The organism is Streptomyces griseoflavus, from assembly GCF_014649995.1.
Classification (GTDB): Bacteria; Actinomycetota; Actinomycetes; order Streptomycetales; family Streptomycetaceae; genus Streptomyces; species Streptomyces griseoflavus.
Window position 1 is genome coordinate 412313 of sequence record NZ_BMUC01000001.1, and the last position, 230686, is coordinate 642998.

180 protein-coding genes, 7 tRNA genes and 2 pseudogenes (1 of these 189 only partly in view) are annotated in these 230686 nt (G+C 72.5%); 121 read left to right on the plus strand and 68 right to left on the minus strand.

What is annotated here, in order from left to right:
• Positions 1 to 39: 39 nt before the first annotated feature.
• The gene (locus tag IE172_RS01820) at positions 40 to 891 is read right to left on the minus strand and encodes an MFS transporter (RefSeq protein WP_190095249.1); all 852 of its coding nucleotides are present in this window, start codon (positions 889 to 891) and stop codon (positions 40 to 42) included.
• A gap of 265 nt (positions 892 to 1156) precedes the next feature.
• On the opposite strand from IE172_RS01820, the gene IE172_RS01825 reads away from it, so the two are divergent.
• From IE172_RS01825 to IE172_RS01865, 9 genes are all read left to right on the plus strand, one after another.
• On the plus strand, positions 1157 to 2203 hold the full coding sequence (locus IE172_RS01825) for a hypothetical protein (protein WP_229885746.1): 1047 nt from the start codon (positions 1157 to 1159) through the stop codon (positions 2201 to 2203).
• A 423-nt stretch (positions 2204 to 2626) separates the two neighbouring features.
• Positions 2627 to 3403 (plus strand): TIGR03936 family radical SAM-associated protein, encoded by a 777-nt coding sequence (locus IE172_RS01830; protein WP_190095250.1) that lies wholly within the window; start codon positions 2627 to 2629, stop codon positions 3401 to 3403.
• 263 nt (positions 3404 to 3666) lie between these two features.
• Positions 3667 to 7995 (plus strand): Rne/Rng family ribonuclease, encoded by a 4329-nt coding sequence (locus IE172_RS01835; protein ID WP_190095251.1) that lies wholly within the window; start codon positions 3667 to 3669, stop codon positions 7993 to 7995.
• Between the two features lie 439 nt (positions 7996 to 8434).
• A complete protein-coding gene (locus IE172_RS01840; RefSeq protein ID WP_190095252.1) occupies positions 8435 to 9550 on the plus strand; it encodes a DegT/DnrJ/EryC1/StrS family aminotransferase in 1116 nt (371 codons plus the stop codon).
• The gene (locus IE172_RS01845; protein ID WP_190095253.1) at positions 9547 to 10569 is read left to right on the plus strand and encodes a Gfo/Idh/MocA family protein; all 1023 of its coding nucleotides are present in this window, start codon (positions 9547 to 9549) and stop codon (positions 10567 to 10569) included. Before IE172_RS01840 ends, IE172_RS01845 begins: the two co-directional genes overlap by 4 nt.
• Positions 10570 to 10727: 158 nt before the next feature.
• The gene (locus IE172_RS01850) at positions 10728 to 13232 is read left to right on the plus strand and encodes a glycosyltransferase family 4 protein (RefSeq protein ID WP_229885747.1); all 2505 of its coding nucleotides are present in this window, start codon (positions 10728 to 10730) and stop codon (positions 13230 to 13232) included.
• A 20-nt stretch (positions 13233 to 13252) separates the two neighbouring features.
• Positions 13253 to 14836 (plus strand): glycosyltransferase family 4 protein, encoded by a 1584-nt coding sequence (locus IE172_RS01855; protein WP_229885748.1) that lies wholly within the window; start codon positions 13253 to 13255, stop codon positions 14834 to 14836.
• Positions 14833 to 16464 (plus strand): glycosyltransferase family 2 protein, encoded by a 1632-nt coding sequence (locus tag IE172_RS01860; protein ID WP_190095255.1) that lies wholly within the window; start codon positions 14833 to 14835, stop codon positions 16462 to 16464. Before IE172_RS01855 ends, IE172_RS01860 begins: the two co-directional genes overlap by 4 nt.
• A 9-nt stretch (positions 16465 to 16473) precedes the next feature.
• The gene (locus IE172_RS01865) at positions 16474 to 17757 is read left to right on the plus strand and encodes a nucleotide sugar dehydrogenase (protein WP_190095256.1); all 1284 of its coding nucleotides are present in this window, start codon (positions 16474 to 16476) and stop codon (positions 17755 to 17757) included.
• A 73-nt stretch (positions 17758 to 17830) separates the two neighbouring features.
• Here IE172_RS01865 and IE172_RS01870 read toward each other — a convergent pair whose 3' ends face one another.
• Entirely contained in the window at positions 17831 to 19003 is a 1173-nt protein-coding gene (locus IE172_RS01870) for an acyltransferase family protein (protein WP_190095257.1), read from the minus strand.
• A 113-nt stretch (positions 19004 to 19116) separates the two neighbouring features.
• Positions 19117 to 19719, minus strand: a complete 603-nt coding sequence (locus tag IE172_RS01875) for an acyltransferase (protein ID WP_190095258.1) — start codon at positions 19717 to 19719, stop codon at positions 19117 to 19119.
• Between the two features lie 734 nt (positions 19720 to 20453).
• Between IE172_RS01875 and IE172_RS01880 the strand changes: the two genes are divergently transcribed.
• The 11 genes from IE172_RS01880 (at position 20454) to IE172_RS01930 (ending at position 43056) form a co-directional block, all read left to right on the plus strand.
• Complete coding sequence (locus tag IE172_RS01880; protein ID WP_229885749.1) at positions 20454 to 21953, plus strand: VCBS repeat-containing protein; 1500 nt, start codon at positions 20454 to 20456, stop codon at positions 21951 to 21953.
• A gap of 89 nt (positions 21954 to 22042) precedes the next feature.
• On the plus strand, positions 22043 to 23524 hold the full coding sequence (locus IE172_RS01885) for a VCBS repeat-containing protein (RefSeq protein WP_229885784.1): 1482 nt from the start codon (positions 22043 to 22045) through the stop codon (positions 23522 to 23524).
• Between the two features lie 74 nt (positions 23525 to 23598).
• A complete protein-coding gene (locus IE172_RS01890) occupies positions 23599 to 27270 on the plus strand; it encodes a LamG domain-containing protein (RefSeq protein ID WP_190095259.1) in 3672 nt (1223 codons plus the stop codon).
• A gap of 128 nt (positions 27271 to 27398) precedes the next feature.
• Positions 27399 to 34340, plus strand: a complete 6942-nt coding sequence (locus tag IE172_RS01895) for an RHS repeat-associated core domain-containing protein (protein ID WP_190095260.1) — start codon at positions 27399 to 27401, stop codon at positions 34338 to 34340.
• 1 nt (position 34341) lies between these two features.
• On the plus strand, positions 34342 to 34725 hold the full coding sequence (locus IE172_RS01900) for a hypothetical protein (protein ID WP_190095261.1): 384 nt from the start codon (positions 34342 to 34344) through the stop codon (positions 34723 to 34725).
• Between the two features lie 277 nt (positions 34726 to 35002).
• Positions 35003 to 35323 carry a 50S ribosomal protein L21 gene (gene rplU, locus IE172_RS01905; protein WP_004931419.1) on the plus strand — a complete coding sequence of 107 codons (321 nt, stop codon included), beginning with the start codon at positions 35003 to 35005 and terminating at the stop codon, positions 35321 to 35323.
• 14 nt (positions 35324 to 35337) lie between these two features.
• On the plus strand, positions 35338 to 35592 hold the full coding sequence (gene rpmA / locus IE172_RS01910; protein ID WP_055632588.1) for a 50S ribosomal protein L27: 255 nt from the start codon (positions 35338 to 35340) through the stop codon (positions 35590 to 35592).
• A gap of 106 nt (positions 35593 to 35698) precedes the next feature.
• Positions 35699 to 37144, plus strand: coding sequence for a GTPase ObgE (gene obgE, locus IE172_RS01915; RefSeq protein ID WP_190095262.1), 1446 nt, complete (start codon positions 35699 to 35701; stop codon positions 37142 to 37144).
• Between the two features lie 735 nt (positions 37145 to 37879).
• Positions 37880 to 39376 carry a bifunctional cytidylyltransferase/SDR family oxidoreductase gene (locus IE172_RS01920; protein WP_190095263.1) on the plus strand — a complete coding sequence of 499 codons (1497 nt, stop codon included), beginning with the start codon at positions 37880 to 37882 and terminating at the stop codon, positions 39374 to 39376.
• Between the two features lie 178 nt (positions 39377 to 39554).
• Positions 39555 to 41630 carry a CDP-glycerol glycerophosphotransferase family protein gene (locus IE172_RS01925; RefSeq protein WP_190095981.1) on the plus strand — a complete coding sequence of 692 codons (2076 nt, stop codon included), beginning with the start codon at positions 39555 to 39557 and terminating at the stop codon, positions 41628 to 41630.
• 199 nt (positions 41631 to 41829) lie between these two features.
• The gene (locus tag IE172_RS01930) at positions 41830 to 43056 is read left to right on the plus strand and encodes a glycosyltransferase family 2 protein (RefSeq protein WP_190095264.1); all 1227 of its coding nucleotides are present in this window, start codon (positions 41830 to 41832) and stop codon (positions 43054 to 43056) included.
• Here IE172_RS01930 and IE172_RS01935 read toward each other — a convergent pair.
• A complete protein-coding gene (locus IE172_RS01935; RefSeq protein ID WP_438817001.1) occupies positions 43025 to 45148 on the minus strand; it encodes a hypothetical protein in 2124 nt (707 codons plus the stop codon). The genes IE172_RS01930 and IE172_RS01935 overlap by 32 nt on opposite strands.
• Positions 45149 to 45485: 337 nt before the next feature.
• Between IE172_RS01935 and proB the strand changes: the two genes are divergently transcribed.
• The 5 genes from proB to IE172_RS01960 all read left to right on the plus strand — a co-directional run bounded on the left by proB (position 45486) and on the right by IE172_RS01960 (position 50348).
• Positions 45486 to 46592 carry a glutamate 5-kinase gene (gene proB, locus IE172_RS01940; protein ID WP_190095265.1) on the plus strand — a complete coding sequence of 369 codons (1107 nt, stop codon included), beginning with the start codon at positions 45486 to 45488 and terminating at the stop codon, positions 46590 to 46592.
• A 141-nt stretch (positions 46593 to 46733) separates the two neighbouring features.
• The gene (locus IE172_RS01945; RefSeq protein WP_494402822.1) at positions 46734 to 47186 is read left to right on the plus strand and encodes a DUF8830 family protein; all 453 of its coding nucleotides are present in this window, start codon (positions 46734 to 46736) and stop codon (positions 47184 to 47186) included.
• A gap of 64 nt (positions 47187 to 47250) precedes the next feature.
• Positions 47251 to 48537, plus strand: coding sequence for a glutamate-5-semialdehyde dehydrogenase (locus tag IE172_RS01950; RefSeq protein WP_190095267.1), 1287 nt, complete (start codon positions 47251 to 47253; stop codon positions 48535 to 48537).
• A gap of 98 nt (positions 48538 to 48635) precedes the next feature.
• Complete coding sequence (locus IE172_RS01955; protein WP_466685206.1) at positions 48636 to 49202, plus strand: SCO2584 family spore wall biosynthesis protein; 567 nt, start codon at positions 48636 to 48638, stop codon at positions 49200 to 49202.
• A 75-nt stretch (positions 49203 to 49277) separates the two neighbouring features.
• A complete protein-coding gene (locus tag IE172_RS01960; protein WP_190095269.1) occupies positions 49278 to 50348 on the plus strand; it encodes an SCO2583 family membrane protein in 1071 nt (356 codons plus the stop codon).
• Positions 50349 to 50384: 36 nt separating this feature from the next.
• Here IE172_RS01960 and IE172_RS01965 read toward each other — a convergent pair whose 3' ends face one another.
• A complete protein-coding gene (locus IE172_RS01965) occupies positions 50385 to 51500 on the minus strand; it encodes a M48 family metallopeptidase (RefSeq protein ID WP_190095270.1) in 1116 nt (371 codons plus the stop codon).
• A gap of 373 nt (positions 51501 to 51873) precedes the next feature.
• On the opposite strand from IE172_RS01965, the gene IE172_RS01970 reads away from it, so the two are divergent.
• The 9 genes from IE172_RS01970 to IE172_RS02010 all read left to right on the plus strand — a co-directional run bounded on the left by IE172_RS01970 (position 51874) and on the right by IE172_RS02010 (position 56669).
• Positions 51874 to 52038, plus strand: coding sequence for a hypothetical protein (locus IE172_RS01970; RefSeq protein ID WP_190095271.1), 165 nt, complete (start codon positions 51874 to 51876; stop codon positions 52036 to 52038).
• Between the two features lie 70 nt (positions 52039 to 52108).
• Complete coding sequence (nadD, locus tag IE172_RS01975) at positions 52109 to 52747, plus strand: nicotinate-nucleotide adenylyltransferase (protein WP_190095272.1); 639 nt, start codon at positions 52109 to 52111, stop codon at positions 52745 to 52747.
• Positions 52748 to 52763: 16 nt separating this feature from the next.
• Positions 52764 to 54458 (plus strand): LytR C-terminal domain-containing protein, encoded by a 1695-nt coding sequence (locus IE172_RS01980; RefSeq protein ID WP_190095273.1) that lies wholly within the window; start codon positions 52764 to 52766, stop codon positions 54456 to 54458.
• Positions 54459 to 54552: 94 nt separating this feature from the next.
• On the plus strand, positions 54553 to 54999 hold the full coding sequence (gene rsfS / locus IE172_RS01985) for a ribosome silencing factor (RefSeq protein WP_190095274.1): 447 nt from the start codon (positions 54553 to 54555) through the stop codon (positions 54997 to 54999).
• Positions 54990 to 55655 carry a histidine phosphatase family protein gene (locus IE172_RS01990; RefSeq protein WP_190095275.1) on the plus strand — a complete coding sequence of 222 codons (666 nt, stop codon included), beginning with the start codon at positions 54990 to 54992 and terminating at the stop codon, positions 55653 to 55655. The genes rsfS and IE172_RS01990 overlap by 10 nt, the downstream gene beginning before the upstream one ends.
• 132 nt (positions 55656 to 55787) lie before the next feature.
• Positions 55788 to 55860 (plus strand) — tRNA-Ala (locus tag IE172_RS01995).
• Positions 55861 to 56062: 202 nt separating this feature from the next.
• A complete protein-coding gene (locus tag IE172_RS02000; RefSeq protein WP_190095276.1) occupies positions 56063 to 56236 on the plus strand; it encodes a hypothetical protein in 174 nt (57 codons plus the stop codon).
• A 3-nt stretch (positions 56237 to 56239) separates the two neighbouring features.
• Positions 56240 to 56473: a hypothetical protein gene (locus tag IE172_RS02005; protein WP_004931461.1), complete on the plus strand. Its 234-nt coding sequence runs from the start codon at positions 56240 to 56242 to the stop codon at positions 56471 to 56473.
• A 123-nt stretch (positions 56474 to 56596) separates the two neighbouring features.
• Positions 56597 to 56669, plus strand: a tRNA-Ala gene (locus IE172_RS02010).
• A 115-nt stretch (positions 56670 to 56784) separates the two neighbouring features.
• On the opposite strand, the gene IE172_RS02015 is transcribed toward IE172_RS02010, so the two are convergent.
• Together IE172_RS02015 and IE172_RS02020 are read right to left on the minus strand one after the other, a co-directional pair.
• Entirely contained in the window at positions 56785 to 58395 is a 1611-nt protein-coding gene (locus IE172_RS02015; protein WP_190095277.1) for an NADH-quinone oxidoreductase subunit NuoF family protein, read from the minus strand.
• Positions 58392 to 59684 (minus strand): ferric reductase-like transmembrane domain-containing protein, encoded by a 1293-nt coding sequence (locus IE172_RS02020; RefSeq protein WP_190095278.1) that lies wholly within the window; start codon positions 59682 to 59684, stop codon positions 58392 to 58394. Before IE172_RS02020 ends, IE172_RS02015 begins: the two co-directional genes overlap by 4 nt.
• 482 nt (positions 59685 to 60166) lie before the next feature.
• On the opposite strand from IE172_RS02020, the gene leuS reads away from it, so the two are divergent.
• The 8 genes from leuS to holA all read left to right on the plus strand — a co-directional run bounded on the left by leuS (position 60167) and on the right by holA (position 71722).
• Positions 60167 to 63040: a leucine--tRNA ligase gene (leuS, locus tag IE172_RS02025; RefSeq protein ID WP_190095279.1), complete on the plus strand. Its 2874-nt coding sequence runs from the start codon at positions 60167 to 60169 to the stop codon at positions 63038 to 63040.
• Between the two features lie 160 nt (positions 63041 to 63200).
• Entirely contained in the window at positions 63201 to 63944 is a 744-nt protein-coding gene (locus tag IE172_RS02030; RefSeq protein WP_190095280.1) for a hypothetical protein, read from the plus strand.
• 127 nt (positions 63945 to 64071) lie between these two features.
• Complete coding sequence (locus IE172_RS02035) at positions 64072 to 64917, plus strand: DegV family protein (RefSeq protein ID WP_190095281.1); 846 nt, start codon at positions 64072 to 64074, stop codon at positions 64915 to 64917.
• Between the two features lie 1306 nt (positions 64918 to 66223).
• Positions 66224 to 66898 carry a ComEA family DNA-binding protein gene (locus tag IE172_RS02040; protein ID WP_190095983.1) on the plus strand — a complete coding sequence of 225 codons (675 nt, stop codon included), beginning with the start codon at positions 66224 to 66226 and terminating at the stop codon, positions 66896 to 66898.
• Positions 66895 to 69552, plus strand: a complete 2658-nt coding sequence (locus tag IE172_RS02045) for a ComEC/Rec2 family competence protein (RefSeq protein ID WP_190095282.1) — start codon at positions 66895 to 66897, stop codon at positions 69550 to 69552. Before IE172_RS02040 ends, IE172_RS02045 begins: the two co-directional genes overlap by 4 nt.
• Positions 69553 to 69556: 4 nt before the next feature.
• Positions 69557 to 70408 (plus strand): arylamine N-acetyltransferase family protein, encoded by an 852-nt coding sequence (locus IE172_RS02050; RefSeq protein ID WP_190095283.1) that lies wholly within the window; start codon positions 69557 to 69559, stop codon positions 70406 to 70408.
• 23 nt (positions 70409 to 70431) lie between these two features.
• Positions 70432 to 70677: a hypothetical protein gene (locus IE172_RS02055; RefSeq protein ID WP_190095284.1), complete on the plus strand. Its 246-nt coding sequence runs from the start codon at positions 70432 to 70434 to the stop codon at positions 70675 to 70677.
• 55 nt (positions 70678 to 70732) lie between these two features.
• Positions 70733 to 71722, plus strand: a complete 990-nt coding sequence (gene holA / locus IE172_RS02060; RefSeq protein ID WP_190095285.1) for a DNA polymerase III subunit delta — start codon at positions 70733 to 70735, stop codon at positions 71720 to 71722.
• Positions 71723 to 72223: 501 nt separating this feature from the next.
• Here holA and rpsT read toward each other — a convergent pair.
• The gene (gene rpsT / locus IE172_RS02065; protein ID WP_073931938.1) at positions 72224 to 72490 is read right to left on the minus strand and encodes a 30S ribosomal protein S20; all 267 of its coding nucleotides are present in this window, start codon (positions 72488 to 72490) and stop codon (positions 72224 to 72226) included.
• 254 nt (positions 72491 to 72744) lie between these two features.
• On the opposite strand from rpsT, the gene lepA reads away from it, so the two are divergent.
• From lepA to hemW, 4 genes are all read left to right on the plus strand, one after another.
• Positions 72745 to 74613 (plus strand): translation elongation factor 4, encoded by a 1869-nt coding sequence (gene lepA / locus IE172_RS02070; protein WP_190095286.1) that lies wholly within the window; start codon positions 72745 to 72747, stop codon positions 74611 to 74613.
• Positions 74614 to 74860: 247 nt separating this feature from the next.
• Positions 74861 to 76735: an AMP-dependent synthetase/ligase gene (locus IE172_RS02075; protein ID WP_190095287.1), complete on the plus strand. Its 1875-nt coding sequence runs from the start codon at positions 74861 to 74863 to the stop codon at positions 76733 to 76735.
• 419 nt (positions 76736 to 77154) lie between these two features.
• Positions 77155 to 79248, plus strand: a complete 2094-nt coding sequence (locus IE172_RS02080) for an ATP-binding SpoIIE family protein phosphatase (RefSeq protein WP_190095288.1) — start codon at positions 77155 to 77157, stop codon at positions 79246 to 79248.
• Between the two features lie 27 nt (positions 79249 to 79275).
• Positions 79276 to 80508 carry a radical SAM family heme chaperone HemW gene (gene hemW / locus IE172_RS02085; protein WP_190095289.1) on the plus strand — a complete coding sequence of 411 codons (1233 nt, stop codon included), beginning with the start codon at positions 79276 to 79278 and terminating at the stop codon, positions 80506 to 80508.
• Positions 80509 to 80655: 147 nt separating this feature from the next.
• Here the strand turns inward: hemW and IE172_RS02090 are convergent, their stop codons facing one another.
• Both IE172_RS02090 and IE172_RS02095 read right to left on the minus strand, forming a co-directional pair.
• Entirely contained in the window at positions 80656 to 81465 is an 810-nt protein-coding gene (locus tag IE172_RS02090; protein WP_190095290.1) for a DUF3097 domain-containing protein, read from the minus strand.
• A 34-nt stretch (positions 81466 to 81499) separates the two neighbouring features.
• The gene (locus tag IE172_RS02095) at positions 81500 to 82234 is read right to left on the minus strand and encodes an MBL fold metallo-hydrolase (protein WP_190095291.1); all 735 of its coding nucleotides are present in this window, start codon (positions 82232 to 82234) and stop codon (positions 81500 to 81502) included.
• A gap of 160 nt (positions 82235 to 82394) precedes the next feature.
• Between IE172_RS02095 and hrcA the strand changes: the two genes are divergently transcribed.
• The 9 genes from hrcA to IE172_RS02140 all read left to right on the plus strand — a co-directional run bounded on the left by hrcA (position 82395) and on the right by IE172_RS02140 (position 92815).
• A complete protein-coding gene (gene hrcA, locus IE172_RS02100) occupies positions 82395 to 83411 on the plus strand; it encodes a heat-inducible transcriptional repressor HrcA (protein WP_190095292.1) in 1017 nt (338 codons plus the stop codon).
• Positions 83411 to 84547 (plus strand): molecular chaperone DnaJ, encoded by a 1137-nt coding sequence (gene dnaJ / locus IE172_RS02105; protein ID WP_190095293.1) that lies wholly within the window; start codon positions 83411 to 83413, stop codon positions 84545 to 84547. Before hrcA ends, dnaJ begins: the two co-directional genes overlap by 1 nt.
• Positions 84548 to 84659: 112 nt before the next feature.
• A complete protein-coding gene (locus tag IE172_RS02110) occupies positions 84660 to 85733 on the plus strand; it encodes a nitronate monooxygenase (protein ID WP_190095294.1) in 1074 nt (357 codons plus the stop codon).
• Positions 85730 to 86470 carry a 16S rRNA (uracil(1498)-N(3))-methyltransferase gene (locus IE172_RS02115; protein WP_190095295.1) on the plus strand — a complete coding sequence of 247 codons (741 nt, stop codon included), beginning with the start codon at positions 85730 to 85732 and terminating at the stop codon, positions 86468 to 86470. Before IE172_RS02110 ends, IE172_RS02115 begins: the two co-directional genes overlap by 4 nt.
• Before the next feature lie 206 nt (positions 86471 to 86676).
• The gene (locus IE172_RS02120) at positions 86677 to 87201 is read left to right on the plus strand and encodes a hypothetical protein (RefSeq protein WP_190095296.1); all 525 of its coding nucleotides are present in this window, start codon (positions 86677 to 86679) and stop codon (positions 87199 to 87201) included.
• 45 nt (positions 87202 to 87246) lie between these two features.
• The gene (locus IE172_RS02125; protein WP_190095297.1) at positions 87247 to 90453 is read left to right on the plus strand and encodes a S41 family peptidase; all 3207 of its coding nucleotides are present in this window, start codon (positions 87247 to 87249) and stop codon (positions 90451 to 90453) included.
• A gap of 83 nt (positions 90454 to 90536) precedes the next feature.
• A complete protein-coding gene (locus IE172_RS02130; protein WP_190095298.1) occupies positions 90537 to 90890 on the plus strand; it encodes a histidine triad nucleotide-binding protein in 354 nt (117 codons plus the stop codon).
• 6 nt (positions 90891 to 90896) lie between these two features.
• Positions 90897 to 91802: a ribonuclease Z gene (locus tag IE172_RS02135; RefSeq protein WP_190095299.1), complete on the plus strand. Its 906-nt coding sequence runs from the start codon at positions 90897 to 90899 to the stop codon at positions 91800 to 91802.
• 20 nt (positions 91803 to 91822) lie between these two features.
• Positions 91823 to 92815 carry an adenosine deaminase gene (locus IE172_RS02140; protein ID WP_190095300.1) on the plus strand — a complete coding sequence of 331 codons (993 nt, stop codon included), beginning with the start codon at positions 91823 to 91825 and terminating at the stop codon, positions 92813 to 92815.
• A gap of 51 nt (positions 92816 to 92866) precedes the next feature.
• On the opposite strand, the gene IE172_RS02145 is transcribed toward IE172_RS02140, so the two are convergent.
• Positions 92867 to 94198 (minus strand): MFS transporter, encoded by a 1332-nt coding sequence (locus tag IE172_RS02145; protein ID WP_190095301.1) that lies wholly within the window; start codon positions 94196 to 94198, stop codon positions 92867 to 92869.
• A gap of 462 nt (positions 94199 to 94660) precedes the next feature.
• Between IE172_RS02145 and IE172_RS02150 the strand changes: the two genes are divergently transcribed.
• From IE172_RS02150 to era, 8 genes are all read left to right on the plus strand, one after another.
• On the plus strand, positions 94661 to 95956 hold the full coding sequence (locus tag IE172_RS02150; RefSeq protein ID WP_190095302.1) for a glucarate dehydratase family protein: 1296 nt from the start codon (positions 94661 to 94663) through the stop codon (positions 95954 to 95956).
• Positions 95957 to 96048: 92 nt separating this feature from the next.
• Positions 96049 to 97170, plus strand: a complete 1122-nt coding sequence (locus IE172_RS02155; protein WP_190095303.1) for a carbohydrate kinase family protein — start codon at positions 96049 to 96051, stop codon at positions 97168 to 97170.
• A 157-nt stretch (positions 97171 to 97327) separates the two neighbouring features.
• A complete protein-coding gene (locus IE172_RS02160) occupies positions 97328 to 98398 on the plus strand; it encodes a PhoH family protein (RefSeq protein ID WP_190095304.1) in 1071 nt (356 codons plus the stop codon).
• Positions 98399 to 98410: 12 nt separating this feature from the next.
• Entirely contained in the window at positions 98411 to 98908 is a 498-nt protein-coding gene (gene ybeY / locus IE172_RS02165) for an rRNA maturation RNase YbeY (protein ID WP_190095305.1), read from the plus strand.
• A complete protein-coding gene (locus IE172_RS02170; RefSeq protein WP_190095306.1) occupies positions 98905 to 100218 on the plus strand; it encodes a hemolysin family protein in 1314 nt (437 codons plus the stop codon). The genes ybeY and IE172_RS02170 overlap by 4 nt, the downstream gene beginning before the upstream one ends.
• Complete coding sequence (locus tag IE172_RS02175) at positions 100215 to 100574, plus strand: MmcQ/YjbR family DNA-binding protein (RefSeq protein WP_190095307.1); 360 nt, start codon at positions 100215 to 100217, stop codon at positions 100572 to 100574. Before IE172_RS02170 ends, IE172_RS02175 begins: the two co-directional genes overlap by 4 nt.
• Before the next feature lie 20 nt (positions 100575 to 100594).
• Entirely contained in the window at positions 100595 to 100948 is a 354-nt protein-coding gene (locus IE172_RS02180; protein ID WP_190095308.1) for a cytidine deaminase-like protein, read from the plus strand.
• A 173-nt stretch (positions 100949 to 101121) separates the two neighbouring features.
• Positions 101122 to 102075: a GTPase Era gene (gene era, locus IE172_RS02185; RefSeq protein WP_190095309.1), complete on the plus strand. Its 954-nt coding sequence runs from the start codon at positions 101122 to 101124 to the stop codon at positions 102073 to 102075.
• A gap of 48 nt (positions 102076 to 102123) precedes the next feature.
• Here era and IE172_RS02190 read toward each other — a convergent pair whose 3' ends face one another.
• From IE172_RS02190 to IE172_RS02200, 3 genes are read right to left on the minus strand one after another with little or no spacing between them, the layout of a single operon-like run.
• A complete protein-coding gene (locus tag IE172_RS02190; RefSeq protein WP_190095310.1) occupies positions 102124 to 103437 on the minus strand; it encodes a GH1 family beta-glucosidase in 1314 nt (437 codons plus the stop codon).
• Positions 103438 to 103495: 58 nt separating this feature from the next.
• A complete protein-coding gene (locus IE172_RS02195) occupies positions 103496 to 103762 on the minus strand; it encodes a protealysin inhibitor emfourin (RefSeq protein ID WP_190095311.1) in 267 nt (88 codons plus the stop codon).
• 21 nt (positions 103763 to 103783) lie between these two features.
• Positions 103784 to 104854, minus strand: coding sequence for a M4 family metallopeptidase (locus IE172_RS02200; RefSeq protein ID WP_190095312.1), 1071 nt, complete (start codon positions 104852 to 104854; stop codon positions 103784 to 103786).
• A 330-nt stretch (positions 104855 to 105184) separates the two neighbouring features.
• On the opposite strand from IE172_RS02200, the gene leuA reads away from it, so the two are divergent.
• Together leuA and IE172_RS02210 are read left to right on the plus strand one after the other, a co-directional pair.
• Positions 105185 to 106906, plus strand: a complete 1722-nt coding sequence (leuA, locus tag IE172_RS02205; RefSeq protein WP_190095313.1) for a 2-isopropylmalate synthase — start codon at positions 105185 to 105187, stop codon at positions 106904 to 106906.
• Between the two features lie 186 nt (positions 106907 to 107092).
• Positions 107093 to 107797 carry a TerB family tellurite resistance protein gene (locus tag IE172_RS02210; RefSeq protein WP_190095314.1) on the plus strand — a complete coding sequence of 235 codons (705 nt, stop codon included), beginning with the start codon at positions 107093 to 107095 and terminating at the stop codon, positions 107795 to 107797.
• 68 nt (positions 107798 to 107865) lie between these two features.
• Here IE172_RS02210 and IE172_RS02215 read toward each other — a convergent pair whose 3' ends face one another.
• Entirely contained in the window at positions 107866 to 108300 is a 435-nt protein-coding gene (locus IE172_RS02215) for a GNAT family N-acetyltransferase (protein WP_306432769.1), read from the minus strand.
• Between the two features lie 494 nt (positions 108301 to 108794).
• Between IE172_RS02215 and IE172_RS02220 the strand changes: the two genes are divergently transcribed.
• From IE172_RS02220 to IE172_RS02255, 8 genes are all read left to right on the plus strand, one after another.
• The gene (locus IE172_RS02220) at positions 108795 to 113051 is read left to right on the plus strand and encodes a caspase family protein (RefSeq protein WP_190095316.1); all 4257 of its coding nucleotides are present in this window, start codon (positions 108795 to 108797) and stop codon (positions 113049 to 113051) included.
• Positions 113052 to 113098: 47 nt separating this feature from the next.
• Positions 113099 to 113935 carry a lipase family protein gene (locus IE172_RS02225; RefSeq protein WP_306432770.1) on the plus strand — a complete coding sequence of 279 codons (837 nt, stop codon included), beginning with the start codon at positions 113099 to 113101 and terminating at the stop codon, positions 113933 to 113935.
• A 129-nt stretch (positions 113936 to 114064) separates the two neighbouring features.
• A complete protein-coding gene (locus IE172_RS02230; RefSeq protein WP_190095984.1) occupies positions 114065 to 114808 on the plus strand; it encodes an SCO2525 family SAM-dependent methyltransferase in 744 nt (247 codons plus the stop codon).
• A 62-nt stretch (positions 114809 to 114870) separates the two neighbouring features.
• Complete coding sequence (locus tag IE172_RS02235) at positions 114871 to 116715, plus strand: SCO2524 family protein (RefSeq protein WP_190095318.1); 1845 nt, start codon at positions 114871 to 114873, stop codon at positions 116713 to 116715.
• A 3-nt stretch (positions 116716 to 116718) separates the two neighbouring features.
• Positions 116719 to 117636 carry an SCO2523 family variant P-loop protein gene (locus tag IE172_RS02240; protein WP_190095319.1) on the plus strand — a complete coding sequence of 306 codons (918 nt, stop codon included), beginning with the start codon at positions 116719 to 116721 and terminating at the stop codon, positions 117634 to 117636.
• Positions 117633 to 118598 carry an SCO2522 family protein gene (locus tag IE172_RS02245; protein ID WP_190095320.1) on the plus strand — a complete coding sequence of 322 codons (966 nt, stop codon included), beginning with the start codon at positions 117633 to 117635 and terminating at the stop codon, positions 118596 to 118598. Before IE172_RS02240 ends, IE172_RS02245 begins: the two co-directional genes overlap by 4 nt.
• A 1-nt stretch (position 118599) precedes the next feature.
• On the plus strand, positions 118600 to 119607 hold the full coding sequence (locus IE172_RS02250) for an SCO2521 family protein (protein WP_190095321.1): 1008 nt from the start codon (positions 118600 to 118602) through the stop codon (positions 119605 to 119607).
• A gap of 101 nt (positions 119608 to 119708) precedes the next feature.
• A complete protein-coding gene (locus tag IE172_RS02255) occupies positions 119709 to 120923 on the plus strand; it encodes a hypothetical protein (RefSeq protein WP_190095322.1) in 1215 nt (404 codons plus the stop codon).
• 21 nt (positions 120924 to 120944) lie between these two features.
• On the opposite strand, the gene IE172_RS02260 is transcribed toward IE172_RS02255, so the two are convergent.
• On the minus strand, positions 120945 to 121265 hold the full coding sequence (locus IE172_RS02260; protein ID WP_190095323.1) for a hypothetical protein: 321 nt from the start codon (positions 121263 to 121265) through the stop codon (positions 120945 to 120947).
• 180 nt (positions 121266 to 121445) lie between these two features.
• Here IE172_RS02260 and IE172_RS02265 point away from each other — a divergent pair, with 180 nt between their 5' ends.
• Both IE172_RS02265 and IE172_RS02270 read left to right on the plus strand, forming a co-directional pair.
• The gene (locus IE172_RS02265) at positions 121446 to 122039 is read left to right on the plus strand and encodes an ArsR/SmtB family transcription factor (RefSeq protein WP_190095324.1); all 594 of its coding nucleotides are present in this window, start codon (positions 121446 to 121448) and stop codon (positions 122037 to 122039) included.
• An 11-nt stretch (positions 122040 to 122050) separates the two neighbouring features.
• Complete coding sequence (locus tag IE172_RS02270) at positions 122051 to 122254, plus strand: hypothetical protein (protein WP_190095325.1); 204 nt, start codon at positions 122051 to 122053, stop codon at positions 122252 to 122254.
• Here IE172_RS02270 and IE172_RS02275 read toward each other — a convergent pair.
• From IE172_RS02275 to IE172_RS02285, 3 genes are all read right to left on the minus strand, one after another.
• A complete protein-coding gene (locus IE172_RS02275) occupies positions 122251 to 123756 on the minus strand; it encodes an alpha/beta hydrolase (RefSeq protein ID WP_190095326.1) in 1506 nt (501 codons plus the stop codon). The genes IE172_RS02270 and IE172_RS02275 overlap by 4 nt on opposite strands.
• Before the next feature lie 66 nt (positions 123757 to 123822).
• Positions 123823 to 124065 carry a DUF397 domain-containing protein gene (locus IE172_RS02280; protein ID WP_190095327.1) on the minus strand — a complete coding sequence of 81 codons (243 nt, stop codon included), beginning with the start codon at positions 124063 to 124065 and terminating at the stop codon, positions 123823 to 123825.
• A complete protein-coding gene (locus IE172_RS02285) occupies positions 124047 to 124880 on the minus strand; it encodes a helix-turn-helix domain-containing protein (protein ID WP_190095328.1) in 834 nt (277 codons plus the stop codon). Before IE172_RS02285 ends, IE172_RS02280 begins: the two co-directional genes overlap by 19 nt.
• 115 nt (positions 124881 to 124995) lie before the next feature.
• Between IE172_RS02285 and IE172_RS02290 the strand changes: the two genes are divergently transcribed.
• Both IE172_RS02290 and IE172_RS02295 read left to right on the plus strand, forming a co-directional pair.
• Complete coding sequence (locus IE172_RS02290; protein WP_190095985.1) at positions 124996 to 125205, plus strand: hypothetical protein; 210 nt, start codon at positions 124996 to 124998, stop codon at positions 125203 to 125205.
• A complete protein-coding gene (locus IE172_RS02295; RefSeq protein WP_190095329.1) occupies positions 125202 to 125417 on the plus strand; it encodes a hypothetical protein in 216 nt (71 codons plus the stop codon). The genes IE172_RS02290 and IE172_RS02295 overlap by 4 nt, the downstream gene beginning before the upstream one ends.
• Before the next feature lie 6 nt (positions 125418 to 125423).
• Here the strand turns inward: IE172_RS02295 and IE172_RS02300 are convergent, their stop codons facing one another.
• Positions 125424 to 126029: a TetR/AcrR family transcriptional regulator gene (locus IE172_RS02300; RefSeq protein ID WP_190095330.1), complete on the minus strand. Its 606-nt coding sequence runs from the start codon at positions 126027 to 126029 to the stop codon at positions 125424 to 125426.
• A 94-nt stretch (positions 126030 to 126123) separates the two neighbouring features.
• Between IE172_RS02300 and IE172_RS02305 the strand changes: the two genes are divergently transcribed.
• The 3 genes from IE172_RS02305 to IE172_RS02315 all read left to right on the plus strand — a co-directional run bounded on the left by IE172_RS02305 (position 126124) and on the right by IE172_RS02315 (position 128573).
• A complete protein-coding gene (locus IE172_RS02305; protein WP_190095331.1) occupies positions 126124 to 126873 on the plus strand; it encodes an SDR family oxidoreductase in 750 nt (249 codons plus the stop codon).
• 80 nt (positions 126874 to 126953) lie between these two features.
• On the plus strand, positions 126954 to 127700 hold the full coding sequence (gene recO / locus IE172_RS02310; protein WP_190095332.1) for a DNA repair protein RecO: 747 nt from the start codon (positions 126954 to 126956) through the stop codon (positions 127698 to 127700).
• Positions 127701 to 127736: 36 nt separating this feature from the next.
• Positions 127737 to 128573 (plus strand): isoprenyl transferase, encoded by an 837-nt coding sequence (locus IE172_RS02315; protein WP_190095333.1) that lies wholly within the window; start codon positions 127737 to 127739, stop codon positions 128571 to 128573.
• A gap of 190 nt (positions 128574 to 128763) precedes the next feature.
• Here IE172_RS02315 and IE172_RS02320 read toward each other — a convergent pair whose 3' ends face one another.
• The 4 genes from IE172_RS02320 to IE172_RS02335 all read right to left on the minus strand — a co-directional run bounded on the left by IE172_RS02320 (position 128764) and on the right by IE172_RS02335 (position 131967).
• On the minus strand, positions 128764 to 129174 hold the full coding sequence (locus tag IE172_RS02320; protein ID WP_190095334.1) for a Fur family transcriptional regulator: 411 nt from the start codon (positions 129172 to 129174) through the stop codon (positions 128764 to 128766).
• A 131-nt stretch (positions 129175 to 129305) separates the two neighbouring features.
• Entirely contained in the window at positions 129306 to 130193 is an 888-nt protein-coding gene (locus tag IE172_RS02325; RefSeq protein ID WP_190095335.1) for a metal ABC transporter permease, read from the minus strand.
• Entirely contained in the window at positions 130193 to 130966 is a 774-nt protein-coding gene (locus tag IE172_RS02330; protein ID WP_190095336.1) for a metal ABC transporter ATP-binding protein, read from the minus strand. The genes IE172_RS02325 and IE172_RS02330 overlap by 1 nt, the downstream gene beginning before the upstream one ends.
• Positions 130967 to 130989: 23 nt before the next feature.
• Positions 130990 to 131967, minus strand: coding sequence for a metal ABC transporter substrate-binding protein (locus tag IE172_RS02335; protein WP_190095337.1), 978 nt, complete (start codon positions 131965 to 131967; stop codon positions 130990 to 130992).
• Between the two features lie 161 nt (positions 131968 to 132128).
• On the opposite strand from IE172_RS02335, the gene IE172_RS02340 reads away from it, so the two are divergent.
• Entirely contained in the window at positions 132129 to 133511 is a 1383-nt protein-coding gene (locus IE172_RS02340) for a glycine--tRNA ligase (RefSeq protein WP_190095338.1), read from the plus strand.
• A gap of 55 nt (positions 133512 to 133566) precedes the next feature.
• On the opposite strand, the gene IE172_RS02345 is transcribed toward IE172_RS02340, so the two are convergent.
• The 3 genes from IE172_RS02345 to IE172_RS02355 form a co-directional block, all read right to left on the minus strand.
• Positions 133567 to 134679 carry an endonuclease/exonuclease/phosphatase family protein gene (locus IE172_RS02345; RefSeq protein ID WP_190095339.1) on the minus strand — a complete coding sequence of 371 codons (1113 nt, stop codon included), beginning with the start codon at positions 134677 to 134679 and terminating at the stop codon, positions 133567 to 133569.
• Positions 134680 to 134805: 126 nt separating this feature from the next.
• Positions 134806 to 135012, minus strand: coding sequence for a hypothetical protein (locus IE172_RS02350; RefSeq protein ID WP_190095340.1), 207 nt, complete (start codon positions 135010 to 135012; stop codon positions 134806 to 134808).
• A gap of 150 nt (positions 135013 to 135162) precedes the next feature.
• Positions 135163 to 136608, minus strand: coding sequence for an MFS transporter (locus IE172_RS02355; RefSeq protein WP_190095341.1), 1446 nt, complete (start codon positions 136606 to 136608; stop codon positions 135163 to 135165).
• A gap of 97 nt (positions 136609 to 136705) precedes the next feature.
• Between IE172_RS02355 and dusB the strand changes: the two genes are divergently transcribed.
• Positions 136706 to 137860 (plus strand): tRNA dihydrouridine synthase DusB, encoded by a 1155-nt coding sequence (gene dusB / locus IE172_RS02360; protein WP_190095342.1) that lies wholly within the window; start codon positions 136706 to 136708, stop codon positions 137858 to 137860.
• A gap of 16 nt (positions 137861 to 137876) precedes the next feature.
• Here the strand turns inward: dusB and IE172_RS02365 are convergent, their stop codons facing one another.
• A complete protein-coding gene (locus IE172_RS02365) occupies positions 137877 to 139601 on the minus strand; it encodes an alkaline phosphatase family protein (RefSeq protein ID WP_190095343.1) in 1725 nt (574 codons plus the stop codon).
• 547 nt (positions 139602 to 140148) lie between these two features.
• Here IE172_RS02365 and ppdK point away from each other — a divergent pair.
• Together ppdK and IE172_RS02375 are read left to right on the plus strand one after the other, a co-directional pair.
• Positions 140149 to 142911 carry a pyruvate, phosphate dikinase gene (gene ppdK / locus IE172_RS02370; protein ID WP_403378004.1) on the plus strand — a complete coding sequence of 921 codons (2763 nt, stop codon included), beginning with the start codon at positions 140149 to 140151 and terminating at the stop codon, positions 142909 to 142911.
• A gap of 179 nt (positions 142912 to 143090) precedes the next feature.
• Entirely contained in the window at positions 143091 to 143747 is a 657-nt protein-coding gene (locus tag IE172_RS02375; RefSeq protein ID WP_229885752.1) for a hypothetical protein, read from the plus strand.
• 45 nt (positions 143748 to 143792) lie between these two features.
• On the opposite strand, the gene IE172_RS02380 is transcribed toward IE172_RS02375, so the two are convergent.
• The 4 genes from IE172_RS02380 to IE172_RS02395 all read right to left on the minus strand — a co-directional run bounded on the left by IE172_RS02380 (position 143793) and on the right by IE172_RS02395 (position 148568).
• On the minus strand, positions 143793 to 144218 hold the full coding sequence (locus IE172_RS02380; RefSeq protein WP_190095345.1) for an LAETG motif-containing sortase-dependent surface protein: 426 nt from the start codon (positions 144216 to 144218) through the stop codon (positions 143793 to 143795).
• A gap of 161 nt (positions 144219 to 144379) precedes the next feature.
• Positions 144380 to 144757: a nitrite reductase small subunit NirD gene (gene nirD, locus IE172_RS02385; protein ID WP_190095346.1), complete on the minus strand. Its 378-nt coding sequence runs from the start codon at positions 144755 to 144757 to the stop codon at positions 144380 to 144382.
• Positions 144754 to 147351 carry a nitrite reductase large subunit NirB gene (gene nirB, locus IE172_RS02390; protein WP_190095347.1) on the minus strand — a complete coding sequence of 866 codons (2598 nt, stop codon included), beginning with the start codon at positions 147349 to 147351 and terminating at the stop codon, positions 144754 to 144756. Before nirB ends, nirD begins: the two co-directional genes overlap by 4 nt.
• Positions 147351 to 148568, minus strand: a complete 1218-nt coding sequence (locus tag IE172_RS02395) for an NAD(P)/FAD-dependent oxidoreductase (protein WP_190095348.1) — start codon at positions 148566 to 148568, stop codon at positions 147351 to 147353. Before IE172_RS02395 ends, nirB begins: the two co-directional genes overlap by 1 nt.
• 174 nt (positions 148569 to 148742) lie before the next feature.
• On the opposite strand from IE172_RS02395, the gene IE172_RS02400 reads away from it, so the two are divergent.
• The gene (locus IE172_RS02400) at positions 148743 to 149525 is read left to right on the plus strand and encodes a sulfite exporter TauE/SafE family protein (protein ID WP_190095349.1); all 783 of its coding nucleotides are present in this window, start codon (positions 148743 to 148745) and stop codon (positions 149523 to 149525) included.
• 72 nt (positions 149526 to 149597) lie between these two features.
• Here the strand turns inward: IE172_RS02400 and IE172_RS02405 are convergent, their stop codons facing one another.
• From IE172_RS02405 to IE172_RS02425, 5 genes are all read right to left on the minus strand, one after another.
• Entirely contained in the window at positions 149598 to 150248 is a 651-nt protein-coding gene (locus IE172_RS02405) for a class F sortase (RefSeq protein ID WP_190095350.1), read from the minus strand.
• Positions 150249 to 150364: 116 nt separating this feature from the next.
• A complete protein-coding gene (locus IE172_RS02410; RefSeq protein ID WP_190095351.1) occupies positions 150365 to 150931 on the minus strand; it encodes a hypothetical protein in 567 nt (188 codons plus the stop codon).
• A gap of 483 nt (positions 150932 to 151414) precedes the next feature.
• Positions 151415 to 151828, minus strand: a complete 414-nt coding sequence (locus tag IE172_RS02415) for a gamma-glutamylcyclotransferase family protein (RefSeq protein ID WP_190095987.1) — start codon at positions 151826 to 151828, stop codon at positions 151415 to 151417.
• Positions 151829 to 151833: 5 nt separating this feature from the next.
• Positions 151834 to 154038: a molybdopterin oxidoreductase family protein gene (locus IE172_RS02420; RefSeq protein ID WP_190095352.1), complete on the minus strand. Its 2205-nt coding sequence runs from the start codon at positions 154036 to 154038 to the stop codon at positions 151834 to 151836.
• Positions 154039 to 154211: 173 nt separating this feature from the next.
• Positions 154212 to 154916 (minus strand): SanA/YdcF family protein, encoded by a 705-nt coding sequence (locus IE172_RS02425; protein ID WP_190095353.1) that lies wholly within the window; start codon positions 154914 to 154916, stop codon positions 154212 to 154214.
• A 212-nt stretch (positions 154917 to 155128) separates the two neighbouring features.
• On the opposite strand from IE172_RS02425, the gene IE172_RS02430 reads away from it, so the two are divergent.
• From IE172_RS02430 to IE172_RS02450, 5 genes and pseudogenes are all read left to right on the plus strand, one after another.
• Positions 155129 to 155893: a sirohydrochlorin chelatase gene (locus tag IE172_RS02430; protein WP_190095354.1), complete on the plus strand. Its 765-nt coding sequence runs from the start codon at positions 155129 to 155131 to the stop codon at positions 155891 to 155893.
• An 82-nt stretch (positions 155894 to 155975) separates the two neighbouring features.
• Complete coding sequence (locus IE172_RS02435; RefSeq protein WP_190095355.1) at positions 155976 to 157283, plus strand: deoxyguanosinetriphosphate triphosphohydrolase; 1308 nt, start codon at positions 155976 to 155978, stop codon at positions 157281 to 157283.
• A gap of 107 nt (positions 157284 to 157390) precedes the next feature.
• Positions 157391 to 158656 (plus strand): NAD(P)/FAD-dependent oxidoreductase, encoded by a 1266-nt coding sequence (locus tag IE172_RS02440; protein WP_190095356.1) that lies wholly within the window; start codon positions 157391 to 157393, stop codon positions 158654 to 158656.
• A gap of 104 nt (positions 158657 to 158760) precedes the next feature.
• Complete coding sequence (gene dnaG, locus IE172_RS02445) at positions 158761 to 160692, plus strand: DNA primase (RefSeq protein ID WP_190095357.1); 1932 nt, start codon at positions 158761 to 158763, stop codon at positions 160690 to 160692.
• An 86-nt stretch (positions 160693 to 160778) separates the two neighbouring features.
• A pseudogene (locus IE172_RS02450) lies at positions 160779 to 162072 on the plus strand (RNA polymerase sigma factor).
• A 165-nt stretch (positions 162073 to 162237) separates the two neighbouring features.
• Here IE172_RS02450 and IE172_RS02455 read toward each other — a convergent pair.
• The 4 genes from IE172_RS02455 to IE172_RS02470 all read right to left on the minus strand — a co-directional run bounded on the left by IE172_RS02455 (position 162238) and on the right by IE172_RS02470 (position 167867).
• Positions 162238 to 164166 (minus strand): ABC transporter ATP-binding protein, encoded by a 1929-nt coding sequence (locus IE172_RS02455; protein WP_190095358.1) that lies wholly within the window; start codon positions 164164 to 164166, stop codon positions 162238 to 162240.
• Positions 164166 to 165899 (minus strand): ABC transporter ATP-binding protein, encoded by a 1734-nt coding sequence (locus IE172_RS02460; RefSeq protein ID WP_190095359.1) that lies wholly within the window; start codon positions 165897 to 165899, stop codon positions 164166 to 164168. The genes IE172_RS02455 and IE172_RS02460 overlap by 1 nt, the downstream gene beginning before the upstream one ends.
• Positions 165900 to 166037: 138 nt before the next feature.
• Positions 166038 to 167489, minus strand: a complete 1452-nt coding sequence (locus IE172_RS02465; protein WP_190095360.1) for an FGGY family carbohydrate kinase — start codon at positions 167487 to 167489, stop codon at positions 166038 to 166040.
• 72 nt (positions 167490 to 167561) lie between these two features.
• A complete protein-coding gene (locus IE172_RS02470; RefSeq protein WP_190095361.1) occupies positions 167562 to 167867 on the minus strand; it encodes a YtxH domain-containing protein in 306 nt (101 codons plus the stop codon).
• A 168-nt stretch (positions 167868 to 168035) separates the two neighbouring features.
• On the opposite strand from IE172_RS02470, the gene IE172_RS02475 reads away from it, so the two are divergent.
• The 5 genes from IE172_RS02475 to IE172_RS02495 all read left to right on the plus strand — a co-directional run bounded on the left by IE172_RS02475 (position 168036) and on the right by IE172_RS02495 (position 168595).
• Positions 168036 to 168108: transfer RNA gene (locus tag IE172_RS02475), tRNA-Asn, on the plus strand.
• 5 nt (positions 168109 to 168113) lie between these two features.
• Positions 168114 to 168186 (plus strand) — tRNA-Asn (locus IE172_RS02480).
• 5 nt (positions 168187 to 168191) lie between these two features.
• Positions 168192 to 168264, plus strand: a tRNA-Asn gene (locus IE172_RS02485).
• A 5-nt stretch (positions 168265 to 168269) separates the two neighbouring features.
• Positions 168270 to 168342, plus strand: a tRNA-Asn gene (locus tag IE172_RS02490).
• 176 nt (positions 168343 to 168518) lie between these two features.
• A tRNA-Ile gene (locus tag IE172_RS02495) sits at positions 168519 to 168595 on the plus strand.
• Positions 168596 to 168726: 131 nt separating this feature from the next.
• Here IE172_RS02495 and IE172_RS02500 read toward each other — a convergent pair.
• Together IE172_RS02500 and IE172_RS02505 are read right to left on the minus strand one after the other, a co-directional pair.
• Positions 168727 to 170310, minus strand: coding sequence for an MFS transporter (locus IE172_RS02500; protein WP_190095362.1), 1584 nt, complete (start codon positions 170308 to 170310; stop codon positions 168727 to 168729).
• Positions 170307 to 171170, minus strand: a complete 864-nt coding sequence (locus IE172_RS02505) for a fumarylacetoacetate hydrolase family protein (RefSeq protein ID WP_190095363.1) — start codon at positions 171168 to 171170, stop codon at positions 170307 to 170309. The genes IE172_RS02500 and IE172_RS02505 overlap by 4 nt, the downstream gene beginning before the upstream one ends.
• A 369-nt stretch (positions 171171 to 171539) precedes the next feature.
• On the opposite strand from IE172_RS02505, the gene IE172_RS02510 reads away from it, so the two are divergent.
• From IE172_RS02510 to IE172_RS02555, 10 genes are all read left to right on the plus strand, one after another.
• Entirely contained in the window at positions 171540 to 172301 is a 762-nt protein-coding gene (locus IE172_RS02510; protein ID WP_190095364.1) for an SDR family NAD(P)-dependent oxidoreductase, read from the plus strand.
• Positions 172302 to 172357: 56 nt separating this feature from the next.
• On the plus strand, positions 172358 to 173182 hold the full coding sequence (locus IE172_RS02515; protein ID WP_190095365.1) for a phytanoyl-CoA dioxygenase family protein: 825 nt from the start codon (positions 172358 to 172360) through the stop codon (positions 173180 to 173182).
• A gap of 191 nt (positions 173183 to 173373) precedes the next feature.
• Positions 173374 to 174423 (plus strand): ABC transporter substrate-binding protein, encoded by a 1050-nt coding sequence (locus IE172_RS02520; protein ID WP_190095366.1) that lies wholly within the window; start codon positions 173374 to 173376, stop codon positions 174421 to 174423.
• A gap of 8 nt (positions 174424 to 174431) precedes the next feature.
• Complete coding sequence (locus IE172_RS02525) at positions 174432 to 176204, plus strand: ABC transporter permease (protein WP_190095367.1); 1773 nt, start codon at positions 174432 to 174434, stop codon at positions 176202 to 176204.
• A gap of 13 nt (positions 176205 to 176217) precedes the next feature.
• Positions 176218 to 177408: an ABC transporter ATP-binding protein gene (locus IE172_RS02530; RefSeq protein WP_190095368.1), complete on the plus strand. Its 1191-nt coding sequence runs from the start codon at positions 176218 to 176220 to the stop codon at positions 177406 to 177408.
• Positions 177409 to 177552: 144 nt separating this feature from the next.
• On the plus strand, positions 177553 to 178311 hold the full coding sequence (locus tag IE172_RS02535) for a GntR family transcriptional regulator (protein WP_268253460.1): 759 nt from the start codon (positions 177553 to 177555) through the stop codon (positions 178309 to 178311).
• Positions 178312 to 178468: 157 nt separating this feature from the next.
• Positions 178469 to 179530 (plus strand): cupin domain-containing protein, encoded by a 1062-nt coding sequence (locus IE172_RS02540; protein WP_190095370.1) that lies wholly within the window; start codon positions 178469 to 178471, stop codon positions 179528 to 179530.
• 29 nt (positions 179531 to 179559) lie between these two features.
• A complete protein-coding gene (locus tag IE172_RS02545) occupies positions 179560 to 180777 on the plus strand; it encodes an FAD-dependent monooxygenase (RefSeq protein WP_190095371.1) in 1218 nt (405 codons plus the stop codon).
• A gap of 4 nt (positions 180778 to 180781) precedes the next feature.
• Complete coding sequence (locus IE172_RS02550) at positions 180782 to 181765, plus strand: substrate-binding domain-containing protein (protein WP_229885753.1); 984 nt, start codon at positions 180782 to 180784, stop codon at positions 181763 to 181765.
• Between the two features lie 49 nt (positions 181766 to 181814).
• Positions 181815 to 183794, plus strand: coding sequence for an oxidoreductase (locus tag IE172_RS02555; RefSeq protein WP_190095372.1), 1980 nt, complete (start codon positions 181815 to 181817; stop codon positions 183792 to 183794).
• A gap of 136 nt (positions 183795 to 183930) precedes the next feature.
• Here IE172_RS02555 and IE172_RS02560 read toward each other — a convergent pair whose 3' ends face one another.
• Complete coding sequence (locus tag IE172_RS02560; RefSeq protein ID WP_190095373.1) at positions 183931 to 184611, minus strand: ANTAR domain-containing response regulator; 681 nt, start codon at positions 184609 to 184611, stop codon at positions 183931 to 183933.
• A gap of 261 nt (positions 184612 to 184872) precedes the next feature.
• On the opposite strand from IE172_RS02560, the gene IE172_RS02565 reads away from it, so the two are divergent.
• Both IE172_RS02565 and IE172_RS02570 read left to right on the plus strand, forming a co-directional pair.
• Positions 184873 to 185166 (plus strand): STAS domain-containing protein, encoded by a 294-nt coding sequence (locus IE172_RS02565; RefSeq protein WP_431987145.1) that lies wholly within the window; start codon positions 184873 to 184875, stop codon positions 185164 to 185166.
• On the plus strand, positions 185166 to 186119 hold the full coding sequence (locus tag IE172_RS02570; RefSeq protein ID WP_190095375.1) for a sensor histidine kinase: 954 nt from the start codon (positions 185166 to 185168) through the stop codon (positions 186117 to 186119). The genes IE172_RS02565 and IE172_RS02570 overlap by 1 nt, the downstream gene beginning before the upstream one ends.
• Before the next feature lie 21 nt (positions 186120 to 186140).
• Here IE172_RS02570 and IE172_RS02575 read toward each other — a convergent pair whose 3' ends face one another.
• From IE172_RS02575 to IE172_RS02585, 3 genes are all read right to left on the minus strand, one after another.
• Positions 186141 to 187178 (minus strand): rod shape-determining protein, encoded by a 1038-nt coding sequence (locus IE172_RS02575; protein ID WP_190095376.1) that lies wholly within the window; start codon positions 187176 to 187178, stop codon positions 186141 to 186143.
• A 176-nt stretch (positions 187179 to 187354) separates the two neighbouring features.
• The gene (locus tag IE172_RS02580; protein ID WP_190095377.1) at positions 187355 to 188698 is read right to left on the minus strand and encodes a carboxyl transferase domain-containing protein; all 1344 of its coding nucleotides are present in this window, start codon (positions 188696 to 188698) and stop codon (positions 187355 to 187357) included.
• Positions 188691 to 190142: an acyl-CoA synthetase gene (locus IE172_RS02585; protein ID WP_190095378.1), complete on the minus strand. Its 1452-nt coding sequence runs from the start codon at positions 190140 to 190142 to the stop codon at positions 188691 to 188693. Before IE172_RS02585 ends, IE172_RS02580 begins: the two co-directional genes overlap by 8 nt.
• Before the next feature lie 302 nt (positions 190143 to 190444).
• On the opposite strand from IE172_RS02585, the gene IE172_RS02590 reads away from it, so the two are divergent.
• Positions 190445 to 191317, plus strand: a complete 873-nt coding sequence (locus tag IE172_RS02590) for an ATP-grasp domain-containing protein (protein ID WP_190095379.1) — start codon at positions 190445 to 190447, stop codon at positions 191315 to 191317.
• Here the strand turns inward: IE172_RS02590 and IE172_RS02595 are convergent.
• The 10 genes from IE172_RS02595 to pgfA all read right to left on the minus strand — a co-directional run bounded on the left by IE172_RS02595 (position 191298) and on the right by pgfA (position 203396).
• Positions 191298 to 191909: a hypothetical protein gene (locus IE172_RS02595; RefSeq protein WP_190095380.1), complete on the minus strand. Its 612-nt coding sequence runs from the start codon at positions 191907 to 191909 to the stop codon at positions 191298 to 191300. The genes IE172_RS02590 and IE172_RS02595 overlap by 20 nt on opposite strands.
• A complete protein-coding gene (locus IE172_RS02600; protein WP_190095381.1) occupies positions 191875 to 192714 on the minus strand; it encodes an FkbM family methyltransferase in 840 nt (279 codons plus the stop codon). The genes IE172_RS02595 and IE172_RS02600 overlap by 35 nt, the downstream gene beginning before the upstream one ends.
• Positions 192711 to 192950, minus strand: coding sequence for a Trm112 family protein (locus IE172_RS02605; protein ID WP_190095382.1), 240 nt, complete (start codon positions 192948 to 192950; stop codon positions 192711 to 192713). Before IE172_RS02605 ends, IE172_RS02600 begins: the two co-directional genes overlap by 4 nt.
• Entirely contained in the window at positions 192947 to 193873 is a 927-nt protein-coding gene (locus IE172_RS02610) for a hypothetical protein (protein ID WP_190095383.1), read from the minus strand. Before IE172_RS02610 ends, IE172_RS02605 begins: the two co-directional genes overlap by 4 nt.
• 16 nt (positions 193874 to 193889) lie before the next feature.
• On the minus strand, positions 193890 to 194624 hold the full coding sequence (locus tag IE172_RS02615) for a class I SAM-dependent methyltransferase (protein ID WP_190095384.1): 735 nt from the start codon (positions 194622 to 194624) through the stop codon (positions 193890 to 193892).
• The gene (locus IE172_RS02620; protein ID WP_190095385.1) at positions 194621 to 195904 is read right to left on the minus strand and encodes a condensation protein; all 1284 of its coding nucleotides are present in this window, start codon (positions 195902 to 195904) and stop codon (positions 194621 to 194623) included. The genes IE172_RS02615 and IE172_RS02620 overlap by 4 nt, the downstream gene beginning before the upstream one ends.
• On the minus strand, positions 195901 to 200244 hold the full coding sequence (locus IE172_RS02625) for an alpha-(1->3)-arabinofuranosyltransferase (RefSeq protein WP_229885754.1): 4344 nt from the start codon (positions 200242 to 200244) through the stop codon (positions 195901 to 195903). The genes IE172_RS02620 and IE172_RS02625 overlap by 4 nt, the downstream gene beginning before the upstream one ends.
• A complete protein-coding gene (locus tag IE172_RS02630) occupies positions 200241 to 200966 on the minus strand; it encodes a class I SAM-dependent methyltransferase (protein WP_190095386.1) in 726 nt (241 codons plus the stop codon). Before IE172_RS02630 ends, IE172_RS02625 begins: the two co-directional genes overlap by 4 nt.
• Positions 200963 to 202150 carry a glycosyltransferase family 4 protein gene (locus tag IE172_RS02635; RefSeq protein WP_190095387.1) on the minus strand — a complete coding sequence of 396 codons (1188 nt, stop codon included), beginning with the start codon at positions 202148 to 202150 and terminating at the stop codon, positions 200963 to 200965. The genes IE172_RS02630 and IE172_RS02635 overlap by 4 nt, the downstream gene beginning before the upstream one ends.
• 256 nt (positions 202151 to 202406) lie before the next feature.
• On the minus strand, positions 202407 to 203396 hold the full coding sequence (gene pgfA, locus IE172_RS02640) for a cell envelope lipid trafficking protein PgfA (RefSeq protein WP_190095388.1): 990 nt from the start codon (positions 203394 to 203396) through the stop codon (positions 202407 to 202409).
• 213 nt (positions 203397 to 203609) lie between these two features.
• Between pgfA and IE172_RS02645 the strand changes: the two genes are divergently transcribed.
• A complete protein-coding gene (locus tag IE172_RS02645) occupies positions 203610 to 203762 on the plus strand; it encodes a hypothetical protein (protein WP_190095389.1) in 153 nt (50 codons plus the stop codon).
• Between the two features lie 3 nt (positions 203763 to 203765).
• Positions 203766 to 205007, plus strand: a complete 1242-nt coding sequence (locus IE172_RS02650) for a PucR family transcriptional regulator (protein ID WP_190095390.1) — start codon at positions 203766 to 203768, stop codon at positions 205005 to 205007.
• Between the two features lie 50 nt (positions 205008 to 205057).
• Here the strand turns inward: IE172_RS02650 and IE172_RS02655 are convergent, their stop codons facing one another.
• Positions 205058 to 205594: a hypothetical protein gene (locus tag IE172_RS02655; protein WP_190095391.1), complete on the minus strand. Its 537-nt coding sequence runs from the start codon at positions 205592 to 205594 to the stop codon at positions 205058 to 205060.
• Between the two features lie 227 nt (positions 205595 to 205821).
• On the opposite strand from IE172_RS02655, the gene IE172_RS02660 reads away from it, so the two are divergent.
• The gene (locus IE172_RS02660) at positions 205822 to 206595 is read left to right on the plus strand and encodes an IclR family transcriptional regulator (protein ID WP_190095392.1); all 774 of its coding nucleotides are present in this window, start codon (positions 205822 to 205824) and stop codon (positions 206593 to 206595) included.
• Positions 206592 to 207446: an SMP-30/gluconolactonase/LRE family protein gene (locus IE172_RS02665; RefSeq protein ID WP_190095393.1), complete on the plus strand. Its 855-nt coding sequence runs from the start codon at positions 206592 to 206594 to the stop codon at positions 207444 to 207446. Before IE172_RS02660 ends, IE172_RS02665 begins: the two co-directional genes overlap by 4 nt.
• Positions 207447 to 207586: 140 nt before the next feature.
• Here IE172_RS02665 and IE172_RS02670 read toward each other — a convergent pair whose 3' ends face one another.
• The 5 genes from IE172_RS02670 to IE172_RS02690 all read right to left on the minus strand — a co-directional run bounded on the left by IE172_RS02670 (position 207587) and on the right by IE172_RS02690 (position 213246).
• Positions 207587 to 208990, minus strand: coding sequence for an NAD(P)/FAD-dependent oxidoreductase (locus IE172_RS02670; protein ID WP_190095394.1), 1404 nt, complete (start codon positions 208988 to 208990; stop codon positions 207587 to 207589).
• Positions 208980 to 210179, minus strand: coding sequence for an MAB_1171c family putative transporter (locus IE172_RS02675; RefSeq protein ID WP_190095395.1), 1200 nt, complete (start codon positions 210177 to 210179; stop codon positions 208980 to 208982). The genes IE172_RS02670 and IE172_RS02675 overlap by 11 nt, the downstream gene beginning before the upstream one ends.
• A 31-nt stretch (positions 210180 to 210210) precedes the next feature.
• Complete coding sequence (locus tag IE172_RS02680) at positions 210211 to 211395, minus strand: MAB_1171c family putative transporter (RefSeq protein ID WP_190095396.1); 1185 nt, start codon at positions 211393 to 211395, stop codon at positions 210211 to 210213.
• A complete protein-coding gene (locus IE172_RS02685; RefSeq protein ID WP_229885755.1) occupies positions 211392 to 211910 on the minus strand; it encodes a toxin in 519 nt (172 codons plus the stop codon). The genes IE172_RS02680 and IE172_RS02685 overlap by 4 nt, the downstream gene beginning before the upstream one ends.
• Positions 211911 to 212001: 91 nt before the next feature.
• Positions 212002 to 213246 carry an MAB_1171c family putative transporter gene (locus IE172_RS02690; protein ID WP_190095397.1) on the minus strand — a complete coding sequence of 415 codons (1245 nt, stop codon included), beginning with the start codon at positions 213244 to 213246 and terminating at the stop codon, positions 212002 to 212004.
• 304 nt (positions 213247 to 213550) lie between these two features.
• Here IE172_RS02690 and arfA point away from each other — a divergent pair, with 304 nt between their 5' ends.
• Complete coding sequence (gene arfA, locus IE172_RS02695; protein WP_190095398.1) at positions 213551 to 215056, plus strand: arabinosylfuranosidase ArfA; 1506 nt, start codon at positions 213551 to 213553, stop codon at positions 215054 to 215056.
• A 30-nt stretch (positions 215057 to 215086) separates the two neighbouring features.
• On the opposite strand, the gene IE172_RS02700 is transcribed toward arfA, so the two are convergent.
• Complete coding sequence (locus IE172_RS02700; RefSeq protein ID WP_190095399.1) at positions 215087 to 217855, minus strand: glycoside hydrolase family 35 protein; 2769 nt, start codon at positions 217853 to 217855, stop codon at positions 215087 to 215089.
• A 283-nt stretch (positions 217856 to 218138) separates the two neighbouring features.
• Here IE172_RS02700 and IE172_RS34305 point away from each other — a divergent pair.
• Positions 218139 to 218308 (plus strand): annotated as a pseudogene (locus IE172_RS34305) (DUF4360 domain-containing protein); the annotation flags it as partial.
• Between the two features lie 57 nt (positions 218309 to 218365).
• Here the strand turns inward: IE172_RS34305 and IE172_RS02710 are convergent.
• The 4 genes from IE172_RS02710 to IE172_RS02725 form a co-directional block, all read right to left on the minus strand.
• Positions 218366 to 219577, minus strand: a complete 1212-nt coding sequence (locus IE172_RS02710) for a PucR family transcriptional regulator (RefSeq protein ID WP_190095400.1) — start codon at positions 219575 to 219577, stop codon at positions 218366 to 218368.
• Between the two features lie 218 nt (positions 219578 to 219795).
• Positions 219796 to 220737 (minus strand): hypothetical protein, encoded by a 942-nt coding sequence (locus tag IE172_RS02715; protein WP_190095401.1) that lies wholly within the window; start codon positions 220735 to 220737, stop codon positions 219796 to 219798.
• A 38-nt stretch (positions 220738 to 220775) separates the two neighbouring features.
• Positions 220776 to 222332: a DUF6801 domain-containing protein gene (locus tag IE172_RS02720; RefSeq protein ID WP_190095402.1), complete on the minus strand. Its 1557-nt coding sequence runs from the start codon at positions 222330 to 222332 to the stop codon at positions 220776 to 220778.
• Positions 222333 to 222437: 105 nt separating this feature from the next.
• Complete coding sequence (locus IE172_RS02725) at positions 222438 to 223073, minus strand: hypothetical protein (protein WP_190095403.1); 636 nt, start codon at positions 223071 to 223073, stop codon at positions 222438 to 222440.
• A 716-nt stretch (positions 223074 to 223789) separates the two neighbouring features.
• Between IE172_RS02725 and IE172_RS02730 the strand changes: the two genes are divergently transcribed.
• The 7 genes in view from IE172_RS02730 to IE172_RS02760 are tightly spaced (at most 5 nt apart) and all read left to right on the plus strand, a layout consistent with a single transcriptional unit that may run on beyond the window.
• Positions 223790 to 224797, plus strand: a complete 1008-nt coding sequence (locus tag IE172_RS02730) for an ABC transporter ATP-binding protein (RefSeq protein ID WP_190095404.1) — start codon at positions 223790 to 223792, stop codon at positions 224795 to 224797.
• Complete coding sequence (locus IE172_RS02735; RefSeq protein ID WP_190095405.1) at positions 224794 to 225558, plus strand: MlaE family ABC transporter permease; 765 nt, start codon at positions 224794 to 224796, stop codon at positions 225556 to 225558. Before IE172_RS02730 ends, IE172_RS02735 begins: the two co-directional genes overlap by 4 nt.
• 5 nt (positions 225559 to 225563) lie before the next feature.
• Entirely contained in the window at positions 225564 to 226370 is an 807-nt protein-coding gene (locus IE172_RS02740) for an MlaE family ABC transporter permease (RefSeq protein WP_190095406.1), read from the plus strand.
• A 1-nt stretch (position 226371) separates the two neighbouring features.
• Positions 226372 to 227625, plus strand: coding sequence for an MCE family protein (locus IE172_RS02745; RefSeq protein WP_190095407.1), 1254 nt, complete (start codon positions 226372 to 226374; stop codon positions 227623 to 227625).
• A complete protein-coding gene (locus tag IE172_RS02750; protein WP_190095408.1) occupies positions 227622 to 228680 on the plus strand; it encodes an MCE family protein in 1059 nt (352 codons plus the stop codon). Before IE172_RS02745 ends, IE172_RS02750 begins: the two co-directional genes overlap by 4 nt.
• Positions 228677 to 229792 carry an MCE family protein gene (locus IE172_RS02755; RefSeq protein WP_190095409.1) on the plus strand — a complete coding sequence of 372 codons (1116 nt, stop codon included), beginning with the start codon at positions 228677 to 228679 and terminating at the stop codon, positions 229790 to 229792. Before IE172_RS02750 ends, IE172_RS02755 begins: the two co-directional genes overlap by 4 nt.
• A gap of 3 nt (positions 229793 to 229795) precedes the next feature.
• Positions 229796 to 230686, plus strand: the 5' portion of a protein-coding gene (locus IE172_RS02760; protein WP_190095410.1) for an MCE family protein. It continues 147 nt past the right edge of the window; only the first 891 of its 1038 coding nucleotides appear in the window; the start codon lies at positions 229796 to 229798; its stop codon lies beyond the right edge, outside the window.

Genomic DNA, 230686 nt, shown 5'->3' on the forward strand with positions numbered 1-230686 from the left:
ACCTGACGGGGGCCGCTCCTCTTCCGCCGGGGTGCCGGGCTACGGGACCTCGCGGCCGTACGGGCGGACGCGGTGGCGTGGGGCGGCCGTCCGGCGGGGCGGGCGGGTGAGGGTGATCTGGCGGACCAGTTGCTGGAAGCAGGCCAGGGCGGCCACGCCCGGGAGGGCCGCCGCGGCCGTGTCGGTGAGGGTGCGGGGGGCCTCGGCCACGCAGAGCAGGACCGCGACGGAGGAGAAGAGCAGGACGACGAACCAGGAGTGCAGGGCGCGCCGTTGGTGGAGTGCCGCGCGGAGGATGGAGAGGGAGCCCGCCAGCCAGGGGCCGTAGACCAGGATGGGCCACCAGGCGGAGGAGCTGCCGCTGCTGTGCGCGGTGGTGACCAGGAGCAGGGGCTCGTAGGTGACCACGCCGCTGAAGACGCTCACCATCGACACGGTGACCGCTGCCATGGCGGCGATGACGTAGCTGGCGACGCGCAGTGCGTCGGGGCGTTTGCGCGGGGGCTTGCGGTGGCCGCGCGGGGCCGGTGCGCGCAGGGGCGGCAGTTCGGCCGTGATCTCCTGGAGGTTGCCCATGGGGCTGCCCGCGGGCGGTGCGGTGACCGAGGGCTCCTCGCGCGGAGGCGGCACGGTTCTGCCGTACTCCTCGCCGCGGGCCTCCTGGAGCAGATAGGCGAGCTCCTCGGCCGGGTCCCAGGGCGGGACGGTGTGGTCCATCGCCGGGTCCCAGGGCGGGACGGCCGGGTCCGTCGCCGGGTTCCAGGGCGGGACGGCCGGCTCCACGGGTTCGGCGTAGACGGCTCCGGCCCGGTGCCGTCCCGTGCCCGCCTCGTTGTACTGGTCCGGGAAGTCGGCGCCGTACCAGAGTGGGTCGTAGCGTTCATCATTCATGTCAGAATTGATTCATCGGGCCGGCGGGAGCAGTCAACGGCGGTTCTGCTACGTGGAGTTGGAGCGGTCCTGACCTGCTTGCCTTCATACAGCGACTAACGGCCCCTGTTTCACTTGGATGCGCGGCGAATGAGTGAACGCCCGTGCCGACCATTGCTTTGTACGAGCCTCGGAATTCCCTCTTTTTCGACTGGCGTTCAGCGGATGAGCGACATCGGTGCCGCCGTGGGGCATCCGCCCGGCCCGCTGCGGCGTCTACGCCGGTATGGATCTCGGGAAGTCGCCGGAGCCCGCGCGGGGTGAGGGCTGCCTGGTCGTGGCGATTCGCGTGCCCGTGCGGATCGTGGTGCTGGTGCTGGTCGTGCCGGTCCGGATGGTGGGGGACGCGCTCGTCGCCGGCGGGCGGTTCCTGAACGACGCGGTGTTCCGGCCGGTCGGGCGGGCCCTGCTGTGGGCGGGCCGGGCGGTGTTCGTGTGGCCGTTCGTGGGGCTGTGGCGCCATGTGCTGGTGCCGCTGGGCAGGGGGCTCGGGTGGCTGGGGAAGGTACTCGTCGTCCTTCCGGCCGTGGCGTTGTACCGCCATGTGCTGACGCCGCTCGGACGCGCGGCCGTATGGACGTACGCGCGGGTGCTGACTCCGCTCGGGCACGCGTGCGCCGCCGCCGGGGCGGCGGTCCGGGCGGGGCTGGCGCTGCTGGCGCGGCATCTCGTCGTCCTGCCCTCGGCGTGGGCGTACCGGTGGATCCTCACGCCGTTGGGGCACGCGGGCGTGTGGTGCGGCAAGGGGCTCCTGTGGGGGGTGGCGGCGATCGCCACCGTGATCGGTGCGGGGCTGTACTGGACCGCCCGCGTCCTGCTGGTGCTGCCCGCGCTCGCGGTCCGGCGCTGGGTGCTGGTGCCCGCCGGGCGGGTGCTCGGGGTCGTCGTGCGGGAGATCGGGGCCGCGCTGGGGCACGCCTGGCGGGTCGCCGGGTACGTCTCCCTGGCCGTCGGAGGGCTCCTCGGGACGCTGCTGCGGTGGACGTTCGTGGAGCCCGCGCGGTGGGTGTACCGCGGGGTGCTGACACCGGTGGGGCACGCGGTGCGGGACGCCGTGCTGCGGCCGGCCGTCGAGGCCGGCCGTCGTGCGGGACGTGCCACACGACAGGCGCTCGCCTCCGCCCGCGTGACGGCCCGTCAGATCCGGGCCGACATCCGGCGGGTGCTCGTCGGCGGGCCCGGGACGCCCGCCCCGAACGGGGATCAAGGCGAGGAGCCGGTGCGCGACGTGCGGAGGGTGAGTGAAGGTCGGAATCTGCTGACGAAGGGCTGACCTGCGCCTTTGGTGCGCTGCGGTGTGGTTGGCGTGGCCTGTGCACGACCGGCACGTCCTGGGCGGCCATGAGCGTCCACCTCCACGGGGAGGGCGGCGGCACCGGCACGCACGCGATGCCGGTCTCGTCCCGGCGCTCCCGGCCCCCGGCCGGGTCCCCACGCCGCCCCCAGCCGGCGCCCGCGGCGTACGCGCAGGACCGCGCCGCCGCACCGGCCGGGAACGGCACCCCCGGCCGCCGGGAACCGGCGGCTCCGCCCGGACGTACTCTGAAGAGGACCACGACCCCCGTTCCCGGGCCGGGACACCGGGGTAGTCGTACGGCCGTACGCTGGATAGGGAGGCGCGCACCGCGTCTCCCTGCAACGAGGAGAAGATCCACTGGGCAAGCGACAGCCCGAAGGCCCGCCGCCCGCACCCGCGGTGCAGCGCATCCGACTGCGCTACACCAAGCGCGGCCGCCTCCGGTTCACCAGTCACCGTGACTTCCAGCGCGCCTTCGAGCGCGCGCTGCGCCGCGCCGAGGTGCCCATGGCGTACTCGGCGGGGTTCACGCCGCACCCGAAGGTGTCGTACGCCAATGCCGCACCCACCGGCACGGGCAGCGAGGCCGAGTACCTGGAGATCGCGCTCACCGAGCCACGCGACCCCGAGCGGCTGAGAGGCCTGCTCGACGAGTCGATGCCCGCCGGACTCGACATCGTCGAGGCGGTCGAGGCCCGCACGTCGGGCCTCGCCGACCGGCTCACCGCTTCCGTGTGGGAGCTGCGGCTGGAGGGCGTGGACCCCGAGGACGCCCGCCGCGCGGTGGACGCCTTCGACGCGGCCGGGACCGTCGAGGTCCAGCGCCGCACCAAGAACGGCGTCCGCACCTTCGACGCCCGTTCCGCGGTCGTGGCCCTGGAGAGCGCCGATGCGCGCTCGTCGCAGCCTGATAGGCCGAGCGACCAGCCCTGTGCGATACTGCGGCTGGTTGTTCGGCACGTGACGCCTGCCGTACGACCCGACGACGTCCTGTCCGGTCTCCGCGCCGTGGCCGACCTGGCGCCGCCGGTCCCCGCAGCGGTGACCAGGCTGGCGCAGGGGCTGTTCGATGAAGAGACCGGCACGGTGACCGACCCGCTCGCGCCCGACCGCGAGGCAGCAGCGACCGAGCCGCAACCGGCCGGCGCCACTGCCGCCGCGACGGCGCCCGCGTAGGGAAGGTCCCGCGTAGGGACGGACGTCGTGAAAGCGCCGCCCTCGACCTCGGGAGCCACCTGGGTCGGGCAGCGCACCGACCAGAAGACTTTCGCCAGGCCGTGCGCATTCGGTGTACGGAACCGGCGAGACAGGACACAGAGAGCTCCCGAGCGGCGCCCGCGCCCCGGACGGCGGTAACCGCGCACCGCGCGAACCGCGGACGTCACCGGCATCGCCGGACCAGGTGCGGCGCCCGGGAGCCTGACGGGAGAAACGCCCGCATGCTCGAGCCGATCGAGCCCACCGAGGGCTCCGAACCGAACACCCCCAGCGACACCCTGCCGCCCCGGCGGCGGCGTGCCGCGTCCCGCCCGGCGGGCCCGCCCGCCGCCGCGGCCGACACGACGGCCGAGACCGTCGAGCCGGCCCTGCCGCCCGCGGAGTCCGGCGACACGCCCGGGTCCGCGGGGCCCGTGGACGCGCCGGACAACTCCGGGGCCGAGGAGAAGACCGAGACCGCCGCACCCCGGCGGCGCCGTGCGGTCCGCCGCGCGGCCGCGCCCGCCGGGGCACCCGCGGAGGCCGCGGAGACCGTCGTGGCGGCGACCCCCGCCCCGGACGCGACCGCTCCGGCTCCCGAGCCCGCCGTCGCCGCGGACTCCGCCGACGACGCCGCGCCCCGGCGCACCCGCCGCCGCGCCACGCGCACGGTGACCTCGCCGCCGGCCGGTGCCGAGACCCCGGAGGCCTCGGAGACCGCCGGCTCCACCGCCACCACCGAAGCGGCACCCGCGGCGGCGCAGACGCCCGCGACGCCCACGACCGACGAGGACGCCGCCCCGCGCCGCACCCGGCGCCGCGCGACGCGCACCGCCGCCGCGCCGGCGACGACCGCCGAAGCGGCCGTGACCGAGGACAGCGCCGAGCAGACGCAGACCCCGGCCGAGCAGGCGCAGCCCTCCGCGGAGCAGGCCCAGACCCCGGCCGAGCAGGCCCAGCCGGCCGAAACCGCCGACGCCGACGAGGACGCCGCCCCGCGCCGCACCCGGCGCCGTGCCTCGCGCCGTGCCTCCGCGCCCGCCGGCGCCCCGGTGACCGCCGAGACGGCGGAGGGCGACGCGGGTGAGCCCGCGCAGGCCGCCCCGACCGCCGAACAGGCCCCGGTGACCGGGGACGAGAAGCGGACGCAGGCTCCCGCCACCGAGCAGACCCCCGCCACTGAGCAGACCCCCGCGACCGAGCAGGCCCCGGAGGCCGAGCAGGCCCCGGAGGCCCCCGCCGACGACGCCGCTCCGCGCCGCCGCCGTCGCGCGGTCCGCAAGGCCGCCGCCGGGTTCGCCGAGCCCGCGCGCTCCGCCCGGACCGCCGCCCCGTCCACCGGCTCCGACGAGCCGGAGGGTTCGCCCCGCCGCCCCGCGCGCCCGGCCGTCGCCGTGTTCCAGCCGCCGGTGTTCACCGAACCCCGCTTCCAGACCCCCGAGCGGGCCGCCGCCGAGGCCGCGGCCGAGGTCGCCGCGCCGGCCGAGCCGGAGGAGGAGACCGAGGAGTTCGCGGAGGAGCAGCCCGCCGCTTCCCGCGGCCGCAGCCGCCGCCGTCGCCGGGGCGCCGGTGACGAGACCGAGGCCGCCGCACCGGCCGCCGAGGCCGCTCCCGCCACCCACGCCGAGACCGAGGACGACGAGGCCGACGAGACGGCCGAGGACCACGCCGACACCGACGACCAGGACGACAGCGAGTCCTCCGGTGCGCGCCGCCGCCGTCGCCGCGGCGGCCGTCGCCGCCGGCGCGGCGAGTCCGCCGACTCCGACGCCGAGGGCGGCGAGTCCGGGGACGAGGACGCCGACACCGAGCGGGTCGCCTCGGAGCAGGCCGCCCAGGACGCCGAGGACACCGCCGAGCAGACCGAGGAGGACGCCGAGGACCGCGAGGACCGCGACGACTCCGGCGGTTCCAGCAGCAGCCGTCGCCGCCGTCGCCGCCGTCGCCGGGCCGGTGACAGCGGTGGCGAGAGTGACGCCCCCACCGACGACCCCGAGCGCACCGTCGTCAAGGTGCGCGAGCCGCGCAAGGCGAGCGAGCCGTCGGACGAGGTGCAGTCCATCAAGGGCTCCACGCGTCTGGAGGCCAAGAAGCAGCGCCGCCGCGAGGGCCGCGAGCAGGGCCGCCGCCGGGTGCCGATCATCACCGAGGCCGAGTTCCTGGCCCGCCGCGAGGCCGTCGAGCGCGTCATGGTGGTCCGCCAGTACGGCGACCGCACGCAGATCGGCGTCCTGGAGGACGGGGTGCTCGTCGAGCACTACGTCAACAAGGAGCAGGCCACCTCGTACGTCGGCAACGTCTACCTCGGCAAGGTGCAGAACGTGCTGCCGTCGATGGAGGCCGCCTTCATCGACATCGGCAAGGGCCGCAACGCGGTGCTCTACGCCGGCGAGGTCAACTTCGAGGCGCTGGGCATGGGCCACGGCCCGCGCCGCATCGAGTCCGCGCTCAAGTCCGGTCAGCCGGTCCTGGTCCAGGTGACCAAGGACCCGATCGGGCACAAGGGCGCCCGCCTCACCAGCCAGGTCTCCCTCCCGGGCCGCTACCTCGTGTACGTCCCCGAGGGCTCGATGACCGGCATCAGCCGCAAGCTGCCCGACACCGAGCGGGCCCGGCTGAAGACCATCCTCAAGAAGATCGTCCCCGAGGACGCGGGCGTCATCGTGCGCACCGCCGCCGAGGGCGCCAGCGAGGACGAGCTGCGCCGCGACGTCGAGCGGCTCCAGGCGCAGTGGGAGGAGATCAAGAAGAAGTCCAAGAACGGCGGCAGCGCGCCGACGCTGCTGTACGGCGAGCCGGACATGACCGTCCGGGTCGTGCGGGACATCTTCAACGAGGACTTCTCCAAGGTCGTCGTCAGCGGCGACGACGCGTGGGAGACCATCCACGGGTACGTCTCGCACGTGGCGCCGGACCTGGCCGGGCGGCTGTCCCGGTGGACCAGCGAGGTCGACGTCTTCGCCACGTACCGGATCGACGAGCAGCTCGCCAAGGCGCTGGACCGCAAGGTGTGGCTGCCCAGCGGTGGCTCGCTGGTGATCGACCGGACCGAGGCGATGGTCGTCGTCGACGTCAACACCGGCAAGTTCACCGGTCAGGGCGGCAACCTCGAGGAGACGGTCACCAGGAACAACCTGGAGGCGGCCGAGGAGATCGTGCGCCAGCTGCGGCTGCGCGACCTCGGCGGCATCATCGTCATCGACTTCATCGACATGGTCCTGGAGTCCAACCGCGACCTGGTGCTGCGGCGCCTGCTGGAGTGCCTGGGCCGCGACCGTACGAAGCACCAGGTCGCCGAGGTCACCTCGCTGGGCCTGGTGCAGATGACCCGCAAGCGGGTCGGCCAGGGCCTGCTGGAGTCGTTCTCGGAGACCTGCGTCCACTGCAACGGGCGCGGTGTCCTCGTGCACCTCGACCAGCCGGCCGCCGCCGGCGGCGGCAGCAAGCGCAGGAAGCGGGCGCGGGCCGGCGGGGCGGAAGCGCCGCACGAGCACGAGCACGAGGCCGTGGCCTCCCCGACGGCGGAGCAGGAGGCCGAGACCGAGGCCGAGTCGGTGGCCGAGGTCGCGGCCGAGGCCGCCGAGCCGGTCTCCCTCCCGGCACCCGAGTTCACGCCGGACGAGGAGCTGTACAGCAGCGCCGCCGAGGCGGAGGCCGCGGCCACCCGTGGGCGTACGCGCCGCCGGGCGAGCCGGCGGGCGTCCGCCCCCGCGGGCGCGCCGAAGCGGGAGACCGCCCCGGCCGCCCGGGCAGCCGAGGTCACGCAGGCACCGAAGGCCGCCGGCGAGCGGGCCGAGGAGCGCGTCGGGACCGAGGAGCCCGTGCCGGCCGGCGCCCCGACGGCGCAGGACGTGACGGCCGCCGAGGAGGCCGCGCGTCCGGTGCAGCCGGAGTCGGCGGCCGAGGCGCTCGCCGAGCCCGCGGCCGTCGAGGACGCCGTGGTGCCCGAGGAGGCCGCGCCCAAGGCCCGTACGCGTCGCCGGGCCACCCGCAAGGTGTCCGCGCCGGCCGGTTCCCCGGCGGGAGCGGAGGCCGCGGTGGTCACGGTCACGGAGCCCGCGAAGACGCAGGAGGCACCGGCGGCCGAGGAGGCCCCCGCCGAGGCGCCCGCCCCGGCGGAGCCCGAGGCCCCGGCCCGCCCGCGCCGGCGCGCGGTGCGCAAGCCGAGCACCTCCACCGCGTCGGAGGACACGGCCGTCGTGGTCGTCCCGTCCGCCCCCGCCGAGGAGCCGGCACCCGCCGGGGAGCCGGCACCCGCCGGGGAGCCGGCGCCCGCCGGGGAGCCGGCCGGCGAGAGCACGGTGACCGCCGAGGGCGAGGCGGAGGCCGCTCCGGCCAAGAAGACCGTCCGCAAGGCGGCCAAGAAGGCCACGGCGAAGAAGGCCGCCACCAAGAAGACGACGACGGCCAAGAAGACCGCCGCCAAGAAGACGACGACGGCCAAGAAGGCGGCGACCGCCACCAAGACGGCCGCCGCCAAGAAGACGACCGCGAGGAAGACGGCGTCGAAGAAGACCGCGGCCGCGGCTCAGCAGCCGCCGTCCTCGGTCACCGCCGGCACCGAGGACTGAACGGTCCGCCGGGAGCGGCGCGGGGCACCGGACAGCACCGGTGCCCCGCGCCGCGCCGTGCAGCTGAAATGACTGTCCGTCACATTGGATTCGAGTGAGGCCGTACCGTGCGCGCACGTGGTCACTTATTGACCATTCGAAGGTTTCTCTGTGGTAACTATGAGGAATTGCCCCTCTCATCTGCTGGTAACGTAATCGCGGTCTCGGCCGCTGTTCTTCCGCCGCCGTGGACTCAGCCGCTCACCGCGACCCGCGCGGGCAGCGGCTGTTCTCCGTCAAAGGCTCCTCGGGGCCTGAGCCCGCGCGGAGGCCGGTGCCGCCGACGGCAATCGGTTGAATTCAAACAGCACGGACACGGACGTCCCGCGCTCGGGACCGTCCCTTCCCGATCACATCGCGAGGCGCCCACGAGGCCGCCGAACGAGGAGGGGGAGCGTCGATGACCGACGCCCATGAGTTGATACCGGCCGCCAGGCCCGTCATCGACGAGGAGGAGATCGAGGCCGCGGTACGCGTGCTGCGCAGCGGCCGCGTCGTACAGGGGCCGGAGGTGGCCGCCTTCGAGGAGGAGTTCGCCGAGCTGGTCGGCGGGCGGCACTGCGTCGCCGTCAACTCCGGTACCTCCGCACTGCACCTGGCCCTCCTCGCCCTGGGGATCGGCCCGGGGGACGAGGTCATCGTGCCGTCGTTCTCCTTCGCCGCCTCCGCCAACGCGGTGCGGCTGGTCGGCGCCGACGTGGTCTTCGCCGACATCGAGGCGGACAGCTTCTGCCTGGACCCGGCGGCCGTCGAGGCGGCCCTCACCCCGCGCACCGCGGCGGTCATGCCAGTCCACCTGTACGGCCACCCGGCCGCCATGGACCGGATCATGGACATCGCCGGCCGGCACGGCCTCGCCGTCGTCGAGGACGCCTGCCAGGCCCACGCGGCCGCGCTGCACGGCACGCCGGTCGGAGCCTTCGGCAGCGCCGGAACGTTCAGCTTCTACCCGACCAAGAACATGCACGCCCTCGAGGGCGGCATGGTCAGCACCGGCGACGCCGAGGTGGCCCGCGTCCTGCGCCTGCTGCGCAACCAGGGCATGGAGCAGCGGTACGCCAACGAGATCGTCGGCGCCAACATGCGCATGACGGACGTGGCCGCCGCGATCGGACGGGTGCAGCGCGGCAAACTGCCCGCCTGGACCGAGCAGCGCATCGCCAACGCCGCGTACCTCACGGAGCACATCTCCGCGCCGAACGTGGTCACGCCGAAGGTCGCCGAGGGCGCCCGGCACGTCTACCACCAGTACACCGTGCGCGTCCGGGGCGACCGCGACGCCGCCATGGCCCGCCTCAGCGAGGCCGGCATCGGCAACGCGGTGTACTACCCGACGCCCATCCACCGGCTCAAGCCGTACTGGGAGCCGGACCAGAAGGCCGGCCGGACCTGGGACCTGCCCGAGACGGAGCGCGCCGCGGCCGAGGTCGTCTCGCTGCCCGTCCACCCGGGTCTGGCACCGCGGGACCTGGAGCGCATCGTGGCCGCCGTGAACGCGCTGGGGGAGCAGAAGTGAGCACCGCCAAGCGGCTGCGGGCCGGACTCGTCGGCCTGGGCTCGATGGGACGCCACCACGCCCGCATCCTGTCCGGTCTGGAGGGCGTCGACTTCGTCGGCGTCGTCGACCCGATGGGCGACAAGCACGGTGCCGCGCAGGGCGCGCCCGTGCTGTCCACCGTCGAGGAACTCATCGACCTGGGCGTCGACTACACCGTGGTCGCCTGCCCCACCGCGCTGCACGAGACGGTCGGCCTGCAGCTCGCCGAGGCCGGCGTCTGCGCGCTGATCGAGAAGCCGCTCGCCGACACCGTGGACGGTGCGCGCCGTCTGGTGGAGGCGTTCGAGTCGCGCGGCCTGGTGGCCGGCGTCGGACACATCGAGCGCTGCAACCCCGCGCTGCGTTCGCTGCGGGCGCGGCTGGAGGCGGGTGAACTGGGCGACGTGTACCAGGTCGTCACCCGGCGCCAGGGCCCCTTCCCGCACCGGATAGCCGACGTCGGCGTGGTCAAGGACCTGGCCACCCACGACATCGACCTGACCGGCTGGGTCACCGGCGGCGCGTACGCCTCCATCGCCGCGCACACCGTCTCCAAGAGCGGCCGCCCCCACGAGGACATGGTCTCCGCGGTCGGCCGCCTCGACGACGGCACGATGGTCAACCACCTCGTCAACTGGCTGAGCCCGCTCAAGGAGCGCTTCACCTCGGTCACCGGTGAGCGCGGCTGCTTCATCGCCGACACCCTCACCGCCGACCTGACCTTCCACTCCAACTCGGCGGTGGCCACCGAGTGGGAGGCCCTCCAGGCCTTCCGCGGCGTCGCCGAGGGCGACATGATCCGGTACGCCATCCCCAAGCGCGAGCCGCTCCTCGTCGAGCACGAACTGTTCCGGGACGCGGTGCTCGGCCGGCCGGCCGACATCTGCACCTTGCGCCAGGGCCTTCGTACCGTTGAGGTGGCGGAAGCGGTTCTCAAGTCGGCCGTCGACGGCAGTACCGTCCATATCGACCGCGATGAGCGAGCGGCCGCCGAGTAAGGCCGGCCCGCTCCGCTCCCGGCCCCCCTGGTACAGGGGGGCCGCACTCCTGTCCCATCCGGAGGAAGTACGTCATGGAATCCCCTGCTCGTAGGCCGAGGCTCGCAGTGATCGTCGCCAACGGCATCACGGGCGACTCCCGTGTCCAGAAAACCGCTGTGGCCGCGGCACGAGACGGATGGGATGTCACCCTGATCGGCAGGAGCGACACCAAGCGCGTCCAGCGGTCGAAGATGGGGCCCATCGACGTGATCCGGGTTCCGGTGGGTTCGGACTACGCGCGTGAGGTGAAGAACCGCAGGGGACGTTCCCTGCGCTCGGCCGCCACCCAGTTCCACCTGCCGGACCAGGCGGCGTTGAAGCGCTACACCGCGTCCTACCGGGCCTGGGTGCGCCAGAAGTCGGCCGAGAGCAACTGGTCGGGCGCGCCGCGACGGACGTCGATCAAGGCGATGCTGAGGGCCCGGCGCTCCGTGCACCGGCTGCGCGTGCAGGCGTTCAAGTGGGAGCAGCGGCGCAAGCCCGGCAACCAGACCCCGGTGCGGGACTGGCGTCTGGACTGGCCGCAGGTGGTCGATCTGGACCTCGCCTTCGGCCCCGTGATCGAGGGCGTCGAGCCGGACGTCATCCACGCCAACGACGTCACGATGATCGCCACGGCCGCGCTCAGCGTCGCCCGGCTGCGGGCCCGCGGCCTCGAGTGCGCCTGGCTGTACGACGCCCACGAGTACGTGCGCGGCGTGGAGTGGCCCAACCCCCGTCAGGCGTACGCGCTGCCGGCGGTGGAGGCGGAGTTCATCGGACGGGCCGACGCCGTCGTCACCGTCTCGTCCCAGATGGCCGAGCTGCTGAGCGGCGACCACAAGCTGCCCACGCCGCCGCTGGTCGTGGGGAACGCGCCGGTGCGGGAGGTGATCGGCGGTGGCCGGTCGGCCGCCTCCGTGCGCGAGGCATGCGGACTGGCCCCCGAGGTGCCGCTGATGGTCTACTCGGGCTGGATCGGCCCGGAGCGCGGCGTGGACGCCGTCATCGACGGTCTGAAGAGCCTGCCGGGGTTCCATCTCGCCCTCGTCCACGGCCGGATGACGCCGATGCTGGAGCAACTGCTCGCCCGGGCCGAGTCCCACGGTGTGGCCGACCGGGTGCACCTGGTGCCCTACGTGCCGCAGCACGAGGTCGCCGACTACCTGTCCTCCGCCGACCTCGGCCTCACCCCCTTCCGGCGCGTGCCGAACTGCGAGGTGTCGCTGCCCACCAAGGTCGCCGAGTACCTCCAGGCCGGTCTGCCCCTGGTCACCAGCGACGTCAAGGTCATCAAGGCGTACGTCGAGAAGCACGGCGTGGGCGAGGTGTGGACCTGGGACGACCCGGCGACCTTCGCCGAGGCGGCCGCCCGGGCCATGCAGCACCGCGACAAGCTCGCCGACGCCATCACCGAGGACATCCTCACCGACCTGTCCTGGGAGGCGCAGAGCGACAAGCTGCTGCAGCTCTACCGCCGGCTGTCGAAGAAGACCCCGCCCGGCCCCCGGCACGACGTCTCCTGGACCGTCCAGGAGACGCCCGACGCCGTGCGGACCGAGCGCACACACCCCTCGGACGGGACCCTGACCTGGCGCAAGCTCGACGACACCCGGATCCGGCTGGGCCTGGGCCCCGCCAACTACGCCGGTCAGGGCGCCGCGTTCGCCCAGGTGATCACGCGCGCCAACCCGGACGTGTCGGCCGAGGTCGTGATGAACAAGCGGCCCGAGTCGTTCGACTACCCGGCCGACGTGTACGTCGACGCGGACCGGCTCCGGGACCTCGACGTCCAGGTGCAGCAGATGGAACGGGTCATCGGCCGCCTCACGCACCTCCTCGTCGACGCCTTCATGCCGGTGTTCGGCCACCTCAACGGCCAGTCCATCGCGGGTGACGTGGACGCGCTGAAGCAGGCCGGTATCAAGGTGGCGCTGCTCGCCCACGGCAGCGAGATCCGCCACCCCGGACAGCACATGGCGCGCCACCCCTTCTCGCTCTTCCACGACGCCCCCGACGGCATCGCCAAGAAGCTCCAGGTCAAGGCCGAGCGCAACAAGCGGATCGCGTCCGAACTGGGGCTGCCGCTCTACGTCACCACGCCGGACCTCCTCGAGGACCTGCCGACCGCCAAGTGGACGCCGCTGGTCGTGGACGTGGACGCGTGGGCCACCGACCGTCCGGTCATGGAGCGCGAGCGCCCCCTGGTGCTGCACGCCCCGTCCAAGCGGTGGACCAAGGGCACCGACCGGATCATGCCCGTGCTCACGGAACTCCACGACGCGGGACTCATCGAGTTCCGGCTCGCCGAGGGCGTGCCGTGGGCGGAGATGCGGGAGCTGGTCCAGAGCTGCGACCTCGTGCTCGACCAGTTCACCACGGGCAGTTACGGCACGTTCGCCGTGGAGGCGATGGCGGCGGGCAAGCCCGTGGTCGCCTACATCAGCGACGGTGTGAAGGCCGCGACGAACGGTGTCCTGCCCATCGTCAACGCGACGCCCGACACCCTGCGCGAGGTCCTGGAACAACTGGTGGACGACCGTGAGGGCACCGCCCGGACCGGCGCGCGTTCCGCCGGTTTCGCCCGCACCTACCACGACGGGACCTGGACCGCTCAGGTCCTGAGTGAGTTCCTGAAGTAACCGGTTCAGAAAGGTTGTTCATGGAAGCGCAGAGCGCTGACGTGCCTCGCCCGGCCAAGGGCCGTGTAGTCATGCTGGTGGACAACAAGGTCGAGGGTGACTCACGGGTGCAGAAGGCCGCCGAATCCGCGGCGGCCGCGGGCTGGGACGTGGTACTGCTCGGCCTCGTCCGCTCCGGCAGCGGGCGCACCTGGAAGCTCGGCGACGCCGAGGTCCGGCTGCTGCCGCTGAAGACGCCGCTGTCGAAGAGGCACGCGGAGCGGCACCGCTCCCCGCTGCGCCGCCCGTTCGCGTATCCGCCGGGGCCGATGGCCGCCTACCGCCGGCAGTGGGCCAAGGCCTGGCGGGCGGACCTCGCCACCCGCAGGGCGGCTCTGAAGGTGGCACCCGCTGCCGTCGGCGGCCCCCTGTTCCGGCGCGTCGAGCGCCTGCGCCTCCTGCTGGCCGGACCGGCTTCCAAGGCCCTGCAGAAGTGGGTCGAGTTCCGTGCGCGGCAGAGCCGCCAGGCGCAGAAGGCCGGCCGCGCCCTGCGCGGACCGCTCGACCGCGCCTACACCGCCCTGTGGACGAAGGCCAAGGGCAGGCGTGCCTGGCGTCGCCTCGAACCGGTCCTGTGGGACTACGAGCTGACCTACGGCAAGGAGATCGACGCCCTCGCCCCCGACCTCATCCACGCCAACGACTTCCGGATGCTCGGCGTGGGCGCCCGGGCCGCCGTGCGGGCCAGGGCCAGGGGACGCCAGGTCAAACTGGTCTGGGACGCCCACGAGTTCCTGCCCGGCGTCCGCCCGTGGGAGGACAACGCCCACTGGATCCCGGGCAACACCGCCCACGAGAGCGAGTACGCGCCGTTCGCCGACGCCGTGGTGACCGTCTCCGAGGGCCTGGGGGACCTGCTGAAGGAGCGCCACGGCCTCGCGGAGCAGCCGACCGTGGTGCTCAACGCCCCCGACCGCCCCGTCGAGCGCGACCCGGTCCTGGAGGACACCGAGCCGGAGCCGGACCTGCGCGCCCTGTGCGGGATCGGTCCGGACGTCCCGCTGGTCGTCTACAGCGGTTCTCCCGGCCCCCAGCGCGGCCTGGGCGACATGGTGGAAGCCCTGCCGAAGCTGGACGGCGTCCACATGGCGTTCGTCGTCCCGTCGCCGGCGGCCGCCTACATCCAGGGACTGCTGCAGCGTGCGCGGGAGCTCGGGGTGGGGGACCGGCTGCACGCCGTGCCGTACGTGAAGCACTGGCAGGTGGTCCGCTTCCTGGCCGCCGCGGACGTCGGCTGCATACCGATCCACCACTGGCCGAACCACGAGATCGCCCTCATCACGAAGTTCTTCGAGTACTCCCACGCCCGGCTGCCGCTCGTGGTGAGCGACGTGAAGACGATGTCCGAGATGACCAGGTCCACCGGCCAGGGCGAGGTCTGCCGGGCCGAGGACGTCGACGACCTGGTACGCGCCGTCAAGGCCGTGCTGGCCGACCCCGAGAAGTACCGCGCCGCCTACGACAAGCCCGGACTGCTGGACACCTGGACCTGGGAGGCGCAGGCAGAGGTGCTGGACGGGCTGTACAGCCGGCTGGTTCCGAGACCCTCGAAGGCGGATTCATGAAAGCGCGGACTCCCGACGTCACCGTCGTCGTCGCGGTCTACAACACGATGCCGTACCTGACGGAGTGCCTGAACTCGCTCCTCGGGCAGAGCATCGGACGGGACCGGCTGGAGATCGTCGCCGTCGACGACGGGTCCACCGACGACAGCGGCCGCGAGCTCGACCGTTTCGCGGCCCTGCACCCGGACACCGTCAAGGTGATCCACCAGGCGAACTCCGGTGGCCCGGCCGCGCCCAGCAACCGGGCGCTGGAGGTCGCCACCGGCCGGTTCGTGTACTTCGTGGGCTCCGACGACTACCTCGGTGAGGAGGCCCTGGAGCGCATGGTGAAGTGCGCCGACAAGAACGGCTCCGACGTCGTGGTCGGCAAGATGGTCGGCACCAACGGGCGGTACGTCCACCAGGCGCTGTACAAGGAGAACGCCGCGGACGTCAGCCTGTACGACTCCGCGCTGCCCTTCACCCTCGCCAACACCAAGCTGTTCCGGCGCGACCTGGTCGAGCAGCACAAGCTGCGCTTCCCCGAGAACCTGCCCGTGGGCAGCGACCAGCCGTTCACCATCGAGGCGTGCGTGCGCGCCCGGAAGATCTCCGTGGTGGCCGACTACACCTGCTACTACGCGGTGAAGCGGGGCGACGCCAGCAACATCACCTACCGCGCCGACCACCTGGCCCGGCTGCGGTGCACGGCGGAGATCATGGACTTCACCGCCGGGCTCCTTCCGGCGGGCCCGGAGCGCGACGCCGTGCTGCGCCGCCACTTCACCTGGGAACTGGCCAAGCTCGTCCAGGACGACTTCCCCGCCCTGGACCGTGACCTCCAGCGCGACATCTGCGCGGGCATCGCCCGGCTCGCCGACGCCTACTTCACGGACGGCATCCGGGACGCGATGGACGTCAAGCGCCGGGTGCGCATCTGTCTGGCCCGGGCCGGGGCGATCGATGCGCTGTGCGAGGCGATCACCTCGGAGAAGCTGCACGGGGCGCCGCCCTTCGTCGTCGAGGGCGACCGCGCCTACGCCCGCTACCCCGGTTTCCGCGACTCCCTGACGGGTCTGCCCGACCGGTGCTACGAGCTCGTCGGCGAGGCGGTCCCCGGCCGGCTCGCCCAGGGCACCGAACTGCTCGCCTCCGCCTGGGAGCAGGAGGGCGAGGGGATCACGTACACGGCGTCGGTCAGGGTGCCCGTCGTCGGTGACACGGCCGGTGCCGTCCTGCGGCTGGCCCGCGGGGCCATGCCCAAGTCGGCCGACAAGGCCGGCGCGAGGAAGCTGCGGGCCGACCACTCCCTGCCGGCGCCGGTGGGCCACCACAGCACCGAGCCCGCCGAGGACGGCGCCGGCACGGTCCTGCACTCCCGCGTACCGCTGGAGCGGTGCGACGCGAAGCTCGGCGCCCGGGTCTACCTGGAGGTCGCCGGGCTGACGTACGAGATACCCGTGCCCGGCACGGACAAGCCCATGCCGTTGTCCCGCCGCTGGGGCAGCCTCGACGACCCCTACCGCGCCGCCGCCGTCGTCAACGACAAGGGCCGCGTGGTGGTCACCACGGCCCAGATGTACCCGCCGAAGAAGTCCCTGGCCTCCCGGGTGAAGACCACACTCGTCCGCGGTTTCAAGAGGAAGTAACGACCGACCATGAACATCTGTGTAGTAGCGCTCGGCAAGATCGGGCTTCCGCTCGCCGTGCAGTTCGCCTCCAAGGGCCACCGCGTCATCGGAGCGGACGTCAACGAGAAGGTCGTCGAGCTGGTCAACGCCGGCGTCGAGCCCTTCCCCGGCGAGCACGACCTGGACGTCAAGCTCAAGCAGGCCGTGGACGCCGGGCTGCTCAGCGCGACGACGGACACAGCCGCCGCGGTGGCCGAGTGCGAGGCGGTCGTCGTGGTCGTCCCGCTGTTCGTCGACGCCGAGGGCGTGCCGGACTTCGGCTGGATGGACGCCGCGACCAAGGCGATAGCCCGGGGCCTCAAGCCGGGCACGCTCGTCTCCTACGAGACCACGCTGCCGGTCGGCACCACCCGTACCCGCTGGGCGCCGATGCTCGCCGAGGGCTCGGACCTGACCCCGGGCGAGGACTTCCACCTGGTCTTCTCGCCCGAGCGCGTCCTCACCGGCCGGGTCTTCGCCGACCTGCGCCGCTACCCGAAGCTGGTCGGCGGCATCGACGAGGCCTCCGCGGCGCGCGGAGTCGCCTTCTACGAGGCGGTCCTGGACTTCGACGCCCGCGACGACCTGCCCCGGCCCAACGGGGTCTGGGACCTGGGCACGGCGGAGGCATCGGAGCTCGCCAAGCTCGCCGAGACCACCTACCGCGACGTCAACATCGGCCTGGCCAACCAGTTCGCGCGGTTCGCCGACAGCAACGGCATCGACGTCAAGAAGGTCATCGAGGCCTGCAACTCGCAGCCCTACAGCCACATCCACCAGCCGGGCATCGCCGTCGGCGGCCACTGCATCCCGATCTACCCGCGGATGTACCTGTGGAACGACCCGGCCGCCACCGTGGTCCGCTCCGCCCGCGAGGCGAACGCCGCGATGCCCGAGTACGCCGTCGACCTGCTCGCCGCCGCCTACGGCGACCTGACCGGCGTCAACGTGCTGGTGCTGGGCGCCGCCTACCGCGGCGGCGTCAAGGAGACGGCGTTCTCCGGCGTCTTCCCGACCGTCGAGGCGCTCAAGGCGCGCGGCGCGGTGCCGTTCGTCTCCGACCCGATGTACACCGCCGGGGAACTGGCGGCGCACGGCCTCACCCCGCACGCCGGTGAGAAGGTCACCGCCGCGATCCTCCAGGCCGACCACGCCGAGTACCGCACCCTGACCCCGGCCGACCTGCCGGACGTCACGGTCCTCGTCGACGGCCGCCGCACCACCGACCCGGAGGCCTGGAAGGGCGTCCGGCGGGTCGTCATCGGCGGCTGAACCGGCTCCGCACACGGAACGGGCCCCGCACCACTGCGCAGTGGTGCGGGGCCCGTCCCGCGTTCTTCGCCGGTCAGGTGCGGGCGGCCCTCTGGTGCTTGCCGGACTCCTTGCGGAGGGTGTTGCGCAGCCAGCGCTGTGACGGCCTCTCCACGAACCGGTGCACGAGCCACGACAGCACCAGCAGCACGGCCGTGGTGATGCCCAGCGTGGCCCACGCGCCGACGGGTCCGTACAGGGTGCGGATCATCGCCCACCCCAGCTCCTCGTGGAGCAGGTAGAGGGGGTAGACCAGCGCGCCGGCCGTGGCCAGCCACTTCCAGCCGAACCGGTCGCACTTGTGCAGGGCGACCGCGAGGACGACCAGGTAGAAGACGGTGACCAGGGCAAGGGCGATGTAGGGGTCGCGGTCCAGGCCCTTCTCGTGGCGCAGCTGGTCGGCGTGCTGGACGAGGTCGCTCTGCATCACCAGCCAGCTCGCGGCGAGCAGGCCCCACAGCTTCAGGTCGGGGCCGAAGCGGTACATCAGGTACATCGCGATGCCCGAGACGAACAGCGCGGTGTTCAGGGGCTGGGCGAAGATGCCGAGCAGGGGCACGTCGTCGTGCTGCACCAGGATGCTCGCCAGCAGCCACAGCCAGCAGAAGACGGAGACACGGACGTAGTCCAGCCCCTTCCACAGGACCACCAGGAAGATCAGGTAGAAGGTGAGTTCCACCCACAGCGTCCAGTAGGCACCGACGAGGTGCCGGGCGGAGAGCGGCGCCTGGACCATGGTGAGGTTGGTCAGCGACTCGCTGAAACTCGGGGCCGTGCGCTGGCCGTCGGGCAGCCCGCGCCACACCAGGACGGCGACCACGACCGAGAACCAGTAGGCGGGGAAGAGCCTCAGGAAGCGGGCCTGCACGAACCTGCCCGGAGTGCGGTCCCACGCCGACAGGCAGATGACGAAGCCGCTGATGATGAAGAACAGCTGCACGCCGTAGGAGCCGTACGAGGCGTAGGGGAAGACCGAGGGGAACAGGTCCTTGGGGTTGATGCCCCAGTTCGCCTTGGTCGCCGCGTCCACGCCCATGAAGTGGAACACCAGCACCGACAGCGCGGCCACGACCCGCAGCGCGTCGAGGGCGTAGAGCCGCGGGGCGGGAGCGGGGGAGGGGCCCTGCCCGGGGGTGGTGCCGCCCGGCCGGTCCTCGGGGGTGGTGCCGCCCGGCTGCACCGGGATCTTGGCGTCGGTCTGGGACATGTGTCGTCCTCGTCGTGTGTCCAGGGCACCCGGACCGCCGTGTCCGGGCGCCGGAGCGGCCGGAGGACCGGACGCTCCGGTCGTCCGGGCCGCATCGGTCGGCTGCGGTTCGCTCACTCCGTCTCGGTGAGCGAGCCCTCCTGGGTCTCCCGGTACAGGCGGCCCGACTTCGGGCACTCCCACACGCCGGCCTCGTCCGGGCGCTCGACCAGCCGGACACCCTCGTGGCCGACCCAGCCGATCCGGCGGGCGGGCACACCGACCACCAGGGCGAAGTCCGGCACGTCCTTGGTGACGACGGCGCCCGCGGCGACCATCGCCCAGCGCCCGATGGTGACGGGGGCCACGCACACGGACCGGGCGCCGATGGACGCGCCGTCGGCGATCCGCACCCCGACGGCCTCCCAGTCGCCGCCGCGCTTCTGCTTGCCCTCGGGGTCCACGGAGCGCGGGTTGTGGTCGTTGGTGAGGACGACGGCGGGGCCGATGAAGACACCGTCGCCGAGTTCGGCCGGCTCGTAGACCAGCGCGTAGTTCTGCAGCTTGCAGTTGTCGCCCATGCGCACGCCCGAACCGACGTACGCGCCACGGCCGACCACGCAGCCCTCGCCGAGAACCGCGCCCTCGCGGATCTGTGCGAGGTCCCAGACGCTGCTCCCGGTGCCTATCTCGGCGCTCTCGTCGACCTGGGCGCTGGGCTGGACCCTGTAGTTCACTTCGTCTTCTCGCTTCCGGGAGGGCTGCTACGCCCGGTGAGCATACGCGGCCGGTGCCGGGGACCGCCGCCCGCACGGGCACGCGGATGCCCGCGGTCCGGGACGCCGTGCCGGCCCGCCCTCCCCGGAGACTCAAAACCACCGCGCGGGATCCTCGGCGCCGAATTCCGCAGGAATCCTTCCGAAATTCCGGACACCCCGCGTGCCGCGCATGCGTGAAATGGGCGGGAAGACGGTGGATGAAGTGGCCTTCGCCTTATCCGGACGGTCCTTTTCTGACACGACTGTTTTCGGTCATTCCTTCATCCGAGCCCGGGAACGGCCGCCGGCCCTCCCCGTGCGGCCCGGTGCCGGACCACCCGCGCACCGCCCGGCCGCGGCCACGCAGGGGCGATCCCACGTGGACAGCGGGTGAGCGCAAGGGGTTCATATCAGGACAAGCAAGGGGTGATCGGGTGCGCGGTGCCGCGGGGATTGCCGAGCTGATGACTCTTCTCCGGGTTTGTGCCGAGGGTGCAGGGCGGGAAACGCGGGGCGGGGGCCATCCGGCTGTGACCGGCCTTTGAGGAGTCTGTGAGCTTCCTGTGATTTATGTCATGGTCACCGAAACGTGATCCGCTATTGCAGGCCGACTTCGCGTGAAGCAATGATCCATTCAATTTTTGTTCCTCCTTATTTGCGGGGCATCTGTGTCAAGGGTGGGGAAAATGTGGAGGCGGCGGGGTTCTGCCGCCGTGCTCGTGGGAGCGCTGCTGACGTTCGGCGTGGGGGCCGGCGGAACGCCCGCCGCGGCCGCCGTCGCGTGTCCCTCCGGCGTCGAATCGGACTTCAACGGCGACGGGGTCAGGGACACGGCGGTCGCCGACCCGGAGGCGACGGTGAACGGGGTGCGGCAGGCCGGCGAGGTCCACGTCGTCTACGGCGGGGGCAAGGGCACGCTGACCGTCTCCCAGGCGCTGGACAGCCTGCCGGGCGGCCCGGAGACGGGTGACAGGTTCGGTCACGCGCTGGCCGTCTACGACGCCGACCTCGACGGGTGCAGCGACCTGGTGATCGGCACACCGTACGAGGACCTGGGCACCGTCCCCGACGCCGGAGTGGTGCAACTCCTCTACGGTTCCCCCTCCGGGCTCAACAGTGGGAAGGCCGTCAAGGAGTTCCTCCAGGGCTCGGACAAGCCGCTGAGCGGGGGTCCGGAGGCCGAGGACTGGGTCGGCTACGCGCTCGCGGCCGGGAAGACCGCCTCCGGCACGCCTTATCTGCTGATCGGCTGCCCGGGCGAGTCGATCGGCGACATCGAGGACGCGGGCGGCTTCCACTACGTCAGCGGCACCGCGCAGACCGCCACCCTCACCCACCAGGACACCGACAAGGCCGGCGCGGTGGCCGGCGTGGCCGAGGTGGACGACCGCTTCGGTTCCGCCATCGCCGCCACCCCCACCCACTTCGCCGTCGGCAACCCCGGCGAGGCGATCGGCACCACCCCCTTCGCCGGCGGCGCGGGCTACTTCAGCCACGCGCTCACCTCGGGCTACCCCAAGCCGCTCGGCGGGCTCTCCCAGGACCTGGACGGGATCAGCGGGGCCGAGGAGGTCGGCGACCGGTTCGGCGCCTCGCTCGCCATGGTCCCGTTCCGGTCCTCCGGCGCCACCACCACGACCCAGGTGCTGCTCGCGGTCGGCGTCCCGGGCGAGGACCTGTCGACGACGGTCGACGCGGGCGCCGTCCAGGTCTTCCGGATCGCGGCGAACGGCACCTTCGACGAGGTCGCCTGGATCGACCAGAACATCGCGGACCTGGCCGACGACGCGGAGGCCGGCGACTTCTTCGGCCAGCAGCTCGCCGCCGTCAGCACCGCCCCGAACGCCACCTCCACCGGCGCGAACACCCGGCTGGCCGTCGGTGTGCCCGGCGAGGAGTCGTCCGACGAGCACCAGGACAAGGGCGGCGTGCACATCATCCCCCTGATCGGTGCGCCCGGCGCCTCCGACGAGTGGATCGACCCCGGGTACGGGATCCCGGGCACTCCCGCCCACCGCCAGCTCGCCGGACTCTCCCTGGCGGCCACTCCTTCGCTGCTCTACATCGGCATGCCGTACGGCCCCGCCGAGAGCCGGGCGGTCCACGGCTTCCCGTGGAACGTGACCTCCGGCGGAGCCCCGACGGTGACGCTCAAGCCCGGCGAGGGCGGAATCCCGGCGGCCAACACGGCCTTCGGGGCGGCGGTCCGATGACGGCGGCTCACGACGTGACCGCGGTACCGGGGGCACGCGCCCGCACGGGACGGTGGCACGGCGTCACCGGAGCCCTCGTGGTGACCTTGATGACGTGGGGCGCGGTGGCGGCCGGCGGCGCCCCCGCCGAAGCCGCGGCGGCCTGCTCCGCGGGTGTGGAGTCCGACTTCAACGGCGACGGCGTACGCGACACGGCCATCGCCGACCCCCTGGCAACGGTGTCGGGCCAGAAGGAAGCCGGCGCGGTCCACATCGTGCTGGGCGGCGGCAAGGGCGTCACCGTGCTGTCCCAGGACACACCGAACGTCTCCGACAGTGCCGAGACGGGGGACCGGTTCGGTTTCTCCCTCGCTGTGTACGACGCGAACCAGGACGGGTGCAGCGACATCGCCGTCGGCATTCCGTACGAGGACGTCGGCACGGTACGGGACGCCGGCCTCGTCCACCTGATCTACGGCTCGCCGTCGGGCATCGGCCAGGGAACTCCCAGCCTCGGGATCCGGCAGGGCGCCGACGGCCTCCTGTCCAACGCGTACGAGGAGGACGACTGGGTCGGCTACTCGGTCGCGGCCGGGACCTCGGCGACCGGCATCCCCTTCATGGTGATCGGGATTCCGGGCGAGGACAGCTCAGGGCTCACCGACATGGGGTTCGCGGCGTACGTGTACGGGGTGAACCCCTCGGCCACCACGTTCCACCAGAACACCCCCGGGGTGTGGGAGGACGCGGAGGCGTACGACCGGTTCGGTGCCACGGTCTCCGCGACCGACCGCTACTTCACGGTCGGCGCACCCGGCGAGAGCATCGGGACGGTCGCCTTCGCGGGCGGCGTGCAGGTCTTCCGGCCGTCCCTCAACACCGACAACATTCCCGCGCCCCTGTACGGCATGGGACAGGGCCGCACACCCGGACCGGACATCGCGGCCCAGACCGACGACCGCTTCGGCACCGCACTCGCCATGGCCCCGTACCGCCCCTCGGGCGCGACCACGGTCACCGACGCGGTCCTGGCCGTGGGCGTCCCCGGAGAGGACCTCGGTACCGCCGTCGACGCCGGAGCCGTGCACGTCTACCACATCAAGGCGGACGGCACGGTGGCGCTGCTCCACTGGATCGACCAGAACACGGACGGCGTCGAGGGCGAGGCGGAGGCCGGGGACTTCTTCGGCCAGCGGCTCGCGGCGGTCAACACCGCCACCAACGTGGTCAGTACGGCGGCCACCGTGCGCCTGGCCGTCGGCGTGCCCGGAGAGGAGTCCACGGAGGCCGCACCCGAGGCGGGCGGCGTCCACATCCTCCCGGCGATCGGGGCGCCCGGCGCCTCCGACGCCTGGCTGGAACCCGGCAACGGGATCCCCTCCGGCCCGGCGCCCCGCACCTACGCGGGCATCGGCCTCGGCAGCAGCCCGTCGCTGCTCTACGTGGGCGTCCCCTACGGCCCGGCCGACGGCCACGCGGTCCACGGCTTCCCGTGGAACGCGGCCTCGGGCAGCGCCCCGACGCAGACGTGGAGGCCCGGCGAGGGCGGAATCCCGGCGACCGGCACCGCCTTCGGGGCGACGGTCCGATGACGACATCTTCAGGAAACGACGCGGTCGGCGGCCGCGGGGGTGGGACAGACATGAACGAACGGGAGAGTGGACGCGTGTCCGCGGACAGACACAGACCGGTACGGCGCGCCCTCGCGCTGCGGGCCGCCGTGGCGGCCGTCGTCGCCGGGGCGGTGGTGGCGGGAGCGGTGACCCTGCCGGGCGGCGGTGACCCGGAGCGCCGGACGCCGGTCGCGGCCGACCAGCCCGTGGTGACCGAGCAGCAGGCGCTCACAGCGGCCCGGAAGACCGGCAGGCAGACCGAGGTCGTCGGGCTGCGCGGCGAGCGCCGGGAGATCTTCGCCGAGCCCGACGGAAGCTTCACCGCCCGGGAGTACACCGAGCCCGTGCGCACCGTCCAGGACGGCACGTGGGTCAGGGTCGATCCGAAGCTGGTGCAGCGGGCCGACGGCACCTGGGGTCCGAAGGCCGCCACCGTCGACCTCACCTTCTCCGCCGGCCAGGCGGGCCGGCCGTTCGTGACGATGCGGAAGGCGGGCCGCGAGTTCGCCCTCTCCTGGCCGTACGGGAAGCTGCCCGAGCCGCGCGTCGACGGTGACACCGCCACCTACGCCGAGGTGCTGCCCGGCGTCGACCTGGCCGTGCGGGCCGAGACCGACGGCTTCGGCCACCTGCTCGTCGTCAAGACGCCCGAGGCGGCGGCCGACCCGCGCCTCGCCCGGCTCGACCTGGGCCTGCGGGCCGACGGCCTGAAGGTCGCGGAGGACGCCACCGGCGCGATCGTCGCCGAGGACTCCGCCGTCGGCGGCACCGTCTTCCAGGCCGGCAAGCCGGCCATGTGGGACTCGGCCGCCGTACGGGAGGCGACCGCCGCGCAGCAGGGTCCGCGGGCCGTGGCGAAGGCACTGAAGGCGGCGGCGGCCGGAGCCGGGGACGCGGCGGCCGGAGCCGGGGAGGAGGCGGCCGCCACGGCCACCCCCGGTCCGCAGGCGGCGCCCGAGCCGGCGCTCGAAGGTCCCGGCGGCGGCGGGCGCGTCGCCCCGCTGGACGTCGAGGTCGCCGAGGGACGGCTCAGCCTCGTCCCCGACCAGAAGCTCCTGCGGGGTGAGGACACCGTCTTCCCCGTCGTCATCGACCCCATCGCGCGGACCACGTCCCGCTCCGCCTGGACCGGCGTGATGTCCGGCATGCCCTCGGAGCAGGACTGGAAGTACTCCGGCAGCGCCGGCGTGGGCAAGTGCCCCACCGACTACAACCCCGTCTCCTGCAACGGCGTCGGCACCCGCCGCGTGCTGTTCACCATGCCGCTCTCCTTCTACAAGGGGAAGCAGATCAAGGGCGCCACCTTCTCCGCCCGGGTGGAGCACATCTACAGCGCGAAGCCGACCGCGGAGCCCATCCGGCTCTACCGGATCGGCGGCAAGAACCGCACGATCACCTCGTCCAGCGACTGGTCCAACACCAAGGACGACTGGGCCGACCACATCGGCACCGTCGACAAGGCGATCTCCCCGACCTCCTGCTCCAGCCAGCCCAACCTGAACTTCGAGGCCGGCGAGAGCGGCGAGCTGACCAGCGAGATCAGGACCGCGGCCACGGACGGCTGGAACTCGATGACGCTGGGCCTGCGCGCCGCCGACGAGTCCCGCTTCGCCGAGTGGAAGCGGATCTGCGGCAACGCCTTCCTGTCGATCAAGTACAACAACCTGCCCCGGCAGATCAAGACGTCGGACATGTCCACGGACCCGGGCGGTCTGTGCAAGTGGGGCGCGGGCCGTCCGACCGTCGACAAGCCGCCGAAACTGAAGGCCATCGCCAGCGACCCCGACCACGGCAACGGCAAGACCGACAAGGTGAAGGTCGAGTTCAAGGTGGACTGGACCGACCCCGTCACCAAGGAGGCGAAGACCTACTCGTACCTGACCAAGGAATGGCTCTCGCCGACCACCGCCACCAAGTTCGAGCACACCGTCACGTCGACGATCCCGCAGAACACCGTCATCTACTGGAGCGCCCGGGCGACCGACGGTGACGGCTACGGCCCGTGGAGCTCGGCCGGAGACCCGGCCCAGCGCTGCGAGTTCGTCTACGACAAGACCTGGCCGGGCAAGCCGCTGGTGCTGTCCAAGCAGTACCCGTCCGACACCGTCTACCACGACGGCGTGGGCACCTACGGCACCTTCACCTTCTCGCCCAACCCGAACGACGCCATCCCGGACACCGACGTCGTCAAGTACCAGTACAGCTTCAACGGTGCCGCGCTCGCCACGCTGACCCCGGACAAGGCCGGCGGCCCGGTCTCCAAGGACTGGATGCCGACCCGCTCCGGACGCCAGGTGCTGGAGGTCATCGCCGTCGACAAGGCGGGCCACGCCAGCAGCACCCTGTACGACTTCCTGGTGAGCGAGGGCAGCCCCGTCGTCGCCCAGTGGAACCTCGCCGACCCGTCCGACGGCACCGAGGCCCACGACGAGAGCGGCCAGTTCTCGGCGACCGCCGGCCCCGCCGTCGGCTTCGGCGTGGACGGCCCCGGCGGCACGGTCGACAAGGCCGCCCACTTCGACGGCACGGCCGACGCCTACCTCGACGTCAGCGAGACCGTGCTGGACACCGCCAGGAGCTTCAGCGTCAGCGCCTGGGTGCGGCCCACCGCGCTCGACCGGGACATGGCCGTCGTCAGCCAGGACGGCACCGGGGAACCCGGCTTCACCCTCGGCTACGACGCGACCGCCAAGGCATGGAAGTTCGCCGTCCCGGTCAACGACGTGGACTCGCTGGGCGAGTGGAAGGCCGTCGCCGCCGGCACCTCGGTCCTCAAGGACCAGTGGGTGCTGCTGACCGGCGTGTACGACGCCCAGAAGCCCGGCGGTCCGGAACTGCGGCTCTACATCAACAAGGAGTCGAAGTGGGCCGCCCAGCGCCGCTCCACCTGGAAGTCCTACGGTCCGCTGCAGATCGGCCGGACCACGGCCAAGAGCGGCTACCGGGACCACTTCACCGGTGACCTCGCCGAGGTCCGCGTCTTCGACCGCGTCCTGCCGGCCGCCCAGGTCGCCGAGCTGATGACGGTCAAGCCCGAACGCAAGGGCTACTGGCAGCTCGACGAGGCGACCGGCGGGGCGTCCGCGGAGACCGGCGGCGGGCAGCCGCTGACCCTCGCGGGCAACGCCTCCGTCTACCGTCCGGCCGACCCGCTGTTCGACATCGCCGCCCTGGTCGGTGACGGCAACCTCGTCCTGGACGGCGACGGCGACTACGCGTCCACCGCCACCGCCCCGGTCACCGGCACCGGCAGCTTCACCGTGTCCGCCCGCGCCCAGCTCACCTCGCTGGACCCGGAGAAGTCACAGACGGTGCTGTCCCTGCCGGGCGCCCACGCCAACCGCGTCCAGGTCCGCTACCAGGCCGCGACGCAGCAGTGGGAGCTGGCGGTGGCCCGCACCGACACGGCCGCGCCCGAGGTCGTCACCTTCACCGACGACCAGGCGCTGCCCGACACCGGCGGCTCCGGCCAGCACCTCGCGGTCGTCTACGACGCCTTCGCCAACACGATCCGGCTGTACGTCGACGGCCAGCTCGTCGGCGGCGCCCACGGCGACGACACCACCCTCTGGGCCGCCACCGGCGGCCTCCAGGTGGGCCGTTCGCTGCGCGGGGCGGGCGAGTACTTCGCCGGCGCGATCGACGAGGTGCGGGTGTACGGCGGCGCGGCCGACCAGGTCGCGGTGCAGCAGATGGCCGCGCTGACGGCCCTCCCCGGCATGTGACGAGCCGTCGCACATGAGGTGTGCCGGGCCCACCAGGGCCCGGCACACCCGTCCGGCCTGCTCTTCTCCACCCCCTACGATCAGGAAGTTGACGGATGTTCTTCCGTGGCCGCTCACTGAGCCGCCGCATGCCCAGACCGACGGTCGTCGCGACAGTGCTCGGGCTCTCGCTCGCGCTGTCCGCGTCCTCGGTCGAGGCAGTGGTGCTCGACGACGGGAACCGGGGCCGCACCAGCCGCCCCGGGGTTCAGGACGACGGGGATCCCGCCAAGGGAACCTCGGCCAAGACGAAGCCCCGCCCCTCCGACCCGGCCCGCGCGGCCGCGGTCAAGGGCCTCGACAAGGCGGCGTGGCCCCGCGAGGGCGGCGCCGAGCTGACCGTCGGCGCGGCCGGCCCCACCGAGATCGGCGGGCTGCCGGTCACGGTCGGCGAGGCGAGCGCCCCGGCCGGGGCCGCCAAGGGGAAGGCGAAGGCCGCCGCCGGTGCGAAGACGGCACGGACCGCCGAGAGCGTCCGCGTCGACGTCCTCGATCCCGCGCGCGCCGCGCGGCTCGGCGCGGGCGTCCTGCTGGGCGTCGCACGCGCCGACGGCGACGGCGAGGCGCCCGCGAAGGTCCGCCTGACCGTGGACTACTCGGACTTCGCCGAGGGCTTCGGCGGCTCCTACGCCTCCCGCCTCCGGCTGGTCCGGCTCCCCGCCTGCGCCACCGTCGCCGCACCGGGCAGCAAGGAATGCCCCGAGCAGCCCACCGTGCTGCCCACGGTCAACGACGTGAAGGCCGGCACGGTCTCCGCCGACGTCACCGCCGCCCCCGCCCCGGCGGAGGGCGCCTCCACCATGGCCGCCGACGCGGCCTCCCTGGTCGCCGTCGCGGCGGGACCGTCGGGCGCGCAGGGCACGTACAAGGCGACGGCGCTGGCGCCGTCGGCCGAATGGACCGTCTCCGCCTCCTCCGGCGGCTTCAGCTGGAACTATCCGCTGCGCACGGTCCCGACCCCCGGTGGCCTCACCCCCACCGTGGGCCTCGGCTACTCCTCCCAGTCGGCGGACGGGCGCACGGCGGCCACCAACAACCAGGGCTCCTGGATCGGTGAGGGCTTCTCCTACGACCCGGGCTACATCGAGCGCCGCTACAAGCCCTGCTCCGACGACGGCCACAGCGGCTCCGGAGAGCAGTGCTGGGCGTACGACAACGCCACCATCATGCTCAACGGCATGTCCGGCGAGCTGGTCAAGGACGACACCACCGGCGAGTGGCACATGTCGTCCGACGACGGCACCAAGGTCGAGCGGCTGACCGGCGCGACCAACGGTGACAACGACGGCGAGCACTGGCGCATCACCACGCCCGAGGGCACCGAGTACTACTTCGGGAAGAACCGCCTTCCGGGCTGGGCCACGGGCAACGAGGAGACCGCCTCCGTCTGGACGGCCCCCGTCTTCGGCGACGACTCCGGCGAACCCTGCTACAACGCCACCTTCTCCTCCGCCCACTGCACGCAGGCCTGGCGCTGGAGCCTGGACTACGTCAAGGACACCCACGGCAACGTGATGTCCTACTTCTACGAGCGCGAGACCAACCACTACGCGCTCAACGGCAAGACGGACGTCAACGGCACCGCCTACCACCGCGGCGGCTGGCTCAAGCGCGTCGACTACGGCCAGCAGGACGGCAAGGTCTACGCGGCGAAGGCCCCGGCCCGGATCGTGTTCGACACGGCCGAACGCTGCCTGCCCACCGACGCCTTCGACTGCGCGGAGAGCAAGCGCACCAAGGCCAACGCCGCCCGCTGGCCGGACGTACCGGTCGACCAGGAGTGCAAGGCGAGCACGAAGTGCACCTCGCCGGTGCAGACGTTCTTCACCACCAAGCGCCTGACGTCGATCGTCACGCAGATGCGCAAGGACTCCACGGGCTACCAGGACGTGGACGCCTGGACCTTCGAGCACCTGTTCACCGACAACGGTGACGACTCCAAGACCCTCTGGCTGTCGAAGATCGACCACGAGGGCCGGGCCGGCACCGCCGTGAAGCTGCCCTCCGTCGACCTCTTCGGAGAGCAGCTCCCCAACCGCGTCGACGCGATCGGCGACAACATCGCGCCCTTCCACCGCTACCGGCTCTCCGCCGTGATCAGCGAGACGGGCGCCCAGCTCGACGTCAACTACGCGCCCGCCGACTGCACCAAGGCGACCCTGCCCAAGCCCGGCGAGTCGACCAGGCGCTGCTACCCGGTGAAGTGGGCTCCGCCCGGCTCCATCGAGCCGATCACCGACTGGTTCCACAAGTACGTCGTCGCCGCGGTCATCGAGACCGACCGCACCGGCGGCAGCGACGGCATGGTCACGCGCTACGCCTACCAGGGCGACGCCGCCTGGCGCAAGGCGAAGCCGGACGGCATCACCGACGAGAAATACCTCACCTGGGGCGGCTGGCAGGGCTACGGCAAGGTCAAGGTCACCAGCGGTACCTCCGACCAGCAGACCACGCGGGTCGACCACACGTTCCTCCAGGGCATGGACGGCGACAAGGACCCGGCCGGCGGAACCCGGTCGGTGAAGGTCAAGGACTCCACCGGAGCGGAGCACACCGACTCCGAGGAGTTCACCGGCCACGAGCTGGAGGCGGCCACCTACGACGGCGGCAAGCTGATCTCCAAGACGATCAGCACCCCCTGGAAGCACTACACCGCCACCCAGACCAAGAGCTGGGGCACCACCCGCGCGTCGATCGTGCGCACCCAGACCGGCCGGGGCTTCAACCTGCTGTCCGACGGGACCTGGCGCGAGACGAAGTCCACGACCACCTACGAGACCGGCAACCGCACCGGCCGGGTGACGCAGGTCGACGACCAGGGCGACGTCTCCACCGCCAAGGACGACACCTGCACCCGCACCACCTACGCGGACAACGCGGCGAAGAACATCCTGTCGCTGCCCGCACGCAGCGAGCAGGTGTCGGTGAAGTGCTCCACCACCCCCGACCGCAGGACGCAGGTCCTCGCCGACGAGCGCACCTCCTACGACAACGGAGCCTTCGGCGCGGCGCCGGTCAAGGGTGACGCGACCAGGACCGAGCGGATGACGTCGCACAACGGCACCACCGCGACGTACCAGGTCACCGGCACCACGACCTACGACGCCTTCGGCCGTCCGCTGTCCCAGAAGGACGCCGGACAGAACGAGACGAAGACCAAGTACACCGAGACCAACGGCCTGCTGACGAAGACGATCGTCACCAACGCCCTCGGCCACAACACCACCACCGACTACGCCCCCGCCTGGGGCATGTCGGAGGGGCAGACCGACCCCAACGGCAAGCGCACCGACCTCGCGTACGACGCGCTGGGCCGTCTGACCTCCGTGTGGCTGGCGGACCGCGAGAAGAAGCAGACGCCGAGCATCAAGTACTCGTACAGCGTCCGCAAGGACAAGGTCACCTCGATCAAGACCGAGAAGATCGAGAACGACGGGTCCTACGGCGCCGAGTACCAGCTCTACGACGCCCTGCTCCGGCCCCGCCAGATCCAGACCGAGGGCCCGGACGGGACCCGCATGGTCGCCGACACGTTCTACGACGGCACCGGCAACATCAAGAAGACCAACGCGACGTACAACGCGGCGGGCGCGGCCTCCAGTGAGCTGCTCTCGGTCCGCGACAGCGAGGTCGGCGCGCAGACCTACACGCACTACGACGGGCTGGGCCGGACCACCGCCGCGATCTCCGCGGTCAGCGGTGCCGAACAGTGGCGCACCACCACCACGTACGACGGTGAGCTGACCCACGTCGATCCGCCCGTCGGCGCGTTGCCCGTCACGACGGTCACCGACGGCCAGGGCAACACCACGGAGATCCGTCACCACCGGGGCTCCTCACCCGGCGTGGGCGTGCCGTACGACTCGACGAAGTACACGTACACCACGGCCGGTCTGCTGGAGACGGTCACCGACGCCCAGGGCAACGTGTGGCGGTACGAGTACGACCAGCTGGGCCGCAAGACCAAGTCGGTCGACCCCGACGCGGGCACCTCGCGCACGGAGTACGACGGCCTCGACCGTCCGGTCGCGGCCTACGACGGCAGGGGCAAGAAGACCTCCACCGTCTACGACGCGCTCGGCCGCGTGGTGACGACCTGGCAGGGCGATCCGAACACCGGGACCAAGCTGAGCGAGAACCGGTACGACAAGGCGGGCTGGCTGGGCCTGCCCTACGGCACCCTCAGCTACGTCTCGCCGACGGAGTACTTCGCCACGGCCGTCCAGTCGTTGGACGACTTCTACCGCCCGCTGAAGACGGCCCACCAGGTGCCGGCCTCCCAGGGCGACCTCGCCGGGACCTACGTTTTCACCAGCACCTACAACCGTGACGGAACGGTCCAGAGCACGGGCCTGCCCGCCATCGGCGACCTGCCGGAGGAGGTGCTGACCTACACCTACGACGCCCTTCAGCGTCCGAAGTCGATGACGGGCACCACCTCGTACGTCACCGACACCGTCTACTCCGGCAAGAGCCTGGTGCAGCAGCTGGAGCTGTCCACCGGCAGCGGCAAGAAGGTCTGGCAGACCTTCAACTACGAGAAGGGAACCGACCGGCTCACCCGCGCGGTGGTCGACGTCTACGGCGCGACCGCCCCGGCGAAGGACTCGCGCTACTCCTACGACCAGGCCGGCAACGTCCTGTCGATCGCGGACACCGCCAACACCGCTTCGCCGGACATGCAGTGCTTCGCCTACGACACCCGGCAGCGGCTGAAGGAGGCCTGGACCCCGAAGGCCACCGAGGCGACCGCGGCCGGCATGGGCACGCGCGGCTCCACCACCCCGGTGGACGGCAGCGGCCCGGCGGCCTGTGACGCCGCACCCGGCACCAGCGCGTTGGGCGGTCCGGCCCCGTACTGGAAGTCCTACGAGACCGACGCCATCGGCAACCGCCTCTCGGAGACGCAGCACGACACCGGGCTCGACGCCTCGAAGAACATCACCCGCAGCTACGAGTACGGCGGCGCGGGCGCCCAGGGCGACGGCCCGCACCAGGTGACGAAGGTGGTGGAGAAGACCCCGACCGGGGACCGGCAGTCGACGTACGAGTACGACGACGCGGGCAACACCACCAAGCGCACCCTCGGCGGCGACGCCCAGACCCTGGCCTGGACGGACACCGGGAAGGTGCGGGAGGTCACCGAGGCGAACGGCTCGAAGACCAGCTACCTGTACGACGGCTCCGGCAGCCGGATCCTGCGCAAGGACTCCTCGGGGACGACCGTCTACCTCCCCGGCACCGAGCTGAAGCTGTCGGCCGACGGAACCAAGACGTCGGCCACCCGCCACTACTCGTACGCCGGCCAGTCGGTCGCCGTCCGCACCGACGGCAAGCTGTCCTTCGTCGCCTCGGACCACCACGGCACGGGCGATGTGGCCGTCGACGCGATCACCGGCGCGATCTCCCAGCGCCGCTTCGACCCCTACGGCGTCCAGCGCGGCGAGAAGACCGGCTCCTGGCCGGGGGAGAAGGGCTTCGTCGGCGGCACGATCGACGCACAGACAGGGCTCACGCACCTCGGAGCCCGCGAGTACGACCCACACCTCGGCAAGTTCATCTCGGTCGACCCGATCATCGACTACACGCGGCCGCAGCAGATCAACGGCTACGCCTACGCCGACAACTCCCCCGTCACCCTCTCTGACCCCGACGGCCTGGAGCCCTGCGCCACCAAGCGCTCCCCCAACGGCGTCTGCGGCGGCAGCACGTACCACGATCGCGGAAAGGTCGCCGAGGCCCAGGCGGAGGCCGACGGAGCAGCCCAGAACGTGGCAGCGGCGAAGACGCAGCAGGCGCAGGCCAAGCAGCGCATCAAGACGGCGGGCAAGGCCCTCGTCAAGATCGTCCGCGACATCCTCGGCGTCGACGCGGCCCTGGACTGCATTTCCACGGGCGACGTCGGTGCCTGCGGCGAGACCCTGCTCAACATCGCCGGCAGCTTCGCGGGCGGCCTGGCGGGCAAGATCCTCGCCAAGTACGGAACGCCGTGGAACTGGGCCAAGGCCGCCAAGCTCGCCAAGCGTGTGACCGGGCTCGTCGGGGACCTGATCGGCGGAACGAAGGCCCTCTACAAGGCGAACAAGGCCCTCGGCAAGGCTCAGGCCGCGCTGTCCAAGGCCAAGGACAAACTGGCGGACGCCAGGAAGAAGGCGGCAGCCGCACTCAAGAGGAAAAAGCCCGAGTGCCACAGCTTCCTGCCCGGCACCAAGGTCCTGCTGGCCAACGGCAAGACCAAGCCGATCGAAGAGGTGAAGCTGGGCGACAAGGTCGTCACCACCGACACCAAGACCGGTGAGAAGACGGTCCGCGAGGTCGCGGGCACCATCGTCACCGAGGACGACAAGCACTTCTCCGACCTCACGGTGAAGACCGCCTCGGGCAAGTCCGAGGCCTTGGTCGCCACGACCACCCACCCCTTCTGGGTGGAGTCGGAACGGGCCTGGATCAAGGCCGGCGACCTCGAGCCCGGCATGACACTGCACACGCCGTCGGGTGAATCGGTCGAGGTCGAGGCCAATCGCCACTTCGAAAAGCGCCAGCGTACGCACGACCTGACGGTCGAGGGCATCCACGCCTACTATGTGCTGGCGGGGGCCACGCCGCTCCTGGTGCACAACTGCGATCTGAACACCGATGGGTATCTGTATCGAGGTGTCGCAAAGGGGCACCACAGTTACGACACCGCTGCCGAAGGCCGTGCGGTGCCGCGCGGAACCCACACCAACATCAAGGAACATGTGGGTGGGGACGCCACGGACAGCATCTTCACGTCGTGGTCGGACGACCCCGAGATCTCCGCTGACTTCGCCCAGAACCTCGGGGAGAAATGGGTGGGGGAAGGTGTGATGCTGCGCATCAAGGTGGCAACTGTCGATCCCGCCATCGGGCCGTCCAGGAATATCCAGGTCCATGACAGCCCGTGGGACATGTCGCAATTCGAAGACGAACATCTCATCGTGGGGGAGATCCAAGCCGACGAGATCAGCTTCGACCTGGGGGAGACGTGGGAACGCGTGAAGAGGCGATGAGATGAGCGAAGTGCGCGCAAGTGACCTGCTTGCCGTGTTCGAACTGGACTCCGAAGCCGGCGTCCAGGCCAAGAACGCACTGCGGGCAGGAGCGGACGCAGAGGTGTGGTCCCGCCACGTTCCGGCATCGACGCTGCGCGGGATCCTCCAGCGGAGGCTGAGAACCCTGCAGCGGCGTGGCAAACCCGTTGTGGGGGCCGAGGAATGCCTCGCGAGTCTTGCCGAACGGGGCGAGCAGGGCCTGCGAGTGGCCTACGTGGACGACCGACAGCGCGCGGGACGCTACTTCCGGCTCTATCTCGATCCGCACCCGCTCAAAGTGATCGGGTGTATCGGGGTCGACATCGTCTCGCCCGAGGACGACCCCGTCGGCGAGTCCATTTAGGGCCGCGGGCAGGTGAAGCCCCACAGTGCCCGGCGGCCCCACCGGATCTGTTCCCGGTGGGGCCGCCGCGGTGCTCGGGATCGGTTGCCGCGCGAGCCCGGTTTGACCCCTCAAGCCGGGCCCCGTAACCTTGACCGTCGGCGTGTCCACAGGGGCCGCCACATCCCCGTAAACCTCTTCCTTCCGGGTGCCTCGGTGGCCGGGAGAGGTCGTCCGTGTTCATTGCCGGGTGGCTGGCCTGCGGGGGTGCCGTTCTTCGAGTGAGAGTGAGATCCGCGTGTACGCCATCGTGCGCAGCGGTGGTCGCCAGCACAAGGTTGCTGTCGGCGACATCGTTGAGGTTGACAAGATTTCCACCGCCAAGGTGGGCGACACGGTCGAGCTCTCGACCCTGCTCGTCGTCGACGGCGACGCCGTGACCAGCGACCCGTGGGTCCTGGCCGGCATCAAGGTCCAGGCCGAGGTCGTGGACCACCACAAGGGCCAGAAGATCGACATTCTGCGCTACAAGAACAAGACCGGCTACCGCCGTCGTCAGGGCCACCGCCAGCAGTACACGGCGATCAAGGTCACTGAGATCCCCGCGGCTGCGAAGTAAGGGACTGAGGAGAGATGGCACACAAGAAGGGCGCATCGTCCACCCGTAACGGTCGTGACTCCAACGCTCAGCGCCTCGGCGTGAAGCGCTTCGGCGGTCAGGTCGTGAACGCGGGCGAGATCCTGGTCCGCCAGCGCGGCACCCACTTCCACCCGGGCGCCGGCGTCGGCCGCGGCGGCGACGACACGCTGTTCGCCCTGGCCGCCGGTGCGGTGCAGTTCGGCACCCACCGTGGCCGCAAGGTCGTGAACATCGTTCCGGTCGCCTGATCGGAAGCTTTCGCGAGGCGGACCTCACTTCCCGGTCGGGAAGGCGGGTCCGCCTTTCGCGTGTTAAGACAAAGAACCGCTCATACGTCTCTGGAGGCACCCCACCATGACCACCTTCGTGGACCGCGTCGAGCTGCACGTCGCCGCGGGTAACGGAGGCCACGGCTGTGCCTCCGTCCACCGTGAGAAGTTCAAGCCGCTCGGTGGACCCGACGGCGGGAACGGCGGACGCGGCGGCGACGTCATCCTCACCGTCGACCAGTCCGTGACGACCCTCCTCGACTACCACCACTCCCCGCACCGCAAGGCCACCAACGGCAAGCCCGGTGAGGGCGGCAACCGCAGCGGCAAGGACGGCCAGGACCTGGTCCTGCCCGTGCCGGACGGCACCGTCGTCCTCGACAAGGCGGGCAACGTGCTCGCCGACCTCGTCGGCCACGGCACCTCCTTCGTCGCCGCCCAGGGCGGACGCGGCGGGCTCGGCAACGCCGCCCTCGCCTCCGCGCGCCGCAAGGCGCCCGGGTTCGCGCTGCTCGGCGAGCCGGGGGACCTGAGGGACGTCGTCCTGGAGCTGAAGACCGTCGCGGACGTGGCCCTCGTCGGCTACCCCAGCGCCGGCAAGTCGTCGCTGATCTCCGTGCTCTCCGCAGCCAAGCCGAAGATCGCCGACTACCCCTTCACCACCCTCGTCCCGAACCTCGGCGTCGTCACCGCCGGGTCGACCGTCTACACCATCGCCGACGTGCCGGGGCTGATCCCGGGCGCCAGCCAGGGCAAGGGCCTGGGGCTGGAGTTCCTGCGCCACGTCGAGCGGTGCAGCGTGCTCGTGCACGTGCTGGACACCGCCACCCTGGAGTCCGACCGCGATCCCCTCTCCGACCTCGACATTATCGAGGAGGAGCTGCGGCAGTACGGCGGGCTCGACAACCGCCCCCGCATGGTCGTCCTGAACAAGATCGACGTGCCCGACGGCAAGGACCTCGCCGAGATGGTGCGGCCCGACCTGGAGGCGCGCGGCTACCGCGTCTTCGAGGTGTCGGCCGTCGCGCACATGGGGCTGAAGGAACTGTCGTACGCGCTCGCCGACCTCGTCGCCCAGGCGCGGGCCGCCAAGCCGAAGGAGGAGGCGACGCGCATCGTCATCCGGCCCAAGGCCGTGGACGACGCGGGCTTCACCGTCACCCGCGAGGAGATCGGCGGGGAGCCGCTCTTCCGCGTGCGCGGCGAGAAGCCCGAACGCTGGGTCCGCCAGACCGACTTCAACAACGACGAGGCCGTCGGCTACCTCGCCGACCGGCTCAACCGCCTCGGTGTCGAGGACCAGCTGATGAAGGCAGGCGCCCGGACCGGCGACGGCGTCGCCATCGGTCCCGAGGACAACGCGGTCGTCTTCGACTGGGAGCCGACCGCGACGGCCGGCGCGGAGATGCTCGGCCGCCGCGGTGAGGACCACCGCTTCGAGGCCCCGCGTCCGGCCGCCCAGCGCCGCCGCGACCGCCAGGCCGAACGGGACGACGTCCAGCGGGAGTACGACGACTTCGAGCCGTTCTAGCCGTTCCGGCCGTCCGGCGGCCCGACCGGGGGAGCCCGGCACCCACGAGGGTGCCGGGCTCCTCTCATGAAACGGGAATGCCGCGGAATCTCAACAAGGAATTTCCACGGCAATGAGCGCCCGTATACCCGTACAAGAGCCGCTCGAAGATCGGGTGATACGGCGCGATCGAATGTGCAAAGAATTCGTGCAGTCCCGCCCGTGGGGGCGTGAAGATCCGCGCACCCCGGCATCGGCGCCGGACCACGCCGGCGGGCATCGCCATCGGCATCGCGTCAGCCCCGCACCGGCCGGGACGCGGCCCCGACCGGTCGTCGACGTGCCCGTCCGCGCCCCCGGCGCCGTCCGCCCGCGCCCCTGACCGCCCCGCCCGGGGCCGCTGCGCGAGCCCTGCCCGGCGCGCCGGTCGCACCCGCGTGCGACGCACACGGGCAAAGGGCGTACCGTTCACCGGACATCGTCGAAGGAACGCGCGAAGGTCCTCGGTCACCGCTGCCCGAAGAGGCGTGGCCCGCGCCGGGCGTGTCCCATCCGTCACGCACGGCAATGGCATAACTCCTGTGCAGTTACTCACAACAATTCACGGCACGTTCAGGGAACCCTCACGAAGTGCCAGGAGTCCTAGGTGAATGACAGGTTGCGTGCACATAGGCGGCGGGGGGCTCTCACCTTGCACTGCGGTAACCACAAGTGGGACCATTTCGAAGTTCCCTGTCGCCCCAAGGTAGGTCACCTGTGTCCCAGCACATAGCCAAGCCCCGTACCACCGCAGTGATCCTGGCCGGTGGCACCGGCCAGCGGGTGGGTCTGTCGATTCCCAAGCAGCTGCTGAAGATCGCCGGCAAGGCAGTCATCGAGCACACCCTGGCCACCTTCGAGAAGGCCGGCTCGATCGACGACATCATCGTGCTGATGGCCCCGGGATACGTGCCCGACGTGGAGAAGATCGTCGCCAAGGCGGGCTTCACCAAGGTGACCCGGGTCATCGAGGGCGGCGCGACGCGGAACGAGACCACCGAGCGGGCCATCGCGGCGCTCGGCGAGGGCCTGGCCGAGGGCGAGGACCGCAACGTCCTCTTCCACGACGCCGTACGCCCCCTGCTGTCGCAGCGCGTCATCGACGACTGCGTGACCGCGCTGGAGCGCTACCAGGCCGTCGACGTCGCCATCCCGTCCGCGGACACCATCATCGTCACGCGCACCCACGGCGAGGACGGCGAGTTCATCACCGAGATCCCGGACCGCTCCCGGCTGCGCCGCGGCCAGACCCCGCAGGCCTTCAAGCTGTCCACCATCCGCCACGCCTACGAGGTCGCCGCCGGCGACCCCAACTTCCAGGCGACGGACGACTGTTCCGTGGTGCTCAAGTACCTGCCGGACGTGCCGATCCACGTCGTGGCCGGTGACGAGTACAACATGAAGGTCACCCAGCCCGTCGACGTCTTCATCGCCGACAAGCTCTTCCAGCTCGGCTCCACCGCCGCCCCCGAGCAGAACGGCGAGGAGGCCTACCGCCAGTTGCTCACCGGCAGGACCGTGGTGGTCTTCGGCGGTTCCTACGGCATCGGCCAGGACATCGCCCAGCTCGCCGAGTCCTACGGCGCCACCGTCTTCGCGCTCGGCCGCTCCACCACCGGCACCCACGTGGAGAACCCGGAGGAGGTCGACGACGCGCTGTCCAAGGCGTACGCCGAGACGGGCCGCATCGACTACGTCGTCAACACCGCGGGCGTCCTGCGCATAGGCAAGCTGGCCGAGACCGACAACGCCACCATCGAGGAGGCGCTGAAGGTCAACTACCTGGCCCCCGTGCAGATCGCGCGCTCCGCCTACAAGTACCTCGCCGAGACCAAGGGCCAGTTGCTGCTGTACACCTCCAGCAGCTACACCCGGGGACGCGCCGAGTACAGCCTCTACTCCTCGACCAAGGCCGCCATGGTGAACCTCACCCAGGCGCTGTCCGACGAGTGGGCCGGCGACGGCGTCCGCGTCAACTGCATCAACCCGGAGCGCACCGCCACGCCGATGCGCACCAAGGCGTTCGGCCAGGAGCCCGCGGGCAGCCTGCTCTCCTCCGAGGCCGTCGCCCGTACCTCGCTGGACGTGCTGCTGTCGGAGCTGACCGGCCACGTCATCGACGTGCGGCAGCAGGACCCGACGGCGGACGCCGCGCGGGCCTCCGGATTCGAGGGCGCGCTGGCCTCCGTACTGGACCGACAGGACGGCGTGTAATAATCAAAGCCAATTAGACTCCGGAAATTCAGGCCTCTGCGGTCTCCCGTTAACAATGCAGAAACGGGGCTTCGCGGGGGCCTGAATCCGTAGCCACGCCATACGCAGACACAAAAACCGGCACTCCCCTCCCAGAGCAGGTTTCTCCGTGATATCCACCGCTATACGCGTCGCCCGGGTGGGCAGCGCGGCCGAACTGGCCGCGGCGGTCCTCATGACGTTGGGCTACGCCGGCCTCATGCTGGCCGCGCTCGTCCCGAGCATCCCCGCCTTCGCGGCCGCGGCCGCCGTGACGTACCTGGCGGACCACTATCTGCACCGCAAGGGCAGCTACCTGGTCAACCGCCTCAGCAAGGTGCGGGCGGGCCTGTCGATCCGCTTCCTGATCCGGCAGCTCCTGCTGATCCTGCTGCTGGCCCGCCTCGCCCTCGCGGACAACCTGATCTACTACGGGGCGATCGCCTGCTTCGTCGCGTTCTACGGGCTGCAGGTCTGCCACGGGGCGGTCACCACCCTGATCCGCAACCGCCGCCGTCTGCCGGTCGCCACCCGCAACGTCGACCTGGTCTCCCGCCTCCGCATCCCGAACGCCCCGCCGCGCGCGCTGATGGACCGGGCCGCCGAGAAGATGCTCCACCTCGACCTCGCGGCCGTCGCCGGCATCCTCGTCGGCGCCTCCCTGGAGTCGGCCGCCATCGGCTACACCGGCATCGGCATCACCGTGGGCGCCGCCGTCCTGTACGTCCTCGCCCTGCTGCCCTACCTGCGCGGCCGCCGGGTCCCGCCGAACGCCAAGAAGGTGCTCGGCGCCCTGGACGGCTGGCTGCGCGACTACCGGCCGGAGACCGTGCTCTACTTCTCCGGCTCCAAGGACTCCGCCTACCAGGTCAACATGTGGCTGGAGACCATGGCGCAGCTGGACACCCGGCCGCTGGTCATCCTGCGCGAGAACGTCATCCTGGAGAAGCTGGCGCCCACCACGGTCCCCGTCGTCTGCGTGCCCGGAGGGGTGCACCTGATGAACATGGACCTGTCCACCGTGCGGGTGGCGCTCTACCCGGCGAACGTCGGCAAGAACATCCACCTGCTGCGCGTGCCCACCATGAAGCACGTCTTCATCGGCCACGGCGACAGCGACAAGCTCGCCAGCGTCAACCCGTTCAGCAAGGTCTACGACGAGGTGTGGACGGCCGGCCGCGCGGGCCGCGACCGCTACGCCATCGCCGACGTCGGCATCCGCGACGACGACATCGTCGAGGTCGGCCGCCCGCAGCTGGCCCCGATCCGGCCCCGGCAGGACGTCCCCGGCGACCGCATGCCGACGATCCTGTACGCGCCCACCTGGGAGGGCTGGGACGACAACCCCGGCAACACCTCGCTCCTGCTGGCCGGCGAGAACATCGTGAAGAAGCTGGTCGAGGCCGACCCGGCGGTGCGCGTCCTGTACAAGCCGCACCCCTTCACCGGCACCCGCAGCCCGAAGGCGAAGGCCGCCCACCAGCGGATCACCGCGCTGGTCAAGAAGGCCGCCGCCGCCCGCGCGGCCGACACGCGCCACACCGCCGACACCGCCGCCCAGTCGCGCGCCAAGGCCGAGCTGGCCCGCATCGAGGCCCGCCTCGACCGGCTGACCGGCGCCGTCGACAAGGGCGACGAGGCCGAGGCCACCCGCGACGGGCTGGTCGACATCGCCCGGCACGAGGAGACCGCCCGGCTGCGCGCCGAGTGGAACGCCGCCTACTGGGCCTCCTTCCCCGAGTGGGAGCACCGCGTCATCACCGGCGCCGAGCCGCGCCTGTACGACTGCTTCAACATCTCCGACGCGATGGTCTCGGACATCTCCAGCGTGGTGTCCGACTTCATCGCCAGCGGCAAGCCGTACGCCGTCACCGACTCCGCGGAACTCGGCGCGGAGGAGTTCCGGCGGCAGAACACGGCGGTGCGGGCCGCGGTGATCCTGTCCAACGACGCGGCGCAGCTCGGCGGGCTCCTCGAGGCCGTCCGCGACACGGCCGCCGACCCGCTGGCCGGGGAACGTGAGCAGCTCAAGCGCTACCTGCTCGGCCCGGACGAGCCGACGTCCATCGACCGGTTCAACGCCGCCGTCGCGCAGCTCGCCCTGAAGGCCGAGGCGCGCAACCTCGGCCAGGCGAACCGGATCACGGCCGGCGGTCCCGAAGTGGAACCGGTGGACGTGGTGCCCGCCCCCCGGACGGCGATGGAGAGCGAGCCGGAGGGCGTCGAGGCCCGCTGACCGGCCCCGCGGCCGAAGGGGCTGGGTCCACGAAAGACGTCTTTCGTGGACCCAGCCCCTTCGCATACCCGGAGCATCCGCGGACACCCTGTGACGTGAGCCACGAAACGGGAGGCCCGACACAACCCTTTGCCTCGAACACCCGTCTAACGCACAGAGATTGAGGCGATACAAGGGAAAATTCCTGTGAAGAGGGAGCGTGACCGTGGCACAGCCTGATGTCACCGTGATCATCGGGGCATACGAGGCGATGCCGTACCTGGTCGAGTGCCTCGCGTCCGTGGAGGCGCAGACCATCGGCCCGGAGCGCGTCGAGGTCGTCGCGGTCGACGACGGTTCGACCGACGGTACGGGGCAGTGCCTGGAGGACTTCGCGGCCCGCGCCCCCATGCCGGTCACCGTGATCCGGCAGAAGAACTCGGGCGGCCCCAGCGGCCCGCGCAACGTGGGCCTGGACAAGGCGGGCGGACGCTACGTCTTCTTCCTGGACGCCGACGACCGGCTGGGACCCGAGGCCCTTGAGCGGATGGTCGACATGGCCGACCGCGCCGGGACCGATGTCGTCCTGGGCCGGATCGAGGGCGTCAACCGCGGCGCGCCGAAGTCCATGTGGGGCAGGACGCTGGAGCGCACCGACGTCTACTCGTCCAACATCAAGTACACCCTCAGCGCGCAGAAGCTGTTCCGCCGCGCGCTGCTCGAACGGCACGGCATGCGGTTCGACGAGTCCCTGTGGACCGGCGAGGACGCGCTGTTCACCATGGAGGCGTACCTGCGGGCGGACGGCGTCTCGGTGGTCGCCGACTACACCTGCTACTACCTGGTGGGCCGCGACGACGGCAAGCACGTCACCAAGAGCGGCGGCTACACCCTGCGCTTCGACTCGGCCCGGGTCCTGATGAACCTGATCGCCGACCTCGTCCCCGCCGGCCCCCGCCGCGACCTGCTGATGATGCGGCCCTTCACGATCACCCTGCTGCCCCAGTTCGGCCCGCGGTTCCTCAAGGACACCGACGAGGTGCGCGAACGCAAGCTCGAACTGGCGCAGCCGCTGATGGAACGCCACTGGACCGAGGGCGTCGCCCGGCTGCTCAAGGTCGAGGAGCGGCTGCGGCTGCACCTGGTGGCCGAGCGGCGGCCGGACCTCCTCGTCGACGTCCTGGAGTTCGTCCGCTCGAAGCAGCGGCCGCCGGCCGTGCTGAAGCGCCGGGGCCGCCACGCCTACCTCGCCTACCCGCACTTCCGGGACCGCGCGGCGGGCATACCCGACGCCGTGTACCGGGCCTCCCCGCACGAGGCGCGCGCCATCCCCGGCTACGCCGAGGACGGCACGCCCTCCCCGGTGCTCCGCGCCGCCCGCAGGGTCCGTCGGATCCTGCGCGCGTCCCGCCAGGTCAGGCCCCCGGGGAAGGCCGCCGCGCTGTGAGCGTCGCGGGCCCCGCCCCGGCGGTCTCCCGGCGCTGACCGGGCACTTCCGCGGCGAGGTGCGGGCAGGTGCGGGCCCGGTGCTCCCGCGCCGCCGCGCACAGGGCCTCGACGGCCGCCGCGAAGCGCTCCTGGGACGCCGGGACGGCCGGGCCCAGCAGCCGCAGCTTCAACTCCGCGCGCGCCTGGGCGAGTTCGTCCTTCTCCGGATGCCGCACGGTGTCCAGCAGCGCCGGCACCCCGGCCGCGTCCGGCGTCAGGACCGTCGCCGCCGCCACCGTCGGGAAGGCCGCGCGGAACTCCGGCTCCGTGAGGTCGCCGGTGTTGGCCACCGCGTAGGGTTTGCCGCTGGCCAGGAAGTCGGTGATCACACTGGACACGTCGCTGATCAGCAGGTCGGCGACGTTGAAGCAGGCGTAGAGGGAGGGCCGGGCGTCGGTGACGACCTGGTGCTCCCCCTCCGGCAGCGAGGCCCAGTAGGTCTCCTCCCAGGCCGCGGTCAGCCGCGTCACCGCCTCCGCCCGGCCCGGCTCGGGGGCGCTCTGGGCGAGCATCCGCTCCACCTGGTCGGCGCCCGCCCGGAAGCCGGACAGGGTGAGCCGGTCCAACTCCGCCGTGAGCAGCGCGAGTTCCGCCGAAGGCTCCGCGACCCGGCCGGGACGGGAGCGGTTCGCCGCGTGGATCAGCTCACGGATGCGACGGTCCGCGGCGCCCGCCCGCGGGTCCACCGAGCCGGTCAGCGGGTGCGGCTTGTACAGCAGCCGCACCCCGGGGTCCGCGAGCAGCGCCCGCACCAGGTTCTCGCCGGCCGCGACCACCGACGTGTTCCCCGGGTTGCCGTCCCAGCCCTCCCAGGTCGGCGCGTACAGCACGGTGGTGAGCGGCCCGGCGGGCGGACCGGCGTACGGGCGGACGGCGTCCAGCTGCGGGCGGCCGATCTCCACCACGTCCTTGTCCTCCACGCCCACCTCGGCCAGCGCGTAGCGCTCCCGCGCCGCGGGGCCGGCCACCCACACCTCGTCGTACGCCTTCGCGTACGGGTTGCAGGACGACAGCTTGTCGCTCTCGCCGTGGTTGACGAAGGCGTGCTTGATCGTGGGGATGCGCAGCACCTGCGAGGTCTTGCCGGAGTTGGAGGGGTGGATGAGCACCTGGAGCGTGGAGTGCTCCAGCCGCATCAGCGTGGGGACCTTCGGCAGGCACACGACGGGGATGTCGGTCGGCGCGATCCTGGACACCATGAACCGCTCCCGCAGGATGATGACCGGACGGGCGTCCAGCCGGGCGAGGGGCTCCAGCCACATGCCGGCCTGGTAGGCGGAGGCGGCCCCGCCGGAGAAGTACAGCCCGACCGTCGGCCGGTACTCCTGCAGCCACGCGTCGAACCAGTCGAGCACCTCCCGTTCGTCCGCCGGCCGCCGTCCGGGCAGCAGCCGCAGCAGCAGGACGGCCAGACCGGCCAGGGCGAGCAGCAGCGACAGCGTGACACCGGCCGCCGCCCACCGGGTGTCGTCGGCCACCGCCGTCGCCGCCAGGCCGGCCGTCGCGGGCAGGCCCAGCACCGGCAGCCGGTGGCCGGGACGGCGCAGCAGGGCGGGCGGGGCGGGGGAGAGGCGCAGCGCCGAGGCGTCGATGTTGCGGGTCACCACGGGCAGCGTGCGGGTACGGCGGACCAGGACGGACACCGCCTGGACGGCGCAGTGCAGGGCGTAGCAGACCAGCAGTCCGGCGGCGATCGCCGCGTACTCGCCCTCCCGGTGCTGTTCCCCCAGCCGCAGCAGGCCCACCACCAGCAGCAGATCGCGCAGCACGTGGCGGACGGTGACGTCGGCGTGCGCCTTGGCGAACACAGTCAGCACCCCCCGCTGCCACCGGAACAGCACACCCTCGACGACCAGGGACAGGGCCGTCGCCGCGACCAGCAGCGGCGCGTGCGGCAGCAGGGCCGCCACGGCCTGGGCCGCGCAGGCCCCGACCAGGGCGGCCGCCACCAGCGCCTGGACGACGGCGGGACGGCCGGTCGGACGGGGCAGCGGGAGGCGGGGGCGGCGGAACGCCGCCCCGAGCCGCCGAGGGGGTGTGGATACGGGCACCGCGGTCGCTCCAGGGTCGTCGTGGGCGTGCGCCCGGTTAACGCCCGCCGGCCACCGGACGACACGCGCGTGTCCGGGAACCCCCCCGGCACAGGTGTCCGCCGGGCGACACGGGCCCGTTCCGGACGCTCGCCCGGGACACCGGTCCGGGACGCCTCGGAGCGCCGGTCCGGGACGCCCTCGGGACGCCGGCGGGGACCCGTCCGGCCGCCTGCCCCAAGCCCGTCCGGACGCTGGACCGACGAGCGTCCCCCGCTCCGCTTCGCGTAGATTGCCTGGCGGGCGAAACGATCGACGTGAGGGGACGTGCGGCAAGGTGTCAGGCGCAAGGCGGGCCGTGGGCGAGGCACGCAGGATCGTCGTCAAGGTCGGGTCCTCGTCGCTGACCACCGCGGCGGGCGGTCTGGACGCCGACCGGGTGGACGCGCTCGTCGACGTACTGGCGAAGTGCAGGAGCGGGGGAGAGCGGGAGGTCGTCCTCGTCTCGTCCGGCGCCATCGCCGCCGGGCTCGCCCCGCTGGGCCTGCGCCGCCGCCCCAGGGACCTGGCGCGGCAGCAGGCCGCCGCCAGCGTCGGCCAGGGACTGCTGGTCGCCCGCTACACCGCCTCCTTCGCCCGCTACGGCGTCCGTGTCGGCCAGGTGCTGCTGACCAGCGACGACATGAGCCGCCGCGCCCACCACCGCAACGCCTCCCGCACCCTGGACAAGCTGCTGGCGATGGGCGCCTTCCCGGTCGTCAACGAGAACGACACCGTCGCCACCGACGAGATCCGGTTCGGCGACAACGACCGGCTCGCCGCCCTCGTCGCCCACCTGGTCCACGCCGACCTGCTGGTGCTGCTGTCCGACGTGGACGGTGTCTACGACGGTGACCCCTCCCGCCCCGGCACCTCGCGCATAGCGGAGGTCAGGGGCCCCGGGGACCTCGCGCACGTCGAGATCGGCAGCGCGGGCAAGGCGGGCGTCGGCACCGGCGGCATGGTCACCAAGGTCGAGGCCGCGCGGATCGCCGCCGCCGCCGGCATCCAGGTGGTCCTCACCAGTGCGGTGCACGCCGCCGACGCCCTGGCCGGAGGCGACACCGGCACCTACTTCCACCCCACCGGGCGCCGCTCCGCCGAACGGCTGCTCTGGCTCCAGCACGCCTCCACCCCGCAGGGCTCGCTCACCCTCGACGACGGTGCCGTGCGCGCGGTCGTCCAGGGCCGCAAGTCGCTGCTGCCGGCCGGGATCGCCGCCGTCGAGGGCGAGTTCAACGCGGGCGACCCGGTCGAGCTGCGGGACCGCGAGGGGCGTGCGGTGGCCCGGGGACTGGTCAACTTCGACGCCAAGGAGATCCCCCTCCTGATCGGCCGCTCCACCCGCGAACTCGCCCGGGATCTCGGACGTGAGTACGAACGCGAGGTCGTACACAGGGACGATCTGGTGGTCCTGCATCCGTAATGTGCCGGAACGTCCGCCCTCGGTAGTGGACGTTCCGCAAAACCGCCCCGCGATCCGCGGCGGGCTGCTCAACTTTGTCGCAGGGACCAGTCCGCCCGACCCCCGGGCGGTCCGCGTGTGAAGGAGGCCGTCGTGAGACGAGTGCGCCCCGGTACGACGGCGTCCCGCGGCGGCGACCGCGCGGCCGGCGAGGAGCGCGCCCTGACGAGCGTCACCGCCGGGGACCGGTTCCCGGGCGGCGAGGCCCACGACCTCCCGCGGCTGTGGCACGTCACCCTCAGCGTCTCCGGTGAACCCACCCCCGTCGCGGAGCTCCGGCGGTCGCTGGAGCAGCTGGCCCACGACCACCCCTTCCTGCTGACCAGCCGCTACGCCGAGGACCACGCGGAGATCCGCTACTGGGAGGAGGCCCGCGACCTGCACGACGCGGCCGCCGTGGCGCTGCGCCTGTGGGGCGAGCACCGGCAGACCGCGGGCCTGCCGCCGTGGGAGATCGTCGGCCTGGAGGTCATCGACCGGCCGACCTACCAGCAGCGCGTCGCCGCCGGATACGGACCGGTCCTCGCCACCCCCGTCGGCGTCCACCCCTTCTGAACACGGGTCTCATGGTGCGGGACGACCGCCGGCCGCGGCCACCGCCCGCACTACCCTTCCCTGTATGACCACGCTCTCGCCGTACGACTCGATGTCCCCGGTCGACCAGGCCGCCTACCGGGCCAAGGGCGCCGCGGCCACCCTCGCTCCGCTGCCGCGCGCCGCCAAGGACGACGCGCTGCTCGCCATCGCCGACGCGCTGGAAGTCCGCGCGAGCGAGATCGTCGAGGCCAACGCCCAGGACGTGGCCAGGGCCCGCGAGGGCGGACTGAGCGAGGGCATGATCGACCGGCTCACGCTCACCCCGGAACGGGTGCGCGCCATCGCCGCCGACGTACGGGACGTGGCCGCGCTGCCCGACCCCGTCGGCGAGGTCGTCCGCGGCTCCACCCTGCCCAACGGCATCGACCTGCGCCAGGTCCGGGTGCCGCTCGGCGTCGTCGGGATCATCTACGAGGGCCGGCCGAACGTGACCGTCGACGCCGCCGCCCTCTGCCTGAAGTCCGGCAACGCGGTCCTGCTGCGCGGTTCCTCCTCCGCGTACCGCTCGAACACCGCGCTGGTGCGGGTCCTGCGCGACGCCGTGCACGGCGCCGGGCTGCCCGCCGACGCCGTGCAGCTGGTGCCCGGCGAGAGCCGCGACAGCGTGCGCGAGCTGATGCGCGCCCGGGGCCTGGTCGACGTGCTCATCCCGCGCGGCGGCGCCTCCCTGATCAACACGGTCGTGCGGGAGTCGGTCGTCCCGGTCATCGAGACCGGCACCGGCAACTGCCACGTCTACGTCGACGCCCGGGCAGACCTCGACATGGCCGTCGAGATCCTGGTCAACTCCAAGGCCCACCGGGTCGGCGTCTGCAACGCCGCGGAGACCCTCCTGGTCCACCAGGACATCGCCGCCGAGTTCCTGCCCCGCGCCCTGGACGCCCTGGCCGACGCCGGGGTGACCGTGCACGCCGACGAGCGCGTGATGGCGTACGCGAAGGACTCCCGCGCCACCGTCGTGGAGGCCACCACGGAGGACTGGGAGACCGAGTACCTGTCCCACGACATCGCCGCCGCCGTCGTCGACTCCCTCGACCGCGCCGTCGAGCACATCCGGCTGTGGTCCTCGGGACACACCGAGGCCATCGTCACCACCTCGCAGCAGGCCGCCCGCCGGTTCACCCAGTTGGTGGACTCCACCACGGTCGCGGTGAACGCCTCGACCCGTTTCACCGACGGCGGCCAGTTCGGCTTCGGCGCGGAGATCGGCATCTCCACGCAGAAGCTGCACGCCCGGGGCCCGATGGGCCTGCCCGAGCTGACCAGCACCAAGTACATCGTCACCGGCGACGGCCACGTACGGCGCTGAACCGGTCGCGGCGGTGACCGCCGCGACCGGCGTCCCGGCAGATGGATGAATTTCCATACCGTCTGCCCAAATCGTCCCCCCAGGTCTACTCTGGACGCGTGCCGGAGGACGTGGGGGGCACGCCGTTCCCGGACGGCAGGGAGCCCGACGACGACCACGACCGCGGAGTGTCGGACGAAGAGTTCGCCTCCGTGGTCTTCGACGAGGACTTCGTACGCGCGGCCCAGGTGCACGAGCCCACCGCCGTGGAACGCCTCCTGGCCGCCGCGCAGGCCAGAGCCGAGGCCTCCGAGGCCGAGGCCCACCGCACCCGCGCGCGCCGCGAGCGCTACGACGACGCGTACGGCGGCTACCGGCACGGCCCGCGCCACGACGACCCGGACGCCGACGCGGACGCCCTGGAGGACGACTACGGCTCCCCGGGCCCGTACGGCAGGCAGGTGCGCTGGCACCGTCCCGTCGCCTGGGTGCTCGCCCTCGTGATGGGCATCGGCATGGTCGCGCTCGCCTTCTCGGCCGTCTACCGGGGCGGCTCCTCCGGCCGGCAGGACCCCGCCCCGCCGCCCGCGTCCACCGGTGCGGAGCGGGGCAGCGCCGCCGCGCCCTCCGCGTCGGCCGACTACTCCCAGCCGGCCGTCCCGGTGATCCCCGGCGCCGGCCCCTGAGCCCGCGTTCCCGCCCGTCGGGAAAGGGACGCCGGCGGGCGTTTACCGCGCCGCCCCAGGACCCACCCTGAAGATATGGGAGGGCCTTCGGACCCGCCCGAGGGGACGCCCGAGGGAGCCCCCGGAGGCGGAGAGGACGAGTACGGGTCCGTCGTCTTCGACGAGTCCTTCGTCCGGGCTGCCCGGCTCCAGGAGTACTCCGCACGAGAGCGCATCACCGACCACGCCCCGGCCGTCCGCCGCAGCCCGCCCCCGCGCAGGGGCCGACCGTCCCGGCAGGCGCTGGTCCTCCTCCTGCTGATCGCGGTGGCCTTCGGCACCGCCGTCTTCATGGGCGTGCGCCCTGGCCGCGCCCCCGCGGGCGCCGAGCCGGCCGAGCCGCTGAGGATGACCGTCGTACCGCTCGCACCCCGGGGCGAGGTGCCCGGCACCACCGACGTCGAACGGCTGTACGCGCGCAGTCCCGCGGCCCCCTTCAACACCGGCGCCGACGGCGTGCCCCTCCCGGCGACCCGGAGCACCGAACACTTCTCCGACAGCCAGGTGGTCACCGCCCTGCTCACCGCGAAGGACTACCTCGTACGGTCCTCCCTCGACCCCGGGGTGCTCATCGGCGGCGAGACCCGCCCCGTACGGCTGCTCCTCGACTCCGGGCAGCACGGCCAGTTCGACCGGAGCTTCGACCGGCCCACCGCCGACGGACGGCACGCGCCCACCGGATGGCTGGTCCGCTTCGACCCCTCCCAGGTGGAACTGGCCGACCAGGGGATCCGGGTCCGCGGCACCATGCGGGCGGCCGAGGCCGACGCCGCCACCCTCGAGGTGACCACCGACCACACCTTCGTCTACGCGGTGCGGCCGGCCGGCGCCGGCCGGGACGCCGAGGCGTCGCTCTTCACCGTCCGCCGCGAGCTGCGCTTCCGCTTCGACCACGACGACCTGCGCCTGCACCAGGCCGAGCTCGTCGGCGCCCACCTCCAGGCCGGGCCGCTGTCCTGCGCCGAGGACACCGCCGCCCGGCTGCGCCCGCTGCTGGCCGGCCGGACGGCGGAGAAGGACGCCCCCCGCGGCACCGACCCCTACACCACCGACACGGCCCCGGCCCTGTGCGGCTCCCTGTCACCGGCCGCCCAGCCGAAACTCTGAGCCCTCGCGGTCACCGGCCCCGCGGGCCCGGTGCCCTCAGGCGTCGCCGCGGGGCGGCCCTCCGGCGTCCGTGTCCGAGGGGCCGTCCGGCCGCGGTCCCTGCTTCGGGCCCGGGGACGCGAAGCCGCCGAAGCCGCGGCGGACCCGGTCGCCCAGGTCGCCGGCGCCGCCCGCGAGGTCACTGACCAGCTTCATCAGCGGGTCCTTGGAGTTCTTCACCTCGCCCGCGTAGGCGCTCGCCGACTCCCTCCAGGAGTCACGCACCGAGGCGTCCTGGTCCTCGTCGCGGCGCGGGTAGTGACCCTCCAGGATGCGCTGGTAGTCGCGGGAGGCCTCCCACTTCTTCAGCTCGGCGGCCCGCACCGTGGTGAACGGGTGCGAGCGGGGCAGCACGTTGAGGATCTTCAGCACGGAGTCGCGCAGATCGCCCCCGGCCTCGTACTCCTCGGCCTGCTCCAGGAACGCGTCCACGTTCATCTCGTGCAGGTGGTTGCCGCCCGCGATCTTCATCAGACCGCGCATCGACGCCTGGAGGTCCTGCCCGACCAGCAGCCCCGCACGGTCCGCGGAGAGCTCCGACTTGCGGAACCACTCGCGCAGCGCCGTCACGATCGCCATGATCGCGAAATTGCCGAGCGGGATCCAGGCGACCCGGACCGCCAGCGACGTCAGGAACAGCAGGATCGTCCGGTACACGGCGTGCCCGGACAGCGCGTGCCCGACCTCGTGCCCGACGACCGCCCGCATCTCCTCCTCGTCGAGCAGCTCCACCAGCCCCGTGGTCACCACGATGATCGGCTCGTCGAGACCGATGCACATCGCGTTGGGATTCGGGTCCTGGTTGACGTACATCGGCGGGACCTTCTCCAGGTCCAGGATGTAGCAGGCGTCCCGCAGCATGTCGTTGAGGTGCGCGAACTGCCGGTCCGAGACCCGGACCGAGTCGGACAGGAACAGCAGCCGCAGACTGCGCTCGGGCAGCAGCCCGCTGAGCGCCTTGAAGACCGTGTCGAAGCCGCTCAGCTTCCGCAGCGCCACCAGCGCGGAGCGGTCGGCCGGGTGTTCGTACGCACGCGAGGAGATTCCGGGGAAGCGCCTGCGCTGCCTGCTCGGCACGCTCTCGTGCCCGTTGTGCTGGTGGCCGTCGGACATGTTTCCCCCATGTGCGTCTGAGTGACCTGTGCGGGCCCCGCGCCGCGGCCCGTCGCTCCCCCGCGGCGAAGCCCCAGCCTAGGCGGAGATACCGTGGACGGGCAGTACGGACGTTCGGCGAGGCCGAGGAGGCGCGGGAATCGTGATCCGGATCGTTCTGGTCGTCATGTTGGTGGGTTGTGCGCTCACCGCGTGGTTCCTGTTGCGCGGCTACAGCCGGAAGGACGACTGAGAGCCGGACAAGGTTCCTGCCGCGGCGCTCCGGACGCCGCGCACGCCCGCAACGGTGGAGTCGGCGTGATCGTCGCGGAGACGCCCGCATACGATGAGCGGACGTCCTTGTCCCGCCCACACGCGATTGGTACTGCCGAAGATGAGCTTCCACAGCGCCGCTGCCCAGTTGGTCACTCTCGCCTCCGAGGGCGGAGAGCACAGCGGCAACCACGAGAGTCTCAACCCCTACCTTGTCGGGGGCCTGGTCCTGCTGGCCCTGCTGACCCTGCTGTGGATCACCACCCGCTTCAACCGGGACCGCTGACCCCCGTCGGCCGGCCCGGAAGGGCACTGGCGGACGGGGCGCCCGGACCGGGCCGGTAGGGTCTGCACGCATGGGAGAGCAGGACAGGCCTACCGGCCCCGGCAGTGGCCCCGCCGAACGCGGCAAGCGCCGACTGGGTGTGATGGGCGGCACCTTCGACCCGATCCACCACGGGCACCTGGTGGCGGCCAGCGAGGTCGCCGCGCAGTTCCACCTGGACGAAGTGGTCTTCGTCCCCACCGGACAGCCGTGGCAGAAGAGCCACCGCGCGGTCTCCGCCGCCGAGGACCGCTACCTGATGACGGTCATCGCGACCGCCGAGAACCCGCAGTTCTCGGTGAGCCGCATCGACATCGACCGCGGCGGCCCCACCTACACCGTGGACACCCTGCGCGACCTGAGCGCCCTCAACCCGGACACGGACCTGTTCTTCATCACCGGCGCCGACGCGCTGGCCCAGATCCTCACCTGGCGCGACAGTGAGGAACTCTTCTCCCTGTCGCACTTCATCGGCGTGACCCGGCCCGGACACCACCTGACCGACGCCGGACTCCCCGAGGGCGGTGTCTCCCTGGTGGAGGTTCCCGCCCTCGCCATCTCCTCGACGGACTGCCGTGCGAGAGTCGCCAAGGGAGAACCCGTCTGGTATCTGGTGCCGGACGGAGTCGTGCGCTACATCGACAAGCGCGAGCTGTACCGCGGCGAGTGATCCGAGAGGGGCACCGGTGAACGACCGATACGACGCGGGACACGGGGGCGGCGCCCCCTACGAGCTCGTCGGCTACGACGAGTACGGCCGGCCTGTCTACCGCCAGGCCGCGGACCAGCAGCCGCAGCAGTACGACGGCTACCAGCAGCAGGATCGGCAGGACTACGCCTACGACCCGTACGCCACCGGCGGACACCAGCAGCCGTCCTACGACCCCTACGCGGCCGGCGGCGCCCCGCAGCAGCCCCAGGCCCCCTCCTACGACGGCTACGACTCCTACGACCCGTACGGCACGGGCGGGCACCAGCAGCCGTCGTACGACCCCTACGGGCAGACGGCGCACTCCGGCACCGGGCAGCAGCCCCGGGTCGCCGAACAGACCGCGCACATCCCCCAGCAGGCGGGACCGGTCGACGACGACCCGGCGCGGGACGAGCCCGACCGGGAGTACCGCACCGAGCAGTTCGCCTTCGTCGAGGAGCCCGACGGCGACTCCGAGGACGTCATCGACTGGCTCGCGTTCACCGAGAACCGCACCGAGCGCCGCGAGGAGGCCAAACGCCGCGCCCGCAGCCGCGTCGTCGCCCTCGTCGTCGCCTTCGCCCTGGTCGTGGCCGGCGGCGTCGGCTACCTCTGGTACGCGGGGAAGCTGCCCGGGCTGTCCTCCGGCCCGGAGACGGGGACCACGACGGCGGCCGGCGCCCAGAAGCGGGACGTGCTCGTCGTCCACCTCCACGACACCGAACGGGGCGGCACCGCCACCGCCCTGCTGGTCGACAACACCACCACCAAGCAGGGCACCACCGTCCTGCTGCCCAACTCCCTCGCCCTCACCGCCGACGACGGCAGCACCACCACGCTCGCCAAGTCGGTCGAGGACGACGGCTCCGAAGGCACCAGGACCTCGCTCGACACCACCCTCGGCACCGACATCGAGGGCACCTGGCGGCTGGACACCCCGTTCCTGCTCACCCTCGTCGACCTCGTCGGCAACATCGAGGTCGACACCGACACCGACGTGCCCGACCCGGACGCCAAGAAGGGCGAGGCACCCCTGGTCAGGAAGGGGAAGAAGCAGACCCTCAGCGGCAAGGCGGCCGTCGCCTACGCCACCCACCTCGGCTCGGGCGAGGCCCAGGACGCCCAGCTGGAGCGGTTCGGGCAGGTCCTGCACGGCGTCCTGCGCAAGATGACCTCCGACCCGGACGCCGCCACCCTCACCATCCAGACCCTCGGGCAGATCATCGAGCCGCCGCTCACCGACAAGGACCTCGGCTCCTTCCTCGCCCGGCTCTCCGACCTCGCCAAGGGCGGCGACCACCGCACCACCCTGCTGCCCGTGCGCGACGACGGCACGCTCACCGCCGAGGCGAGCGACGGCGTGGTCAAGGACGTCCTCGGCGGCACCGCGAAGAGCCCCGACCCGGACGCCGCCGTCAGCGTCTCCGTGCGCAACGCCACCGGAGCCGAAGACCGCGCCGAGAAGGCCCGCGTGGTCCTCCTCAACGGCGGCTTCACCTTCCGCGGGGCCGGCACCGCCGACGCGGTGGCCACCTCGAAGGTCGTCTACGCGGACGCCGCCGACAAGGAGAACGCCGCCGAGGTCGCCAAGACCCTGGGGCTGCCCGCCGGTTCCGTGACCCAGGGCAAGACCTCCGCGAACGCCCGCGTCTCGGTGGTCCTCGGCCAGGACTACGACCCCGGCTCCTAGGGCGCCCTCGCGCACCCCGCGCTCATCACGTGGGGTGCGCCGGGCGGTCCGTGAGACCCTTGAGGTCAAACGACCGCCTACCGAAAGCCTGGCAGTGACCGCAACCGACCGTTCCCTCGAGTTCGTCCACACCGCCGCCCAGGCGGCCGCCGACAAGCTCGCGCACGACATCGTCGCCTACGACGTCAGTGACGTGCTGTCCATCACCGACGCCTTCCTGCTGGCCTCCGCGCCCAACGACCGCCAGGTCAAGTCCATCGTCGACGAGATCGAGGAGCGGCTCAGCAAGGAGCTCGGCGCCAAGCCGGTCCGCCGCGAGGGCGACCGCGAGGCCCGCTGGGTGCTCCTCGACTACGTCGACATCGTCGTCCACGTCCAGCACAGCGAGGAGCGCGTCTTCTACGCCCTGGAGCGGCTGTGGAAGGACTGCCCCGAGCTGGAACTGCCCGAGGACGCCCGCGCCACCAAGGGCAAGGCCGCCGAGCACGCCAAGCAGCAGGAGGCCGAGGAGGCGGCGCAGCCGGATGGTGAGTGGCGGTGAGCGCCACCGGTGAGGGCGTGCGCCGCGGCCGCCGCGTCATCCTGTGGCGGCACGGCCAGACCTCGTGGAACGTGGAGCGCCGCTTCCAGGGCTCCACGGACGTCGAGCTCACCGAGACCGGCGTCGCCCAGGCCCGCAGGGCCGCCCGCCTCCTCGCGGGTCTGCGGCCCGACGCGATCGTCGCCTCCGACCTGAGGCGGGCCGCGGCCACCGCCGCGGAGCTCTCCGCGCTCACCGGCCTGGACGTCACCCACGACGAGGCCCTGCGGGAGACCTACGCGGGCGTCTGGCAGGGCCTCACGCACGACGAGATCATCGCCAGGTACGGCGACGAGTACACCGCGTGGAAGCGCGGCGAGCCCGTCCGCCGCGGCGGGGGCGAACTGGAGACGGAGGTCGCCGACCGCGCCGCCCCCGTGGTGCTGCGGCACGCCGAGAAGCTCCCGGAGGACGGCACGCTCGTCGTGGTCAGCCACGGCGGCACCATCCGCACCACCATCGGCCGGCTGCTGGGGCTGGACCCGCGCAACTGGGAAGGACTGGGCGGTCTCACCAACTGCTGCTGGTCCGTCCTGGGCGAGGGCGTCCGGGGCTGGCGCCTGCTGGAGCACAACGCCGGCACCCTGCCGGAACCCGTGCTCGGCGACGACGACTGAGAGCCCCCGGATCCGGCCCGGGGACGCCCCGGGACCCGGATTTCACTTTCTGGCAGGTCGCAGGCTAAAGTTCTTCTTGTTCGCCCCGCCGAGCGGGGCGAAACACCGGGAAGCCGCAGTACGCGGCAGCCAGGGGCTATAGCTCAGTTGGTAGAGCGCCTGCATGGCATGCAGGAGGTCAGGAGTTCAATTCTCCTTAGCTCCACATGACGAAGATCCCGCCTCCTCGCAAGGAGGCGGGCTTTTTCGTTGTCCGCCGATGAGCAGGACGGCCTCCCCGGGCGTATACCTCTGCGGGGCGTCGAGCCGTGTCCCGACCGGTACCACGGCGTCGCTGACCGTATTGGCCCGGTCGTGGCAGAATCAAACGACCGGCTGGGGGCGCGGCCCGACGGGAGGGAGTTGTGATGCCAGGGAGCATCCTCGAGGAGGTCGACCACCTCCTCGGAGCGGTGTCGACCCCACGGACCTCGACCCGGCTCAGCTGCCCTTCCTGCGGTTCCGCGCACGTCGCCCAGGTGCTCGGGGACAACGGCGGGATCTCCTTCGTGTGCACGGCCTGCGGCCACAGCTGGAGCTGATCGATGGGTGCACACAGGCGGAAGTGCGACTGGTGCGGCAGCGGCACGCCCATCGTCCGCGACATGGAGCCGATCAATCCCGAGTACCAGTACTGGTGCGAGGAGTGCGCGCGGGCGCTGATCATAAAAGGCGACCCCATCGAGACGTACCGCGAACTCGAGGGTGAGCCGATCTACGGGCGGCTGCTCGAGGAGCACTGCACGCTCAAGCGTTTCTATTCGTTCGTCACCGCGTGATCCCGTCCGCGGCCCGGGGGCATGTCGGACATGACCGGGCGGAGCGAAACCGATTTGGTGTTGGGCCGGGTCGACCGTGTAAAGTTGGCGACGCCGCCGGGGAAACCGGGCGGAGCAGGGCAAGGGGCTATAGCTCAGTTGGTAGAGCGCCTGCATGGCATGCAGGAGGTCAGGAGTTCAATTCTCCTTAGCTCCACAGAAGTCGAGGGCGGACCATCCGAACGGATGGTCCGCCCTCGCTCGTTGTGCACACCGGCCGGCCGGTGTGCGGGTCCGTCCGGCGAGGTGACGCCGGACGGACCCGCACCGGGTCAGCGGCCCAGGGCCCGCCGCCCGCGCCCCTGGGACAGCACCGGCAGGTTGCGCGACGGCGCCTTGGCCTGCGGAGCCTCGTCCTCGACGCGCAGGGCCAGCGCCGGACAGCGGCGCACCGCCCGCAGCGCCTTGGCCTCCGCGAAACGCGGCACCTGCGCCTGAGCCACCGTCGGGAAGCCGTCCGCGCCGAGCTGGAAGACCTCCGGCAGGATGTCCGCGCACAGGCCGTGGCCCCGGCACAGCGTCCAGTCGACGTAGATCTTCTGGCGGCTGGGACCGTTCTCCTCGCCCCCGCCGCCCGGGATGCCCGTAGGGGCCCTGCCCCCCTCGAAGAGCGGCAGCACGCCCGCCACGGGCCGTCCGCAGCCGTTGCCGAGGACATGGGCGGCGAGGTCGTCGGTGAACGCCTTGACGGTCGACTCCAGGAACATCGCGGAGCCGTCCGGGTGCGAACAGGCGCCCCGCCGCTTCACGTTCCTGGCGACCTGCTTGACCGCCTCCAGGGCGGCCGGGCCGCCCCCGTTGAGAATGTCCTCCAGTCCCCGCGCGGCCGCCGGCAGACCCAGGTAGCACGGGCCGCACTGGCCCGCGCTCTCCTCCGCCAGCCACTGCGCGACCCGCAGCGACTCGCCCAGCGGGCAGGTGTCCTGACTGATCGGCAGGATCGCGCCCGCGCCCAGCGAACCGCCCACCGCGTCCAGGGAGTTGCGGGAGACGATCGCCTCGTTGACGGTCGCCGCGTCGATCCACTTGCCGTGGTAGCCGCCCGTCAGCACCCCCTGCGGCATCGGCGGGGCACCGGCGAGCTGGAGGACGTAGCGCAGCGGCACGCCCGTCGGCACCTCGATCACCATCGGGCGGGCCACCGCCCCGGACACCGTGAGCATCACGGTGCCCGGCTCGTCGTACAGCCCCGTGTTGCCGTAGCGCTCCGGGCCGATGCGGGCGGCGATGGCGAGCTGGGCGAAGGTCTCGGCGTTGGACAGCAGTGTGGGCGCGCCGCCCACGCCGTTCTTCGAGGCGCTGGTCTTGCGGCCGGGCGGGATCGCCGGTCCGCCGTCGATGGACCGGATCAGGGAGGCCGCGGCCCCCGTCACCATGCGGACCGGGTTGCGCTGCACGCGGGCGCGCAGCGCGGAGCGGCGGCCGTTGTTCAGGCCGCGTTCGGCGAGCGCGGCCTCCATGGAGCGCTGGGTCGACTCCCGGGTGACCCCCACCACAAGCGTGCGGGCACCCATGGCCTCGGCGCACAGCAGCGCGCCGTCCAGGATGAGGTGGGGGGCACGGTTGATGAGCACCGTGTCCTTGCGGCAGGCCGGTTCGTCCTCGCTTCCGTTGACGACGACGACCGGCCGCACGCCGCGCTTGATGGCCGTCTCGGCGACCGAGCGCAGCTTCTTGTGGAAGGGGAAGCCCGCGCCGCCGCGGCCCCTGAGGTTGATGCGTTCGGCGAGCTGCGCGAGCTGCTCACCGCCCAGGGGCTCGAGCGGCCCGTGCACCTTGAGGTGCATGGGCAGATCGAGCCGGTCGACAAGGTCGAAGCCCGACGTGAGCTGGGGAAGGCCGACCACGCGGACTTCGGGTACGTCGGGCAGGGCCTCGTTCACTTAAAGCCTCCGGAGGGCGTGTTCCAAGGTTCGCCCGAACCCGGTGCGTCGAAGTCGTAGGAGGACGACGGCGACGCACCGGGGAGTGGTTCATTGGCGGGACCGCTGTTGTACGTGTCACCCGGGTTGTACGTGCCGTAGAGGCCGTTCGTCTCACCGGTGTCGTACACATCACTCGAACCGAAGCCGGAGCCGGCCGAATTGTCATACGCGGGGATGGTGTATCCCGTGTCGTTGAGCGGGTCGTACGCCGAGGGCGGGGCCTCGCCGACCGGCGGCGGGGACGGGACGGGCCAGCTGCCCGAGGTGCTGGAGGGGCCGTCCACGCGCGGGAAGGTCTCCGTCGGCCGGAGGTCCACCGGCAGTTCCATCCGGGCGGTCGCCTCGGTGAGGGGTTCCTGTTCGGCCGGGGGCCGGCCGGGGGCCGACACCGCGCGGTAGGCGGCCGCGAAGCCGTTCGCCGGTTCCGGGGCGGCCGCGCGTTCGGCGGTCTCGTACAGCGGGCCGCCGCCCCCGTACATCGGCCGCTCACCGGTGTCGTACCTCGGGCGTTCACCGCGTGGGCGCCGCTCGCCCCGCGCGGAGCCGCGTCCTGACTCGTATCCGGGCAGGGCGGACTCCGCCGCCCGGGCCCTGCTCTCCTCCAGCTGCTCACGGCCCCGCTGGTCGGCGGTGCCGAGCAGGGCGGTGATCCGGTCGGCGATTCTGCGCTTCACGCGCGGCGGGGAGGCGCGCACGACGAGGGCGGCCATGACGCCGAGCAGCGACAGTCCGTAGAGGATCAGGAAGACGGGCTTGGCCGCTCGACCCGCGTAGAGGCCGTGGACCAGCGCCGCGCACCAGGCCGGGTAGGCCAGCATGTGCATCGCCCGCCAGCGGGCCGCCACCGGCGCCGGGGAGGCGAAGCGGTTGCGCAGGACGCCGGTGATGGCGACGAAGATCATCAGCATGCCGGCGAGGGTGCCGAGTCCGATGAGGAAGGACCGGCCGGCGACGGCCTCGTCGTCGGTGAGCGCCAGTCCGAAGGGGATCACCGCGGCGATCCACGTGGTGTGGTCCAGGGCCAGCTTGATGAAGATGTGGATCAGCAGGAAGACGACCGAGGCGACCGCGGTGGTGCGGTGCACCGCCTGCGCCAGGATCCGCTGGCGCGGGCCGAGCAGGATGCGGTCCTGGGCGACCAGTCCCCAGATCACCGAGCAGCTGAGGCAGACGAGCGAGAGGACGCCCACGCCGAAGTTGAGGAACTCGGCGAACCAGTCGTCCGCCGTGCTGTCGTCCGGCCTCACGACCTACCTCCCGACGTCACGACGTGGAGCGGGCACGACGGAGTCGCAGCCGACCGGCCCCGAGCGGGGGGAGGGCTGCTGTCTGGACGAGGGTTCATGGGGGCAACTCCGAACGGTTCGGTAAAGCGGTCCCGCTGCCGAACTCTAAGCCTCGACGTACCGATCAGTACGAGGTTTGAGTTATTGCGCTGTTATCAAAAGACAATGTGGCCGTTGTGATGTCCCTTAGCGGCGGTTACGCGAAGTAACCTTTGACCTTGGGTCAGCGCGGAAGGTCATGCGTCGCGGCGGGATCGGCTGCTGCGGTACCCTGACGCCATGCGTGCCGTACGCCTTCTGCTTAGCGAGCCGCGCTGATCAGTCCCGACCGCCGGTGACCGGCTGGTCGGAATCGGCGCGGCGTCCCCTCCTGTGCGAGGGGATTTTTCATTTCCGCCACGCCGCAGCAGCAGGCAGAGACGATCGATGGAGCATTGAGGATCATGAGCGAGACGAACCCCGCAGCCGCGGAGGCCGCGCCGCACCGCTACACGGCCGCCCTGGCCGCCGAGATCGAGGCACGCTGGCAGGACTTCTGGGACGCCGACGGGACCTACGCGGCCCCCAACCCCAAGGGTGACCTGGCGGGCGACGCGGAGCTGGCCGCCCGGCCCAAGAAGTTCATCATGGACATGTTCCCCTACCCCTCCGGCGCCGGCCTCCACGTGGGCCACCCCCTGGGATACATCGCCACCGACGTCTTCGCCCGCTTCCAGCGCATGACCGGGCACAACGTCCTGCACACCCTGGGCTTCGACGCCTTCGGCCTGCCCGCCGAGCAGTACGCGGTGCAGACCGGCACGCATCCGCGCGTGTCCACCGAGGCCAACATGGAGAACATGAAGGCCCAGCTGCGCCGGCTGGGCCTGGGCCACGACAAGCGCCGGTCCTTCGCCACGATCGACCCGGACTACTACAAGTGGACCCAGTGGATCTTCCTGCAGATCTTCAACTCCTGGTACGACGACGAGGCGAAGCGCGCCCGCCCGATCGCCGAGCTGGTCGAGCTGTTCGAGTCCGGTGAGCGCGGCGTCCCCGGCGACCGCTCCTGGAACGAACTGGACGAGGCCGAGCGCGCCGACCTGCTGGGCGAGTACCGCCTGGCCTACGCCTCCGACGCGCCCGTCAACTGGTGCCCCGGCCTGGGCACCGTGCTGGCCAACGAGGAGGTCACCGCCGACGGCCGCTCCGAGCGCGGCAACTTCCCCGTGTTCAAGGCCAAGCTGCGCCAGTGGAACATGCGGATCACCGCCTACGCCGACCGTCTGCTGGACGACCTGGACGCCCTGGACTGGCCCGAGGCGATCAAGCTGCAGCAGCGCAACTGGATCGGCCGCTCCGAGGGCGCCCGCGTCGGCTTCCCCATCGACGGCGAGAACATCACCGTCTTCACCACCCGCCCCGACACCCTGTTCGGCGCCACCTACATGGTGCTGGCGCCCGAGCACCCGCTGGTGGAGAAGTTCACCCCCGACGCCTGGCCCGAGGGCACCCACGACGTGTGGACCGGCGGCCACGCGACCCCGGCCGAGGCCGTCGCCGCCTACCGCGCGCAGGCCGCCTCGAAGTCCGACGTCGAGCGGCAGGCCGAGGCCAAGGACAAGACCGGCGTCTTCATCGGCGCCTACGCCACCAACCCGGTCAACGGCGAGCAGGTCCCCGTCTTCATCGCCGACTACGTACTGATGGGCTACGGCACCGGCGCCATCATGGCCGTACCGGCGGGCGACCAGCGCGACTTCGAGTTCGCGCGCGCCTTCGAGCTGCCGATCCACTGCATCGTCGAACCGACCGACGGCCGCGGCACCGACACCTCCACGTGGGAGAACGCCTTCTCCTCCCACGACGCCAGGATCATCAACTCGTCGAACGACCAGGTCTCCCTGGACGGCCTGGGCGTCGCCGAGGCCAAGACCCGCATCATCGACTGGCTGGAGCGCGAGGGCCACGGCGAGGGCACCGTCAACTTCCGCCTGCGCGACTGGCTGTTCAGCCGCCAGCGCTACTGGGGCGAACCCTTCCCGATCGTCTACGACGAGGACGGCATCGCCCACGCCCTGCCCGAGTCGATGCTGCCGCTGGAGCTGCCCGAGGTCGAGGACTACAGCCCCCGCACCTTCGACCCGGACGACGCCGACACCCAGCCCGAGACGCCGCTGTCGCGCAACGCCGACTGGGTGAACGTCACCCTCGACCTGGGCGACGGCCGCGGCCCGCGCCGGTACCGCCGCGAGACCAACACCATGCCCAACTGGGCCGGTTCCTGCTGGTACGAGCTGCGCTACCTGGATCCGCACAACTCCGAGAAGCTGGTCGACCCGGAGATCGAGCAGTACTGGATGGGCCCGCGCGAGGGCATGCCGCACGGCGGCGTCGACCTGTACGTCGGCGGCGCCGAACACGCCGTGCTGCACCTGCTGTACGCCCGCTTCTGGTCCAAGGTGCTGTTCGACCTGGGACACATCTCCTCGGCGGAGCCGTTCCACAAGCTGTTCAACCAGGGCATGATCCAGGCCTACGTCTACCGCGACAGCCGGGGCATCGCCGTGCCGGCCGCCGAGGTGGAGGAGCGCGACGGCGGCTACTGGTACCAGGGCGAGCGGGTCTCCCGGCTGCTGGGCAAGATGGGCAAGTCCCTGAAGAACGCGGTCACCCCGGACGAGATCTGCGCCGAGTACGGCGCCGACACGCTGCGCCTGTACGAGATGGCGATGGGTCCGCTGGACGTGTCCCGCCCGTGGGACACCCGCGCGGTGGTCGGACAGTTCCGGCTGCTGCAGCGGCTGTGGCGCAACATCGTCGACGAGGCGACCGGCGAGGTGACCGTCGCCGACACCGACGAGGCCGACGAGGACACCCTGCGCGCGCTGCACAAGGCGATCGACGGGGTGCGCGGCGACCTGGGGGGCATGCGCTTCAACACCGCCATCGCCAAGGTCACCGAGCTGAACAACCACCTGACCAAGCGGGGAGGGGCGCTGCCGCGCCCCGTCGCGGAGTCCCTGGTGCTGCTGGTCGCCCCGCTGGCCCCGCACGTCGCCGAGGAGCTGTGGCGCAGGCTGGGGCACGCGGATTCCGTGGTGCACCGGGACTTCCCGGTGGCCGACCCGGCGTACGTGGTCGACGAGACCGTGACCTGCGTCGTGCAGATCAAGGGCAAGGTCAAGGCGCGCCTGGAGGTGTCGCCCGCCATCTCCGACGACGAGCTGGAGAAGACCGCGCTGGCCGACGAGCGCGTGGTCGCGGCGCTGGACGGCGCCGGGATCCGCAAGGTGATCGTGCGGGCGCCGAAGCTGGTGAACATCGTCCCGGCGTGAGGTGAGCGCGCGGGCCGGGCGTTCGCCTCACGGCTCCGGGTAGTCCCCTACGGGCAGGTTCGGGGTTCTGGCGGAACTCCTGACCTGCCCGTTGCGTTTACCGTTGAAGAGCGGCGCGAAGCGCGCCGGTACAGGCCGAAGGGCCCGGAGGAGGAGCCTCGTGGAAGCGGTGTTCGCAGTGGTCGCCCTGCTCTTCGTGCTCTTTGTGGTGCTCGGCGTCTACGCCACGGTGAAGGTCGTCGGCGCCGCCAAGCGCAGCGCCGACCGGCACATCACCCAGGCCCGCCGCACGGTCGAGGACCACACCCTGAGAGCCAAGGCGTTCGCCCAGACCGGCCCCGCCGGGGAGATCGCCCAGCTCCGCCTCAAGCTGCGCACCTCCATGCGGGCCACGCAGGACGCGCTGGAGGCCGCCGCGGTCGAGGACGAGTCGGTCAAGGAATCCCTCGGCCTCTTCCACCGCCTGAGCGCACACGGCCACGAACTGGACGGCGAACTGCGGCGCCTGGAGTCCGAGCCGGACCGCACCACCCTCGCCGCGCGCCTGCCCGAGCTGCGGGAGCGCACCGAGCGCATCGCGGGCTCCGCCGACTCCCTGCGCTGGGCGGCCCGCGACCGCGCCCACCGCTTCTCCGGCGACGACCTGGACTCCCTGAGCCGGCAGATCGACGTGGAGACCGGGGCCCTGCGCCACTGGACCACCACGGAAGAGCCGGCCGCGCCCCCGCGCTGGCCCGAGGCCCCCTCCGCCCCGGCGGACGACCAGACCTGGCCGGAGGCTCCACGGACCGCGTCCTCCGGGCGGCAGCCCGAACAGGACGCCGCCCGGCCCGCCCTCGACCCGCCCGCGCCGCGCCCCACCTACCCCTGGCAGAAGAAGCCGCGCCCCGAGAGCACCACCTGAGCAACGCCTGAGCGGCGGACGGGCACCGCGTGAGCCCACCGTGAGCGGCGCGTGATCCGGCCACGGCCGGACGCGGCCCGCCGGGCCGGGCTGCCGCACGGGCACTACGCCAGGTAACCTCCAGCTCATGTCCCGCCATGTCGCGATCGTCACCGATTCAACGGCCTACCTTCCGGCCCAGGCGATGGAGCGGCACCGCATCACGGCGGTCCCCCTGACCGTGGTCCTCGGCGACCGCGCCCTCGAAGAGGGCACCGAGATCTCCACCCGCTCCCTCGCCCAGGCTCTGCAGAAGCGGCGCCCGGTGACGACGTCCCGGCCCGGCCCCGAGGTCTTCGCCGAGACCTACCGCAGGGCCGCCGAGTCCGGCGCGACCGGCATCGTCTCCCTGCACCTCTCCGCGGAACTCTCCGGCACCTACGACGCGGCCGTCGTCGCCGCCCGCCAGGCGCCGGTGCCGGTCCGGGTGGTGGACACCGGAATGATCGCCATGGCGCTCGGCTTCTGCGCGCTCGCGGCGGCGGAGACCGCGGAAGCGGGCGGCACCGTCGACGACGCGGTCACGTCCGCGGAGAAACGGGCGGCGGGCACGTCGGCCTACTTCTACGTCGACACGCTCGACTACCTGCGCCGGGGCGGCCGGATCGGCGCCGCGCAGGCGTTGCTGGGCTCGGCACTCGCGGTCAAGCCGCTGCTGCAGCTGGCGGGCGGCCGCATCGAGCCGCTGGAGAAGGTGCGTACGGCGTCCAAGGCGATCGCCCGCCTGGAGGAGATCGCGGCCGACCGGGCGGGCGGCGCGGAGGTCGACGTCGCCGTCCACCACCTCGCCGCCCCCGACCGCGCCTCGGCCCTCGCGGAGCGGCTGCGGACCCGGTTGCCGGGACTGGCGGACCTGCATGTCAGCGAGGTGGGCGCGGTGATCGGGGCCCACACGGGCCCGGGGCTGCTGGGGGTCGTGGTCTCCGCCCGGTGAGACCGGAGCGCTCGTACGGGTGACGGAGTTGTCCACAACCCGGCGGTCATCCACGGGAATCCACCAAGATCGACGCGGATGATCCGATGTGCCGGATCCTCTTCGCATGGCACTTCGATCACGCTCACGCACAGCGACCCCGACCGGCGGACCGGGCCGCGGCCCGGGATCCGACAGCCGCGCCCGGCACCGCCGCGACGGCAGGCCCCGGCCCCGGGCGCGCCACGCACACCACACCTCGGCGGAGGAACTCCGGCGGCGGGCGGAAGCCCTGTTCGGCGAAGGCGGCGAGGTCGGCGAGGTCGGCGAAGAGGTTCCCGCCACCGCCGGCCGTGGAAGCGTCAGGCGGGCCCCGAGCTGGGCACGGAGCGGACCGGACCACGGTGGACGGGCCGCGGGACCGGCGGCCGCCCACCGTGCTGCTCCCGCCGACCGTTCGGCCGACGCGGACCGGGCGACGACGGGGCAGCGGCCGGCCGACGCAGGAGGTGACCGTGAGGCTCCCGCACCCCGGCTCGCGGGGCGTGCCGGGGAGGCGCGGCTGCCGGGCGGTGACGGCAGGGGGATCGCGGGCTGTGAGGATCCCCCGCGCCGTGAGGGCCCCGCGGGGCGCGAGGCCGCGTTCCGAGCCAGGGCTGAGCGACGGGCAGCGGTGGAACGGGCGTTCGCCTCAGGGAGCGCGGGTGCTCCGGCACCCGGGACGGCCGGGGAGGGGAGCGGCCCCACCGCGAGGCTCCGCCGGCCGGTCGTGGGACGTCCGCCGGCATCAGGGGGTCCGGGCGGGCCTCCACGCGTAGCTCCCGCGGATCGCAAGGTGCTGGTGGACCGGAGGGCGGCCGTGGCACGTTCGCTCGCGCCGGGGCGCTCGGGTGTTGGCGATGGTGTGGTGGTGGAGCGGCGGGCGACCGTGGCACCTCTCTGGGACTCGGTGGGTTCGGGCGGTGGCCCGGGCGCGGGTGCCGGGGGCGGGCCGGCGGTGGACCGGCGGGCGGTGGTGACGCCTCTGCGGGGCTCGCGGAGTTCGTGTGCTCGACCGGGCGCGGCCGCCCCGGAAGGCCCGGTGAGGGCGGAGGGGGCAGCGGGCCCGGCGCGTTCGGGGGCGGTGGGCAGGAGGGTCGCCCAGGGACCTCCGCCTCGGGTCGCTGTCGGCGCCGGCCGGACGGACGGCGGCCCGGATTCCTCCGGCCGCGGGGCGCCCGACGGCGTGCCCGAGCCGGGGCCGCCCGCGAGCCACGAACCGGAGCGTCCCCCGGTCCGGCGGCCGGACCGGGCGGCGCTCGCGTTGCGGGAGCGGCTCCCCCTGTGGATGCAGACGCGCTGCGGCCTGGAGCGGCGCAGCGTGCTCGCCCTGTCCGCGCTCCTCGTGCTCGTCCTCGGATTCGCCGTGCAGCACTTCTGGACGGGCCGCACCCAGCCGGTGCGGGCCCCCGAAGTGGTCCGGGCCGCCGCCCCCGACGAGGGAAGGACGGAAACGGCGGACAGCCCGCAGGCGGCACCGGCAGCCGCCACGGCGCGGTCCGGCGGCCCGGCGGCGCCCGAGATCGTCGTCGACGTCGGCGGCAAGGTCCGGGAGCCCGGAATCCACCGCCTGCCGGCCGGTTCCCGTGTCGAGGACGCGCTGCGCGCGGCCGGCGGAGTCCGCCCCGGTACCAGGACCGACGCCCTCAACCGCGCCCGCTTCCTCGTCGACGGCGAACACCTGGTCGTCGGAGCCCCGGCACCGGCGGGCGCGGGGACGGCCGCCTCCGGCAGCGCGCCCGGTACGGCCGCGGCAGCCGGCGGCCCCACCCCTCCGGTGTCCCTCAACACCGCCACCCTGGACCAGCTCGACGCCCTTCCCGGAGTGGGCCCCGTGCTGGCACAGCACATCATCGACCACCGCACCCGCAGCGGCGGTTTCCGCTCCGTGGACGAACTCCGCGAGGTCAACGGCATCGGCGACCGCCGCTTCGCCGACCTCCGCGATCTCGTACGGCCATGACGACCACACCCCCGACGGTCGCGGGGACCGGGACGACGGACCCGGCACCCCCGACCGCCACCACCCGCCGGGCCGTCCACGCCGCCTCCGGCAAGCGGCTGGGTGCCGCGCACCCGAGGCAGGAGGGCCCGCCGGACCTCCGGCTGGTCCCGCCCGCCCTGGCCGCGTGGGCCACGGCTGCCCTGACGCTGCACGCGCCGCCCACCCCGGTGGCGGCGGCCGTGGCCGTCTGCCTCCTGACGGCCGGCGCGCTCCTGGTGACCCGGAGCCGCCTCACGCGGCGGGCACGGGCCACCGCCCACGCCACCGCCGCCGTGCTGCTCTGCGTCGCCGCCGCCGCCGGATCGGCGGGCCTGCACGGCGCGGACCTGCGGCGCGGCCCCGTCCCGGCGCTGGCCCGGGAGTACGCCCGGGTCACCGCGGAGGCCGTGGTCACCGCCGACCCCCGGCTCACCCGGCCCAGGGTCAGCGGGACTCACATGGCCCCGGCATCCGTGCTCATCGAGGCCGACGTACGACGCGTGGAACGGGCCGGGGGAGAGGCGCGGGAGACCCGCGCACCCGTCCTGCTGATCGTCGACACGCCCCCGGGCGCACCCGCCGCGTCCCACGGCGACCTGAGCTCCCCCTGGCTCGGCCTGCTCCCCTCCACCCGACTGCGGGTCGAGGCACGTCTCGCTCCGCCGAGAGCGGGCGGCGACCGGTTCGCGGCGGTCCTGCGGGTGAAGGGGCGCGACGGGCCCGAGACGGTGAGCGGGCCCTCCGGCCCGCAGCGGCTGGCGGGCCGGCTGCGGGCCGGACTGCGGGAGGCCACCGACGGACTGCCGGCCGACGCCCGGGCACTGCTGCCGGGACTGGTCGTCGGTGACACCGCCAGAATCACCCCGGATCTCGACGAGGCGTTCCGGGAGACCGACCTCACCCACACGCTCGCCGTCTCAGGCGCCAACTTCACGATCCTCCTCGCCCTGCTCCTCGGCCCGCCCGGCCTGGCCCAGAACGCCGAACGCCGCGGGCTCGCCCCCCGGCTCGGCATCTCCCTGCGGGGCACGGCACTGCTGGGGGCGGCACTCTCCCTCGCGTTCGTCGTGGTGTGCCGGCCCGACCCCAGCGTGCTGCGGGCCGCGGCCTGCGGATCCGTCGCCCTGCTCGCGCTCGCCACCGGCCGCCGCAGACCGCTCCTCCCCGCCCTGGCGACGGCCGTACTGCTCCTGGTGCTCTACGACCCCTGGCTGGCCCGCAGTTACGGCTTCCTCCTCTCCGTCCTGGCCACCGGCGCGCTGCTCACCCTCGCTCCGCGCTGGAGCACGGGACTGCGCCGCAGAGGGGTACCGCCCCGCCTGGCGGAGGCGCTGGCCGCCGCGGGCGCCGCCCAGGCGCTGTGCGCACCGGTGGTCGCCGTGCTCGCCGCGCGGGTGAGCCTGGTGGCGATCCCGTGCAACCTGCTCGCGGAGTTCGCGCTCGCACCGGCCACGGTGCTGGGCTTCCTGGCCCTGGCCACGGCGCCGGCCCTGATGCCGGTGGCCAAGGCACTGGCCTGGTGCGCGAGCTGGCCCGCCGAGTGGATCGCCCAGGTCGCCAGAACCGGTGCGGCGCTGCCCGGCGCGGGCGTGGACTGGCCCGGCGGCTGGACCGGAGCGGCAGCGCTCGGCGCCGCCACCCTGGCCGCGCTGTTCGTGGGCCGCCGGCTCCTGGCACACCCCTGGTGGTGCGGTGTCTGCGCCCTCCTGCTGATCCTGCTGGTGGTGCAGCCACGGCCCCTGACCCGGGTGATCACGGGCTGGCCGCCCCCGGGCTGGCGGATGGTGATGTGCGACGTCGGGCAGGGCGACGCGACGGTGCTGGCGGCGGGCGAGGGCGCCGCCGTGGTCGTCGACGCCGGCCCCGACCCCGCCCTCGTGGACCGCTGCCTGCACTCCCTCGCCGTCACCCGCGTCCCGCTCGTCGTCCTGACCCACTTCCACGCCGACCACGTGGCGGGCCTGCCCGGCGTCCTGCGCGGACGCCAGGTGGGCGCCATCGGGACGACGGCCCTCGAAGAGCCCCCCGACCAGGCCGCGTTCGTACGGAGACTCGCCGCCGCCCGGCGCATCCCCCTGACCCACGCCGCCGCCGGCGAGGCCCGGCGCGCGGGCGGCCTGTCCTGGGAGGTGGTGTGGCCGCCGTCCGGCACGCACCAGGCGTCGGAGGGACCGAACGACGCCAGCGTGGCCATGCTGGTCCGCACCGCCGGCCTGCGCCTGCTGCTCCTCGGCGACCTCGAACCCCCGGCCCAGCGGGCCCTGGCCGGGTCACCGGCGGCCCGGAGCCTGGCGGGCGTGGACGTCCTCAAGGTCGCCCACCACGGCTCCGCCCACCAGGACCCGGGCCTGCTGCGCCTGGCGGACCCGCGGCTGGCGCTGATCAGCACCGGCCGGGACAACACCTACGGACACCCGGCGCCCGGCACGGTCGCCGCGCTGCGCGCCGGGGGAGCGCGGGTGCTGCGGACCGACCGGGACGGAGCGCTGGCGGTGACCGGCGGAGAGGACGAAAACGGAGGAGACGGGACCGGAGGAGACGGGATCGGAGGAGACGGGAACGCAGAGGACGGGAACGCAGAGGAGGGGAGCGGAGGAGCCGGGAGCGCGGAACTCGGTGTGGCGCGACACTGAAAACATGACTGACGGCCTGAACACCGCGGCGACCGACGCCTATCTGCGCCGGCTGGGCGCCGACCAGCCCGCCTGGCCCACCGTGGACGCCCTGCGCGAGCTGCACCTGCGGCACCTGCGGACCGTGCCGTTCGAGAACCTGTCCATCCATCTCGGCGAGGAGATCGTGCTCGAGGAGAAGCGGCTGCTGGACAAGGTCGTGGAGGCCCGGCGGGGCGGATTCTGCTACGAACTCAACGGCGCGTTCGGGGCGTTGCTCGCCACGCTCGGCTACGACGTCACCCTGCTCGCCGCGCGGGTGTACGGGGACGGGGGCCGGCTCGGCATCCCCTACGACCACCTCGCGCTGCGCGTACGGACGGTCGACGGGGGCGACTGGCTGGCCGACGTCGGTTTCGGGGCGCACTTCCACCTCCCGCTCGCCTTCGGGGAGCGGGGCGAGCAGGAGGACCCCGGCGGCACCTTCCGGATCGCCGAGGCCGGAGCCGACGCGGCCGGAGTGCGCGGCGGACACGGCACGGTGGAGGCGGCGGACCTGGACGTGATCTGCGACGGCCGGCCGGTGTACCGCCTGGAGGTGCGGCCGAGGGTGCTCGACGACTTCACGGCCGGCGCCTGGTGGCACAGCAGCTCGCCGGCCTCCCACTTCTCGCGGTCCCTCGTGTGCTCGCGGATCACCGACGACGGAGGACGGATCACGCTCAGCGGCCGCCGGTTCACGGTCACGGCGCCGGACGGGACCAAGCGTCAGCGGGAGGCCGGGACGGACGAGGAGGTGCTGGCGCTCTACCGGGACCGGTTCGGCATCACGCTGGACACGGTGCCGACGGTGCGGGGCGCCGTCGGGAGCGGCTGATCCCGTACCGGACAATGGCCCGTGTGAGTGATGTGCGACATGTGCTGGTGCTGCCCGACCGTGAGGCCGCGGAGGAGGTGGCCGAGGCGCTCGGGGAACGGTTCGGCGTGGACGAGGAGCCGCGGTTGGTGCGGGACGCGCTCGCCGGCGAGGACGACGCGGAGGACGCGCAGTGGCTCGTCGTCCTGCGGGACGAGGCGCAGCGGCTGGACCCCGGCGAGCTGAACGAGTTCGCCGCCGCGTGGGAGGGCTGGCGGGAGGAGCCGTAGGAGGGCCGCGGACGCCCGGACGGTGTTGTCGGTGGCGCGTGGGATGCTTGTCGCGATGGCCAGGAAGACCGCATCCGACGACCCCCTCGCCCCGGTGACGCTCGCCGTGGGCCAGGAGGACCTGCTGCTCGACCGTGCCGTGCGGGAGGTGGTGGCCGCCGCGCGGGCCGCCGACGCCGACACGGACGTCCGCGACCTGACCCCGGACCAGCTCCAGCCCGGCACTCTCGCCGAACTGACCAGCCCGTCGCTCTTCGCCGAGCGCAAGGTCGTGGTCGTGCGCAACGCGCAGGATCTGTCGGCGGACACCGTCAAGGACGTGAAGGCGTACCTCGGGGCGCCCGCCGAGGAGATCACCCTCGTGCTGCTGCACGCGGGCGGGGCCAAGGGCAAGGGACTGCTCGACGCGGCGCGCAAGACGGGGGCGCGCGAGGTGGCGTGCCCGAAGATGACCAAGCCGGCGGACCGGCTGGCGTTCGTGCGGAGCGAGTTCCGCACCGCCGGGCGCTCGGCCACCCCGGAGGCGTGCCAGACGCTGGTCGACGCCATCGGCAGCGATCTGCGCGAGCTGGCCTCGGCGGTGACCCAGCTGGTCGCGGACGTCGAGGGCACCATCGACGAGGCGGTCGTCGGCCGCTACTACACCGGCCGGGCCGAGGCGTCGAGCTTCACGGTCGCCGACCGGGCCGTCGAGGGCCGCGCGGCGGAGGCCCTGGAGGCCCTGCGCTGGTCGCTGTCGACCGGGGTGGCGCCGGTACTGATCACCAGCGCGCTGGCCCAGGGCGTGCGGGCGATCGGCAAACTGTCGTCGGCGCGCGGCGGCCGGCCCGCCGACCTCGCCCGGGAGCTGGGCATGCCGCCGTGGAAGATCGACCGGGTCCGGCAGCAGATGCGCGGCTGGACCCCGGACGGCGTGGCCGTGGCGCTGCGCGCCGTCGCCGAGGCGGACGCCGGAGTGAAGGGCGGCGGGGACGACCCGGAGTACGCCCTGGAGAAGGCGGTCGTCACCGTCGCCCGGGCGGCGCGCTCACGAGGCCGCGGCTGACGGCCGTCCAGCGAGCGGCAGGGCACCCCCTGCCCTCAAGACCGGCCCGCCGCGGTCCGCCAGGGGCAGCCCCGACGTGCGGCGGCGCCCCCCTCGCCGCCTGCACCAGCCCCCTGGGGTCGGCCACGGACAGCCGACCGCACGGCCACGAACAGCCGACCGCACGGCCACGGACAGCCGACGCGGGACCGCCCCGTCGGCCACCGACACCCGAACCCGGAACCGTCCCGTCGGCCAGGGACGGCCGCGGCGCCTCCTCGCTGCCCGTCCGGCGGCCCCTGACCGGCCCCGCGGCGACCGCTCCCGGTGCGGGCGCAAGCCGAAGGCCCCGTCCCGCACCCTGGGGAAGGGTGAGGGACGGGGCCTCCGGGTGAAGCCGATGAAGCTGCTGAGCCCGTACCCGCGTGGCGAACGCAGGCCGCGTACGAGCTCGGGGTGCCGGCCGGGGGCGGAGAGAGAGGGCCCGCCCGGGTCCCGCCGGCGATCAGATCACAGGGTTGTTCAGCCCTTGACGGCCGCGACCTTCTGCGCCAGCGCCGACTTCTTGTTGGCGGCCTGGTTCTTGTGGATGACGCCCTTGGAGACGGCCTTGTCGAGCTGACGCGCGGCGACGCGCTGGTACTCGGTGGCCTTCTCGACGTCACCCGCGGCAGCGGCCTCACGGGCCTTGCGGATCGCGGTCTTCAGAGAGGACTTGACGGCCTTGTTGCGCAGCCGGGCCTTCTCGTTGGTCTTGTTCCGCTTGATCTGGGACTTGATGTTCGCCACGAATGAGCCTCTACAGGTTCTGGCACGGGCCGCACGGGTGCCGCACGGTCCTGTACCGGGTGATTTTCCAGAAGACGTGCCTCGCACCGAGAGGGCATGAGACACAGCCCCCCACGTTACCAGCGGCCCATTCGGTGGCCCAAACCCGTCCCGGGTCCGCAGCCGTGGGACCATGGAAGCTACGTATCGATCCGACCCGAGACCGCAGACGGACAAGCACACGTATGCGGACGCCTCAAGAATCAGGACCCTGCGTGCCCGCGATCCCCAGCCATGTGCCCGAGCCGAGCCGTACCGACCCGGCGCTGATCCGCAACTTCTGCATCATCGCCCATATCGACCACGGCAAGTCCACGCTCGCCGACCGGATGCTCCAGCTGACCGGAGTGGTCGAGCAGCGGCAGATGCGCGCTCAGTACCTCGACCGCATGGACATCGAGCGCGAGCGCGGCATCACGATCAAGTCCCAGGCCGTGCGCCTGCCGTGGGCGCCGACCCACGACGAGGGCAACACGCACATCCTCAACATGATCGACACCCCCGGGCACGTCGACTTCACCTACGAGGTGTCCCGGTCCCTCGCCGCCTGCGAGGGCACGGTCCTCCTCGTGGACGCCGCGCAGGGCATCGAGGCGCAGACCCTCGCCAACCTCTACCTGGCGATGGAGAACGACCTCACGATCATCCCGGTGCTCAACAAGATCGACCTTCCGGCCGCGCAGCCGGAGAAGTTCGCCGAGGAGCTGGCGAACCTGGTCGGCTGCGACCCGGACGACGTGCTCAAGGTGTCCGCGAAGACCGGTCTCGGCGTCGAGGCGCTGCTGGACCGCGTGGTCGCCGAGATTCCCGCCCCGGTCGGCGTCAAGGACGCCCCCGCCCGCGCGATGATCTTCGACTCGGTCTACGACTCCTACCGCGGTGTCGTGACGTACGTCCGTGTCATCGACGGCCAGCTCAACAAGCGCGAGCGCATCCGGATGATGTCCACCGGCGCCACCCACGAGCTGCTGGAGATCGGCACCAACTCGCCGGAGATGCTGCCGGCCGACGGTCTCGGCGTCGGCGAGGTGGGCTACCTGATCACCGGGGTGAAGGACGTCCGCCAGTCCAAGGTCGGTGACACCGTCACCAGCCAGCACAAGGGCGCGGAGGAGGCGCTGGGCGGCTACAAGGACCCCAAGCCCATGGTGTTCTCCGGCCTCTACCCCCTCGACGGTTCCGACTACCCGGAGCTGCGCGAGGCCCTGGACAAGCTGCAGCTCAACGACGCGGCCCTGGTCTACGAGCCGGAGACCTCCGCCGCCCTCGGCTTCGGTTTCCGCGTCGGCTTCCTCGGCCTGCTGCACCTCGACGTGATCCGCGAGCGCCTCGAGCGGGAGTTCGGCCTCGACCTGATCGCCACCGCGCCGAACGTGGTCTACCGCGTGCTCATGGAGGACGGCACCGAGCACACCGTCACCAACCCGAGCGAGTTCCCCGAGGGGAAGATCAGCGAGGTGTACGAGCCGGTCGTGCGGGCCACCATCCTGGCGCCCAGCGAGTTCATCGGCTCGATCATGGAGCTGTGCCAGACCCGGCGCGGTGTCCTGCTCGGCATGGACTACCTCTCCGAGGACCGGGTGGAGATCCGCTACACCCTCCCCCTCGCCGAGATCGTCTTCGACTTCTTCGACCAGCTGAAGTCCAAGACCCGCGGCTACGCCTCCCTGGACTACGAGCCCACCGGCGAGCAGACCTCCAGCCTGGTCAAGGTCGACATCCTGCTGCACGGCGACAAGGTGGACGCGTTCTCCGCGATCACCCACAAGGACGCGGCGTACGCGTACGGGGTGCGGCTCGTCGCCAAGCTGCGCGAACTCATCCCGCGCCAGGCCTTCGAGGTGCCCATCCAGGCCGCCATCGGCTCGCGGGTCATCGCCCGTGAGACCATCCGCGCCATCCGCAAGGACGTCCTCGCCAAGTGCTACGGCGGTGACATCTCCCGTAAGCGGAAGCTGCTGGAGAAGCAGAAGGAGGGCAAGAAGCGGATGAAGATGGTGGGCTCCGTGGAGGTCCCCCAGGAGGCCTTCATCGCCGTGCTGTCCAGTGACGAGAGCGCGGGGTCGGGCAAGGGCAAGAAGTAACCGGATGTTACCGCGGGTCACTCCGCGAACCGGGCGGAACGGGGGCTCGTCGCACGTCGGTGCGGCGGGCCCCCGCGCGCAACCGGGGCGGCCCTCTGTATGAAGTAACAGGCCGTGGCCCCTTACGCCGAGGCCGGTCGGCCTTTACTCTGTCCGTGCTCGATAGTTACTCGCGAGTTAAACAACGGCGCGAGGAAACCCCAGCCGCACTGAGCCAGCCGCACCGTCGCGGGCCCCGGAGGATGTCGTGAGCGACACACAGACACTGATCGAGAACCGACCGCCGACCGTGGCGGCCCTCTTCCTGGAGCGTGTGGCGGCCACACCGGACGCCGAGGCCTACCGCTACCCGGTCCCGCCGGCCTCCGGCGAGGGACCGGACGACTGGAAGTCCCTCACCTGGGCGGGTACCGCCGAACGGGTCCACGCCATCGCGGCCGGCCTGATCGAGCTGGGCGTCCAGGCCGAGGAGCGCGTGGCCCTGGCCGCCGCCACCCGCGTCGAGTGGATCCTCGCCGACCTCGGCATCCTCTGCGCGGGCGCCGCCACCACCACGATCTACCCACAGACCAACGCCGACGAGTCCGCCTACATCCTGTCCGACTCCCAGAGCCGGGTGCTCATCGCGGAGAACGCCGAGCAGGCGGCCAAGGCGGTGGCCAAGCGCGCCGAGCTGCCCGAGCTCACCCGTGTCGTGGTCATCGACCCGGCCGGCGCCGACACCGACGACTTCGTGATCACCCTCGCCGACCTGGAGAAGCTCGGCGCCGGCCGGCTCCAGAAGGAGCCGGAGCTGATCAAGGAGCGGGTCGCGGCGATCACCAAGGACCAGCTCGCCACCCTCATCTACACCTCCGGCACCACCGGCCGCCCCAAGGGCGTCCGCCTGCCGCACGACAACTGGTCCTACATGGCCAAGGCGATCGCCGCGACCGGCCTGGTCACCGGCGACGACGTGCAGTACCTGTGGCTGCCCCTCGCCCACGTCTTCGGCAAGGTGCTCACCTCCGGCCAGATCGAGGTCGGCCACGTCACCGCCGTCGACGGCCGCGTCGACAAGATCATCGAGAACCTGCCGGTGGTCCGGCCGACCTACATGGCGGCCGTGCCCCGCATCTTCGAGAAGGTGTACAACGGCGTCGCCGCCAAGGCGAAGGCCGGCGGAGGCGCCAAGTACAAGATCTTCCAGTGGGCCGCCGGGGTCGCCCGCGAGTACGCCAAGGTCACCCAGGACAACTTCCGCCGCACGGGCACCGCCGGCGCCCCCGCCGGCCTGCGCGCCAAGCACGCCGTCGCCGACAAGCTCGTCTACGCCAAGATCCGCGAGGCCTTCGGCGGCAACCTGCGCGCCTGCGTCTCCGGCTCCGCCGCCCTCGCCCCCGAGATCGGCTACTTCTTCTCCGGCGCCGGCATCCACATCCTGGAGGGCTACGGCCTCACCGAGTCCTCCGCCGCCTCCTTCTGCAACCCGGGCGAGGCCTACCGCACCGGCACCGTCGGCAAGCCGCTGCCCGGCACCGAGGTGCGCATCGCCGACGACGGCGAGATCCTGCTGCGCGGCCCCGGCATCATGCAGGGCTACCACAACCTGCCCGAGAAGACCGCCGAGGTCCTGGAGGAGGACGGCTGGTTCCACACCGGCGACATCGGCGAGCTGTCCGCCGACGGCTACCTGCGCATCACCGACCGCAAGAAGGACCTCATCAAGACCTCCGGCGGCAAGTACATCGCGCCCGCCGAGGTCGAGGGCCAGTTCAAGGCCGTCTGCCCGTACGTCTCCAACATCCTGGTGCACGGCGCCGACCGGAACTACTGCACCGCCCTCATCGCCCTCGACGAGGCCGCCCTCACGGCCTGGGCGGCCGACAACGGCATGGAGGGCAAGGCGTACGCGGACATCGTCGCCGCGCCCGCCACGGTCGAGATGGTCGACGGCTACGTCAAGCAGCTCAACGAGGGCCTGCAGCGCTGGCAGACCATCAAGAAGTTCCGCCTCCTGCCCCGTGACCTCGACGTCGAGCACGGCGAGATCACCCCGAGCCTGAAGCTGAAGCGCCCGGTGGTGGAGCGCGAGTACAAGCACCTCATCGACGAGATGTACGAGGGCGCCCGCGAGGCCTGAGACACGGGGCAGCCGTGAGGGCTGCCCGAACGGCACGAGCAGGGGGCGGGGTGCCCGCGGACCGACCGGTCCGCGGGCACCCCGCCCCCCGCGTCGTCCGCACCGGCCCGGTGCCGCACGGGTTGCGGGAGACCGGCCGGATCCCGTCCCGGCGCCGAGGACGACGGCGGCCGCACCCCGTGGCCGCCCGCGGTCCGCGCGAAGGACCGCCCGACCCGGCCCTGTCGCGCGGCCGCCACTCCGGCGTCCGGACTGTTCGCAACCGGCGGTCTTTTCGACCGTTCCTGACCGCGCGCCGCGCGCTCTTCCCCCTCCGGGCGGCCCACTTCGGTAACTCCTTGCTCATGGGTGGGGTCTGTCTGTCACCCTGTGGGCAGCGATCGAGGTTGTATTCGTACGAACTGCCCGGGGAGCTGCCCATGCGGGCCATTCCGACCCAGCGGGAGACCGCCTCGCGCGCCTCCGACGCGCGGGGGTGCGCGCGGGTGGAGACGACCCTGTCCGGAAGTTCCCTCGCCCCGGGTTCCGCGCGGGCGATACTGCGCAAGGCGCTCACCGAGTGGGCGGAACTCGCCCTGCCCGGCGCCGAACAGCTCACCGGCGTCGGCGACGACGCCGCGCTGATCGTCAGCGAGCTGGTCACCAACGCGGTCGTGCACGCCGGCACCGAGGTGCGTCTGACGTGCCGGCTGGAGCAGGAGACCGGCGCGCTCGTCGTCGAGGTCGCCGACCACCATCCCTCCCGCGCCCCGCGCGACGGTGAACCGGAGGCACCGGCGGCGCGGGACGCCCCCGAGTACGGGCGCGGCCTGCGCCTGGTCGCCGCGCTCTCCGACTCCTGGGGGGTCACCTACCGTCCGGGCACGAAGACCGTGTGGGCGCGGCTGACCACGGCGGAGCACGCGGACGGCGAGCGGACCGCCGACCCGTACCCGCGGGAGTACGTGCCGGCGCACGACCTCAGGGTCGCGGAGATCCTCGCCCCCCACCCGCCGGACCCGCTCACCGCCCGGTCCCTCCCCGGTCACCGGGAGGGCCCCGCCGCGGGCCGGGACACCTGGCTGGCCGGCTCCTACGGCGACGACTGGCTCGCCCGCCGCGACGGACGCGACGGCACCTGGCTGGGGCGCGGCGCGCTGTCCTTCCTCGCCGAGGCCTCCGACCTGCTCGCCGGTCAACTCGACGAGGACCTCGTCGCCTCCCTCACCGGCCAGCTGATCGTGCCCCGGCTGGCCGACTGGTGTGCGGTGTGGCTGGAGGACGAGACCACCGGGCACGGCGGCTGGAGCGACGGCACACGGCGTTCCGACGGCTCCCGCCTCGCCCGCGTCTGGCACGCGAGCGAGAACCGCATCGAGGCCCTGAGCCGGGCCCTCCAGCAGAACCCGCCCGTCCCCGCCGACCCGTTCCTTCCCGGCCCCGCTCCCTATCCGTGGCCGGGCGGGGCACTGGACGGGCCGGACGACGCACCGGACGACGCACCGGACGACGGGCCGGACACGGCGCCCGGCGGGACCGGTGAGTGTGCCGAGGCGCCGGAAGGCGGAGCGTCCGGCAGCGCCCTCGCCTACCGGCTCGTCGCCGGCGGGCGGCCGCTCGGCACCCTGGTGATCGGCCGGGGCGGGATCGACCGTTTCCCCGACGAGATCACCGGGCTCGTGGAGGACCTCGGCCGCCGGGTCGCGCTCGCCATCGGCGCCGCCCGCCAGTACTCCCGCCAGGCCACCATCAGCGCCGTGCTCCAGCGCGGCCTGCTGCCCGGCGCCGTCGCCGAGATCCCCGGCGTCCGCAGCGCCCTCGTCTACGAACCCTGCGACAAGGGCGGACCGAGCGGCGACTTCTACGACCTCTTCCCGGCCGGCCGGGGACGCTGGTGCTTCGCCGTCGGAGACGTCCAGGGCAAGGGACCCGAGGCCGCCGTCGTCATCGGACTCGTCCGGCCCTGGCTGCGGCTGCTGGCCCGCGAGGGCTACCGCGTCGCCGACGTCCTCGACCGGCTCAACCAGCTCCTCCTCGACGACGCCACGGAGGCCGCCGACGCCGCCGCCCGCGCGCTGGTGGCCGCCGGGGCCCGCCCGACCGCGCCCGGCGACGGCCCCCAGACGCGCTTCCTCTCCCTGCTCTTCGGTGAACTCGTCCCCTTCGCGGGCGGCGTCCGCTGCACCCTCGCCTCCGCCGGGCACCCCCTGCCCCTGCTGCTCGACCCCGAGGGCTCCGTCCGTGCGGTCGCCCAGCCGCAGACCCTCCTCGGAGTCGTCGAGGACGTCATGTACACCAGCGAGACCTTCGACATGTACTCCGGCGACACCCTCCTGTGCGTCACCGACGGAGTCACCGAGCGGCGCTCCGGCACCCACCAGTTCGACGACGGGGACGGACTCGCCATGGCCCTGTCCGGGTGCGCGGGCATGGACGCCGGGCCGATAGCGGAACGGATCACCCGGCTCGTGCACGAGTTCGGGGCCCGTCCGCCCGCCGACGATCTCGCCCTCCTGGTGCTCCAGGCCGAGTGAGGCGGCGGGTGCGGGACAATGGAGCACATGCCTTCCGCACTCCCCGACGGCGAGCCCGTCCCCGCCGACGGCGCGCTGCCCGCGTCCGCGCTCGCCGGGGCCGCCGACCGCCCCCTCGGCTTCTACCTGCACGTCCCGTACTGCGCGACCCGCTGCGGCTACTGCGACTTCAACACCTACACCGCGACCGAGCTGCGCGGCAGCGGAGGCGTGCTGGCCTCCCGCGACAACTACGCCGAGACGCTCGTCGACGAGGTCCGCCTGGCGCGGAAGGTGCTCGGCGACGACCCGCGGGAGGTCCGCACCGTGTTCGTCGGCGGCGGTACGCCGACGCTGCTGGCCGCCGACGACCTCGTACGGATGCTGGGGGCGATCCGGGAGGAGTTCGGACTGGCCGCGGACGCCGAGGTGACCACGGAGGCCAACCCGGAGTCGGTCGACCCGGCGTACCTGGAGGTACTGCGGGAGGGCGGCTTCAACCGGATCTCCTTCGGCATGCAGAGCGCCCGGCAGCACGTGCTGAAGGTCCTCGACCGCACGCACACCCCCGGCCGCCCCGAGCGTTGCGTCGCGGAGGCCCGCGCGGCCGGCTTCGACCACGTCAACCTGGACCTGATCTACGGCACGCCGGGGGAGTCCGACGACGACTGGCGGGCGTCCCTGGACGCGGCGATCGGCGCCGGCCCCGACCACGTCTCGGCGTACGCGCTGATCGTCGAGGAGGGCACGCGGCTCGCCCGCCGCATCCGGCGGGGTGAGGTGCCGATGACGGACGACGACGTCCACGCGGACCGGTACCTGATCACCGAGGAGATGCTGTCGGCGGCGGGCTTCGACTGGTACGAGGTGTCCAACTGGGCGACCTCCGAGGCGGGGCGCTGCCTGCACAACGAGCTGTACTGGCGCGGCGCCGACTGGTGGGGCGCGGGGCCCGGCGCCCACTCGCACGTGGGCGGGGTGCGGTGGTGGAACGTCAAGCATCCGGGCGCGTACGCGGCGGCGCTGGCGGAGGGGCGGTCGCCGGGGGCGGGGCGGGAGGTGCTGTCGGAGGAGGACCGGCGGGTGGAGCGGATCCTGCTGGAGCTGCGGCTGTCGGAGGGGGTTCCTCTTTCGCTTCTCCGTGCGGAGGGGCTGGCGGCTGCGGGCCGGGCCCTGACGGACGGGCTCCTTCAGAGGGGCCCCTACGAGGAGGGCCGCGCGGCCCTCACCCTGCGCGGGCGGCTGCTCGCGGACGCGGTGGTGCGGGACCTGGTGGACTGACGCCCCGGGGGCGCTGCCCCCGGACCCCCGCTCCTCAAACGCCGGAGGGGCTGAATCAGCCCCTCCGGCGTTTGAGGAGCGGCGGAGCCCCAGGTCGGGACGGGAAGGGGCGGCGGGGGCGAAAAACCCGCCGCCACGCCGCGCCCCTCAGGGAGCCGGTGCCGTGACGAAGTCGATCAGTTCCTCCACGCGGCCCAGCAGCTGCGGCTCCAGGTCCTTGTAGGAGTGCACGGAGTCGAGGATCCGCCGCCACGCCTCCCCCGTGTTCGCCACCCGCCACCCCAGCGCCGCGCACACCCCCGTCTTCCAGTCCTGCCCCCGCGGCACCCGCGGCCACGCCTCGATCCCCACCGACGCCGGCTTCACGGCTTCCCAGACGTCGATGTACGGGTGGCCCACCACCAGCGCGTGCTCACTCGTCACCGCCTCCGCGATCCGCCACTCCTTGGAGCCCGGGACGAGGTGGTCGACCAGGATCCCGAGGCGCGCGTCGGGCCCCGGCGCGAAGTCCTCCACGATCGACGGCAGATCGTCGACCCCCTCCAGGTACTCCACCACCACACCCTCGATGCGGAGGTCGTCGCCCCACACCTTCTCCACGAGCTCCGCGTCGTGCCGCCCCTCGACGTAGATGCGTCCCGCGCGGGCGACACGAGCCCGCGCGCCGGGGACGGCGACGGAACCGGAGGCCGTACGGGTGGGCTTGCGGGGGCCGGAGGCGGGACGCACCAGCGTCACCACACGTCCCTCCAGCAGGAACCCGCGCGGCTCCAGCGGGAACACCCGGTGTTTGCCGAAGCGGTCCTCCAGCGTCACCGTGCCCGCCTCGCAGCGGATCACCGCGCCGCAGAAGCCGGTCCCGGGTTCTTCCACCACCAGGCCGGGCTCGGCGGCGACCTCGGGCACGGGCTGCGGCTTCTTCCACGGAGGGGTCAGATCGGCGGAGTACGGGCGCATTCTGACGACGATACGAGGATCACGCCCCCGGTGATCAGTCCGACACGCCGAAACGGGAGGCGAGGGCGTCGCGTTGCGCCCGCACGAACGCCGCGTCCACCACCGCGCCGTGCCCGGGGACGTACAGCGCGTCCTCGCCGCCCAGCGCCAGCAGCCGGTCCAGCGCGGCGGGCCACCGGGACGGTACGGCGTCGGGGCCGGCCTGCGGCTCGCCCGACTCCTCGACCAGGTCGCCGCAGAACACCACCTCCGGGTCACCGGGGACCAGCACGGCGAGGTCGTGGGCGGTGTGCCCCGGGCCCACGTTCGCCAGCAGCACCTGCCGGTCGCCGCCCAGGCCCAGGTCGAGCGTCCACTCCCCGGACACCGCGTGCCGGGGCGGGAGCAGCGCGTCCGCCGCCTCCGCCGCCGCCCGCGCGTCCAGTCCCCACCGCACCGCGTCGGCGCGCAGTTCCTCACGCCCGCGCGCCGTCAGCACCGTCTCCATGCCCACCGCCCCGAACACCTCCGCCCCCGCGAACGCCGCCGCCCCGAGGACGTGGTCGAAGTGCGGGTGGGTGAGCGCGAGATGCGTCACACGGCGGCCGGTGAGGGCCTGCGCCCCGGTCCGCAACCGCGCGCCCTCGCCCAGGTGCGAGCCCGCGTCGACGACCAGCACGCCGTCCGCCCCGACGACGAGTCCCGCCGTGCAGTCCCACACCGGGAGCCGGCACCGCCCCACCCCGGGCGCCACTTGCTCCCATCCCGACTCTTCCCAAGTCACGGTCATGACGGGACGCTATCGGGGACGACGCCGCCCGGCGCGACGGCGCGGGACCGGCCTTGCCCGGGGTGTACCCCCCGGCCGTACACTGGGCCGGGGAAGTCTGGCACTCGCGTGCGAAGAGTGCCAGGGACGTTACCGGGCGGAAGGCTACTGGAGGTGCGCGATGCTCAGTGAACGCAGACTCCAGGTGCTGCGCGCCATCGTCCAGGACTACGTGGGCACCGAGGAGCCCGTCGGCTCCAAGGCGCTCACCGAGCGGCACAACCTCGGCGTCTCCCCGGCCACCGTGCGCAACGACATGGCGGCCCTGGAGGACGAGGGCTTCATCGCCCAGCCCCACACCAGCGCCGGGCGCATCCCCACCGACAAGGGCTACCGGCTGTTCGTCGACAAGCTCGCCGGTGTGAAGCCGATGACCGCGCCCGAGCGGCGCGCCATCCAGAACTTCCTCGAGGGCGCCGTCGACCTCGACGACGTGGTGGCCAGGACCGTACGGCTGCTCGCGCAGCTCACCCGGCAGGTCGCCGTCGTGCAGTACCCGTCGCTGACCCGGTCGACGGTGCGGCACGTGGAGCTGCTGTCGCTGGCGCCCGCGCGGCTGATGCTGGTGCTGATCACGGACACCGGCCGGGTCGAGCAGCGCATGGTCGACTGCCCGGTGCCGTTCGGCGAGGCGTCCCTCGCTGACCTGCGGGCGCGGCTCAACAGCCGGGTCGCGGGCCGCCGGTTCACCGATGTGCCGAGTCTGGTGGAGGACCTGCCGGATGCCTTCGAGGCCGAGGACCGCGGTACGGTCTCGACGGTGCTCTCCACTCTCCTGGAGACGCTCGTCGAGGAGAACGAGGAGCGGTTGATGATCGGCGGCACCGCCAATCTCACCCGTTTCGGACATGACTTCCCCCTGGTGATCCGGCCCGTCCTGGAGGCGCTGGAGGAGCAGGTCGTGCTCCTCAAGTTGCTCGGCGAGGCGAAGGATCCGGGCGTGACCGTCCGTATCGGTCACGAGAACGCCCACGAAGGACTCAACTCCACGTCCGTCGTGTCGGTCGGCTACGGTTCGGGCGGCGAGGCTGTCGCCAAGCTCGGTGTGGTCGGACCGACCCGCATGGATTACCCCGGAACGATGGGAGCGGTACGCGCAGTGGCACGGTACGTCGGACAGATCCTGGCGGAGTCGTAGTGGCCACGGACTACTACGCCGTACTCGGCGTGCGCCGCGACGCGTCGCAGGAGGAGATCAAGAAGGCCTTCCGGCGGCTCGCCCGCGAGCTGCATCCGGACGTCAACCCGGATCCGAAGACCCAGGAGCGGTTCAAGGAGATCAACGCCGCCTACGAGGTGCTGTCGGACCCGCAGAAGAAGCAGGTCTACGACCTCGGCGGCGACCCGCTCTCGCAGTCCGGCGCCGGTGGCGCGGGCGGCTTCGGGGCCGGTGGCTTCGGCAACTTCTCCGACATCATGGACGCGTTCTTCGGCACGGCGTCGCAGCGCGGACCCCGTTCGCGCACCCGCCGCGGCCAGGACGCGATGATCCGCATCGAGGTCGAGCTGGACGAGGCCGCGTTCGGCACGACCAAGGACATCCAGGTCGACACGGCGATCGTCTGCACCACCTGCAGCGGCGAGGGCGCGGCCCCGGGCACCACCGCGCAGACCTGTGACATGTGCCGCGGCCGCGGTGAGGTCTCCCAGGTCACGCGGTCCTTCCTGGGCCAGGTCATGACCTCCCGCCCCTGCCCGCAGTGCCAGGGCTTCGGCACCGTGGTGCCGACCCCCTGCCCGGAGTGCGCGGGCGACGGACGGGTCCGCTCCCGGCGCACGCTCACGGTCAAGATCCCGGCCGGTGTCGACAACGGCACGCGGATCCAGCTGGCGGGCGAGGGCGAGGTCGGCCCCGGCGGCGGCCCCGCCGGCGACCTGTACGTCGAGATCCACGAGCTGCCGCACGCGCAGTTCCAGCGGCGCGGCGACGACCTGCACTGCACGGTCACCCTCCCGATGACCGCGGCGGCCCTCGGCACCAAGGTGCCGCTGGAGACGCTGGACGGCATGGAGGAGGTCGACATCCGCCCCGGTACCCAGTCGGGCCAGTCGATCCCGCTCCACGGCCGGGGCGTCACCCACCTGCGGGGCGGCGGCCGGGGCGACCTCATCGTCCACGTCGAGGTCCAGACCCCGACCAAGCTCGACCCCGAGCAGGAGCGCCTGCTGCGGGAGCTCTCCAAGCTCCGCGGCGAGGAGCGGCCCCAGGGCCAGTTCCAGCCGGGGCAGCAGGGGCTGTTCTCGCGGCTGAAGGACGCGTTCAACGGGCGCTGAGGAGCGCCTTCCGCGGGCGCCGGCACTCCGCCCTCCGCCCCGGTGAAAAGTGGCTTATGCCAAGGGGAAGGGCGGATTCGGCACGGGTCGGGGGACGTGACAACATGCGGTCATGTCCTCCGTACCGACCGATCTCTTCCCGCACCCGATCGTGCAGGCGCCGATGGCGGGCGGTGTCGCCGTTCCTCCGCTGGCCGCCGCCGTGTCCGAGGCGGGCGGGCTCGGTTTCCTGGCCGCCGGGTACAAGACCGCGGACGGGATGTACCAGGAGATCAAGCAGCTGCGGGGACTGACGTCCAGGCCGTTCGGGGTCAACCTCTTCCTGCCCCAGCCGGAGACCGCCGACCCCGCCGCCGTCGGTGTCTACGCCCACCAGCTCGCCGGTGAGGCCACCTGGTACGAGACGGAGCTCGGCGATCCCGACAGCGGACGCGACGACGGCTACGACGCCAAGCTCGCCGTGCTGCTGGACAACCCGGTACCGGTGGTGTCGTTCCACTTCGGTGTGCCGAGCCGCGAGGTGCTGGACTCGCTGCGCCGGGCCGGCACCTACACCCTGGTCACCGCCACGACGGCGGAGGAGGCCAGGGCCGTGGAGCGGGCCGGCGCGGACGCGGTGATCGCGCAGGGCGTCGAGGCCGGCGGCCACCAGGGAACCCACCAGGACGTCCCGGAGGCGGACGGGTCCGGCGTCGGACTGCTCTCCCTCGTCGCCCAGGTCCGTGAGGCCGTCGGCATCCCCGTCGTCGCCGCCGGGGGCATCATGCGCGGCGGCCAGATCGCCGCCGTCCTCGCGGCCGGTGCCGCCGCGGCCCAGCTCGGCACGGCCTTCGTCGCCGCCCACGAGTCCGGTGCGCACGCGCTGCACAAGCAGGCCCTCACCAGCCCCCTGTACGTCCGCACCGAGCTGACCCGGGCCTTCTCCGGCCGTCCCGCCCGCGCCCTGGTCAACCGCTTCCTGCGCGAGCACGGCCCGTACGCGCCCGCCGCCTACCCGGACGTCCACCATCTCACCGCGCCACTGCGCAAGGCCGCCGCGAAGGCCGGTGACGCGCAGGGCATGGCGCTGTGGGCGGGCCAGGGCCACCGGATGGCCCGCGAGCTGCCCGCCGGGCAGCTGGTGGAGCTGCTGGTCGCCGAACTCGCCGCCGCCCGGACGGAGTTCTCGGCGGGGGGCGCCCGATGACCGCGCCGGTGTTCGTCGTCGACCGCTTCGACGACCGGGGTGAGGGCCGTCATGTGCTCGACGGACCCGAGGGACGGCACGCCGTCTCCGTGAAGCGGCTGCGGCCCGGTGAGGGCGTCGTCCTCACCGACGGGGCCGGCCGCTGGGCCGAGGGCGAGGTCGAGGCCACCGAGGGCAAGGACCGGCTCATCGTGCGGCTCGGCCACGTCGTGGAGGAGCCCGAGGAGTCGCCCCGGCTGACGGTGGTCCAGGCCCTGCCCAAGGGGGACCGGGGCGAACTGGCCGTGGAGACGATGACCGAGGTCGGCGTCGACGCGATCGTGCCGTGGGCGGCGTCCCGGTGCATCACGCAGTGGAAGGGCGAGCGCGGTCTGAAGGCCCTCGGCAAGTGGCGGGCGACGGCGCGGGAGGCCGGCAAGCAGTCCCGGCGGGTGCGCTTCCCCGAGGTCGCGGACGCCGCGACGAGCAAGCAGGTTGCGTCACTTCTGGCCGGAGCGGGGTTCGCCGCCGTGCTGCACGAGAGCGGTACGGAGGCGCTCGCGACCGCCGAACTGCCCGCCTCCGGGGACATCGTGCTGGTCGTGGGGCCCGAAGGCGGGGTGTCGCCCGAGGAGTTGGAGCTGTTCGAACGGGCCGGTGCGAAGCCCTACCGGCTGGGCCGCAGTGTCCTGCGTACCTCCACCGCCGGCACGGCCGCCGCGGCGCTGCTGCTCGGGCGCACCGGCCGCTGGTCCTGACCGGGGGTTCCTTCGCCCCCGCCGCCCCTTCCCGTCCCGGTCCGGGGGCTTCGCCCCCGGACCCCCTTCCGGCCCCGAACCGGGCCTCGTCCTCGAACGCCGGACGGGCCGGCCGGCCCTCCGGTGTGCGAAGGGCCGGGGGCGCGAGGCGTATGTGGCCGTATGCGCTCTACCGTCCCACCGGTGGCGGTGGCAGTCTGCCGTGCATGGGGGCGTTGAACAGGATTCCGCGCATCGCACTCGCCGTGGGCTTCGCCGTGGCCGCCGTCGGCGGGCTCACCGCGTGCGAGGGCGGCGGCCTCGGCTCCACGGCCGTCGCCTTCACCACCGACGAGGCGGTGACCGACGAGCTCAACCGCAGGAAGGCCGACGTCCGTTGGCTCACCTGCACCGCGTCCTTCGGGGAGCGCAAGGGCCCGACGCCGTCGGCGAAGGAGAACACCGTCGCCTCCGTCGACTGCGAGGGCGAGACCCAGGACGGCAAGGAGATCACCGTCATCGGCCAGGTCACCCACGCCGTCAACGGCGCCTGCGTGCGCGGGAACATCACCGCGAAGGTGGGCGGGAAGCAGGTGTTCCGCGTCGACGGCCTCGGCGACTGCGACGACAAGAGCCCGCCCCGCGTGGGCGAACCGACCGGCCGCGGCCCGGACCCCACCGTCACGGTGACCGTCACGACGACCGTGTGGTGCGACCAGTACCCGTCCTGTCGCCCCGTCGAGGGCAAGTGATCGGAACCCCTGTCCAGGACCGCCCGGCCTGCATAGGGTGACCGGGTGACACAGCCCGCATCGGTCGCATCCGCCGCTTACCTCCGGTTCCCGCATCTGCACGGCGAGTTGGTCGCCTTCACCGCCGAGGACGACGTGTGGCTCGCCCCGCTCGACGGCGGCCGCGCCTGGCGGGTCAGTGCCGACAACGTGCCGGTGAACCACCCGCGCGTCTCGCCCGACGGCACCACCGTCGCCTGGACCTCCACCCGCGACGGCGCCCCCGAGGTGCACGTCGCGCCCGTCGACGGAGGACGCGCCCGCCGCCTGACCCACTGGGGCAGCCTCAGGACCCAGGTGCGCGGCTGGACCGCCGACGGGCGGGTCCTCGCGGTCAGCGCCCACGGCCAGGCGAGCCTGCGCCGTAGCTGGGCCCGTGCCGTCCCGCTCGACGGCGGCCCGGCGGCCACCCTGCCGTACGGGCCCGTCGGCGACGTCGCCCAGGGCCCGCACACCGTGCTGCTGTCCGCGCCGATGGGCCGTGAGGCCGCCTGGTGGAAGCGCTACCGGGGCGGCACCGCGGGCAAGCTGTGGATCGACCGCGAGGGCGACGGCGAGTTCGTCCGGCTGCACGAGGACCTCGACGGGAACATCGAGTACCCGCTGTGGGCGGGGGGCCGCATCGCGTTCCTCTCCGACCACGAGGGCACCGGCGCCCTGTACTCCTCCCTGGCCGACGGATCCGACCTCAGGCGCCACACGCCCCTCGACGGCTTCTACGCCCGGCACGCCGCCACCGACGGCACCCGGGTCGTCTACTCCAGCGCCGGTGAGCTGTGGCTCCTGGACGACCTGGACGGGGCCGAGCCGCGCCGGCTCGACCTCCGGCTCGGCGGACAGCGCGTGGACCTCCAGCCGTTCCCGGTGAACGCCGCCCACTGGTTCGGTTCCGCGTCGCCCGACCACACCGCGCGCGGCAGCGCCGTCTGCGTGCGCGGCACCGTCCACTGGGTCACCCACCGCTCCGGTCCGGCCCGCGCGCTCGCCGCGACACCGGGCGTACGGGCCCGGCGCCCGCGCGCCTTCCGCGCGGACGGCGAGGAATGGGTGGTGTGGGTGACCGACGCCGAGGGCGACGACGCCCTGGAGTTCGCCCCCGCCACCGGACTCGCCCCCGGCGCCACCCCGCGCCGCATCGCCGCCGGACAGCTCGGCCGGGTCGTGGAGCTGGCCATGGCACCCGACGGCAGCCGTGCCGCGGTCGCCTCGCACGACGGGCGTCTCCTCCTCGTCGAGCGCGAGACCGGCGAGGTCCGCGAGGTCGACCGCAGCGAGGACGGCGACGTCTCCGGGCTGGTCTTCTCACCCGACTCCGCCTGGCTCGCCTGGTCCCACCCCGGCCCGCGCCCGCTCAGCCAGCTCCGCCTCGCCAACACCACCGACCTGTCGGTCACCGAGGCGACCCCGCTGCGCTTCCAGGACTACGCGCCCGCCTTCACCCTCGACGGCAAGCACCTGGCGTTCCTGTCGAGCCGCTCCTTCGACCCGGTCTACGACGAGCACGTCTTCGACCTGGCCTTCGTCGAGGGCGTACGGCCCTACCTGATCACCCTCGCGGCGACCACCCCGTCGCCGTTCGGGCCGCAGCGGCACGGCCGGCCCTTCGAGACACCCGACCGGGACGAGACGCCCGACAGCGAGGGCACCCCCGCCACCCGGATCGACCTCGACGGTCTCGCCGACCGCATCGTGCCGTTCCCCGTCGAGGCCGCCCGCTACACCGGCCTGCGCGCCGCCAAGGACGGGGTGCTGTGGCTGCGGCACCCGGTGCGGGGCGTGCTCGGCGCGTCCAGGGCCACGCCCGACGACCCGGACCCCAAGACCGACCTGGAGCGCTACGACCTCGTCCAGCAGCGCCTGGAGCACCTGGCCGTGGACGCCGACGACTTCGAGGTCAGCGGCGACGGCAAACGGGTGCTGCTGTGGACCGACGGACGGCTGAAGGTCGTCCCCAGCGACCGGCGCGCCTCCGGTGACGAGGAGAGCGACACCAACATCACCGTCGACCTCGGGCGGGTCCGTCAGTTCGTCGACCCGGCCGTCGAGTGGCGGCAGATGTTCGACGAGAACGGCCGCATCATGCGGGACAACTTCTGGCGTCCCGACATGAGCGGTGTCGACTGGGACGGCGTGCTCGACCGGTACCGGCCGGTGCTCGACCGGCTGGCCACCCACGACGACCTGGTGGACCTGCTGTGGGAGGTGCACGGGGAGCTCGGCACCTCGCACGCGTACGTCACCCCGCGCGGCGGGTTCGGCGGCGGGGCGCGGCAGGGACTGCTCGGGGCGGACATCTCCCGGCACGAGGACGGCAGCTGGCGGGTGGACCGGGTCCTTCCCGCGGAGACCTCCGACCCGGACGCCCGCTCGCCGCTCGCCGCGCCGGGCGTCGCCGTACGGGCCGGGGACGCGATCGTCGCCGTCGCGGGGCGGGCGGTCGACCCGGTGACCGGGCCCGCGCCGCTGCTGGTGGGGACGGCGGGCAAGCCGGTGGAGCTGACCGTGTCGCCCGCGGGCGGCGGTGACCCGCGGCACGCGGTCGTCGTGCCGATCGCCGACGAGGAGCCGTTGCGGTACCACGCCTGGGTCGCCGACCGGCGGGCGTACGTGCTCGAGAGGTCCGGCGGACGGCTGGGCTACATCCACGTGCCGGACATGCAGGCCCCCGGATGGGCGCAGATCCACCGGGACCTGCGGGTGGAGGTGCTGCGCGAGGGGCTGATCGTGGACGTGCGGGAGAACCGGGGCGGTCACACCTCGCAGCTGGTGGTGGAGAAGCTGGCCCGGCGGATCGTGGGATGGGACCTGCCGCGGGGCATGCGGGCGGAGAGCTATCCGCGGGACGCCCCCCGGGGGCCGGTGGTGGCGGTCGCCAACGAGTTCTCCGGGTCCGACGGGGACATCGTGAACGCGGCGATCCGGGCGCTGGGCATCGGACCGGTGGTCGGCACCCGCACGTGGGGCGGCGTCATCGGGATCGACAGCCGGTACCGGCTGGTCGACGGGACGTCGGTGACGCAGCCCAAGTACGCCTTCTGGCTGGAGGGGTACGGGTGGGGCGTGGAGAACCACGGGGTGGACCCGGACGTGGAGGTGGTGCAGCGGCCGCAGGACCACGCGGCGGGGCGCGACCCGCAGCTGGACGAGGCGGTGCGGCTGGCGCTGGAGGCGCTGGAGTCGACGCCGGCGAAGGTCCCGCCCGCGTTGCCGTGAGGCCGGGGCGGGCACCCGTGCCCGTGGAGGCCCGGGCGTGGATACCATGCCCGGGTAGGTGATCGTCACGTCGAGGAGGGCGTATGGCTGGGGAGCCTCAGGACGACTGTCTGTTCTGCAAGATCGTTGAGGGGAGCGTCCCGGCGACGATCGTGCGGGAGACGGAGACGACCGTCGCGTTCCGGGACATCAACCCCCAGGCGCCCACGCACGTGCTGGTGATCCCGAAGGCGCACCACAGGGACGCCGCCGCGCTCGCCGCCGAGGCGCCCGCGCTCGCCGCCGACGTGCTGCGCGAGACGCAGACCGTCGCGGACGAGGAAAAGCTGGACAGCTACCGCATCGTCTTCAACACCGGCAGCGGCGCCGGACAGACCGTCTGGCACGCGCACGCCCACGTGCTGGGCGGCCGCGGCCTCGCGTGGCCCCCCGGCTAGGCCGCCTTGTCCGTACGTGAACTGGTGGTGCTGGGCACCGCCAGCCAGGTCCCCACCCGGCACCGCAACCACAACGGCTACCTGCTGCGCTGGGACGGCGAGGGCATCCTGTTCGACCCCGGCGAGGGCACGCAGCGCCAGATGCTGCGCGCCGGGGTCGCCGCCCACGACCTGAACCGGATCTGCGTCACCCACTTCCACGGCGACCACTCCCTCGGGCTGGCCGGAGTGATCCAGCGCGTCAACCTCGACAAGGTGCCGCACGAGGTCACCGCCCACTACCCGCGCTCCGGGCAGCGTTTTTTCGAGCGTCTGCGGTACGCGACCGCCTACCGCGAGACCGTCACCCTCACCGAGGCCCCCGTCGACGCCGACGGCCCCCTCGCCCGCACCCCCGGCTACACGCTGGAGGCACGCCGGCTCTCCCACCCCGTCGAGGCGTACGGATACCGGCTGGTCGAGCCGGACGGCCGGCGCATGCTGCCCGGTCGGCTGGCCGCGCACGGCATCACGGGGCCGGACGTCGGCCGTCTCCAGCGCGAGGGCTCGCTGGACGGGGTCACGCTGGAGGAGGTCAGCGAGGTGCGGCGCGGGCAGCGGTTCGCGTTCGTCATGGACACCCGGCTCTGCGACGGGGTGTACGCGCTCGCCGAGGGCTGCGACATGCTCGTCATCGAGTCGACGTTCCTCGACGAGGACGAGGCACTGGCCGTCGAGTTCGGCCACCTGACCGCCGGGCAGGCGGCCCGGGTGGCGCGGGAGGCGGGCGTACGGCATCTCGTCCTCACCCACTTCAGCCAGCGCTACACCGACCCGGAGGAGTTCGAGCGGCAGGCGCGGGCGGCCGGGTACGAGGGCGAGCTGACCGTGGCGCGGGATCTTGAACGGGTGGCGCTTCCGAAGCGTCGGTGACACGGCCGTACGATTGTTTGATGCCCGTACCGAAAGCCGAACTTCACCTTCACATCGAAGGCACGCTGGAGCCCGAGCTCGCCTTCGCCCTCGCCGCGCGCAACGGCGTCGAACTCCCTTACGCCGACACCGAGGCGCTCCGCGAGGCGTACCGCTTCGAGGACCTCCAGTCCTTCCTGAACCTGTACTACGAGCTGATGGCGGTGCTGCGCACCGAGCGGGACTTCGAGGACCTCGCCGACGCCTACCTCGTCCGCGCCGCCGCGCAGGGCGTGCGGCACGCGGAGATCTTCTTCGACCCGCAGGCGCACCTCGCGCGGGGCGTCGGCATGGAGACGGTGGTCGAGGGGCTGTGGCGGGCGCTGGGCAGGAGCGAGCGGACGCACGGTGTGTCCACCCGGCTGATCATGTGCTTCCTGCGGGACGAGTCCGCGGAGTCGGCCCTGGCCACGCTGGACGCCGCGAAGCCGTACCTGGACCGGATCACCGGCGTCGGACTCGACTCGGCCGAGGTCGGGCATCCGCCGGTGAAGTTCCGCGAGGTGTACGAGGCCGCCGCCGCGCTGGGGCTGCGGCGCGTGGCGCACGCCGGTGAGGAGGGGCCGCCGGAGTACATCACCGAGGCGCTGGACGTGCTCGGGGTGGAGCGGGTCGACCACGGGCTGCGCTGCGTGGAGGACCTGGCGCTGGTGGAGCGGCTGGTGCGGGAGCGGGTCCCGCTGACGCTGTGCCCGCTGTCCAACGTGCGGCTGCGCACGGTCGACACCCTCGCCGGTCATCCGCTGCCCGCGATGCTCGACGCGGGGCTGATGTGCACGGTCAACTCCGACGACCCGGCCTACTTCGGCGGGTACGCGGGCGACAACTTCGACGCGGTGCGCGAGACGCTGGGGCTGTCCCCGGAGCGGCTCCGCGAGCTGGCCCGCAACTCCTTCCTCGCCTCCTTCCTGGAGGACGACGAGGAACTGCGGGCGCGGTACCTCGCCGAGGTGGAGGCGTACGACTTCGGCTGACGCACCCGCCGTGTCGCCGTGCCCGCGCGGGAACACGGCGGCACGTCCGTGTCAGGGAGCCCCCGGTGCCCGGGTGGCCGCCGCCGTGTCGTAGGCGCGCTGGGCCGGGGCGGGGGTGCCGTCCAGGGGGATCTCCACCACCGGCTGTTCGGGCGCGCCGACCTCCGGCACGACACCCGAGGGGGTGCCGGTCGCGGCGGCCACCAGTGCCGCGGGGTGCCCGCCCCGGCGGCGGACCGCTCCCGGCAGCAGCGGGCGTCCGCCGGTGTGCAGCGCGACCGCCGTCATCGGCAGCGCGACCAGCAGCAGACCGACCCCCAGCACCGCGCCCATCACCGGGAACCCGGCCTGCGCGGACAGCACGCTGCCGGTGAGCGGGCCCGCCGCCGTACCCAGGGCGGACGCCGAGCCGACCAGTACGGCCCAGCGACCGCGCGGGTCCAGCGAGGCGGCGAGGCCGATCAGGTACGACAGCACCACCGGGTAGATCGTGTTCCAGGCGATCTCGCCCGCCGCGAAAGTGCCCAGCCCGGTCGCCGAGGCGCTGAGCGCGATGCAGCCCGCGATGACGACGGTGCCGCCGCCGATGGGCAGCGCGCGGCCGAGCCGCGAGCCCAGCGCGCCCGCGCCGAGGACGCCCAGCAGACCGGCGCCGAGAGCCACCGCGAAGACGACGCCCACGGTCGGTTCGGACAGGTGTGCCTGGCTGACACCGATGCGTCCGCTCACGCCCCACAGGGCGTTCTGGGCGAGCGACCACAGCAGCATGGCGCCGGCCAGCACCATTCCCGAACGCCGGTGCGGCAGGCGGGAGGCGGCCCGGTCGGGCCCGCTGGGGCGGGGGCCGGGGGTGCCGGCGGGCAGCCGCGCGGTCAGCGGCCAGACGGCCAGCGCCGTGAGGGCGATGGCGGCCAGGGTCAGTCCGTGGCCCGGCAGGTGGGGCACCGTCAGGTACACCAGGCCCGCCAGCGCGGAGACGCTGAGCAGGCCGAGCGTGGAGGCCCGGTGCGGGTCCCGTTCGGCGGCGATCCGGGTGGCGGCGACCGTGGTGGCCGTACCGGAGCCGAAGCCGCCGATCACCGCGCCGGCGACGACGGCCGGTACGGCGCTGGTGAGGGTGGCCCCGCCGTAGCCGACGACGGCGAGGACGAGACCCAGCCGGGCCAGCGCCCGCGCCCCCACGCGTTCCACGCGGGAGGCCAGCAGGAAACCGGCGGTGGCGGAGCTCAGCAGCAGGGCGCTGCCGACGGCCCCGGCCTGGGTGGCGGAGAGGCCGAGCCCGCGTTCCAGCCGGCCGACGGTGGTCGGCAGCAGATAGGGGGCGAGGTACCCGGCCGTGAAAAGGGCGACGAGGGGCCAGGGCGTGGTGCGAGGGGCGAACACGGGCGTTCCCAGGGCATGCGAAAGGGACGGTGCGTAAAGCAAGGAAGGGGAGCGACGACCGTCGACCGACAGGAGCGCGCGGGCAATTTGTATCAAGCCGGGGGAGGGCAACGGGAGGGCGCCCGATGTGATCTACATCACTTAGTGGTTTGGCTCCTCGGCAGTGCGGGTAGCCGCGTCGGCCGTCACCGCCGAAACGTGCCGTCACCTGCGGCGACCCCGGCCTCGGTTGTCGGCCGGACCCACCGTCCCGGGCGACGATCCGCATCCGCGTTCCACCGGCGGCCGGGCCATCCGTGGCACCCGCACGTAAGTGTGCGGCAGCCCTGTCCCGGCGCGTCGGCCGGCTCCCGGAAGCGGGTCGCGCCATTGACGCCCGCGATTCGCCTACCTAGCCTGCATTCCCCTACGTGAACAGCCGTCGAGATCCAGGACCGCGCACGACCCCTTGGGAGCCGCACCGTGAACCGCGATCTGACCATCACGGACATCCGCCTGACGCCGGTCCTCGTCGCCGACCCGCCCCTGCTCAACACCCAGGGCGTCCACCAGCCCCACACCCCCCGCCTGATCGTGGAGGTGGTCACCGCCGACGGGAGCACCGGACTCGGCGAGACCTACGGCGACACCAAGTACCTGGAACTGGCCCGGCCGCTCGCGGACCGGCTGACCGGCCGCCGCGCCGACGACCTCAACCGGCTGTTCTCCGAGGCCGGCCGGACCGCCGTCGACGCCTCCCGGATCTCCGGCCGGGTCGACGCGGGCGGACTGCGCGGCGTGCAGACCGCCGACAAGCTGCGCCTGTCCGTGCTCTCCGCCTTCGAGGTCGCCTGCCTCGACGCCCTCGGCAAGAGCCTCGGCCTGCCCGTGCACACGCTGCTCGGCGGCAAGGTGCGCGACACCGTCGAGTACAGCGCCTACCTCTTCTACCGGCGGGCGCACCACCCCGAGGGCGTCACCGCGCAGGAGGACGACTGGGGCGCCGCCCTCGACCCGGCCGGAGTCGTCGAGCAGGCCCGCCGGTTCAAGGAGCGGTACGGGTTCACGTCCTTCAAGCTCAAGGGCGGCGTCTTCCCGCCGGACGAGGAGATCGCCGCCGTCCGCGCCCTCGCCGACGCCTTCCCCGGCCACCCCCTGCGCCTCGACCCCAACGGCGCCTGGTCCGTGGAGACCTCACTGAAGGTCGCCGGGGAACTCGGAAGCCTCCTGGAGTACCTGGAGGACCCCACCCTCGGCACCCCCGGCATGGCCGAGGTCGCCGCCCGCGCCGGGGTGCCGCTCGCCACCAACATGTGCGTGACGACGTTCGCCGAGATCGAGGAGGCCTTCACCCGGAACGCCGTGCAGATCGTCCTCTCCGACCACCACTACTGGGGCGGACTGCGCAACACCCAGCACCTCGCCGCGATCTGCCGCACCTTCGGCGTGGGCGTCTCCATGCACTCCAACACGCACCTGGGGATCAGCCTCGCCGCGATGACCCACGTGGCGGCCACCGTGCCCGGTCTGCGCCACGCCTGCGACTCCCACTACCCCTGGCAGTCGGAGGACGTCCTCACCGAGCGGCTCCGCTTCGACGACGGCGCCGTGCGGGTCTCCGACGCCCCCGGCCTCGGCGTGGAACTCGACCGCGACCGGCTCGCCCTCCTCCACCGGCGATGGCTCGACGACGACGGCTCGCTGCGGGACCGCGACGACGCGGCGGCGATGCGGGTCACCGACCCGGACTGGACCACCCCGCCGATGCCGCGCTGGTGACCCGCCCGGGGCGCCCGGAGCGACGGCCGTCCCGTCGCCGGTGGTGTGGTGCACACTGGCCTGATCCGCACCATGTCAGGGAGCGCACCGTGATGGCGTCCACCGGGAAGGCACGCGACGAGGGAGCCGGCCGACCGTCCCCGCTCGACCCCCTCGCCGCCCTGCGCACACCTCACGACCCGCCCTGGGACGTGTACCTCACCGGCACGGTCTTCCTCGACATCGTCTTCACCGGCCTCGACTCCGCGCCGGTGCGCGGGACCGAGTCCTGGGCACGCGGGATGGGGTCGAGCCCCGGCGGCGTCGCCAACATGGCCACCGCCCTGGCCCGGCTCGGCCTGCGCACCTCCCTCGCGGCGGCCTTCGGCAGCGACCACTACGGCGAGTACTGCTGGGACACGCTGGAGCAGGGCGAGGGCATCGACCTCTCCCCCTCGCGCACCGTGCCCGGCTGGCACTCGCCGGTCACCGTCTCCATGGCGTACGAGGGCGAGCGCACGATGGTCTCCCACGGCCACGAACCGCCCCCGGAGGAACCGGCACCCGACTGCCCGCCGCGCGCGCGGGCCGCCGTCGCCTCCCTCACACCCGGACGCGGCGCGCCCTGGATCGCCCAGGCCGCGCGCAAGGGGGCGAGGATCTTCGGCGACGTCGGCTGGGACGACAGCGGGGCGTGGGACCTCGCCGGACTGCCCGACCTGCGGCACTGCGAGGCGTTCCTGCCGAACGCGGACGAGGCCATGCGGTACACCGGCACGGACTGCCCGCGCGCCGCCGCGCACGCCCTGACCGAGCACGTGCCGGTCGCGGTGGTCACCCTGGGCGCGCAGGGCGCGTACGCGGTGGACCGGCGCACCGGCGAGACGGCTTCGGTGCCGGCGATCGAGGTGGAGGCGCTGGACCCGACCGGGGCCGGGGACGTGTTCGTGGCCGGGTTCGTCACGGGCAGCCTGGCGGGGTGGCCGCTGGCCGACCGGCTCGCCTTCGCGGGGCTCACGGCGGCGCTGTCCGTCCAGGAGTTCGGGGGGTCGCTGTCGGCACCGGGGTGGGCGGAGATCGGGGCGTGGTGGCGCAGGGTGCAGTCGGTCGAGGGGCAGGACCCCTCGGCGCTGCGGCGGTACGCGTTCCTCGCCGGCCTGGTGTCGGAGGAACTCGTGCGGCCGTGGCCGCTGCGGCGGGCGGTGCCGACGATCGGCTTCCGCCGGTCGGCCTGACGCCCCGGGCGCCGCCGCCGTACCGGCGCCGCGGCGGCGAGGCCGTACGAAAAGTCCTACGGGCTTGTCGGTCCTGCGTCGTACCCTGGGAATCGCGAGGCCGCCCTCCGGTGCGCGGCCCTGACGAGGAGGACCAGCAGGCCTACAGAGCCGGCCCATGACTCAGACACCCACAGATCGCACACCCGCGCAGGGACAGGCGAAAGTGCAGCTCACCGTCCCCGCCCAGCACCCCATGGTGACCGTGCTGGGTTCCGGGGACTCCCTCCTGCGTGTGATCGAGAAGGCCTTCCCGGGGGCCGACATCCATGTCCGGGGCAACGAGATCAGCGCGGTCGGCGACGCGACGGAGGTCGCCCTCGTTTCGCGCGTGTTCGACGAGATGATGCTGGTGCTGCGCACCGGGCAGCCGATGACGGAGGACGCAGTGGAACGCTCGATCGCCATGCTCAAGGCGAGCGAGAACGGGGAGAGCGACGGCCAGGAGACCCCGGCCCAGGTGCTCACGCAGAACATCCTGTCCTCGCGCGGCCGTACGATCCGCCCCAAGACGCTCAACCAGAAGCGCTACGTGGACGCGATCGACAAGCACACCATCGTCTTCGGCATCGGCCCCGCCGGCACCGGCAAGACGTACCTGGCCATGGCCAAGGCGGTGCAGGCCCTGCAGTCCAAGCAGGTCAACCGCATCATCCTGACCCGGCCGGCGGTCGAGGCGGGGGAGCGGCTCGGCTTCCTCCCGGGCACGCTCTACGAGAAGATCGACCCCTACCTGCGCCCGCTCTACGACGCGCTGCACGACATGCTCGACCCCGACTCGATCCCCCGGCTGATGGCGGCCGGGACCATCGAGGTCGCACCGCTGGCGTACATGCGCGGCCGCACACTGAACGACGCCTTCATCATTCTCGACGAGGCCCAGAACACCAGCCCCGAGCAGATGAAGATGTTCCTCACCCGCCTCGGCTTCGACTCGAAGATCGTGATCACGGGTGACGTCACGCAGGTCGACCTGCCGGACGGCACCAAGTCCGGGCTGCGGCAGGTGCAGGACATCCTGGAGGGCCTGGACGACGTCCACTTCTCCCGGCTGTCGTCCCAGGATGTCGTCCGGCACAAGCTGGTGGGCCGTATCGTCGACGCGTACGAGCAGTACGACAGCACGCACGGCACCCAGAACGGCACCCACAAGGGCGGCCGCGGCAGGTCCGGGCACAAGGGGAAGTAGACCGAGCAGCAGATGTCGATCGACGTCAACAACGAGTCCGGAACCGAGGTCGACGAGCAGGCGATTCTCGACATCGCCCGCTACGCGCTCGCCCGCATGCGCATCCACCCGCTCTCCGAACTCTCGGTGATCGTCGTGGACGCCGGCGCCATGGAGCAGCTCCACATCCAGTGGATGGACCTGCCCGGGCCGACGGACGTCATGTCGTTCCCGATGGACGAGCTGCGGCCGCCGTCCAAGGACGGCGACGAGCCCCCGCAGGGGCTGCTCGGCGACATCGTGCTCTGCCCGGAGGTCGCCGCCCGGCAGGGCCAGGACGCACCGACGCGGCACACCATGGACGAGGAGCTGCAACTGCTCACCGTCCACGGTGTGCTGCACCTGCTGGGCTACGACCACGAGGAGCCGGACGAGAAGGCCGAGATGTTCGGCCTCCAGGCGGCCATCGTGGACGGCTGGCGCGCGGAGAAGGGCCTGACCGGCCCGTCCCCGGCCCCGACCGTGTCATGAGTCCGACCCTCGTCCTCGGCGCGATCGCCCTCGTCGTGGTCGCCTGGCTGGCCGCCTCCGCGGAGGCCGGCATCGCCCGCGTCTCCAGCTTCCGCGCCGAGGAGGCCGTACGGTCCGGCCGCCGGGGCAGCGCCAAGCTCGCCCGGATCGCCGCCGACCCCACCCGCTACCTCAACGTGGCGCTGCTGGTGCGCGTCGTCTGCGAGATGGCCGCCGCCTCCCTCATCACCTACGGCTGCCTGCGCGAGTTCGACGGCACGGCCGAGGCCCTGCTGATCGCCATCGCGGTCATGGTCCTCGTCTCCTACGTCGCCGTCGGGGTGTCCCCGCGCACCATCGGCCGCCAGCACCCGCTCAACACCGCCACGGCCGCCGCGTACGTCCTGGTGCCGCTCGCCAGGATCATGGGCCCGATCCCGTCGCTGCTCATCCTCATCGGCAACGCGCTCACCCCCGGCAAGGGCTTCCGGCGCGGCCCCTTCGCCTCCGAGGCGGAGCTGCGCGCGATGGTGGACCTCGCGGAGAAGGAGTCGCTGATCGAGGACGAGGAGCGCCGGATGGTGCACTCCGTCTTCGAGCTGGGCGACACGCTCGTGCGCGAGGTGATGGTGCCGCGCACCGACCTGGTGGTCATCGAGCGGTACAAGACCATCCGGCAGGCCCTCACCCTCGCCCTGCGCTCCGGGTTCTCCCGGATACCGGTGACCGGCGAGAGCGAGGACGACATCGTCGGGATCGTCTACCTCAAGGACCTCGCCCGCAAGACGCACATCAGCCGGGACGCCGAGAGCGAACTGGTGTCCACCGCGATGCGCCCCGCGTTCTTCGTGCCCGACACCAAGAACGCCGGTGACCTGCTGCGCGAGATGCAGAAGGAGCGCCGGCACGTCGCCGTCGCCGTCGACGAGTACGGCGGCACCGCGGGCATCGTCACCATCGAGGACATCCTCGAGGAGATCGTCGGCGAGATCACCGACGAGTACGACCGGGAGATCCCGCCCGTCGAGGAGCTGGGCGAGGACCGCTACCGGGTCACCGCCCGCCTGGACATCACCGACCTCGGCGAGCTGTACGGGCTGGAGGAGTACGACGACGAGGACGTGGAGACCGTCGGCGGACTGCTCGCCAAGCACCTCGGCCGGGTGCCGATCGCGGGCGCCTCGTCCGTGGTCGAACTGCCCGACGCGCGCCGGCTGCGGCTGACCGCGGAGGCGTCGGCCGGACGCCGGAACAAGATCGTGACGGTGCTGGTGGAGCCGGACGGCCCCGCGGACCCGCCCCGCGAGGACGAGGGGGCCGGTCCGGAGTGACCCCGCGACAGCTCCGCGCCCTGTGCCTGTCCTTCAACGCGGCGGTGGAGGACTTCCCCTTCAACGCCGAGACCTCGGTGTTCAAGGTGCGCGGCAAGCTGTTCGCCCTCACGGCCCTGGACGCGCGGCCCCTCACGGTCAACCTCAAGTGCGACCCGGAGGACGCGATCCGGCTCCGCGCCGAGCACCCGGACCTGATCGTCCCCGGCTACCACATGAACAAGCGCCACTGGAACACCGTGACGGTCGACGGAGCCCTCCCGGACCGCCTGGTCCGGGAGCTGGTGGAGGACTCCTACGACCTGGTCGTGGCCGGTCTCCCGCGGGCCGAGCGCCTCCGCCTCGACCGTCCCTGAGCTCCCCTTATCCTCAGATCATGACCGACACCACCGCGCTCGACCCCGAGGACCGCAAGATCGTCACCCTGGCCCGCTCCGTACGGGCCCGCAACGGAGTGCCCGAGGGGGCCGCCGTACGCGACGAGACCGGGCGGACGTACGCCGCGGGGACCGTGGCCCTGGACTCCCTGAAGCTGAGCGCCCTCCAGACGGCGGTGGCGATGGCCGTGGCGTCCGGTGCGACGTCGCTGGAGGCGGCGGCCGTGGTGACGGCGGCGGAGACGGCGTCACCCGAGGACCGGGCGGCCGTACGGGACCTCGGCGGACCCGGCACCCCGCTGCTGCTGGCCGGCCCGGACGGAACGGTACGGGAGACGCTCACCGCGGGCTGAGGCACGCCGGCCCCCCGGGCGCCGGGCCCGTCCGTCTTCGACCGATCCCACCGGGCCGGTCCCACCGGGCCGACCGCACCGGGCGGACGGACCGGGCACCCCACGGGCGTCCGGTCCGGCCCGTTCCGGACGGTGGTGCGGCGGGGCTCCCGGCATCAGGGACAATGGGCGGCATGAGCGTTCGTACCCAGTCATCCGAGCAGCCGGCCGAGGCCGTCCACAGGGCCGGTTTCGCCTGCTTCGTGGGCCGCCCCAACGCGGGCAAGTCCACCCTCACGAACGCTCTGGTCGGGCAGAAGGTGGCAATCACCTCCAACCGGCCGCAGACCACCCGGCACACCGTCCGCGGCATCGTGCACCGCCCGGACGCGCAGCTGATCCTGGTGGACACCCCCGGCCTGCACAAACCGCGCACCCTCCTCGGCGAGCGGCTGAACGACGTGGTGCGCACCACATGGGCCGAGGTCGACGTGATCGGCTTCTGCCTCCCCGCGGACCAGAAGATCGGCCCCGGAGACCGCTTCATCGCCAAGGAACTCGCCGGGATCAAGAAGACCCCGAAGGTCGCGATCGTCACCAAGACCGACCTGGTGGACGGCCGCGCCCTCGCCGAACAGCTGATCGCCGTCGACCAGCTCGGCCGGGAGCTGGGCATCACCTGGTCCGAGATCGTCCCGGTGTCGGCGACCGAGGGCCGGCAGGTCGACCTGCTGGCCGACCTCCTCATCCCGCTGATGCCGGAGGGCCCGGCCCTCTACCCCGAGGGCGACCTCACCGACGAGCCCGAACAGGTCATGGTCGCGGAGCTGATCCGCGAGGCGGCCCTCGAAGGCGTCCGCGACGAACTGCCGCACTCCATCGCCGTGGTCGTCGAGGAGATGCTCCCGCGCGAGGACCGCCCCGCCGACAAGCCCCTCCTCGACATCCACGCCAACCTGTTCATCGAGCGCCCCAGCCAGAAGGGCATCGTCATCGGCCCCAAGGGCAAGCGCCTGAAGGACGTCGGCATCAAGTCCCGCAAGCAGATCGAGGCGCTCCTCGGAACCCCGGTGTTCCTCGACCTCCACGTGAAGGTGGCCAAGGACTGGCAGCGCGACCCCAAGCAACTGCGCCGGCTCGGTTTCTGACCGGACGCGCCTTCCGCGCGGCGGCGGCCGCGGACCGACGCGTCCGGGTCAGCCGCGGCGCTGCTCGCGCAGCAGGTCCCTGAACCAGCCGTACGACGCCTTCGGGGTCCGCTCCAGCGTGCCGAAGTCGACGTGGACCAGCCCGAAGCGGCGGGCGAAGCCCTCCGCCCACTCGAAGTTGTCCATCAGCGACCACACGAAGTAGCCCCGCACGTCCACACCCGCCTCCACCGCCCGGTGCAGGGCGCGGAGGTGGCCGTCGAGGTAGGCGATGCGGTCCCGGTCGTCCAGACCCTCGTACGCGCAGCCGTTCTCCGTGACGACCACCGGAGGCAGACGGTCGCCGTAGCGGGCACGGAAGGTGGTGAGGACCTCCGTCAGCGCCCGGGGGACCACCGGCCAGCCGAAGTCCGTCACCGGATGCCCTTCGATCTCCCGCACGGAGAAGGGCAGTCCGGCCGGCATCCGCACCCCGCCGAAGTCGATCTCCGTGCCCTGCGGGGCGCCCACGCGCGTCGGCGCGTAGTAGTTGATCCCGTACCAGTCCAGCGGCGCCGCGATGACCGCCAGATCCGCCTCGACGTCGCCCGGCATCAGCTCGCCGATGCCCTCCGGGTAGCGGCCGAGCAGCAGCGGGTCGGCGAACATCCCGTTCAGCAGGGCGTCGTAGAAGCCGGCCGCCGTCACGTCCGCCTCGTCCTCGGAGGCCGGCCAGGTCGGCGCGTGCGAGTTGGCGATCCCGATGTCGCCGGCCCCCGCCGCCCGCAGGGCGCCCACCGCGAGCCCGTGCGCCAGCAACTGGTGGTGGGCCACCGGCAGCGCGTCGAAGAGCAGGTTCCGGCCGGGCGCGTGCACGCCCAGCGCGTGCCCCAGCAGCGTGTGCTCGGCGGGCTCGTTGAGCGTGATCCACTTCGTCACCCGGTCGCCCAGCCGCCCGGCGACCTCCGTGACGTACTCCGCGAACCGCTCGGCGGTGTCCCGCTCCAGCCAGTCGAGACCGACCGGCAGGTCCCAGTGGAACAGCGTCGGCACCGGCCGTACGCCCGCCGCGCACAGGTCGTCGACCAGCCGGTCGTAGAAGTCCAGGCCGCCCTTGGCCAGCACCCTCGGCCAGGAGACGGAGAAGCGGTACGCGTCCACGCCCAGGCCGGCCAGCAGCGCCACGTCCTCGGCGTGACGGTGGACGTGGTCGCAGGCCACCGCCGCCGTCGAGCCGTCGCGCACCCGGCCCGGCTCCGCCGAGAACACGTCCCACACGGACGGCTCCCGCTCGTCCACCGCCCCCTCGATCTGGTGTGCCGAGGTCGACACACCCCACAGGAAACCGTCCGGGAAACGGGGCATCGCCTTCGTCGTCGCCATGGCCCGGATCATCCGCACAGGCGGCCGACCGCGTCAACGCCCCTGCGGCGAAAGGCGGTTACGCGCCCTCCTTCAGCACTCTCCGGATCAGCGCGCGCTGCTGCGGGGTCAGCCGGGGATCCGCGCAGTACACCGACCGGCCGTCCACCGTGATCCGGTAGGCGAAGCCGTCCGGCACCCCCGCCGGCGGCGTGCCCCGGCCGGCGGCCAGGGCCCCCTCGGCCAGGGCGTGCCACTCATCGGCGTCGGCCCGTCCCGAGGTGTCCACCTCGGCCTGCCGCTCGATGCCCGCGAACCCGCCCGTGCGTCTCACCTGAATGCGCATGGGTCCGTGTCTAGTACGGAACTACAGCGTCCGCACCCCCACCCGCTCCCAGGCCTTGGTCACCGCCTGCAGTTCGTCGCCGTCGCCGTACCGGGCGCGCGCCGCCTTCACCGTCAGCGTCGCGAAGTCCGTGAACTTCGCGTCCTGCTCCAGATCGCCGCCGGTCAGCACGTCGTACCAGACCTGCCCGGCCCGCTCCCAGGCATGCCCGCCGAGGGTGGTGGCCGCCAGGTAGAAGGCGTGGTTGGGGATGCCGGAGTTGATGTGCACCCCGCCGTTGTCCCGGCCGGTGCGGACGTAGTCGTCCATCGTCGCCGGCTGCGGGTCCTTGCCGAGCACGTCGTCGTCGTACGCCGTGCCCGGCTCCTTCATGGAGCGCAGCGCCTTGCCGGTGACCCGCGGGGCGAGCAGTCCGGCGCCGATCAGCCAGTCGGCCTGGTCGGCGGTCTGGCCGAGCGTGTACTGCTTGATGAGCGCGCCGATGACGTCCGAGACCGACTCGTTGAGCGCGCCCGGCTGCCCGTAGTAGGTCAGGTTCGCGGTGTACTGCGTGACGCCGTGGGCGAGTTCGTGGCCGATGACGTCGATGGCGTTGGTGAAGTCGAGGAAGATCTCCCCGTCCCCGTCGCCGAACACCATCTGCTCGCCGTTCCAGAAGGCGTTGTTGTAGTCCTCGTCGTAGTGCACGGTCGCGTCCAGCGGCAGCCCGTTGCCGTCGATGGAGTCACGGCCGTAGGCCTTCAGCAGCAGCTCGAAGGTGGCGCCGAGACCGGCGTAGGCGCGGTTGACGGTGGCGTCCTTGCCGGGAGCGTCGCCCTCGCCGCGCACCTTCGTCCCCGGCAGGTCGGTGCCGTGCCGGGCGTCGTACACGGTGCGGTGCGGCTTGCCGGGCTCGGCGTCGGCGAGCACGGCGACGGCCGGCGCGCCGACCACGGTGGTCAGATGCCGCTGGGTGCGCTCGTAGGCGTCACGCTGGATGGTGCGGCGCGCGGGCCCGGAGAGCGCCGGGTCGTCGGCCTGCGCGAGCCGGTCGAGGACGTGCGGCGGGATGATCGTGCAGAAGACGGGCTCGAAGCCCCCGTTCCTGGTCATGTCCCGAACCATCGCACTGTGTCATCGGCCTGTCACCCCTCGCGACCATGATGGATGAAATCCCCCGGCACTCCGCCTCCGGCCGCCCCGGAAAGTGGTATGCGGCACTTTTTGTCCCCTTCATTCCGGCGGTCCCGCATACTGATACAAGACCTCGCACGGCGGGCCACTCGGTTAAGCTGCGGAGCATCATGCGTTTCGGGCTGCTTCTCCTTAGCTGCCGCGGCGAGGGCCTGCAGTAGAGGCCGACCCCCTCCCCGCGGAGTTCGGCGCTGCGCCGTCGGCCGTCCACCAGGACACCCCCGCGGACCTCCGAGGAGCCCACGCATCATGGCAAACCGCCAGCAGCCCAGTTCGATGCCGATCCAGAAGTACGGCCGCTACGAGCAGGTCGACATCGCCGACCGCACCTGGCCGCAGCAGCGGATCACCACCGCCCCCCGCTGGCTCTCCACCGACCTGCGCGACGGCAACCAGGCCCTGATCGACCCCATGTCGCCCGCCCGCAAGCGCGCCATGTTCGACCTGCTGGTCACCATGGGCTACAAGGAGATCGAGGTCGGCTTCCCCGCCTCCGGCCAGACCGACTTCGACTTCGTGCGCTCCATCATCGAGGACCCGGACGCCATCCCGGACGACGTCACCATCTCCGTACTGACCCAGGCCCGCGAGGACCTGATCGAGCGCACGGTGGAGTCCCTGAAGGGCGCCAGGCGCGCCACGGTCCACCTGTACAACGCCACCGCGCCCGTCTTCCGGCGCGTGGTCTTCCGCGGCTCCAAGGACGACATCAAGCAGATCGCCGTCGACGGCACCCGGCTGGTGATGGAGTACGCCGAGAAACTGCTGGGCGACGAGACCGAGTTCGGCTACCAGTACAGCCCCGAGATCTTCACCGACACCGAACTGGACTTCGCGCTGGAGGTCTGCGAGGCGGTGATGGACGTCTACCAGCCCGGCCCGGGCCGCGAGATCATCCTCAACCTGCCCGCCACCGTCGAGCGTTCCACGCCCTCCACGCACGCCGACCGCTTCGAGTGGATGGGCCGCCGGCTGTCCCGCCGCGAGCACGTCTGCCTGTCGGTCCACCCGCACAACGACCGCGGCACGGCCGTCGCCGCCGCCGAGCTGGCCCTGATGGCCGGCGCCGACCGCGTCGAGGGCTGCCTGTTCGGCCAGGGCGAGCGCACCGGCAACGTCGACCTGGTCACCCTGGGCATGAACCTGTTCTCCCAGGGCGTCGACCCGCAGATCGACTTCTCCGACATCGACGAGATCCGCCGTACGTGGGAGTACTGCAACCAGATGGAGGTCCACCCGCGCCACCCGTACGTGGGCGACCTGGTCTACACGTCCTTCTCCGGCTCCCACCAGGACGCCATCAAGAAGGGCTTCGACGCGATGGAGGCCGAGGCGAAGGCCAAGGACGTCACCGTCGACGACATCGAGTGGGCCGTCCCGTACCTGCCGATCGACCCCAAGGACGTCGGCCGCTCCTACGAGGCCGTCATCCGCGTCAACTCGCAGTCCGGCAAGGGCGGCATCGCCTACGTCCTGAAGAACGACCACAAGCTGGACCTGCCGCGCCGGATGCAGATCGAGTTCTCGAAGATCATCCAGGCGAAGACCGACGCCGAGGGCGGCGAGATCACCCCGACCGCCATCTGGGACGTCTTCCAGGACGAGTACCTGCCCAACCCGGACAACCCCTGGGGCCGCATCCAGGTCGCCAACGGCCAGTCCACCACCGACCGCGACGGCGTGGACACCCTCACCGTCGAGGCCACCGTCGACGGCGAGCAGACCACCCTGACCGGCTCCGGCAACGGACCGATCTCGGCCTTCTTCGACGCACTGGGCGCCGTGGGCATCGACGTACGCCTGCTGGACTACCAGGAGCACACCATGAGCGAGGGCGCCTCCGCGCAGGCCGCCTCGTACATCGAGTGCGCGATCGGCGACAAGGTTCTGTGGGGGATCGGAATCGACGCGAACACCACGCGGGCCTCGCTGAAGGCGGTCGTCTCGGCCGTCAACCGCGCGGCGCGCTGAACTGCCGTTTCGTGGGGTTTGAGGGGCTCCGTCCGCCGATTCCGGCGGGCGGAGCCCCGTCATTTACCGGCCAAAGGCTGTGGGGGTCACGGAAAGGTCACACCCGGGGTACTGACTCCGGGTCGCGGATGTGGCTAACATCACGCAAGCGCGGCGATGTTGCCGTGGCGCTGACGGAGGTGCGACGTGCTGCCAGAACGGGGACCCCACGGCCATACGGCTGCCGCTGCCGGACTGTCGCGCCTGCTGGGCATCCGCACGGCGTGGACCGCCGTCGGCGACGGCGAGTTCTTCTGCCCCGGCTGCGGCGGTGACCGCAACTACCAGCGGCTCACCGGACGCCGCCGCTTCACCCTGCTCGGCGTGCCCGTGCTGCCGCGCGGCGAGTCCGCGCCGACCGTCGAATGCGCCGCCTGCCGCCGCCACTTCGGCACCGACGTCCTGGACCACCCCACCACCACCCGCTTCTCCGCGATGCTCCGCGACGCCGTCCACACCGTCGCCCTCGCGGTCCTCGCCGCCGGCGGCACCTGCTCCCGCGCCTCCCTGGAGACGGCCGCCACCGGCGTGCGCGCGGCCGGCTTCGACGACTGCACGGAGGAGCAACTGGCCGCGCTCGTCGAGGCCCTGGAGGCGGACACCGGCCGCTTCACCGGCGAACCCTGCACGGCGGGCCTCGCCATCGAACTCCACGAGGCCCTCGACCCCCTCGCCCCCCACCTCGCCGCCCCCGGCCGGGAGTCCATCCTCCTCCAGGGCGCCCGCATCGCCCTCGCCGACGGCCCCTACACCCCCGCCGAACGCGACGCCCTCGCCACGGTCGGCGCCGCCCTCACCATCTGCACGACGGACGTGACCCGCCTGCTGGCGGCGGCACGGACGCCGTCCTGACGGGCCGCCGCCCCTGCCGGCGCGTCCCTCACGGCCGCGGAACGTCCGGCGCGCCCCTGCTGGGGGAGTCAGGCAGCTGCCGGAAGGTCGAGGCGCATGACCAGTCGGTGTTCACCCGGACCGAAGTACTCGCTGCGGAAACCGTTGTCGGGCTGCTCGGGTACGAAGCCCAGACATTCGTACAGTGCGACCGCGACGGTGTTCCCCGGCTCCACGGTGAGTCGGACGACGCGGATGCCGTCGTCGCGCAGCCGGATGAGGATCTCCGTCATCAGATCCCGGCCCAGACCCTCCCCGCGGCGGTCCGTCGACACGCACAGGCCCAGGATCCAGCTGTCACGGTTGAGGATGCTCGTCGCCGCCAGTACGTATCCGTGCAGGTGCTCGCCGTCATCCAGGACCAGGCAGTGCTGACGGTACATGTCGATCATTTGGCGCATGAGGAAGTAGGGGTATGCGACCTCCTCGAAGACCTGCGTGTCGAGAACGTGCAACTCGGCCACGTCCGCCGACCGTGCCTGTCGGAGGATGAGGGATCGGGCGGGTGAAGTCCGGATTCGTGCCGGCAGTGCGTTCCAGAGCTCGGACGTCATCAATGCCTCACTGTCTTCGGGTGAACCTGGTCGCCGCTCGGCATGTCCTCCGTACGAGTGTGTTGTGTAGTCTGCGGCTCTGCATCAGCGTCAGTCCCCAACTCGGCTGCAACAAGGGGGCTTTGGGGGCGCATGAGAGGCATGCCCGAGAGGTGGGCATGCTTCGGGGGAGTGATGTGCGCCCGTCCGGGAGATGGGCTGAGTAAAGGGTGTGAGGGGCAGAGGACTCTCGGGGCTCAGCACCTGTCGTCCCCCCTCGGGGACGGTGGGTGCGAGGAGGTGGACGCAGTGGCACAGGGGAGATGCCCTGGCTTCCCGGGGCATGGGCAGCCGAGAACGGACCTCCGGCGATGAGCCGGGGTGAGGGGCCGAGAGGGCCGCGACGGCTCCTCATCGCAACGGCCGTGGCGCATCTGCCCCGCTCCCCGGCCGGCAGTCGGCCCGGGCTCGTCCAGGCACGGCAGAAGATCATCGATCTGTTCACCACTCGCCTCGGGTACACACACGTCAGCGACCTGGGGTTGGACCCCGACCGCAATGCCCTCCTCGACCAGCTGGAGCGTTTCGCCATGTCGGAGGACAGGCGCCCGGACGACATGGTCGTCGTCTATCTCGCCGGGCACGGCCAGTTACTCGGGTCGACACCCCGCAGGCACATGTTCTTCCCCGCCGACAGTGATCTGTCCAAGCCCAAGCAGGCACTGCCGACGTCCCAGATCGCCTCCGTCCTGCTCGACGAAACGAACATCAAGCAGCTGCTCCTCGTACTCGACACCTGTCATGCCGGCCAGGGGGCGGGAGACTCCGTAGCGGCCGCGCTGGAGAGCTTGCGCAGGAGTCCGGACAACGACAGCGCGGGTGTCGCGTTCATCGCCTCCGCTCAGCCGGTCCAGTCCGCGCTGGTCGATGCCCTGCCCAGTTTGCTCACCGCCGCAGTGGACAGCCTCGCCACCGCCGGGGAGAAGCCCGAGTATCTAACCCTCGGCTCGCTCGTTGCTCACATGAACGCAGACGTCAACAGGCCGCCGACACAGAGCATCGAGTGGCACGCGGCCAAGATGCTCGGTGATGTGCCGGCGTTCTTTCCGAATCCACGGCGGCACAGCCGCCCGTTCGAAGCAGATCTCGCGATGCAGCAAGCGATCGAATGGCAGGCGCAGGCAGAGCGCAGGGAAACCGAACTGGCCAGGCGCATGCTGGTGCGTGCCAAGGCTTCGTTCGGTGAAGAGGGCGGATGGTGGTTCAGCGGCCGCAGACGGGCACTCACCGAGCTCACGGAGTGGCTGGAAGAGCCGGGCTCACCGTCGGCGGCTCTGGTGGTCACGGGCGGTCCCGGTTCCGGGAAGACCGCCGTACTGGGCCTGGTCGCGGCGCTCACCAGCGAGGAACGCCACCACAGCGTCCCGGTCCGCCTGCTGGACCTGCCGCGGTCCGCGGTGCCCCGGCCCGGATCTGTCGATGTGGTCATGTACGCGCAGGCCCTCACGGACGAGGACGTGCTCAACGGGCTGGCGGCAGCCGCCGGAGTGCGGGCCCCGACGGTGGGGGCTCTGCTCGACGCCTTGGCGAACAGAAGACGCCCGTTCACCGCGATCATCGACGCTCTCGACGAGGCAGCCACTCCCAACTCGCTCGTGACGCAGCTCGTTCAGCCGATCATCCGGTTCGGCAACGGCAAGGCGCGGCTCCTCCTCGGAACCAGACCGCATCTGCTCAGGCATCTGCAGCGAGATGTGAAGGTGCGGATCGTCGATCTGGACAGCGAGACGTACGCGGACCGGGCCGCGCTCGCGGCCTACGCCCGCCGGGGGCTGACGGACTCACGGCTCGACAGCCCTTACGCCGAAGCCGCTCCGGCGCTGGTGAGTGAGGTCGCCGATGCTGTCGCGGAGGCGGCCTTCCCGTCCTTCCTGGTCGCCCGCATCGTTTCCGGGACACTCGCCGCACAGGGCGCGGTCGCCGACCCCCGGGATCCCGGGTGGCGTCAGGCACTGCCGAAGACCGCGGACTCGGCCATGGCGCAGGACCTGGACGAGCGGCTCGGTGCGGAGGCGGACCGCGCCCGGGACCTGTTGCGGCCCCTTGCCTACGCGGAGGGCCAAGGGCTGCCCTGGGAGGACATCTGGAGCGCGCTGGCCTCTCGCTTGTCGGGACGTTCCTACAACGACGAAGACCTCCTGTGGCTTCAGAACTCCACCGGCCGCTATGTCGTCGAGGCAACCGAGTTCGGGCATTCGGCGTACCGCCTCTATCACCAGGCCCTGGCCGAGCACCTACGGCGGGACGAGAACGCGAGAGAGGCCCAGAAGGCGTTCGTCGAGGTATTGACGCGTCTCGTTCCGCGTACGCCTCTGCGCCGGCTCGACTGGCCGCGTGCTCATCCCTACACGCTGCACCACCTCGCCACTCATGCCGCCGTGTCCGGCGAACTGGACGAACTGCTGTCGGACTCGGAGTACCTCGTGCACGCCGAGCCCGCGCCCCTGCTGGCCGTCCTGGACAGACTCACGACAGAGCCGGCTCTCCGGCTGGCAGACCTCTACCGGACATCGGCCGGTGACCACCGACGTGCCAGCCCGGGCATCCGGAGAGATCTGCTGGCGCTCGACGCGATGCGCTTCAAGGACCGGAACCTCTCGCGTCGTCTGAGCCGCAACAGTCTCTGGCGTCCCGTCTGGGCCACTGACAGCCAGACCACCCGGGCCGCGGTCGAACGGCCCGGATCCGTCAACGCCGTCGCCTGCGGGGAAGTGAGCGGTCGCCCGGTCGCCGTCAGCGGGAGCACCGATGGCCTCGTGCGGGTCTGGGACCTGCGCACGGGAGAGCTCTGCTCCGTCCTCGTCGGTCACCAGGGAGCCATCAACGCGGTCGCCTGCACGACGGTGAACGGCGTGTCCGTCGCCCTGTCCGGGGGCGACGACTACACGGTGCGGGTGTGGGATCTGTCGACGGGGGAGAGCGTGGCGGTCCTGAGCGCTCAGGGAGGAGCCGTCAACGGGCTGGCCTGTGCGGTCGTGAACCAGGTGCCGGTGGCTGTCGTAGGTGGCGGCGACGCGTCGGTCAGACTGTGGGATCTGGCCACCGGGGACCAGCTTGCCTCCCTCGTCGGTCATCCGGGTGCGGTCAACGGGGTCTCCTGCATCACCGTGCGGGACGTACCGCACGCGATCAGCGTGGGAGCCGACGGCTCCGTCCGTCTCTGGGACCTGCAGGAGCGGAGGCAATGTGCCGCCTTCGCCGGCCACAGCAGTTGGGTGTGGGCGGTGTCGTCCACACGGGTCGACGGCATCTCGGTCGCTGTCTCCGGCGGTGGCGGGGACGGGCACCTGTGCGTGTGGGACCTGGAGCGGCGTGAGGCCCTGCGGGTGCTGAGCGGCGACACGGGCTGGGTGAACGGGGTCGCCTGCGTGACCGTCGACGGACGGCCACTGGCGGTGGTGGGCGGAGGCGACTACACCGTCCGCGTCTGGGACCTGGTGCGGGGCGAGCCTTCCGCCGTGCTCGAAGGACATGCCGGCGCTGTCAACGCCGTCGCGGCGACCGAGGTGGACGGTGCTCCTGTGGCCGTCACCGGCGGCGCCGACGGTTCGGTGCATGTCTGGGACGTCCGGGCCGGAACACGGCGTCTCCTGCTGGGTGTCGAGGAGAGCTCCGCCGCGGATGCCGGCCCGACGGAGCGGGAGAGGAGCGCACGCTCCGGCGCTGCCGGGCAGGGACCGTCGACGGGTGGGAACGGTCACACCGGGTGGTTGTGGTCGGTGGCGCACACGAGGATCAAGGGCTCGTCGGCCGCGCTGACCGTGGGAGGGGACGGTGACGGGGCGGTACGCCTCTGGGATGCGCGTACCGGGGACCAGACGGCCGTGCTCACCGGACACACGGGCGCGGTGAACGCCGTCGCCTGTGCGGATGTCGACGGAGTTCCGGTCGCCGTCGTGGGGGGCGGCGGCACCTATGCGTTGCACGTCTGGGATCTGGAGACCCGTCGGCACGAGAGGGAGCTGCGGGGGCACGCGGACTGGATCTGGGGACTGGCCACCACCCACGTCGACGGGCGTGCGGTGGCCGTGTCCGGTGACGCGTCGGGGGTCATGCGTGTGTGGGACCTCAAGTCCGGCGAGAGCCTTGGCTCCGCGGAGGCTCACGCGGGAGTGGTGAACGCGGTTGCCTGCACGCGTCTCGATGGCCGCCACGTGGCCGTCACCGTCGGAGACGACGGCATCCTGTGCACGTGGGACCTGCTCACCGGGCGGCGGATCAACACCCTGACGGCCCATTCCGGTGCGGCTCACGGCGTGGCCTGTGCCCGTGTCGGCGAGCGGGAACTGGCCGTCAGTGTGGGGGACGACGGTGCGATGCGGGCGTGGGACCTGTCGTCCACCGACGAAGTGGCCGTCCTGCCAGGTCACACCGGTGTGGTGAACGGAGTGGCAACCGGCCATGTCGACGGTCTGCCGGTCGCCGTCACAGTGGGCGACGACTACACGGTACGGGTGTGGAATCTGCACCAGCGGACCGAGATGCTGAGCTGGGCGACGCCCTATCCGGCGCGCGCGGTCTCTCTCGGCGACGACGGGGACTTCGTCGTCGGCACGGGGCACGAGATCGTCGCCTTCGAGATGGGTACGTCCACTGACTTCGACCGGCGCCGGCCGTTCTGACGCGCTAGACGGGGGATGCGATGGCACGTGTGGTGTGCGTACACGGCGTGGGCAAGCAACAGCTCGGTGAGCAGACGTTGCTGAGCCAGTGGGTACCGGCGCTGCACGACGGAATGCACCGGGCCGGTTCGCCGACGAGGCTCGCGGGATCCGACGTGACGATGGGTTTCTACGGAGACCTGTTCCTGCCGCCGGGGCAGCGTCTGGGCGGCGACGATCCTCACTACGAGTGGTGGGACGTGTCGGCCGGAGTGGAGACGGAGCTGCTGCTGGAATGGTGGGAGCACGCCGCTGCCGCGGAGCCGCAGGTCGTGGCTCCGGGCGCTCAGGACCTCCTCGCCGGTGTCGGTCCGCTGGTCCAGTCGGCGCTCCTCGCGCTGTCGGGATCGAGGTTCTTCGCGGGCCTCGCGGAGAAGGCGCTCATTTTCGATCTGAAACAGGTGGTCCGCTATCTTGCCGACCCCGAGCTGCGGGCCGCCGCGTGTGACCGGGTGCGGCAGATGGTCGGAACGGACACCCGTGTGGTCGTCGCTCATTCTCTGGGCAGCCTGGTGGCATACGAGGCGCTGTGTTCCATGCCTGAGCACGGCGTGCGGTCCTTCATCACACTGGGGTCCCCTCTGGGAATACCCAATCTGATATTCGACCGCATTCATCCGGCGCCCGAGCAGGGAGTGGGCAGATGGCCGGGGGAGCCTTCCTCCACCGCCTGGACGAATATCGCCGACGCCCGGGACGTCGTGGCCCTGGTGAAGGATCTCCGTCCCTGCTTCGGTCCGGACGTCGCCTGTCACTTGGTGCCCAATGGCTCCCACGTGCACGACGCCGTCCATTACCTGACCAAGAAGGAGACGGGGGCGGCGATCGCAGACGCATTCGGATGAAGTCCAGTGGCTGGATTACCCCTGGTAGTCTCATGCCGGTCAGGCGATTGTTACGGTGGGGCCGGGCGTTTTTCGCGCCGGCCTGCCATCGCGTAGGTGTCCTTCGGTCTGGGGCGAAAGGTTGGCAGGATGATTCGGAATGCAGATGCGCCTTGGTCCGCGTTTGCCCCGGACGCGTACATTGACATCAATTACCGGGCCTCCGGTGCGGTCGACCTGGAGATCGTGCGACTCATGCGCGATCACTTCAGCCGGAGTTTCGGCGGCTCCGCCGCCCACTCGGCGCGGGGTGTCGATGTGGGGGCGGGTCCGAACCTCTATCCGGCGCTGGCCATGCTGCCCTGGTGTGACAAGATCACCCTTCTCGAGTACGCGCTCCCCAACATCGCGTACTTGGAACAGCAGGCGTCCGGTGAGGGATTCGACGTGGTATGGGACGCGTTCTGGGAGGTTCTCGTCAAGGATCCGGCCTACCGGGCCGTCGAACCGAGGAAAAGGTTCGGCGAGATCGTCCGGGTGGAACGTGCCGACCTGTTCGACCTCGAGGACTGGCAGCGTTGGGACATGGGGACCATGTGCTTTGTCGCTGAGTCCATGACAGAGTGCCCCGCCGAGTTCGAGCGCGGCGTCCGCGCTTTTATGAACGTTCTGGAGGCAGGCGCGCCCTTTGCCGCCGCGTTCATGAAGGAGTCCGAGGGATACGTCGTCAAGGGGATCCGGTATCCGGCATTCCGGGTGGCTGCCGAGGGGGTCGAGAAAATCATGGGTGAGTACGCGGAGGGCCTCGTCGTGCATGATCTTCAGTACACGGTACGGGAGGGGCACGAGGGCATGCTGCTGGCGCTGGGAAGGCGTAAAAGTAATTGTTTCTGATGATAGTTGATGGGAATCATGCCTGAGATGCCGGTTCGCCGGCTTCTACGAGGGGTGCGGGGATGCAGATCAAGCCACGGCAGCACTTGCTGGAGCTCTGGCGGGCCGCGGCCCGTCACTCGTTCGAGGACGGCAAGCTCGTCTGGGGGGACACCGACGGGCTGAGCAGTGTCGCGGACGCGGAGCGGCTGCTGTGCCTGCTGTATCCCGCCACCGAGATCCCGGCGTTCCGCCTGGACCAGCCGGACACCACCGAGCGGGACGTGCTGCGCGCGCTGGAGCAGGTCGGCAGCCGGCTGGAGATCCCGCCGAACCTGATCACCGCGCTGACCCAGTTCATGCGCACCTACACCGGCCCCGACGACAGTCCCACCTTCGCCGGCGGCCCGTACTTCAAGCCCGCCGACGCCAACGAGGAACTCACCTACGAGCAGGGCAAGTTAGGCGTCGTCGACTCCTACTCCATGTCCGTCACGCTGTGTCTCGCCACCCTCGGCTTCCTGAAGGTCTACGAGAGCAGCACCACCCGTCCCGAGGTGCGCCGGGCACTCAGTGAACTGAGGGACGCCACCAACACGCGGCTGACCTCCGCGATGATCAGCCTGCTGCGCTCCTTCACCGTCAACGTCTTCGACGCCGAGTCCGAACAGGGCCGGCGGCTGATCCAGGTCATCGGGCAGAACCGGCACTCCGACCGGGCGGTGCTCCAGCAGTTCTCCCGCCGCTTCCGCCCGCTGCGCGCCACCATCATCGAGAGCCTCAGCCGCGGCATCCAGGTCGACGAGAGCATCCGCGACGAGAGCCAGCTCTTCGAGTGCGGCTGGGCCTGGGGCGTGGTGCGGGACGCGCCGCGGATCACCGACCTGGACGTCCAGGTACCGGGCCAGCCCGACGGCATCGCCGACCGGCTGCCCTACGTGTACTTCACCGTGGTCGCCCTGGACGGTATCCAGGACCTCTTCTCGGAGCGCACCCTCACCCTGGGCCTGCTCAACGCCGACCAGCAGAAACTCGCCGAGGCGCTCCGGCTGCGCTGGGAGCTCAGCCAGCAGTACTGGTCCGCCGTCGCCCGCTTCGGCAGCGACCGCTGGCCCCTGGAGGACCTCCCCTGGCAGACCACCGGACTGCGCCTGGAATCGGAGTACTTCTCCCTGACCGTCGCGGCCATCCTCGTCCACGACCTGGTCCGCCGGAAGGCCACCGACGACGACCTCACCCGCACCGTCGCCATCATGGAACGCCTGGCCGACCGGGGGCGCGTCACCAGCCGAATGACCAGGAACGACCCCGTCGTCCGGCTGCACGACCCGGGCGTGCTGATGCCGCTCGCCGGGTCCGAGCGCTCCGGGTCGCTCCTCCAGTGGCGGATGACCGACTTCTCGGCCCAGCTGCTCAAGCGGACCGTCCAGCTCGCCGAACTCTCCCGGAACATCGACGCCCAGGACCGGCTGCTGCGCCTCGCCGAGCAGACCTTCGAGCACCTGTGGAACCGGAGGATCGAGGAAGGTCCCGGCGCCGGCCTCTGGGACAACGTGCGGGCCGTCTACCCGGACGCGCACGGCATCACCCGCCGCCTGTCGTGGAGCGTCACCGAGCGCGTCACCGAGTGCCTGGTCGCTGCCCGCAACCTGTACGAGCAACAGCCCATCCGCAGCCCGGAACTCGCCGAGCTCGCCCGGGACCTGCTCAGCGAGGCCACCCACCTGTTCGGCAAGGAGCAGCTGGAGGCGTCCACCACCGCGGACGGGAGCCGCGGCCGGGCCATGCGGAGCATCGAGAGCCGCCTGGACCACGCCCGCGGTCTCGTCGACGAACGGCCCGCCACGGCCTTCGCCCTCGCCCTGCCGGTGCTGCAGGAACTCGACACCCTGGCCCAGGCCCGGGACGCCGCCGGGCAGGAGGGCTGAGCCGTGCTCGTCTTCGCCGCCTCCGACAAGGGAGGCACGGGCCGTTCGGTCACCAGCGCCAACCTGGCCTATCAGCGCGCCCTCACCGGCGACCACGTGGCCTACGTGGACTTCGACTTCGGTTCGCCGACCGCCGCCGCCGTCTTCGACGTACCCAGCGCGATGCGCGGCACCGAGGAACAGGGCCTGCACTCCTACCTCGAGGGTGAGGTCACCGAGCCCGCCGGCATCGACATCTGGCGGCAGACGGAGCACCCCGTGCTGCGCGCCCGGCAGAACCAGTCCGGGCGCCTGGTCCTCTATCCCGGCGACGTCGGCGGCGGCGAGTTCGCCACCGGCGAGGACGCCCTGGAACGGTGCATCGACCTGTTCCTGCGGCTCCACGGCGAGTTCGACCTCGTCGTGGTGGACCTGAGCGCCGGCCGGAGCTACGCCGTCGACCTGGTCCTGGCGGCCACGGCCCACCCCCGGATGCGCAACGTCCCCTACCGCTGGCTCGTCTTCCACCGCTGGACGCACCAGCACGTCATCGCCGCGGCCGGCCTCGTCCACAAGGAGAACGGCATCGTCCGCAGCGGCGTCGACCGCGGCCACGACGAGGAGACCCTGCAGGGCAACATCCGCTTCGTGCGCGCCGCCGTCCCCGACCCCGAGTCGCCCCTGTGGTCGCAGGTGTCGCACGCCCAGGAGGCCTGGATGCAGGCCTGCAACAAGGCGCTGCGCCGGCTCGCCGCGGACCAGCGCATCGGTGACAGCGTGGTCCTCGGCACCGTACCGCTGGAGCCCATCCTGCAGTGGCGCGAGCAGCTGATCACCGAGGACGACGTGCTCTCCACCCAGATCGCCAACAAGGAGACGCTGGAAGCGCTCGAGGAGATCGCCCGGCGACTGACCGACGACTCCCACTGGGGGCGGCCATGACGGAAGCGGTGTTCCGCGAAACCACCGCCGAACCACGGACCCAGTCGGTGCCCCTGGCCCATCTCTCCCTGGAGCTGGGCCACCTCTACATGGAGGATTTCGAAGCGGGGCCGGGCCATCTGCGCCGGCACCTCGCACGGGTGCGCCCGTGGGCGGAGGCGGCACGCGCCGCCGCGGCCGACCGGGCGGGCACCACCCGGCCCCGGGTCAGCACCTGCTTCCTCATCGACGACTACTTCACCCGCTTCTCCAGCCCCGCCGAACTCGTTCCCCTCCTGCTGGCGGAGGCCGACCGCGCCGGACTGCCCGTCGACTACCTGGCCCGCGAATCCGGCTGCGCGGTCGCCGGCAAGGTGCCGGTCGCGGAGGCGGTGGCCGGCCGCATCGTCGAGGAACCGCCGCCCGGCAGCTACGGCAACCGGCCCGCGGCGGCGGAGACCGGCTGGCTGGCCAACGGAGTGCGCAGCCCCACCGCGCGTGCCCCGCAGGCCATGAGGAAGGCGGCCGCCTGGCAGCCGCCCACCGAGACCGCGGCCCGCCGCCACTCCGTCTTCCTGGACGTCGAACTCTGGGACGACACACCTGACGGGCAGCGAGTGTGGTCCTGCCCCTTCCTGGCCGCCGTGTGGCAGCTCGCCCGCCTCGGACTGCTGCGCCACCAGGGCGACGCCGTCCTCGAACCGCACCCCCACACGGACTCCGGGTTCCCGGACGACTGGGACGAACTGCCCGCGCTGATACGGCTCAACCCGCGGGCGGCGCCCTTCGCCGCCTACCGGACCTGCTCCGTGCTGCCCAACCGCTTCCTGCCCGTCGAGCACGCGGTCCGGGTGATCCTCGACCAGACCGACGTGGACCCGGAAGCGCTGCGCCAGGTCGCCGAACGGTCCGCCCGCGAGGGCGTGCCCGTACCCCCCTCGGTGGCCGACCGCATCTCCTACCTCTTCTACGAGGGGTCCTGAGGTGCGGCCGGAGGACACCGCACCGCGTGCCGTACTGGACTGCGGAGAGGTCCGGACCTGCCTGCTGCCCGCCGGGCAGGCCCTCGACAGCCGTGCCGCCGCCCAACTGCTGCGCCTGCGCGCCGACGAGCGGGTCCTGGTGTCCGAACGCCCCAACGTGTACGGGCGTTCCCCCGACGTCCTCACCGGAGTCGACTGCCCGCTGCCCAGTTCCAACGGCGCCCGGGTCCGCGCGGTCGGTACGGTCGCGGCCCGGGCCGCGCTCACCGAGGGACGGGTCCTGCAGACCTCCGCGCACTTCCGGGTGACGGCGACGGGACCCGACCACCGCCGGCCCTGGGGCCACTACCTGGTACGGCCCGCGGTGGTCGAACCGTTCGGCAGGCTGCCCCGCGACGCGGTCGCCGAAGGGCTCCTCGGCGGCGGCCGGCACGGCGACCTCGATGTCGGGCTGATCGCCGCCGGACTGCAGACGCGGCTGCTGCGGCACCCGCTGCTCGACCAGCGGCCGCCGCTGAGGTCCCGGCCCACCCGGCTGCGCTGGGTGGCGGTGCCCGCGCGGGACGGCGACGGCCCGTCCCTCGAACGGTTCACCCTCGCGGAGGACGAGCTGCGCACCGTACGGCTGCGGGTCCCCGAGGGCACGGCCAGCGCCGACGTGGCCGCGCTCTGCGACGACCTCGCGCTGCACGACTGGCTGTTGACGACCCTGGTGCGCATCCTCGACGGCATCCGCCTGGGACCGGGGCTGCCGGGGCCGCGGCGCCGCCCGGCCGCCGCCGACGACCTGCCCGTCGTGGTCGGGGCGCTGCGGCCCGCCGTCGACCATCTGCTGCACCTGTGGATGCCCCGGGCCCGGGTGCCCGGGCACCTGGCCCCGCTGTGGGACGTGCTCGAGGACGAGCCCGGGTTCACCCGGCAGTGGCTCGCCCTCGTGCAGCGCGTCCGCGACCAGCTGACCCTGCACGCGATCCCTTCGGCCCGCCGGGAGGTGGAGCCGACGCCCTGATCCGACCCGGGGCGCCCACCGGTGGTGAGCGGTCCCGACCGGGCCCCACGCACATGTCCGCACCCCGAACCGACGCGTTTCCCGACGGGGGGAGAAGCGAGATGAGCACGGCACAGTCACCGCAACCCGAAGACACGGTCGGCCCGCCGGTCACCGTGGGCGCCTCCGACCGGCCGGACGGCCGCAGGCCACCCGGCAGGCCGTTACCGCCCCGCACCGCGCACACCCCGGAGCGGCCACCGGACGACACCGCGACGGGCATCCCGGACCGGGACGCCGGAGCCGGTCCGTGGCCCCGCACACTGCTGGCCGGCCTCGTCGCCGGTCTGCTCGCCTGGGGCGTCGCCGCGTTACTGAGCCCGGAGGACGGTACGACGCGGCAGCTCGGCGCCGCCGCCCTGTGCGCCGTCGCCGCGGTCGCCGCCCGGCACCTCCTCCTCGGCACGGACCGCACGGCGGAGGCACGGGCCCGGCGGGCCGAGCACCTGCTCGCCGAGACCGCCGCCACCGTACGGGACGGACTGCGGCGCTACGACGACGAACTGCAGAGCGGCCTGACCCGGCACACCGAGGACATGAAGGAGCTCGTCGAGACCCGCCTGGTGGCCCCGGCGCGCCCCGCCGAGCCGCATCCCGGGCCGGCACCGGAGTGGGTGCGTGTCGAGTCCGTGCCGGACCTGGCCACCAGCTTCGCCGAGGCCCTGTCGCCGGGTCTGCCGATCCTGTCCACCTTCGTCCGCCTGGAGATGCAGCGGGTGATCGGGCAGATGACGGATCTCAGCACCCTCATCGCGGAATGCCCCGGCGAGAACCACGACTGGCTGCTCACCCTCACCCGGGCCGCGGAGCACTCCATCTGCGCCACCAGCACCTCCGTCGACCGCGAGTTCTGGAACAGCGAACCCGCCAGCCGTTACCTGCACGCCCAGCGGGAGGCGATCGAGCACGGGGTCCCGGTGCGGCGGCTGTTCCTGCTGGAGAGCGCGCGGGAGCTGGACGACCGGCTGCTGCGGCTCTGCGAGGAGCAGCAGGTCCTGCACATCGAGGTGCGCGTGGCCGTCCTGCCGGAACTGCCGCCGCACCTGCTGCGGGGCACGACCAACGACTTCATCGTCTACGACGAGACGGTCTCCTTCGAGATCGACCAGGACCTGCGCGACGTCAACATCAGGACCCGGCTCATCGCCCGCCACGACCACGTCCAGGACCGCATGAAACGGTTCCGGGAGCTCTGGGACGCCGGCATGAGCCTGCGTGAACTGGAGGTGCGGGTCGACGACGAGGAGGACGGCACCTGGATGGTCGACCGGGCCTGACGGCGGGGGCCGCCGGGCGGTTCACAGGGTGTGGTGCAGCCAGCGCTGGATGGTGGTGTTGATGCTGCCGGACAGGGCGCTCAGGCTCTCGATGGCCTCGCGGTCCTCGGGGCGGGGCGGGATGCCGGCGGCGGTCAGGGCGGCGTGCAGCTCCAGCCGGCGGCGGTCGCGCGGGTCGATCGCGGTGTCGAGGCGCTGGGACGGGTTCGGCGGGGCCAGCAGGTAGTCGCCCTCGTGCGCTCCGGCGGGCGCGGGCCACCAGGGGGCGGCCGAGTCGTCCGTGAGGGCGCCGGGGTCGGTGAAGGCGTGGTGCGGGCCGTACTCGAAAGCGGTCGCGGTCATGGCCGGTCTCCTCACCAAGGGGTGTCGGTTCTGCTGGACAGGAGCGCGGCTGGGGGAGAACCGGTTGCGCCGGAGCGGAAACGTCACGCCAACGGCGTCATCGGCAGCTCATCGGCTTGCAGAGAAGTGGTTGCATAGATTCCGTTGCAGAGGTTTCTTTGCAACGCTACCTTTGTATCCATGGACGAGCCCACTGACCCGCAGGATCTCAGGATCCACAGTCTCGACGCCCGCTCGCTGCGCGGCCTGGCGCATCCCCTGCGTATGGAGCTGCTGAGGGCGTTGCGGCGCGACGGTCCGGCCACCGCCTCCCAACTGGCCGCCAAGCTGGGCGAGTCCAGCGGAGCCACCAGCTATCACCTGCGCCGGCTCGCGGCCCACGGGTTCGTGGAGGACGCACCGGAGCACGGCAAGGGGCGGGAGCGGTGGTGGAAGGCGGTGCACGAAGGGGTGCGCTTCGACGACGCCCTGCTCATGGACCGGGACCCGGAGGTCCGTGGAGCCGCCGACCTGTTCCTGCACGAGGTCGCGAACAACCACACCAGCGAGATCGCGACCTGGCTCGGCACCCGCGGCGACTGGTCCGAGGCCTGGCGCCGCGCGTCGGACACGAGCGACTGGACCCTGCGGCTGACACCGGAACTCGCCGAGGAACTCGTCCACACGATGCACGAACTGCTGGAGAGTTACCGCGCGAAGGAACCCGGTGGCGGTGCCCCGGACGCCGAGCGCGTGCGCGTCCACACCCACGTCTTCCCCGTCCACACGGACTGAGAGGTTGCCCGATGCATCCGCAGACGCACCCGGAGATCCATCTCGCCCTGCACCGCGTCCGCGCCGCCGGCCTCCACGCGGAGGCGGACGCGTACCGCCTCGCCGCCTCGGCGGGGCGCCCCCGGCGCCTCCGCGCCCGCCTCGGCCGGACCCTGGTCGACGTCGGTCTGCGCCTGGCCGCCGCCGCTCCCGGGCCGACGGCCCTCGCCCGCTAGCGGCAGTACAGGTCCCGGCCCGGGCGCTCGCCGGTGGAGAGGAAGCGGGTGACCGCTCGGTCACCGCAGGGGTTCCCTTCGGCGAGGTAGGCGTTGTGACCGGTGGAGTTCACCGTGATCATGACCGCACGGCCGCCGAACGCCTCACGGAGCTTCAGCGCGCCGCTGAGGGGCGTGGCCACGTCCCGTTCGTTCTGGACGAGGAGGACGGTGGACGGTCCCTGGCCGGTGATCCGCGTCGGGGCCTCGCGGGGCGGGTGGGGCCAGGCGGCGCACGGCAGCGCGTTGCGGGGCATGCCGGCGGTGAGCGGGTGCGTGGCCCGGCTCTCGGCGACGCCCTGTGCGTACTCGGCGGCCGACTTGGGCCAGGACACGTCGTTGCACAGCGTCCCGATGCCGACGGCGGTCACGTTCTGCAGGACCGCATCCGGCGGGGTGGCCGGCGCCGGCGGTACGGTGCCCTGCCCGGCCGCCCGCATCACCTTCGCGAGGGCCGCGTAGCGGCGCGGCTGGTAGAGGCTGTCCAGCATGGTCTGGCGCAGCACGTTGCCGTTCAACTCACCGGGGTTGGCGCCGGGCCAGGGGATCGGCTCGCGGTCCAGCCGGGCGGCGAGCCGCAGGAACAGCGGACGCACCTCGGCGGCCGTCTCCGCCACCCGGTCCGGGTTTCCGGGCGCCGACGCCCACGCGGCGAAGTGCGGGAACACGTCCTCGACGCCTTGCTCGTGCCCGGCGAGCCAGGCCCGCGCCACCCGGGCCGGGTCGGGGTCGTCGTTGCTGTCCAGCACGATCCGGTCCGTCCGGTGCGGGAACATCTGGCTGTACACCGCTCCGACGTACGTTCCGTACGAGACCCCCCACGCGGAGATCTTCCGCTCACCCAGTGCGGCGCGGACGCGGTCGAGGTCGCGGGCGTTGTCGCGGGTGCTGAGGTGCCGGATCAGTTCGCCGCCGTCGCGCAGGCAGGCCTGCGCCATGCGCTCGGCGGTGGCCATGTTCTCGTCGATCGAACCGTCCGGGGCGGGCCAGGGGCGCAGCTTCGTCAGCGCCAGGTCGTCGTGTTCCAGTCCGCAGTCGACGGACGTGGACGGGGCGAGACCGCGCGGCGCGAACCCGATCAGGTCGTACCGGTCGCGGACCTTCCGCGGCAGCTTCTGCCCCTTGCCGGAGGGGTCACCGAGGCTGGAGCCACCGGGCCCGCCCGGGATGAGGAACAGCGCGCCGCGCCGCACCCGGCCGTCCTCGGCGGGGATCCGGGACAGCGCGAGGGAGATCTGCCTGCCGTCGGGGGCGGCGTGGTCCAGGGGGACCTGGAGGGTGGCGCACTGCTGACGGGGGTCGGCGGCACCGGTGCCCTCGCAGGGGCCCCAGGCGAGCGGTGGCCGGAGCTCGTCACCGGTGGCGGGACCGGGTACGGCTCCTGCGGCCAGGGGTGGGAGCAGGGCGACGAGGAGGGCGACGGGGACGGCCGTCAGGGCGAGGTCGCGCAGGGTCGATGACATGCCTACGAGCGTCCCGGCGTCGCGCCGATGTCCCCATCCGGGCAACTGCCCTGTTCCTCCGGTGGTTTACCCCCGGGTGGACCGGGGGCGCACCCCTCGGCCGGGGCGCGGAGCCATGACGCCGGCGGAGAGGAACGCCGTCCAGGCGGCCGACCCGACGACGATCACCGGCCCGCCGGCGTCCAGCTTGCTGTCCCGGACGGGAACGACACCGGGGACTCCGTCGGCGACTTCGAGGCACTCGCCTCCGTTGCCGTCGCTGTAGGTGCTCTTGCGCCAGCTTGCGTTACTCAGTTCGTACTCACGCATCGTCTGAAGTCCTCCGCTGCCGACTCGATCAGGGCCAGCGATGCTTCCGGCGGAAGCGCGGCGGCCCTGATCAGATCGTATGTCGAGGTCGCACGCTTCACCACGGCCGGATCGTCCAGCAAATTGCCCGAATACACTGCTTCTGTATAGGCCGTGGGTGGCGCGTCGTCGAACTCCATCAGCCGCAGCGTTCCGTTCATGACCGCGTATGCGCCGACCTTGTACGGCAGCACCTGCACCACCACCGTCCGCTCCCGTGTGAGCGCCGCCACGTGCTCCAGTTGCCGTGCCATGCCGATGAGTCCACCGACCGGGATACGCAGTACGTGCTCGTGGAGAACCACCCAGTAGGTGGGCCGTTTCGCGTCCTTGAGGAGAAGTTGGCGCTCCATTCGGCCCGACACCTTGTTCTCGATGTGCTCGTCCGACGCGAAGGGGTTCATCGCCAGAGTGACTGACCTCGCGTACTCCGGCGTCTGCAGCAGTCCCGGAACCAGCGCGGGCGCGAAGTCGCAGATCTTGGTCGCCTGCGCTTCCAACTCCGCCGCCTTCGCGAAGTATTCCGCGTACCGGCGGTCGTCGATCAGCTTCCTGCACAGCCGCTCGAAAATACCGTCGGTTTGCAGGGTCTCGTCGATGCGCTGGGCCACGTCCCATTGGGGTTTTCGGATGGCCTGTTCGAACTGGCCGATGTAGCCGCCGGAGACGAACACCCGTGTCCCCAGTTCCACCTGCGTGAACCCGGCGTCCTCGCGGCGCCGCTTCAGCTCCGCGCCGAAGAACTCCCACGCCGCCTGGCGAGAACCGTTGGCCATTGTTAACCCCTTTGTGCAGCCCCGCATTTGTAGGGCGTGAACCCCTTCCGAGTGTAAGCACGCAGCGTCACTCTTGAGATACGAAGAGTGAAGGTCGATGGGAAAGGGAATCAGCGTGACGGCACGACATGCGGCGCACTGCGTCGAGGAAGCGGAGGAAGTGGTGAAGGAATTGCGGGCGGCACTCGCGAAGGCCGGAATTTCCCTGCCGTCACTGGGTCTCGACCCGGTGAGTCTTGCGCGGGAGGCGCCCTGTCCGCTCGTCGAATTGGGGCGGTGTTCCGTCGAGACCGCGCGGAGGATCGCGGCGGCGGTGTCGCGGTGAAGCCGCCCGTGGGTGCGCATGTCGTGGACACCGGGACCGAGCGGATCGGCATCGTCATGGGGTACGAGGGCCCCTACGTCCAGCTGAGACCGTACGGCGGCGGCCGGGAGTGGGACGCCGATCCCGGCGTCGTGCGGCGCGCGACCCCGGCCGAGCGGCTGCGCGCGGCGACCGCCTACGTCAACGCGCGCAGCCGGGGGGAGCTGTCCTGACGCGGGTCACAGCGGCCAGTTGCGCAGGGCTGCGTCGGCCATCTCCTGGAGCTCGTCGCGGCCGACACCGCCGGCGGCCTGGACGGCGATGCCGAAGGCGAGGGTGGTGACGTAGCGGGACAGCAGTCCGGGGTCCGTCTCCGGCGGCAGTTCGCCCTCGTCGACGGCTCGCCGGAACCGGTCCCGCAGGCGGACGCAGCCGTCGTTGCGCCAGGCGGCGAGGAGGTCGCGGACCGCCTGCGCGGAGTCACCGGTGGCCAGGGCGCCCTGGACGCCCAGGCATCCCCGGGGGTGTGCCGGGCGGGTGGTGGTGCGGATGGTGCCCGCCAGGATCGCGGTGGCGGTGCGGTGCGCGGTCGGCTCGTCCAGGGCCCGGGCGAGGTAGGCGCTCGGGCCCTCGGTGTAGCGCTCCAGGGCCTTGCGGAACAGCTCCTCCTTGTTGCCGAAGGCCGCGTACATGCTGGTGGTGGAGATGCCCATCGCGCCGGTCAGGGTGGCCAGGCTGGCGCCTTCGTAGCCCTGTTCCCAGAAGACCAGCATGGCGCGTTCGAGGGCCTCGTCCGTGTCGAATCCCCGGGGTCGGCCGATGGGGCCGCTCTGCTTGGTTGCCACGCCCTCAGCCTACCTCTTCCGCATCGGTCGCTACAGAAGTGCTACCGTTCCGACTTCCGCATCGATCGATGCGGAACCTTGGGAGGGAACACTCATGGGACTGCTCGAAGGCAAGACCGCCGTCGTCACCGGCGGCGGGACCGGAATCGGCCTGGCCAGTGCCGTACGGCTGGCCGAGGAGGGCGCGCACGTCTTCATCACCGGGCGGCGCGAGGCCGAACTCGACGCGGCCGTCGAGGTGATCGGCCCGGAGGCCACCGCGGTGGCCGCCGACATCTCGGACCCGGCCGCCCTGGACCGGCTCTACGACGCGGTCCGCGGCAGGGGGCGGGGGCTGGACGTCCTGTTCGCGAACGCCGCGGTCGCCGAGTTCGTGCCGCTGGAGGCGATCACCGAGGAGCACTTCGACCGGCACTTCGACATCAACGTCCGGGGCACGCTGTTCACCGTGCAGAAGGCGCTTCCCCTGCTCAACGAGGGAGCCTCGGTGATCCTCAACGGATCCACCAACGTGGACGCCGGCGACGAGGCGTTCGGCCTGTACGCGGCGAGCAAGGCCGCCGTCCGGTCGTTCTCCCGGACCTGGGCCAACGAGCTCAAGGGGCGCGGTGTCCGGGTCAACACCATCACGCCCGGCCCGGTGGACACCCCCGGCCTGACGGGACTGGCTCCCGACGCGGAACAGGCCGCGGGCCTCAAGACCCACCTGGCCACCCAGGTGCCGCTGGGACGGCTCGGGCGCCCGGAGGAGGTCGCCGCGGCCGTGGCCTTCCTCGCCTCCGGGCAGAGCAGCTTCATCACCGGTTCGAGCCTGTACGTCGACGGCGGCCTGAACCAGATCTGAGGTCCCCCGTGGTGCGTCCGGGCGGGGGCCGGGCGCACCTGCGGGCACGGGGCGGTGCCCGCGTACGGGAGAATGGGTCCATGAGTCTGTTCCGCGACGACGGCATCGTGCTGCGCACCCAGAAGCTGGGGGAGGCGGACCGGATCATCACCCTGCTCACCCGCGGTCACGGCCGGGTACGCGCCGTGGCGAGGGGGGTGCGCCGGACGAAGTCGAAGTTCGGCGCCCGCCTCGAACCGTTCTCGCACGTGGACGTGCAGTTCTTCTCCAGGGGCAGCGAACTGGTCGGGCGCGGGCTGCCGCTGTGCACCCAGAGCGAGACGATCGCGCCGTACGGCGGCGGGATCGTGACGGACTACGGGCGCTACACCGCCGGGACGGCCATGCTGGAGACGGCCGAGCGGTTCACCGACCACGAGGGGGAGCCGGCGGTGCAGCAGTACCTGCTGCTGGTCGGGGCCCTGCGGACGCTCGCCCGGGGCGAGCACGCGCCGCCCCTCGTGCTCGACGCGTTCCTGCTGCGCTCCCTCGCCGTCAACGGGTACGCGCCGACCTTCACCGACTGCGCGAAGTGCGGGATGCCCGGACCGAACCGGTTCTTCTCGGTCGCGTCCGGCGGTTCCGTCTGCGTCGACTGCCGGGTGCCCGGCAGCGTCGTACCCTCACCGCAGGCCCTGGAACTCCTCGGAGCGCTGCTTACGGGAGACTGGGAGACCGCGGACGCGTGCGAGGCGCGCTACGTCCGGGAGGGGAGCGGGCTGGTGTCCGCCTACCTGCACTGGCACCTGGAGCGCGGGCTGCGCTCGCTCCGGTTCGTCGAGAAGTGACGCGCGCAGCGCACAGCCAGAGGAGACGAGAGGCACATGGTCGTACGCGGGTTCCTGGGGCGTCAGCGCCGGGAGTACAGGACGCCGGAACCGCACCCGTCGGGCGCGCGGCCGCCGAGGCTCCCCGGGGAGCTGGTCCCGAACCACGTGGCGATCGTCATGGACGGCAACGGGCGCTGGGCGAAGGAGCGCGGGCTGCCCCGCACGGAGGGGCACAAGGTCGGCGCCGAGCGGGTGCTGGACGTGCTCCAGGGCGCCGTCGAGATGGGTGTGGGGGCGATCTCGCTGTACGCCTTCTCCACCGAGAACTGGAAGCGCTCCCCGGACGAGGTGCGCTTCCTGATGAACTTCAACCGTGACTTCATCCGCAAGACCCGTGACCAGCTGGACGAGCTGGGGATCCGGGTGCGGTGGGTCGGGCGGATGCCCAAACTGTGGAAGTCGGTGGCCAAGGAGCTCCAGATCGCGCAGGAGCAGACGAAGGACAACGACCGGCTGACCCTGTACTTCTGCATGAACTACGGCGGACGCGCCGAGATCGCCGATGCCGCGCAGGCGCTCGCGGAGGACGTGAGGGCCGGGCGGCTCGACCCGTCGAAGGTGAACGAGAAGACCTTCGAGAAGTACCTGTACTACCCGGACATGCCGGACGTGGACCTGTTCCTGCGGCCGAGCGGTGAGCAGCGCACGTCCAACTACCTGCTGTGGCAGAGCGCCTACGCCGAGATGGTCTTCCAGGACGTGCTGTGGCCGGACTTCGACCGGCGGGACCTGTGGCGGGCCTGCCTGGAGTTCGCCTCCCGCGACCGGCGGTTCGGCGGGGCCATCCCGAACGAGGAACTGCTGGCCATGGAGGGGCGCCAGGAGTCCTGAGCGGGCGTGCGCGCCGGGAGGGGTCAGCGAGGCGGGCCGCGCCGCCCCGTGCGCCGAGGGTGCGGCGGGGTGGGTGCTGCCGGGGGCGTGGGGCACCCGCGCCGCCCGGCGACGGCGGGTGCCCGCCACCCTCACCCACTCCCGGCCCGGCACGAGCGGGGGATCCCCGGGCGGTCCGTGCGCGGGGGCGCTACGCCGCCGCGCACTCCGCGCAGGTGCCGAAGATCTCCACGGTGTGGGCCACGTTGACGTAGCCGTGTTCGGCCGCGATGGCCTCGGCCCACTTCTCCACGGCCGGGCCCTCGACCTCGACCGCCTTGCCGCAGGTGCGGCAGACCAGGTGGTGGTGATGGTCGCCGGTGGAGCAGCGGCGGTAGACGGACTCGCCGTCCGCGGTGCGCAGGACGTCGACCTCGCCCGCGTCGGCGAGGGACTGCAAGGTGCGGTACACCGTGGTGAGTCCGACCGAGTCGCCCTTGTGCTTGAGCATGTCGTGCAGTTCCTGCGCGCTGCGGAACTCGTCGACCTCCTGGAGGCAAGCCGCCACGGCGGCGCGCTGCCGGGTGGCGCGGCCCTTCACGGGCGGTCCTGCGGTCGTCACGGGATTGCCTCCTCACGTCTGGCCTCTGCCCGGGCCATTGTGCCAGCCCGGGCGGAGGAGAGTCGGGCGCCGTCCCCCTGGAGGGTGTCCGACACATTCCCGCGGCGTCGCGATCATGTGCCGGACACCTGCTAGTCGGCCGTGCGGCCGGCCGGAATCGCGCACTCCGCCGGATCGCCGCCCGGATGGGCGGCGGCGAGCGCCCGGGCGCGGCGGCGGGCCAGCGGGGCGGCCAGCGCGGTCAGCGCGATGAACGCGGCGATGGTCAGCAGCACGATCGTCGCGCCGGGCGGCACGTCCTGGTGGTACGAGGTGACCGTGCCGCCGATGGTCACGGTCACGCCGATCGCGACGGCGATGGCGAACGTGGCGGCGAAGCTCCGGGTGAGCTGCTGGGCCGCCGCGACCGGCACCACCATGAGCGCGCTCACCAGCAGCAGGCCGACCACGCGCATCGCGACGGAGACCGTCACGGCCGCCGTGACCGCCGTCAGCAGGTTGAGGAACCGCACCGGCAGGCCCGTCACCCGCGCGAACTCCTCGTCCTGGCTCACCGCGAAGAGCTGCTTGCGCAGACCGACGGTGACGAGCACCACGAACGCGGCCAGCACGCAGATGGCGGTGACGTCGGACTCCGAGACCGTGGACAGGGAGCCGAAGAGGAAGGAGGAGAGGCTGCCGGTGGAGCCGCCGGGGGCGAGGTTGATGAACATCACGCCGCCGGCCATGCCGCCGTAGAAGAGCATCGCGAGGGCGATGTCGCCGCGGGTCTTGGCGTACCAGCGGACCAGTTCCATGAAGACGGCGCCGAGGACGGAGATCAGCGTCGCCATCCACACCGGGGACCAGCTGAGCAGGAAGCCGAGGCCGACGCCGGTCATGGCGACGTGGCCGATGCCGTCGCCCATGAGGGCCTGGCGGCGCTGGACCAGGTAGATGCCGACGGCGGGGGCGGTGATGCCGACCAGGACGGCGGCGAGCAGTGCCCGCTGCATGAAGGCGTAGTCGAGGATCTCCATCAGCTCAGCAGTCCCGTACGGATCGGTTCGGCGCCCGCGGGGGCGTGCGGGTGGACGTGGTCGTGGCCGGGCAGGGCGTGCTGGCCGACGGCCTTCGGGGGCGGGCCGTCGTGCACGACGCAGCCGTCGCGCAGCACGACCGCCCGGTCGATCAGGGGCTCCAGCGGGCCCAGTTCGTGCAGGACCAGCAGGACGGTCGCACCCTCGGCCACCTGGCCCCTCAGGGTCTTCGCCAGGACCTCCTGGCTGGCCAGGTCGACGCCCGCCATCGGCTCGTCCATGATCAGCAGTTCGGGGGCGGCGGCGAGCGCGCGGGCGATCAGGACCCGCTGGTGCTGGCCGCCGGAGAGGGCGTCGACGGAGTCCTTGGCGCGGTCCGCCATGCCGACGAGGTCCAGGGCGTGCCGTACGGCCTCGCGGTCGGCCTTGCGGAAGAGACCGAAGCGGGTACGGGAGAGGCGGCCGGAGGAGACGACCTCGGTGACCGTGGCGGGCACGCCTCCGGCGGCGGTGGTGCGCTGCGGGACGTAGCCCACGCGCGCCCAGTCGCGGAACCGGTGCCGGGCGGTGCCGAACAGCTCGATCCCGCCGGCGGTGACCGGCACCTGGCCGATGACGGTGCGCACGGCCGTCGACTTGCCGGAGCCGTTGGCGCCGAGCAGGGCGACGACCTCGCCGCGGCGCACGGTGAGGTCGATGCCGCGCAGCACGGGGCGGGCGCCCAGCTCGGCGCGGACGCCCCGCAGGGAGATGACGGGTTCGGTCGTCGTCATGCCGTCCTCCGGTGGTGTGCCGCTCACTTGGCGCCCAGGGCCTTCTGCAGGGCCGCGAGGTTGGCCTCCATGACCTGGAAGTAGTCCTCGCCGCGGGAGTCGTCGGTGATGCCCTCGATCGGGTCGAGGACGTCCGTCCTGAGTCCGGCGTCGGCGGCGAGGGTCCTGGCGGTCCGGTCGCTGACGAGGGTCTCGTAGAAGACGGTGGTGACGCCGTCGGCCTTCGCGGTCTCCTGGAGTTCCTTCACGCGGGCGCCGCTGGGCTCCGACTCGGGGTCCAGGCCGCTGATGGCCTCCTCGGTCAGGCCGTAGCGTTCGGCGAGGTGACCGAAGGCGGCGTGCGTGGTGATGAAGACGCCGGTCCTCCGGTCCGCGAGGCCGGTCTCGAACTTCTCGTCCAGGGCGTTCAGCTTGCCGACCAGGGCGGCGGTGTTCTTCTTGTAGTCGGCGGCGTGGTCGGGGTCGGCCTTCTCGAAGGCCTTGCCGACTCCCTCGGCGACCTCGGCGTACTTGACCGGGTCGAGCCAGACGTGCGGGTCCTGGCCCTCCTCGTGCTCGTGGTCGTGGCCGTGCTCCCCGTCCTCGTGGCCGTGTTCGTCCTCGTGACCGCCGGACTCGGCGGCGTGGGACTCCAGGGAGGTCAGGGTGGCCGCGTCGATCTTCGTCCTGATCCCGGACTGGCCGATGGCCTCGTCGACGGTGGGCTGGAGGCCCTTGAGGTAGAGGGCCGCGTCGGAGTCCTGGAGCCGCGCGGTCTGCTTGGCGCTGATCTCCAGGTCGTGCGGCTCCTGGCCGGGCTGGGTGAGACTGGTGACGCTGACGTGCTCGCCGCCGATCTGCTCGGCGAGGAAGGCCATCGGGTAGAACGACGCGACGACGTCGAACTTGTCGGTGTTGCCCGCGGCGGAACTGTCGGAGGAGCAGGCGGTGAGGCCGCCGAGGCCGAGGGCGGTGACCGCGGCCAGGGCGGCCGCGGATATGTGGCGTCGTCGTACGTTCATGACACTCATTTTCAACTAATATGGAAACCGTTGTCAACAAAGCACGTGAGGGGCCTGTAGCGGACACCGAATTGGTCGCGGGGCAGGCCACGCCGGTAGCCTGAGTGCTTCGCTGGAAGCAATCTCGCTTCGTCGCCCGTCGTCGTAATGAAGAGAGCACCGTGGCCGCCGACAAGATCGACACCATCGTCAGCCTGAGCAAGCGCCGTGGCTTCGTATTCCCCAGTAGTGAGATCTACGGCGGTACGAAGGCCGCCTGGGACTACGGACCGCTGGGTGTCGAGCTCAAGGAAAACCTGAAGCGCCAGTGGTGGCGCTACATGGTCACCTCGCGCGAGGACGTGGTCGGCATCGACTCGTCCGTGATCCTCGCCCCGGACGTGTGGGTCGCCTCCGGTCATGTCGCGACCTTCACGGACCCGCTGACCGAGTGCACCTCCTGCCACAAGCGGTTCCGCGCGGACCACCTGGAGGAGGCGTACGAGGAGAAGAAGGGCCGCGCCCCGGAGAACGGCCTCGCCGACCTCAGCTGCCCCAACTGCGGCAACAAGGGCACCTTCACCGAGCCCAAGCAGTTCTCGGGCCTGCTCTCCACCCACCTCGGCCCGACGCAGGACTCCGGCTCCGTCGCCTACCTGCGTCCCGAGACCGCCCAGGGCATCTTCACCAACTTCGCCCAGGTGCAGACCGCTTCGCGCAAGAAGCCGCCGTTCGGCATCGCCCAGATGGGCAAGTCCTTCCGCAACGAGATCACGCCCGGCAACTTCATCTTCCGCACCCGCGAGTTCGAGCAGATGGAGATGGAGTTCTTCGTCAAGCCGGGCGAGGACGAGCAGTGGCAGGAGTACTGGATGGAGCAGCGCTGGAACTGGTACACCGGTCTCGGCCTGCGCGAGGAGAACATGCGGTGGTTCGAGCACCCGAAGGAGAAGCTCTCCCACTACTCCAAGCGCACCGCTGACATCGAGTACCGCTTCCAGTTCGGCGGCAGCGAGTGGGGCGAGCTGGAGGGTGTCGCCAACCGCACCGACTACGACCTGGGCGCCCACTCCAAGGCGTCCGGCCAGGACCTCGCCTACTTCGACCAGGAGGCCGGCGAGCGCTGGACGCCGTACGTCATCGAGCCGGCGGCCGGTGTCGGCCGGGCCATGCTCGCCTTCCTGCTCGACGCCTACGTCGAGGACGAGGCGCCCAACGCCAAGGGCAAGATGGAGAAGCGGACCGTGCTGCGGCTCGACCACCGCCTCGCGCCGGTGAAGGCGGCCGTGCTCCCGCTGTCCCGCAACGCCGAGCTGTCGCCGAAGGCGAAGGGGCTCGCGCAGGCGCTGCGGCAGAACTGGAACATCGAGTTCGACGACGCCGGTGCGATCGGGCGCCGTTACCGCCGCCAGGACGAGATCGGCACGCCGTTCTGCGTCACGGTCGACTTCGACACGCTGGACGACAACGCGGTGACCGTGCGCGAGCGCGACACCATGAAGCAGGAGCGCGTCTCGCTGGACCAGATCGAGGGGTACCTGGCGGCCCGTCTGATCGGCGCCTGAGACTCCGGCCGGATGCCGGGTCCCCGCGTGGAGCGGGGGCCCGGCTCCGTCGTTCTCACAGGTCGAGGTCCACGTAGAGCGCGGCGTGGTCGGACGCCGCGTCGGCCTTGGACGTCACGGTGTCGAAGGACTTGATCTCCTCGTGGAAGATCCCGCGCGTCTCGAGTCCCACGTGCTGCACCCGCTGCCACAGCGGCGGCGGGAGGAGCAGGTAGTCGATCTTGTCCCGCTCCGACTTGCACGCTCCGAAGGTGCCGGGGAGCCCCCGGTAGGCGGGGTGGCTCATCACGTCGCGCAGACCGGTGTCCCGCAGCACCGCGGCCGTCTCGCTCTCCGGGTCGTCGTTGAGGTCCCCGGCGACCATGACGTGGGGAGTGCGCTCCAGCACGGCGCGGTGGATCTCCGCGACACGCTTCGCCTGGGCGAGCCGCAGCTCGGGGTCGTCGCGGGACTTGCTCTTGAGGTGGTTGCCGAGGATCACGAGCGAGGTCCCGTCGAGCCGGATCTCGAACTCGGGGCAGTCGCGGCTGAAGAGCCGCTGGTCGGGACGGGCCGGGTTGGTGTCGAAGAGGTGGGACCGCACGGACGTGATCGGCTCACGGCTGAGGACGCCGACGTCGATGCCCCGGCTGTCGTTGCCGTCGACCAGCAGGTTGTACGGGTAGGGCCGCCTGCCGAACGCCCCGGCCAGCACCTGGGTGTTGAAGCGCTCCAGGGTGAGCCGGTCCTCCACCTCCACGGTGAGGAGGATGTCCGCGTCGACCTCCGCGACCACCCGGCCGGTGTTGCGCACCACGTCGATGTCGAGGTCGTCCTTCCCCAGTTCGGCCCAGCCGGCCCATGAGGTACGCCCCGCGGCGGTGACCTCGACCCTGGTGTTCTTCCCGGAGCCGGACGTCCTGAACAGCCCCGAGTCCTTGCCCGGGCGGGACTGGTTGACGTAGATCGGCGGCGGGTTCTTCGGATCGGTCTCGTACGCCCGGTGCTTCTCGACGAGCCGGGCGATCTCCGCCTTGTCCCCGTCGCGGTACGCCAGCAGGTCGAGGAGGGCGACCAGTTCGGCGAAGTCGCCGAGGACCTCCTCGCGCCGCGCCGCGTCCTCCAGGCGGAAGACCGTGGGCCGGCGGAAGACGTTCTCCATGTTGAAGGTGGCGATGCGGATGCTCATGACGCCTCCTCGGGCGGCGGCGCAGGAGTGCCGCGCGGCCGGCGGCAGGCGCCGCCGAGAGCTGCCCGCCGACACCCTCCATTGTCCGGGTGGCGGGGCGTCCCGTCCTGACGGGCGGCGGCCCGCTCAGGCCGCCGTCGGGTCCACCGTGGCCTGGTGCGCCTCCGTCAGGTGCTCCTGCGCCTTGAGCCACGGCAGGAACTGGGCGCCCTGACGCCAGCCGCAGGTGTCGCACCTGATCGTGCGCTGTACGCCGGTGCGTTGGACGTGGACGGTGTGCTCTCGGCCGTGCAGGTCCCAGCGGCTGACTTTGCTGGTGTCGATCTGCGGCATGGTGCCTCCGGCGGTTCGGCAGGGCGTTGGTGTCGCCGTTCCTTGTGCCCCCGTTCGGCGACGACAAGGAGTGTGCCGCAGAAGTGAGTTCGGCGGGGGTGATTCGGCGGGGGCCGGGGCTTGGGTCCGCGCGGCCCGGCGCGGGCCGGTTCAGGTGGTGGCGCCCGTGGTGCGGGGGGCCTCCGCCGACGCGAGGTTCCTCGCGGCCCGCTCCGCCGTGCCGCGGGCCCAGCGGCCCGAGGTGAGGGCGCCCACCACGAGGACCGCCAGGCCGCAGACGGTGAGGATCCACCAGGCCGGCCGTGCCGCCGTCACGAACGCCTCCGCGTACGACGACGAGCCCACCCCCGCCGCCAGCACCGCGCCGACGACCGCCACCCCCAGCGCCTGGCCCAGCTGACGGCTGGTGGACGCGACCGCCGAGGCCACCCCCGCCTGCGCGGTCGGCATGCCGGAGACGGCCGTGTTGGTGATCGGGGCGTTGACGAAGCCGAAGCCGACGCCGAAGAGGACGTACCCGAGGAAGAGGGCCGGGTCGGACGTCTCGGCCTCGAAGAGGGCGAAGAGGAGCCCGCTCACCGTCATCGCCCCGCCCGCGATCAGCAGCGGCAGACGCGGTCCCCGGCTGCCGATCAGCCGCCCGGACAGCGGGGCGCACAGGAAGGTCGGGACGGCCATCGGGAGCATCCACAGGCCCGCGTCCAGCGCGCTCAGCCCTCGCACGTTCTGCAGGTACAGCGTCGACAGGAACAGGAACCCGCCGAGCGCCGCGAACGCGCTCACCGCTATCACGGTGGCCCCGCTGAACGGAGCCGAGCGGAAGAAGCGCAGGTCGATGAGGGGTTCGCGACGGCGCGGCTCGTAGCGGAGGAGGGCGAGGAGGGCGGCCAGGGCCAGCACGGCGAAGGGGGCGATCGCCTGCGGGGAGGCGTGCGGGGCCTCGATGATCGCGTAGGTGAGGGAGCCGAACAGGATCATGACCAGGACCTGTCCGACCGGGTCGGCGCGGCGGGCCTTCGGGGCGCGGGACTCCGGGACGAAGCGCCGGGTGAGCAGCAGCGCGGCCAGGCCCACCGGGAGGTTGATCCAGAAGATGGCGCGCCAGCCGACCGACTCCACCAGCACGCCCCCGATCAGCGGACCGGCGGCCATGGAGATGCCGACGACCGCGCCCCACACCCCGATCGCCCGGGCGCGCTCGCGCGGGTCGGTGAAGGTGTTGGTGATGATCGACATGGCGACCGGGTTCAGCATGGAACCGCCGACCGCCTGCACCATCCGGAACACCACCAGCCACGACAGGTCCGGAGCCAGCGAGCACAGCGCCGAGCCGAGGGTGAAGACCACCAGGCCCGTCGTGAACACCCGTCTGCGGCCGATCCGGTCCGCCGTGGAGCCCGCGAGCATCAGCAGCGAGGCCAGGACCAGCGTGTACGCGTCGATGGTCCACTGCAGCCCCGAGGTGCTCGCGTCGAACTCCCGCTGCAGCGCGGGCAGGGCGACGTTCAGGACCGTGTTGTCCAGGCTCACGATCAGCAGGCTCATGCAGCAGATCGCGAGCACCAGCATGCGTCGGCCGTGGCTGAGCTCGGGCATGGTCGTCATCGTACGCCGATTTCAATAGTGCGGTTAACTAATGACCGCTACACGATCACCGTGCCGGGTACCCCGCGGCATGCGGGACAATGGGGGAATGCCCACGCCCTCGCCGACCGTGAACACCGTCCTGCCCATCGGCCCGCACGCGGTACGACCGCCCGTCGTGCTCGCGCCCATGGCCGGGATCACCAACGCCCCCTTCCGCACCCTGTGCAGGGAGTTCAGCGGGGGCAAGGGGCTGTTCGTCAGCGAGATGATCACCACCCGGGCGCTGGTCGAGCGCAACGAGAAGACCATGCAGCTGATCCGGTTCGACGCCGGTGAGAAGCCGCGCTCCATCCAGCTGTACGGCGTCGACCCGGCGACCGTCGGCAAGGCCGTCCGCATGATCGTGGAAGAGGACCTCGCCGACCACATCGACCTCAACTTCGGCTGCCCGGTCCCCAAGGTGACCCGCAAGGGCGGCGGCTCGGCCCTCCCCTACAAGCGGAACCTGCTGCGGTCCATCCTGCGCGAGGCGGTCGCCGGGGCGGGCGACCTGCCGGTGACGATGAAGATGCGCAAGGGCATCGACGACGACCACCTGACCTACCTGGACGCCGGCCGGATCGCCGTCGAGGAGGGCGTGACCGCCATCGCGCTGCACGGCCGCACCACCGCCCAGCACTACGGCGGCACCGCCGACTGGGACGCCATCGCGCGGCTCAAGGAGCACGTGCCGGAGATCCCGGTGCTCGGCAACGGCGACATCTGGTCGGCCGAGGACGCGCTCAGGATGGTGCGCGAGACGGGCTGCGACGGGGTGGTCGTGGGCCGGGGCTGCCTGGGCCGGCCGTGGCTGTTCGCGGACCTGGTGGCCGCGTTCGAGGGGCGGGCCGACGACCGTGCGCGGCCGGCCCTGAGGGAGGTCGCCGACACCATGGTCCGGCACGCCACCCTGCTGGGGGAGTGGCTCGGTGACGAGTCCCGCGGCGTGATCGACTTCCGCAAGCACGTCGCCTGGTACCTGAAGGGCTTCGCGGTCGGCTCCGAGATGCGCAAGCGGCTCGCGGTCACCTCCTCGCTGGAGGAACTGCAGGCCGGGCTCGACGAGCTGGACCTGGACCAGCCCTGGCCGGCCGGCGCCGACGGCCCGCGCGGCCGTACGTCCGGGAACAACCGGGTGGTGCTGCCGGACGGCTGGCTGAAGGACCCCTACGACTGCGCGGGGGTCGGCGAGGAAGCGGAACTCGACACCTCCGGCGGCTGATCCGGCGCCCCGCCGGTCAGTCCCCGGTGGGGTGCGGGACGGAGCCGAAGGCGGTCAGGAAGCGGTCGCGGAAGGCGTTCATCGGCCACACGGGCGCGTCCTTCGCCGGCCGCAGCCCGTCCGTCCAGTTCCAGCCGTCGGTCTTCTCCAGCACCTCCGGGTCCTTGGCGACCACCGTCACCGGCACGTCCCGGTTCGCGCCGTGACCGCTCACCTGGGCGATGGGCTGGTGGTCGCCGAGGAAGACGAGCACCGTGTCGTCGGTGCCGTAGCGCTCCAGCCACTCGGTGAGGCTGGTGACCGAGTACTGGATCGACCTGCCGTACTCCCGCCGGGACTCGGTGGAGTCGGCGATGACGTCGGCGGACTTCCGCCCCGCCTTCGCGACGGCGTCGAAGAGGGAACCGTCGCCGAGGTCGTCCCAGTCGACCATCTCGGGGAGCGGTGCCCACGGCTGGTGGCTGGAGGTGAGGATGATCTCCGACATCAGCGGCCTGGCGCGCGCCCTGCCGTGCTCCAGGCGCTCGTACGCCTCCAGGGCGTACTGGTCCGGCATGGGCGACCAGCTGAACTTCGGTCCCCGGTAGCCCAGGTCGAAGGCGTCGTAGACCTTGTCGAGGCCGTACCACTCGGCCTCCGGCCACGCCTTCTGCACGCCCGGCATGACGCCGACGGTGTCCCAGGCGCCGGTCTTGCGGAAGGCCTTGGTGAGGGTGAGGCGGTCGCCGTTGGTGACGGTGCGGTAGCGCTGCTGGTTGTCGATCCACAGGCCGGACAGGGTGGTGGAGTGACCGAGCCAGCTGCTGCCGCCGAACGTCGCCGAGGTGAGCCAGCCGCTGCGCGCCCGGTAGCCGGCCTTCGCGAGCGCGGCGGTCCGGGCGTCGACGGTCCCGGTGACGCCGGGCGCGATGAGCGGGTCCTCCAGGGCGCTGCGGCCGTAGCTCTCGATGAAGGCGAAGACGACGTCCTTGCCGCGCAGGTCCGGGACGAGCTGGTCGGGGGGAGTGGCGCCGAAGGCGTCCTCGCGGGCCTCCTTGGCGAACGCGGCCTCGTCGCGCAGGGTGTCCACCACGCGCCGGGTCTGCCCCTTCACCGCCTGCGCGGCCAGGTCGGAGGCGACCGGCACCCCGGCGACCTGCACCCCGAGCGCGGTGCAGGTGATCCACACGGTGCACGCGACGAGCGTGCCCCGGCCGGCGCGGGCGCGGTGCCGGGCCAGCAGGTCGCCCAGACGGACGGTGGCCAGCGCCATGACGGTCACCAGGAGCAGGGCGAGCAGGACGGCGCCGACGGCCGCGGCGTCGGCCGCGGTGTCGCCCATCGAGTCCTCCAGGTAGGACTGGGCGTCGTCGAGCAGCCCCCAGTCGAGTACGACGTTGAAGCCGCGGCCCAGGTACTCGCCGAAGCCGATGTCCAGCAGGTTGAGCACGGTCAGTACGCCGATCCCCGCCCCGTACAGCGCGGCCACGACGACGCGCGGCCGGCGGGGGAGGGCGAGCAGCAGCACGGCTCCGACGATCGCCTCGGCGGGGATGCGGGTGAAGCGGTCGGCGCGCACCGCCGGGGCGGTGTTGGGCAGCAGGAGGGCGCCGACGACCAGCACCGCGGCGAGGACGTGGACGGTCCACCGGAGGGTGCGGGCGGCGGTGGGGTGCGCGTCGCGTGCGGCACGCAGGCGTGTGCGGACGCGTGGGCGGGGCAGAGCGCGCAGGCGTGCGAGGACACGAGTGAAGGCGGGCAACCCGGAGGTTCCTTCCGTACCGAGGCCGGTGAGGAGGCGGACCCGGCGTGGGGGTCCGGGTCCGCCTCAGTTCCGTACGGGCGCGGCGGCCGGTGTGTTCATCTGACCGGGGATTTCCTGGGGAAGGGCGTGCGCCCGGGGGCTGCTCCGGCCGGGTGACCGGGACGTCCGCATGGTGAAATCCGCAGCCGTGTGGCAGCGTGATTCTCGCCACCCCTGATAAGGGTTGCGCTCAGATGAGCGGATCTTGAGCGAGTGCACTTCTCAAAGGTTGGCACTCAGTGCCATCCCTTGATCGTTCATCGAGCGAAATCAGACGTGGCCACAGTCGCTCACATGAGCGGCTACGGGGCCGGTGGGCGAGGTGACGCGTTCAAGAAGTGAAAACATTCGACGTCGACGGCTTGCCAAGCTTTGACTTTCAATCCGCTGGCGCACGAGTGGTTACAGGCGCATGACGCACAAGTGGACGTACCCAGACGCCTTTGATCTGGGTACATTCCTCGCCGTCAGGGCAGCCACCGCGTCCTCGAGGGAGTCGAGACCCGTGTCGGAAAACAAAGATCCCCACGTAGCCCAGCCGGGCACGAGCGTTGAGGGCGTGAAGTTCGTCTACGACTTCACCGAGGGCAACAAGGACCTCAAGGACCTGCTCGGCGGCAAGGGTGCCAACCTCGCCGAGATGACCAACCTGGGCCTTCCCGTCCCGCCCGGCTTCACCATCACCACCGAGGCGTGCAAGACCTACCTCGACAGTGGCGAGGAGCCCGCGGCACTGCGTGACGAGGTGAGTGCGCACCTCGACGCCCTCGAAGCGACGATGGGCAAGAAGCTCGGCCAGGCCGACAACCCCCTCCTCGTCTCGGTCCGCTCCGGCGCCAAGTTCTCCATGCCGGGCATGATGGACACCGTCCTCAACATCGGCCTGTCGGACAAGTCCGTGCAGGGCCTGGCCAAGCAGGCCGGCGACGACCGGTTCGCGTGGGACTCCTACCGGCGCCTCATCCAGATGTTCGGCAAGACCGTCCTCGGCGTCGACGGCGAACTCTTCGAGGACGCGCTGGAGGCGGCGAAGGCGGCCAAGAAGGTCACCGTCGACACCGAGCTGGAGGCCGCCGACCTCAAGAAGCTCGTCACCAAGTTCAAGAAGATCGTCAAGACCGAGGCCGGCCGGGACTTCCCGCAGGACCCGCGCGAGCAGATGGACCTCGCCATCAAGGCCGTCTTCGACTCCTGGAACGGCGACCGCGCCAAGCTGTACCGCCGCCAGGAGCGCATCCCGCACGACCTCGGCACCGCCGTCAACGTCTGCTCCATGGTCTTCGGCAACCTCGGCCCCGACTCCGGCACCGGTGTCGCCTTCACCCGCGACCCCGCCTCGGGCCACCAGGGCGTCTACGGCGACTACCTGCAGAACGCGCAGGGCGAGGACGTGGTCGCGGGCATCCGCAACACCGTGCCGCTCGCCGATCTGGAGTCGATCGACAAGAAGTCGTACGACCAGCTCATGCAGATCATGGAGACCCTGGAGAACCACTACAAGGATCTCTGCGACATCGAGTTCACCATCGAGCGCGGCCAGCTGTGGATGCTGCAGACCCGCGTCGGCAAGCGCACCGCGGGCGCGGCCTTCCGCATCGCGACCCAGCTCGTCGACCAGGGCCTGATCGACGAGGCCGAGGCGCTCTGCCGGGTCAACGGCGCCCAGCTCGCCCAGCTGATGTTCCCCCGCTTCGACGACGAGTACGCCCGCGGCGGGGAAGGGGTCGAGCAGGTCGGGCGCGGCATCGCCGCCTCCCCGGGCGCGGCGGTCGGCAAGGCGGTCTTCGACTCCTACACCGCCGTCAAGTGGTCCCGCTCCGGCGAGAAGGTCATCCTGATCCGCCGCGAGACCAACCCCGACGACCTGGACGGCATGATCGCGGCCGAGGGCATCCTCACCTCGCGCGGCGGCAAGACCTCGCACGCGGCCGTGGTCGCCCGCGGCATGGGCAAGACCTGCGTCTGCGGCGCCGAGGAACTCGAGGTCGACACCAAGCGCCGCCGGATGACCGTCCCCGGCGGGCACGTGGTGGAGGAGGGCGACGTCGTCTCCATCGACGGCTCCTCCGGCAAGGTGTACCTCGGTGAGGTCCCGGTCGTCCCCTCCCCGGTCGTCGAGTACTTCGAGGGCCGCATGCACCCGGGCGCCGACGACGCCGACGAGCTCGTCGAGGCCGTGCACCGGATGATGGCCTTCGCGGACCGCAAGCGCCGGCTGCGCGTGCGCGCCAACGCCGACAACGCCGAGGACGCGCTGCGCGCCCGCCGCTTCGGCGCCCAGGGCATCGGCCTGTGCCGCACCGAGCACATGTTCCTCGGTGACCGGCGCGAACTCGTCGAGCGGCTGATCCTGGCCGACACCGAGGTCGAGCGCGAGGAGTCGCTGAAGGCGCTGCTTCCGCTGCAGAAGCAGGACTTCGTCGAACTGTTCGAGGCCATGGACGGCCTTCCCGTCACCATCCGCCTGCTCGACCCGCCGCTGCACGAGTTCCTGCCCGACATCACCGAACTGTCGGTCCGTGTCGCCCTCGCCGAGTCCCGGCAGGAGCCGCACGAGAACGAACTGCGCCTGCTCCAGGCGGTGCACCGGCTGCACGAGCAGAACCCGATGCTCGGTCTGCGCGGTGTCCGCCTCGGCCTGGTCATCCCCGGGCTGTTCACCATGCAGGTGCGGGCCATCGCGGAGGCCGCCGCCGCCCGCAGGACCGCCAAGGGCGACCCGCGCGCGGAGATCATGATCCCGCTGGTCGGCACGGTCCAGGAGCTGGAGATCGTCCGCGAGGAGGCCGACCAGGTCATCGCCGAGGTCGAGGAGGCCACCGGCACCTCGCTGAGGCTCTCCATCGGCACGATGATCGAGCTCCCGCGGGCCGCGCTGACCGCCGGCCAGATCGCGGAGGCGGCCCAGTTCTTCTCCTTCGGCACGAACGACCTCACCCAGACGGTGTGGGGCTTCTCCCGGGACGACGTGGAGGCCTCGTTCTTCACCGCCTACCTGGAGAAGGGCATCTTCGGGGTGTCGCCGTTCGAGACGATCGACAAGGACGGTGTCGGCTCCCTGGTGAAGCTGGCCGCCAAGGCCGGCCGCGAGACCCGCCCCGACCTCAAGCTCGGCGTCTGCGGAGAGCACGGCGGCGACCCGGAGTCCGTCCACTTCTTCCACGAGGTCGGCCTGGACTACGTCTCCTGCTCCCCGTTCCGCATCCCGGTCGCCCGCCTGGAGGCCGGCCGCGCGGCGGTCACCTCGACGGGCAGCGACCACCGCTGAACCCCGGAGCCGTCGTCTGTCACCCGACCACCCTCACCGATCGGCGACGGCTCCGGATCACGAAAGGAGAGAGCGGCACCCGTGCGGGGGTGCCGCTCTCTCGCCTGTGTAGGGTCCGCTGCAGCCAGAGTCACGGGGCCGCGAAGGCCATGACACGGGGGGACGCAGTGCCGATACGCATGCGCAGGAGCACCATCAGACCGCTGAGCAGGATGGGCGGGTACGCCGTCGACCCGTGGCAGTCCGTGCGCCGCACGCTCGCTGTGGCGGGGTACGGGTGGCTGGCCGCGCTGGTCACCGGGTACGTCTCCTACCTGGCGCTCCGCTGGGTCTGGGTGCCCATCGCCGTGGGCGTGGTGCTGTGCCTGGCGTTCGTCGTCGCCCTCATCGTGCTGCACCGCGCGGCGTGGATCGCCCTGCTGTCCGTGGTGCCCGGGCTGTTCATCCTGGTCGGGGCCGTCCAGTACGCCCCCGAACTGGCGCTGGAGGTGCGCGGGGTGCGCGAGAGCGTGGTGATCGTCGCGGACGACGCGACCGGGAAGGACGGCAGCAACCACCGGTACACGCTGCGCACGGCGGACGGTGAGGAACTGACGGAGCGGCTGACCTACAACGGCTCCGCCTGGGCCCCGAAGGTGGGCGAACGGCTCGACGTCATCCGTGACCCGGAGGGCGTGGTGCCCATGGAGCAGGCGGACGAGGTGGACGCCGCCGGGCGGCTCGGCGCACTGGGCGCCGGGCTCGTGGCCTGGACGCTCATGGCGGTACTGGCCGGCTGGCGCGGGCACGTGCGCCGCCGGAAGGGCAAAACCGACTCCCTGCTGCTGTCCCTGTGAGCCGCGGGGGAGCCGGCCGGCCGGCTCCCCCGCGCCGGAGCGGTGTCAGCGGTTGTCGCGCCGCTTGCGGGCCGCGATCATCAGGCCGCCGCCCAGCAGCACCACGGCCGCGCCGCCCGCCGCGATGTAGGGGGTGGTGTCGCTCCCGCCGGTCTCGGCGAGGTCGGTGCCGCCGCCGCTCTGCTCCTTGTCGCCGGTGCTGCCGGTGCTGTCGTCCCGGGAGTCCGTGCCGGTCTCCTCGTGCGGCACGAAGTCCGCGGGCGGCCGGTCGCAGCCGACGCCGTCGTTGTCCCGGTCGAGGTGCTTGCCGTAGTGGTCGTCGCCCTTGGCGATGTTCTTGTACCCGTTCTCGTACGCCTCGGTGCAGTTCTCGAACGGGTGGTTGCCGTCGTGCGCCACGGCGGTGGCCGGTACGGCGGCCAGCGCGAGGGCGGCGAGGAGCGCGGCGGCGGAGGTACGGAACGGATTCATGGTGTGGAGCCCCCCAGATCGGGCGTAAGCGTGTGCTCGGTACGAGGGTGCCGAAGCTACTGGGGGGCGCGTGATGTGTGGGAGATATGAAGAACCCGTGATGTGAACGTTACGTGACGGAGGTGTGGCTCTCCGCCACGGCCTCGCGCCGGGCCCGGGACCTACAGCGGTACCGCCACCGCCTCGTACGCCGTCACCCGTACCGTCTCGTCGTCCAGGCACCGGCCCGACTCCAGGTCGAAGCGCTGCTTGAGCAGCGGGGAGGCGACGAACGGGCGGCCCCGGTGGGTGCCGGTCAGGCCCCGGGAGAGGACCGCGGCGCCGGTGAACGGGTCGCGGTTGTCGACGGCGAAGAGCCGGCCCGAACGGTCGGCGAAGACGGCGGCCTGACGGCCGTCGGGGAGGAGGGCCGCCACCCCGCGGCCCGGCAGCAGCGCGCTCAGGTCGCAGACCGTGAACCAGTCGTCCGCGAGGCGGAGCCGGACCTTCAGACCGGTGGTCTCCAGTGTCCGGTCGGTGGTCTCCAGTGTCGGGGTCATCGCGTGGCGGTTCCTTCCAGGACGTCGTCGGCGGGCCGCAGGCCGATGGCCAGCAGCGGCAGGTCGGGCTTCATCTGGTCGCGCTCGGGGACGAAGGCGACCACCGGGTCGGGGGTGTCGGGCGCGTTCACGAAGGACACGAACCGGGCCAGCTTCCCGGGGTCGCTGATGGTCTCGGCCCACTCGTCGCGGTAGTGGGCGACATGGGCGGCCATCAGGTTCTCCAGTTCGTCGCAGATGCCGAGGGAGTCGTGCACCACGACGTCCCGCACGTGGTCCAGGCCGCCGGGGATCCGGTCCAGCCAGACGCTGGTGCGCTCCAGACGGTCGGCGGTGCGGATGTAGAACATCAGGAACCGGTCGATCAGCCGGACGAGTCCGGCGTCGGAGAGGTCCTGCGCGAGCAGGTCCGCGTGGCGCGGGGTGGCGCCGCCGTTGCCGCCGACGTAGAGGTTCCAGCCGCTGGCGGTGGCGATGACGCCGAAGTCCTTCGACCGGGCCTCCGCGCACTCGCGCTGGCAGCCGGAGACCGCCGACTTCAGCTTGTGCGGGGAGCGCAGTCCCCGGTAGCGCAGCTCCAGGTCGATCGCCATGCGCACCGAGTCCTGCACGCCGTACCGGCACCAGGTCTGCCCCACGCAGGACTTCACCGTGCGCAGCGACTTGCCGTAGGCGTGGCCCGACTCGAAGCCGGCGTCCACCAGCCGGGTCCAGATGAGGGGCAGTTGTTCGACGCGGGCACCGAACATGTCGATCCGCTGACCCCCGGTGATCTTCGTGTAGAGGCCGAAGTCGCGGGCGATCTCCCCGATCACGATCAGCTTCTCGGGGGTGATCTCCCCGCCGGGGATGCGGGGCACGACCGAGTACGAGCCGTTCTTCTGCAGGTTGGCCAGGAAGTGGTCGTTGGTGTCCTGGAGGGCGGCCTGCTCGCCGTCGAGGACGTGCGTGCTCGCGCCGATCGTGGGGGCGAGGGAGGCGATGATCGAGCCGACCGCCGGCTTGCAGACCTCGCAGCCGTCACCGCCCCGGGCGCCCTCCCGGCCGTGCCGGTCGAGCAGGTCCCGGAAGGAGGTGACGCGCAGCGCGAGGACGATCTCGTACAGCTCCTCGCGGGACTGGGAGAAGCAGCCGCACAGGCCCTTGTCGACCTCGACGCCGCTCGCCTCCAGCTCGGCCTCGACGAGCCTGCCCAGCACCTTGACGCAACTTCCGCAGGTCGTACCGGCCTTGGTGCACTTCTTCACCTCGGGCACGGTGGTGCACCGGTGTACGGTGACGGCCTCGCGGACGGTGCCCTTGCGGACGTTGTTGCAGGAGCAGATGATCGCGTCGTCCGGCAGCGCGGACGGGCCGAGCCGGACGGACGCCCCCGCACCGGCCGGCAGCACCAGCGACTCGGGCGGGACCGGCGGCACCGAGCCGGTGAAGGCCTTCAGCGTGCCGTACGCCTCCGCGTCGCCGACCAGGACGCCGCCGAGCAGCGTGCCGTCCCGGCCGACGACCAGCTTCTTGTACAGGCCCGCCCGGGAGTCGGAGTACACGACGTCGAGGCAGTCCCCGGTGGTGCCGTGCGCGTCGCCGAAGGACGCCACGTCCACGCCGAGCAGCTTCAGCTTGGTGGACAGGTCCGCGCCGGTGAACGCCGACCCGTCCCCGGCGAGGGTCGCCGCCACCGTCTCCGCCTGCTCGTAGCCGGGCGCGACCAGCCCGTACACCCGCCCGTCGGCGGCCAGCGCGCACTCGCCGATCGCGAACACGCGCGGGTCGGTGACCGTGCGGCACTGCTCGTCGACCGTGATGCCGCCGCGTTCGCCGACGTCGAGTCCGCAGTCGCGGGCGAGCTGGTCGCGGGGGCGCACACCGGCGGAGAACACCACCAGGTCGGTGGCGAGTTCGGAGCCGTCCGACAGTCTCATGCCGGTGACCGCGCCGTCCTCACCGACCACGATCTCCTGCGTGCCCACCCCCGTGTGCACGCTCAGGCCCATGTCCTCGATGGTGCGCAGCAGCGCCGCGCCACCGCCCTCGTCGACCTGCACCGGCATCAGCCGCGGTGCGAACTCCACGATGTGGGAGGTCAGTCCGAGGCCCTGGAGCGCGCCCGCCGCCTCCAGGCCGAGCAGCCCGCCGCCGACCACCGCGCCGGTCGTCGAGTTCTTCGCGTACTCCTCGATCGCGAGCAGGTCCTCGATCGTGCGGTAGACGAAGCAGCCCTCGGCGTCCTTGTTCGGCACCGGCGGCACGAACGGGTAGGAGCCGGTGGCCAGGACCAGGACGTCGTAGCGCACGACCAGTCCGGAGCGGGCGGTCACCTCGCGCGCCGCGCGGTCGACGGCCAGCGCCGGGTCGCCGACGCGCAGCTCGATGCCGTGCGCCTCGATGAACGCGGGGTCCGTCAGGGACAGGTCCCCGGGTGTCCTCCCCGAGAAGTACGAGGTGAGCTGCACCCGGTCGTACGCCGGACGCGGCTCCTCGCACAGCACGACCACCCGGTGCGTGGCGGTCAGGCCGCGCTCGGCGAGCGCCTGGAGGAAACGCTGGCCGACCATGCCGTGGCCGACGAGCACGATGGTCGGTGTGTCCGTGGACATCAGGAGCCTCCGTCGTTGGTGAGCAGGTGGAGCAGGGGCCCGCCGGCGGACGGGAGCGGCTCTGCTCCCTCCCAGGCGCGCGCGAGGGCGCCGACGGTGCCGAGTTCGCCGACCAGGACCCCGCCGACCAGGCGGTCGTCCCGGACGAGGACCTTGCGGTAGGTGCCGCGGGTGGCGTCGGTGAGCTGCACGACGTCGTCGCCCGGCAGCGCCTCGGTCTCACCGAACGCGGCCAGGTCGAAGGAGCCGGGACGGCCCGGGAGGGTGAGCCGGGTCAGGGCGCGGGTGCCGGTGTAGCGGGCGGTGGTGTCCCCGGCGAGCAGCGCGGCGAGCGCGTCGGCCTGTTCCAGGGCCGGGGCGGCGAGCCCGTACACCGTTCCGTCGTGCTGGACGCAGTCGCCGATCGCGTGGACGCACGGGTCGGAGGTGCGCAGCTCGTCGTCGACGACGATTCCCTCGCGGACGTCGAGGCCGGCCGCCCGCGCGAGCCCGGTGCGCGGGCGCACCCCGCACGCCAGGACCACGAGGTCGGCGTCGAGGGCGTACCCGTCGGCCATCTCCACCGAGCGGACCGTGCCGCCGACCGGGCGCACGTCCCGCACCCGGCACTCGGTGTGCACCTCCACACCGAGACCGGTCAGGTGGCGCCGCACGAGCGCGGAGGCGGCCGGGTCGAGCTGGCGTTCCATCAGCCGCTCGGACTGCTGGGCGAGGACGACCTGCGCGCCGCGCACGGCGAGCGCGCGGGCCGCGGAGACACCGAGCAGGCCGCCGCCGATCACCACCGCCCGCACCCCGGGCCGTACCGCTTCGGCCAGGCCCAGGCAGTCGTCCATGGTGCGGAAGGCGTGCACGCCCTCGGGCAGCTCCCGGCCGGCGGTGAACAGTCCGCGCAGCGCGGGGAGCACCGGGTTGGAGCCGGTGGCCAGGACCAGCCGGCCGTACCCGGTCACCGAGCCGTCCGCGAGGGTGAGGGTGCGGGCCGCGCGGTCGATGGCGGTGACCCGGGCCCGGGTGAGCCGCGCGGGCGCCGGGAGGGCGATCACCTCGGGGCTGTAGCGCCCGGCCAGCACCTCGGCGAGCAGCACCCTGTTGTACGGCCGGTGCTCCTCCTCGCCGATCAGCGTCACGGGCGTGCCGAGCTCGCCGAGCCGCCGGGCCAGTCGTACGCCCGCGAGGCCGGAGCCGATCACCACCACACGATCTGTCGAGGTCATGCCGTCGAGCGTGCGGTGCGGGTGTTACCCGTCGGCATCCCCGCTGTTTCCCGCGCGGAACGCTGCCCTCAGCGGGGGAGCGCCAGGGGTGTGAGGAAGCCGACCCGGGCGGCAACCTCAACAAACCCTCATCTTGATGGACGCAGCATCTATCCGGTCCATAGGGTCACGACCATGCCCGACATCTCGCTGACCACGGTCGTTCTGCTCTGCCTGGCCGCCCTCGCCGCCGGCTGGATCGACGCCGTCGTCGGCGGAGGCGGGCTGCTGCTCCTGCCGGCCCTGCTGCTCGGCCTGCCCGCCGGCACCCCGGCCGCGCACGCCCTGGGCACCAACAAGGCGGTCGCGATCGTAGGCACCACCGGCGCCGCGGTGACCTACGCCCGCAAGGCGCCGGTCGACGTGAAGCTCGCCGTGCGGATCGGACTCGCGGCCCTCGCCGGATCGTCGGCCGGGGCGTTCTTCGCGGCCGGGATGAGCACCGAGGTCCTGAAACCGGTGATCATGGTGGTGCTGCTGGCCGTGGCCGCCTTCGTGATCCTGCGCCCGGCCTTCGGCACGGCCCCCGCGACCGGCCCGGCCACCCGCCGCCAGACCCTCGCCGCGATCGGCCTGGCCGGCATCGGCATCGGCTTCTACGACGGTCTCATCGGCCCCGGCACCGGTACGTTCCTCGTGCTGGCGCTCACCGCCCTGCTCCACCTCGACCTGGTCACCGCCTCCGCCACCGCCAAGATCGTCAACTGCTGCACCAACGCCGGCGCGCTCGCCACCTTCGCCTGGCAGGGCGCGGTGCTGTGGCAGCTGGCGGCCCTGATGGCGGTGTTCAACCTGGCGGGCGGCACACTCGGCGCCCACACCGCCCTAGAGAAGGGCAGCGGCTTCGTCCGCGTCGTCCTGCTGACGGTCGTCTTCGCCCTGGTGGCGAACCTCGCCTACGAGCAGTGGCTGGCCTGAGACGTCCCGGCGGCGGGCCGGCCGGGCGCGCCCGTTCCCGCGGGCCCGCCGGGCCGCCTCCGCCGCGACGGGTCAGCGGCTGCCCGTCAGATGGGCGTAGACGACCACGTTGCCCCGGTAGCCGGTGGTGCGGGACCAGCCACCGCCGCAGGTGATGACCCGCAGCTCGGGGCGGTCCGCCGCCCCGTACACCCTCGTGTCGGGGAAGTCCTCGGCGTCGTAGACCTCGACGGCGTCCACCGTGAACACGGCCACGCCGCCGTCCCGCCGGTCCACCTCGACGGTGCTGCCCTTGCGCAGGGCGCCCAGCGAGTAGAAGACGGCGGGGCCCTCGGCGTTGTCGACATGGCCCGCGACGATCGCGGTGCCCCGCTCGCCGGGTGTGGTGCCCGCCTCGTACCAGCCGGCGAGGTTCGCGACGTCCGCGGGCGGCACGTCGAGGCTTCCGGTGGCCGTCAGACCGAGGCCCGTCAGGGGCGCGTCCACGTCGATCGCGGGGATGCGGACGCGCAGCGGAGGGGAGGGCGGCAGCGCCGGGACCGGGGAACCGCCCGCGCTGCGGTCGTCGCCGGTGTGCGCCTCGGCGGCGGAGGGCTGTGGCGGTGGGTGCGCCCCGGTCCCGTCGCGCAGCAGCCACGTTCCCGCGCACAGGGCGAACACCGTGACGGCGGCTATCGCTGCGTTGCCCGACCTTCCGGCCCGGTGGAACCTGCGGCGCTTCACGGACCGACCTCGATTCGAATCGGGCCCCGTGCCCCCCTCCGGGCCGCGAGGGGCGTCGGACCCGGAGGGGGAGGGGACTTGCGGTACCGGCGGGGACGGGCAGCGGAGGGTGCCCGTCAGATCCCGTCGCCTCTCGCCCGGCGATGCAGGAGCCAGGTACCGCCCGCGGCGGCGACGGCGAGAGCCGTCACACCGGCCGCGGTCTCCACGGGGTCGGTGCCCAGCGCGCCACCGACCCCCGTCTTCACACTTCCCCGGGGGTGCACCAGCTGTGCCTCCGGCGTCAGCGTCACCAGCAGGTCACCGGCCACCCGCCGGCCGCTCCCGGCGCACGTCGCGACGATCTCGTACCTCCCCGGCTGCGCGCCCGGCGGCACCTGGAACTGACCGATCGCGTCCCGCTCGTGGGTGCTCGGCGCGAGCGTGAACCGGCCGGCGCCCACCGCGGAGGCGTCGCCCGCGGCCGTGTCGTCGTCGCCGCACGCGTCGGTGTTCGCCGTGACCTGCGAGCCCGGCGCGACCGACGACGGGTACACCTCCAGGCTCCCGGCCGACGGCCCGCGGGACTCCGCGGCGTACGCGGGCGGCGCGGCGAGCAGCCCCGCGGTGGCCACGGCGAGCGCGGCGCCGGTCAGACCGGTCAGACCGGTGGCACCGGTCAGCAGCCGGGCGGTACGTCGCATCGATGCTCCCTCGAGCTCACGAAGGGGACCCGGCCCGCGGCACCCCCATGTGCCGCCGTCGGACGCGTCCCTGCCTCTTCGAGGTAAGTGCCACCGCGTCGGTACCGCTCCCCGAGAACCGGCCGGGGCGGCGGCTGAACGGGTGTCGGACACCGCCGGACACGCGCTGCCCGCACCGTGTTTCAGCAGGTCACCGCAGCCGTGCCGGACAGGCGGGCGAAAGTACCCGAAGGGTGGGCGACGCGGCGGTGAACGGGTGACCGGGGCGGGCGCGGCGGCGGGGCGGGGCGCTCGGGCCGGGCGGTCGGGCCGCGCACCGGTGACGTCACGGGCTCGGGACGCGGCGGCGGCACGAGGCGCGGACGGGCGACGTCGTGAGGCCGGGACACGGCGGACGCACGAGGTCGGGTACGGCGGACGCACGAAGCCGGACGCGGCGGCTGTCCGCAGCCGGACGCGGCGGCCGTCCGCAGCCCCGTCAGCTCACCGCCGCTCCCGCCACTCCCCGCCCCCGACCGGTGTCCCCCGTGCCCGCAGCCGGGCGGCGACGGCGGGCGCGGCGACGTACACCCACGCCCGGACCACCGCTCGGTCCGCGTCCCGGACGACCTCCTTCACCACCCGTTCGTACAGGTTGCGCGGATCGCCCGGCACGTACTCCTCCAGCCGGTCCAGTGCGGTGAGCAGCCCCGGGTACGCCTCCGGCAGCGCGGTCACCAGCTCCCCGCTCACCGCGCCGTCCGGCTCCTCGACGGCGTACGGGTACCCGGGCCCCTCGTACAGCGTCACGCCCCGCAGCCGGCCGGGTTCCTCGCCGAGGGTGCGGCCGCGCAGGAAGAGGTCGTGGTTGCGCTCGCCGGGGCGGAGCGTTCCGTAGACGAAGAAGGGGAGGATCACTGGTCTCACCTGCGCGGACGGTCGGCGGCGCCCCAGCGTAGCGTTGGAGTCCGGCGGGCGGGGCGGCTCCCGTCCGCCCAGGGGGTGGCGCGGGCCGGCTCTCCGGCCGCCACGGCCTCCACCCGGACGGCGCAGGCCTTGAACTCCGGCATGCGGGACGTCGGGTCGAGGGCGGGGTTGGTGAGGGTGTTGGCGCGGCCCTCACCGGCCCAGTGGAACGGCATGAACACCGTGTCGGGGCGGATCGCGGTGGTGATCCGGGCCGGTGCCACCGCCCGCCCGCGCCGGGACACGACCGCCACCGGCTCGCCCTCGGCGGCGCCGATCCGCTCCGCGAGCCGGGGGTGCAGCTCCACGAACGGCCCCGGAGCGGCGGCGTTCAGCTCGTCGACCCGCCGGGTCTGGGCGCCGGACTGGTACTGCGCCACGACCCGCCCGGTGGTCAGCAGCACGGGGTACTCCTCGTCGGGCTCCTCGGCGATCGGCCGGTGCGAGACCGGTACGAACCTGGCCCGCCCGTCCTCGGTGGCGAACCGGTCGTGGAAGAGCCGCGGGGTGCCGGGGTGCACGTCCTCTTCCGGGCCGCCGGACGCCGGGCAGGGCCAGAAGACCCCGTTCTCCTCGGCCAGCCTCCGGTAGGTGATGCCGGAGTAGTCGGCGAGGCCGCCCGCGCTGGCCCGGCGCAGTTCCTCGAAGACCTCCTCCGGGTCGGTGGGGAAGCCCTTCTCCAGGTTCCGCCCGCCGCCCAGCCGCGCGGCCAGCTCGTGCAGGACCTCCAGGTCGCTGCGGACGCCCTCCGGCGGGGTGAGCGCACGCCGCCGCAGCAGCACCCGCCCCTCCAGACTGGTCGTGGTGCCCGTCTCCTCCGCCCACTGCGTCACCGGCAGGACGACGTCGGCGAGCGCGGCCGTCTCCGACAGCACCACGTCGCACACGGCGAGGAAGTCCAGCGAGCGGATCCGTTCCTCGACGTGCGCGGCGCGGGGCGCCGACACGACCGGGTTGGACCCCATCAGCAGCAGCGCGCGGATGTCCGTGCCGAGCGCGTCGAGGAGCTCGTACGCGCTGCGTCCCGGCCCGGGCAGCGACTCGGGGTCCACGCCCCACACCTCGGCCACGTGCGCCCGCGCCGCCGGGTCGGTCAGCTTGCGGTAGCCGGGCAACTGGTCGGCCTTCTGGCCGTGTTCGCGCCCGCCCTGCCCGTTGCCCTGCCCGGTGAGGCAGCCGTACCCGGACAGCGGGCGGCCCGCCCGCCCCGTCGCCAGGCACAGGTTGATCCACGCGCCCACCGTGTCGGTGCCCTTGGACTGCTGCTCGGGCCCCCGCGCGGTCAGCACCATCGCCGCCTCCGGCTCGCAGAACAGCCGTACGGCCTCCCGCAGCTCGGGCACGGACACGCCGGTGATCCGCTCCACGTACTCCGGCCAGTGCGCCATCGCCGCGGCCCGGGTCTCCTCCCAGCCGGCCGTGCGCTCCCGGACGTACGCCTCGTCGGTGCGCCCCTCGGCGACGACCAGGTGCAGCAGGCCCAGCGCCAGCGCGAGGTCGGTGCCGGGGCGGGGAGCCAGGTGCAGGTCCGCGTGCTCGGCGGTCCTCGTGCGGCGCGGGTCGACGACGATCAGGGTGCCGCCGTTCTCCCTCAGCTCGGTGAAGTAGCGCAGCGACGGCGGCATGGTCTCCGCCGGGTTGGAGCCGACGAGGATCACACAGCCGGTCCTCGGGATGTCCTCCAGCGGGAACGGCAGCCCGCGGTCCAGCCCGAACGCCGTGTTGCCGGCCGCGGCCGCCGACGACATGCAGAACCTTCCGTTGTAGTCGATCTGCGAGGTGCCCAGCACCACCCGGGCGAACTTCCCCAGGCTGTACGCCTTCTCGTTGGTCAGGCCACCCCCGCCGAACACCCCGACCGCGTCCGCGCCCGACCGCGCCCGCGTCCGCCCCAGCCCCTCGGCGACCCGCCCCAGCGCCTCCTCCCACGAGGCCGGCACCAGCGCGCCCCCCGCGTCCCGCACCCGTGGCGAGGTCAGCCGCACGCGCGACGACAGCACCTCCGGAGCCGTACGCCCCTTCCCGCACAGCGCCCCCCGGTTCACCGGGAAGTCCGCCCGCTCGCGCACCTCGACGGAACTCCCGTCCGGGGCCGGCGTCAGGTTCATCCCGCACTGCAGCGCGCAGTAGGGGCAGTGCGTGGGCGTCACGGTGTTCTGCATACGGCCACCCTGCGCCGCCGGTGTTACGCACCGCACCGGCCCCTGTTACACACCCGGAACGGCGGCCTCCCCGCCGGCACCGGGCCGCGGTGAGGCGCCGGAGCCCTCCGCTCGGACGCCGGTCGGCCGGATCCGGTCACCGCACAGGCGGGTCACGCCGCCGGCGCCCGACGTCAGTCCCGTGCCCGCTCCGCGCGCGCCTGCGCCAGCGCGCGCTCCACCCCCGGCTCCCGCGGCCCCAGGAAGCGCGGATCCGGACGGAACACCGCGTCCGCCGCCGCCTTCCCCGCCGCCAGGACCTCCCGGACGCCTCCGTAGTACCAGGTGGCGTCATGCGGTTCGTCGACGCCCACCCCGTACGAGGAGACCCCGGCCGTCTCGCACAGGGCCACCGCCCGCCGGACGTGGAAACCCTGGCTGATCAGCACCGCGCGGTCGACGCCGAAGATCCTCTTCGCGCGGACGCAGGAGTCCCAGGTGTCGAAGCCCGCGTAGTCGCTCACGATCCGCGCGTCGGGCACACCGTGCCGGGTCAGGTACGCGCGCATCGCGTCGGGCTCGTCGTAGTCCTCGCGGCTGTTGTCGCCGGTGACCAGCACCACCTCGATCCGCCCCGCCCGGTACAGCTCCGCCGCCGCGTCCAGCCGGTGCGCGAGGTACGGCGACGGCTCCCCGTCCCACAGGCCCGCGCCGAACACCACGGCGACCCCGGTGCGCGGCACGTCGGCCGTGGTGCGCAGCAGCCCCTCCGTCGTCAGACGCAGCCAGGTGGCCGGCAGCAGCGCCAGCATGCAGACCGTCACCACCGTCCGCACCAGCCGCCGCCACCCCGCACGGGTGCGGGGCGGACGTGGACGGCGAACCTCGAAACGGCGCATCGGACGGGCCCCTCCCCGGTCGGTCCCCGACCCGGGGAGACGCCCCCCGGCACGACACGGTTCACCCGGAGCCCTGTGATCAGCTTCACGCCACCGGACGGCACCCCGGGCCGAACGCCTCACACCCACCGCGGCCCGCGGGGTGAACCGCCGGAAAACACCGGACACGCACGCGCAACGGGACGGCAACGTGCCGCCGCCACGATCGGTGCATGACGGCGTACACCACGAACCCTCCCGCTCTCGTCGTCGTGGCCCACGGCAGCCGCGACCCGCGTGCGCTGAGCACCGTACGGCAGCTCCTGGACAGGGTCCGCGCCCTGCGGCCCGGCCTGCCCGTGCACCTCGGCCACATCGAGATCGACGCGCCCCTGCTCCCCGACACCCTCGCCGCGCTGGACGCCCGCGGCACCGGGGCGGCCGTGCTCGTGCCGCTGCTGCTCGGCCGGGGCCACCACGTCATGCGGGACATCCCCGAGGCGGCCGCCGGGACACGGCTGCGCACCCGTGTGGCCGCGCCCCTCGGCCCGCACCCGCTGCTCGCGGACACCCTGCACGCCCGCCTCACCGAGGCCGGCTGGCGCACCCCGGCGGACGGCACGGCCCGCCGCGCGACCGGCGTGGTCCTCGCCGCCGCCGGATCCCGCGCCCCGGAGTCGAGGGCCGACACCCACCGCACCGCGCGGCTGCTCGCCGAACGGCTCGGCGTCCCGGTGGTCCCCGCGTACGCCTCCGCCGCGGCCCCCACCGTCCCCGACGCCCTGCGCGCCCTGGCCGCACGCGGCCGCACCCGCGTCGCCGTCGCCTCCTGCTTCACCGCCCCCGGCCGCTTCGCCACGCAGTGCGCGGCGGCGGCCCCGTGGATCGCCTCCGCCCCCCTGGGCACCCACGAGGCCATGGCCCGCCTCCTCGTGCACCGCTACGACGAGGCCCTGAGCCTCCCGGTCCCCGCGGCCGCGGAGCCGGTCCCCGCCTGAAGGGCCGCAAGAACCCGGGCCCGGCGGACCGCACGGACACACCCCCGTCCCGACTGTCACACCTTCCCCGTACTGTCATGACATGGAAGGCACCGCGCTCCCCCCGGGCTACGACCCGACGTCAGTCGCCCGCTGGGCCCCCGAACCCGACAAACGCCCCGGCCGCACCGCCTTCCAACGCGACCGCGCCCGCGTCCTGCACTCCGCGGCGCTGCGCCGCCTCGCCGGGAAGACCCAGGTCGTCACCCCGGGCGCCCACCACCAGATGTGGGACGCCAGCCCCCGCACCCGCCTCACCCACTCCCTCGAATGCGCCCAGGTCGGCCGCGAGCTCGGCGCGGCCCTCGGCTGCGACCCCGACCTCGTCGAGGCCGCCTGCCTCTCCCACGACCTGGGCCACCCGCCCTTCGGCCACAACGGCGAACAGGCGCTGAACGAGTTCGCCGACGACTGCGGCGGCTTCGAGGGCAACGCCCAGTCGCTGCGCCTGCTCACCCGCCTCGAACCGAAACGGTTCACCCCGGAGGGCTCGGTCGGCCTCAACCTCACCCGCGCCGCCCTCGACGCCGCCACCAAGTACCCCTGGCCCCGAGGTGCCCACCCCACCGACCCGGCCTCCCCGAAGTTCGGTGTCTACGACGACGACCGTCCCGTCTTCGACTGGGTCCGCGAGGGCGCCCCCGCCGGCCGCGTCTGCTTCGAGGCCCAGGTCATGGACTGGTCCGACGACGTGGCCTACTCGGTGCACGACGTGGAGGACGGCCTGCACGCCGGCCACATCGACCCCAACTGCCTGCACGCCGACCCCGAGCGGGAGGCCGTCTTCGCGGTCGCCGTCGGCCGCTACGTCCCCGCGGACACCGACCCCGCCGAACTGGCCGAGGCCCTCGACCGCCTCCTCGCCCAGGAGTGGTGGCCGCACGGCTACGACGGCACCGCCGTCGCCCAGGCCCGCCTGAAGGACGCCACCAGCCAGCTCATCGGCCGCTTCTGCCTCGCCGCCGAGGGCGCCACCCGGCAGGCGTGGGGGCACCTCCCAGGCCGTTCAGGCACCGGGGGAGGCACCGGGCGCCTCACCCGGTACGGTGCCGAGCTGGTCGTGCCGCGCGGCACCCGCATGGAGTGCGCGGTCCTCAAGGCGGTCGCCGACCGCTACGTGATGCAGCGCGCCGAGCAGGAACAGCTCCGCGCCGACCAGCGCGTCGTCGTCCTCGAACTGGCCGAGGCGCTCACCGCCCGCGCCCCCGACGGCCTGGACCCGCAGTTCCGCGCCCTGTTCGACCGGGCCCCGGACGACCGCGCCCGCAAGCGGGTGATCGTCGACCAGATCGCGTCCCTCACCGACATCTCCGCCCGTTCGCTTCACGCCCGGCTCACGGGGCAGTCGTGAGGGGTCCGGCCTCGTCCCGCGTGGCCTGATCGGCGCACCGCCCCTTACGGCATCATTCTGCGTGCGGGAGGCTCACAGGTGGCGACACCCTTACGAGGAGGCATCACGTGGTCGACGCGGATCAGACTTTCGTCATCGTCGGAGGCGGACTGGCCGGCGCCAAGGCGGCCGAGACGCTGAGAGCGGAGGGCTTCACCGGCCGGGTGATACTGATCTGCGACGAACGCGACCACCCGTACGAGCGACCGCCCCTGTCCAAGGGCTACCTCCTCGGCAAGGAGGAACGCGACAGCGTCTTCGTGCACGAGCCCGCCTGGTACGCGCGGCACGACGTCGAACTGCACCTCGGCCAGACCGTCGACGCCGTCGACCGGGCCGCGAAGACGGTCCGCTTCGGTGACGACGGCACCACGGTCCGCTACGACAAGCTGCTGCTCGCCACCGGCGCCGAACCGCGCCGGCTGGACATCCCGGGCACGGACCTCGTGGGCGTGCACCACCTGCGGCGCCTCGCGCACTCCGAGCGCCTCAAGGGCGTCCTGGCCTCCCTCGGCCGGGACAACGGGCACCTGGTGATCGCCGGCGCCGGCTGGATCGGCCTGGAGATCGCGGCGGCGGCCCGCCAGTACGGCGCGGAGGTCACCGTCGTCCACCGGGGACAGACCCCGCTGCACTCCGTCCTCGGCCCCGAGCTCGGCGAGCTCTTTGCCGAGCTGCACCGTGATCACGGCGTGCGCTTCCACTTCGGGGCGACGCTCACCGAGATCACCGGGCAGGACGGCATGGTCCTCGCCGCCCGCACCGACGACGGCGAGGAGCACCCCGCCCACGCCGTCCTCGCGGCGATCGGCGCGGCCCCGCGGGTGTCCCTCGCGGAGGCGGCGGGCCTGGAGCTCGCCGGCCGTGAGGCCGGCGGGGGCGTCCTGGTCGACGAGCGGCTGCGCACGTCCGACCCGGACATCTACGCGGCCGGTGACGTCGCGGCCTTCCCGCACGCCCTCTTCGACACGCGGCTGCGGGTGGAGCACTGGGCCAACGCGCTGAACGGCGGTCCGGCGGCCGCCCGCTCCATGCTCGGGCGGGACACGGTCCACGACCGGCTGCCCTACTTCTTCAGCGACCAGTACGACCTCGGGATGGAGTACTCCGGGTGGGCGCCGCCGGGGTCGTACGACCAGGTGGTCATCCGGGGCGACGCGGGCAAGCGCGAGTTCATCGCGTTCTGGGTGAAAGACGGGCGCGTGCTCGCCGGGATGAACGTGAACGTGTGGGACGTCACGGACCCGATCCAGGAGCTGATCCGGTCGCGCCGGCGGGTGGACACGGAGGCGCTGGCGGATCCGCGCGTGCCGTTGGCGAGCGTCGCCGCCTAGGCGGCCGCCGGGGTCCGTCCGGTCCCCGCCCCTCGCGCGTGCGGGCACGTCGCGAGGGGACGCCAGCCGGCGGGGATGTCACAGCGCACCCGTAGAATTCACGTGTGGCTGGGCGGATCAACGATGAGGACGTGAAGGCGGTTCGGGACGCGGTCCCGATCGACGCCGTCGTGTCCGAGTACCTCCAGCTGCGCAACGCGGGCGGCGGGAACCTCAAGGGCCTCTGCCCCTTCCACGACGAGAAGTCGCCGTCCTTCCAGGTCAGCCCGAGCAAGGGACTCTTCCACTGCTTCGGCTGCCAGGAGGGCGGCGACACCCTCACGTTCGTGATGAAGATCGACCACCTCTCCTTCTCGGAGGCGGTCGAGCGCCTCGCCGGCCAGGCCGGCATCACCCTGCGCTACGAGGAGGGCGGGTACAACCCCACCCACCAGCGCGGGGAGCGCATCCGCCTGGTCGAGGCCCACAAGATCGCCGCCGAGTGGTACGCGGAACAGCTCGCGACGTCCCCCGAGGCGGACACCGGGCGGGTCTTCCTCGCCGAGCGCGGCTTCGACCAGGGCGCCGCCGTCCACTTCGGTGTCGGCTACAGCCCTCAGGGCTGGGACCACCTCACCCGCTTCCTGCGCGGCAAGGGGTTCAGCGACAAGGAGCTGCTCCTCTCCGGACTCTCCCAGGAGGGCCGCCGCGGCCCCATCGACCGCTTCCGCGGCCGGCTGATGTGGCCCATCCGCGACATCGGGGGCGACGTCGTCGGTTTCGGCGCCCGCAAGCTCCACGAGGCGGACAACGGCCCCAAGTACCTGAACACCCCCGAGACCGCGATCTACAAGAAGTCCCAGGTCCTGTACGGCATCGACCTGGCGAAGAAGGACATCGCGAAGTCCTCCCGCGCGGTCGTCGTCGAGGGCTACACCGACGTCATGGCCTGCCACCTCGCGGGCGTCACCACCGCCATCGCCACCTGCGGCACCGCCTTCGGCGGCGACCACATCAAGATCCTCCGCCGGCTGCTGATGGACAACGGCTCGGCGCGCGTGATCTTCACCTTCGACGGCGACGCGGCCGGCCAGAAGGCGGCCCTGCGTGCCTTCGAGGACGACCAGAAGTTCGCCGCCGAGACCTACATCGCCATCGCCCCCGACGGCATGGACCCCTGCGACCTGCGCATCGCCAAGGGCGACGAGGCCGTCGCCGACCTGGTCGAGCCGCGCACGCCGCTCTTCGAGTTCGCGCTCCGCCAGGTCGTCGGCCGCTACGACCTGGACACCCCGGCCGGCCGCGCCGGCGCCCTCGACGAGGCCGCCCCGATCGTGGCCCGCATCAAGAACAGCGGCGCCCAGCACGAGGTCGCCGTCGAACTCGCCGGGATGCTCGGCATCCTCGACACCCAGTTCGTGGTCAAGCGGGTCGCCCAGCTGGCCCGCTGGGCCCGCGACCGCGGCGGCAAGGGCCCGGCCCCGGACCGGCGTCAGCAGGGCGGGGGCGGCGGTGCCCCGCAGCCGTACGCGTCCGCTCCCGCCGCCCCGCGCGGACCCGCCCTGAACCTGCGCAACCCGGTCTTCGCCACCGAACGCGAGCTGCTGAAGCTCGCCCTGCAGCGCCCGGAACTGGTCTCCCCGGCCTTCGACGCGTACGGCGTCGACGAGTTCACCGCCCCTCCCTACGCGGCCGTGCGCCAGGCGATCCTGGACGCGGGCGGCGCCGAGCACGGGGTGGGGGACCCGCAGGAGTACCTGATCCGGGTGCGCGACGCGGCCCCCGACGACACCGTGCGCGCCATGGTCACCGAACTCGCGGTCGAGGCGATCATGCTGCACCGGGGCGTCAAGGAGGTCGACGAGACCTACGCGGGCGCCCAGCTGGTCACCGTCCGCCGCCGTGCCGTCGAGCGCCGCATCCGCGACATCGCCGGCCGTCTCACCCGCCTCGGCGCCCACGGCGACCCGGCCGAACTGACCGCCGTGCAGAACGAGTTGTGGGTCCTCCAGCAGTACGACCAGGCGCTGCGGGAGCACGGAGCGGCCGCACTGTAGTCCCGCCGGGGGCACGGACCCGGCCCGCGTAACCGCGCTGTCACGCAGCGGACGCAAAAAGTCACCGCACGCCCCTCGTGAGGACGATGTGTCGTACCCCACACTGGGGGCGGTGCCTGAGTCCCCGGCTCATCGAGTACGGGACGGACAGCGGCGAGGCCGTCGACTCCGCCCCGGACGTACCGCTGCCCCACCCCCCGGGCAGCGATCATCCTGGAGGTCGCCCCCGTGCAGACCCAGACCCAGACCCAGACCCTCACCCAGGCCGGCGCGGACCTGCTCGTCGCCGTGCCCGCCCGGGGCCGCGTCGCGCTCCACGCCGGGAGGCCGCCGGAAACGGCACGGGCGGCCGAACCGGCCGCCGGGCCCGCCGAACCCGCGGACCCCGCCGAACCCGCGGACCCCGCCGGGCCCGCCGACCCCGTCGGCCCGGGTCAGGCGCCCGCCCCCGTCCGGCCCGAGACCGCGGGGCCCTCCTCCGACCTGTTCCGCCAGTACCTGCGCGAGATCGGCCGCATCCCGCTGCTCACCGCCGCCGAGGAGGTGGAGCTCGCCCGCCGGGTCGAGGCGGGACTGTTCGCCGAGGAGAAGCTGCGCCGCGCCCCCGACCTGGACAGCAGGCTCGCTTCCGACCTGGACCGGCTCGTCGTCATGGGCCGGGTGGCCAAGCGGCGGCTGATCGAGGCGAACCTGCGGCTCGTCGTGTCGGTGGCCAAGCGGTACGTGGGCCGCGGCCTGACCATGCTGGACCTGGTGCAGGAGGGCAACCTCGGGCTGATCCGGGCGGTGGAGAAGTTCGACTACGCGCGCGGCTACAAGTTCTCCACGTACGCCACCTGGTGGATCCGTCAGGCCATGTCCCGGGCGCTCGCCGACCAGGCCCGCACGATCCGGGTGCCGGTGCACGTGGTCGAGCTCATCAACCGCGTGGTGCGGGTGCAGCGGCGGATGCTCCAGGAGCGCGGGTACGAGCCGACGCCGGCCGAGGTCGCGGCGCAGCTCGACCTGCCGCCCGAGCGGGTCGGCGAGGTGCTGCGGCTCGCCCAGGAACCGGTGTCGCTGCACGCGCCGGTGGGGGAGGAGGACGACGTGGCGCTCGGCGACCTCATCGAGGACGGCGACGCGGCGAGCCCCGTGGAGTCGGCGGCGTTCCTGCTGCTGCGGGAGCACCTGGACGCGGTGCTGTCCACGCTGGGGGAGCGGGAACGGAAGGTGGTGCAGCTCCGGTACGGGCTGGTGGACGGGCGTCCGCGGACGCTGGAGGAGATCGGCCGGATCTTCGGGGTGACGCGGGAGCGGATACGGCAGATCGAGAGCAAGACGCTGAACAAGCTCCGTGACCACACGTTCGCGGATCAGCTGCGGGGCTATCTCGACTGATTGTTCTCGCCCCCGCCGCCCCTTCCCGTCCCGAACCCGGGGCTCCGCCCCGGACCCCGCTCCTCAAGCGCCGGAGGGGCTGATTCAGCCCTTCCGGCGTAGGAGGAGGAGGGCTCCGGGGGCGGCGCCCCCTCAGGACGGGGACGGGGAGGGGCGGCGGACGCCTCAGTCGATCTCCGCCACCGCCTGCGCGAACTGGGCCTTGTACAGGCGGGCGTACGCGCCGTCCGCGGACAGCAGCTTCTCGTGGGCGCCCTGTTCGACGATCGCGCCGTCCTCCATGACCAGGATCGTGTCCGCGTCCCGGATGGTCGACAGCCGGTGCGCGATCACGAACGACGTACGCCCGTGCGCCAGTTGCGCCATCGCCTTCTGGATCAGCACCTCCGTGCGGGTGTCCACGGAACTCGTCGCCTCGTCCAGCACCAGGATCACCGGATCGGACAGGAACGCCCGGGCGATCGTGATCAGCTGCTTCTCGCCCGCGCTGACCCCGGCCCCCTCGTCGTCGATCACGGTGTCGTACCCGTCGGGCAGCGTCCGCACGAACCGGTCGGCGTGCGCCGCCCGCGCCGCCTCCTCGATCTCCTCCCGGGTGACCTCCCGCGACGCCCCGTACGCGATGTTCTCCGCGATGGTGCCACCGAACAGCCAGGTGTCCTGGAGCACCATGCCGATCCCGGCGCGCAGCTCGTCGCGGGACATCCGGGCGATGTCCACCCCGTCGAGCGTGATCCGCCCGCCGGACACCTCGTAGAACCGCATCAGCAGGTTCACCAGGGTCGTCTTGCCCGCGCCCGTCGGGCCGACGATGGCGACCGTGTGGCCCGGTTCGACCGTCAGCGACAGGTCCTCGATCAGCGGCTTGTCGGGGTCGTACCGGAACGACACGTGCTCCAGCGCGACCCGTCCGCGCGGGTGCCGCGGCCGCTCGGCCGGTGACGGATCGGCCTCCTGCTCCTCGGCGTCCAGCAGTTCGAAGACCCGCTCGGCGGAGGCGACACCCGACTGCACCAGGTTCGCCATCGACGCGACCTGCGTCAGCGGCATGGAGAACTGCCGCGAGTACTGGATGAACGCCTGCACGTCACCGATGGAGAGCGTGCCCGACGCGACCCGCAGCCCGCCGACCACCGCCACCAGCACGTAGTTGAGGTTCGACACGAAGAACATCAGCGGCTGCATGACGCCGCTGTTGAACTGCGCCTTGAACCCGGCCTCGTACAGGTCCTCGTTCTCCTCGGCGAACCGCTTCGCCGACTCCTCCTGCCGGCCGAACACCTTCACCAGGGTGTGCCCGGTGTACATCTCCTCGATGTGCGCGTTGAGCCGGCCGGTGGTGCGCCACTGCGCCACGAAGTGCGGCTGCGACCGCTTGCCCACGCGCGTGGCGACGACGAACGACAGCGGCACCGTCACCAGCGCGACCAGCGCCAGGATCCACGAGACGTAGAACATCATCGCCAGCACACCGATGATCGTGAGCAGTGAGTTGATCAGCTGGCCCATCGACTGCTGGAGCGTCTGGCCGATGTTGTCGATGTCGTTGGTGGCGCGGCTGAGGACCTCGCCGCGCTGCCGCTTGTCGAAGTACGACAGCGGCAGCCGCGACAGCTTCGTCTGCACGTCCTCCCGCATGCGGAACATGGTGTGGTTGACGGCCCGGTTCACCAGCCGGGTCGCGACCGCCATCAGCAGGCCGGCGGCCGTGAACACCACCAGCGCGAACAGCAGGACGTTGCCGACCGCGGTGAAGTCGATGCCCTGTCCCGGGGTGAAGTCCGTACTGCGGAGCATGTCGGCGACATCGCCCTCGCCCCGCTCCCGCATCGCGTCGAGCACCTGCTCCTTGGTGGCGCCCTCCGGCATCTCGCGGCCGACGATCCCGGCGAAGACCAGGTCGGTGGCCGCACCGAGGATCTTCGGCCCGATCACGCTGAGCCCCACGCTGAACACGACACAGGCCAGCAGCCCGTAGATCGTCAGGCGTTCCGGGCGGAACCGGGCGATCAGCCGTTTGCTGGACCCCTTGAAGTCGAGTGAGCGCTGGTCGGGGCCGCCCCCGGCCATCATCCGTCCTGCCGGACCGGCCATCAGGCGGCCTCCGCTTCCGTCAGCTGGGAGAGCACGATCTCCCGGTAGGTCTCGTTGTCCGCCATCAGCTCGTGGTGCCGGCCGGTGCCGACGACCCGGCCCTCGTCCAGGACCACGATCCGGTCGGCGTCCCGGATGGTCGCCACCCGCTGGGCGACGATCACCACGGTCGCCTCCGCCGTCTCCCGGGCCAGGGCGCCCCGCAGGGCCGCGTCGGTGGCGTAGTCGAGCGCGGAGAAGGAGTCGTCGAAGAGGTAGATCTCCGGCCGCTGCACCAGCGTCCGGGCGATCGCCAGACGCTGGCGCTGCCCCCCGGAGACGTTCGTCCCGCCCTGGGCGACGGGCGCGTCGAGGCCGCCCTCCAGCCGCTCCACGAACTCCCTGCCCTGCGCCACCTCCAGCGCGTGCCACAACTCCTCGTCGGTGGCGTCCGGGTTGCCGTAGCGCAGGTTCGTCGCCACCGTGCCCGCGAAGAGGTACGGCTTCTGCGGCACCAGGCCGACGGTCCTCGCCAGCAGCGCGGGCTCGATGTCCCCCACCGGCACCCCGTCCACGAGGACATCGCCCTCGGTCACGTCGAACAGCCGGGGGACCAGCCCCAGCAGGGTGGACTTGCCGCTGCCCGTCGAGCCGATCACGGCCGTGACCTCGCCGGGCCGTGCCTCCAGGGAGACCTCCCTGAGCACCGGCTCCTCGGCGCCCGGGTAGCGGAAGCCCGCGCCCCGGATCTCCAGGTGCCCGTGCCGGCGCAGCTCGGTGACGGGAGCGGCGGGCGGCACCACGCTGGAGGAGGTGTCCAGCACCTCCTGGATGCGCTCGGCGCACACCTCGGCGCGCGGCACCATCATGAACATGAAGGTGGCCATCATCACGGACATGACGATCTGCATCAGATAGGCGAGGAACGCCGTCAGGTCGCCGATCTGCATCCCCCCGCTGTCGATCCGGTGCGCGCCGAACCACACCACCGCGATCGACGACAGGTTCACCACCGTCATGACCACCGGGAACATCAGCGCGAGCAGATTGCCCGTGCCCAGCGAGACGTCGGTCAGCTCGGTGTTGGACTTCCGGAACCGCCCCTGCTCGTACTCGTCCCGCACGAACGCCCGGATCACCCGGTTGCCGGTGATCTGCTCGCGCAGCACCCGGTTCACCGTGTCCAGCCGCTCCTGCATGGTCCGGAACAGCGGACGCAGCCTCCGCACGATCAGCGTCACGCAGATCGCCAGCACCGGTACGACCCCGACCAGCACCCCGGACAGCGGGACGTCGAGCCCGAGCGCCATCACGATGCCGCCCACGCACATGATCGGCGCCGACACCATCAGGGTGAACGTCATCAGGGCCAGCATCTGCACCTGCTGGACGTCGTTGGTCGTACGGGTGATCAGCGAGGGCGCGCCGAAGTGACCCACCTCACGCGCGGAGAACGACTGGACGCGGTCGAAGACGGCGGCGCGCACGTCCCGTCCCAGGGCCGCCGCGGTCCGGGCGCCGTAGTACACGGCCCCCACGTTGCACACGACCTGCACCAGCGAGATGCCGATCATCAGGGCGCCGAAGCCCAGGATGTAGCCGGTGTCGCCCTTGACGACGCCGTCGTCGATGATGTCCGCGTTGAGCGTGGGCAGGTACAGCGAGGCGCAGGTCTGCAGGAACTGCAGCAGCACCAGAAGGGTGATGGGTCTCTTGTACGGCCGTAGACGGGTCCGCAGGAGTCGTATGAGCACGCTGAATCTCTCGGGTGGTCGGCGAGGGCGCATGGTTGCCCGTGGCCCCTATCGTCGAACACTCCACCCGCGTTACCCCAACCGATTTATCGGCGTGCCCGCGACGGTGTGCCCGCCCCTGACGGAGCGGGCACGGAACTACCGGAGCGCCCCCGGATGGGTCTGCTCCCGCACCGACACGTACTGCTGGCGCACCGCCTGCCCCACCGCCAACTCCTCGCCGGGATCGAGCACCTGGGCCACCGGGCCCTGCCAGACGGGCGGGGTCCGCGGGTCGAGCGTGCCCTGCGACACGCCGAGCGCCCAGGCCGCCTGCCGGGCCGCGCCGATCGCCGCGTAGTCCGCCGGCTGCGGCACCACCACCTGCGCACCGAACAGCGAGGGCGCCGCCGCCTGCACGGCCGGCAGTTCCGCGGCCTGGCCCAGCAGGAAGACCCGCCGCACGTCCACGCCCCGGCCGCGCAGCACGTCCAGCGCGTCCGCGAGCCCGCACAGCATCCCCTCGAACGCGGCCCGCGCCAGGTGCTCCGGCTTCATCGACTCGCGCCGCAGACCCGCCAGCGTCCCGGCGGTGTGCGGCAGGTTCGGGGTGCGCTCACCCTCCAGATAGGGCAGCAGCACCAGCCCGTGCGATCCCGGCGTCGACTTCATCGCCAGCTCGGACAGGCTCTCCAGGTCCGGAAGCCCCAGCAGTTCCGCGGTCCCGCGCAGGGCCCGTACGGCGTTGAGGGTGGTGACGACGGGCAGGTGCATGCCGGTCGCGTCGGCCAGGGAGGTGATCATCCCGTGGTGGTCGACGAGCGGCTCGGGGTGCACGGCCATGACCGACCCGGACGCGCCGAGGGAGACCACCGCGTCGCCGAGCCCGATGCCGAGCCCGAACGCCGCCGCCATCGTCTCGCCCGTACCCGCGGAGATCAGCAGCCCCTCGGGTGTCGTCCCGGCCGCGTCCGCCGGGCCGATCACCTCGGGCAGCATCGCCTGGTGGCCGAGGGCCATCTCCACCAGATCGGGCCGGTAACCGCCGGTCGCCGCCGCCCAGTAGCCGGTGCCGGACGCGCCGCCCCGGTCGGTGGTGCGCCGTACCGGGCGGCCGAGCAGCTGCCACACCAGCCAGTCGTGCGCCTGGAGCAGCACGGCGGTGCGTGCCGCGTTCTCCGGCTCGCTGCGGGCCAGCCAGCGCAGCTTGGTCACCGACTGCGCGGCCCCCGGCACACAGCCCACGGCCTGCGCCCAGGCCTCGCGTCCGCCGAGCGCGTCGATCAGGTCCGCCGCGGCGACCTGCGCGCGCTTGTCCGCGCCGGTCATCGCGGGGCGCACGGTGTTGCCCTGCGAGTCCAGCGGCACCAGCGCGTTCGCCTGTGCCGAGACGCCGATGGCCTGCACGCCCTCCAGCAGCCCGCCGCCCGCCGCCTCGCCCAGCGACAGCAGCCAGGCCTGCGGGTCCACGTCGGAGGGACGGCCGCCGCCGTCGGCGCCCTGCACCGGATGCTGGGCGTACCCCTGCCTGACCACGGCCCCGGTGTCCGTGTCACAGACGACGATGCGAGTGAAATCGGGCGCACTGTCCAGCCCGGCGACTATCCCCATGCCGCAATTTTGCCGCACGCCCCCCACGGGGTGGGGGCGCGGGCGTCGTTGGAGTGACGGCGGGGAGGGGCGTCAGGTGTTGCTGGTGCCCCAGTCGTCCTCCGCCGGGCCGTGGGCCGTGCGTTCACGCAGGGCGGAGACGCGCTGGGCGACCGAGTCGGGCATGCGGTCACCGACCTTGTGGCTCACCGCCTGGTAGGCCTTGTCCGCGAACTCGCGGCTCTGCCGGCTTGCGCTCTCCGCGGTGTTGCGCACCGCGGGGTTCTGTGTGAGCTGCTGAGCGGACCTCCTCAGCTGCTCGTATCGTTCCCGCCCGGCCTTCGTGCCCAGCACGTAACCCAGGGCTGCTCCGGCGACGAACGTGAGCCGGTACATCATGACGGCCACCCTTCCCGTTGTTCCAGTCTGCGAAGGTCTCCGGCACGGCGACAGCGCCGGGGAGTACCGATTGGCGGAGCACCCCCCTGCTTGCGCTAATGTATGTGTCGCAGCGAGCGCGCGCCCCCTGGCGAATACCCAGGCGGGTGCGTTCGATGCACGAGGCATTCCTCCGTAGCTCAATTGGCAGAGCAGCCGGCTGTTAACCGGCAGGTTACTGGTTCGAGTCCAGTCGGGGGAGCTCGTTCCTCCGTAGCTCAATTGGCAGAGCAGCCGGCTGTTAACCGGCAGGTTACTGGTTCGAGTCCAGTCGGGGGAGCTCGGTCCTCCGTAGCTCAATTGGCAGAGCAGCCGGCTGTTAACCGGCAGGTTACTGGTTCGAGTCCAGTCGGGGGAGCTCGGTCCTCCGTAGCTCAATTGGCAGAGCAGCCGGCTGTTAACCGGCAGGTTACTGGTTCGAGTCCAGTCGGGGGAGCAGGTGAACGAGGACCCCTTGGGGGTCCTTTTTCATGTCCGGGGGAACCGCGCGGCGCTCGGCGAAGTCTCCGTGATCGAGAAGGCCGTGAGCAGCCGACCAGCCGAAGCAGGAGATCGTATGAGCGGCTATGCTGCGGCAGACGGCGCGCACACCTGTACGCGACACGCCGTTATGGGGCGGTAGCTCAGCCGGTTAGAGCAGCGGACTCATAATCCGTCGGCCGTGGGTTCGAGTCCCACCCGCCCCACCACCACCTCGGCACCCGCCTTCCCTTCCGCTCACCGCGCGGGGGCGTCCGGCGGCCGGAGAGCCCTTCCGGACCCCTCCCCACGGCGGACGGCCGGCGCCGTCGGTTTCTCCGTCCTGCCGTGCGGCCTCCCTCTAGCCGCGCTCCGCGTTGTCGTGGGCCGGCTCGGTGGCGTCCGCCGGGTCGCGTTCGCCCTCCGCCTGGGACGGAGTGGTGTGCGGTACGTCGGGGGTGGTCCACTCGTCCTCGTCCCGGTCGCCCTCGGCCTGGGACGGTGTGTGTTCGCTCATGGTGGTGCCTCCTGGTCGCGGGACCGTGCCCGACGAGTACCCCGCACGGTCCGGGGCCACCGTGCGAGCGGTGCCCCGGTGGGCTCCGCTGCCTACCGGTGCGTCCCGGGTGCCGTCGAGCCGGTGCGCGGAGAAGCGGCCGCGGGCGTATCCCAGCGGCACGGACACCAGGACCAGGGCGCAGCCCGCGGCGATCACGGTCTCCCGCGCGCCCACGAGGTCGGACAGCAGACCCTGGAGCCAGGCCCCGGTGGCGGTCGAGCCGGTGTAGACCATCACGCTGAGGGCGAGCACCCGACCGCGCATGCGGTCGGCGACGAGCAGGTGGACGGTGTTGTTGCCCACCGAGAGGGAGACCAGGAAGCACGCCCCGACGACGACGAGCAGCGCGCCCGCCGACCACAGGGTGGAGGAACAGCCGAAGGCGGTCAGGGACAGTCCGTACAGGGGGAGCGACCAGCGGGCCGAGCCGGCCCGGCCGATCCGCTGCTCCGACCGGCCCACGAGCGGCAGGGCGAGCACCGTGCCGATGCCCAGGGCCGTGTACAGCAGGGGCAGAGCGGCCGGGCCGGACGGCAGCACGCTCCCGGTGAAGACGATCACGTGCTGGAAGACCGGCATGCCGAGCAGCCCGACGACCGCGATCAGGGAGAGCGCGAGCACCAGGCCCGGCCGGCCGCGGGTGTAGGAGAGCGCCTCGGTGAACTGCCGGAGCACCCTCGTGTCCGTCGCCCCCCTTTCCTCTCCCGTGTCCCCCTTCCTTCCCGTGCCCGTCGGTCCGTGGGCGTCCGCGGCGGTGACGGGCGGCGCGGGGCGCACCGCCGGAAGGACGACGACGACACAGGAGACCGCCAGGAAGGTGAGCAGGAACGCCCAGGACGGCCCCCAGGCGACCAGGACGACCCCGCCGACGGCCGGCCCGAAGGAACGGGAGAGGTTGAACTGCGCGGTGTTCAGGGTCACCGCGGACGCCAGGTCCTCGGGGCGGGCGATCCGGTGGACGAAGGCCTGCCAGCTCGGCATGGACAGCCCCTGCGCGCAGCCGGCGGCGACCACCGCCAGCAGCAGCACCAGCGGCTGCCGTACGCCGGCGGTCCACAGGACGAACATCGCGAGCGCGGTCAGGGCCCGGGCCGACTGGGCGATCAGCAGGGTGCGCCGCAGCGGCGCCCGTTCGGCCAGCACGCCGGCGACGGGGCCGAGCAGCATGTAGGGCACCAACTGGCCCGTGGTGGCCAGGCCGACCCACACCGCGCTGCCCGTGCTCTCGTACAGCACGTACGGCGCGGCCAGGTTCTGCAGCCAGCTGCCGGAGTTGGTCACGAGCGCCGCCACCCAGAACAGCGCGAAGTCCCGGTGGCCCAGCGCCCGTACGGAACGGCGCGGGCCGTGGCGGGGTGGCGGCTCGTGGCGGCGCCGGGAGATCACTTCGTGTCGCGGCCCAGGCGGGAGGTGTACGGGAGCGCGCCGTCGGCGGTCACGCCCACCTCCAGGCGTCCGACCTTCTCGACCTCCATGGCGACCCGGTCGCCGCCCGCCAGTGGCCCGACGCCCTCCGGGGTGCCGGTGGCGATGACGTCGCCGGGCATGAGGGTCATCACGGAACTGGCGTACTCGATGAGCCGCGGCACGCTGTAGATCATCAGGGAGGTCCGGCTGTGCTGGCGCTGCTCGCCGTTGACCCAGCAGCGCAGTTCGAGGTCGTCGGGGTCGCCGACCTCGTCCTTGGTGACCACCCAGGGGCCGATCGGGGTGAAGGTGTCGAAGGACTTGCGGGTGGAACGGTCCTCGGTGGAGCGGATGGTGATGTCCAGGACGCAGGTGTAGCCGAAGACGTGGTCGAGCGCGTCGGCACGGCTGACGTTGCGGGCCCGCCTGCCGATCACGACGCCGAGTTCGGCCTCCTGGTCGGTGCGTACGTCGCTGTAGGGGAGCCTGACGAGTTCGTCCGGACCGATGACGGAGGAGCCGGCCTTCAGGAACACGCCCCACTCGGCGATGGTGTTCGGGTTGTTCATCTCGGCCACGTGCGCCCGGTAGTTGGCCGGCGCGCCGATGATCTTGTGCGGCCGGGGCAGCGGGGCGGACCAGGCCACCTTCTCCGGGTCGATCCGGGGGGCGGCGCGCAGCGCCGCCGGGGCGGTGACGTCGTCGAAGAGGTCCTGTTCCAGCAGCCGGTGCAGCGGGCCCTGCGGTGTGCCCGGGCCGGGGACCAGGTCCGTCACATCGATGACTTCCGTGTCCGTCGAGACCGCGAGGCGGTTCCCGTCGAAGACTCCAAGACGCATCCGCGCCTCCTTCTCTCGCGACCCTGAAACGGTCGTCCGGCGACGGGGTGGCCGCGGGCCGGGGGACGGCGATGGCACCCCTCAAAAATTCATCTGCTGATCAGAATGACTGGATGATAGGGGCGGCCGACGGGGGTTGCAATGGTGCGGTCGAGGTCTTTTGGCCGACCGGAAAGGGGCTGGTGGGCCCTGGAAAAATGGTTGCTGCACACCCCTGGCGGGACCGTGGGGGGCCATGTACGTTGCAGCCATTCATCCGGAGAAGCGGATGACTGAATTTCTCTGCGGGTCGACGCGAGCCGCGGCGCGAGCCGTGTCGACCGCACCCACCCGACCTCGTCCTTCCTTCCCTTCCAAGGGGGTGACCACATGCTGGAAAAATCCGGATTCGACGGCCTGGGAGTCGTCGTCACGGGAGCCGCCGCCGGGATCGGCGCCGCGACCGCCGAAGTGCTCGGCGGACTCGGCGCGCACGTCCTGGCCGTCGACCTGGACGCCGACGGTCTGACGGAACTGGCCGGACGCCTGGCCGGCTCGGGTGCCGGCTGCACCGTCGTCGAGGCCGACCTCACCGAGCGGTCCGACGTGGAGCGGGTCTCCCGGGCGGTGGAGGAGTCCGGGGTCGTCGTCAAGGCGCTGGTCAACAACGTCGGGGCGAACAGCAGGCGTTCGATCCTGGACCTGGACCCGGAGCAGTGGGACCGGGACCTGGCCCGCAACCTCACCAGCGCCTACCTGCTCACCCGGGCCCTGCTGCCGGCGCTGCTCGCGGCGCCGCGCGGCGGGTCGGTCGTCAACGTCTCCTCGACGCACGCCCTCGCCGCCAACGCGGCGGCGCTGGGCTACGCCACCACCAAGTCCGGACTGCTGGGCTTCACCCGGCAGCTGGCCGCCGAGTACGCGGACCGGGGCCTGCGCGTCAACGCGGTCTGCCCCGGACTGACGATGACCAGGCGGATCGCCGACCGGGGCGTCACGGAACCGCAGGAACGCATGCGGGACCGGCTCCTCGGCAGAAGGTTCGCCGCACCCGAGGAGGTCGCGAACGGCATCGCGTTCCTCGCCTCGGACGCCGCCTCGTACATCACCGGCGTGACCTTGCCGATCGACGGCGGCTTCACCGCCCGCTGACCGGGCGGATCCCCCCCGGCACAGCCGGAACCCAACCAGAGAGAGGTGTGTGTTCCATGACCACAGCGACGACCGGGACCCTGTCACCCGGCCAGGTCGACGGCTACCGCCGCGACGGCTTCCTGTTCCCGCTGGACGCCATGACGGCCGATCAGGCCGCGGCCTACCGGGCGAAGCTGGAGGCGTTCGAGGCCGAGTACGGGGAACGCGGCTCGGCCATCCTGCGCTCGAAGGCCCATCTGGTGCTCCCCTGGGTCAACGAGCTGATCCGCCTCGAGCCCGTGCTGGACGCGGTCGAGAGCATCCTCGGCCCCGACCTCTACTGCTGGGGGTCCTCCTTCTTCATCAAGAACCCGCACCACCCCGGGTACGTGGCCTGGCACCAGGACGCCCCGTTCTCCAGCATTCCCAAGGGCGGGGAGATCATCACCGCCTGGATCGCACTGGCGCCCAGCATGGTGGAGAACGGCTGTCTGAAGGTGGTCGCCGGCACCCACACCAAGGAGGCCGAGCACACGTTCAACAGCGACGACTCCAACATGCTCTCCCAGGGGCAGGAGATCGCCGTCGACGTGGACGAGGACGACGCCACCCTGATCCAGCTCCGGCCCGGCCAGTTCTCGCTGCACCACCAGTTCATCTTCCACGGCTCGGGGCCGAGCCACAGCGACGAGCGGCGCATCGGCATCGCCGTCCGCTACATGAAGCCCTTCGAGCGCGAGGAGGAGGGCAACACCGACACCGCCACCCTGGTGCGCGGCAGCGACCCGTACGGGACCTTCCTCCCCGAGCCGGTGCCCACCGCCGACATGGCCCCCGAGTCCGTCGCCTACCTCGACGAGCAGCTGGTCAGCCGGCACGGAGACCGCTACCGCAAGTGACCCGCCGGGCGGGGCCCGCGCCGCCGGGCGCGGCCCCGCCGCGATCGCCCCCCACTGCCCCCACTGCCCCACTGCCCCCCAGAGCGAGGGTGCCGGCCTCGTCCCGTGCGACGAGCACGCCCGATCACGGCACGGCACCGAAAGACCGACACCGGCTGTGAAACAGCCTCGCGCGACGAGAGGTATAGAGCATGAAGTACCGCCCGCACCGGACCGGTGTGCTCACCGTGGCCGTCCTCGCCTCCCTGGCCGTGCTGTCCGCCTGTGGAAAGGGCGGACCGGGGGTGAAGGCCGGCGAAGTGGCCGCCACCGGCGAGGCCCTGGCGGCCGCGGCCCAGAAGGAGGGCAAGGTCGTCTTCTACTGCTCCCTGACCCCCGCCTCGTGCGAAGCACTGGCCAAGGGGTTCGAGAAGGAGCACCGGGGGATCTCCGTCAAGGTCCTCAGAGCGACCAGCCCCGACCTGTCGGCGCGGTACGCGACCGAGAAGAAGTCGGCGGCCGAGACCGCCGACGTCATCCTGCACGCCGACGTCCCGTTCATCCAGACGGCCCTGAAGGAAGGGCTCGTCACATCCTTCGAGGACGCCGGACTGCTGCCCGCCGACCACCCGGAGAAGTGGCTCCTCGACAGCGAGGGCATCACCGGCACGCCGTACATCGTCGACGCCCTCGGCATCGGCATCAACACCGACCTGGTGAAGCCCGAGGACCGCCCGAAGACCTGGGCCGACCTGGGCGACCCCAAGTGGAAGGGCAGGATGAACGGCCCGCACAAGGACGGCTCCGGCTACGCCACCTACTACGGCACCGTCGACGACCACGTCGACGGCTTCCTGGAGAGCCTGAGCAAGCAGAAGATCTTCCCCGACCCCGGCGGCATGGTCAGCCTGACCGAGTCCCTGGCGGCCGGTCAGTACGCCATCCAGAGCGTCGCCAGCAAGGCCGCCATCGACAACGCCAAGGCCAAGGGCGCGCCGGTCGACATCGTCTTCCCGGAGCCCGGCGCCACCGGCCCCGCCTTCGCCTACACGCTCAACCCCGAACCCGGACACCCCAACGCCCAGAAGCTGTTCGCCGGATACGTCCTGTCCGAGAAGGCCGGCCAGGCCCTGCACGGCGCCAACAGCGCCATCGCCACGCCCCAGGTGGAGACCGACTTCGCGCTCCTGCACCCCAACCTGGAGTACTACCGGCCCGCCAAGGTCGAAGAGGTCGCCAAGATCCTCAACGGCGGCAGGTGAGCGACGGCATGAGCGAGAACTCCGTCATCGACACCGAGCGCGCCCCCGCGCCCGCCGGCCCGCCACGCCCCCCGCGCCGCGGCGCCTCCCCCACCGCGTTCCGCCTCGTCGTGCTGCTGGTGGCGGCCGGGGTGGCGCTGCTGATCGGCTACCCCCTGGTACGCATCGTGCTCGGCCTGGTGTGGGTGGACGGCACGCTGACCTTCTCGGCCGTCTCCGAGACCCTGGCGCTGCCCGGCCTGGGGGAGACCCTGCTCGACACGTTCGTCGTGGTCGGCAGCGCCGTCGTCCTGGCCCTGGTCATCGGTTCGGTCTTCGCCTGGCTCAACGAGCGGACCGACGCCCGGATGGGCGTCCTCACCGATGTGCTCCCCGTCGTCAACTTCCTGATGCCCGGGATCGCGACGGCGGTGGGCTGGCTGCTGCTGCTGTCCTCGGACGCCGGGTACGTCAACAAGGTCATCCGCTCCGTGGCCAACGGGGTGTTCGGGGCGAACCTGACCTCCGGCCCGTTCAGCGCCAACTCCTGGTACACCGTCATCGGCGTCTACACCCTCACCCTGGTCCCGTTCGTCTACCTGGTGGTGTCGGCGGGACTGCGCAACCTGGACTCCCGGCTGGAGGAGCAGTCCCGGATGTGCGGGGCCGGTGTGGTCACGACCCTGCTGCGGGTGACGCTTCCGGCGCTGCGCCCCAGCCTGCTCAGCGCGGCCTTCCTGGCCGTGTGGTTCGGTTTCGCGGTCTTCTCGGTGCCGGTGGTGCTCGCCGAGCCGGCGGGCATCCGGATGCTGTCGGTGGAGATCGTCCACCTGCTCACCTCCTCCTACCCGCCCCAGACCGGCGCGGCCATCGGGCTCAGCAGCCTGGAACTGGTCGTGCTGGGCGTGATCTGGCTGCTGCAGCAGCGGTCGCTGCGCGGCGGCCGTACGGCGGTCATGGGCGGCAAGGGAGCGGGCACCGAGCGCATCCCGCTGGGCCGGCTGCGCGGGGTGGCACGGGCGGCGATGCTGCTCTACCTGTTCTGCGCCGTGGTCCTGCCCGTGGGCGCGCTGACCCTGGTCACGCTCAACGGCTACTGGGGCACCCCCTCCTGGGAGAACTTCGGCCTGAGCTCCTTCTGGTCGATCCTCACCGACCCCGCCAACCAGCAGGCGATCGTCAACAGCCTCCTGTTCTCCCTGATCACCGCGACGGTCGCGGTGATGATCGGCGGCGGCATCGCCTGGCTGTCGGTCCACTCCCCGGGCGCCGTCGCGAAGGCCGCCGCGGCCGTCTCCAAGGTGCCGGCCGCCATCCCGCCGGTCGTCGTCGCCGTGGGCATGGTGCTGGCCTTCGCCGGAGAACCGTTCTTCCTCGGCGGCACCGCCCTCATCCTGCTGGCGGGCTTCCTGGTGGTCGCGATGCCGGAGGCGTCCATCACCTCGGAAGCCGCGGTCGGCCAGGTCGGTACGGAGCTGGGGCAGGCGTCCGCGCTCTCCGGCGCCTCCCAGGGACGCACCTTCCGCTCCGTCTACCTCCCCCTGATGCTGCCGGGGCTGGCCGCGGGCTGGACGCTGATCTTCGTCCGGATCATGGCGGACGTCGAGGCCTCGGCCCTCCTGGCGAGCACCGGGACACCGGTGATCGGCTTCCAGCTCCTGGCCCTGTTCGAAGGAGGGGGCGGATACGCCGAACTGGCGGCCCTCGCCCTGTTCGTGTCCCTCGTCTCCATGCTGATGGTGGCGGTGGTCCTGAGCGCCACCTCGATGTGGCAGGCACGCAGAAACCGTCAACAGTCCTAGAAGGAGAGCCGCCATGGCGAACGTCGTATCCCTGGACGCGGGAGACGTCACGGCCCGCGAGGCCACCGCGCACCCTCCGGCACCGGCCGCTTCGGAGCCGGCGCTCAGGATCAGGGGCGTGCGCAAGATGTACCGCCGCAGCGACGGGCAGTCCGTGCCCGCCGTCGACGACACCACCCTGGACATCCACGAGGGTGAGGTGCTGGTGCTGCTCGGCGCCAGCGGCTGCGGGAAGAGCACCTTCCTGCGGTGCATCGCCGGTCTGGAGAAGCCCGACGCCGGAAGCATCGAGAGCCGCGGGAAGATCCTCTCCTCCGCCGAGGACGGTGTCTTCGTCCCGCCCGAGCAGCGCGACGTCAGCATGATCTTCCAGTCGTACGCCCTGTGGCCGCACATGACCATCTTCAAGAACGTCGCCTACCCGCTGACCACCGGCCACCACAAGGGCCTGACCCGGGAACAGATCCGGGAACGGGTCATGGGCGTGCTGGAGATGATGGGCATCGCCCACCTCGCGGAACAGCACCCCGCGCAGATCAGCGGCGGGCAGCAGCAGCGCGTCGCGCTGGCCCGGGCCCTGGTCAAGGACTCCGGCATCGTCCTGTTCGACGAACCGCTGTCCAACGTCGACGCCCGGGTGCGCGACCAGTTGCGCGCCGAGATCCGGGAGATGCAGAAGCGCCTGGGCTTCACCGCGGTCTACGTCACCCACGACCAGGAGGAGGCGATCGGGATGGCCGACCGTATCGCCGTCATCGACCACGGGGTCGTGGCCCACGTCGCCACCCCGCGCGAGGTCTACCTCAAGCCGGCCAACCTCCGGGTGGCGCGGTTCATCGGCAAGCTCAACGAGGTGGAGGGCACGGTCACGGCCGTCCGGGACGACGGCAGCGTCACGGTCGCCACCGCCCTGGGCGAGATCGAGGCCGCCGGCGGGCAGGACGGCCTGCGCGCCGGGCAGGAGATCGCGGCGGTCTGGCGGCCCGACCGCACGGTCCTGAACGGCCCCGCCGGCGGCGGGAACGACTGGCCGGGCACGGTGCGGACCTCGGAGTTCTACGGCTCCTTCACCGACAGCCGGATCACCCTGGGGGACCAGGGCCAGGAGGTCATGCACTGGGCGACGGGGGACGTGCCCCTGGAGACGGGCGGCTCCGTGCGGCTCTCGGTCGCGCCGTCCGACGTCAGGGTGCTGGCACGGTAGCCGGGGCGCCGGGCCGCCGGCGTACCGGACGGAAGCGGCCTCCCCTTCCCCGACGCCCGCCGGGGAAATTCCGTCCACCCGGTGCCGGATTATCCGGCTGTTAATATGCAGGGTTGGAATTTTCCGTGACCTCCTAGGGGAATGATGCAGCACACGCCACCCCCCGCTCCTCTGTATCAGCGAGTATTCGGGGTGATCTACCAGCGGATCCGGCTGGGTGACTACCCGGCGGGAGAGGCCCTGCCCACCGAGGACCGGCTCGTCGCCGAGTTCTCGGTGAGCAAGGCGACCATCCGCAAGGCCGTGGACGAGCTCATCGCCCGCGGGCTGGTATATCGCCGGCAGGGGAAAGGCACGTTCGTGTACGGGGACGCGGAAGAGAAGATCGGAAGTGTCTTCCGGGGGTCCCTGCTCGACCTCATCTCCGGCACGCCGCGCATGCCGCTGCACGACGTGGGGGTGGAGATCGGGGTCCGGTTCCCCGCCTCGGTCCGGGCGGCCCTCGGCACCGGGCGGGAGACCGGCAACGTCGTCTGGAACCGGCGCACCGCCGGCGGCACGGTGTTCGTCTACTCGACGCACTATCTCGCCCCGGAGATCGAGCACTACGCACGGGAGCCCCGGCTGCGCACCGAGGGGCTGCTGGCGGTGCTGCACAGCGACGGGGTGGCCATGGAGGGCGCCGAGCAGCGGGTCTCGGCGCAGCTGGCGGACACCGAGGTGGCCGAACGGCTGGAGACGGAGCTGGGCGCCCCGGTGCTGTTCGCCCAGCGGATCCTGCGCTCCGCGGACGGCCCCATCGACGTGCTGCACAGCTGGTACCGCGGCGACCTGTACGAATGGCTCTCCCGCCTGGACATCAGAAGTGACGGAGGCGTCGTGATGGCCCCCGAGGAAAGCTGAGACCGTGCGGGCCGAATAACGCAGAAATGAAAGGGAGCGCACCGCTTCCGAATTCCGGGGAAGGGTGCGCCGGACGAACACTGCCTTTTTCCGGTGATGTCGGCGCTTTTCCCGAGGATTCGGCGCCGGATGTTCGAAGCGGAGGAACGGAGAGAAAATGACGACGGTGGAGAATCGGACCGGTTCCGTGACGGATTCCGGGACCGACGCCCGCGCGGACTTCTACGAAAGGCTGGCCGGGGCGCACGTGGTGCCGCTGTGGCGGGTCCCGGGCACGGACGCCCCGGAGCCCGAACCGGCCGAGGTCGCGCACGTGTGGCGCTGGCGGGAACTGATCCCCCTCATGGAGGAGGCGGGCCGCAGCATCGACCTGGGCAGTGAGGCGGAGCGCCGCGCGCTCAACGGCGTCAACCCCGCCCGCCGGTGGGGCACGACGCACACCATGGTCGCCGGCTACCAGCTGGTCCTGCCCGGCGAGGAGGCCACCGCGCACCGGCACACCCCCGCCGCGGTCCGGCTGATGCTGGCCGGCCGCGGGCACACCACCGTCGAGGGCGAGCCGGTCCTGATGGAGCCCGGCGACCTGGTCCTCACCCCCGGATGGAACTGGCACGACCACCGCAACGCGGGCGACGAGCCCATGATCTGGCTCGACGGCCTCGACGTGCCCTTCGTCCGCGGCCTCAACGCCCAGTTCTACGAGGACTTCGAGGACAAGCGGATGCAGCCCCCGCGGGTCGCCGAGGACGACAGCGTGGCGCGGTACGGCGCGGGCATCGTGCCGGCCGGGCCGCGGACCGGCCGGGCGCACTCGCCCCTGATGAAGTACTCCTACGCCGCCACCCTGGAGAGCCTGGAGCGGCTGCGGGAGTCGGAGGGCGACCCGGAGCACGGCGTCACGGTCGAGTACACCGACCCGCAGACCGGCGGCCCGGTCATGCCCACCCTGGGCTGTTCCGCCCAGCTGCTGCCCGCCGGGCGCCGCACCCGCCGCCGCCGGCACACCTCCAGCACGGTGTACTGCGTCACCCGCGGCTCGGGCCACAGCGTGATCGGCGGCCGGCGCTACGACTGGGAGCGCAACGACTTCTTCGTCGTCCCCTCCTGGACCTGGTACGAGCACGTCGCGGCGGACGCGGGGCCGGACGTCACCCTGTTCGCCATGAGCGACCGGCCGATGCTCGAACCCTTCGGCCTGTACCGCGAACAGGCCGCCTGACCATGACGACGCGAAGGAGGGAGGCCCCCATGGCCCGCCCGGACAGCAGACCGCAGGTCCTCGTGATCGGCGGCGGAATCGGTGGCTTCACCACGGCCCTGGCGTGTGCCCGGCGCGGAATGCCGGTGCACGTCCTGGAACGCGCGCCGGAGATCAAGGAGATCGGCGCCGGGCTGCAGCTCGGCCCCAACGCGGGCCGGCTGCTCCGCGAACTCGGCGTGCTGGACAGCGTGCTGCGCACCGCCGTGCTCCCCGAACGGTTCGTGATCCTGGACGCCTACACCGGTCGGGAGATCTACCAGGCACGGTTCGGCCAGGCGCTCGCCGAACGGTTCGGGGCGCCGTACACGGTGATGCACCGCGCCGACCTGCTCGACACGCTGCTCGAGGGCAGCCTCGCCACCGGCCTGGTGACGGCCCTCACCGGCAAGGAGGTCGTCGGCGTCGAACAGGACGCCCACGGCGCCACCGTCACCTGCGCCGACGGGTCGGTCCACTCGGCCGACGTCGTCATCGGCGCCGACGGACTGCGGTCCGCCGTCCGCCGCCAGGTGCTGGACGACAGCGAGCCCGCCGTCTCCCGGTACGCCATCTACCGCGGCCCCGGGCCCCGCCCCGAGGGGGTGGAGGACGCCGTCACCCTGTACGCGGGCGACGGGCTGCACCTGATGCAGTACCCGATCCACGGCGGCGAACTGCTCAACCGGGTGGCCTCGTTCCGCAGCGACCGCGGCGCCCCGGGCAGCGACACCTGGGCCACCCCGGAGGAACTGTTCGAGAAGTTCGCCGACACCTGCGACCCGGTGCGGGAGGCACTGCACCACCTGGACCTCGGCAAGCGGTGGGAGCAGTTCGACAGACGGCCCCTGCCCGGCTGGGCCCAGGGACGCGTCGCGCTGCTGGGCGACGCCGCCCACCCCATGCGCCAGTACCTCGCCCAGGGCGCCGGCCAGGCCATGGAGGACGCCGTCGCGCTCGCCGCCGCCCTCGCCGGCAGCCCGGACGATCCGGTCACGGCACTCAAGGAGTACGAGGAGATCCGCTTCCCCAGGGCCGCCGCGGTACAGCGCAACACCCGCTTCTTCGGGGAGATGGTCCACCTGGGCGGCGTCGGCGCGGTCCTGCGCGACTTCGCGTTCGGCTCCCTGCGGCCGGACGACTACACCCTCGCCGACTGGCTGTACGGCACCGACGGGGCGCCCGCCCCGCAGCCGCCGGCCCGGCTCGACGTCTACGCGGAGGGATGAGGACGTGACCGTCGACCTGACCGTGGCCTGCGGGCCCTACGACCGCACGGCGGCCCTCGCCGACGGCCGGGTGCGCGTCCCCGGAGTGGACCTCACCTGGCTGCCGCTGGGCGCCGAGGAGATCTTCTTCCGGATGGCGCGGCACGCCGAGTTCTCCGCCTCGGAGATGTCGCTGTCCTCGTACACGCTGACGCTGGAGCGGGACCGGCCGTTCGTGGCGATCCCGGTGTTCCCCTCGCGCACCTTCCGGCACCACGCGGTCTACGTCCACGCCGACAGCGACCTCACCCACCCCGAGCAGCTCAAGGGCCGGACCGTCGGCATCCCCGAGTACCAGATGACCGCCGCGGTGTGGATGCGGGGCATCTTCGCCGAGCACTACGGGCTCCCCGTGGACTCGGTCTCCTACCGCACCGGGGGACTGCTGGAACCGGGCCGGACCGAGAAGCTGGCCATCCACGTCCCCGGCGTGGACATCAGGCCGATCGCGCAGGGCCAGAACCTCTCCGACATGCTGGAGGCCGGCGAACTCGACGCCCTCTACACCGCCCGGGTCCCCCGCCACTTCGCCGACGGCACCCGCCGGGTGCGCAGGCTGTGGGCCGACCCTGCCGCCGCCGAGCGGGAGTACTTCGCACGCACCGGCATCTTCCCGATCATGCACACCGTGGTGCTCCGGCGGGACGTCTACGAGCGCAACCGCTGGCTCGCCAGGGCACTGACCGACGCCTTCCAGGAGGCCAAGGAGCACGCCGACCGGGCGCTGGGCGAGACCGTCGCGCTGGCCGGGATGCTGCCGTGGGGCCACCTGGCGGCGCGGTCCGCGCGGGACGTCATGGGCGAGGACATCTGGCCCTACGGCCTGGCGCCCAACCACGCCTGCCTGACCGCCTTCCTGCGCCACCTGCACGAGCAGGGGCTCACCGGACGGCGCCTGGCCCCCGAGGAACTGTTCGCCCCGGAGACCCACGAGAGCTTCGTCGTCTAGCGGCCGGCGCACGAGCGCCGCCTATGACCTACCCCCTTGGGAGACGCTGATGAGCAGCGGTGACTTCGCAACGCTTCTGAGCCCCTTCGCCATCGCAGGCAGGACGGTCCGCAACCGGATCATGCTCACCACCCACAACCCGAAGATGAGCGAGGAGCGTTACCTGCACTACCTGGAGACCCGGGTCGCGGGCGGGGTCGGCATGGTCGGCATACCCGTCCTGAACGAGACCATCTCGACCCTGGCCTACGTCACGCCCGGGCAGCTCGACGGGATCTCCGCCCGGGACCTCGACGGCACCGCCGACCCCGAGACCGAGGAGGGCCGGGAGTTCTTCGACTCCCTCCTGCTGCCGCCGCTGCGGGCGCGCGCCGACATCGCGCACCGGCACGGGGCGCTGGTCTTCGGACAGGTGGCCAACCGCGGCTCCATCCGGCTGCCCGAGACCTTCCAGGCGATGGTCTCGCCCAGCGGCGTCCCGGACCCGCACGTCCGCGCCCAGCCGCGCGAGATGACCACCGGCGAGGTGGAGCGGGTGGTGCGGCTGTTCGCCCGGTCCGCCTCGCGCATCCGGCGGGGCGGACTGGACGGCGTCGAGGTGCACGCCACCCACGGGTACCTCGTGGAGCAGTTCCTCTCGCCGTCCACCAACCGCCGCACGGACCGCTACGGAGGCTCCCTGGACAACCGGATGCGCTTCCTGACCGAGGTGCTGGAGGCGATCCGCGAGGAGTGCGGACCGGACTTCCCCATCGGGATGCGCATCAGCGGCCTCCAGGCCCACCCCGGCGGGCTGACCACGGACGACATCACGGCCGTGGTCAGGACCGTGGAGTCCTCCCTGGCGTACGTCAACATCACCGCCGGGACGATCGGCGCCCTGCACGACGGCGTGGTGCTCCCCTACGTCGCCTCCAGCCACTACGAGCCCGGCTTCAACGCGGACGCCGCGGCCGCCGTCCGGGAGGCGGTGTCGGTGCCGGTGATCCTCACGGGCCGGATGAACGACCCCGCGCTGATGGAGGACGTGCTGCGCAGCGGCGTCGCGGACCTGGTGGGCACCACCCGCGCCCTGATCGCCGACCCGGAGTTCGTGAAGAAGACCGCGGCCGGCCGGGCGGACCGCATCCACAAGTGCATCGGCATCAACGAGTGCCACTACCCCGACCGGGTCTCCGCCTGCCCGGTGAACCCGTGGGCCGGCCGGGAGCGCGAACTGGACGTGCCCGCCCCCGTCCGGCGCAAGCGGGTCCTGGTGGTCGGCGGCGGCCCCGCCGGCCTGATGTGCGCCCGCACCGCGGCGAGCCGGGGCCACTCGGTGGTGCTGGCGGAGAAGGAGCACACCCTGGGCGGCAAGATCACCCTGCTCGCCCGTGACCCGCACCGCGCCGAGATGGCCTCGCTCATCGACGACCTCACCCGGGAGGTGGCGGAGGCCGGGGTGGAGGTGCGGCTCGGGTTCGAGGTGACCCCCGAGGCCGTCGCCGAGATGGCGCCGGACGCGGTGGTCGTCGCCACCGGCGCGCTCCCGGCCGTGCCGGACGTCCCCGGCCTGGAGGAGATCCGCACCCGCACCGCCCTGGACATCCTCGACACGGACCTGGCGGAGCTCGGCGAGAACGTGCTGGTCGTCGGAGGGCTCAACGACCACCTGGCGCCGCTGGCCGCCGCCGACCTGCTGGCCGGTCACGGCAAGAAGGTCGTGCTGCTGTCGGAGTGCATCCTGCCCGGTCAGGCGGCCGAGCCGTCCATCCTGCACCTGCTGACGAAGCGGCTGCTGGAGAAGCACGTACGGATCGAGGCCCTCACGGAGCTGGTGAAGGCAGGCGTACGGCCGCAGGTGCGCAACGTCTTCTCCGGGGAGACCTCCGAGATCGGCGCCTTCGACTCGGTGGTGTTCGCCACCGGCGCCGAGCCCGTCCCGTTCCCCGAGACGGACGGCGAGTTCTACCGCATCGGCGACTGCCTGGCGCCCCGGCGGCTGGTGCACGCCACGCTCGACGGCGCCCGGATCGGGTCCCGCCTCTGAGGCAGGGGGAGGCGGCCGGCGCGGCCGGGGCGCGCCGCACGGCGCGCCCTCCGCGTGGCCCCGCGCCCCGTGCCCGCGCGCAGGCACCTCACCGGGGCCCGGCACCGCAGGGGCTTCGCGCCGGCCCGGGGCGGGCTCACCGTGTAGAGCGCCGGGCCAGTGCCCGGGACAGCGCCGTGCGGACCTCCTCGGGCGGGGCGGCGCCCTCCGCCTCCGCGCAGGCGGTCAGGGACCGCGCGACGTCGCGCAGTTTGGTGTTCGACAACTGGGACGCCTCCCGCAGGATGTGCCAGGCCTCGTCCGAGGTGCAGCCGTGCGTCGCCATCAGGATGCCGCGCGCCTGGTCGATGACCGGGCGGGAGGCGATCGCCTGCCGGAGCTGCTCGATCTCCTCCTGGAGCAGGTGCAGCCGCTCCTCCCGCTCCCGCGCCACCGCCGAGACGACCGGCGACGGCGTGCCGTCCAGGGCCGGGGAGGACAGCGGGTCGGTGGTGTCGAGGCCGGCGAGCTCCAGGATGCGGCGCGGCTGACCGTTCCAGCGGGTCGCCGTGACCGGCACCGACCACCGCCGGCCGTGGTCGCGCAGCACCTCCAGGAACTCCAGTCCGGCCGTGTCCATGAAGTGCACGCCGCTCATGTCCAGATCGATACGGGCCGTGCCGACGGGCAGCCGCGCCAGCTTTTCGGCCAGGGCCCGGGCGGACCCGCGCACCAGCTCGCCGCGCGGGGCGAGCAGCGCCCGGTCCGCGTCCATGCGACCGCCGATGACCAAGGTTTCCTGCCTTCCCGGTAGGGCGAGTGACGCCGTGGAGGCCATGTCACTGCCGTGTCGGTGCTCGTGGATCGTCGGGGCGTTCGAGGTCACTCGGGGCGCCACCGGCACCGGAGCGGTAGGCTGCGCACGGTCCCGGCTGCGCTTCGGGTGCGCCTGCCCACCTTGCTGCGTACTACACACCGTGCCGGGAAACGGCCGGGAACCGACGTGGGCAGGGGTGGTCCCGGAAGCGTGGGGAGACACGTGTTGGGCAGTCGGCATCGGACGCCGTACGGACCCGGAGGCCCGGGGCCGTCCCTGACGGTGCGCCCCCTGGAGGGGTGCCGGGGAATCCGCGCGGCCGGCGAGGTCGGCCTGGCCACACACATGATCTGGGAACGCGTACTGGAGCAGGCGGTACGCGAAGGTGAGGGCGTGTACTACCTGGAACTGTCCGAGGTGACGTTCGTCGACGTCGCGGGCGCGGGCGCGCTGGCGGCGGCCGCCGGGCGGCTCGGCGCGGGACGGCGGCTCGTGGTGCGCCGCCCGCCGCCCGCACTGCGCAGGGTGCTGGAGACGTTCTGGCCCGGCCTGCCGACGATCGAGGTGACGACGTGATGAGAACCACGACCGCGACCCCGGACGTCACCCCCGACCCCTTCGTTCACCCCGCCCTGTTCTACCGGAGCGACCGGGAGTACCTGGACGGCACCGTCCCCTTCGTGCGCGAGGGGCTCGCCGCCGGGGAGCCCGTGGCGGCCGCCGTGCCCGGCGACCGGCTGCGGCTCCTGCGCGACGCGCTCGGCGCCGACGCGCGGCGGGTCCGGCTCCTGGACATGCGGGAGGCCGGACGCAACCCCGGCCGGATCATCCCCGGCGTGCTGCGCGCCTTCGCCGACGCACAGCCGGCCGGACAGCGGGTGCGGATCATCGGCGAGCCGGTCTGGGCCGGCCGCTCCGCGAGCGAGTACCCGGCCTGCGTCCAGCACGAGGCGCTGATCAACGCGGCCTTCCGGGGCCGTACGGTGACCATCCTGTGCCCCTACGACGCCGCCCGGCTGCCCGGACACGTCCTGGAGGACGCCCACGCCACCCACCCCACCGTCATCCCCGGCGGCTCCCGCCCCGCACGGCACAGCGAGGCGTACGCCCCCGACGCCATCGTCGCCCGCTACAACGAGCCGCTGCCGCTCGCCCCGGACGCCATGACCTTCCCCTTCGTGGCCGATTCGCTCCCCGAGGCCCGGCACGCCGCGACCGACGAGGGGCGCCGCCTCGGCCTCACCGGCACGGTCCTGGACGACCTGGCCCTCGCCACGGCCGAGCTGACCACCAACAGCGTGCTGCACGGCGGCGGCTCGGGGGTGCTCCGGGTCTGGGGCGAGGACGGCCGCGTGCTGTGCGAGGTGCGCGACGCGGGACGGTTCACCGACCCGCTCGCCGGCCGCCGGCCCGCCTCCCGCGACCAGCGCGGCGGACGCGGCCTGCTGATGGTCAACCTGCTCGCCGACCTGGTCCGGGTGCACACCGGGGACGAGGGCACCACCATCCGCTGCTGGTTCTCCCGCTGACGGACGCCCCGCCCGCGGGGCTCAGGCGCCCAGCGGGTCCAGCACCATCGGCGCGATCCTGCCCTCCAGCATCGCGCCCAGCCCCTCCACGGCACACAGCTCCGGCCGCTCCGCGATGTGCACCGGCATGCCCGTCGCCTCACGCAGCATCTGGTCCAGACCCGGCAGCAGGGCGCTCCCGCCGACCATCATGATCCCGCGGTCGGCGAGATCGGCGACCAGGTCGGGCGGGCACTCCCGCAGCACCTTGCCGATGCCGTCGAGCACGGCGGTCAGCGGTGTCTGGATGGCCCGCCGCACCGCGGCCGTGTCCACCGTCACCGAACGGGCCAGACCGGTGGCGACGTCCCGGCCGTGGATCTCCGTGGACTCCGGGCCCTGCGGGGTGAGCCCGTTGCCGGACAGGGCCAGCTGCAGCGGCCGTACGGACTGGCTGGGCAGCATCAGCTCGTGCTGGTGGCGCAGGTGCTGCACGATCGCGTTGTCCACCGCCTCACCACCGACGGGAACGCGCTGGGCCTGCACGATCGCCCCCAGGGACAGCACCGCCACCTGGGTGGCCGCCGCACCGCACACCATGATCATGGTCGCCTCGGGCCGCTCCACCGGCAGTCCGCAGCCGACGGCGGCGGCGATCAGCGTGTCCACCAGCTCCACCCGGCGGGCGCCGAGACCGACCAGCGTCTCGATCGCGGCCCGCTGGGCGAGCGGATCGGCGTCGTGCGGGGTGCACGCCGCCGCCCGCAGCCGCGGCCTGCGGCGCAGCGCGCGACGGGTCCGGTCCCCGATCAGCTGCCGCAGCATGCGCTGCGCCATCTCGATGTCGACGACCGTCCCCCCGCTCACGGGACGCACCACCCGGATGTAGCCCGGCGTACGGCCCGTCATCTTCTCCGCGAACTCACCCACGGCGATCAGCGCACCCGTACGGGTGTTCACGGCGGCGACCGACGGCTGGTCGACGACGAGCCCGGACCCCTTGACGTACACCCTGGTACGGGCCGCCCCCAGGTCGACGGCGAAGTGGCAGCGGCGCAGCTGCTCCAGACTTGCGGTCACGGCAGACCCTCCCGAGTGCGGCCCGACGGCCCGCCGGGCGGCGGACCTCTCTGGCATCGTGCGCGGCGGCCGGGGACACGCGCCTTTCCTGGGGGGCCGGGTGGGGGGCCGCCGAACGGGGGGCGGGGCGGGAGGAACCGGGCCCGGCGTGCCCGCAGCCGTGGGCACGGTGGCGGTCACCCGCGGCGCGGCCCTCCCACGACCCCCCGGATCACCCCCAGCTCCACCAGGTCCTGGGGGCGGACGCGGAGGCGGTCCGCCGTGGCCGGTGCCTCGTGCGGGGGGCGTTTGAGGATGGCCGCGGCGAGTTCCGGGGCGATCACCGAGAAGTAGCTGTCCGGGGTGGCCCAGGTGTTGCCGGGGGCCGCGAGGGCCAGTGCGCCGCCGGAGCCCCCCTCGCCGACGACCAGGGTGGTGACCGGGGTACGGGCGGCGGCCACGGCGCCGAACAGGTCGGCGATGGCCGGTCCCGCGCCCTGCCGTTCCGCCTCCGCGTCGTTGGCCGCGCCCGGCGTGTCCACCAGGGTCAGCACCGGGATGCCGAGCCGGCCGGCGAGCCGGACCAGCCGGGCGGCCGTGCGGTACCCGGCGGGACGGGTCGCCGCCCCGGTCTGGGCCGCGTAGGCGATGCTGCGGCCCTCGTGCTCGCCGAAGCCGCACAGCATGCCGTCCGGGTCGGTGCCGCCGCAGCGGTCGCCGCCCAGGGTGACGCGGGAGGTGAAGTAGGCGTCCAGGTAGGCGCCGGCGCGGGGGCGTCCCAGGGAGCGGGCGCGCAGGACCGCGTCCCAGCCGGTGGCCGGGAGGTCCGGCGCGCCCAGCGGGAGGGGCACGGGGGCGGGGGTGGTGGAGGGGCGGGTCAGCAGCCGCAGCCAGCGGCCCAGGGTCTCCCGCAGCTCCTCCGGCCGGACCAGCGCGTCCGCGGCGCCCGCCGCCACCTGCGCCTCGGCCGTGTACGCCGCCGGGTCGGCGTCCGCCGGCCGGACCCGTGAGCCGGCGAAACCGACCTGGGCGCCGGGCAGCGCCAGGACGACGTCGGCGCCCGCGCCCAGGGTGGCCCAGCCGCCGCCGGTCGTCGGGTCCCGCACCACCGCGATCTGCGGCAGCCCGGCCTCCCGGGTGAGCGCCGACTCCCGGGCGATCCGCTGGAGCTGGGTGAGCGCGAGCATGCCCTCCTGCATCCGGCTGCCGCCGGTGGCGACCAGCGGCACCACGGGCAGCCGGTGCGCCCGGGCGTGCCGGTGGGCCGCCTCCAGGCGGTCGCCGGTGCGTTCGCCGAGGGAGCCGCCGAGGAAGCCGAACTCGAAGGCGGCGACGACCGCCTCGGTGCCCCCGATCCGTGCCGTGCCGCAGACCACCGACTCCCGCTCACCGGTGCGTATCGCGGCGCGGGCGCGGGCGGCGTCGTAGCCGGGCCAGCCGAGCGGACCGTCCGCGGTGGACTCCCGGACGGGGTGGGGGAGCTCGGTGAATCCGTCGGCGACGGCGGCGACGGCCTCGCGGGCGGAGAGGCGGTCAGTCACGGGTCAGCGCCCGCTTCATGATCTTGCCCATGTCGTTGCGGGGGAGGGCGTCGAGGTGACGGACGACGCGGGGCCGCTTGTGCGGGGCGAGGCGCCGGGCGACATGGTCGGCCAGCTCCTGGAGGGTGGGCGGGGACTGCGGCTCGGCGGGCACCACCCACGCCACGATCCGCTCGCCCAGGTCGGCGTCCGGCTCCCCGGTGACCGCGGCCTCCCGCACCGCCGGATGCTCCAGCAGCGCGTTCTCGATCTCACCGGCGCCGATCTTGTAACCGCCGCTCTTGATCAGGTCGGTGGCCCTGCGGCCGACGATGCGGACCTGGCCGTCCCTCTCGCGCACCGCCATGTCCCCGGTGCGGAACCAGCCGTCGGCGGTGAACGCGGCGGCCGTGGCGTCCGGCCGGTTCAGGTACTCGGTGAACAGGTTCGGCCCGCGCACCTGGATCTCGCCGACCGTCTCGCCGTCGTACGACGCCACCGGCGAGCCGTCCTCCTCCACCAGCCGCAGCCCGACACCCGGCAGCGGCACGCCCACCGTGCCGGGCCGGGCCTCGCCGTCCGCGCGGACACTGGTGTTCATCAGCGTCTCCGTCATGCCGTACCGCTCGACGACCCGGCGCCCGGTCGCCGCCTCGATCCGCTCGTGGTCGTGCACGGGCAGCGCGGCGGACCCCGACACCAGCAGCCGCGCCCCGGCCAGCGCCTTCGCCAGCTCCGGTTCGGCGGGCAGCGCCTCCGCCACCCGGTGGTACATCGTCGGCACGCCGAACAGCATGGTCGCCCCGCCGTTCAGCTCGCGCGCCACGCCGTCGGTGGTGAACCCGCCGAGGTGGCGCACGCAGCCGCCGCGGCGCAGCGGGCCGAGCGTGCCGAGGACGAGCCCGTGCACGTGGAACAGCGGCAGCGCGTGCACCAGGACGTCGTCGCCGGTCCACTGCCAGGCGTCGGCGAGGGCGTCCAGGGTCGCGGCGATCGCGCGGCGGGGGAGGACGGCGCCCTTGGGCGGGCCGGTGGTGCCGGAGGTGTAGACGATCAAGGCGGGGTGCTCCGCGTCCCGCGCGCCGTCGTCGGGCAGCGCCGCCCGGGCCGCGACGTCCACGTCGGCCCGGGGCAGCGCGTCCAGCGGGGCGGGGAGCCGGGTGCCGGGCGCGGTGAGCACCAGGTCCGGGGCGCTGTCGGTGAGGATGTGCCCGAGCTCCCGCTCACCCGACTTCGGGTTGAGCGGGACGACGGCCGCCCCGGCGAGCAGCGCCCCGGTGACCGCGACGGCGGTCTCCGGTGCCGGAACGGCCCACACGGCGACCCGGCGTGCCCCTCCCAGGGCCCCGCCCACCGCACCGGCCGCCCCGGCGAGCTCTCCGTACGTCAGTGAGCGCTCGCCGAAACGCAGGGCGGGCCGGTGCGCGGCCCGGGGGTCGGCCAGGGCGGGGAAGAGAGAGGACACGCGTCGTACTCCTTGACTCGCTGCCGTGCGAAGACGGTCGGTACCCGGTGGGTCCAGGGTGCCCTACGCCCGCGCGGGGCCGGCGGCGGATCGGGCCGGTGCGCTCACCACGCAGCTCGCGAAAGCGCCGATCGTCAGCATGTCCGTCGCTCCCTCGCCGTCCCGCGTTCCGCCACCGATGCCGGGGCTTCCCCGAAGGTGAAGGTCAGGTCGCCTCCCGTGGTTCCCGGGGGCGGTTGTTAGCCTGCTCGCCGGTCGGCCGGTGGTGCCGGCCGCGCCGTTCGCATGAGGAGTGAGCCGTCGTGCCCCGTATCGCGCTGGTGACCTGCGCCCCCGGCCCCGGGATATCCGAGGACCGGGATCTGCCGGTGCTGGTACGGGCGCTGGCGGAGGCCGGCGCCGAGGCGTCCGCCGAGGTGTGGGACGACGACGGTGTGGACTGGGCGGGCTTCGACCTCGTCGTGATCCGCTCGACCTGGGACTACAGCTGGCGCGCCGCGGAGTTCACCGCGTGGGCCGAGCGGTGCGGCGCGGTGACCCGGCTGGCCAACCCGGCGGACGTGGTGCGGTGGAACACCGACAAGCGCTACCTGGGGGATCTCGCCGCCGCCGGGGTGCCGGTGGTGGAGACCCGGTACCTGGCTCCCGGGGACGCCCTCGACCTCCCCGACGGCCACGAGTACGTGGTCAAGCCGACGTCCGGCGCCGGCGCCCGGTTCGCGGCCCGCTACACACCCGACGAGCGCGCCACCGCCGTGACGCACCTGAGGCGGCTGCACGCCGAGGGGTTCACCGCGATGGTGCAGCCCTACGTGCGCGGCATCGACACCACCGGCGAGCGGGCGCTGCAGTACGTCGGCGGGTCCCTGCTGCACGCGAGCCGCAAGGGGCCGGTCCTCGCCCCCGGCACCCCCTACGACCGGCGGAAGGTGGCCCACCCCGGGCTGACCGGCTGGACCCCGAGCGCCGTCGAGGCCGACGTCGCCCGGCGGGCGCTGGCCTGTGTACCGGGCGGCGCCGAGCCGCTGTACGCGCGCGTCGACCTCGTCGACGGGGAGGACGGCCTGCCCCGCGTGATGGAGCTGGAACTCGTCGAGCCGAACCTGTTCCTGTGGCTGCACCCGGAGTCGGTGCCGCGGGTCGTGGAGGAGATGCTCAGGGCCGCGGCCCGCTGACCGACGTCCGCTGCAGCAGGCCCCAGGTGAACTCGGCGGCCACCTCCCGCGGTACGCCGCTCCCGTCGGGGGCCGTGAAGAGGAGGCCCCAGCGGGTGGGGGCCGAGCCCTCCAGGGGGCGGGCGGGGGCGAAGGCGCGGGCGGCCTCGTCCACCGTGCAGGACCAGGGCGTGAGGTCCTCCACCGTGCGCAGGACGGGCGCCGGGGCCCCCGTGGCGCGGACCAGCCACTCGTTCCACACCGCGCCGCCGGCCGCCGGGGCCAGCACCTCGAAGCGCAGGTCCGGCCAGAGCGGCAGCCGCCACCGCAACGCCTCGCAGTCCAGGTCGCCGACCCTGCGGGCGGTCCGGGACTCCGGCTCGCCGAGCACCGACCGGTACCGGGACAGGGCCGGGCGGGAGCGCGGCGAGCGGACCATCGCCTGCCAGCGCCGGTTGGCCTCGCGCATGTCCCCGAGGGAGGCGCCCAGGGTGCGCCGGGCGTCCTCCACCGGGCCGGGATTGTGGTCGGCCATGCGGCGCAGCAGCACGAGCTGGAAGTCGCACGGGGTGAACGGTCTACTGGGGCGTCGTCCGGTCGGCACGGGAACCATCGTCGCTCACCGGGGGCGCTCCGGGGCGGCGGCCGTCCGGGAGGAACAGCACGGAGTTGACGTAGCGCGGGCCACGGAGCGCGTCGTGGGGCAGCACCCGGCGCAGCAGACCGTGATGGACGACGTAGGAGGTGCGCGCCTGGTGGGCCTCCAGGGGGAAGTCGGCCAGCGGGACCCAGGTGCCGGCGGGCAGCACCCAGCCCTCGTACCCCAGTTCCGCCAGCTGGGTCACCACGGGTTCGACCGGCTGGATGCGGGACTCCAGCTCCACGAACAGGGCGGGGCGGTCGCGGGTCAGTATCCCGGCGGCCCCGCGCAGCACCGCCGACTCGTTGCCGTCCACGTCGATCTTCATGAAGCCGACGTCCGTCAGGTCGAGGTCGTCCAGCGCCAGGCAGGTGACGTCGACGCCGTGGCCGTGGATGTCCCGGCGGATCAGGGACGACACGCCTTGGTCGCCGCCGTCGCCCGGGGGCAGCCACAGGCGGGCGGTGCCGGGCGCGTCCGAGGCCGCCGCGCGGATCACCCGTACGTTCGGCGGGGCGGTCGCGGTGAGCAGCCGGGCCAGGTGGGGGACCGGTTCCAGGGTGACCACCCGGCGGGCGCGCCGCGCCAGCCGGTGGGTCCACGGGCCGTACCAGCCGCCGACGTCCACCGCCGTGCCGCAGTCCGGCGGGCACAGGTCGGCGAGGCGGGCCAGTTCGGGTTCGTAGCGGGGGTAGACCGCTCTGGCCGTGGCGGCCACCACGCGCGTGGGCAGGAAGGACGCCACCCGGGCGGCGAGCGTGCGCTGTGTCGTCGTCATGGTCTCGTCTCCGGTGCTTCGGCCACCAGGGTCAGCAGTGTCTCGTGCTCGTTCTCCGGCACCTGCTCCCCGGACGACGGCAGGAGCTGGGGGATGCCGTCCACGATGGGGTAACGGCGGCGCAGACGCGGGTTGTAGAGCGCCTCCTCGCCCCCGTCGTCCGGCGCGAGCAGGTGCAACGGCCCCTTGTCGAGCGGGCAGGCCAGGATTCTCAGCAGGGGATCGTCCGGTTTCACGATCGGGTCAACTCCTTCGCGGGGGCAGCGGGTTGTGGTGCGGTGTCGTGCTTGGGCATGGCCAGCAGCACGGCCACCGCGAGCACGGTGCCGGTGACGCGCAGGGCCAGTCGCAGGGGATCGTCCGGCAGTTGCTCACCGAAGGCGAGCGTGCCGAGCACCGCCGTGAACACGCAGCTCACGGTCGTGCACACCGGCACGATCAGCGAGGCCCGGCAGCGCTGGAGCGCGGCCTGGGACATCACCAGGCCGAACACGCCGGTGAACAGCAGCAGATACGGGTACGGGGAGCCCAGCAGGCCGACGACGGCACCGCCGAGGCCGTCCGACGCCAGCCGGCTCGACACGCCCTTGACGGCGAGTGAGCTGACCCCGTAGAGCAGGCCGACGGCCACGCCGTACTCGATGCCCGTGGTGGGCCGCCGGTGCCGTCGGCGGGCGTTGCGCTCGGCGGAGACGTACAGCCACACCCCGGACGCCAGCGCCGGCACGCACACCAGCAGGATCAGCGAGGCGGGCGCGTCCTGTCCCACGGTGTCGGCACCGGCGCCGCTGTCCCGCAGCGACAGCACCACCATCAGCAGGGCCAGCAGGATGGCGCCGAGCGCGTACCGCTCCCGGCCGCTGGTCTCCTCGCCCAGCAGCCGCGACGACAGCAGCACCAGCAGGACGAGTCCGGAGACGAAGATGCCCTGCGCGGCGGCGATGGGCAGCGTGCGGTACACCGCCAGCTGGGCGGCGAAGCCGGAGGCGAGGGCCAGCGAGCCGGCGATCCACAGCGGGCTGCTCACCACCAGGCCGAGCAGCCGCACCGGTCGGCGGACCGACACTTCGGGCAGGTTCGCCAGCGCCCGCTTCTCCAGGACGAACCCGCCGCTGTACAGGACGTTCGCCAACAGGGCCGCGGCCACTCCCCACCACATGTCCCCCCGGCCCCCCTCAGGTGCGCCGCGCGTGCAGCAGCAGGATCGAGGAGAGCGGCGGTCTCGCACACGCCAGCCGGTCCAGCGGACGCAGCGGGCGCGGTACGCCGTGGAAGGGAGCGCCCTCCAGCCGTACCACGGTGAAGCCGGACGCGGCGACGAACTCCCGCAGGGCACGCGCCGTGTACAGCCGGAGGTGGCCCACCACCTCCGAGCCCGGCCGTCCGTGGATGCCGCGCAGGCTGACCTCGGAGAACACCGGCTGCACCCCGGCCAGCAGGAGCAGGCGGTTGTACCAGGCGGCCAGATTGGGCGTGGACAGCATGAGGTGGCCCCCGGGGCGCAGCACCCGCCGGAGCTCGTCGAGCGCCGCGTCCGGGTCGACGAGGTGCTCGATCACCTCGCTGAACAGCACTGCGTCCGCCGACTCCGAGGCGAACGGCAGCCCGCCGTCGGTGAGTTCACCGCGCACCGCGTAGGGCAGCCGGGTGCGGGCGCGGGTCAGGGCGTCCTGCGACCAGTCGACGCCGACCAGCCGGTGACCGCGCAGGTACGGGGCGGCGGTCGCGGCCGCCGTCCCGTCGCCGCAGCCGATGTCGAGGACCGTGCGCGGGCCGGCCGAGGCCGGGCCGAGCGCGCGGGCCAGCATGCGGGCCTGGCGGCGGCTGCGGGACGGGCCCGAGGCGACCGGTACGGACGGGTTCTCGTAGAAGTCACGCAGGTCGCGGGGCGGGGGAGCGGTGGTGGTCACTCGGTCGCCTCCGTGGTGTGCAGATGGTGCGAGAACAGGTCGAGCAGCCGGTCGCCGTCGCCGTGGCCGAGCAGCGTCCGCGACCAGCGCAGCGCCAGGTGGAGCCGCCCCGCGGTGGACGCGGTGGTGAAGGTGAGGCCGCGGGGCATCTGGGCCGGCGCCGAGAACCACACGGCACTCGCCCGGCCCGCCCCGTCCCCGAAGTCCAGCGCGTACGGGATGCGGCCGATGTTGCTCAGCAGCGTCGTCGACGTCCAGGGCGCCGCCACCCTGCGCAGGCCCCTGGTGAACGCCGCCCGGCAGGCGACCGGCGCCCAGGGGGAGGTGAGCAGCCGGGCGCCGTGGCCGAGCTGCGGGCGCGGCTGCGCCTTGAGCGCGCGGGTGCGCAGGGCGGTGCGGCGCAGCAGCCCCCGCAGGTCGCCCCCGTCCAGTTCCCCGGGCGCGAACGGCACCTCCACCAGCCGGGTGCCGTTGCCGATGGGCATCGCGGCGTCCCGGGGACGGTCGTCGACCGGCATGGTGATGCGCAGGGGGCGGCGCGCCGCCCCGTGCTCCCGGTTCCAGTGGGCGATGGTCAGGGCGGTGGCGACCATGAGCTGGTCGTTGACGGTGTACGGGGAGCCCTTCGGCCGGTGCGGCAGTGCCAGCTCGGTGAGGAGCAGGCCGTTGCCCGGCGTCGCCTCCGGCGTGCCCCGCGCCACCCGGGCCGGCGGGGCCCAGTTCGAGGGCGTGTCCGGCGGGCCCTGCGGCGCGTCGGGGGGACGCACCGGCGGGGCGGCCGGGGCGTTGTCCCGGCCGCCGTAGAGCTCCGCGGCCGTGGCCAGCACGCGCAGGCAGGCGGGACCGTCCAGGGCGGTGTGGTTGACGGTGAGGACGAGCGCGGTGCCGGTGCCGTCCTGCCCGGCCACCACCTCCAGCCGGACCGGCGGGGACTGGGTGAGCGGGGGCGCCTGGGTGAGCGCCCGGCTCCGGGCGTCCCGTAGCGCGTCCTTCCCCGGCGGCGGGAAACTCACCACCTCCACGTCCGGTTCGTCGGTCAGCTCCCACTCGTAGCGGCGCCGGTACCAGGGCCCCGGCGCCTCCCGCGCGAGAGCGCGCGGGTGGCGCCGCAGCGCCTCGGTGAACGCCTTGCGGATGCGCCCGGGGTCGAGGTCCCCCGGGAGGCGCACCTCGATGAGCACCGTGTTCGGCTCCGCCTCCCGGTCGCAGTGCCGTGACACCTCGTCGACGACGGGGAAGGGGACGCGGAGGGGCGTGGTCGTACGGTCCCGCGTGGTCATACGGTCCCGCCCCCTCCCGGGCCGCTCCCCGGCGCGGGCGGCGGCACGAACGGACGCGCCCGCGGGGCGGAGGGCGGCGGTGGCGCCGGATGCGGTCCGGCGGCGGGCGCCGGCCCGGCGACCGGCGGCAGGACCGCCGTGGCGGCCGGTCCGCCGTCGGGACGTCCGCCGTCAGGGTGTCCGTCGTACGGACGCCCGTCGTCCGGGTGTGCGCCGTCCGGGTTCCGCTCGCGCGACCCGCCCAGGCTCACCAGGGCGGCGAACAAGCCGGTCAGCGCCAGCAGCTGGGCGACATGGCCGTAGGCTCCCTCGCCCGCGCCCACCGGCTCGCCCGCGCCGAGCGCCGCCGTGACACCCGCTCCCGCGAGCCCGGCGAAGGCGATCGGCACCAGCAGCGCGGGCCGGCGTGACGCGAGGACCGCCAGGGCCGGCACCAGCAGCGCCCACCAGCCCGCGATCACCACGCCCACCAGGGTCAGCGCCACCGCGCCGAGCCACAGCCCGGGCGCCGGAGGCACCGGCTGCGGCGCGTCGGGGTTGCCGGCGTTGCGGCGCCACAGGGCCAGACCGATCAGCACCGCGATCCCGGCCCCGCTCCCGATCAGCCCGGCGTCGTACGTGGTCGCCGGCTCGTAGGACAGCTTGACCGTGCCGCCCTCGCCCGCCGGGATGCGCCAGCCCTGCTGCCAGCCGTCCAGCCGCAGCGGGGTGAGTTCCTCGCCGTTCAGCGTGGCCTTCCAGCCGTCGTTGTGGTTCTCGTACATCGTGAGGTAGGAGGCCGCTCCCGCGCCGACGCCCACCTCGCGCCGGTCGCCGAGCCAGTCCTGGATCCTCAGCTCACGCTCGGCGGCCGAGGCATCCGGCACGGTCCCGCGGGTCAGGGTCACCTCGGTGAGCGCCAGCGGGCCCGCGTCGCCGCCCTCCACCCGGTGCGTTCCGGCCGCCAGCTCCAGCGCGGGGCCGTCGGACCCGTCCCGGCACGGCGTCACCCGGACCGGACGCCGCTCCACCAGGTCGCGCACGGTGCCCCGCACGCTCGTCTCGTACGGCGTGCCGTCCACCGTCAGCGCGGGGCCCTTGCCGCACTCCAGGGCGAACTCCCTGCTGCCGTCCGGCTGCTTCGTGCGGTAGCCGTCGAGGGCGGGGACGTACGCCTCCGTCAGGCCCACCGGCAGTTGCATGTCCGCGTCGACCGCCGGGTTGTGCACGGTGAGCGGCGCGGTCCGGGTGACCGTGATGTCGAGACGGTCGGTGGTGATCGCGGGGAAGCGGACCCAGCCGTTGTCGTCGACGGCGGCGGTCGCCGCGCCGTCCGGGGAGCTGATCTGCACCTCGGAGGCCCGGGCGGACAGCCCGCCGGCCGGGGCCAGCACCAGTTCGCCGACCGCCTGCTTGCCCGTCCAGCTCAGGTGGACGGTGGGCTTCCCGCCCGCGATCCACGCGGTGGTCAGGTCCCCGTCGGTGAGGTTGCGCGCGGACAGTCCCGCGCCGAGCCGGGCCGTGGAGTCGGCGGTGGCGGTGATCCGGTCGCGCTGCTCGGGCGCCACCTCGTACAGCAGCCGGTCCAGTGCCTCGCCGGGCACCGCCACCGCGCTCGCCGTCACCTCGTAGGCGCCCGGCGTGCCCGTGTCGAACTGCCGGTGCAGCCCCGCCTCGCTGCCCGTGAGGGACATCCCGGTGGGGTCGGCGGCACGGTGCAGGGAGACGATCTGCGCCGTGGCGGTGGACCGCTCCGCGTCGGTCGGCAGCCGCAGCAGCCGGGTCACCCGGACGTCGGGCAGGCCGACCTCGGAGAAGCCCGCACCGGTGAGTCCGGGACGCTCGGCCGTCGAGTCGACGATCGTCAGCTTCATCCAGTCCGTCGGCCCGGCGGGCGCCTTGACCTGCTGCTCGGTGCCGTTGGCCCGCAGGAAGGAGGTCGCGGAGCCGTTCTCCGTCTCCACCCGCACGCGGGTCGCCGCCGCCCGCACGCCGTCCTGCGGCAGCGGGGTGAGGCCGATGGAGTCCGGCATGTCGTAGGCGCCGTCGAAGGCGATCCGCAGCCACTGCCCGTCCGGGGAGCCGTGCGCGCCCTCGGCCCACGCGGTGTCCGGGTTGCCGTCGAAGGCGTTCACCGGGTCGTACTGCGGCAGGTGGAACAGCCAGTTGCCGTAGGAGGACGCCGTCACCGAGTCCGCGCCGCGCAGTTCGGCCACCGTCTGGTGGTCCAGGCCCTCGTTCGGCAGGATCTGGCGCGGGCGTTCCCCCGCGTCCTGGGCGGCGTCCGGTGCGTTGCGCTCGTCCGCCGTGTACGTGTACGAGGTGTTGGCGTTGACCAGCCCGAACCGGGTGTCCGCCCGCCGCAGCCCGTCGCCGATCACCTGCACCGGCGGCGTGCCGAGCCCCGGGTGCGCGTCCCCGGTCAGTACGGCGGGCCGGCCCCGCAGCCGGTCCGCGAGCGGCAGCAGCGCCTCGGGACCGCCGGACACCACGGCGGTGTCGGCGACCGGCAGCAGCCGGGCCTGGCCGGGCCGCTGGACGTTCGTACCGGCCGGGCGGTAGATCTCCACCGCCCGCTGCCGCGGATACAGGCCCTCGACCTGCAGCGGGGTGCCGGGCGCGATCACCCCGCCGGTCATCACCGGACCGAGTCCCTTGGCCCGCTGGTACCCGGACTGCTCCAGGGTGCGCTTGACCGTCGCCGTCGGCACCTGGCCGATCTGGTCGGGGTCGAGGTCGTTGCGGACGACGACGTAGTGGATGCCCGCCCGGCTCAGGTAGTCGGCCAGACCCGGCACCGCGCTGCCGGTCAGCAGTGCCCGTTCCACCGCGTCCATGGCGCGCCGGTTGCCGGGGGTGCCGAACGGCACGTAGTCGCGCTGCGCCCAGCGGGAGTCGGCGACCACGTCCAGCGGCTGGTCGATGGTCGACCCCCAGGTGTGGATGCCGTGCGCGGTCGCGGGGACGACCAGGGCACGAGAGTCGGGGGAGTTCTTCTTCAGCCAGTCGGCCGTCGCCTGCCAGTACTTGGGGATCTCCTGGAACGAACCGGGGGTGAGGATCGACCCGTTGAGGTACGGCCACAGCAGCCCGGGCAGGACGAGCACCGCCGCGATCAGCGGTGCGAACCGCCGGACGCGCACCCGATGGGTCCCGCGTGCCTGCGCCGACACCCCCACCAGGTGCGCCAGCCCCAGGAAGAACGCCAGCGCCAGCCCTGTCTGGAACTTGTAGATGTTGCGGAACGGCGCCAGCCAGCCGTCCAGCCAGCCCTGCGCCACCGAGTGGAACGGCGCACCGAACGCGCCTCCGTAACCGGCCAGCAGCACCAGCGCCGCGACCAGCACGGTCAGCACCAGCCAGCGCCGCTCGGGCATGTCCCGCCGGGCCAGCCCGGCGAGCCCCAGCGCGGCCGCGAGCGCCGAGCAGACGATCACCAGCGCCGACGAGGCGACCGCCCAGCCGGCCGGCAGCCACGCCTCACCGAAGTTCAGGTAGGCGACCCAGTTGCCGGCGCCGCGCAGCGCCTCGGTCGCCGCCATCGTGTCCGTCGTCGTCCGCGACGTCTCGATGTACGGGAGGAAGTTCTCGCCGTGCGCCCCGAGCAGCAGCAGCGGTATCCACCACCAGGCGGTCGCCACGATCATCGCCGGCGTCCACCAGGCGATCAGCTTGCGCTGCCGCGGCCCCGGCGGGCGGGAGAGCAGGTACAGCCCGACGGGCAGCAGGGACGCCAGCGTCGAGGCGGCGTTGACCCCGCCCATGAAGGGCACCAGGAGCGCCGAACGCAGCGCGGCGACCCTGGCCGTGTACCGCTCGTCCGTCAAGGGCAGCAGCACCCACGGCAGCAGCGCGCCGGGCAGCGCGGCGGCCGACGTGGAGCCGACGACCGTCGTGAACACCGGCCACAGCGCGTACGCGGTCGCCGCGAGCAGCCGCGACGCGCCGCTGCCCACGCGCAGCCGCTCCGCCAGCCGCAGCGCGCCCCAGAACGCCACCGACACGATCAGCGACATCCACAGCCGCTCGGCCAGCCACACCGGCAGCTGCGCCGCGTCGGCCAGCCAGTAGAACGGCAGCATCGGCCACACGTAGCCGATGTACTGGTCGGAGATCCCGCCGAACGAGCCCCGGTTGTGCCACAACTGGCCCAGGTCCGACAGGAACTGCCCCGGGTCGACGGTGACGCCGAGCTTGGTGTCGAAGGTCTGGCGCCCCGGCTGGGCCGCCACGAACAGGACGAACACCACCGCCCAGAAGCCGAGCAGCCAGCGGCGCGACCGCGGGCCCTCGGGAGGGCCCGCGGTGGCTCTGCGTGAAGGAACGGCTGCCGGAGGGGGAGCCTGGACCGTGGTCGTCATTCGGGACACCGCCGGAGGATGAGGAGGAGGTTCCAGGTGGCGAACTCGCGCAGACCGGGCACCTTGACCACGGTCCGCGTGAGGAACGGCCAGTAACGGGAGCGCGCCGACACGATCCGCACGTCGTCGCGGGACCGCACCTGCCGCAGGGTGGTGCCGATGTGCACCGGGAAGAGGTTCTCGCCGAGCGTGTGCTTGGCGGGTCTGCCGGTACGGCGCCGGTAGCGGGCGCGGGCCCGCTCGGCGCCGAAGTAGTGCCAGGGCGCCCACTCGTGACCGCCCCACGGGGACAGCCAGTTGGTGAACGACACATAGATCAGTCCGCCGGGCCGGGTCACCCGGGCCAGCTCGCTGAGGAACGTCTGGGGATCGGCCACGTGCTCCAGCACGTTGGAGGTGAAGGTGACGTCCGCCGACCCGTCGGCCAGCGGCAGCAGGTATCCGTCCGCCACCACGGTGCCCTCGGGGGGTTTCCCGCCCAGCTCGCCCACATCGGGTTCGAAGAGGTAGGCGTACGCCCCGCGCCGGCGGAACTCGTCGGTGAAGTACCCGCTCCCGCCGCCGACGTCCACGACCACCCGCCCGGCCACCGGCCCGCCGTACGCCTCGACCTGGTCGGCGGCGTCACGGGCGAGGAGCGAGTAACAGGCGTCGGGTTCCTTCTGCTCGCGCAGGAAGGCACGGAAGAGGGCGACGGAACGCCGGAGCGAGGGATCCTTCACGGCGCGCAGCCCCGAACCGCCTCACGGGCGACCGCCCGGAACCGCTGCACCGTGTGCTCCCAGCGGTAGGCCGCCGCGTGCTCCCGGGCTGTCTTGCCCATCAGCTCCCGCCGGTCCCCGGCGAGCGTCAGCGACATCCAGGCGGCCGCGAACGAGGACTCGCCGCCTGCCAGCACGCCCGTCTCGCCGTCCCGTACGGAATCCCGCAGCCCGGGGACGTCGAAGGCGACCGCCGGGGTCTCCCGCGCCGCCGCCTCGGTGACGACGAGGCCCCACCCCTCCACGGCGGAGGGGTGCAGCAACAGCCAGGCCTCGCACAGCAGCCGGTGCTTCTCCGCTTCGGAGACGTGCCCGGTGAACCGGACGCCGGGACCGGCCATCCGCTCCAGCCGTTCCCGTTCCGGACCGTCGCCGACGATCACCAGCCGGCCGCCGGTGACGGGCCGCACCCGCTCCCAGAGCCGCAGCAGCAGATCGATCCGCTTGTACTCGACGAGCCGGCCCACCGCCACGAACAGCGGTTCCGGGGAACGGTCGGCGAGCGGTCCCGGCTCGGCCACACCGTTGTGCACGACGCGTATCCGCTCCCGCGGTACGCCGATGCCGCGCAGCGCCTGGGCCGTGGACGGTGAGACGGCGACGACCAGCCCGTGCCGGCGGGAACCGGTGAGCGCCCAGTGCTCGAGCCGTCGGCCGATCCGTGCGGCCGGGGCCAGCGGGCCGCCGAACCGCATCTTCCACAGATCGGTGTGCACGTGGTTGACCAGGCACAGGGTGGGTCCGCGGTGCCACAGCGGTGTCAGGTACGGCATCCCGTTGCACACCTCGACCAGCAGGTCGCAGTCGCCGACCTGACGGGCGAAGGCGGAACGGGCACGCAGGTAGTGGCCGTACGCCCCGCCCGCCGACACCACCCGGTAGTCACGGTAGGCCGCGGGCCCTCCGCACAGCAGGGTGACCTGGTGGCCCAGTCGGGTCAGCCCGTCGGCAAGCCGGTCGACCAGCAGCTCGGAGCCGCCGGCGGACGGATTGCCCAGGTCGCGGTGGGCGAGGAAGACGATCCGGCGCGGATGCGGGGGGAGCGCCGGAGCGTGCTGCGACGCGCCGGGGCGCGCGGTGGGGTGGGTGTCCCCCTGCTCGGGCGGGGGCGCGAGCGGGGGACGGGACGGCACGTGCTGGGGCATCGGTGCTCCAACTCGTCTCGGGGAACTCGGCGTGGGGAACGCGAGGACGTGAGGATGTGAGGACGTGAGGACGTGAGGAGGTCAGGTCGTGAGGAGGTGGGGTGGGAATGAGCCTTCGGTGGGGCTCGTCGGGGTTCCTGGGTGAAGGGTGTGGACGGACCGTGGTTGGGTGGGGATTGGACAGTTTTCGCCCCGCCGTTCCGCACGGCTACTCACGCACGTGACAATTTCCGGCTTTTCTTACTCGTGAGTCACTTCATTGGGTGAGGGTCGGCCGGGGCGTACCGGACACATCCGGATCTTCGGTGACCTTCCGGCCGCGTATCACCAGAGCGCCACCGAGCACCGCCAGGACGAATCCCGCCACGGCGGCGCCGACCGGCAGCGTCTCCCCGACCAGCTCGAGCCGGCCGCTGTCGTCCTTGGCCTGCCGCACGGCCTCCTTCTGCGTCTCGTCCGTGAACGAGACGCCCTTCTCGGCGTCCAGCAGCACCACCGCGTCCTTGTCCCCGCCCGGCGCCCGCAGGGTCTGCCGGGGGCTGGTCCGCGCGTAGATGACCCGTCCGGTGCGCTGGTCGACGATCAGCTCCACGCCGTGGTTGGAGTACCACTCCTCGGCCGGCACCTGCGGCCGCTCCGGCTGACCCACGAGGCTCCCCGGCACCATCCGGGTGCCGGACCGGGTCGGCGACACCGAGCCGGTGAACCGGTAACCGGTGTAGCCCTGGACCTTCTCCGTGCCCCGGTAGCGCAGGACGACCGTGTCGCGGAGGGTGTTGTCCCACCACTGGTAGGAGCGCTTCTGCACGTCGAAGGGGAACTTCAGGTACGCCTCGCCCTGGATGTCCGGCTTCGCGTCGCAGCACCGCACCGGCTCGGTGGTCTTGCGGTCCAGCACCCAGCGGTGCGGGGTGAAGCTCAGGGCGTCGTGCGGGTCGGCGGCCGGCAGGGACTTGTCCGTGTCGACGGAGGTCGTCACGTCCCACACCGCGTTGCCGCTGCGTTCGCTCTCCGCGACGTTGCCGCGCACCCGCTGGGTGATGGTGATCTTCTGGTCGGGAACGGTCTCGACCTTCTCCAGGTCGAAGACGCTGCCCCGGCCGGTGTAGACGGCGGTGGTGTCGATGTCCACCGGGTTCACCGCCGCGCGTGGTTCCACGTACCAGGCGAACAGCGGGGCCAGGACCAGCAGAAACGTGCCGAGACCCAGCAGGACGAGGGAGAAGGGGGAAGCTGTACGGCGCATCCGGGTACTCCAGAGGATCGGGACGGCTCGGCGCGTTCGGGCCGGAGCCGTTCAGGAAGGTGCGCGTGCGGGAGTCCCCACCCCCTACGGGCTGGGAACCGTATGCGCCCCTTGACGGAGTGTCAATGTCATGTCGACACTGTGGGGCGACACACGGGGGTGGCCGGTCACCGTGGGGGTGGGGAACCTCCCGACTGAGAGGCTGACCCGGAGATGTCCAGATTGCTCGCCGCCGCCCTGACGGTCGCGCTCGCCGCCGCCCTTGCCGTGGGAGCCGCCGTCGGTGTCGTGGCACTGCTCGAAGCCACGCCCGACCAGCCCAACACCCCAATGATCACCTACGAGCAGGCCGGCCAGGGGAGTTGACCGGTGACGGCGTCCCGCACCCTCACGGCCCGCTCCGCCTGGAACGACGTACCGCGGCACCAGGTGCGCCGGTTCGCCGAGATCGCCATGGCCGACGTGCCCGCGCTGGCCGAGGAGATCATGAGCGAGATCCAGCGCGAGTACCCGCACCTGCCGGTCGTCCTCGACGACTCCGGCGAACCCATGGCCCTCGTCGGCATCCGCCGCGCCATCGAGGCCTTCGTCCAGCACGTCGCGCACGCCGACTACCCGGTGGGCCGGCCCACCGTGCCGCCGGGCGTCTTCCAGGACTTCGGGCGGGGCGAGGGGCTCAACGGCAGGTCGCTGGACGCACTCCAGGCGACCTACCGCATGGGCGTGCGCCTCGCCTGGCGCCGCTTCGCCGAGATCGGCCAGCGCATCGACATCCCCCCGCCCGCCATGTACGAACTGGTCGACGCGGGATACGAGTACCTGGACGGCCTGGTCGACCAGTCGGTGCGCGGATACGCCGAGGCCGCCGCCCGCCAGGCCGGGGAACGGCTGCGGCTGCAGCGCCGGCTGATGGAGCTGCTGCTCGTCGAACACCACCGGGGCGACCCCGCCGACGCGCTCGCCGAGCGGGCCGCCCGGATCGGCTGGCCGCTGCCCGGCAAGGTCGCGGTCGGCGTGCTGCTGCGCCCGGCGCGGGAGGCGATGGCGCCCGCGGTCGGACAGGGGGTGCTGCTGGACATGGAGTACGAGCAGCCCCGCATGGTGGTGCCCGAACCGGGCGCGGCCGGCCGGCCGGAACTGCTGCACCGCGCGCTCGCCGGCTGGTCCGGGGCGATCGGTCCGCCCGTGCCGGTCGCCGACGCGGCGAAGTCGCTGCGCTGGGCGGAGGCGGCCGTACGGCTGATGCGGCGCGGGCTGCTGCCCGCCGGTGAGGTGCTGTACTGCACCGAGCACACCGAGGCGCTGGTGCTGCTCCAGCCGGAGGAGCTGATCGAGGACCTCGCGGCGCGGTGCCTGGCCCCGCTGGCGCACTGCGGTGCCGCGCACGGACGGCGCCTCGCGGAAACGTTACTGGCGTGGCTGGAGACCCGGGGCGGGGCGCCGGAGGTCGCCGCCCGGCTGGGTGTCCACCCGCAGACCGTCCGCTACCGCCTGCGGCAGATCCGCGAACTGTGGGGCTCCGCGATCGACGATCCGGACCGCCGCTTCGAACTGGAACTGGTGCTGCGCGCCCAACGGCTGCGCGGCGCCCTCGGCACCCCGAGTCCGTGAGCCGGCCGGGGTGCGGAGCCGCGTCCGTGTTCCGCACCCCGGCCGACGGATCAGCCGCGGCCCCGGGAGCGCGTCCGCAGCCGCGGGGAGAACCGGACGGCCGCGAAGCCCACGGCGGCCAGGCCGAGGGCCGCCGTCACCAGCAGGGCGATGCCGCCCGCGCCGGTGTCGGCCAGGCTGCCCAGCAGGCCGGTCGGGGAGCCGCCGTCCCTGGTGCCGCCCGCGGCGTCGTCGTCGCCCTTGCCGTCGGTCCCGTCCTTGCCGCCGTCGTCGCCCTTGCCCCCGTCGTCGCCGCCCGTGCCGCCGGAGGCGCCCGGGGAGGGGGTGGGCGACGGGCCGTCCGTCTTCTCCACGACCTCGACGGTGAAGGTCGTTCCGGCGCCGCCGGGCACCTTCGCGGTGACGGTGTACGTGCCCGGGGCGTCGCCGGCGACGATGTCCCGCGGGGCGGTGGCCCGGCCCTCGGCGTCGGCGGTCGCCGGGACACCCGAGACGCCGCCCTCGAACACGGGGCCGCCGTCGAAGCGGCTCGCCTCGACGAGGAAGTCGACCCGGGCACCGGGGGCGGGTTCGCCGTCGTCGGTCACCAGGACCTGCAGCCGCTCGGCGAACGGCTGTCTCGGTACGGCTCCCCCCCAGGGAGCTCACGATGATGATCAGACCGGCTCACAGTATCTGCGCGCCGCGCGCCCATCCGCCGTTCACCCATTGCCCGTCCGAGCGGCCTGTGGCTAGCCTGTGTTCGTCATGCCGATCGCCTGTTGAAATCTCGAACGAGGGCAGGCGCCTGAGACACAAAGGGAGGGGGCCGGTCGTGGGACGCCTCGTACCAGCCGTGACCCGGGCTCTCGACATTCTCGAGCTCTTCCTCGACGGGGACGGGACGCTCTCCGCTCCCGACATCGTGCGCAGGCTCCAGCTGCCGCGCACCACCGTCCACGAGCTGGTGACCACGCTCGCCGCCCGGAAGTACATCGTCCCGGTGGCGGGACAGCCCGGACGCTACCGGCTCGGCGTACGCCCGTACCAGCTCGGCGCACGCTACGCCGAACACCTCGACCTCGCCGCCGAGGGCCAGCAGGTCGCCCGCTCCGTCGCCGAGACCTGCGACGAGACGGTGCACGTGGCGATACTGGAGGACACCGACGTCATCTACATCGCCAAGGTCGACTCCACCCACGCGGTACGGATGGTGTCGGCGGCCGGCCGCCGACTGCCCGCCCACTGCACCTCCGTCGGCAAGATGCTGCTGGCCTCCCTTCCCGAACAGGAGATCGCCGCGCGCCTCCCCGACGACGCCGAGCTGGCCGCGATGACCCCCAACAGCATCACCGACCCCGCCGCCCTGCGCGAGACCCTCGCCGGGATCCGCGCCCGGGGCGTCGCCGTGGAGAGCCGCGAGTCCAACCCGGACGTCTCCTGCGTGGCCGCGCCGGTGCGCGACCGCACGGGAGCGGTGGTGGCCGCGCTGTCCATCTCCGTACCGATGATCCGCTGGAGCGACGAGCGGCTGGGCGAGCTGGAAGGGCTCGCCGTCAAGGGCGCCGCCGAACTGTCCGAGCGGCTGGGCCACAGGAGCGCGGCATGACGAACACCTTCGACGTGGCGGTCCGCGCGGAGGCCGCCCTCGGTGAGGGCCCCACCTGGGACCCGGCCACCGGACGCCTGCTGTGGATCGACATCCTCGGCTCCCGCGTGCACACCTACGACCCCGTCACCGGCCGGCGCACGGTGCGCCGCACCGACCAGCACGTGGGCGCGGTCAAGCCCCGCGCGGGCGGCGGCCTCGTCCTCAACCTGCGGGACGGCATCGGCCTGATCGACCCCGACGGCACCTTCCGCTGGCTGCACCGCGAGCCCGTCCCCGGCCGCCGCGCCAACGACGCCGCCGTCGCGCCCGACGGCAGTCTCTTCGCCGGCACCATGCGCTACGACGAGGCCCCGTGCGGCGGCACCCTCTCCCGGGTCTCGGGGGACGGGACGGTCAAGGTCCTCCTGGACGACGTGGCGGTGAGCAACGGCACCGGCTGGAGCCCCGACGGGCGGCTGATGTACTACATCGACTCGCCGACCCGCCGTCTCGACGTCTTCGACGTGGGCGAGGCGGACGGCCGCATCAGCAACCGGCGTTCGGTCGTCCCGATCGAGCACGGGGCCGGCTTTCCCGACGGGCTGTGCGTGGACGCGGACGGCTGTGTGTGGGTCGCGCTGTGGGACGGCGGGGCGGTGCGCCGCTACACCCCCGGCGGGGAGCTGGACCGGGAGATCCGGCTGCCCGTTCCCCGGGTGACGGCCTGTGCGTTCGGCGGGCCCTCGCTGACCGACCTCTACATCACCACGGCGCGGGTGGGGCTGACCGCCCCGCACCCGCTGGCGGGCTCCCTCCTGGTCGTCCCGGGCGCGGGGCAGGGCTTCCCCCAGCCTCCCTTCGCCGGCTGAGGAGCGGATCGCCCCCGCCGCCCCTTCCCGGTCCCGTCCCCCGGGGGCGCTGCCCCCGGACCCCCGCTCCTCAAACGCCGGAGGGGCTGAACTCACGCAGCCTGTGGCGGAGCCCCGGGTTCGGGACGGGCCCGCGGCGGTCACCTGCCCGTGCGGTCCAGCGACCGCAGTACCTCCCGCTCCGCGGGCGTCAGCGGCGGTGAGACGGACGGCGGCAGCGGCGACCCCGCCACGGCGGCCAGCACCGCGCCCGGCCGGAACATCCGCGTCGGCGGCGCCAGCAGACTGGTGACGTCCCAGATCGCCGACGCCGCCGGATACGACCCCGTGGCCGCCCGCATCATCCGGCGGGTGTACCCCGTGAGCACCCGGTCCGCGGCGGACGGCCGCCCGCCCCGCACCCCCGGGTACAGCACGTCCTGGCTGACGGCCATCGACCACGCCGCGTCCGCCGAGCGCGCCGCGCCCCGCACCACCCGCCGCGCCAGGCCGGGCGCGCGCAGGTCACCGCCGCGGGCCAGTTCACGGCCGAGCACCCGCGCGCCGAACGCCGCCACCGACATCCCGTGCCCGTACGCCGGGTTGAACGTGGCCAGCGCGTCCCCCAGCACCACGAACCCCTCCGGCCAGTGCGGCAGTTCCTCCAGGTAGCGCCGCACGTTGCTGGTCGACCGGCTCAGGTGGACGTCCGTCAGCGGCTCCGCCCCGGAGATCAGCCGCCCCACGATCGGGTCGGGCAGCGAGAGCGCGTACCGCAGGAACCCCTCCGGGTCGGCCGGCGGCTCACCCCCGCGGGAGCCGCCGCAGCTCACCAGCCAGCGGTCCCCCTCGATCGGCATGACCATCGCGCTCCGGCCCGGCCCCGCCGCGTACGGATTGGGCTGCACGATCGTCAGCGGGAACCGCCCCGCACCGTCCGGCACCCGGTACACGCGGGAGGCGTTGACCAGCCCCGAGTCCACGGCCCGCTCCCGCACACCGCCCAGCCCGAGCCGGTCCAGCCAGCTGACCACCCGCGTCCCGCGCCCGCTCGCGTCCACGACCAGGTCCGCTTCGAGGTCCGTGTCCCCGCCGGGCTCCGCGATCCGTACCCCGCGCACCCGGCCCGCGGACCCGGTCAGCCCCACGACGGCACCCCGGCGGATCTCCACCGGGGTCCGTTCCCGGACGGTCTCCCGCAGCACCCAGTCCACCAGTGCCCGGCTGCACGTCAGCATGACGGGGCCCTCGCGCCGCCACCGCCGCAGCCAGCCCTCGGACGTGAGCGCCAGCATGCCCGAGCTGAGCGATATCTCGTGCGCCCCGGCGGCGAGCAGCCGCTTGCGCAGCTGCGCGCCCGGCAGCAGCTCCTCCATGGCCTCCATGCCGCCCGGCATCAGCAGGTGCGCGTGCCGCCCCTGCGGCAGCCCCTTGCGGTGTTCCGGCCCTTCGGGCAGCTCGTCCCGGTCCAGCACGACCACCTCGTCCGCCCCGGCGGCGGACAGGACGGCCGCGGCCAGCATGCCGGCCAGACCGGCACCGATGACGACAGCTCTACGCGACATGGGGCTCCTCGGGTTCGGGCAGGGTTGCGGGAAGGGAGGACGGCGCCGCGCCGTCGGGCGCGGAGACGGGGGCGGACGGGCGGTGCAGTGCCTGGGCCAGTTCGACCAGCCCGCCGGTGCCCAGGACCTCGGTGGCGTGCAGCCGGTAGGTGCCGGCGCTCTCGGGTGGTTCCTCGCCGGCGGCGGCCCGCCGCGCCGCGTCGGCGACCATGGCCGCTTCCGCGGCCAGCCGCGCCTCGTGCGGGGAGCGGCCGGCGTGCAGGGCACAGTCCCGCACCCGCTCGCGGAGCGTGTGGTCGAAGTACGGCGCCAGCACGAGCAGCGCGTCGTGGATCGACACCTCGCGCCACTGCAGCCGGGCCCGGGGCGACTGCCACCACACGGTCGGGGGTTTGGGCGCGGTGGGCACCGGCCGCACCAGGGACCACAGCGGGGCCAGCCGCCGGTGGTCCGCCCAGGCCCGCCGCTGGGCGGCCACCGACGGCAGCAGGTACCCCGCCGAGCACAGCAGCGCGGCCAGCGAGGCCATCGGCGGCGCGATCGTGGTGGACAGGAAGTCGAGGTCGTGCCCGTTCCAACGGGCCACGATCGCGGTGTACTTGGCTGCCTGGAAGCCCACCAGGTCCAGCAGCGCGCCCACCAGGATCAGCCGCAGCCCGGTGCGCAGCGGACCGCCGACCTCGCGCCCCCACTTCACGCAGACCGCGCACATCACCAGCATTGCCGCGCTGTGCCCGAGCAGGTACAGCAGGATCATCTCCCGCATGAACGGCGTGTTGGCGTAGTAGGTGTCGAGGTCCCTCAGCCGCTCGGTGTCCGCCTCGGCGAGCAGGAACAGCACCACGATGGCGGTCAGCAGCAGAGCGTAGGCGGTGACGGTGCGCAGCACCCTGCGCCGTACCCGCGCGCGGGAACCGCCCCGCCAGTTGATCAGCAGCACCAGCACCGCGCAGCTGTACGCGCAGAGCACGCTGTAGGTGAGCGGTGCCCCGAAGTTGGGGACGCCGGTGAGTTCGTTGACGGTGGCCAGGGTGGCCGGGGCGGCACAGACGAAGACCAGCGCGCCGAGGACGATCGCCGCGCAGGTGGAGACGGTCAGCGGGTTGCGCAGCGCTCTGCGCGGGCGGCGGAACAGCAGCACGGGGGTCATCCCGAACACGAAGGCCGCCAGGTAGACGACGAGGCTCATGCCGGCCGGCTCCTTTCCGCCGGGCGCCGGTTCACGCCGTCCCCGCCGTGGTGGTGCCGCTCGCGACGGCGGGGGCCGCCGGCGCCGGGGCGGTTCCGGCGAGTGCGTCGGCGATCCGGGTGAGCACGGCCGGGTCCGGCACGCGGCCCGGGAGCCGGGCGTCGCCGTCGGGGGCGGGGACCGGCTCGCGCGGGTCCGCCTCCCGCCGTACGGCCGCGGTGATCACCGCGGCCCAGGCGGCGGCCTCCGCCCGTTCGGGGTCCCGCGTCGCCGCCAGCACACCGGCGCGGGTCCGGTCGTAGAGGTCCGGGTCGAACCAGGAGTCGAGGTGGCCGAGGGCGTTGTGGATGCTGGTCCTGCGCCACATCAGGCGGGTGGTGGGGGAGGCGAACCGGGGGCGGGGCAGCCGCAGCGTCCGGCGGGTGAGCAGATCGTCCAGCGTCCGCTCCAGCGGCGCGAGCCGCGCGTACGTCCGCCGGGCCCGCCGCCACTCGGCGGCCCGGGGCGCCGCCAGCGGCACCAGCACCCCGACGACGGTGAGCAGGGCGCCGAGTCCGGCGGCGGCCGGGGAGACGGTCGTGCCGAGCGCCGACCAGTCCCGCCCGGACCAGTCGGCGCCCACCGCGATCAGCTTGGTCACGCTGTAACCGGCCCCGCACAGCGCGCCCGCGGCGAGCAGCACCAGCCCCGCCCGCAGCCCGCCCCGCACCCTGCGCGCCCAGCGCAGCGCGGACACCGTGGTGACGGTGACGGTGGTGAGGTGCGCCAGCAGGTACAGCAGGATCATCTGGGCGATGAACGGTGTCGTGGCGTAGTAGGTGTCCAGGTCGGTGCGCCGCTCCACCGGCGCGTCCCCGAGGGCGAACGTCACCGCGATGCCGAGGACGACGACGGCGTAGGCGAGCACCCAGCGGCGGGCGGTGCGGCGGACCCGGGGTCCGCCGCGCCAGTGCACGATCAGGACCTGGGAGGCGGCGCAGTACCCGGTGATCGCCGCGTAGGTGAGGGGCGCGGCCAGGTTGGGCACGCCGCCGAGCCGGTTGACGGCGCCGACCGTCGGCGGCGCCCCGAGGAAGAAGCACAGCCCGGCCAGGCCCAGCACCGCGCAGATCGCCCGCAGGTACGGGTCGCGCCGGTGCCGCAGCAGATCGGGCGCCTTCACCAGCAGCCCGAGCCACAGCACCCCGCAGCTGATGTAGTTGATCAGGCCGCTCATCTCTTGGTCCCGCGGTAGTTGAGCGCGGCTCCGATGCGTCCGGCGAGGTCCTGCGGGTCCCCGGTGCCGGCCCGGGGGGTGTGTCCCGAGTCGGTGCTGGTCTCCAGCCAGGTGCGCAGCCGGCGGCCCATGAGCATGCCGAAGCGGTCGGCCTCCTGCTCCTCCGCCAGGCTGAAGTCGGTGCGCGCGGCGACGGCCGCCGGACGCGCGCCCGTCTGCCGGTCCGCCTCCCGGCGGTTCATGTGCCACACCTCGTGGCAGAAGATCACGATCTGGTGCCACACGGCGGCCCGCTCGTCCACCACCACGTCGTCGTGGCCGTCCCGCTCCAGCCACAGGCCGCTCGCGGTACGGGGCGGGAACGCGGCCCGGTGGACGACGACTTCACGTCCCCGCCAGGCGCTGACGGAGGCGACGAGCGCGTCGAAGAGCACGTCCGGGTCGGCCGGCACCGCCACGTCGATGGGGTCGATGAGGGCGTCAGCGAGACGACGCATCTCCTTCCTGGTACGCACCGCTGTCTCCCTGTTCCGCCGGGTGTCGCTCGGTCACCTGTGCAATATGCCAAGACCGGTGCCGTCCCTGCCAGTTCCCCGTGCCGCACGGTCACTCGGTGACCGCCACGGTGTCCCCGGGTGCCACGGCGCGGGCGCGGACCTCCCGGACGAGGTCGGGGTGGCGCAGTGCGTGGGAGACCGCCCCGATCTCGCGGAGCAGTTCGGTGGTGTCGGCCTCGTGGCCGCTCCCGTCCTGTCCGCTCCCGTCCCGGCCGGCCCCGGCGCCGACCGCGTCGAGGATCACCACGGCCGCGGCGACCGCCCTGGCCCGCTCCGGGGTCAGGCCCAGGCCGAGGGCGGCGTCGTAGGACCGCTCGCGCAGCCGCTCGTCGGTGCGCCGGGCCAGCGGCAGCAGCACGTCGCGGATGAACGTCTCGCGCCGGGTCAGCCGCAGTTCGGGTCCGGCGCGCAGCACGAACGGCAGGCCGGAGCCGTGCGCGGTGCGCATCAGCAGGTACAGGGGCCGCAGCCGGCGGTGGGCCAGCCGGATCCGCCAGCACGCGTGCAGGTACTGGCCGGCGTGCGGCAGGATGAAGCCGACCGCGATCGACACGGCCGACAGACAGGCCAGTGCCGGGGCCACGTGCAGGCTGAGCCAGTCCAGGTCGTTCCCGCTCCAGCGGGCCCCCACGGCGGTGAGTTTGGCGGCGTCGAACGCGAGGTTCAGGGCGTAGCCGATGCCCAGGAACTTCAGTCCCCAGCGCAGCCAGGCGTCGAGTCCCTCGGTGCGGATCCAGTTCCAGATCAGCTTCGAGGTGATCAGGACGGCGGTGGTGTGCGCGAGGAGGTACAGCAGGATCTCCTCGCGCATGAACGGCGTGTTGGCGTAGTAGGTGTCCAGGTCACGGGTCCGCTCCACCGGTACGTCGGCGAGGGCGAACAGCACCCACAGCGCGGCGATGACGCCCCCGTAGACGCAGACCACCCAGCGGGTGGCGCGGCGGGTGGAGGGGGAGTGCTCGGGCAGTCCGTCGCGCCAGGCGATGATCAGCACCAGGCAGGACGCGCAGAAGGCGGTCAGCAGCGAGTACACCAGGGGCGCGGAGATGTTCGGCACGCCGGTGACCCGGTTGACCCGGGCGATGGTCGACGGGGCGACGAAGACGAACACCGCGCAGGCGAGCAGCAGCAGTCCGCCGACCGCGCGCAGCAGCGGGTCGGTCCACAGCCGGATGATCGTCGGCAGTTTGATGGCCAGGGCGGCGGCCAGCACGCCGGCCGGGATCCACCAGAAGGACGTGTAGAAGGCGCTGAGGGAGGAGGCGGGGCCCATGGCCGCGTCCGCGAACCCCATCGCGTCCCCTCACTCTCATCGGCCGCCGCACACAAGGCCGTTCGAGCCTACGCGGCCGGGAGGGCCCGCGTCATGCGATGCGCGGGCGCGGACCGTCCCGCCGCGGGTTCCGGCCGGAGTTCTTGTCCGGCCCATTGACGCGTCCGCGCATCCCACCTACGGTCCCGTTCGAAGTTACGTGCGTCGTTCGCATTATCGAACATCGAGTGTTGGGCAACGAGGAAGAACGGCCGGCGTCGTGCGTCGGCGGCGCGGCGCGCCCCGGCGCAGCCGTGGACGACACCGCACACCCGAAAGGAAGACCTTGCGCACTGCCCGTTTCACCCTGGACCCGTCCTTCACCGTCGGTGAAGTCAACCCCCGCCTCTTCGGCTCGTTCGTGGAACACCTCGGCCGCTGCGTGTACACCGGCATCTTCGAACCCGGCCACCCCACCGCGGACGCGGACGGTCTCCGCCAGGACGTCCTGGACCTCGTCAGGGAACTCGGCGTCACCGCCGTCCGCTACCCCGGCGGCAACTTCGTCTCCGGCTACAAGTGGGAGGACTCGGTCGGCCCCGTCGAGGACCGCCCGCGCCGCCTCGACCTCGCCTGGCGCTCGACCGAGACCAACCGCTTCGGGCTCTCCGAGTACATCGCGTTCCTCCGGAAGATCGGCCCCCGGGCCGAGCCCATGATGGCCGTCAACCTCGGCACCCGGGGCGTCGCCGAGGCACTGGAGCTCCAGGAGTACGCCAACCACCCCTCCGGCACCGCGCTGTCGGACCTGCGCGCCGAGCACGGCGACAAGGACCCCTTCGGCATCCGGCTGTGGTGCCTGGGCAACGAGATGGACGGCCCCTGGCAGACCGGCCACAAGACCGCCGAGGAGTACGGCCGCCTCGCCGCCGAGACCGCCCGCGCCATGCGGCAGATCGACCCCGGCGTCGAACTCGTCGCCTGCGGTTCCTCCGGCCAGTCGATGGAGACCTTCGCCGAGTGGGAGGCGACGGTCCTGAAGGAGACGTACGACCTCGTCGACCACATCTCCCTGCACGCCTACTACGAGCCGCACGACGGCGACATCGACTCCTTCCTCGCCTCCGCCGTCGACATGGAGTCCTTCATCGAGAACGTGGTCGCCACCTGCGACCACGTCGGCGCCCGCCTCAAGTCGAAGAAGAGGATCAACCTCTCCTTCGACGAGTGGAACGTCTGGTACATGTCGCAGTCCCAGGCCGAGGTCGCCGCCCTCGACTGGCCCGAGGCGCCCCGCCTGCTGGAGGACAACTACAGCGTCACCGACGCCGTCGTCCTCGGTTCGCTGCTCATCGCGCTGCTCCGGCACGCCGACCGGGTGACCGTGGCCTGCCTCGCCCAGCTCGTCAACGTGATCGCCCCGATCATGACCGAGCCCGGCGGCCCGGCGTGGCGGCAGACGACGTTCTTCCCGTTCGCCCAGGCCTCGGCCCACGGCCGCGGCGAGGTGCTGGACGTACGCGTGGACTCCCCGACGTACGACACGAGGAAGTACGGCGAGGCGGACCTGCTGCACGCCACCGCCGTACGCGGCGAGGACGGCACGGTCACCGTCTTCGCCGTCAACCGGTGCCGCACCGGGCCGCTCGGGCTGGAGGTGGCGCTCGGCGGCGTCGGCCTCTCCTCCGTCGTCGAGCACAGCGTCCTGTCCGACGCCGACCCCGACGCCCGCAACACCCTCGCCGAGCCGGAGCGGGTCGCCCCGCACGCCGCCGAGGGCACGACCCTGGACGACGGCCGCCTCTCGGCCGTACTGGAGCCGCTGTCCTGGAACGTGATCCGGCTGGCGTGAGCCGCGCCCGGCGGCGGACGCGCGGTGGACTCACCCCTGCGGTGGGTCCGCCGTCTCCCGCGCCTCCACCGGTTCCACCGGCACCCCGCCCCGCGCCGCCCCGAGCAGCGTCAGCCGCACCTCGCCCGGCCCGGAGGGTGTGGTGCCGTCGGACAGCACCGCCAGGGCCAGGGTGTTGGCCCCCCGTGTGCGCAGGATCCCGTTCGGCAGGACGAAGGTGTGCCGGGTGCCCGCGTCGTTGAGGTACTGGCCCATGTTCCAGCCGTTGAGGAAGATCTGGACGCGGTAGGCGCGCCCCGGATCGTCCTCGAGGGTGAGTCCGACGGAGGCGTCCAGCTCCGGATCGACGTCGAGACGGAAGCCCGTCCGGTACCAGGTCACGCCCTGGCGCCGTTCCTCGCGGGGGAAGTCCACCGGCCGCCAGTCCCGGTCGTCGTGTCCCGGCAGGTGCCAGCCGTGCCGCTCCCCGTGCAGCCCGCCGTTGTTGAGCGGCCCGCGCGTCCGGTCCGGCGCCGCGGCCCCCTGGATCCGCCACTCCACGTCCCGTTCACCGCCCCCGAACGCGGCGGCGGTCAGCCCGCGCGCGGCCTTGTACGCGCCCCGGGTCCGCCCGTCCCCGTCGTGCTGCGCCGGCCGTACGAGCACCGACAGCACGTGCCGGCCCCGCTCGCGCAGTTCCCCGGGCACGGCGAAGGTGGCGGTGGCCGTCCAGGTGCCCCGGTCCGCGCCGTCCTCGTCCGGTGCCGGCATGCGGTGGGTGCCGAGGGGCCGTCCGTCCAGCCAGGCCATCAGCAGACCGTGCGGCCCGGTGCTGTACGACAGCGACACCGACGTGACGCCGCGCGTGTCCGTCAGCCGGCCCCGGTACCAGACGTCGCCGTAGTGGAAGCCGTAGTCGTCCGCGAAGAGGACGGGCCCGCCGCCGGGCACGGGCGTGCTGCTGTGGGACGTCGTGCGGTCGGCCACCGTCCACGCCGTGTCGTCGAAGTCCGGCCGGGACTCCGGGTTCCCCGACCGGCGACGCCAGCCGCCCAGTTCCGGCAGCGGCACGGTGGGCGCGTCCGGCACCATGCCCTCCATCACCAGGCTCCCGGCCCGGCCGACGTAGGTGCGCACCGGCCGGCCGTTCCAGGTCACGGAGCTGATCCCGCGCGGCCCCCACACCTCCACCCCGGTCTCGCCGACGACGTCGCCGACGAGGTGGACGGTGTCGTCGCGCAGCGTCGCCGAGCGGAGCATCGCCGGGCCGTAGACCAGCAGGGACCCGGACGGGGTCTCGTACGGCCACAGGCGCAGCGCGGTGGCGTCGTCGGCGAACAGGAGCACCAGGGGGACGTCGGAGTCGCCCTTCTTGACGAGGACCCGGCCCAGTCCCCCCACGCCGAGCGGCGCGACGACGTTCAGCCTGCCCCGGTCGTAGGTCCACGCGGGTTCGATGTCCGCGCGGTAGACCTCCGGCTGGGTCTCGCAGTCCAGCACGACCTGTGCCGTCTCACCGGCGCGGCCGACGAACACGGCGACGTCCTGGCGTCCGGCGGCCATGCTCAGCAGGGGCTGCGCGGTGGTGTACGCCAGCTTCCGCCGGCCCAGCGTCAGGCTGGTGAACAGCAGTTTGGCGTCGTACGGCGCGACCGAGACCGGCACCTCGACACCGGTGCCGGGCAGCATCGAGCGGACCCGCTCGCCGGAGTCGTTGCGCAGGACGTACACCTGGGCTCCGGTGTCGGGGTTGGCCAGGTGCTCCACCCCCAGCCGCTCGTCCGCCGCCCGCACCCGGTCCGCCGGATCCAGCCGGGCGAGGTCGGGCACCGTCCGCACCAGATGCCCGAACTGCTGGAGCGGGGCCAGTTCCGGGGTGGGCCGGCGGGCCTCGTCGAGGGGCGTTCCGGAGCCGTCGGGGGCGGTGCCGCCGGTCCCGGGCAGCCACCCCCACGAGGTGCCGCCGAACACCGTACGGACGTCGTGCGCGGTGATGCCGCGGGCGAGGTCGGTCAGGTGACCGGTCCGCTCGTGCCCGGCGCCGACGCGGAACCCGGGCGCCCGCGGACCGCCCTCACGGTCGCCGGACAGCCCGTCCCCGTGGAAGACCGGTACGTCGATGCGGTCGGCGCGTGCCTTCGCGTAGAGGTGGGCCAGGTGGGCGCGCCCCGCCGCACCGCCGTCGGTGCCCGTGTCCTCCAGCTGGTACAGCAGCACGGTGCCGCCGCCGGCGGTGAACAGGTGCCGGACGGCGATGGCGTTGACGGCGCTCAGCCACTCGTCGACGTGGCGCAGGTACTCCGGATCGCCGGTCCGCGCGGTCCCGGCGACGGCCGTCAGCCATCCGGGCAGGCCCCCGGCGTCCTCGTCCGGGCCGAGGTGGGGGCCGGGGCGCAGGACGACGTACAGCCGCTCCTCGGCGGCCATGTCCAGGAACCGGTTCAGGTCCCGCACCCCGGTGAAGTCGTGGGTGCCGGGGGCGGGGGAGTGGTGGTTCCACGGCACGGGGACGCTCACCGCGTTGTGCCCGTGGGCGCGCAGCTTCTGCAGCACGTCCCGCCACAGGGACGGGCTGGGCAGCCGGTGGAAGGGCAGTCCGGCGGACCACAGCACCAGGCGCCGCCCGTCGACCAGCAGGGAGTACCCGTCGAAGCCGATCCGGTGCCGGCGGCCGTCCGCGCCCGGCGGGGGCGGCGGCGGACCGGTCGGCACGACGCGCGGACCGTTCGCGCCGGGCGCCGCCCCGCCGCTGCCGGCCAGGGCGAGACCGAGCGCGGCCGTGCCGGCCAGCGCGGTGAAGGTGCGCCTGCTGAGCTCCAAGGGAGCGCCTCCTGGTCCTGATGTCACAAGCGGTGCTGGTGGGTCATTGTCTCCGAACGGCGACCCCCCGCTCACACGCCCGTCCCGGTACGCCGCTTCTGTCCGTTTACGGTGGTACGGAAGTGAATGGCCGGAGTTCGCCCTGTCCGGCCGCCGCGGGGCTCCGTACGATGCGAGCGCTCCCGGCCTTCACGGTACCTTCACGCATCCCTCGTGGGGCCGGGGATGCCCGGTGCGTGCCCGGGCGCTCACTCCGGACTCGATTGGCATGTGCATGACACTTCAGCTGGGCTACGCGCCCTGCGGAGTGCGGCGCAACGTCAACATCGACACCGAGCTGCGCGTCAGCGCCGGGACCGCGGCCGACAGGTCGGCTTCATGACGACGGACTCCACGGACGGGGACATCAGCACGGCGTACCACCTGGCGTGGAAGGAGTGCCCACGGGACTGACCGGCGGCCGGGCGCGGGCGCGCGCCCCCGCCGCCGCACGGCGGGCGGGGGCGGGGATCACCGCCCGCCGTGGTCGTTCCGCAGGTGCAGGGAGCGCAGGGCCACCTCGATGGCGAAGCGGCGGTCGGGGTCGCTGAGACGGTCGCCCAGGTAGGTGTCCAGGTTGCGCAGGCGGTAGCGAACGGTCTGGGCGTGGACGCCCAGCATCTCGCCGACCTGCTCGGCCGGGGCCCGGGTGGAGATGTGCACCCGCAGCGTCTCGACGAGCCGGTCGCGCCGGCTGGGCGGCAGCCCGCGCAGCGGGGCCAGTTCCCGGGAGGCGAGATGACCGACGAGGGCGGGGTCGGACAGCAGCCACAGCGTCGTCAGGTGGTCCTCGCACCGGATCAGCGGAGCGTCGGGCAGCACGCCGTCGTCGACGAACTGCAGCACGCGACGTGCCCAGCGGACGGAATCGGCGGCCTGTGCGACCGGTACGGTCAGGCCCATCGCGGCCCGCGTGCCGGCCAGCGCCGTACCGAGCATCGAGAGGCGGTGCGGGGTGAGGTCCCCGGGGACGAGCAGGTGCGGCTGCGGGATGTCGAGGTCGGCGAGGACGTCACCGTCGAGGGCGGCCTGGATGTGGTCCGGCACCGGAGGGCGCAGGGCGATGAGGGTGCACGTCGCGGGGAGTTCCCAGGCGGCGGCCTCGCACAGCTCCGAGACGGTCGAGCGGGGCAGCGGGGACGAGGCGAGGATCAGGTGAAGCAGCTGTCTTCGTAACGCGGTCATCTCGGACGTGGCCCGCTCCCGCACCTCGGTGTACCCCTCGCGGGTGACCGCCTCCAGCTCCTCGACGTAGGCGAAGAGGGCGTCGGCGAAGGCGAGGATCAGGGCGGGGGAGAGGTTGTACTGCCGTCCCACCGTCCTGGCCCGGCGCAGCGCGATGCGGGCGCCGAGCCGGTAGGCGCTCTGCAGGGTCTCCAGGTCGCGGCCCTCGTAGGCCTCCACCCGGCCGAACCTGCGCAGCAGTTCGTCCCGGAGTTCCGAACTGCGGCCCGGGTCGGCCACCCGGTCCACGAACGCGACCAGCGCCTGTTCCACGCCCTGGCGGATCGCGTCGCCGTTCGGGCCGTTCAGCAGCCGGCCGTACACCGGGTAGGCCCGGGTGACCTCGGTCCGTATCTCGTTCAGCAGACCCGGCAGTTCCGGCCGTATGAAGGTCGCGAACCTCCTGGGTAACGGTTCGAGCGGTTCACCGGCCTCCGGGGACCGTGCGATCGTGGGCATCAGCCACCCCTTGCTCTGCGACGTGTCCGGCGTGTCCGGCGGACGGCCGGGCGGGGCCGTCCGGGAGGCGGACGGCCCTCGGACCCGCCGGGCCGCGCCGGTCTGGGAGGCCGAAGCTAAATCAACTCCGGTGCTTTGTACACCGTTGTCATCGGAAAAAGCTTCAACCGCGGACGACCCGGCCGCCGGGACGGCCGGGAACCGCCGCTGCGTGGCCGTTACCCGACGGCGGAGTGCCAGTTCTCGGCGAGCACCCTGCCCGCGTCGGGGGCGGCCGTGCCGGGCGCGTTGAGGCCGCTGAGGTGGGTCCGGGTGTCATTGAGGGTGAGGCTGTTGTTCCCGGAGGCGGAGGGCAGTCCGGTCTTGGCGTTGACGGCGGCGTTGATCAGGCCGACGTTCAGGCCGCATCCGGTGGCGGCGGGGACCGAGAAGACGCTGTCGTTCTGGGTGGCACCGGTGAGGTTGATCCGGCTCATCTCCCCGGCCTCGTCGGGTGTGCCGTCGCCGGAGAAGAAGCTCATCCCGAACTCCGGGTAGTTGCGGTTCTCCGGGCGCAGCAGGATGGGGTCGGCGGCCGTGCCGATGTAGCACTTGCCGCCCAGGAGGGGGTTCTCCAGGTGGATCCGGACCGGCAGGGCGACGATGGGCAGGTCGGTCAGGATGCCCGCGGTCTGGTCGAAGGCGTAGGGCGCGCCGACCGACTCCACGGTCGCGGTGATCCGGTTGAGGGAGGAGTTGTCGAGCGACTCGCAGATCGCCGTGATCACCGGCACGCTGCTCGGACACATCAGGCCGAGCAGGCCGCCGGGCACGGTGGCGGAGTCGGCGACCAGGGCGCCGGAGGGCGGGGCGACGACGCTGCTGGTGCCGTCCGCGTTCTGGACGATGCCCATCTGCAGGTTCGTCCGCCCCGTGACCACCGTGGTCTTGCCCAGCTTGATGGAACCGCTCGCGGAGGTCGAGACCACGCACTGCGGGGTCTTGGCGAGGCCGTCGGCGGCCAGCATCGCCGGGGCGTCCACGGGGCAGCGCGTGAAGGGGGCCCATTCGCCGTTCAGCCGGGGCTCGGCGGCGGTCGCGGTGCCCAGGGAGGCGAAGGCGCCCAGCGCGGTCAGGGCGGAGACGGTGGCGAGCCGGGTGCGGGTACGCGAGGTCGACATGGGTGGCCTTCCGTGAGGGGGTGCGGGGGCAGTGGTGCTCAGCGCTCGGGGACGGGGATCTTCAGGGGCTGCAGGTCCTCGGTGCACTCGTCCGGGTTGAAGACCTGCACCGCGCACGTCTGGCCCTGCGTCTGCTTGACGTAGTTGCCGGGTCCGGAGACGGAGGCGGTGAGGAGGCGGTCGAGGTTCTCGCCGCCGCCGCCGCAGCCGGTGAAGGCCGGCACGGTCATCTCCCCGGTCAGCTGACCGCCCGAACTGAGCAGGTATCCGACGGGCTGGTCGGGGGGCTGGTGGGTGCTGCTGCCGGTCAGCAGCAGGTGGTCGCCGGGGAACTTCGCGGGTTCGGGCTCGGGGGAGCGCAGCGGCCCCTTCGTCCTGCAGGCGGGCCCGACCTCCAGGGGGACCCCGTTGACCTCCAGCGCGGTCACCCGCAGCACGAGCGGGACCCTCACCCGGGTCTCGAGTTCCGTGTACAGGGTGAGGAACGAGGTCTCGCCGTGGGCGTCCATGGTCATGGGGCCGGTCTGTTCCAGCACCATGGTGGCCTTCGTGGGGGTGAAGCCGAAGGTCAGGAAGGTGGCCTCGAACGGCGGGGTCTGCGCGCGGCCCTGGTGGCGGAGCGTGCCCGTCGAGTGCTGGGTCAGGTAGCCGCCGGTGAAGTCCGGGAAGAGCTCGATGTCGGTGGGCCCCTGCTCGATCAGCACGCAGGAGAGGGGCAGGAGCGAGGCCCCCTTCAGCTTGGCCACGTTCGTGTAGCCGGTGATGTAGGCGTTCAGGGAGGCCGACGTGGACGGGTGCGCGTCGTCGTAGCGGCACGGCGGAGCCTCGCGGTCCGCGGCGGAGCCGCCGGGGACGGCCGGTGTCACCTCCGGGGCGCGGTCCGCCTGCCGTTCCTCGCTTCCGTCCGGCCGCGCGGACGGCGAAGCGGACGATCCGGGGGAGGCGGGCGGGCCGTCCGGGTCCGGTGTCGCCCCGCCGGCCGGCACGGTGACCAGGGGCTCCCGCTCCGCGGCCGGGGCGGGGGAGCAGTCGACGGTCAGCGCGCCGGTCCCGGCCGTGGCGCCGTCCGCGGTGACGAGGGCCAGGTCGACGGCGAGGGACCCGGCGGAGAAGGTCAGGTCGCCTTCGCCGTTTCCGGTCACCGAGGCCACGTCGCCCGTCGTGGTGAGGGTCAGCGGTCCGGAGCCGGGAAGGCGCACCGGCTCCGCGGTGCCCCGCCAGGTCGCCTCGGCCGTGGCCCCGTCCTGGGCCACCCCGACGGTGAGGCGGGTGGCGGGCCGTGCGGTGGCGGCCCCGAGCGCGGCGAGGTCCGCGACGGCCTCCGCGGGGAGTTGCACGGAGGTGGTGACACCGGTCGGCTCGACCGGTTCGCCGGGTCCGGTCCGCGCCGGGAACACGGCCTGGATCCTCACCTGTGCGGGCAGCTTCCCCGAGGGCAGCGCGCAGAGGTAGGGGAGTTCGGCGTCGACCTCCTGGGTGCCCGCGGCGGTGGCCGTGGCCGGGACCAGGGCGGCGACGACGACCAGGGCGCCGATGACGGCGCCTCGGGCGCGGGCGCGGGACGACTGCGTCGCGGCGGCACGGTGGCCTTTCATACAGCTCCACTCGACTGGTTCGGGTCCGGCGTGCGAGGGCGGGGCGGGCAGGCCCGCGTCCGCCCGGCCGCTGTGCCGGCCGGGCGGACGCGGACGGGCGGAGCCTTACGGGTTGGTGCCGACGATCTTCGGGATGCTGCCGTTGGACGCCTTGATGGTGTAGTTGCCCTTGAAGGTGGGCTTGGTGGCGGTCGTCACCACCGAGCCGCAGTTGACGGGGGCGGGGCTGGCGCTGACGGCCAGTTCGCCCGCGACGCTGCTGACCGCCAGGACACCGGTGGAGTTGGTGTAGGTGGCCGAGGCCTTGCCGGTCACCGTGAACTTGCAGGCGCCGGCCGTGACGTTGGCCTTGACGTTGCCGACGTAGCCCTTGGTGACGCCGGTGGCGGCGGTGTAGTCCTGCGCGACGACCGTCCAGGGGGTGACCGCCACGGTGGTGACGTTGCCCAGGACGCTGGTGCACGGGGAGGCGGAGGTGCCGAAGTTGATGGCGCTGATGGTGGCCACGGTGGCGGGGTTGCCGGTGGCGCTCGCCATGCTGCCCGAGGCGCCCGAGGTCGTGCAGGTCATCGGGATGGTGGCGGTGAGCACGATGTTGCTGCTGTTGGTCGCCGTGTAGCTGCCCACGGGGGTGACGGTCCACACCGTGGAGGGCACCGCCGAGGCGGGTGCCATGGTGAGGCCGAAAGCGGCCGCGGCCGCACCCGCCACGACGACCGACCTTCTCGAGTTCTTCTTCATGGCTTCAGGACTCCTTCGGGGTTGGGCAGAGATGGGCCGTGGCCGGGTCGTTCGAGGGGAAGGCCGTGCGGCCCGCGGCTCGGTGGTCCCTGTCCGCGATCCCTGACGTTACGGGCGGGTAACTCGGCCGGACAATGGCGTCGTTCATGATTCTTTGAAAAGCGCAACCATCTGTTTCCCGGGTGAGTGGCCGACGGTCCGACTTAGTCATCCACTGTCAATGCGGAGGTGTGCGCCGGGTGATGTCCGGGGCGGCCGGCCCGCCGGTCACCCCCGGGCGTTCGGACGCACCGAGTGACAATTCCACGGCCTTTTCCTGTCAGCCGGCTGACAGGTTCGGGAGGGCGGCGGCGGATCTTCCGGGAAACTCCTCTTCCCTTATTGCCCGCCGAGGTTACTCGGCCGTAACGTGCCGTTGCGGTGCACGGTTCCAGGTCGGCGCCCCCCTGCCGGCCCGTCGCCGTGACGGATGGTCCCGCACGGCGCCGTCCCCGCGGCCGGGCTCCGTCGGCGGGTTCCGGGGCTCCATCCCTCCCGGAGTCCCGGAACCCCGCACTGTCTCCGCGAAGACAAGCCCGGGGGCCGCATGTTGTCTGCGTGGTGACAAAGAGCGGAGGGGGTGCGGGAAGCCGGCGTCGCACCCGTTGTCAACGGCGTCCCGCGCCGACTTGACTGCGCCCGCGGTGCGCATCCGACACGCGTCCGGTGGAGGTGACATGGGAATCGAAGTGGTGGTCGAAGGGCTGACCAAGTCCTTCGGCGGGCAGAGCGTCTGGCGGGATGTGACCCTCACCCTTCCTGCCGGGGAAGTGAGCGTGATGCTCGGTCCGTCCGGCACCGGAAAGACCGTCTTTCTGAAATCCCTCATAGGGCTGCTCAAACCCGAGAGGGGCCGTGTCCTCATCAACGGGGTGGACATGGTGAACAGTCCCGAACGGGAAATATACGAGACCCGGAAACTGTTCGGTCTCATGTTCCAGGACGGAGCCCTCTTCGGGTCCATGTCCCTGTTCGACAACATCGCCTTTCCGCTGCGCGAGCACACCCGCAAGAAGGAGTCCGAGATACGCCGCGTCGTCATGGAGCGGATCGAGGTCGTCGGGCTGCTGGGCGCGGAGGGCAAACTGCCGGGCGAGATCAGCGGCGGCATGCGCAAACGGGCCGGCCTGGCCCGCGCGCTCGTGCTGGACCCCCAGATCATCCTCTGCGACGAGCCGGACTCGGGGCTCGACCCGGTGCGCACCGCCTATCTCTCCCAGCTGCTGATCGACCTGAACGCGCAGATCGACGCGACGATGCTGATCGTCACCCACAACCTCGACATCGCCGCCACGGTGCCCGACAACATGGGGATGCTCTTCCGGCGCGAGCTGGTCACCTTCGGGCCGCGCGAGGTGCTGCTCACCAGCGAGGAGCCGGTCGTCGCCCAGTTCCTCGACGGCCGGCGCGAGGGCCCCATCGGGATGTCCGAGGAGAAGGACGCGGCCACCCTCGCCGCCGAGGCGGACGCCGGTGCCGTTCCGGCCCCGCCCCGCAGGATCGTCCCCCAGCTGGAGCCGTCCCCCGGCCTGCCGCCGCGCGCGGCCGTCACCCGACGACGTCAGCGTGTCATGGGCATGATCGACTCGTTGCCGCCCGCCGCGCGCTCCGCCATCCGCGAGACCTATGCCTCGCACGCCGCGGCCCCCACCCTGACGGTTCCCTCCGCCGGGAGCGGCACGTGATCGTCGGTGCGCTCCGGCAGACCGGCCGGCTCTTCGCGCTCGCCGCCGAAGTCGGCCGCGCCGTCTTCCGCAGACCGTTCCAGTTCCGCGAGTTCGTCGAGCAGTTCTGGTTCGTCGCGAGCGTCACCATCCTGCCCGCCGCCCTCGTCTCGATCCCCTTCGGTGCCGTCATCGCGCTCCAGGTCGGCTCCCTCACCCAGCAGCTGGGCGCCCAGTCGTTCACCGGGGGCGCCAGCGTCCTCGCCGTCGTCCAGCAGGCGAGCCCGCTCATCGTCGCCCTGCTCATCGCCGGCGCCGCGGGCTCCGCCATCTGCGCCGACCTCGGCTCCCGCACGATCCGCGAAGAGCTCGACGCCATGGAGGTCATGGGGGTCTCGCCCGTGCAGCGCCTGGTCGTCCCCCGGGTCCTGGCCACCATGGCCGTGGCCGTCCTGCTCAACGGTCTGGTCTCCGTCGTCGGCACCCTCGGCGGCTACTTCTTCAACGTCATCCTGCAGGGCGGCACCCCCGGCGCCTACCTGTCCAGCTTCTCCGCCCTCGCCCAGCCGGCCGACCTCTACGTCAGCGAACTCAAGGCACTCGTCTTCGGCTTCATCGCGGGCATCGTCGCCGCCCACCGGGGACTCAACCCGCGCGGCGGCCCCAAGGGGGTCGGCGACGCCGTCAACCAGTCCGTCGTCATCACCTTCCTGCTGCTCTTCTTCGTGAACATGGTGATGACGGCCGTCTACCTCCAGATCGTCCCGCCGAAGGGAGGCTGAGGCCGATGGCCTCCCCGCTCGCCCTGCTCGACCGGTCCGGCGACCACCTGCTCTTCTACGTCCGGGCACTGCTGTGGATCCCGCGCACCCTGCACCGCTACCTCAAGGAGGTGCAACGCCTCCTCGCCGAGGTCGCGTTCGGATCCGGCGGCCTCGGCGTCATCGGCGGCACCATCGGCGTGATGATCGCGATGACGCTCTTCACCGGGACCGTCGTCGGACTCCAGGGCTACGCGGCCCTCGACCAGATCGGCACGGCCGCGTTCACCGGATTCGTCTCCGCCTACTTCAACACCCGCGAGATCGCCCCGCTCGTCGCCGGGCTCGCCCTCTCGGCGACCGTCGGCGCCGGATTCACCGCCCAGCTCGGCGCCATGCGCATCAACGAGGAGGTCGACGCCCTCGAGGGCATGGGCATCCGCTCCATGCCCTACCTGGTCACCACGCGCATCATCGCCGGGGTCGTCGCCATCATCCCGCTGTACGCGATCGGGCTGCTCTCCTCCTACCTCGCGTCCCGCTCCGTGACCGTCCTGTTCAACGGCCAGTCCCGGGGCACCTACGACCACTACTTCAACCTCTTCCTCTCCCCGACGGACGTCCTGCTGTCGGTGCTCAAAGTGCTGATCTTCAGCGTCATGGTGATCCTCGCCCACTGCTACTACGGCTACCGCGCCACCGGAGGGCCCGCCGGCGTCGGTGTGGCCGTCGGCCGGTCGGTGCGCAACGCCATCGTGCTGATCAGTGTCACCGACTTCTTCCTGTCGCTCGCCCTGTGGGGCGCGACCACGACCGTGAAGGTGGCGGGGTGAGATGAACGGAGCACGAGGCCGGACGCTGCGCCGGAGGTCGGGCGGGGTGGTGTTCCTGCTGGTGCCGGTCCTGCTGGTCTGGCTGGCCGTCGCCGTCTACGACAAGCGGTTCACCACGTCGGACCCGGTGGTCGTCGAGACCGGCAGCGTCGGCAACGAGATGCACCCGGGCGCCGAGGTCAAACTGCGCGGGGTCGTCGTCGGGGAGGTCCGCGCCATCGACGCCACCGAGGGAGGCGCCCGGCTCACCCTCGCCATGGAACCCGGCGCCCTCGACCACGTTCCCTCCGACGTCCGGGCGCAGATGCTGCCCACCACCCTGTTCGGCGAACGGTTCGTGGCCCTCGTGCCGCCGGCGTCGCCCTCGGACCGGCCGCTGGCCGCCGGGGCCGTCATCCCCCAGGACCGCTCCGAGAACGCCGTGGAACTCCAGCAGGTCCTCGACGACGTCCTGCCGATGCTCACCGCGGTGCAGCCGCAGAAGCTGTCCGCGACCCTGTCGGCCGTCTCGCGGGCCCTGGAGGGGCGCGGTGGCCGGCTGGGCGACACGCTCAGCCGACTGGACGCCCACCTCAAGGAGTTCAACCCCCACCTGCCCGCCCTCAACCGGGACCTCAAGCACCTGGTGGAGGTGGGCCACGTCTACGCGGACGCCGCGCCCGACATCATCACGGCGCTCACCGACTTCACCACCACCAGCGGCACCCTCGCCGAACAGGAGGCGGCCTACGCCCGCACCCTCGGGGCCACCACCCGCACGGCCGACGACGTGACGGCCTTCCTGCGGAAGAACAAGGACAACATCATCCGGCTCAGCGCGACCGGCAGGCCCACCCTGGAACTGCTCGCCGAGTACTCCCCCTCCTTCCCCTGCACCCTGCGCACCCTCGCCGACTTCGTCCCCGCCATGGACAAGGTGCTCGGCAAGGGCACCGACCGGCCCGGCATCCACGTCGACGTCACCGCCGTCCCCCCGCGCGGCGCCTACCTGCCCGGCCGCGACACCCCCGTGTACGACTCCGGGGGCGGCCCCCGCTGCCCGGTCGTGCCCTACCTCGGCACCCTGGCCCGGCCCGCCGCGCAGGCGTCCGCGGCCGTCGAGCAGGACCTCGGGCCCGCCAACTCGCCGCAGGAGAACGACCTGGTCAACGAACTGCTGGCACCCGCCGCGGGCCGGACGCCCGGTGACCTTCCCGACTGGAGCAGCCTGCTCGTCGGTCCGGCCTACCGCGGCACGGAGGTGACGCTCGGATGACCCGCGCGGACTACGCCCACACCCGCCGCCGCCCGCTCACCGGGCCGCTGCTCAAGTCGCTGGTCTTCGTGATCGTCACGGGCATCGCCACGACCGTGCTCGGCATCGGTGTGGCCAGTACCGGCATCGACACCGCGACCCGCTCCTACCGGGCCCTGTTCACCGACGTCACCGGGCTCGTCGAGGGCGACAGCGTGCGGATCTCCGGAGTGAAGGTCGGTGAGGTGACCGACGTCCGTGTCGTGCAACGGCGCACCGCGCAGGTCACCTTCACCGTCCGCGACGACCGCCGGCTGCCCCGGTCGGCCACCGCCGCCGTGAAGTACCTCAACATGGTGGGGCAGCGCTACGTCGCCCTCGGCCGCGGCAGCGGCGACCTGACCGGCACGCTCGAACCGGGCGACACCATCCCGCTCGACCGCACCACGCCGGCCCTCGACCTGACCCTGCTCTTCAACGGGTTCAAGCCGTTGTTCGAAGGGCTGTCCCCGAAGGACGTCAACGAACTCGCCGGGTCGATCGTGCAGGTGCTCCAGGGCGAGGGCGCCACGGTGGACAGCCTGATCCGCCACGTCGGCTCGCTCAGCACGACCGTCGCCGCCAAGGACAAGGTGATCGGCCAGGTCGTCGACAACCTGAGCACCGTCCTGGACACCCTCAACGACCGCGAGGACAGTTTCGACGACCTCGTCGTCACCCTTCAGGACCTCGTCACCGGATTCGACGACGACCGCAAACCCCTCGGCAAGGCGGTCGCGGCCATGGGCGACCTGACCACGGTCACCGCGGGGCTCGTCGAGGACGGGCGCGCGCCCCTGAAGCGGGACATCCGCGAACTGGGCCGGCTCTCCACCGGCCTCGGCGGCCACCTGCCGCAGATCGAGGACTTCCTCGAACGCAGCCCCGCCAAGATGACCGCCCTGGCCCGGCTGTCCTCCTACGGGTCGTGGTTCAACCTCTACCTCTGCGAGGCACGCGTGAGCGGAGTGACCACCTCCGACGGCTCCGAGCCGCCGACCGGCATCGCGATCACCGAATCGAGGTGCCGCGGATGAGACGCTTCACACGGCGCCACCGCTCCGACGGGGCCGGGCGCACCGGCGTGGACGGGACCGGAAAGCCCGCCGGGCCGCGGCGTCCCCGCTTCCGGCCCGTCAGGGAACGCGAGCCCGTCGCCGTCGCCGTCGCCGGACTGGTCCTCCTCGCCCTGCTCGCCGCCCTCGTCCTCAACGTGGACCGGCTGCCGTTCACCGGCGGCACCCGCTACAGCGCGGACTTCTCCGAAGCCGCCGGCCTCGCCGAGGGGGACGAGGTGCGCATCGCCGGCGTCAAGGCGGGCGAGGTCACCGGTGTCGCCCTCGACGGCCCCAAGGTGAAGGTCACCTTCGAGGTCGAGGACGTGTGGATCGGCGACCGGACCACCGCCGCCATCGCCATCAAGACCCTCCTGGGCGACAAGTACCTGGCGCTCGACCCGCTCGGCACCGGCCGGCAGGACCCGGACAGCCGCATCCCGCTGTCCCGCACCACCTCTCCCTACGACGTGACGCAGGCCTTCCAGGACCTCGGCTCCACCGTCGAGGACATCGACACCCGGCGGCTCGCGGAGAGCTTCGCGACCCTCTCCGACACCTTCGCCGACTCCCCGCCGCACGTGCGCAAGGCCGCCGACGGCCTGTCCGCGCTGTCCAAGTCCGTCTCCACACGCGACGCGAAGCTCGCCGAACTCCTCAAGGGCAGCGCCAGGTTCACCAAGACGCTGCAGAACAAGCAGTCCAGCTTCGAGACCCTCCTGGAGGACGGCGGCTCCCTCCTCGGGGAGCTCCAGGACCGCCGGGACGCCATCCGCGCCCTGCTCAAGGGCAGCAGGAAACTCGGCAAGGAACTCGGCGGCCTCGTCGACGACAACGACAAGCAGCTCGGCCCCACCCTCAAGGCGCTCGGCCGGGTCACCGGCGTACTGGAGAAGAACAACACCGAGCTCGGCAAGACCCTCGCGCTGGTCGGCCCGTACTACCGCCTCGTGGGCAACACCCTGGGCAACGGACGGTGGTTCGACAGCTACCTGTGCGGCGTCGTCCCGCGCGACTACCTGCCCGAGACGTCCCAGCCCGAGTCCGGCTGCCTGCCCCCGAAGCAGGCGGCGGCCCGGGGGAAGGGTGAGTGAGCGATGACCCCGCGCAGAAAACTCCTCACCGGCGTGCTCGCCCTCGCGGTGCTCGTCGCCGGCGCCCTGGCCGCCGTCCGGATCCTCGACTCCGGCGGCACCCGGCTCACCGCCCACTTCGACCGTGTCGTCGGCGTCCACCCCGGATCCGACCTGCGCATCCTCGGTGTGCGGGTCGGCGAGGTGGAGTCGGTCCGGCCCGAGGGCACCACGGTGCGCGTCGGACTGCGCCTGGACGAGGGCGTGAAGGTCCCCGCGGGCGCCCGGGCCGTGGTCGTCGCGCCGAGCGTCGTCGCCGACCGCTACGTGCAGCTCACCCCCGCCTACAGCTCGGGACCCGCGCTGGCCGAGGGCGCCGTCCTGCCCGCCTCCCGCAACCGCACCCCCGTCGAGATCGACCAGCTCTACGACTCGATCACCGAACTCGGCGAGGCGCTCGGTCCGGACGGCGCCAACGCGGAGGGCGCCCTGTCCGACCTGCTGCGCACCGGCGCCGCCAACCTCGACGGCAACGGCGAGGCGATCGGCGACGGCATCGAGCAGTTCGGCAAGGCGGCCAGGACGCTCGACGGCAGCAGCGGGGACCTGTTCGCCACGCTGAGCAGGCTCCAGACCTTCACCACCATGCTGAAGGAGAAGGACTCCGACGTGCGCACCGCGCAGGAACGCCTCGACGAGGTCGTCGGCTTCTTCGCCGACAACAAGGACGACCTCACCGGCGCGCTGGAGGAACTGGGGTCCGCCCTCGGCCGGGTCAAGACCTTCATCGAGGACAACCGGGGCGAGCTGAAGGGCAACGTCGACCGGCTCCTGCCGATCACCCGGACCCTCGTCGAGCAGCGTGCCTCGCTGGCCGAGGCGCTGGACACCGCACCGCTGGCCACGGGCAACCTC

Excerpts from the sequence above, each read along its gene's own strand:
- IE172_RS02280 (WP_190095327.1), bottom strand. The coding sequence starts at position 124,065 with ATGCGTGAGTACGAACTGAGTAACGCAAGCTGGCGCAAGAGCACCTAC.
- IE172_RS02305 (WP_190095331.1), top strand. The coding sequence starts at position 126,124 with ATGGGACTGCTCGAAGGCAAGACCGCCGTCGTCACCGGCGGCGGGACC.
- IE172_RS02115 (WP_190095295.1), top strand. The coding sequence starts at position 85,730 with ATGACCGCGCCGGTGTTCGTCGTCGACCGCTTCGACGACCGGGGTGAG.
- IE172_RS02120 (WP_190095296.1), top strand. The coding sequence starts at position 86,677 with ATGGGGGCGTTGAACAGGATTCCGCGCATCGCACTCGCCGTGGGCTTC.
- IE172_RS01895 (WP_190095260.1), top strand. The coding sequence starts at position 27,399 with ATGCCCAGACCGACGGTCGTCGCGACAGTGCTCGGGCTCTCGCTCGCG.
- holA (WP_190095285.1), top strand. The coding sequence starts at position 70,733 with ATGGCCAGGAAGACCGCATCCGACGACCCCCTCGCCCCGGTGACGCTC.
- IE172_RS02570 (WP_190095375.1), top strand. The coding sequence starts at position 185,166 with ATGAGAACCACGACCGCGACCCCGGACGTCACCCCCGACCCCTTCGTT.
- IE172_RS01885 (WP_229885784.1), top strand. The coding sequence starts at position 22,043 with ATGACGTGGGGCGCGGTGGCGGCCGGCGGCGCCCCCGCCGAAGCCGCG.
- IE172_RS02560 (WP_190095373.1), bottom strand. The coding sequence starts at position 184,611 with ATGGCCTCCACGGCGTCACTCGCCCTACCGGGAAGGCAGGAAACCTTG.
- IE172_RS01820 (WP_190095249.1), bottom strand. The coding sequence starts at position 891 with ATGAATGATGAACGCTACGACCCACTCTGGTACGGCGCCGACTTCCCG.
- IE172_RS02400 (WP_190095349.1), top strand. The coding sequence starts at position 148,743 with ATGCCCGACATCTCGCTGACCACGGTCGTTCTGCTCTGCCTGGCCGCC.
- IE172_RS02720 (WP_190095402.1), bottom strand. The coding sequence starts at position 222,332 with ATGAAAGGCCACCGTGCCGCCGCGACGCAGTCGTCCCGCGCCCGCGCC.
- IE172_RS02620 (WP_190095385.1), bottom strand. The coding sequence starts at position 195,904 with ATGACCACGCGGGACCGTACGACCACGCCCCTCCGCGTCCCCTTCCCC.
- IE172_RS02680 (WP_190095396.1), bottom strand. The coding sequence starts at position 211,395 with ATGAGCGGCCTGATCAACTACATCAGCTGCGGGGTGCTGTGGCTCGGG.
- IE172_RS02270 (WP_190095325.1), top strand. The coding sequence starts at position 122,051 with ATGCATCCGCAGACGCACCCGGAGATCCATCTCGCCCTGCACCGCGTC.
- IE172_RS02050 (WP_190095283.1), top strand. The coding sequence starts at position 69,557 with ATGACTGACGGCCTGAACACCGCGGCGACCGACGCCTATCTGCGCCGG.
- IE172_RS02170 (WP_190095306.1), top strand. The coding sequence starts at position 98,905 with ATGAGTCCGACCCTCGTCCTCGGCGCGATCGCCCTCGTCGTGGTCGCC.
- nadD (WP_190095272.1), top strand. The coding sequence starts at position 52,109 with ATGGGAGAGCAGGACAGGCCTACCGGCCCCGGCAGTGGCCCCGCCGAA.
- IE172_RS02470 (WP_190095361.1), bottom strand. The coding sequence starts at position 167,867 with ATGATGTACCGGCTCACGTTCGTCGCCGGAGCAGCCCTGGGTTACGTG.
- IE172_RS02090 (WP_190095290.1), bottom strand. The coding sequence starts at position 81,465 with ATGCGCCCGTACTCCGCCGATCTGACCCCTCCGTGGAAGAAGCCGCAG.
- IE172_RS02665 (WP_190095393.1), top strand. The coding sequence starts at position 206,592 with ATGACGAACACCTTCGACGTGGCGGTCCGCGCGGAGGCCGCCCTCGGT.
- IE172_RS02285 (WP_190095328.1), bottom strand. The coding sequence starts at position 124,880 with ATGGCCAACGGTTCTCGCCAGGCGGCGTGGGAGTTCTTCGGCGCGGAG.
- IE172_RS02235 (WP_190095318.1), top strand. The coding sequence starts at position 114,871 with ATGCAGATCAAGCCACGGCAGCACTTGCTGGAGCTCTGGCGGGCCGCG.
- obgE (WP_190095262.1), top strand. The coding sequence starts at position 35,699 with ATGACCACCTTCGTGGACCGCGTCGAGCTGCACGTCGCCGCGGGTAAC.
- IE172_RS02040 (WP_190095983.1), top strand. The coding sequence starts at position 66,224 with ATGCAGACGCGCTGCGGCCTGGAGCGGCGCAGCGTGCTCGCCCTGTCC.
- IE172_RS02540 (WP_190095370.1), top strand. The coding sequence starts at position 178,469 with ATGACGACGGTGGAGAATCGGACCGGTTCCGTGACGGATTCCGGGACC.
- IE172_RS02645 (WP_190095389.1), top strand. The coding sequence starts at position 203,610 with ATGTCCAGATTGCTCGCCGCCGCCCTGACGGTCGCGCTCGCCGCCGCC.
- IE172_RS02595 (WP_190095380.1), bottom strand. The coding sequence starts at position 191,909 with ATGGTTCCCGTGCCGACCGGACGACGCCCCAGTAGACCGTTCACCCCG.
- IE172_RS02130 (WP_190095298.1), top strand. The coding sequence starts at position 90,537 with ATGGCTGGGGAGCCTCAGGACGACTGTCTGTTCTGCAAGATCGTTGAG.
- IE172_RS02555 (WP_190095372.1), top strand. The coding sequence starts at position 181,815 with ATGAGCAGCGGTGACTTCGCAACGCTTCTGAGCCCCTTCGCCATCGCA.
- IE172_RS02045 (WP_190095282.1), top strand. The coding sequence starts at position 66,895 with ATGACGACCACACCCCCGACGGTCGCGGGGACCGGGACGACGGACCCG.
- IE172_RS02335 (WP_190095337.1), bottom strand. The coding sequence starts at position 131,967 with ATGAACGTACGACGACGCCACATATCCGCGGCCGCCCTGGCCGCGGTC.
- IE172_RS02675 (WP_190095395.1), bottom strand. The coding sequence starts at position 210,179 with ATGAGCCTCGTCGTCTACCTGGCGGCCTTCGTGTTCGGGATGACCCCC.
- IE172_RS01840 (WP_190095252.1), top strand. The coding sequence starts at position 8,435 with ATGACCGACGCCCATGAGTTGATACCGGCCGCCAGGCCCGTCATCGAC.
- IE172_RS02375 (WP_229885752.1), top strand. The coding sequence starts at position 143,091 with ATGCGCAGGAGCACCATCAGACCGCTGAGCAGGATGGGCGGGTACGCC.
- IE172_RS02315 (WP_190095333.1), top strand. The coding sequence starts at position 127,737 with ATGGTCGTACGCGGGTTCCTGGGGCGTCAGCGCCGGGAGTACAGGACG.
- IE172_RS02350 (WP_190095340.1), bottom strand. The coding sequence starts at position 135,012 with ATGCCGCAGATCGACACCAGCAAAGTCAGCCGCTGGGACCTGCACGGC.
- pgfA (WP_190095388.1), bottom strand. The coding sequence starts at position 203,396 with ATGCGCCGTACAGCTTCCCCCTTCTCCCTCGTCCTGCTGGGTCTCGGC.
- IE172_RS02710 (WP_190095400.1), bottom strand. The coding sequence starts at position 219,577 with ATGCCCACGATCGCACGGTCCCCGGAGGCCGGTGAACCGCTCGAACCG.
- IE172_RS02725 (WP_190095403.1), bottom strand. The coding sequence starts at position 223,073 with ATGAAGAAGAACTCGAGAAGGTCGGTCGTCGTGGCGGGTGCGGCCGCG.
- IE172_RS01960 (WP_190095269.1), top strand. The coding sequence starts at position 49,278 with ATGGGAGGGCCTTCGGACCCGCCCGAGGGGACGCCCGAGGGAGCCCCC.
- nirB (WP_190095347.1), bottom strand. The coding sequence starts at position 147,351 with ATGTCCACGGACACACCGACCATCGTGCTCGTCGGCCACGGCATGGTC.
- IE172_RS02110 (WP_190095294.1), top strand. The coding sequence starts at position 84,660 with ATGTCCTCCGTACCGACCGATCTCTTCCCGCACCCGATCGTGCAGGCG.
- hemW (WP_190095289.1), top strand. The coding sequence starts at position 79,276 with ATGCCTTCCGCACTCCCCGACGGCGAGCCCGTCCCCGCCGACGGCGCG.
- IE172_RS02410 (WP_190095351.1), bottom strand. The coding sequence starts at position 150,931 with ATGCGACGTACCGCCCGGCTGCTGACCGGTGCCACCGGTCTGACCGGT.
- IE172_RS02625 (WP_229885754.1), bottom strand. The coding sequence starts at position 200,244 with ATGACGACCACGGTCCAGGCTCCCCCTCCGGCAGCCGTTCCTTCACGC.
- IE172_RS02430 (WP_190095354.1), top strand. The coding sequence starts at position 155,129 with ATGACGGCGTACACCACGAACCCTCCCGCTCTCGTCGTCGTGGCCCAC.
- nirD (WP_190095346.1), bottom strand. The coding sequence starts at position 144,757 with ATGACCCCGACACTGGAGACCACCGACCGGACACTGGAGACCACCGGT.
- IE172_RS02505 (WP_190095363.1), bottom strand. The coding sequence starts at position 171,170 with ATGCGTCTTGGAGTCTTCGACGGGAACCGCCTCGCGGTCTCGACGGAC.
- rpmA (WP_055632588.1), top strand. The coding sequence starts at position 35,338 with ATGGCACACAAGAAGGGCGCATCGTCCACCCGTAACGGTCGTGACTCC.
- IE172_RS02200 (WP_190095312.1), bottom strand. The coding sequence starts at position 104,854 with ATGACCAGGAACGGGGGCTTCGAGCCCGTCTTCTGCACGATCATCCCG.
- IE172_RS02355 (WP_190095341.1), bottom strand. The coding sequence starts at position 136,608 with ATGCCCGAGCTCAGCCACGGCCGACGCATGCTGGTGCTCGCGATCTGC.
- IE172_RS02670 (WP_190095394.1), bottom strand. The coding sequence starts at position 208,990 with ATGTCGCGTAGAGCTGTCGTCATCGGTGCCGGTCTGGCCGGCATGCTG.
- IE172_RS02265 (WP_190095324.1), top strand. The coding sequence starts at position 121,446 with ATGGACGAGCCCACTGACCCGCAGGATCTCAGGATCCACAGTCTCGAC.
- IE172_RS01835 (WP_190095251.1), top strand. The coding sequence starts at position 3,667 with ATGCTCGAGCCGATCGAGCCCACCGAGGGCTCCGAACCGAACACCCCC.
- IE172_RS02035 (WP_190095281.1), top strand. The coding sequence starts at position 64,072 with ATGTCCCGCCATGTCGCGATCGTCACCGATTCAACGGCCTACCTTCCG.
- IE172_RS02260 (WP_190095323.1), bottom strand. The coding sequence starts at position 121,265 with ATGACCGCGACCGCTTTCGAGTACGGCCCGCACCACGCCTTCACCGAC.
- IE172_RS02635 (WP_190095387.1), bottom strand. The coding sequence starts at position 202,150 with ATGCCCCAGCACGTGCCGTCCCGTCCCCCGCTCGCGCCCCCGCCCGAG.
- IE172_RS02095 (WP_190095291.1), bottom strand. The coding sequence starts at position 82,234 with ATGACCGTGACTTGGGAAGAGTCGGGATGGGAGCAAGTGGCGCCCGGG.
- IE172_RS02690 (WP_190095397.1), bottom strand. The coding sequence starts at position 213,246 with ATGGGGTTCGCGGACGCGGCCATGGGCCCCGCCTCCTCCCTCAGCGCC.
- IE172_RS02330 (WP_190095336.1), bottom strand. The coding sequence starts at position 130,966 with ATGACGACGACCGAACCCGTCATCTCCCTGCGGGGCGTCCGCGCCGAG.
- IE172_RS02230 (WP_190095984.1), top strand. The coding sequence starts at position 114,065 with ATGATTCGGAATGCAGATGCGCCTTGGTCCGCGTTTGCCCCGGACGCG.
- IE172_RS01825 (WP_229885746.1), top strand. The coding sequence starts at position 1,157 with ATGGATCTCGGGAAGTCGCCGGAGCCCGCGCGGGGTGAGGGCTGCCTG.
- IE172_RS02750 (WP_190095408.1), top strand. The coding sequence starts at position 227,622 with ATGACCCGCGCGGACTACGCCCACACCCGCCGCCGCCCGCTCACCGGG.
- IE172_RS02190 (WP_190095310.1), bottom strand. The coding sequence starts at position 103,437 with ATGGCGACGACGAAGGCGATGCCCCGTTTCCCGGACGGTTTCCTGTGG.
- IE172_RS02545 (WP_190095371.1), top strand. The coding sequence starts at position 179,560 with ATGGCCCGCCCGGACAGCAGACCGCAGGTCCTCGTGATCGGCGGCGGA.
- IE172_RS01965 (WP_190095270.1), bottom strand. The coding sequence starts at position 51,500 with ATGTCCGACGGCCACCAGCACAACGGGCACGAGAGCGTGCCGAGCAGG.
- dusB (WP_190095342.1), top strand. The coding sequence starts at position 136,706 with ATGCCCACGCCCTCGCCGACCGTGAACACCGTCCTGCCCATCGGCCCG.
- IE172_RS01870 (WP_190095257.1), bottom strand. The coding sequence starts at position 19,003 with ATGTCCCAGACCGACGCCAAGATCCCGGTGCAGCCGGGCGGCACCACC.
- IE172_RS02255 (WP_190095322.1), top strand. The coding sequence starts at position 119,709 with ATGAGCACGGCACAGTCACCGCAACCCGAAGACACGGTCGGCCCGCCG.
- IE172_RS02325 (WP_190095335.1), bottom strand. The coding sequence starts at position 130,193 with ATGGAGATCCTCGACTACGCCTTCATGCAGCGGGCACTGCTCGCCGCC.
- IE172_RS02395 (WP_190095348.1), bottom strand. The coding sequence starts at position 148,568 with ATGACCTCGACAGATCGTGTGGTGGTGATCGGCTCCGGCCTCGCGGGC.
- IE172_RS02755 (WP_190095409.1), top strand. The coding sequence starts at position 228,677 with ATGAGACGCTTCACACGGCGCCACCGCTCCGACGGGGCCGGGCGCACC.
- IE172_RS02195 (WP_190095311.1), bottom strand. The coding sequence starts at position 103,762 with ATGCGCATTCAGGTGAGACGCACGGGCGGGTTCGCGGGCATCGAGCGG.
- IE172_RS01900 (WP_190095261.1), top strand. The coding sequence starts at position 34,342 with ATGAGCGAAGTGCGCGCAAGTGACCTGCTTGCCGTGTTCGAACTGGAC.
- IE172_RS02465 (WP_190095360.1), bottom strand. The coding sequence starts at position 167,489 with ATGGGGATAGTCGCCGGGCTGGACAGTGCGCCCGATTTCACTCGCATC.
- IE172_RS02610 (WP_190095383.1), bottom strand. The coding sequence starts at position 193,873 with ATGTGGTGGGGAGTGGCCGCGGCCCTGTTGGCGAACGTCCTGTACAGC.
- IE172_RS02005 (WP_004931461.1), top strand. The coding sequence starts at position 56,240 with ATGGGTGCACACAGGCGGAAGTGCGACTGGTGCGGCAGCGGCACGCCC.
- IE172_RS02600 (WP_190095381.1), bottom strand. The coding sequence starts at position 192,714 with ATGACGACGACACAGCGCACGCTCGCCGCCCGGGTGGCGTCCTTCCTG.
- IE172_RS01865 (WP_190095256.1), top strand. The coding sequence starts at position 16,474 with ATGAACATCTGTGTAGTAGCGCTCGGCAAGATCGGGCTTCCGCTCGCC.
- IE172_RS02345 (WP_190095339.1), bottom strand. The coding sequence starts at position 134,679 with ATGAGCATCCGCATCGCCACCTTCAACATGGAGAACGTCTTCCGCCGG.
- IE172_RS02425 (WP_190095353.1), bottom strand. The coding sequence starts at position 154,916 with ATGCGCCGTTTCGAGGTTCGCCGTCCACGTCCGCCCCGCACCCGTGCG.
- recO (WP_190095332.1), top strand. The coding sequence starts at position 126,954 with ATGAGTCTGTTCCGCGACGACGGCATCGTGCTGCGCACCCAGAAGCTG.
- IE172_RS02520 (WP_190095366.1), top strand. The coding sequence starts at position 173,374 with ATGAAGTACCGCCCGCACCGGACCGGTGTGCTCACCGTGGCCGTCCTC.
- IE172_RS02455 (WP_190095358.1), bottom strand. The coding sequence starts at position 164,166 with ATGGCCGGTCCGGCAGGACGGATGATGGCCGGGGGCGGCCCCGACCAG.
- IE172_RS02420 (WP_190095352.1), bottom strand. The coding sequence starts at position 154,038 with ATGCAGAACACCGTGACGCCCACGCACTGCCCCTACTGCGCGCTGCAG.
- IE172_RS02180 (WP_190095308.1), top strand. The coding sequence starts at position 100,595 with ATGACCGACACCACCGCGCTCGACCCCGAGGACCGCAAGATCGTCACC.
- IE172_RS02435 (WP_190095355.1), top strand. The coding sequence starts at position 155,976 with ATGGAAGGCACCGCGCTCCCCCCGGGCTACGACCCGACGTCAGTCGCC.
- IE172_RS02530 (WP_190095368.1), top strand. The coding sequence starts at position 176,218 with ATGGCGAACGTCGTATCCCTGGACGCGGGAGACGTCACGGCCCGCGAG.
- era (WP_190095309.1), top strand. The coding sequence starts at position 101,122 with ATGAGCGTTCGTACCCAGTCATCCGAGCAGCCGGCCGAGGCCGTCCAC.
- IE172_RS02745 (WP_190095407.1), top strand. The coding sequence starts at position 226,372 with ATGAACGGAGCACGAGGCCGGACGCTGCGCCGGAGGTCGGGCGGGGTG.
- IE172_RS02740 (WP_190095406.1), top strand. The coding sequence starts at position 225,564 with ATGGCCTCCCCGCTCGCCCTGCTCGACCGGTCCGGCGACCACCTGCTC.
- IE172_RS02730 (WP_190095404.1), top strand. The coding sequence starts at position 223,790 with ATGGGAATCGAAGTGGTGGTCGAAGGGCTGACCAAGTCCTTCGGCGGG.
- IE172_RS02245 (WP_190095320.1), top strand. The coding sequence starts at position 117,633 with ATGACGGAAGCGGTGTTCCGCGAAACCACCGCCGAACCACGGACCCAG.
- IE172_RS01970 (WP_190095271.1), top strand. The coding sequence starts at position 51,874 with ATGAGCTTCCACAGCGCCGCTGCCCAGTTGGTCACTCTCGCCTCCGAG.
- IE172_RS02510 (WP_190095364.1), top strand. The coding sequence starts at position 171,540 with ATGCTGGAAAAATCCGGATTCGACGGCCTGGGAGTCGTCGTCACGGGA.
- IE172_RS02380 (WP_190095345.1), bottom strand. The coding sequence starts at position 144,218 with ATGAATCCGTTCCGTACCTCCGCCGCCGCGCTCCTCGCCGCCCTCGCG.
- leuS (WP_190095279.1), top strand. The coding sequence starts at position 60,167 with ATGAGCGAGACGAACCCCGCAGCCGCGGAGGCCGCGCCGCACCGCTAC.
- IE172_RS01855 (WP_229885748.1), top strand. The coding sequence starts at position 13,253 with ATGGAAGCGCAGAGCGCTGACGTGCCTCGCCCGGCCAAGGGCCGTGTA.
- IE172_RS02080 (WP_190095288.1), top strand. The coding sequence starts at position 77,155 with ATGCGGGCCATTCCGACCCAGCGGGAGACCGCCTCGCGCGCCTCCGAC.
- IE172_RS02515 (WP_190095365.1), top strand. The coding sequence starts at position 172,358 with ATGACCACAGCGACGACCGGGACCCTGTCACCCGGCCAGGTCGACGGC.
- IE172_RS02155 (WP_190095303.1), top strand. The coding sequence starts at position 96,049 with ATGGCGTCCACCGGGAAGGCACGCGACGAGGGAGCCGGCCGACCGTCC.
- IE172_RS01950 (WP_190095267.1), top strand. The coding sequence starts at position 47,251 with ATGACCACGCTCTCGCCGTACGACTCGATGTCCCCGGTCGACCAGGCC.
- IE172_RS02140 (WP_190095300.1), top strand. The coding sequence starts at position 91,823 with ATGCCCGTACCGAAAGCCGAACTTCACCTTCACATCGAAGGCACGCTG.
- IE172_RS01860 (WP_190095255.1), top strand. The coding sequence starts at position 14,833 with ATGAAAGCGCGGACTCCCGACGTCACCGTCGTCGTCGCGGTCTACAAC.
- IE172_RS02160 (WP_190095304.1), top strand. The coding sequence starts at position 97,328 with ATGACTCAGACACCCACAGATCGCACACCCGCGCAGGGACAGGCGAAA.
- IE172_RS02275 (WP_190095326.1), bottom strand. The coding sequence starts at position 123,756 with ATGTCATCGACCCTGCGCGACCTCGCCCTGACGGCCGTCCCCGTCGCC.
- IE172_RS02535 (WP_268253460.1), top strand. The coding sequence starts at position 177,553 with ATGCAGCACACGCCACCCCCCGCTCCTCTGTATCAGCGAGTATTCGGG.
- ybeY (WP_190095305.1), top strand. The coding sequence starts at position 98,411 with ATGTCGATCGACGTCAACAACGAGTCCGGAACCGAGGTCGACGAGCAG.
- IE172_RS02000 (WP_190095276.1), top strand. The coding sequence starts at position 56,063 with ATGCCAGGGAGCATCCTCGAGGAGGTCGACCACCTCCTCGGAGCGGTG.
- IE172_RS02715 (WP_190095401.1), bottom strand. The coding sequence starts at position 220,737 with ATGTCGACCTCGCGTACCCGCACCCGGCTCGCCACCGTCTCCGCCCTG.
- hrcA (WP_190095292.1), top strand. The coding sequence starts at position 82,395 with ATGCTCAGTGAACGCAGACTCCAGGTGCTGCGCGCCATCGTCCAGGAC.
- IE172_RS02525 (WP_190095367.1), top strand. The coding sequence starts at position 174,432 with ATGAGCGAGAACTCCGTCATCGACACCGAGCGCGCCCCCGCGCCCGCC.
- leuA (WP_190095313.1), top strand. The coding sequence starts at position 105,185 with ATGGCAAACCGCCAGCAGCCCAGTTCGATGCCGATCCAGAAGTACGGC.